General features: G+C 35.9%; 177 protein-coding genes and 1 tRNA gene (1 of these 178 only partly in view). 112 read left to right on the forward strand and 66 right to left on the reverse strand.

Annotated features, from left to right (window positions below):
- The 20 genes in view from rfbB to RTX21_RS10535 are tightly spaced (at most 54 nt apart) and all read left to right on the forward strand, a layout consistent with a single transcriptional unit that may run on beyond the window.
- On the forward strand, positions 1-923 hold the 3' portion of the coding sequence (gene rfbB, locus RTX21_RS10440) for a dTDP-glucose 4,6-dehydratase (RefSeq protein ID WP_312767447.1). It extends 157 nt beyond the left edge of the window; 923 of the gene's 1,080 nt are visible here — the last part of the coding sequence; its start codon lies beyond the left edge, outside the window; it ends in the stop codon at positions 921-923.
- Positions 924-949: 26 nt separating this feature from the next.
- Entirely contained in the window at positions 950-1,810 is an 861-nt protein-coding gene (gene rfbA / locus RTX21_RS10445) for a glucose-1-phosphate thymidylyltransferase RfbA (protein ID WP_312767448.1), read from the forward strand.
- A gap of 19 nt (positions 1,811-1,829) precedes the next feature.
- The gene (locus tag RTX21_RS10450) at positions 1,830-2,681 is read left to right on the forward strand and encodes an ABC transporter permease (protein WP_312767449.1); all 852 of its coding nucleotides are present in this window, start codon (positions 1,830-1,832) and stop codon (positions 2,679-2,681) included.
- 54 nt (positions 2,682-2,735) lie between these two features.
- Positions 2,736-3,971 carry an ABC transporter ATP-binding protein gene (locus tag RTX21_RS10455; RefSeq protein ID WP_312767451.1) on the forward strand — a complete coding sequence of 412 codons (1,236 nt, stop codon included), beginning with the start codon at positions 2,736-2,738 and terminating at the stop codon, positions 3,969-3,971.
- Position 3,972: 1 nt separating this feature from the next.
- Positions 3,973-5,286 carry a glycosyltransferase gene (locus tag RTX21_RS10460; RefSeq protein WP_312767452.1) on the forward strand — a complete coding sequence of 438 codons (1,314 nt, stop codon included), beginning with the start codon at positions 3,973-3,975 and terminating at the stop codon, positions 5,284-5,286.
- 2 nt (positions 5,287-5,288) lie between these two features.
- Entirely contained in the window at positions 5,289-7,142 is a 1,854-nt protein-coding gene (locus RTX21_RS10465; protein WP_312767455.1) for a DCC1-like thiol-disulfide oxidoreductase family protein, read from the forward strand.
- A complete protein-coding gene (locus tag RTX21_RS10470) occupies positions 7,139-7,963 on the forward strand; it encodes an NAD(P)-dependent oxidoreductase (RefSeq protein ID WP_312767458.1) in 825 nt (274 codons plus the stop codon). Before RTX21_RS10465 ends, RTX21_RS10470 begins: the two co-directional genes overlap by 4 nt.
- Complete coding sequence (locus tag RTX21_RS10475; RefSeq protein ID WP_312767459.1) at positions 7,942-8,922, forward strand: ATP-grasp domain-containing protein; 981 nt, start codon at positions 7,942-7,944, stop codon at positions 8,920-8,922. Before RTX21_RS10470 ends, RTX21_RS10475 begins: the two co-directional genes overlap by 22 nt.
- Entirely contained in the window at positions 8,923-9,570 is a 648-nt protein-coding gene (locus tag RTX21_RS10480) for an HAD family hydrolase (protein ID WP_312767461.1), read from the forward strand.
- Complete coding sequence (locus tag RTX21_RS10485; RefSeq protein ID WP_312767463.1) at positions 9,567-10,199, forward strand: acetyltransferase; 633 nt, start codon at positions 9,567-9,569, stop codon at positions 10,197-10,199. Before RTX21_RS10480 ends, RTX21_RS10485 begins: the two co-directional genes overlap by 4 nt.
- 1 nt (position 10,200) lies before the next feature.
- Positions 10,201-11,343: an acyltransferase gene (locus RTX21_RS10490; protein ID WP_312767464.1), complete on the forward strand. Its 1,143-nt coding sequence runs from the start codon at positions 10,201-10,203 to the stop codon at positions 11,341-11,343.
- Complete coding sequence (gene rffA, locus RTX21_RS10495; RefSeq protein ID WP_312767467.1) at positions 11,340-12,479, forward strand: dTDP-4-amino-4,6-dideoxygalactose transaminase; 1,140 nt, start codon at positions 11,340-11,342, stop codon at positions 12,477-12,479. The genes RTX21_RS10490 and rffA overlap by 4 nt, the downstream gene beginning before the upstream one ends.
- Before the next feature lie 4 nt (positions 12,480-12,483).
- A complete protein-coding gene (locus tag RTX21_RS10500) occupies positions 12,484-13,092 on the forward strand; it encodes a DapH/DapD/GlmU-related protein (protein WP_312767469.1) in 609 nt (202 codons plus the stop codon).
- Between the two features lie 7 nt (positions 13,093-13,099).
- Entirely contained in the window at positions 13,100-14,224 is a 1,125-nt protein-coding gene (locus tag RTX21_RS10505; protein WP_312767471.1) for a glycoside hydrolase family 99-like domain-containing protein, read from the forward strand.
- Complete coding sequence (locus tag RTX21_RS10510; protein ID WP_312767474.1) at positions 14,214-15,113, forward strand: glycosyltransferase family 2 protein; 900 nt, start codon at positions 14,214-14,216, stop codon at positions 15,111-15,113. Before RTX21_RS10505 ends, RTX21_RS10510 begins: the two co-directional genes overlap by 11 nt.
- Positions 15,110-16,174, forward strand: coding sequence for an acyltransferase (locus tag RTX21_RS10515; protein ID WP_312767477.1), 1,065 nt, complete (start codon positions 15,110-15,112; stop codon positions 16,172-16,174). Before RTX21_RS10510 ends, RTX21_RS10515 begins: the two co-directional genes overlap by 4 nt.
- Positions 16,171-16,953 carry a glycosyltransferase gene (locus RTX21_RS10520; protein WP_312767478.1) on the forward strand — a complete coding sequence of 261 codons (783 nt, stop codon included), beginning with the start codon at positions 16,171-16,173 and terminating at the stop codon, positions 16,951-16,953. The genes RTX21_RS10515 and RTX21_RS10520 overlap by 4 nt, the downstream gene beginning before the upstream one ends.
- A gap of 29 nt (positions 16,954-16,982) precedes the next feature.
- Positions 16,983-18,065, forward strand: coding sequence for a non-hydrolyzing UDP-N-acetylglucosamine 2-epimerase (wecB, locus tag RTX21_RS10525; RefSeq protein ID WP_312767479.1), 1,083 nt, complete (start codon positions 16,983-16,985; stop codon positions 18,063-18,065).
- Positions 18,059-18,742, forward strand: a complete 684-nt coding sequence (locus tag RTX21_RS10530) for an NAD-dependent epimerase/dehydratase family protein (RefSeq protein WP_312767482.1) — start codon at positions 18,059-18,061, stop codon at positions 18,740-18,742. The genes wecB and RTX21_RS10530 overlap by 7 nt, the downstream gene beginning before the upstream one ends.
- Before the next feature lie 6 nt (positions 18,743-18,748).
- The gene (locus RTX21_RS10535) at positions 18,749-20,032 is read left to right on the forward strand and encodes a nucleotide sugar dehydrogenase (RefSeq protein ID WP_312767484.1); all 1,284 of its coding nucleotides are present in this window, start codon (positions 18,749-18,751) and stop codon (positions 20,030-20,032) included.
- A gap of 6 nt (positions 20,033-20,038) precedes the next feature.
- On the opposite strand, the gene RTX21_RS10540 is transcribed toward RTX21_RS10535, so the two are convergent.
- Positions 20,039-21,037, reverse strand: coding sequence for a glycosyltransferase (locus RTX21_RS10540; RefSeq protein WP_312767486.1), 999 nt, complete (start codon positions 21,035-21,037; stop codon positions 20,039-20,041).
- A gap of 89 nt (positions 21,038-21,126) precedes the next feature.
- On the opposite strand from RTX21_RS10540, the gene RTX21_RS10545 reads away from it, so the two are divergent.
- Genes RTX21_RS10545 through RTX21_RS10565 form a run of 5 tightly spaced genes read left to right on the forward strand, consistent with a single transcriptional unit; the run spans position 21,127 to position 25,616 of the window.
- Entirely contained in the window at positions 21,127-21,690 is a 564-nt protein-coding gene (locus tag RTX21_RS10545) for an acyltransferase (protein ID WP_312767488.1), read from the forward strand.
- A 24-nt stretch (positions 21,691-21,714) separates the two neighbouring features.
- Positions 21,715-22,914: a polysaccharide pyruvyl transferase family protein gene (locus tag RTX21_RS10550; RefSeq protein WP_312767490.1), complete on the forward strand. Its 1,200-nt coding sequence runs from the start codon at positions 21,715-21,717 to the stop codon at positions 22,912-22,914.
- Complete coding sequence (locus tag RTX21_RS10555) at positions 22,901-23,797, forward strand: glycosyltransferase family 2 protein (protein WP_312767492.1); 897 nt, start codon at positions 22,901-22,903, stop codon at positions 23,795-23,797. Before RTX21_RS10550 ends, RTX21_RS10555 begins: the two co-directional genes overlap by 14 nt.
- Entirely contained in the window at positions 23,794-24,600 is an 807-nt protein-coding gene (locus RTX21_RS10560) for a glycosyltransferase family 2 protein (protein WP_312767494.1), read from the forward strand. Before RTX21_RS10555 ends, RTX21_RS10560 begins: the two co-directional genes overlap by 4 nt.
- Positions 24,597-25,616: a glycosyltransferase family 2 protein gene (locus RTX21_RS10565; protein WP_312767496.1), complete on the forward strand. Its 1,020-nt coding sequence runs from the start codon at positions 24,597-24,599 to the stop codon at positions 25,614-25,616. Before RTX21_RS10560 ends, RTX21_RS10565 begins: the two co-directional genes overlap by 4 nt.
- 34 nt (positions 25,617-25,650) lie before the next feature.
- Here RTX21_RS10565 and RTX21_RS10570 read toward each other — a convergent pair whose 3' ends face one another.
- Positions 25,651-26,427, reverse strand: coding sequence for a class I SAM-dependent methyltransferase (locus RTX21_RS10570; protein WP_312767498.1), 777 nt, complete (start codon positions 26,425-26,427; stop codon positions 25,651-25,653).
- Positions 26,428-26,507: 80 nt separating this feature from the next.
- On the opposite strand from RTX21_RS10570, the gene RTX21_RS10575 reads away from it, so the two are divergent.
- Genes RTX21_RS10575 through RTX21_RS10585 form a run of 3 tightly spaced genes read left to right on the forward strand, consistent with a single transcriptional unit; the run spans position 26,508 to position 29,711 of the window.
- Positions 26,508-27,674 carry a glycosyltransferase gene (locus tag RTX21_RS10575; RefSeq protein WP_312767500.1) on the forward strand — a complete coding sequence of 389 codons (1,167 nt, stop codon included), beginning with the start codon at positions 26,508-26,510 and terminating at the stop codon, positions 27,672-27,674.
- The gene (locus RTX21_RS10580) at positions 27,671-28,573 is read left to right on the forward strand and encodes a glycosyltransferase family A protein (protein ID WP_312767502.1); all 903 of its coding nucleotides are present in this window, start codon (positions 27,671-27,673) and stop codon (positions 28,571-28,573) included. The genes RTX21_RS10575 and RTX21_RS10580 overlap by 4 nt, the downstream gene beginning before the upstream one ends.
- 4 nt (positions 28,574-28,577) lie before the next feature.
- A complete protein-coding gene (locus RTX21_RS10585) occupies positions 28,578-29,711 on the forward strand; it encodes a glycosyltransferase (RefSeq protein ID WP_312767504.1) in 1,134 nt (377 codons plus the stop codon).
- Positions 29,712-29,784: 73 nt separating this feature from the next.
- Here the strand turns inward: RTX21_RS10585 and RTX21_RS10590 are convergent, their stop codons facing one another.
- Positions 29,785-30,864, reverse strand: a complete 1,080-nt coding sequence (locus RTX21_RS10590) for a glycosyltransferase 61 family protein (protein ID WP_312767506.1) — start codon at positions 30,862-30,864, stop codon at positions 29,785-29,787.
- Positions 30,865-31,002: 138 nt separating this feature from the next.
- Between RTX21_RS10590 and RTX21_RS10595 the strand changes: the two genes are divergently transcribed.
- From RTX21_RS10595 to RTX21_RS10640, 10 genes are all read left to right on the forward strand, one after another.
- Entirely contained in the window at positions 31,003-31,953 is a 951-nt protein-coding gene (locus RTX21_RS10595) for a ketoacyl-ACP synthase III (RefSeq protein ID WP_312767508.1), read from the forward strand.
- Positions 31,954-31,959: 6 nt separating this feature from the next.
- The gene (locus RTX21_RS10600; protein WP_312767509.1) at positions 31,960-33,105 is read left to right on the forward strand and encodes a glycosyltransferase; all 1,146 of its coding nucleotides are present in this window, start codon (positions 31,960-31,962) and stop codon (positions 33,103-33,105) included.
- A gap of 9 nt (positions 33,106-33,114) precedes the next feature.
- Positions 33,115-33,666: a serine acetyltransferase gene (locus RTX21_RS10605; RefSeq protein ID WP_312767510.1), complete on the forward strand. Its 552-nt coding sequence runs from the start codon at positions 33,115-33,117 to the stop codon at positions 33,664-33,666.
- Positions 33,667-33,983: 317 nt separating this feature from the next.
- Positions 33,984-35,627: a glucose-6-phosphate isomerase gene (pgi, locus tag RTX21_RS10610; protein WP_312767511.1), complete on the forward strand. Its 1,644-nt coding sequence runs from the start codon at positions 33,984-33,986 to the stop codon at positions 35,625-35,627.
- 75 nt (positions 35,628-35,702) lie between these two features.
- A complete protein-coding gene (locus RTX21_RS10615; RefSeq protein ID WP_312767512.1) occupies positions 35,703-36,587 on the forward strand; it encodes a bifunctional 5,10-methylenetetrahydrofolate dehydrogenase/5,10-methenyltetrahydrofolate cyclohydrolase in 885 nt (294 codons plus the stop codon).
- The gene (locus tag RTX21_RS10620) at positions 36,580-37,212 is read left to right on the forward strand and encodes a 7-carboxy-7-deazaguanine synthase QueE (protein WP_312767513.1); all 633 of its coding nucleotides are present in this window, start codon (positions 36,580-36,582) and stop codon (positions 37,210-37,212) included. The genes RTX21_RS10615 and RTX21_RS10620 overlap by 8 nt, the downstream gene beginning before the upstream one ends.
- A 91-nt stretch (positions 37,213-37,303) precedes the next feature.
- Complete coding sequence (locus RTX21_RS10625; protein ID WP_312767515.1) at positions 37,304-38,056, forward strand: ABC transporter permease; 753 nt, start codon at positions 37,304-37,306, stop codon at positions 38,054-38,056.
- Positions 38,056-38,868, forward strand: a complete 813-nt coding sequence (locus tag RTX21_RS10630) for an ATP-binding cassette domain-containing protein (RefSeq protein WP_312767517.1) — start codon at positions 38,056-38,058, stop codon at positions 38,866-38,868. The genes RTX21_RS10625 and RTX21_RS10630 overlap by 1 nt, the downstream gene beginning before the upstream one ends.
- Complete coding sequence (locus RTX21_RS10635) at positions 38,852-39,472, forward strand: hypothetical protein (protein WP_312767520.1); 621 nt, start codon at positions 38,852-38,854, stop codon at positions 39,470-39,472. The genes RTX21_RS10630 and RTX21_RS10635 overlap by 17 nt, the downstream gene beginning before the upstream one ends.
- A gap of 219 nt (positions 39,473-39,691) precedes the next feature.
- Entirely contained in the window at positions 39,692-40,537 is an 846-nt protein-coding gene (locus RTX21_RS10640; protein ID WP_312767523.1) for an AraC family transcriptional regulator, read from the forward strand.
- Positions 40,538-40,540: 3 nt separating this feature from the next.
- On the opposite strand, the gene RTX21_RS10645 is transcribed toward RTX21_RS10640, so the two are convergent.
- From RTX21_RS10645 to RTX21_RS10660, 4 genes are read right to left on the reverse strand one after another with little or no spacing between them, the layout of a single operon-like run.
- On the reverse strand, positions 40,541-40,816 hold the full coding sequence (locus tag RTX21_RS10645; protein WP_312767525.1) for a hypothetical protein: 276 nt from the start codon (positions 40,814-40,816) through the stop codon (positions 40,541-40,543).
- A gap of 33 nt (positions 40,817-40,849) precedes the next feature.
- Positions 40,850-41,656: a M48 family metallopeptidase gene (locus RTX21_RS10650; RefSeq protein ID WP_312767526.1), complete on the reverse strand. Its 807-nt coding sequence runs from the start codon at positions 41,654-41,656 to the stop codon at positions 40,850-40,852.
- 46 nt (positions 41,657-41,702) lie between these two features.
- On the reverse strand, positions 41,703-42,758 hold the full coding sequence (gene thiL, locus RTX21_RS10655; RefSeq protein WP_312767527.1) for a thiamine-phosphate kinase: 1,056 nt from the start codon (positions 42,756-42,758) through the stop codon (positions 41,703-41,705).
- Between the two features lie 9 nt (positions 42,759-42,767).
- Positions 42,768-43,271 carry an acyl-CoA thioesterase gene (locus RTX21_RS10660; RefSeq protein WP_312767529.1) on the reverse strand — a complete coding sequence of 168 codons (504 nt, stop codon included), beginning with the start codon at positions 43,269-43,271 and terminating at the stop codon, positions 42,768-42,770.
- Between the two features lie 173 nt (positions 43,272-43,444).
- Between RTX21_RS10660 and RTX21_RS10665 the strand changes: the two genes are divergently transcribed.
- Positions 43,445-44,656, forward strand: a complete 1,212-nt coding sequence (locus tag RTX21_RS10665) for an NAD(P)/FAD-dependent oxidoreductase (RefSeq protein WP_312767531.1) — start codon at positions 43,445-43,447, stop codon at positions 44,654-44,656.
- A gap of 49 nt (positions 44,657-44,705) precedes the next feature.
- On the forward strand, positions 44,706-45,032 hold the full coding sequence (locus tag RTX21_RS10670; protein WP_312767533.1) for a bacteriophage spanin2 family protein: 327 nt from the start codon (positions 44,706-44,708) through the stop codon (positions 45,030-45,032).
- Here the strand turns inward: RTX21_RS10670 and RTX21_RS10675 are convergent.
- The 3 genes from RTX21_RS10675 to RTX21_RS10685 are packed head-to-tail and all read right to left on the reverse strand — an operon-like array spanning position 44,985 to position 46,572.
- Positions 44,985-45,398 carry a DUF2809 domain-containing protein gene (locus tag RTX21_RS10675; protein WP_312767536.1) on the reverse strand — a complete coding sequence of 138 codons (414 nt, stop codon included), beginning with the start codon at positions 45,396-45,398 and terminating at the stop codon, positions 44,985-44,987. The genes RTX21_RS10670 and RTX21_RS10675 overlap by 48 nt on opposite strands.
- Positions 45,399-45,451: 53 nt before the next feature.
- A complete protein-coding gene (locus RTX21_RS10680) occupies positions 45,452-46,069 on the reverse strand; it encodes a thioredoxin family protein (RefSeq protein ID WP_312767539.1) in 618 nt (205 codons plus the stop codon).
- Positions 46,070-46,080: 11 nt separating this feature from the next.
- Positions 46,081-46,572: a TlpA disulfide reductase family protein gene (locus tag RTX21_RS10685; RefSeq protein WP_312767541.1), complete on the reverse strand. Its 492-nt coding sequence runs from the start codon at positions 46,570-46,572 to the stop codon at positions 46,081-46,083.
- A gap of 86 nt (positions 46,573-46,658) precedes the next feature.
- Here RTX21_RS10685 and RTX21_RS10690 point away from each other — a divergent pair, with 86 nt between their 5' ends.
- A complete protein-coding gene (locus RTX21_RS10690; protein ID WP_312767544.1) occupies positions 46,659-46,832 on the forward strand; it encodes a hypothetical protein in 174 nt (57 codons plus the stop codon).
- Here RTX21_RS10690 and mutS read toward each other — a convergent pair whose 3' ends face one another.
- Positions 46,833-49,388, reverse strand: a complete 2,556-nt coding sequence (gene mutS, locus RTX21_RS10695; protein ID WP_312767734.1) for a DNA mismatch repair protein MutS — start codon at positions 49,386-49,388, stop codon at positions 46,833-46,835.
- Between the two features lie 93 nt (positions 49,389-49,481).
- Positions 49,482-50,354, reverse strand: a complete 873-nt coding sequence (locus RTX21_RS10700) for a cupin-like domain-containing protein (RefSeq protein WP_312767546.1) — start codon at positions 50,352-50,354, stop codon at positions 49,482-49,484.
- Positions 50,355-50,673: 319 nt separating this feature from the next.
- On the opposite strand from RTX21_RS10700, the gene RTX21_RS10705 reads away from it, so the two are divergent.
- Both RTX21_RS10705 and RTX21_RS10710 read left to right on the forward strand, forming a co-directional pair.
- On the forward strand, positions 50,674-52,083 hold the full coding sequence (locus RTX21_RS10705; protein WP_312767548.1) for an MBL fold metallo-hydrolase: 1,410 nt from the start codon (positions 50,674-50,676) through the stop codon (positions 52,081-52,083).
- A gap of 116 nt (positions 52,084-52,199) precedes the next feature.
- Entirely contained in the window at positions 52,200-52,502 is a 303-nt protein-coding gene (locus RTX21_RS10710; RefSeq protein WP_312767550.1) for a thioredoxin family protein, read from the forward strand.
- Here the strand turns inward: RTX21_RS10710 and RTX21_RS10715 are convergent.
- Both RTX21_RS10715 and RTX21_RS10720 read right to left on the reverse strand, forming a co-directional pair.
- Positions 52,495-53,322 carry a hypothetical protein gene (locus RTX21_RS10715; RefSeq protein WP_312767552.1) on the reverse strand — a complete coding sequence of 276 codons (828 nt, stop codon included), beginning with the start codon at positions 53,320-53,322 and terminating at the stop codon, positions 52,495-52,497. The two genes, RTX21_RS10710 and RTX21_RS10715, sit on opposite strands and share 8 nt — an antisense overlap.
- Positions 53,323-53,345: 23 nt before the next feature.
- Entirely contained in the window at positions 53,346-54,107 is a 762-nt protein-coding gene (locus tag RTX21_RS10720; protein WP_312767554.1) for an amidohydrolase, read from the reverse strand.
- Between the two features lie 193 nt (positions 54,108-54,300).
- Here RTX21_RS10720 and RTX21_RS10725 point away from each other — a divergent pair, with 193 nt between their 5' ends.
- Positions 54,301-55,095 carry a murein L,D-transpeptidase catalytic domain family protein gene (locus tag RTX21_RS10725; protein WP_312767557.1) on the forward strand — a complete coding sequence of 265 codons (795 nt, stop codon included), beginning with the start codon at positions 54,301-54,303 and terminating at the stop codon, positions 55,093-55,095.
- An 85-nt stretch (positions 55,096-55,180) separates the two neighbouring features.
- On the opposite strand, the gene RTX21_RS10730 is transcribed toward RTX21_RS10725, so the two are convergent.
- The 4 genes from RTX21_RS10730 to RTX21_RS10745 all read right to left on the reverse strand — a co-directional run bounded on the left by RTX21_RS10730 (position 55,181) and on the right by RTX21_RS10745 (position 57,859).
- A complete protein-coding gene (locus tag RTX21_RS10730) occupies positions 55,181-55,870 on the reverse strand; it encodes a response regulator transcription factor (protein ID WP_089870393.1) in 690 nt (229 codons plus the stop codon).
- A gap of 105 nt (positions 55,871-55,975) precedes the next feature.
- Entirely contained in the window at positions 55,976-56,140 is a 165-nt protein-coding gene (locus RTX21_RS10735) for a four helix bundle protein (RefSeq protein WP_312767565.1), read from the reverse strand.
- Complete coding sequence (locus tag RTX21_RS10740; RefSeq protein ID WP_312767736.1) at positions 56,127-56,261, reverse strand: four helix bundle protein; 135 nt, start codon at positions 56,259-56,261, stop codon at positions 56,127-56,129. Before RTX21_RS10740 ends, RTX21_RS10735 begins: the two co-directional genes overlap by 14 nt.
- Positions 56,262-56,317: 56 nt before the next feature.
- Positions 56,318-57,859: a HAMP domain-containing sensor histidine kinase gene (locus tag RTX21_RS10745; protein ID WP_312767567.1), complete on the reverse strand. Its 1,542-nt coding sequence runs from the start codon at positions 57,857-57,859 to the stop codon at positions 56,318-56,320.
- 187 nt (positions 57,860-58,046) lie between these two features.
- Here RTX21_RS10745 and RTX21_RS10750 point away from each other — a divergent pair, with 187 nt between their 5' ends.
- A complete protein-coding gene (locus tag RTX21_RS10750) occupies positions 58,047-58,544 on the forward strand; it encodes an SRPBCC domain-containing protein (protein ID WP_312767569.1) in 498 nt (165 codons plus the stop codon).
- Positions 58,545-58,626: 82 nt separating this feature from the next.
- Here the strand turns inward: RTX21_RS10750 and RTX21_RS10755 are convergent, their stop codons facing one another.
- The 3 genes from RTX21_RS10755 to RTX21_RS10765 form a co-directional block, all read right to left on the reverse strand.
- Positions 58,627-58,971: a hypothetical protein gene (locus RTX21_RS10755; protein WP_312767570.1), complete on the reverse strand. Its 345-nt coding sequence runs from the start codon at positions 58,969-58,971 to the stop codon at positions 58,627-58,629.
- Between the two features lie 125 nt (positions 58,972-59,096).
- Positions 59,097-60,953 (reverse strand): glycoside hydrolase family 13 protein, encoded by a 1,857-nt coding sequence (locus RTX21_RS10760; RefSeq protein WP_312767572.1) that lies wholly within the window; start codon positions 60,951-60,953, stop codon positions 59,097-59,099.
- A gap of 21 nt (positions 60,954-60,974) precedes the next feature.
- Positions 60,975-62,972 (reverse strand): alpha/beta hydrolase-fold protein, encoded by a 1,998-nt coding sequence (locus tag RTX21_RS10765; RefSeq protein ID WP_312767573.1) that lies wholly within the window; start codon positions 62,970-62,972, stop codon positions 60,975-60,977.
- Positions 62,973-63,115: 143 nt separating this feature from the next.
- Between RTX21_RS10765 and RTX21_RS10770 the strand changes: the two genes are divergently transcribed.
- Positions 63,116-63,943, forward strand: coding sequence for a LytTR family DNA-binding domain-containing protein (locus RTX21_RS10770; protein WP_312767575.1), 828 nt, complete (start codon positions 63,116-63,118; stop codon positions 63,941-63,943).
- On the opposite strand, the gene RTX21_RS10775 is transcribed toward RTX21_RS10770, so the two are convergent.
- The 4 genes from RTX21_RS10775 to RTX21_RS10790 all read right to left on the reverse strand — a co-directional run bounded on the left by RTX21_RS10775 (position 63,926) and on the right by RTX21_RS10790 (position 67,870).
- Entirely contained in the window at positions 63,926-65,962 is a 2,037-nt protein-coding gene (locus tag RTX21_RS10775; RefSeq protein ID WP_312767578.1) for a S9 family peptidase, read from the reverse strand. The two genes, RTX21_RS10770 and RTX21_RS10775, sit on opposite strands and share 18 nt — an antisense overlap.
- 104 nt (positions 65,963-66,066) lie before the next feature.
- Complete coding sequence (locus RTX21_RS10780; RefSeq protein WP_312767581.1) at positions 66,067-66,807, reverse strand: uroporphyrinogen-III synthase; 741 nt, start codon at positions 66,805-66,807, stop codon at positions 66,067-66,069.
- 20 nt (positions 66,808-66,827) lie between these two features.
- Positions 66,828-67,469, reverse strand: a complete 642-nt coding sequence (locus RTX21_RS10785) for a DUF4271 domain-containing protein (protein WP_312767584.1) — start codon at positions 67,467-67,469, stop codon at positions 66,828-66,830.
- 83 nt (positions 67,470-67,552) lie between these two features.
- Positions 67,553-67,870 carry an IS1 family transposase gene (locus tag RTX21_RS10790; RefSeq protein WP_312767586.1) on the reverse strand — a complete coding sequence of 106 codons (318 nt, stop codon included), beginning with the start codon at positions 67,868-67,870 and terminating at the stop codon, positions 67,553-67,555.
- A 350-nt stretch (positions 67,871-68,220) separates the two neighbouring features.
- Between RTX21_RS10790 and RTX21_RS10795 the strand changes: the two genes are divergently transcribed.
- From RTX21_RS10795 to RTX21_RS10810, 4 genes are all read left to right on the forward strand, one after another.
- On the forward strand, positions 68,221-68,886 hold the full coding sequence (locus RTX21_RS10795; protein WP_312767588.1) for a carbonic anhydrase: 666 nt from the start codon (positions 68,221-68,223) through the stop codon (positions 68,884-68,886).
- Between the two features lie 18 nt (positions 68,887-68,904).
- Positions 68,905-69,204, forward strand: a complete 300-nt coding sequence (locus RTX21_RS10800; RefSeq protein ID WP_312767590.1) for a hypothetical protein — start codon at positions 68,905-68,907, stop codon at positions 69,202-69,204.
- Positions 69,205-69,339: 135 nt separating this feature from the next.
- Positions 69,340-70,935, forward strand: a complete 1,596-nt coding sequence (locus RTX21_RS10805) for a SulP family inorganic anion transporter (RefSeq protein WP_312767591.1) — start codon at positions 69,340-69,342, stop codon at positions 70,933-70,935.
- Between the two features lie 56 nt (positions 70,936-70,991).
- The gene (locus RTX21_RS10810; protein WP_312767592.1) at positions 70,992-71,627 is read left to right on the forward strand and encodes a carbonic anhydrase family protein; all 636 of its coding nucleotides are present in this window, start codon (positions 70,992-70,994) and stop codon (positions 71,625-71,627) included.
- Positions 71,628-72,072: 445 nt separating this feature from the next.
- Here RTX21_RS10810 and pth read toward each other — a convergent pair whose 3' ends face one another.
- From pth to mfd, 6 genes are all read right to left on the reverse strand, one after another.
- Positions 72,073-72,636, reverse strand: a complete 564-nt coding sequence (pth, locus tag RTX21_RS10815) for an aminoacyl-tRNA hydrolase (protein WP_312767593.1) — start codon at positions 72,634-72,636, stop codon at positions 72,073-72,075.
- Positions 72,637-72,645: 9 nt separating this feature from the next.
- Entirely contained in the window at positions 72,646-73,521 is an 876-nt protein-coding gene (locus RTX21_RS10820; RefSeq protein ID WP_312767596.1) for a hypothetical protein, read from the reverse strand.
- Between the two features lie 58 nt (positions 73,522-73,579).
- Positions 73,580-74,455, reverse strand: coding sequence for a hypothetical protein (locus RTX21_RS10825; RefSeq protein WP_312767599.1), 876 nt, complete (start codon positions 74,453-74,455; stop codon positions 73,580-73,582).
- A gap of 133 nt (positions 74,456-74,588) precedes the next feature.
- A complete protein-coding gene (locus RTX21_RS10830) occupies positions 74,589-74,888 on the reverse strand; it encodes a type II toxin-antitoxin system RelE/ParE family toxin (protein WP_312767601.1) in 300 nt (99 codons plus the stop codon).
- Entirely contained in the window at positions 74,872-75,114 is a 243-nt protein-coding gene (locus tag RTX21_RS10835; protein ID WP_312767602.1) for a hypothetical protein, read from the reverse strand. The genes RTX21_RS10830 and RTX21_RS10835 overlap by 17 nt, the downstream gene beginning before the upstream one ends.
- Positions 75,115-75,147: 33 nt before the next feature.
- Positions 75,148-78,495 carry a transcription-repair coupling factor gene (gene mfd / locus RTX21_RS10840; protein WP_312767603.1) on the reverse strand — a complete coding sequence of 1,116 codons (3,348 nt, stop codon included), beginning with the start codon at positions 78,493-78,495 and terminating at the stop codon, positions 75,148-75,150.
- Between the two features lie 156 nt (positions 78,496-78,651).
- On the opposite strand from mfd, the gene RTX21_RS10845 reads away from it, so the two are divergent.
- The 4 genes from RTX21_RS10845 (at position 78,652) to RTX21_RS10860 (ending at position 80,449) form a co-directional block, all read left to right on the forward strand.
- The gene (locus RTX21_RS10845) at positions 78,652-78,990 is read left to right on the forward strand and encodes a hypothetical protein (protein ID WP_312767604.1); all 339 of its coding nucleotides are present in this window, start codon (positions 78,652-78,654) and stop codon (positions 78,988-78,990) included.
- Positions 78,990-79,604, forward strand: coding sequence for a hypothetical protein (locus tag RTX21_RS10850; protein WP_312767605.1), 615 nt, complete (start codon positions 78,990-78,992; stop codon positions 79,602-79,604). Before RTX21_RS10845 ends, RTX21_RS10850 begins: the two co-directional genes overlap by 1 nt.
- Before the next feature lie 97 nt (positions 79,605-79,701).
- On the forward strand, positions 79,702-79,965 hold the full coding sequence (locus tag RTX21_RS10855; protein WP_312767607.1) for a hypothetical protein: 264 nt from the start codon (positions 79,702-79,704) through the stop codon (positions 79,963-79,965).
- A 145-nt stretch (positions 79,966-80,110) separates the two neighbouring features.
- Positions 80,111-80,449 carry a hypothetical protein gene (locus tag RTX21_RS10860; RefSeq protein WP_312767608.1) on the forward strand — a complete coding sequence of 113 codons (339 nt, stop codon included), beginning with the start codon at positions 80,111-80,113 and terminating at the stop codon, positions 80,447-80,449.
- 62 nt (positions 80,450-80,511) lie between these two features.
- Here RTX21_RS10860 and RTX21_RS10865 read toward each other — a convergent pair whose 3' ends face one another.
- Complete coding sequence (locus tag RTX21_RS10865; protein ID WP_312767609.1) at positions 80,512-82,623, reverse strand: hypothetical protein; 2,112 nt, start codon at positions 82,621-82,623, stop codon at positions 80,512-80,514.
- A 41-nt stretch (positions 82,624-82,664) separates the two neighbouring features.
- Positions 82,665-83,456: a DUF2797 domain-containing protein gene (locus RTX21_RS10870; RefSeq protein ID WP_312767610.1), complete on the reverse strand. Its 792-nt coding sequence runs from the start codon at positions 83,454-83,456 to the stop codon at positions 82,665-82,667.
- 117 nt (positions 83,457-83,573) lie between these two features.
- Between RTX21_RS10870 and RTX21_RS10875 the strand changes: the two genes are divergently transcribed.
- The 9 genes from RTX21_RS10875 to msrA all read left to right on the forward strand — a co-directional run bounded on the left by RTX21_RS10875 (position 83,574) and on the right by msrA (position 97,089).
- Positions 83,574-84,383 carry a T9SS type A sorting domain-containing protein gene (locus tag RTX21_RS10875; protein WP_312767611.1) on the forward strand — a complete coding sequence of 270 codons (810 nt, stop codon included), beginning with the start codon at positions 83,574-83,576 and terminating at the stop codon, positions 84,381-84,383.
- A gap of 88 nt (positions 84,384-84,471) precedes the next feature.
- Complete coding sequence (locus RTX21_RS10880) at positions 84,472-85,500, forward strand: GDP-mannose 4,6-dehydratase (protein ID WP_312767612.1); 1,029 nt, start codon at positions 84,472-84,474, stop codon at positions 85,498-85,500.
- A 121-nt stretch (positions 85,501-85,621) separates the two neighbouring features.
- The gene (locus RTX21_RS10885) at positions 85,622-85,843 is read left to right on the forward strand and encodes a DUF2795 domain-containing protein (protein ID WP_027382805.1); all 222 of its coding nucleotides are present in this window, start codon (positions 85,622-85,624) and stop codon (positions 85,841-85,843) included.
- Positions 85,844-85,940: 97 nt separating this feature from the next.
- Positions 85,941-89,012: a preprotein translocase subunit SecA gene (gene secA / locus RTX21_RS10890; RefSeq protein ID WP_312767613.1), complete on the forward strand. Its 3,072-nt coding sequence runs from the start codon at positions 85,941-85,943 to the stop codon at positions 89,010-89,012.
- A gap of 151 nt (positions 89,013-89,163) precedes the next feature.
- A complete protein-coding gene (locus tag RTX21_RS10895) occupies positions 89,164-91,326 on the forward strand; it encodes a TonB-dependent siderophore receptor (RefSeq protein ID WP_312767614.1) in 2,163 nt (720 codons plus the stop codon).
- A 56-nt stretch (positions 91,327-91,382) separates the two neighbouring features.
- Entirely contained in the window at positions 91,383-92,588 is a 1,206-nt protein-coding gene (locus tag RTX21_RS10900) for a PepSY-associated TM helix domain-containing protein (protein WP_312767615.1), read from the forward strand.
- A 107-nt stretch (positions 92,589-92,695) separates the two neighbouring features.
- A complete protein-coding gene (locus RTX21_RS10905; RefSeq protein ID WP_312767617.1) occupies positions 92,696-95,290 on the forward strand; it encodes a TonB-dependent receptor in 2,595 nt (864 codons plus the stop codon).
- A 79-nt stretch (positions 95,291-95,369) separates the two neighbouring features.
- Positions 95,370-96,341: an ROK family protein gene (locus tag RTX21_RS10910; RefSeq protein WP_312767618.1), complete on the forward strand. Its 972-nt coding sequence runs from the start codon at positions 95,370-95,372 to the stop codon at positions 96,339-96,341.
- Between the two features lie 184 nt (positions 96,342-96,525).
- Positions 96,526-97,089: a peptide-methionine (S)-S-oxide reductase MsrA gene (msrA, locus tag RTX21_RS10915; RefSeq protein WP_409414976.1), complete on the forward strand. Its 564-nt coding sequence runs from the start codon at positions 96,526-96,528 to the stop codon at positions 97,087-97,089.
- Positions 97,090-97,114: 25 nt separating this feature from the next.
- Here msrA and RTX21_RS10920 read toward each other — a convergent pair whose 3' ends face one another.
- Both RTX21_RS10920 and RTX21_RS10925 read right to left on the reverse strand, forming a co-directional pair.
- Positions 97,115-98,020: a DUF3078 domain-containing protein gene (locus RTX21_RS10920; RefSeq protein WP_409414977.1), complete on the reverse strand. Its 906-nt coding sequence runs from the start codon at positions 98,018-98,020 to the stop codon at positions 97,115-97,117.
- 44 nt (positions 98,021-98,064) lie between these two features.
- Positions 98,065-99,171 (reverse strand): DUF3078 domain-containing protein, encoded by a 1,107-nt coding sequence (locus RTX21_RS10925; protein ID WP_312767620.1) that lies wholly within the window; start codon positions 99,169-99,171, stop codon positions 98,065-98,067.
- 143 nt (positions 99,172-99,314) lie between these two features.
- On the opposite strand from RTX21_RS10925, the gene RTX21_RS10930 reads away from it, so the two are divergent.
- The 3 genes from RTX21_RS10930 to gdhA all read left to right on the forward strand — a co-directional run bounded on the left by RTX21_RS10930 (position 99,315) and on the right by gdhA (position 102,767).
- Positions 99,315-100,088: a rhomboid family intramembrane serine protease gene (locus RTX21_RS10930; protein ID WP_312767621.1), complete on the forward strand. Its 774-nt coding sequence runs from the start codon at positions 99,315-99,317 to the stop codon at positions 100,086-100,088.
- A gap of 30 nt (positions 100,089-100,118) precedes the next feature.
- Positions 100,119-101,228 carry a DNA-processing protein DprA gene (dprA, locus tag RTX21_RS10935; protein ID WP_312767622.1) on the forward strand — a complete coding sequence of 370 codons (1,110 nt, stop codon included), beginning with the start codon at positions 100,119-100,121 and terminating at the stop codon, positions 101,226-101,228.
- Positions 101,229-101,408: 180 nt separating this feature from the next.
- On the forward strand, positions 101,409-102,767 hold the full coding sequence (gene gdhA, locus RTX21_RS10940; RefSeq protein WP_312767623.1) for an NADP-specific glutamate dehydrogenase: 1,359 nt from the start codon (positions 101,409-101,411) through the stop codon (positions 102,765-102,767).
- Between the two features lie 73 nt (positions 102,768-102,840).
- On the opposite strand, the gene RTX21_RS10945 is transcribed toward gdhA, so the two are convergent.
- Entirely contained in the window at positions 102,841-103,722 is an 882-nt protein-coding gene (locus RTX21_RS10945; protein WP_312767624.1) for a cupin-like domain-containing protein, read from the reverse strand.
- Positions 103,723-103,991: 269 nt separating this feature from the next.
- Between RTX21_RS10945 and RTX21_RS10950 the strand changes: the two genes are divergently transcribed.
- From RTX21_RS10950 to RTX21_RS10970, 5 genes are all read left to right on the forward strand, one after another.
- The gene (locus tag RTX21_RS10950) at positions 103,992-106,745 is read left to right on the forward strand and encodes a hypothetical protein (RefSeq protein ID WP_312767625.1); all 2,754 of its coding nucleotides are present in this window, start codon (positions 103,992-103,994) and stop codon (positions 106,743-106,745) included.
- A 140-nt stretch (positions 106,746-106,885) separates the two neighbouring features.
- Positions 106,886-107,788, forward strand: coding sequence for a GLPGLI family protein (locus RTX21_RS10955; RefSeq protein ID WP_312767627.1), 903 nt, complete (start codon positions 106,886-106,888; stop codon positions 107,786-107,788).
- Positions 107,789-107,862: 74 nt separating this feature from the next.
- Positions 107,863-108,384 carry an HAD family hydrolase gene (locus tag RTX21_RS10960; protein WP_312767629.1) on the forward strand — a complete coding sequence of 174 codons (522 nt, stop codon included), beginning with the start codon at positions 107,863-107,865 and terminating at the stop codon, positions 108,382-108,384.
- A gap of 10 nt (positions 108,385-108,394) precedes the next feature.
- Positions 108,395-108,973, forward strand: a complete 579-nt coding sequence (locus RTX21_RS10965) for a Maf family nucleotide pyrophosphatase (RefSeq protein ID WP_312767630.1) — start codon at positions 108,395-108,397, stop codon at positions 108,971-108,973.
- A gap of 79 nt (positions 108,974-109,052) precedes the next feature.
- Entirely contained in the window at positions 109,053-111,578 is a 2,526-nt protein-coding gene (locus tag RTX21_RS10970; protein WP_312767631.1) for a tetratricopeptide repeat protein, read from the forward strand.
- A 38-nt stretch (positions 111,579-111,616) separates the two neighbouring features.
- Here the strand turns inward: RTX21_RS10970 and RTX21_RS10975 are convergent, their stop codons facing one another.
- The 3 genes from RTX21_RS10975 to RTX21_RS10985 all read right to left on the reverse strand — a co-directional run bounded on the left by RTX21_RS10975 (position 111,617) and on the right by RTX21_RS10985 (position 114,288).
- Positions 111,617-112,993: a tryptophanase gene (locus RTX21_RS10975; RefSeq protein ID WP_312767632.1), complete on the reverse strand. Its 1,377-nt coding sequence runs from the start codon at positions 112,991-112,993 to the stop codon at positions 111,617-111,619.
- Between the two features lie 98 nt (positions 112,994-113,091).
- Positions 113,092-113,706 (reverse strand): DUF502 domain-containing protein, encoded by a 615-nt coding sequence (locus RTX21_RS10980; protein ID WP_312767634.1) that lies wholly within the window; start codon positions 113,704-113,706, stop codon positions 113,092-113,094.
- The gene (locus RTX21_RS10985) at positions 113,707-114,288 is read right to left on the reverse strand and encodes a tRNA-(ms[2]io[6]A)-hydroxylase (RefSeq protein WP_312767636.1); all 582 of its coding nucleotides are present in this window, start codon (positions 114,286-114,288) and stop codon (positions 113,707-113,709) included.
- Positions 114,289-114,431: 143 nt separating this feature from the next.
- Between RTX21_RS10985 and RTX21_RS10990 the strand changes: the two genes are divergently transcribed.
- Positions 114,432-114,665 (forward strand): hypothetical protein, encoded by a 234-nt coding sequence (locus RTX21_RS10990; protein ID WP_312767638.1) that lies wholly within the window; start codon positions 114,432-114,434, stop codon positions 114,663-114,665.
- 33 nt (positions 114,666-114,698) lie between these two features.
- Here the strand turns inward: RTX21_RS10990 and RTX21_RS10995 are convergent, their stop codons facing one another.
- Positions 114,699-115,793, reverse strand: a complete 1,095-nt coding sequence (locus RTX21_RS10995; protein ID WP_312767639.1) for an acyltransferase family protein — start codon at positions 115,791-115,793, stop codon at positions 114,699-114,701.
- Between the two features lie 116 nt (positions 115,794-115,909).
- On the opposite strand from RTX21_RS10995, the gene mutL reads away from it, so the two are divergent.
- The 4 genes from mutL to RTX21_RS11015 are packed head-to-tail and all read left to right on the forward strand — an operon-like array spanning position 115,910 to position 119,764.
- Positions 115,910-117,679: a DNA mismatch repair endonuclease MutL gene (gene mutL / locus RTX21_RS11000; RefSeq protein ID WP_312767640.1), complete on the forward strand. Its 1,770-nt coding sequence runs from the start codon at positions 115,910-115,912 to the stop codon at positions 117,677-117,679.
- 3 nt (positions 117,680-117,682) lie between these two features.
- The gene (locus RTX21_RS11005) at positions 117,683-118,426 is read left to right on the forward strand and encodes a rhomboid family intramembrane serine protease (protein ID WP_312767641.1); all 744 of its coding nucleotides are present in this window, start codon (positions 117,683-117,685) and stop codon (positions 118,424-118,426) included.
- Positions 118,427-119,407, forward strand: a complete 981-nt coding sequence (locus tag RTX21_RS11010; protein ID WP_312767642.1) for an endonuclease/exonuclease/phosphatase family protein — start codon at positions 118,427-118,429, stop codon at positions 119,405-119,407. It begins immediately after the preceding gene.
- A gap of 18 nt (positions 119,408-119,425) precedes the next feature.
- Positions 119,426-119,764 (forward strand): hypothetical protein, encoded by a 339-nt coding sequence (locus tag RTX21_RS11015; protein WP_312767643.1) that lies wholly within the window; start codon positions 119,426-119,428, stop codon positions 119,762-119,764.
- A gap of 6 nt (positions 119,765-119,770) precedes the next feature.
- Here the strand turns inward: RTX21_RS11015 and RTX21_RS11020 are convergent, their stop codons facing one another.
- Complete coding sequence (locus tag RTX21_RS11020; RefSeq protein WP_312767644.1) at positions 119,771-121,510, reverse strand: LuxR C-terminal-related transcriptional regulator; 1,740 nt, start codon at positions 121,508-121,510, stop codon at positions 119,771-119,773.
- A gap of 222 nt (positions 121,511-121,732) precedes the next feature.
- Between RTX21_RS11020 and RTX21_RS11025 the strand changes: the two genes are divergently transcribed.
- Together RTX21_RS11025 and RTX21_RS11030 are read left to right on the forward strand one after the other, a co-directional pair.
- Positions 121,733-123,340: a GLUG motif-containing protein gene (locus RTX21_RS11025; protein WP_312767645.1), complete on the forward strand. Its 1,608-nt coding sequence runs from the start codon at positions 121,733-121,735 to the stop codon at positions 123,338-123,340.
- 129 nt (positions 123,341-123,469) lie between these two features.
- Entirely contained in the window at positions 123,470-123,844 is a 375-nt protein-coding gene (locus tag RTX21_RS11030) for a T9SS type A sorting domain-containing protein (RefSeq protein WP_312767646.1), read from the forward strand.
- A gap of 77 nt (positions 123,845-123,921) precedes the next feature.
- On the opposite strand, the gene RTX21_RS11035 is transcribed toward RTX21_RS11030, so the two are convergent.
- Positions 123,922-124,518 (reverse strand): superoxide dismutase, encoded by a 597-nt coding sequence (locus RTX21_RS11035; protein ID WP_312767648.1) that lies wholly within the window; start codon positions 124,516-124,518, stop codon positions 123,922-123,924.
- 342 nt (positions 124,519-124,860) lie between these two features.
- On the opposite strand from RTX21_RS11035, the gene RTX21_RS11040 reads away from it, so the two are divergent.
- From RTX21_RS11040 to RTX21_RS11055, 4 genes are all read left to right on the forward strand, one after another.
- Positions 124,861-126,081, forward strand: a complete 1,221-nt coding sequence (locus tag RTX21_RS11040) for a cysteine desulfurase (protein ID WP_312767649.1) — start codon at positions 124,861-124,863, stop codon at positions 126,079-126,081.
- A gap of 286 nt (positions 126,082-126,367) precedes the next feature.
- Positions 126,368-128,770 carry an endopeptidase La gene (gene lon, locus RTX21_RS11045; protein WP_312767650.1) on the forward strand — a complete coding sequence of 801 codons (2,403 nt, stop codon included), beginning with the start codon at positions 126,368-126,370 and terminating at the stop codon, positions 128,768-128,770.
- 112 nt (positions 128,771-128,882) lie between these two features.
- Positions 128,883-130,625, forward strand: a complete 1,743-nt coding sequence (locus RTX21_RS11050; RefSeq protein ID WP_312767651.1) for an agmatine deiminase family protein — start codon at positions 128,883-128,885, stop codon at positions 130,623-130,625.
- A 23-nt stretch (positions 130,626-130,648) separates the two neighbouring features.
- Positions 130,649-131,026, forward strand: coding sequence for a DoxX family protein (locus RTX21_RS11055; RefSeq protein ID WP_312767652.1), 378 nt, complete (start codon positions 130,649-130,651; stop codon positions 131,024-131,026).
- A gap of 37 nt (positions 131,027-131,063) precedes the next feature.
- Here RTX21_RS11055 and RTX21_RS11060 read toward each other — a convergent pair whose 3' ends face one another.
- The 6 genes from RTX21_RS11060 to rsfS form a co-directional block, all read right to left on the reverse strand.
- A complete protein-coding gene (locus RTX21_RS11060; protein WP_312767654.1) occupies positions 131,064-131,858 on the reverse strand; it encodes an alpha/beta hydrolase in 795 nt (264 codons plus the stop codon).
- Positions 131,859-132,022: 164 nt separating this feature from the next.
- Complete coding sequence (locus RTX21_RS11065; protein ID WP_312767656.1) at positions 132,023-132,676, reverse strand: phosphatidylserine decarboxylase family protein; 654 nt, start codon at positions 132,674-132,676, stop codon at positions 132,023-132,025.
- A gap of 10 nt (positions 132,677-132,686) precedes the next feature.
- Entirely contained in the window at positions 132,687-133,562 is an 876-nt protein-coding gene (locus tag RTX21_RS11070) for a phosphatidate cytidylyltransferase (protein WP_312767658.1), read from the reverse strand.
- A 9-nt stretch (positions 133,563-133,571) separates the two neighbouring features.
- A complete protein-coding gene (locus tag RTX21_RS11075; RefSeq protein WP_312767660.1) occupies positions 133,572-134,150 on the reverse strand; it encodes an LUD domain-containing protein in 579 nt (192 codons plus the stop codon).
- A gap of 134 nt (positions 134,151-134,284) precedes the next feature.
- Complete coding sequence (gene ftsH, locus RTX21_RS11080; protein WP_312767662.1) at positions 134,285-136,246, reverse strand: ATP-dependent zinc metalloprotease FtsH; 1,962 nt, start codon at positions 136,244-136,246, stop codon at positions 134,285-134,287.
- Between the two features lie 42 nt (positions 136,247-136,288).
- On the reverse strand, positions 136,289-136,651 hold the full coding sequence (rsfS, locus tag RTX21_RS11085; RefSeq protein WP_312767664.1) for a ribosome silencing factor: 363 nt from the start codon (positions 136,649-136,651) through the stop codon (positions 136,289-136,291).
- Between the two features lie 87 nt (positions 136,652-136,738).
- Here rsfS and RTX21_RS11090 point away from each other — a divergent pair, with 87 nt between their 5' ends.
- Complete coding sequence (locus RTX21_RS11090) at positions 136,739-137,449, forward strand: biotin--[acetyl-CoA-carboxylase] ligase (RefSeq protein WP_312767665.1); 711 nt, start codon at positions 136,739-136,741, stop codon at positions 137,447-137,449.
- Positions 137,450-137,555: 106 nt separating this feature from the next.
- On the opposite strand, the gene RTX21_RS11095 is transcribed toward RTX21_RS11090, so the two are convergent.
- The 4 genes from RTX21_RS11095 to RTX21_RS11110 all read right to left on the reverse strand — a co-directional run bounded on the left by RTX21_RS11095 (position 137,556) and on the right by RTX21_RS11110 (position 141,127).
- On the reverse strand, positions 137,556-138,650 hold the full coding sequence (locus RTX21_RS11095) for an LptF/LptG family permease (protein WP_312767666.1): 1,095 nt from the start codon (positions 138,648-138,650) through the stop codon (positions 137,556-137,558).
- Positions 138,651-138,715: 65 nt separating this feature from the next.
- The gene (gene tgt / locus RTX21_RS11100) at positions 138,716-139,846 is read right to left on the reverse strand and encodes a tRNA guanosine(34) transglycosylase Tgt (RefSeq protein WP_312767668.1); all 1,131 of its coding nucleotides are present in this window, start codon (positions 139,844-139,846) and stop codon (positions 138,716-138,718) included.
- Between the two features lie 57 nt (positions 139,847-139,903).
- Positions 139,904-140,278 (reverse strand): DUF4296 domain-containing protein, encoded by a 375-nt coding sequence (locus tag RTX21_RS11105; protein ID WP_312767669.1) that lies wholly within the window; start codon positions 140,276-140,278, stop codon positions 139,904-139,906.
- A gap of 132 nt (positions 140,279-140,410) precedes the next feature.
- A complete protein-coding gene (locus RTX21_RS11110) occupies positions 140,411-141,127 on the reverse strand; it encodes a polyprenol monophosphomannose synthase (protein WP_312767670.1) in 717 nt (238 codons plus the stop codon).
- 729 nt (positions 141,128-141,856) lie between these two features.
- Between RTX21_RS11110 and RTX21_RS11115 the strand changes: the two genes are divergently transcribed.
- The 3 genes from RTX21_RS11115 (at position 141,857) to RTX21_RS11125 (ending at position 144,726) form a co-directional block, all read left to right on the forward strand.
- Positions 141,857-143,200: a cytochrome ubiquinol oxidase subunit I gene (locus tag RTX21_RS11115; protein ID WP_312767739.1), complete on the forward strand. Its 1,344-nt coding sequence runs from the start codon at positions 141,857-141,859 to the stop codon at positions 143,198-143,200.
- Complete coding sequence (locus RTX21_RS11120) at positions 143,197-144,219, forward strand: cytochrome d ubiquinol oxidase subunit II (RefSeq protein ID WP_312767671.1); 1,023 nt, start codon at positions 143,197-143,199, stop codon at positions 144,217-144,219. Before RTX21_RS11115 ends, RTX21_RS11120 begins: the two co-directional genes overlap by 4 nt.
- Before the next feature lie 84 nt (positions 144,220-144,303).
- Positions 144,304-144,726, forward strand: a complete 423-nt coding sequence (locus RTX21_RS11125; protein ID WP_312767673.1) for a DUF6646 family protein — start codon at positions 144,304-144,306, stop codon at positions 144,724-144,726.
- A gap of 68 nt (positions 144,727-144,794) precedes the next feature.
- Here RTX21_RS11125 and RTX21_RS11130 read toward each other — a convergent pair whose 3' ends face one another.
- Both RTX21_RS11130 and RTX21_RS11135 read right to left on the reverse strand, forming a co-directional pair.
- Positions 144,795-146,213 (reverse strand): serine hydrolase, encoded by a 1,419-nt coding sequence (locus RTX21_RS11130; protein ID WP_312767674.1) that lies wholly within the window; start codon positions 146,211-146,213, stop codon positions 144,795-144,797.
- A gap of 127 nt (positions 146,214-146,340) precedes the next feature.
- Positions 146,341-147,243 (reverse strand): pirin family protein, encoded by a 903-nt coding sequence (locus RTX21_RS11135; protein WP_312767675.1) that lies wholly within the window; start codon positions 147,241-147,243, stop codon positions 146,341-146,343.
- Between the two features lie 353 nt (positions 147,244-147,596).
- Between RTX21_RS11135 and rseP the strand changes: the two genes are divergently transcribed.
- The 3 genes from rseP (at position 147,597) to dcm (ending at position 150,617) form a co-directional block, all read left to right on the forward strand.
- On the forward strand, positions 147,597-149,105 hold the full coding sequence (gene rseP, locus RTX21_RS11140; protein ID WP_312767676.1) for an RIP metalloprotease RseP: 1,509 nt from the start codon (positions 147,597-147,599) through the stop codon (positions 149,103-149,105).
- 76 nt (positions 149,106-149,181) lie between these two features.
- Positions 149,182-149,255, forward strand: a tRNA-Asn gene (locus tag RTX21_RS11145).
- A gap of 114 nt (positions 149,256-149,369) precedes the next feature.
- Positions 149,370-150,617, forward strand: coding sequence for a DNA (cytosine-5-)-methyltransferase (dcm, locus tag RTX21_RS11150; protein WP_312767677.1), 1,248 nt, complete (start codon positions 149,370-149,372; stop codon positions 150,615-150,617).
- On the opposite strand, the gene RTX21_RS11155 is transcribed toward dcm, so the two are convergent.
- The 4 genes from RTX21_RS11155 to RTX21_RS11170 all read right to left on the reverse strand — a co-directional run bounded on the left by RTX21_RS11155 (position 150,605) and on the right by RTX21_RS11170 (position 153,854).
- Positions 150,605-151,222, reverse strand: coding sequence for a hypothetical protein (locus RTX21_RS11155; protein ID WP_312767679.1), 618 nt, complete (start codon positions 151,220-151,222; stop codon positions 150,605-150,607). The two genes, dcm and RTX21_RS11155, sit on opposite strands and share 13 nt — an antisense overlap.
- Entirely contained in the window at positions 151,209-151,835 is a 627-nt protein-coding gene (locus RTX21_RS11160; protein ID WP_312767681.1) for a BglII/BstYI family type II restriction endonuclease, read from the reverse strand. The genes RTX21_RS11155 and RTX21_RS11160 overlap by 14 nt, the downstream gene beginning before the upstream one ends.
- Before the next feature lie 62 nt (positions 151,836-151,897).
- Entirely contained in the window at positions 151,898-152,641 is a 744-nt protein-coding gene (locus tag RTX21_RS11165) for a DUF3667 domain-containing protein (protein WP_312767683.1), read from the reverse strand.
- Positions 152,642-152,651: 10 nt separating this feature from the next.
- Positions 152,652-153,854 carry a glycosyltransferase gene (locus RTX21_RS11170; RefSeq protein WP_312767684.1) on the reverse strand — a complete coding sequence of 401 codons (1,203 nt, stop codon included), beginning with the start codon at positions 153,852-153,854 and terminating at the stop codon, positions 152,652-152,654.
- Between the two features lie 322 nt (positions 153,855-154,176).
- Here RTX21_RS11170 and RTX21_RS11175 point away from each other — a divergent pair, with 322 nt between their 5' ends.
- Positions 154,177-155,217, forward strand: a complete 1,041-nt coding sequence (locus tag RTX21_RS11175; protein WP_312767686.1) for a GMP reductase — start codon at positions 154,177-154,179, stop codon at positions 155,215-155,217.
- Positions 155,218-155,228: 11 nt separating this feature from the next.
- The gene (locus tag RTX21_RS11180; RefSeq protein WP_312767688.1) at positions 155,229-155,954 is read left to right on the forward strand and encodes a DUF1835 domain-containing protein; all 726 of its coding nucleotides are present in this window, start codon (positions 155,229-155,231) and stop codon (positions 155,952-155,954) included.
- A gap of 32 nt (positions 155,955-155,986) precedes the next feature.
- Here the strand turns inward: RTX21_RS11180 and RTX21_RS11185 are convergent, their stop codons facing one another.
- The 4 genes from RTX21_RS11185 to RTX21_RS11200 form a co-directional block, all read right to left on the reverse strand.
- Positions 155,987-156,559: a nucleosidase gene (locus RTX21_RS11185; RefSeq protein WP_312767690.1), complete on the reverse strand. Its 573-nt coding sequence runs from the start codon at positions 156,557-156,559 to the stop codon at positions 155,987-155,989.
- Between the two features lie 67 nt (positions 156,560-156,626).
- Positions 156,627-157,370, reverse strand: a complete 744-nt coding sequence (gene fabG, locus RTX21_RS11190) for a 3-oxoacyl-[acyl-carrier-protein] reductase (RefSeq protein WP_312767691.1) — start codon at positions 157,368-157,370, stop codon at positions 156,627-156,629.
- A 45-nt stretch (positions 157,371-157,415) separates the two neighbouring features.
- On the reverse strand, positions 157,416-158,087 hold the full coding sequence (rsmI, locus tag RTX21_RS11195; protein WP_312767692.1) for a 16S rRNA (cytidine(1402)-2'-O)-methyltransferase: 672 nt from the start codon (positions 158,085-158,087) through the stop codon (positions 157,416-157,418).
- The gene (locus tag RTX21_RS11200; protein ID WP_312767693.1) at positions 158,088-159,296 is read right to left on the reverse strand and encodes a hypothetical protein; all 1,209 of its coding nucleotides are present in this window, start codon (positions 159,294-159,296) and stop codon (positions 158,088-158,090) included. It lies immediately after the preceding gene.
- 122 nt (positions 159,297-159,418) lie between these two features.
- Between RTX21_RS11200 and RTX21_RS11205 the strand changes: the two genes are divergently transcribed.
- The 8 genes from RTX21_RS11205 (at position 159,419) to RTX21_RS11240 (ending at position 168,705) form a co-directional block, all read left to right on the forward strand.
- A complete protein-coding gene (locus tag RTX21_RS11205; RefSeq protein WP_312767695.1) occupies positions 159,419-160,009 on the forward strand; it encodes a thymidine kinase in 591 nt (196 codons plus the stop codon).
- 54 nt (positions 160,010-160,063) lie between these two features.
- Positions 160,064-160,384: a hypothetical protein gene (locus RTX21_RS11210; RefSeq protein ID WP_312767696.1), complete on the forward strand. Its 321-nt coding sequence runs from the start codon at positions 160,064-160,066 to the stop codon at positions 160,382-160,384.
- Entirely contained in the window at positions 160,365-160,667 is a 303-nt protein-coding gene (locus tag RTX21_RS11215) for a type II toxin-antitoxin system RelE/ParE family toxin (protein ID WP_312767697.1), read from the forward strand. The genes RTX21_RS11210 and RTX21_RS11215 overlap by 20 nt, the downstream gene beginning before the upstream one ends.
- A 3-nt stretch (positions 160,668-160,670) precedes the next feature.
- Positions 160,671-163,115 carry a bifunctional UDP-N-acetylmuramoyl-tripeptide:D-alanyl-D-alanine ligase/alanine racemase gene (locus RTX21_RS11220; protein WP_312767698.1) on the forward strand — a complete coding sequence of 815 codons (2,445 nt, stop codon included), beginning with the start codon at positions 160,671-160,673 and terminating at the stop codon, positions 163,113-163,115.
- A 3-nt stretch (positions 163,116-163,118) separates the two neighbouring features.
- Positions 163,119-165,278 (forward strand): patatin-like phospholipase family protein, encoded by a 2,160-nt coding sequence (locus RTX21_RS11225; protein WP_312767699.1) that lies wholly within the window; start codon positions 163,119-163,121, stop codon positions 165,276-165,278.
- Positions 165,279-165,282: 4 nt separating this feature from the next.
- The gene (gene ybeY, locus RTX21_RS11230) at positions 165,283-165,699 is read left to right on the forward strand and encodes an rRNA maturation RNase YbeY (RefSeq protein WP_312767701.1); all 417 of its coding nucleotides are present in this window, start codon (positions 165,283-165,285) and stop codon (positions 165,697-165,699) included.
- A gap of 240 nt (positions 165,700-165,939) precedes the next feature.
- Entirely contained in the window at positions 165,940-167,802 is a 1,863-nt protein-coding gene (gene mnmG, locus RTX21_RS11235; RefSeq protein ID WP_312767703.1) for a tRNA uridine-5-carboxymethylaminomethyl(34) synthesis enzyme MnmG, read from the forward strand.
- Positions 167,803-167,883: 81 nt separating this feature from the next.
- On the forward strand, positions 167,884-168,705 hold the full coding sequence (locus tag RTX21_RS11240; RefSeq protein ID WP_312767705.1) for a class I SAM-dependent methyltransferase: 822 nt from the start codon (positions 167,884-167,886) through the stop codon (positions 168,703-168,705).
- 221 nt (positions 168,706-168,926) lie between these two features.
- On the opposite strand, the gene RTX21_RS11245 is transcribed toward RTX21_RS11240, so the two are convergent.
- Positions 168,927-170,117, reverse strand: coding sequence for a phosphoglycerate kinase (locus RTX21_RS11245; protein ID WP_312767706.1), 1,191 nt, complete (start codon positions 170,115-170,117; stop codon positions 168,927-168,929).
- Between the two features lie 680 nt (positions 170,118-170,797).
- Here RTX21_RS11245 and rpiB point away from each other — a divergent pair.
- The 7 genes from rpiB to RTX21_RS11280 all read left to right on the forward strand — a co-directional run bounded on the left by rpiB (position 170,798) and on the right by RTX21_RS11280 (position 177,485).
- Positions 170,798-171,229: a ribose 5-phosphate isomerase B gene (rpiB, locus tag RTX21_RS11250; RefSeq protein ID WP_312767707.1), complete on the forward strand. Its 432-nt coding sequence runs from the start codon at positions 170,798-170,800 to the stop codon at positions 171,227-171,229.
- Between the two features lie 184 nt (positions 171,230-171,413).
- Positions 171,414-172,160, forward strand: a complete 747-nt coding sequence (locus RTX21_RS11255; RefSeq protein WP_312767708.1) for a hypothetical protein — start codon at positions 171,414-171,416, stop codon at positions 172,158-172,160.
- 9 nt (positions 172,161-172,169) lie between these two features.
- Positions 172,170-172,865 (forward strand): hypothetical protein, encoded by a 696-nt coding sequence (locus tag RTX21_RS11260; protein ID WP_312767709.1) that lies wholly within the window; start codon positions 172,170-172,172, stop codon positions 172,863-172,865.
- 7 nt (positions 172,866-172,872) lie between these two features.
- The gene (rnr, locus tag RTX21_RS11265; protein WP_312767710.1) at positions 172,873-175,026 is read left to right on the forward strand and encodes a ribonuclease R; all 2,154 of its coding nucleotides are present in this window, start codon (positions 172,873-172,875) and stop codon (positions 175,024-175,026) included.
- Positions 175,027-175,141: 115 nt separating this feature from the next.
- On the forward strand, positions 175,142-175,819 hold the full coding sequence (locus tag RTX21_RS11270) for a LysE family transporter (RefSeq protein ID WP_312767711.1): 678 nt from the start codon (positions 175,142-175,144) through the stop codon (positions 175,817-175,819).
- 331 nt (positions 175,820-176,150) lie between these two features.
- Positions 176,151-177,113 carry an LD-carboxypeptidase gene (locus RTX21_RS11275; RefSeq protein ID WP_312767712.1) on the forward strand — a complete coding sequence of 321 codons (963 nt, stop codon included), beginning with the start codon at positions 176,151-176,153 and terminating at the stop codon, positions 177,111-177,113.
- A gap of 3 nt (positions 177,114-177,116) precedes the next feature.
- On the forward strand, positions 177,117-177,485 hold the full coding sequence (locus RTX21_RS11280; protein ID WP_312767713.1) for a YraN family protein: 369 nt from the start codon (positions 177,117-177,119) through the stop codon (positions 177,483-177,485).
- Positions 177,486-177,487: 2 nt separating this feature from the next.
- Here RTX21_RS11280 and RTX21_RS11285 read toward each other — a convergent pair whose 3' ends face one another.
- A complete protein-coding gene (locus RTX21_RS11285) occupies positions 177,488-177,763 on the reverse strand; it encodes a helix-turn-helix transcriptional regulator (RefSeq protein ID WP_312767714.1) in 276 nt (91 codons plus the stop codon).
- 180 nt (positions 177,764-177,943) lie between these two features.
- Here RTX21_RS11285 and RTX21_RS11290 point away from each other — a divergent pair, with 180 nt between their 5' ends.
- Entirely contained in the window at positions 177,944-178,495 is a 552-nt protein-coding gene (locus tag RTX21_RS11290; RefSeq protein ID WP_312767715.1) for a hypothetical protein, read from the forward strand.
- Between the two features lie 58 nt (positions 178,496-178,553).
- Positions 178,554-179,105 carry a hypothetical protein gene (locus tag RTX21_RS11295; protein ID WP_312767716.1) on the forward strand — a complete coding sequence of 184 codons (552 nt, stop codon included), beginning with the start codon at positions 178,554-178,556 and terminating at the stop codon, positions 179,103-179,105.
- Positions 179,106-179,678: 573 nt separating this feature from the next.
- Here RTX21_RS11295 and RTX21_RS11300 read toward each other — a convergent pair.
- Positions 179,679-180,179, reverse strand: coding sequence for a superoxide dismutase family protein (locus RTX21_RS11300; protein WP_312767718.1), 501 nt, complete (start codon positions 180,177-180,179; stop codon positions 179,679-179,681).
- A gap of 168 nt (positions 180,180-180,347) precedes the next feature.
- On the opposite strand from RTX21_RS11300, the gene RTX21_RS11305 reads away from it, so the two are divergent.
- Positions 180,348-182,591, forward strand: a complete 2,244-nt coding sequence (locus tag RTX21_RS11305; protein ID WP_312767720.1) for a TonB-dependent receptor — start codon at positions 180,348-180,350, stop codon at positions 182,589-182,591.
- Positions 182,592-182,844: 253 nt separating this feature from the next.
- A complete protein-coding gene (locus RTX21_RS11310; RefSeq protein WP_312767721.1) occupies positions 182,845-183,486 on the forward strand; it encodes a hypothetical protein in 642 nt (213 codons plus the stop codon).
- Positions 183,487-183,931: 445 nt separating this feature from the next.
- On the opposite strand, the gene RTX21_RS11315 is transcribed toward RTX21_RS11310, so the two are convergent.
- Positions 183,932-184,087, reverse strand: coding sequence for a hypothetical protein (locus RTX21_RS11315; RefSeq protein ID WP_312767722.1), 156 nt, complete (start codon positions 184,085-184,087; stop codon positions 183,932-183,934).
- Between the two features lie 901 nt (positions 184,088-184,988).
- Between RTX21_RS11315 and RTX21_RS11320 the strand changes: the two genes are divergently transcribed.
- Both RTX21_RS11320 and RTX21_RS11325 read left to right on the forward strand, forming a co-directional pair.
- Positions 184,989-186,005 carry a T9SS type A sorting domain-containing protein gene (locus RTX21_RS11320; protein WP_312767724.1) on the forward strand — a complete coding sequence of 339 codons (1,017 nt, stop codon included), beginning with the start codon at positions 184,989-184,991 and terminating at the stop codon, positions 186,003-186,005.
- 14 nt (positions 186,006-186,019) lie between these two features.
- Positions 186,020-189,017 (forward strand): hypothetical protein (locus tag RTX21_RS11325; RefSeq protein WP_312767725.1); only part of this gene is annotated, 2,998 nt, incomplete at its 3' end.

Raw genomic sequence — 189,017 nt, forward strand, 5'->3', positions numbered from 1 at the left:
ATTACGTTTTCGAAAAGGCAGATATCACAAAACCTGAGGAACTAAGAAAAGTTTTCGAAAAATATAATCCAGATGCAGTTGTTCATTTAGCTGCAGAAAGTCATGTTGACAGAAGTATTACCGATCCTAACGCTTTCATCAACACAAATGTAAACGGAACCGCAAATCTCTTGAACCTTTGTATCGAGTTTTGGACATTAAATCCCGAACACACACATGGTAGATTTCCGAATGAACCTAGAAAAAATCTTTTCTATCATGTTTCTACGGATGAGGTTTATGGAAGTCTTGGCGAAACCGGTTTCTTTTTGGAAACCACTCCATATGACCCACAATCGCCATATTCTGCTTCAAAAGCTGCCTCAGACCATTTAGTAAGAGCATACGGAAATACTTATGGAATGCCATTTATATTATCTAATTGTTCGAACAACTATGGCCCAAATCATTTCCCTGAAAAACTAATTCCACTATGTATTTCTAATATCCTGAATGAAAAACCACTACCAATCTATGGAGATGGAAAATATACAAGAGATTGGTTATTCGTCATTGATCACGCAAAAGCAATCTACCAGATCTTTAACGAATCAAAAACTGGAGAAACATACAATATCGGAGGATTTAACGAATGGCAAAATATCGACCTAGTAAAAGAGTTGATAAAACAATTGGATGCCAAACTTGGAAAACCGGAAGGCCATTCTGAAAAACTGATTACCTATGTGAAAGATAGACCAGGACATGATAAACGTTATGCGATAGATGCTACAAAGTTAAATAAAGACCTAGGCTGGAAACCTTCTGTAACTTTCGAACAAGGATTAGCTAAAACCATTGATTGGTTCCTGGAGAATAAAGAATGGTTGGACAATGTTACCTCAGGGGATTATCAAAAATACTACGAAAGTCAATATTCATAATACAAAAATAAAAAACTCAATCCCTGATGAAAGGAATTATACTTGCTGGCGGATCCGGAACCAGACTCTATCCATTAACGATAGCAGTCAGCAAACAATTGATGCCAGTTTATGATAAACCGATGATCTATTATCCACTATCAACACTTTTGTTGGCTGGAATAAAAGACATTTTGATAATTACCACGCCACATGACCAAGCAGGCTTCATCAAGCTATTAGGTGACGGGTCCCAGATTGGTTGCAATATAGAGTATGTAGTTCAGCCAAGTCCAGACGGATTGGCCCAGGCTTTCATTCTGGGTGATACGTTCATTGGTGCTGATTCAGCAGCGTTAGTATTGGGTGATAACATTTTTTATGGTTCTGAAATGGGAACTTTGCTCAAGAACAAAACTAATCCTGATGGAGGTGTTGTTTTTGCATACCATGTTTCCGACCCGGAAAGATATGGTGTTGTAGAATTTGACAATGAGTTTAAAGCAATTTCTATTGAGGAAAAACCTTTAAACCCTAAATCAAATTATGCCGTTCCAGGATTATATTTCTATGATAATAATGTGGTGGAAATTGCAAAGAACATCAAGCCTTCTCCAAGAGGAGAGCTCGAGATCACCGATATCAACAATGTTTATCTTAGTGAGGGAAAATTGGAAGTTGGCGTTCTTGATAGAGGTACGGCTTGGCTGGATACCGGGACATTTGATTCCCTTCAGGACGCCTCTGAATTTGTAAGCGTGATTGAAAAGAGGCAAGGCTTCAAAATTGGATGTATCGAGGAAATTGCTTTCAGAAACAAATTTATCAATGAAGAAAAACTTCTCGAAACCGCTGCCAAATATGGAAAAAGTGGGTATGGAGAGTACCTGAAGAATCTGATCAAATAAAACTTAAACACAACCACAAATGAATGAAACAAAAAGCAATCAATGGACAGAAACTATAGAATCCAACCATTCTCTCTTTGACCTTAATCTGAGAGAGGTATGGCGTTATAAGGATTTGGTCTATATGTTTGTTAAACGGGATTTTGTTTCTAGCTTTAAACAGACCATATTGGGCCCGATGTGGTTTTTTATCAATCCTATATTTACTACTATTGTCTACATTATAGTTTTTGGGAATATTGCCAAGTTATCTACAGATGGAGCCCCTAAAATTCTATTCTATCTGGCAGGTATTACATTATGGAATTATTTTTCCAGCTGCCTTACATCCACATCTAATGTTTTTACTAATAATGCCGGAATTTTTGGGAAAGTATATTTTCCTAGATTAGTGATGCCTCTTTCTATCATATTCTCGAACCTGATGAGATTTGGGGTTCAAATGACATTATTTCTGGTCGTATTTTTTTATTACCTCTACAAAGGTGAAATACAACCAAACTGGTGGATCTTGGTAACTCCGTTTTTAATAGCTTTGATGGCACTATTTGCCTTGGGAATGGGAATGATCTTTTCATCTCTTACCACAAAATATAGAGATATGCAAATGCTTTTGACCTTTGGTATCAGCCTATATATGTATGCTACTCCTGTTATTTATCCAATATCAAGTTTAAAAGGAATTTTTAGGACTTTGGCATTTTATAACCCTTTGACAGGAATTTTTGAATGTTTCAAATATGCTTGGTTAGGAGTCGGAGACTTTAACTCTACTATGTTGTTGATAAGCACAGGAATCATACTATTTATTCTCGTTATTGGAACAATTATATTCAATAAGGTAGAGAAAGGATTCATGGACACAGTCTGATATTAATCCGCAAATAATCCTTCAAGGTTTTTATTAATCAAAACAAAACACAAAATGCTTGCATTAAAAGCTGAAAATATATCTAAACAATATCGTCTTGGTCAAGTTGGCTCCGGGACTCTTTCTCATGACCTCAACCGCCTTTGGTACAGAATGAGGGGAAAAGAAGATCCATATCTCAAAATCGGTGAAACCAACGATAGGACACAAAAAGGAAATAGCGATTATGTATGGTCTCTAAGAGATATTAATTTTGAGATCGAGCAGGGAGATGCAGTTGGCATTATCGGAAGAAATGGTGCCGGAAAATCCACTTTGCTGAAGTTATTAAGCAAGGTTACCAAACCAACGACTGGAAAGATATATACGAATGGAAGAATCGCATCTTTACTAGAAGTAGGAACTGGTTTTCATCCAGAGATGACCGGAAGGGAAAATGTCTATCTGAATGGCGCCATTTTGGGAATGACAAGGAAAGAGATCAAAAGAAAATTTGATGAGATCGTTGATTTTTCCGGAGTTGAAAGATACATTGATACACCTGTAAAAAGATATTCGTCCGGGATGTATGTCCGATTGGCTTTTGCTGTTGCAGCTCATTTGGAATCAGAAATTTTGATCGTCGATGAAGTGCTTGCTGTTGGAGATGCAGAATTTCAGAAAAAGTGTCTTGGAAAAATGGGAGATGTGACAAAGGGAGAAGGCAGGACCGTTCTTTTTGTAAGCCACAATATGGCCGCTGTAAAGACGCTATGCAACACCGGAATATTATTAAAACACGGTAATCTGGAAGACCAGGGTCCTATAAACAAAATCATGGAGAGTTATATCATAAACGAACTCACTCCAAACTCCAGCTTCTTTTACCAGGAAGACCCGCATAAAAAAGCTCAAATCCAAAACGTTAAAATATACAACAACAAGAACACCGAAACTTCTGAGTTTGGTCATGATGATGATATCAACGTTGACATCAGTTTCATAAACAGAAATGCAAAAAATGGTGTCCGGGTGAATATTGCCATCTTGGACAAATTTGAAAATGTGATCTTTATCACAAGGAAAATACTTTACCAAGCTGGTGAAAATAGCTTTACATTAAAAATAGAAGGTGAAAAGCTGATTCCCAATATTTACATTCTTTCGGTTGCCCTGGATAGTCCTGGGGTAGAATTATTTGACGCGATCAAAGGGGGATTACAATTATCTATTGTAGAAACGGGTCATGAAAACTTTCTCACCGGAGACACAGACAATGGCATTATAACTCCTCCTGTAATATGGATGTGAGATGGGAAAAAAAATATTAATATTATCCACAGGTGATGTAAACGGTGCGTACGAAGCAATGTATAAAGTGGCTCATATTCTCAAAAATATGGGACATGAGGTTGTGATGTGTGTAAAGCATAAAACTAAGAATGAGGAATTCATAAAAGCCTACAGGCCAAACTTTTCCACTCCAAAAAAAATTGGTGTATTAGAAAAAATAATTGCCCTGCTCAAAACAAAATTTGGGTCAGATCATACAAAAAAGAGCATACCTCTCCAAACCGACAAAAAATATTCTTTTTTCAGTAGTGACGAACTCAATGAAAAGATCAATACAGAAAGTCTATTAAAAACAGTTGGTTTCACTCCAGATTATATTTTCGTAGGTATGACCATTGATTTTCTCAATACAACCGACCTCCTTAATTTGTATAGTGCTACAAAAGCCAAAATATACAATATTACTGTAGATATGAATCATTTTACCGGTGGTTGTCACTTCTCTTGGGGATGTGAAGGTTATATCAATGGATGTGATGACAATTGTCCGGCCATCATCAATAAAGATGAAAAGGTAATCGCTAAAAATAATTTTGACAAGAAATATGAAAACGCCCGGAAAGCCGATTTTCAAATTATTGCAGGTTCCGGGTTAACATTAGATCAAGCGCGAAGATCAAAGATATATAAAGATCAAACCGTCATACATAATATAAACAGCTTAATAGATACCAATCTATTAAACGATAGAAACAAAACAATTGCTAAAAACATTTTCTCTTTGTCATCCGATAAATTCTATATTCTAACCGGTGCCCTCAATATGGATGATCCCAGGAAAGGTTTTAAATACTTGATAGAAGCTCTTAAACTATTAGAAGAAAATACAAATAAAGAGTTGAAAGAAAAAATAGTTCTTCTAGTGGTTTCCAATACTGTAAATGAAGAATTTGAAAACGTATCCTTTAAAAAACAGAAGATAGATTACATAAAAGATTACAGGCTTCTGTCATTATTATATCAGGCTGCCGATGTTTTTGTGAATACTTCAATCGAGGATTCTGGCCCCATGATGGTCTCGGAAGCTCTAGCGTGCGGAACACCCGTAGTTGGTTTTGACACTGGTATAATCAGCAATATGGTAATCGATGATTATAACGGTTACAAAATACCAATGAAGGATATCAAAAGTTTGGCAGATGGAATTAAAAATATCTTTGATTTGGATCAAAATTCCTATAGTGAGTTTTCTAAAAATGCAGTTAAACAAGTTCAAGAATTTTCTTCATATGAATATGCTGAAAAAATCTTTTCTAAAATCCTTAACCAATAGATATGATCAAAAGACTTTACAATAAAAATATTTCTGGGCTGGGCCTCTCCATTTTCAGAATAATATATGGGCTGGTATTACTTTGCGAAGTCTCTCAACTTTATTTTTTTCGGCATCTGATATTTGATAAAATACCCTTTGTAGATGCAGCAGAAATCGATTTTAGTATTCCTATTTCTATTTGGATCATATCAATTATTTTTTTGGTTTTAGGATTGTTCACAAGATTGGCCACAATCATCAATTATCTGATGACCATTATCTTGATCGGCAGCATCAACACCTATGAATATCATATGTTCTATGCCTATCTGGGAATGAATTTTCTACTACTTTTTCTCCCAGTATCAAGAAACCTATCCTTGGACAGGCTTATTCTTAAATATAAATATTCTAATACCCGGTTCAATTATGATCCACCTAGAGAAGTAAGTGTTCTAAGCTACTTCATCCCTATTATGGTGGGAGCCGCTTTTGTTTACTTTGATTCTATTTTTTATAAATTCACTTCCTTTTTTTGGACAAAAGGGCTGGGGCTCTGGTTTCCAACATCTTTCCCCAATACTGTTTTCATTCCAATAAATGGGATATTGGATCAGAAATATCTTATACTTTTTCTAGGATATCTGACGGTTGCTTTTGAGACTATATTTATTTTTACTTTTTTTCGTAAAAAATGGAGAGTTCCATTGCTCATAATTGGTCTAGGTTTGCATATGGGAATTCTCATCTGTTATCCAATTCCCTGGTTTGCTTTGGGAATGTGCTCCATCTACCTGTTGATGGTCCCGGTTTCTTTCTGGGAAAAATTATTCTTACCAAAAAAGAAATCTCCTGTTATGACATTCTATTATGATGGTGAATGTCCTTTGTGCAATCGTACCAAAATCACAATCCAGCATTTTGATATCAAGGGTAGAATTGATTTTAAGACCGTGCAATATTACGGAGAGCAGGAACCGTTGCTTCAGGAAGTTCCTTTGGATGACCTTTTGGACGATATACATTCTATAAAAAATGGAAAAGTGTACAAAGGTCTTGATACCTATATCCAGGTTCTAGGCTCTATTAACTATCTAAAGCCGTTGAGCTGGATCCTGCGCATCCCCGGAATTTATCACTTAGGAAAAATAACATACAGGTTTATTGCAAAAAACAGGAATACAGAACGCTGCACAGAAGACAATTGTGGATTTACACCTCCTGTTTTGCCTCCAAAAGAAGAAAGTTTCAAGATTCTCCAGAATTATACTTTAAGTGACCTTAAAGTCTTGGGAATTACAATTGGGCTTTCATTTATTTTATTTTTACAAGTCTTTGTATCATACAATTCCATTAAGAAGGGGATGTCTTTTAAAGCAACATCTGTTAATAAAATTCTCGGACATCTTTCCGATGAGATAGAAAAACCTGCTAAAACATTTTTGGGCATTACCCATCATGCTGTTTTTATGGATTATCATTTTAGTGATTACAACCACATTATTGCTATAGCGCATTTGGATAAAAATGGAAAACAGACCTGGTTACCAATCATCAACCAAGATGGAACTCCCGGAGCCTATCTTTGTGGATCGACCTGGGTAAAGTGGACATTTCGTGTGGCAAATAATAATATCGACCAGAAAAATCTGAAAATCGGAATTCGGGATTTTACAGCTTTTTGGGCAAATAAAAACAATATCGACCTTCGGGATGCGAAGTTCATCATAAAAGTAAAGAAGATAGATTCCCCAAAAGAATGGGAAAAAGGTTTTCTACAGAAACAAATGGATAAACCTTGGCAGGATATAGGCGTGGCTAAATGGAAAAATAAAAATTATAATATTGACATCCCTGAGGTAGAGAAATTATGAAAAAGATACTGATCTTTGGAGCCAACAGTATACTTACAACTTATCTTTTGAAACAACATTCAGAAGATGATGTTACTATTGTATATCATAGCAAGCCCTTGCAATCAGTAAAAAAAAACTATCACATTTCTGATGTAAAAAAAATTGATCCCAATCAAGATGTTGTATATATTGTAAGTGCTTTGATATCAAATGATATCGAAGAATTAGAAAATATAATTGATGTAAATATAATTCTCATAAAAAATATTACGGAACATTTCACATCTTCAAAATTTATATATTTTTCTAGTGTTGCAGTATATGATGGGATTAAAAATGGGACAATAGACAATTCCACAGCTCCCTGCCCTTCATCATTATATGGGATAAGCAAATTGTTTGCAGAAAAAATCATCGAAAATTGTACCCGATATGCTATTCTCAGAATCTCTTCCATGTATGGACCTCATATGAAAGAAAGCACTTTTTTACCCAAGGTCATTCTCTCTGCTATAGAGAAACAGGAAATAACATTATTAGGAAATGGAGAAAGAAAACAAAACTACATCCATGCAAAAGATGTTGCCTTTTTGGCCAAAAGAGCTTCTTTGGAAAATCAGAATAAAATAATATTGGCAATCTCTCCGGAAAACCATACCAATCTTGAAATTGCTGGTTTTATTCGGAATCTTACAAATTGTAAAATCGTGTTGAAAGGTACAGACCAATCTAGGTCAATAGAGTATTATGAAAACGACCCTTGTCTCAGCAATCATGATTTTGTATCAATGAAACAAGGATTAAAAGAATTAATTGAATGGAAAACAAAACAGTTTTAGTTACTGGTATCGGAGGTAACGTTGGACAAGGAATTTTAAGGAACATCAAAAAAACCGGCTTTCCTATAAAAATCATAGGTTGCAATGTAACAGATTTTTCTGCTGGCAACCATCTTTGTGACGTTTTCTACAAAGTACCTTACGCCATGGATGAAGACTATCTGTCCACCATCAATTACATTGTAGAACAGGAAAAAGTAGACCTTGTTATACCTTCTACGGATTATGAAGTCTATTATCTATCCTTATACCAAAAGGACCTAAAAGCAAATGTTGTCGTTAGTAATTTGGAGACATCCAAAAATTATCTTGACAAATATTTGACATTTTTGCACCACAAAAAAAACGACCTTCCTTTTGCAGAGACCTACTTACCTAGTGATTATCAGGAAGGTGTATTCAAAGATTACATTGTAAAACCAAGAGAAGGCAGAGGATCTAGAGGAATACATATCAATCCCACGGATATTAAATCATTTGATGACAGCTATATGGTTCAGGAGTTGGTCATCGGAAAAGAGATCACAACTGCTTTTTATGTTTCAAGGAACAAGGCTTTGCACGGTTTTATAAATCTTGAAAGAAAATTGGAAAACGGAGCTACCAATGAGTGTTTTGTTAATCGTGCATATGATGAACAATTACAAATCATCTTGGAAAAGATCATCTCTTGTAACGAGTTTGTAGGAAGCGCGAACCTACAATCCATTGTTCGTGAAAACGGAGAAATTGTTCCATTTGAGATCAACTGCAGAATATCGGGAACAAACTCTATCCGCTCCAACTTTGGATTCGAAGATGTGAGATATACTCTGGAAGAACATCTATATCAATCTTCACCTTCTATACCTAACATTATCGAAGGAAGTGCCATTAGGATCATGATGGATGTGATCTATCCTAAAAACAATAATATCAATGAGCTAAAAGACTCTTCTTCCGAACATTATATTTTTTAAATGAGCAAGCCAATAAAAGTCATTCTGTTTGATGCAGCAAATACCTTGATCTACAAGCCAAGCTTGTACTCTAACATGTTGACCGTTCTTCAGAAATTTTCTTACGATATAGATGAGGAAAAACTACAATATCATCACAAATTATTATCGGAAATCATTAATTTTCCTGACAGGACATCCAGAGAATTCTATAAAGAATTCAATGCTGAATTATTACTTTCATTAGGAATTATCCCTACGGAAGAGTTATTGAACGAACTCTTTTCTGCATGTTCTTATCTGGAATGGAAAGCTTTTGATGATGTTATGATATTGGATAAAATTGAAACAAGAAAGGCTGTCCTCTCCAATTTCAATAGCACATTGAATGGCTTGTTGGATCAATTGATCGGAGAAAATATTTTTTCTGATATAATCATCTCTGAAAATGAAGCTTACAGAAAACCTCATCGGGAGTTTTATGAATTGGCACTAAATAAACTGAATGTTAGCCCAGAGGAAATACTTTATATCGGAGACTCTTTAAAGCTGGATATAATCCCCGCCAAAGAACTTGGGTTCAAAACATTATTAATAGATAGACTCAATATTTTTTCCAATTACAAGGAAAGGATAAGTAATATGAATGATATTGTTAATTATTTATGAAACGTATAGCCATCATCGGATCCGGACATCTGGGACAACAGATCTTGTATCATATACAATCTGATACCAATAATAAGGTTGTTGGTTTTTTTGATGATTTTCAGCAAAAAGGCAATTCGGTGAAGAACATTCCCGTATTAGGAGGCAAGGATTATATTATGGAATATTTCGAAAAAAATATTTTTGACGAGTTGGTTATAGCGATAGGCTATAAACATCTGGAAGTCAAACGACAATTGTTTGAAGATTTTAAGAATAGAATTCCTTTTTACAGTTTTGTGCATTCTACAAGCATCGTGGATCCATCTGCCAAAATCGGAAAGGGAACTATCATCTATCCCAATTGTATGATCGATCAGGATGTGGAGATCGGAGATAACGTTCTAATGAATATATCATGCTCCGTAGCTCATGATTCTGTAATCGGAGATCATTGCTTTTTATCTCCGTCTGTATGCATCGCGGGTTTTGCAAATATTGGAGAATTGTGCATCATTGGTATAAATAGTACTATTATCGATAATATTAATATCGCTGCCAAAATCCAATTAGGAGGAGGTACTGTTGTCATAAAAAATTTGGAAACATCCGGATTATATGTAGGTAATCCTGCAAGATTTATAAGATAAAATGGAATCATCTAGGAAAACAATATTTTTTAGTGGACTCAATGAATTGCGTGCCGTAGCAGCATTGGCTGTAATATTTCATCATATCGAATTGTTCAAATTCCTGGGAGGAACCAAAAGCCTATTCAAAAACAGATATTTTTCATATTTCATAGAACATCTTGGAAAAAACGGTGTGTATCTTTTTTTTGTACTAAGTGGTTTTCTTATTACTTATCTTTTGATCTCTGAAAAAGAGAAGAACGGAGCTATAAATTTTAGAAAATTTTACTTGAGGCGGATATTCAGAATTTGGCCATTGTACTACATGATCATCATGATAGCTTTTGTTATCGTCCCATTTTTGGCCAAACATTTTAATATTTTTTCAGGAACTCCCGTCTATTACAACAGGATCATGAACTTTACCAATTATACTCTTGAAAGTATATTGCTTTATATCATGTTTCTGCCCAACGTAGCACTTAAGCTAGGAAAGATCGTGGTCGGTGCATCACAATCATGGTCGGTGGGTGTAGAAGAACAGTTTTATATACTTTGGCCGCTTATCATCGCTTTCTTTAGGAAGAAGCTTCTGATTTGGGTATTTGGTCTGATGTTGATGATTTTTTTTGTGTTTAATATCTTTTATCCGAAATCATTTTTATCATACATTGCGAGTATAATCCCATTCGAGTTTATGGCAATAGGAGCCGCTGGAGGATATTGTTATTCGAGATTCACTGGAAAAATTACAGATTATACCAAAAGCCCGATCACTTATTTTATAACAATAATATTAATTGGAGTTTTAATTGCTATTCCTATTTTTGATTTATATGTACAAAGTGTGATCCTGGGGTTTCTTTTTTTGTTATTAATATTGATCAGTATCGATCAAACAAACAAAGGCATATTCACAAACAGGTCATTTTCTTTCTTAGGAAATATCTCTTATGGGATATACATGTATCACCCTTTTGTAATGTTTCTGGTTTTTCCAATTTCTTACAAATTGTTGAAATTATATGATAGTATATATATATTCAATATTTTTACTTATTTATTAATTCCGGGTCTTACAATTTTTTTAAGCTATTTTTCTTTCAAGTACGTGGAAAAATATTTTATAAAAATCAAAGACTCCAAGTTTAAAACACTATGATACCATTCAACAAACCATTTATTATCGGTAAAGAGCTGACTTATATAGAAGAAGCAGTAAAAAGCGGCAAGATCTCCGGAGACGGTATGTTCACCAAAAAATGTCAACAGTTTTTTGAGGAAAAATATAATTTCCCAAAAGTACTAATGACGACTTCCTGCACAGATGCATTGGAAATGGCCGCTATCTTATGCAATATAAAACCCGGAGATGAGGTTATTGTTCCCAGTTACACGTTTGTCTCTTCTGCAAACGCCTTTGCACTTCGTGGGGCCAAGATTATTTTTGTCGATTCTTATTCAGATAATCCTAATATCACCCCTCAGGAGATAGAAAAGCATATTACGGAAAAAACGAAGGTCATCGTTCCTGTTCATTACGCTGGTGTAGCTTGTGACATGGAGATGATCATGAATCTGGCAAAAAAGCATGACCTTTTTGTTGTAGAAGATGCGGCACAAGCTATTGACAGTTATTTCACGTTCTCCGACGGAACAAAAAAAGCTTTGGGATCCATCGGGCATTTTGCAGCATTTTCTTTTCATGAGACAAAGAATATCATTGCAGGAGAAGGTGGTATGCTTAGCATTAATGACAGCAGATATTTTGAAAGAGCAGAGATCATCCGTGAAAAAGGAACCAACAGAAGTGCATTCTTTCGAGGAGAGGTCAACAAATACGGTTGGGTAGATCTTGGTTCTTCCTTTCTTCCTTCTGAGATAATCTCGGCATTTTTGTATGCCCAATTGGAAAATCTGGAAATCATTCAGAAAAAAAGATTAGAGATCTGGAGCAGATATCAGGACGGACTATTACCGTTACAGCAAAAAGGATTCATTTCTTTACCCAAAATCCCAGATTATGCGACAAACAATGCTCATATGTTTTATATTATTTGCAAAAGTTATGATGAAAGGACAAGGCTGATTCAAGATTTAAAATCTAAAGATATTCATCCCGTATTTCATTATTTGAGTCTTAATAAAAGTGAATTTTTTTTATCAGAAAACCCAGAGATTAGTATTCCTAATTCTGACCATTTTACAGATTGTCTTTTAAGGCTTCCCTTTTATTATGAATTATCAGAAAACGAGCAAAATCTTGTCATAGATTGTATAAACGATTTTTTCTCTTAAAAAAATGAATTTTATAAAAAACTATATCATTCAGTTTATATTTAGTATAATCAATTCTAGTGCATATAAAAGATATGCGCGAGATAAATATAGAGAATGGGCAAAGGCTAATTTTAAGGCTTTCGGAGAAAGATCCATTTTACCCGAGCAACATTTTATAATAAATCCAAAATATATCTCAGTGGGGAAAAATTTTTCTGCACTTTTTAATTTAAGGCTCGAAGCTTGGGACAATTTTCAGGAAGAAAGGTTTTCTCCCCAGATAATAATCGGTGACAATGTTATTTTCAATTCCGATGTTCACATTGGAGCCATTAATAAAATTACTATTGGAAACAATGTTTTGATGGCTAGCAGAATATACATTTCCGACCATTCTCATGGCAATACCACAAGCCTAGATTTGGAGAAAGCACCTGCAGAGAGAAATTTATATTCAAAAGGGGAAATAGCAATTGGAGATAACGTATGGATCGGTGAAGGCGTTTGCATTTTACCTGGTGTGAGTATAGGAAAAAACTGTATCATTGGCGCAAACTCGGTTGTAAATAAAAGTTTCCCGGACAATACTGTGATTGCCGGTGCACCCGCAAGAGTTATAAAAACTTTATAAACACATCATGAAAGAAATCAAATACTTGGCCATCTATCTTCCTCAGTATCATCCAATCCCTGAAAATGACGAATGGTGGGGAAAAGGTTTTACAGAATGGACCAATGTGACCAAAGCAAAACCTTTGTTCAAGGGACATTACCAACCTATTCTACCTGCAGATCTGGGATTTTATGACCTAAGAGTTCCTGAAGTACAGGAAGAGCAGGCTAAGCTAGCAAAAACTTATGGTATAGATGGATTCATATATTATCAGTACTGGTTTGGGAATAAAAAAATGCTGTTAGAAAAACCTGCTGAAAAAATGCTGGCCAATAAAAAAGTCAACATCCCCTTTTGTTTTTGCTGGGCAAATGAAACCTGGAAAGGCATATGGCATGGACTTACAGAGAGCTCTGTTTTAATAGAGCAAACATATCCCGGACATGATGATTATATGGATTATTTTAATTACCTGCTTCCTTTCTTTTTAGACGATAGATATATCAAAATTGATAACAAACCGGTATTCTGTTTATACAAGATAAAAGATATCCCTGATCTAGATTCTTTTTTGGACCTTTTCAACAAACTGGCCCAAGAAAATGGATTTGATGGAATCTACTTTATTTCTGTTGGGTATACGGAACGACGCATCGTAAAAGATGACAATAGGATATGTGGTGCTATTGCAGCAGAAGCGTTCAATAAAATCAGATACAATTACGACCCTTTTTTTTCTAATAGATTTTTAAGACATTATGAGTTTAGGATTAAAAGGAAAATGGGATATACCAATGAGGTCATCCACAGAAAAAAACCATTGATAATTGATTATAAAAGGATCATTGATGAGCTTGATATCAATATAACAAATAACAAGGTCATACCATGTGTTATGCCTAACTGGGATAACTCTGCGAGAAGTGGGCAAAAGTCTTTGATTTTTCATAATTCTAATCCGGAACTATGGGAGAAGCATCTGGACAATGTGGTAAAGGAATTAAAAAAGCATTCAGAGAATCCTCCTTTTGTTGTTATCAAATCTTGGAACGAATGGGCTGAAGGAAACTACCTGGAACCTGATAGAAAATATGGACATAAATGGCTGGAAGCCGTAAAAAAAGTTAAAATTAAAAACAGTGCAGAATAAAAAGCATTTTGTTTCTATAATAATTCCAAATTACAACAGAGCCTCTTTGATCGGGGAAACATTGGAATCCATCATTTCCCAGACTTATGAAAACTGGGAATGTATCATCGTGGATGATGGCTCTACGGACAATTCGGTATTGGTTATCCTGGAATATGTAAAAAAAGATTCGCGTTTCCAGTTATCTCAACGTCCTGATGATTATTCTAAAGGAGCTAATGCTTGTAGGAATATTGGAATACAAAAAGCTCAAGGGGATTATATTATCTTTTTCGACAGCGATGACTTGATGCTTGAAAATCATATTGAGCAAAAGTTGGAAACCATACGTTCTGGCGACTACGATTTTATAGTTGCCAGAAGCAGATACTTTAATAATCCTGAGAACAAAAACCCTCTCAATTATAGAGAGCTTGGGAAAATTCCAATTACTGCAGATAATTATATCCAGAAAAAAATAAATTGGATAACCTTTGATCCTATAATAAGAACAGACGTGGCCAGATCTATCCGTTTTACTGAGAAAAACAGGTCTGCGGAAGAATATAATTATTTTGTAAAGCTTGTCTTGACAACGGAAAAAGCTATTGCCATAGATGAGATCCTAACAAAAAGGAGAATCCATGAAGGGTCGTATCAGGTAAACCTAAAAACTGAAAAAGATATTGCCATCAACCAATTCCATTATTTTTATGATACTTTTTTAGAGGTTAGACACATGGGGATATCAAAAAGCTCTAGTCAATTCTTACTTTCAGAATCTTGCAAGATTCTTTATAGACAAATAGATCTGCTAAATTTTTCTGAAAAGGGGGAGCTATATATTCTTCTTATCAGAACTTTTGGTTTCTTCAAGGGTATCAATAAAATTAGATTATTGGAACTATGATAAAACCTTTGACTTCTTTGCGTTTTTTTTTCGCTTTTTTTGTTTTTCTTAGTCATTTGTCTTTTGTAAAATCAAGCAATCTTATTTTTAACTGGTTTCAAAGAAATATTTTTTTTGAAGGTTATCTTGGCGTAAGCTTTTTCTTTATACTTAGCGGATTCGTACTTTCCTACAGCTATGAAACTAAACTTAAAAATCAAAAAATCACCAGGAGAGATTTTTATGTTGCAAGATTGGCAAGAATATATCCACTGCATTTTATCACTTTGTTTTTGGCAATTCCGATAGTCTATCTGAATTCCCATAACTCGCTACATATTTGGTCTTTTTTGGCGAACTTGTTTCTGGTCCAAAGTTTCATCCCAAAAGAATTTTTCTATTTTGGTTTTAATGCTCCTGCCTGGAGTATATCAGATGAGATGTTTTTCTACCTCATCTTTCCTTTCATCATACTTCTTCTTGACAAGTTGAAATGGATGAAAGCTATTTTTTACATATTTATTCCTTTAATTCTCATTCCAGGAATAATATTGATTCCTAAAAATTATCAAAAAGCTATATTTTATGTAAATCCTGTGATCAGAAGTCTTGACTTTATACTCGGGATTTTACTCTACACCCTTTTCAAGAATAAAAAATTCACAGATTATTTCTCAACCTTCAAGCGAGCTTCAATTTTGGAAATTTTATCTCTTTTAGTTTTTTTTATATTTTTTATTTTCCATAATTTTCTAAACAGGGGCTTTAGATTCTCTATTTATTACTGGATTCCAATGTGTGTCATTATTTATACATTTGCTCAGAACAAAGGGTTTCTATCGAAATTGTTATCAAATAAAACCTTAGTATTCCTAGGCGAGATCAGTTTTGGTTTTTACATGGTCCATTATTTAGTTATTACATTCGGGAATGTGTTGAGGGATAAATATTTTGTTAATATTAATGAAATCGTCTTATGTAGTATTTATTTTATTATAACTCTCATATTAAGTTATCTTTCCTTTATATATTTTGAAAAACCCATGAATACTTTTATAAAAAAGAAATTGATCAAACCATGATTCCAAAAAAAGTACACTATTGCTGGTTTGGCGGAAAGCCAAAACCGGAGTCATTTTATATTTGTCTTGCCAGCTGGAAGAAAGCGCTTCCAGATTACGAGATCATAGAATGGAACGAGTCCAACTTCGATATTAACTGTTGTGAGTATGTAAGGCTGGCGGCTGAAAAGAAAAAGTGGGCCTTTGTATCAGACTATTCCAGAGCTTTGGCATTATACGAGCAAGGCGGAATCTATATGGACATTGATGTAGAGGTCAAATTCTCCTTGGATGAGTTTCTGGTACACCGTGCATTTTCCGGGTTTGAGATCAAAGGTTCTCCCTTCACCGCACTTTGGGCAACAGAAAAAGGCCATCCCTGGCCTAAAAAGGTTTTGGAATTCTATGATCAAAAAACAGATTTTAACCTCATTACAAACACTGTTTTTGTATCCGATCTTTTGGTAAAAGAATACAAAGCAGACCCGGATAAAGATGAATATCAGGAACTGGCGGACGGCATCGTAATATATCCTTCTACTTATTTTTGTCTGGATCTCCCGAAGAACTATGCAACTCACCATTTTGTAGGGACATGGCATGAGAGAGATTCTCCAAATCCTTTCAAAGATTTTGTGCATGCTTATTTTCATCTTCGGAACGTTGCAGAGATCAAGGATGGTAAAAAAGAGATCCACAATGTTGTCAATAATCTCAAAAAAATAACCGCAGATGAGATACTTGATCAATTTCCTTTGAAAATGCTGATAAAACATATTCTGAAACGTATAAAACCTTAAGTTTTAGTATTTTTACAAAAATATTTTTGATGAACGAAAAAATTGCAATCATTTATGGTACAAGACCTGAGTTTCTAAAGGTCTTTACTATCATTAATGAATTCAAAAAAACTGGGCAAGAAATGACCATTGTCAACACTGGGCAACACGACTCCCTATTATCAGAGATGGAACAGAGTTTCGGGATAACACCACATTATCAGCTTTCTGTACAGTCTTTGTCCTTTACCAATTCTAATCTTATCGCAAAACTGATAGACGAGATTTCTAATCTTGTCCACAAAGAAAACATTCAAAAGATAATTGCGCAGGGTGATACCTTTACTGTCCTGGCATCATCTATGGTTGCATTTCTGGAGCAAAGAAAATTCTACCATGTAGAGGCTGGACTTAGAACAAGTGATATCAAGTTGCCTTTTCCCGAAGAATATAACAGACGTGTAGTATCGCTAACAGCTGATGTCAATTTTTCACCGACAGAATTGTCCAAACAAAACCTTCTGAAAGAAAATATTTCGGAAGGCCATATCTCTTTGGTGGGAAATACGATTGTAGATATGATAAAATATGTGACAAAAAAAGAGAATATAGAAATTGATTATCAAGACCTTGTATTCATAACTGCACACAGAAGAGAAAATATCGGACAACCGTTAAGGAATATTGCCCAAGCTATCAGAGAATTGGCAGAAGAAAATCCAAACACACAATTTGATTGGGCCCTTCATCCAAATCCAAATACAAGGAAGATCATTCTAGATGCTTTCGAGAATAATGTCTCTGCAAATATCAATTTTACCGAACCGCTCTCTTATCTCGAAGCAATTAGAAAAATGGCTAAGTCCAAACTGATCATCTCGGATTCTGGAGGAATACAGGAGGAAGCTCCAAGCTTGCAGAAGAGAGTTCTTATTCTTCGCGAAGAAACTGAAAGACCTGAGGTTTTGTCTTGCAATTGCGGGATATTGGTGGGAACAGACGTTCAAAAAATAAAGGATAATTTCAATCGCATCTACAATGCTCCGGAAGAATATATTTTCAAAAGTGAAAATAATCCTTTTGGTGATGGAAAAGCGTCAGAGAGAATCATAAAAAAAGTACTAGAATGGTAATTGGCAGAGGACTCATTGCAAATCTATTTTTAGATAATGATAGAGAAGACATTCTTTTCTTTGCTTCAGGTGTATCTAACTCATTAGAAACAAGAAAAGAAGAGTTTTCAAGAGAAGAAAACATGGTAAGAAGTACCATTGCTGAAAACCCCGAAAAAATTTTCGTTTATTTTTCAACGTGTAGCATTTATGACTCTTCCAAAGCAGATAGCAGCTATGTTCTGCATAAACTCAAAATGGAACAGATCATTAAAAATAATTGTGAAAGATTTTTGATTCTTAGAGTCAGCAATGCTGTTGGAAAAGGAGGAAACCCAAATCTCCTGATGAATTATCTTGTACGTTCTGTAAAAAACAATGAGATGATAAACGTCCACACAAAAGCTACAAGAAACCTGATCGATGCAGATGATATCAAAAAGATCACATTCTCTATGATAGAAGGACAAGCACTTAACAAAATTGTGAATGTGGCCTATCCACAGAATTATACAATTATAGAGATCCTGGAAGTAGTAGAACGTTTTTATAATACAAAATTAGAACTTAATCTTATAAAAAGTGGTTCGGGCTATGACATTAATGTTTCTGATGTCGAATATCATTTTATAGAGAACAATTTAACTGATAAGGATTCTTATCTTTGTGATATATTACAGAAATATTATTCTTTATAAGGAGGCATGAAGAAAAAGATAACCGTTATTGGACTTGGCTATGTAGGATTACCACTTGCAAGATTATTTGCAACAAAATATCCAGTGGTTGGTTTCGATCTCAAAAAAGAAAGAATAAACGAGTTGAAAACTGGCAAGGACAGTACAAATGAGGTCAATTCTGAAGATCTTTTGAAAGTTCTGACTCATGATAATATCGAAGACCAAAACGGATTGTTTCTTTCTGACAATATAGATGATATAAAAGATTCTAACATCTATATTGTTACCGTACCCACTCCTGTGGACCATAATAATCGTCCAGACCTTTCTGCTCTTTATAAGGCCAGTAAAACTGTTGGCTCTGTCATTTCTAAAAATGATATAGTAATTTATGAATCTACAGTTTATCCCGGGGCAACGGAAGAAGACTGTATTCCTATTATAGAAAAAGTCTCCGGGCTTGTTTTTAACAGAGATTTTTTTGCAGGCTATTCTCCTGAACGTATAAACCCTGGAGATAAGGAACATACCGTAGAAAAAATATTGAAGGTAACCTCCGGATCGACCCCCGAAATTGCAAAAAAAATCGACGATCTTTACAGATCTATCATCTCTGCGGGCACACATCTGGCTCCTAGCATAAAAGTAGCAGAAGCCGCAAAAGTGATAGAGAATTCCCAAAGAGACATCAATATCGCCTTTGTAAACGAATTGGCCAAGATACTAAATCTAATGGGCATTGATACAAACGATGTTCTAAAAGCCGCCTCTACAAAATGGAATTTTCTTAACTTCAGACCAGGATTGGTTGGTGGACATTGTACAGGTGTAGACCCTTATTATCTCGCACAGAAGGCACAACAGTTTGGCTATCATCCGGAAATAATCCTTGCAGGAAGAAGAATGAATGATTCTATGGGACATTACATCGCCAGTGAAACAGTAAAAATGATGCTTAAATATGACCTTAGAATAAAAGGTTCTGAGGTATTGGTGCTTGGTTTTACTTTTAAAGAAAACTGTCCAGACATAAGAAATACAAAAGTCATAGATGTGGTAAAAAGTTTAGAGGATTATAGCATCTGTGTCAATGTATTTGATCCCTGGCTAGACCCTAAGGAAGTTAAGGAAACCTACGGATTGGAGGTAATAAGCCAAATGCCTTCAAAAAAATATGAAGCTGTCATAATTGCTGTTCCCCATAGAGAATTTGAAAATATAAATATCAAAGATCTGCTTGTAGATGACGGTATTATCTATGACGTCAAGGGAATCACAGATCTAGGAACAAGAGTTAAGAGACTATAATCTTTCTTATCTATCAAATCTCCAACGAAAAAATTTATAACCTAATGATACTGGTAAGCGGCAAAACAGATCTTGTTTTTTCAAGCGAAAAGAATAGTCTGACGATAGATAGTTCAAGACACTCAATCCTTTGAGCTTAGCGTAACCCAGATAACTCTCTTTCCAAAATTGTTCATTTTTTTGGGCCTTCCAGTTCATTTCCAGTGTTACAGCCTTGAAGCGGGTGAGATACTCCAGTATTAGCTTTTTACGAAAAAGATCTTTTTCTTTGATAAAATAATTATTGATGATCTGCGCAATTGTCATCCAATTATCAAAATGTACTTTTCTCCTATTATGAATCACGGAACCTTGATGAAGAAAATACTTATATGTTTTTTGTCTCAAAAAAGCAATTTTTTCCAGGTATAAGCCCATTTCAAAAGTATGCAGGGAGTCTTGTGCATATAACCCTTTTGTAAAATACAGATTGTTGGACCTCAGAAAATCGATCAAAATAAGTTTGTTCCAGGATGAGATTGCAAATCCCCCATTGACAAGCTCTCTCAATATCTCATGATTACCTGCCAATACATCCTTTTTTACATGAATGGGGAAAACATCTTTATTTTCTAAAGATGGCAGGGTAATGCCTTGTACCTCTCCCATCGTTATCTCAGCCTTCGTTTCTTCAGCTTTCTCTACCAACTTTTCAATAGCATCAGGAAAGATCTCGTCATCACTGTCCACAAAAAAAATATATTTACCTTTTGCTTTTTCGATTCCCCGATTCCTTACAACAGAAAGTCCGGAATTTTCTTCTAAGTCTACAATAGACCAGTTTTGGGACAATCTATGATCATCAATAAATTTTTCTACGATAGCAAAACTATTATCCGGAGTTTTATCATTAACAAGTATGACCTCTATATTCTTATAACTTTGTCCTTTGATAGAGAGCAGGCAATTTTCAATAAAATCCTCGCATTTAAAAATAGGGATAGATATAGTAACCAAGGGGTTCATAAGGTTATAAAATATTAATTTTCAGCAAAAATATAGAAATAAAAATTAAACCTATATCTTTGTAATCAGATGATTCGAAAAAAAATAAAATGAAGTCAGCTCTAGGCCATATCTTTATTAAACTCAAAAATTTTGTAAGACTGTGCATCGTTTCAAAACAACGCGATTCTTTTTTTACTCCTGCTAGCAATATTCATCCGAATTTCAAATTAGGTTCAGACAATTTTTTGGATATATCTCCTAATTCGTCCTTACAGATAGGGAAAGATGTAATAATAAACCAATCCAATTTTATCACGATAAAGCCCAATGCCAAATTCACTATTGGAGATGGCACTTATATTACCCGGGCCACAATATCTTGTCTGGGAGAGATTGAAATCGGGAAAAACTGCATTTTGGGAGAAGGGATGAAAATCTTCGATCATAATCATGAATATACTAAAGACCCTTTTTCCGTATCTAAGACCGATTTCAATATTGGAAAAGTTAAGATAGGGAACAATGTGTGGACAGGTGCCAATGTCGTGATACTGAAAGATGTGACCATTGGAGACAATGTGATACTGGGTGCGGGATGTGTCGTTCATAAAGATGTTCCTCCAAATACAATACTTATCAATCAACAAACTCACAAGATCATAAATATCTAAAAGAAATAAAAATCAACACATTTAATGAAAAAAAAAATAGCATTATTTGGTCCGCATGACAGGTTTAACTATGGTGACCTGCTTTTTGCCATCATGCTCGAATATGGACTGAATAAAGTAAATCCCAACAAATTTGATTTCAAAAAATATGCTTTGGTAGATGCCGATTTTTCTAATAAAGGAGGGTTTAAAACATATTCTTACAGAAGCTTGAAAAACGACATCAATAATAAAAACATAGATGCAGTGATCGTTGCTGGAGGCGAATGTCTGCGGGCAGAATGGAACGGTCTCTATTCTTTTATCAATCCCCTGTATTTTAAAATTTTCCGCCATCCAAAGATTCCTGCTTTTTTCAAAAAAAACAGCTGGATAAAGCTGTTGCTGGGCGGAAAGTCGGACAATCCTTATTTGATTGATAAAAAAGATTTCAAAAATGATATAAAGGTCATTTATAACTCTGTTGGCGGAGGTAATAATATGGCAAAAGATAAATTGGAAATACTTAGGTCCGGGGATTACATCTCTTTAAGAGAACAGAAGTCTTCGCAATATGTGCAGAAAAATCTGGGAATAGAGGATGTTTATCAGGTTCCTGATAGCGCGATTATAATGGATGATGTCTATCCTAAGGCAGGTTTTACTACGAATCCTAATATACCTGCCAATGTAAAAGAAATATTTAAAGAAAAATATATCTTATTTCAGATCTCTAAATACAAGAACGATAATAAATTAAACGAAATCGCCGAGCAATTAAAAAAACTGGCTATCCTTCATAATATAAAAATCGTGCTTTGCCCCATAGGTACTGCCAATGGACACGAAGACCACATTCCTTTGGGAACGATACACCAGAAAATAAAAGATTTTTCAGTTCTTATAAATGATCCTTCCATAGAGACAATAATGGGATTGATCGCTCATTCCCAGCTATATATAGGCAATAGTTTGCACGGCATCATTACAGCCATGAGTTATAACCTCCCTTATATTGCTCTCAATAAAAAGCAAATAAAGATCATCTATTACTTGGACTCTTGGGCTACGGATGGCCTTAAGGAAATACAGGATATAGATGATTTTGTAGAAAAGGCAAATTTTTGTTTACAAACCGAAAATCTATCTGCAGAAATAAATAAAAAAACGACAGAACAAAAAGAGCTGTATTATGCTTCTTTGAAAAGGATCTCAAATACTATTTTAGAAAATGAAAGAATCTAAACTTGCGATCGTCATTCCTTTCTATAAAATAGATTTTTTTGAAGACACTCTTAAAAGCCTTGCTCTCCAGACCAATCAGGGTTTTAATGTTTATATTGGCAATGATGGCAGTCCGGATGACCCTCAAGAGTTGATAAAAAAATATGATCGGCAGGATAATTTTCATTACAAGAGATTTGAAGAGAATTTTGGAGGAAAGGGGAAGCTGTCCGAGCAGTGGGAACGCTGTATCGATCTATCTAGAGACGAGGACTGGATAATGATCCTTGCCGATGACGATTATCTGAGCACAAACTTTGTGGATGTCTTATATAAAAATCTGCACACAGCTGAAAAAGAGAAAACGACTTTACTTCGTTTTAAAATGCGAAGAGTATCGGAAAACAATGAGTTCTTGATAGACCTTGAGCAGCCTGTTTTACAGACAGGTAAAGATTATGTATGGGAAGACGAAACAAAAAAGAGATTTATTTCTATTTCCGAGAATGTTTTTTCCAGAAAAGTATATAATGAGAAAAAATTTCGAAAATATCCTCTTGCCTGGCGTGTTCCAATGATGATGTATATGGATTTTACCAACAATGGTAATGTGTTGGGAATAAATGATGCACATATACACATTAGAAGAAGCTCTCAACAGCTTACCAGAAGACATGATATGGACAATTATAAAAGACAGGCCATGGAATTATTCTATCATGATATCATCAAAGAATATGAACATGCATTTCACAATTTTCAAAATCTGCAATTTTTGAAGGTATATAATTTCTACAGATCGGGTAGATCAAGACTTCCAAGACCTATCTATCAATATTATAAAAAATATGGTGGTATAAGTGAAGTGATAAAATATTTTATTAAAAAATTAATAAAGAGATGACCTTCTCCATACTCATTGCGCACTATAAGAATTATGATTATTTCAAAGAATGCCATGATAGCATCTTGAAACAAACATACCAAAATTATGAAGTTGTTTTGGTGGATGACCATTCTCCTGATGACTCTTTTGAAAAGATAGTAGAATTGACCAAAGGTGATCCACGTTTTCGATTATTCAGGAATGAAGAGAACAAAGGTGTTGGTTTTACAAAGAAAAGATGTGTGGATTTGGCAAAAGGTGATATTTGCGGATTTGTTGATCCCGATGATGCCATCAGAGAAAATGCAATAGAAAAATCCCTCGAACATTTTTCTTCTGATAAAACGTCTGCAGTCTATTCACAATTGGAGATCTGTGATAATCAGCTTATTCCTCAAAAGATCTATGCTATTCCCAGACAAGTGAAAAATAACGACAGATTGTTCTTCAATATATTTTTAGAGGTCAACCATTTTTTTACTTTCAGGAAAAGTGCCTATGATAAGACCAATGGAATCAACCCGGAGCTTACATCTGCAGTTGATCAGGACCTCTATATCAAGCTATATGAGACTGGCAATTTGAAGTTCATAAAAGAACCTCTTTATTTATACAGAATCCATGACAAAGGTGTTTCCCAAGAAAAATCTAAAAAGCAAAAACTTAATCAAAACTGGCATCAGGTCATATCAGATACGCTCAAAAGAAGAAATATCACAAAACTGTATGGAAAAGATGCATCTATCATCAAGAATTTGCCAGAGTTTGTTTTTGCAAAGCAAAATACCTTTTTAAAGAAACTGATCAAAAAATTTCTATGACAGATATTTTTATTAAATCTTTCAATCGTCCTTTTTATCTGGACAGGAGCATTGCTTCTATCAAAAAATTTGTTTCCGGGGATTTTAAAATTAAAGTTTTGGATGACGGAACACCTAAAAAATATCTGGATAAGATCCGCCAAAAACATCCTGAAGTTGAAATTTCTTTGTCTGACAACTATGACAAAAAGATATCTGCCATTTCGGAAAATCTTGATTCTGGAAAAGCCATCAATGGATATAAGATCCCAACAAGATTTTGGTATGATAATATAAAAAAGGGGTCAGAATATATCATTGTTACAGAAGATGATGTATGGTTCACACAGTGCGTCGATTTGAATAATCTATCTCAGGAAGCTGAAAAATCAGGTATATATTTACTGAAACTTGGATGGCTGGGAAATAATAAAGATGATAAGAATTTAAATCTAAAGTCCATTAGCAACAATCTGGAATCTGCACAACCGAAAGACCTGATCCTGTTTCCAAAGAAACTAATGACCGCTCTTTTTAATAACAAATATAAGTTCTTTACCATTCTTTATAAGCTAGGATATGTAAGTAATGAAACTCCGAGAAAGTATTGGGCTCTTAATTCTATCCTGATGGGATTTTACAATAAGGAGTATTGGCTAGAGATATGGAAAGGGATGGACGGCTTGGTCGATGAAAAAAGGCAGCTTGTGAATGCCTCTCTTTTTTATAAGAAGCATAGAGATAAGCCAAACTTCATCTCGAGATTAAAGGAAGAAGCGATGAAAACAACATTCCAATCCTCTGCAACCAATTCTTATCATGAATATGGTTTTGATTTTGATGTCAATTATTTCAATCATTTGATAAACGAGGCTTGGCTCAATGATGAATTTGATTCAATGGAGAACTTTCCAAAAGACTTTTCCCTGGAATATTTTAAAAGTTTTGTCTCAGAAAAGATAAATACCACCGAATTTGAGAAATGGGTAAATCAATTCCGGCAACAATATAAAAACATAGGCTGTCAAACAGAATAAAAAAACTCCGAAAATAATTCGGAGTTTTTATTTTTTAATTCTTGATAATGACACCTGCATATTTCCCATCGAACTCTATGATATAAGGATTAAAACCATTCTTTTCACAATAGTCTTTGAAAGCCGCATTATCACCGATATCATCACTCATGAAGATTCCTCCGCTTCTTAATTTGTTCCATAACAGATTATAAGCCCACATCCTACCATCATAAGATTTATCACTATCATAATGAATCACATCAAACGAATCAGCCTTGCTGAATATCTTGGGTAGAGATTCTTTGTCCGCAAAACGATATAGGTCCCAATTATTTTTATATTTTTCCGGAATCACACAGCCAACAAAGTCTTCACTCTGATTTTGCAATATATAAGGCATATCCGAGCTATAAAGCGTCCCATTTCTAGAAACTAGCGAAGCAAGGGCTGCAAAAGAAGACCATCCGTATGCTACACCGGTTTCTATCGATTTTTGTGCAGAAACATACTCATTGATATAATATATGACACTTAGAGATCCCGCACCTCCCATTTTTACTGGTGCTTTTGCCTGTGCCTGTAAAGCAGATGCAAATTCTTGTGGAAATTTTTTTTCAAAAGGAATAAAATTGACCCCCAATACATTTTCTATGAAATCTTTTTCAGATATGGACAAAGATGCACACCAGTTTTCGGCTTCTTCTTTACCTCTTAGTCCGGAAGATCTATTAAAAATGTTTTTCCATATTTTTCTTCTTAATTCTGGGTAAAGGTCAGGTCGCTTTAGGTATGCGAAAAATGTAGAGATAATCTCTGAGATTTTCTTCATGTATTTATGTTTTTGAACCGCTAAAATACAAAAGAAATTACATAAACTATACTTATATTTGTGCCCGAAATACTTTTTTATTGGAAAATCAGCAATTACATCCAAAAATAAAACTGCTTTTTCGTCACAGGTCCATGGAAATGGGTGGTGTGGAAAAAGTCCTTCTTGACCTGTTGGAAAATCTTCCAAGAGACATTTTTGACATCACTTTGCTACTCAGCATTTATCAAGGTGAATTAAGAACCCAAGTTCCCAAAGATGTTGAACTGATCACAATACAGAGAGGAAGAGAGGATATGAGTGAAAATCCACTGGTCAGAAGTTTTCAGCTTCTGAAAAGAAGTCTCATTCTTTGGTATTATCGCAAGTACCCTAAAGCGCTTTATAAAAAATACCTTAAAAAAGAGTTTGATATAGAAATTGCTCCTGGTTACTCAGATTTCGATTCTGTTTTGGATAGTCCTGCCAATTCCAGAAAAATAGGGTGGTTCCATACAGATGTAAGCTATGATCCAAACCAGAAAAGGGTTCTTGGAAGAATCGATAGACTTAAAAGGTTTGACTGGACAATTTTTGGATCCAGACAGACCCGTGACGTCATAAAAGACCTTTATAATATTGAATATCCGAAAAGTTCTGTCATCTACAATGCCATCAAGATAAAAGAAGTACAGGCTAGATTTACAGAATTCCCTGTCGATTATGAGGTCCGTCCTGTGTTCTCATCTATGGGAAGGCTGCATAGCCGTAAGAATTACCATACCTTGATGAAGATCCATAAAAGACTCTTGGATGAAGGATATATACATTCTATAGCGGTGATTGGCGGAGGCGGTGAGATGGCAAATCTAAAAGCCCAGGCAAAAGAGTTGGATGTAGAGAAAACATTCCTATTGCTTGATACGCAAATCAATCCCTATCCTTACATAAAAAATTCGGATTATTTTGTACTTCCTTCAGAATCAGAATCCTACCCTCTTACAATCGGAGAGGTCATGGGATTAGATATTCCTATCATCAGCACCAATGTGGGAGGTATCCCGGAAATGATAGACCACAGGATTGATGGCTATCTTGTAAATCCTGATGAAACTTCTATTTATGAAGGGATGAAATTGTTCCTTACTGATCACAGCTTCACCGAAAACATTAGAAGTAATACTCGGAAAGGTATAGAAAAATTTGACAATCAGAAGATCTATGACGATGTCACTGCTATTTTTGTTAGTCAATATGAATTAAAATGATGATGAAACCAACCGTAACCATACTCACACCATCTTATAACCGTGCGCATACCCTGCCTCGGGTTTTTGATTCTCTGCAGCAACAGACCTTCAAAGATTTTGAATGGATCGTGATAGATGATGGTTCTACAGATGATACTAGGGAAATTGTAGAAGGATTTCAAAAAATATCAGATTTCACGATAAGGTATTACTATCATGAAAATCAGCATAAGTTCCTGACGTTTTTCCGTGGTATAGATCTGGCGGAAGGTCAATATTTCTCTCCCTTGGATTCGGATGATGCCTTGCCAAAAGACTCGATAGAGATTTTGGTCAAGACATGGGAAAGTATCTCAGATGCGCAGGACATTGTTTTCGTATCCACTCTTTGTGAAGACCAATTTGGAGATCTGGTTGGTGACAGATTCCCGAGAGAACCTTTGATATGCAGCATTTTCGATATGCGCTACAAATATAAGGTAAAGGGAGACAAATGGGGAATGGGAAAAACAGAGATCTATAAAAAAATGAAATTGAATTTTAAAGACCTTGCGGGAAAAGGATTCATCCCGGAGGGTGTTTTTCAGTATCAATTTGATAAGATGGGCTTTCACTACTGCATCAACAAGGTTTGCAGAATCTATTTTCGCGACAAAAATGACGAGCATTCTCTTGCCAATCAGTTTTACGATGAGAAAAATTCTTTTGGCCTAGCGGAGAATTACAAGACTTTTCTCAATTCTTATTCTGACAAGATCTGGTCAAATCCCAAAACCCTGTTAAGAAATCTTGGTGGTTATCTTAAGTTCTCAGCAATAGATAGAAGAGATTTCATCAATGTGATCAATGATCTGGATTCTGGGATATTAAAATCATTATCTGCACTTTTCTATCCGATCTTCAAAATAATCAAATAAATCCATGGGAAAGAAGCTTTTATTTATCTATTATCAAAACATCAAAGCAGGAGGTGTCGCAAAAGTATTGGCAAACCTGGCCAATGAACTTGTGAGTGATGGTTACCAGATAGATATTCTCTTTCTGATGCGCGAACATGAAGATTTTTATCCGCTTGATAGCCGAATAAAAAAACATTACGTGGATTCTTTTTCATTTTGGACATTCAAAATATGTAAGTTCAATCAAAAATACCTGCGATTCATACCAAAAATTGCCAATATCAACACATATATCTACCAGCTTGGTGTTGCCAAATTAATGAACAGATGGCTGAAGGAAAATCACATGCGATATGACAACATCATATCTTGCTGGTATAAACTATCTTGTTCTTTAGCTCTTAACAAAATAGTAAATCATAAAACCATTGCTTGGGAACATATCAGTCATACGACCGGAGGGCCATTTTGGAATCGTTTGAGAAGATTTTATAAAAATTTAAAGGCAATCATAAGCACCAATGTTCCCGGAGAAAGATATTACCGGACAGTCAATGAGCAATCAACGACAATTTATAATATGATGGATAGCGAGGTAGAATCGCAGGCCTTTATCTCTCCGGAAAATAAAAAGAACATTATTTCAGTTGTCGCAAGGTTGGATCCGGAAAAAAACATTAGCGAGTTTATAAACATCATTTCCGGAACTGATCTTCCGGAAAACTGGAAAGTAGTAATCATTGGAAGCGGAAGCCAGGAGGATCATCTAAAGAAAGAAGTAGTGGAAAAAGGACTCTATTCTAAAATTGAGCTGCTTGGAAGCAAAACTATGGAAGAAGTATATGAACTTCTCCGTTCTTCCAAGATCAACTGTTTGACCTCTCGTGTAGAAGCTTTACCCACGATTTTGATACAATCTATGTTTTTTTCGAATGTTCTGGTCGCTTACGATTGTAATTATGGACCTTCTGATATCATTAATTCAAATAATGGCTTTTTAATAGACCTGGGTGACCAGCAGGCATTCATAGGAAACCTTGAAAAGCTCATCCATGACGAGCAACTGCTGAACGAACTTATGAGGACTTCCTTCGAGGAGTCTCAAAATTGGCGAAAAGAATCAATCAAAGAGAAATGGAAAAGCATCCTATCTTGATGAAAATCTTTTTTTCAGTTTATAATAATATTTGGGTAACAAATAATAGTAATCTCCATACATCTTGAAGATCTTATATTTGAGGGTAATATATTTTCATTTTAAAATCATCAAGACTGGAATTATCAAATCCCTTGTAATTATTATCCTTTAGAAAGCTGTTCAATTTGGCAGACGGATAAAGAAAGAAAGGGCCTACACCAATATTTTTTGTAAGAGACCTATATCTCTCATAGAAAACATCAATATAAGTAATATCCGGATGGGCAAAAACATGGTGGATGCTAATCAATGCCTCATGTAATATATTGGTTTTATTCAGGACAACAAGGTTGAGCTTTTCTCTACTGAAAATGATATTGAGCGGCAAAGTTCCATTGATACAAGCAACATTTTTCGCTCTGTTCCATAGGCTTATCTGCTCCCGAAGAGATAATTTTTCCGGCGAAACAGAAACAAATCCATTTTCTATGAACTTTTTTTCTATCTCTGCCTCTCCAAAATCTTTTACCTTACTATCTTTTACCCTTTTTCTTGATAGATAAATATTTTCATGTTGAGGAAAAGGACAATGTTGATAATCAGAATTTGAGATGACTTTATCTATCATCTGGACATATTTGTCAGAATAATAATATTCTGTTGCGGCATAATCCGGTATGATGATTTTAGAAAAACTGGTTGGCTTATGAATCTTGAGAATATTTTCTTTAGGAACACCCAAATAACTCATAAACTCGAAAAATACACTTCCAAAATCATCTCCGTCCTGGCTGATATAGAAAATCTTTTGACCTTTATAATGGTCAATAATAAACCACATTCTTCCAATCAGTTCAATGATAAAATGTCCCCAATGACTATAGAAGTATCCAAACCAGATCACTTCCTCGTCTATGTGTTGTATTTTAGAATCGTCATAGTCATACGCTTTTCCATATTTCAAATATCCGTTTCTAGACCCGGACTCCTCGACATATTCATCCTTCTTATCCAAAATACCACCTGCCCTGCGAATAGCTCCAGAATCCAGGTATACAAAAGGCAAAGCAACGGCTTTTTCTATTTCTACAAATTTTATATCAAGATCGTTGATCTTTTTATAGTTGGTTTCTCGAGAGACATCTAGTCCCGTATATTGCTTTCTTTCCAAGTGTTTTTTTATTCTATAAATTTAAGGTCATTTTTTCACAAAAACCTCATTGATGCAAAAAAAGTAATACTCATTGCATTCTATACATAACATTATTTTAAGATTACTATCTTTGCAAAAATCTACTGAGAAAATTATATGATCAATATTGCAGCAATAGAGTACTATCTGCCTAAAAATATACTGACCAACGAAGACATTTCGAGAGAATTCCCCGAGTGGAGCGCCGAAAAGATCAAAACGAAAATAGGTGTAGAGTCCAGACATATTGCAGATGATGCCGAGACTGCATTTGATTTGGCATTTAAGGCTTGCGAGAAAATTTTTAAAAATTATGATAAGAACAAAATAGATTTCATTCTATTCTGTACTCAAAGCCCAGACTATTTTTTACCGACAACAGCCTGTATCTTACAGGACAAACTAGGTTTACCCAAAAACATCGGCGCATTGGATTTTAATCTTGGATGTTCCGGTTTTGTATATGGGCTTACACTTGCAAAAGGACTGATTGCCTCTGGAGTTGCAAAAAACATATTATTGGTCACTGCGGAAACTTACAGCAAATTTTTGGATAAAAATGACAAATCCAACCGGACTATTTTCGGAGACGGAGCAGCCGTTACGATTGTTGAGAAAGACGAATCTAAAGCCAATTACCAGTTTTCCGTGGGTACAGACGGCAGCGGATTCAATAATCTGATCGTGGAAAACGGAGCTGCCAGAAACAAAGCAGAGCAGCCTACCCTATTCATGAAAGGTCCCAAGATCTTCACATTCGCAGTAGAAAATATTCCGATGCTTATCAATGATATACTGGAAAAAAACAAAGCGAAACTGGAGGAGATTGACTTGTTCGTATTCCATCAGGCGAGTTCTTACATGCTAAATTACCTGAGAAATCTTTGTAATATACCGGAAGAAAAATTCTTCGTGGATATGAAAAATATTGGTAACACGGTTTCTGCCAGTATTCCGATAGCTCTCAAGTTAGCTTGGGAAAAAGGCATTATCAGAGAAGGACTCAAAGTTATGGTAGTAGGCTTCGGAGTCGGATATTCCTGGGGAGCAGGCATCTTAGAATTTTAATCCAAATTGAAAAAGAAGATCCTTATCAGAATTGGCTCTCTACGCCACGGCGGCGCGGAAAAAGTTCTGGTGACCCTTCTCAAAAACCTTCCGAAGGACAAATATGAGGTCGATCTTCTTCTCAATCTGTACTCGGGAAAGTATTTGACCGATGTTCCGTCTTGGGTGAATGTCATGTATCTTAATCGTGGTGAGATGATCACTACCAATCGCCCGAAAGATATCCCAAAAAAAATATACCGCGTTGTTTATCAACGTCTTTTAAAAAAATACCCCAAGATTCTCTACAAAAGAAAACTTAAGAACAAAGTTTATGATATCGAGTTTGCGGCCATTCATGGATTCATGGATGAAGTGCTTAACAGCCCATTGAGATCTTCTAAAAAACTGATGTGGATCCATAATGACCTGACCCAAGTGAGTGGTTATACACCTGAAAAGATCCGTCGTTTTTTCAATTATGATAGAGTGATGGTGATATCAGAAAAGATCCAGGAAACATTTTTATCTCTGGCCAAAACCGAAGAAGAAAAATCAAAAATTGTAAGGATCTACAATCCTCTTGATACCCAAGAAATCCTTACAAAATCAGAAAAACCTGTCATCAGCTATGGATTTGACAACAGTGTTCCAACTTTCATTTCTGTAGGGACCGTTTTTCCTCAGAAGGGATTTGACAGGCTTTTGAAAATCCATAAAAGACTGCTGGACGAAGGTTTCCTGCACAAAGTGTTGATCGTTGGCGACGGTTATGATTTCGAAAATGTAAAAACCCTGAAAACTCAGCTTGGAGTAGATCAAACGGCAACCATGCTCGGTTTTACAGATAATCCTTATCCTTACTTCAGAGCATCGGATTTTTATATTCTCAGCTCCAGGTATGAAGGCTTCCCTACCGTTTTGTTTGAAGCAATCACCCTGAAAAAGAATATCATAGCAACAGATGTCTCTGGCGTAAAAGAAATGCTGGAAAACGGGAAGCTTGGATTGATCACCGAGAATTCCGAAGAAGGAATCTATGTTGGGATGAAAAAAGCATTGACAGATCCGGAATTTTTCCAATCATATCAAAAGCATTTACAGAATTACGAAATGCCATTCAACCTGAAAAATTCCGTAGATAAGATCATGGAGATCATTGATAATTTGTAATTTTATCCAATGAGTTATTCTACCATCCAAAAAGATTTTTACAGAGAAAGCGGAAAATATCTCTCAGGTTTTCAGATACTTAAAAAGTGTTTTAGTCCCAACCTGCATTATATCTACCTCCTTAGAAAAACTCAAAAACACTATAAGAAACCGGTAATTGGAATCTTTTACAAACTCGTTCTTCGCCATTATCAGATCAGATATGGTTTCCAGATCTATCCTGAGACCCAGATCGGGGAAGGCTTCTACCTCGGGCATTGGGGACATCTGGTAATCAACCCCAAAGCAAAGATCGGGAAAAACTGCAATATCGCACAAGGCGTTACCATCGCCCAGGCCAATCGAGGGAAGAATGAAGGTGTTCCCACCATCGGAAATGAGGTTTGGATCGGTCCCAATTCTGTGATTGTAGGAAATATTACAATCGGCAACAATGTTTTAATCGCTCCCAATTCCTATGTGAATATGGATGTTCCTGACAACTCAGTGGTCATTGGGAATCCTGCGACCATCACTTCAAAGACAAATGCTACAGAAAATTATATCAACAATAAGGTTTAGCTCCAAATCATGTCCGTTTATTGTGATTTTGCTTAGATTTATTTTGGACAAGCACCTGCAATACGAATTCTGATACATCTGTTATAGTTTTCAATCATTTGCCATCTGTGCTTAAAAATAAACGAGAGAAAAATTGAGAATTATAATAGATATGTCAGATTTAGTGATATAAAAACAATTCTTGCTTTTATATTTTTCTGGAAAATGGCTTCATTATGTTAAAAACTAATTTAAAATCAACTGACTAATTTTTCTTAAATTTGCAGGTCTTATTAGAGTTTCTAATAAGGCTTGTTTAAATTTAAAAACCTTAAAGAATGTTACCAAAAATAAATCCAATCCAAACTTCCGCCTGGAAAGCTCTTGATCAGCAATTTGCTAACAACGATTTCGAATTGAGGACGTTATTCCAATATAACCCAAATCGCTTCAAAGAGTTTTCACTAGAAACAGAAAATTATCTTTTCGATTATTCTAAAAATCTGGTTGATGCTAAAACGCTGGAATTATTGTTGCAATTGGCTGAACAAACTCAGTTGAAAGAGGCAATTGGTAAGATGTTTTCAGGTGACAAAATCAACGAAACAGAGGGAAGGGCGGTTCTTCACACCGCTTTGAGAGATCTTTCTGATAAAGAGATCCTAGTGGATGGAGAAAACATCAAGCCTGGAATCAAAAAGGTTTTGGAACATATGAAAGCTTTCTCAGAATCCGTAATTTCTGGTTCTCACAAGGGTTTTACGGGAAAAGAAATCACAGATGTTGTAAACATCGGGATTGGAGGTTCTGACCTTGGACCAGTGATGGTTTGTTCTGCTTTGAAGCATTTTAAAACCAGACTGAACGTTCATTTTGTATCCAATGTTGACGGAAATCATATGGTGGAGGTTGTAAAAGACCTAAATCCTGAAACAACGTTATTCATCATTGCTTCCAAAACATTCACAACCCAGGAAACCATGACCAATGCCAATTCGGCAAAAGAATGGTTTCTGAGATCTGGTGCTAAAACTGAAGATGTTGCGAAACATTTCGTAGCACTTTCTACTAATATAGATGCTGTGAAAAAATTCGGAATTGCGGAGGAAAATATCTTCGAGTTCTGGGATTGGGTCGGCGGCCGTTATTCACTTTGGAGTGCCATTGGATTAAGCATCGTTTTATCTGTGGGTTATGACAATTTCGAACAATTATTGAAAGGTGCGAACGACACAGATGTTCATTTCCAAACCAAAGATCTCAAAGAAAATGTCCCTGTTCTGATGGGTGTTCTGGGTGTTTGGTATCGAAATTTCTATGCAGCAGGAACTTATGCGATTTTGCCTTATTCCCAGTATCTTGACCGTTTTTCAGCTTATTTGCAGCAAGGCGATATGGAAAGTAACGGGAAATCTGTGGACAGAAATGGTGAGTTCGTAGAGTACGAAACGGGACCGATCATTTGGGGAGAGCCCGGAACCAATGGTCAGCACGCCTTTTATCAATTGATTCACCAAGGAACAGAATTGATACCTGCAGATTTTATCGCTTATGCAAAATCTCCGAATGAAGTAGGTGAGCACCAGGATATTCTTTTGGCCAACTATTTTGCGCAGACAGAAGCCTTGGCTTTTGGGAAAACAGAAGATGAGGTTTTTGCTGAGTTGAGATCATCTGGCAAGTCAGAAGAAGAGATCGAAAAACTATTGAACTATAAAATATTTGCAGGAAATACGCCAACCAATTCATTCCTATTCAAAGAATTGACGCCTTTTACCTTAGGTCAGCTGATCGCATTGTATGAGCACAAGATCTTTGTTCAGGGTGTGATCTGGAATATCTTCAGTTTTGACCAGTTTGGCGTTGAGCTGGGTAAAGTTTTGGCAGGGAAAATCCTCCCTGAACTGGAAGCCGAAGGTGAAGTGGAAACACATGACAGCTCTACGAACGGATTGATCAATTATTATAAATCAAACCGATAAAATACAAAATGGAGTGTTGGGAAAGGAACACTGCAATTTTTCAAATAAATCTAAAAAGTAAAAAGAAAGAAAAAAATGGCACAAATTCTAGATGGACTGAGGGTCTCAAAAGAGGTAAAAGCTGAAATTAAAGAAGAGGTTCAAAAAATTCTGGCTAACAATAGAAGAGCGCCACATCTGGTTGCGATTTTGGTTGGGAACAATGGCGCAAGCAAAGCTTACGTCAACAGCAAAGTAAAAGATTGTGAAGAAGTTGGGTTCAGTTCTTCCCTGATCAAATTTCCAAGCACCGTTTCAGAATCGGAATTATTGGAAAAGATTGATGAGCTTAATAAGTCAAAAGCTGTGGATGGCTTCATCGTTCAATTGCCTCTGCCAAAGCAGATCGATCAGGAGAAGATCATTATGGCGATCGACCCGAGAAAAGATGTGGATGGTTTCCATCCTGAGAATTTTGGGAAGATGGCCTTGGAGATGGATACATTTTTACCTGCAACGCCATTTGGAATTTTAACACTATTGGAGCGATATAATATCGAGACAAAAGGTAAGAATTGTGTGATCATCGGAAGGAGCAGAATCGTTGGAAAACCAATGAGCATCCTGATGGGAAGAAAAGATTTCCCTGGAAACTCTACGGTGACTTTGACACACTCTTATACACAACATATAGAAGAATATACAAAACAGGCCGACATCGTAATAACAGCTCTGGGAGATCCGAATTTCCTGAAAAAGGAAATGATCAAGGATGGAGCGGTTATTGTAGATGTAGGAATCACAAGAGTAGATGATGATTCTGAAAAAGGATATCATCTTGCGGGCGATGTGGATTTTGAAAGCTGCGCAGAAAAAGCAAGTTGGATCACACCGGTTCCTGGAGGTGTTGGGCCAATGACGCGGGCAATGCTGATGAAAAACACCATCATCGCCTATAAAACTTCGGTTTATAATGACTAAGGAAGAAGAAGATATTTTATTAAAAGAAGGTAAAATGCTCCCCGTAATGGAGCATTTTTACACTATTCAAGGCGAGGGATACCACGCCGGAAAAGCTGCCTATTTCATTCGTCTGGGCGGATGTGATGTGGGCTGCCATTGGTGCGACGTAAAAGAAAGTTGGGATCCAAAGCTCCATCCACTAATGAATACTGTTGAAATTGCAGAAACGGCGGCCAAATACTGTAAGACAATTGTTCTTACAGGTGGAGAACCTCTAATGTGGAATCTTGATGTTCTGACCTCTAGATTAAAAGAATTGGGTTGCACGATTCATATTGAGACTTCCGGGGCTTATCCTATGAGCGGACACCTGGACTGGATCACGCTTTCTCCAAAGAAAACAGGTCTCCCATTAGAGGAAATCTATTCCAAAGCGAGTGAACTTAAAATGATCATATTCAATAACAATGATTTTAAATTTGCTCAGGAACAAGGTGAAAAAGTCAATGATGACTGCGAACTTTACCTTCAAAGCGAATGGAGCAAACGTGATGCGATGTATCCAAAAATCACAGATTTTATCTTAGAAAACCCAAAATGGAGATCTTCTATACAAACTCATAAATATCTGAATATTCCTTAAAATCTATCCATTTAATAGGTTGGTCTAAATTATTTTAGGCAAAAATCAATTGGAAATAAGAGCTTATGATAAAAAAACCTAATTTAGCTTTATGTTAAAAAGATTATTTGAATCTATTGGAGAATATTTCTTGCTGTTGGGAAAGGCGATAAGCAAACCACAGAAAAGAAACGTCTATATGAAACTTCTCGTGAGGGAATTTTATGATCTGGGAGTTAATTCTTTCGGGTTGGTATTATTTACTTCTTTCTTTGTGGGTGCGGTTGTAGCGATCCAGATGTTCAATAATTTCGATGCCTCATCATTTCCGATTCCTAATAGCTTTGTGGGCTATGCGACCAAAGTGGTTTTGATATTAGAGTTCTCTCCGACAATTATTTCGGTGATTCTTGCAGGGAAAGTAGGCTCCTATATTGCTTCCAGCATCGGGACAATGCGTGTGACAGAACAGATAGATGCCCTCGATATCATGGGTGTCAATTCTCCCAATTTTTTGATCTTGCCAAAGATAGTGGCCAGTGTGGTCTTTAATCCGATATTGATCGCCATTAGTATTGTCGTAGGTATCTATGGAGGATATATTGCAGGCGTGGCTACAGGAAACTGGACAAAGGCAGACTACATTACCGGAATCCGAATGTATATGCCATCTTATTTTATTTGGTATGCTTTTATGAAAACAGCAGCTTTTGCATTTTTGATTGCGACAATTCCTGCCTATTTTGGCTATAATGTGAAAGGGGGTTCGTTGGAAGTAGGGCGTGCAAGTACACAAGCTGTAGTGTGGACGATGATTGCTGTGATCATTATGAATTTATTATTAACTCAGATGTTCCTAAGCTAATGATAGAAGTAAAAGAATTAAGAAAAAGATTTGATGAGGTAGAAGTTCTGAAAGGAATTACTACAACATTTGATACAGGGAAAGTCAATCTCATCATTGGGCAAAGTGGATCTGGGAAAACCGTTTTCCTAAAATCTCTTCTGAATGTATATGAGCCCTCAAGCGGAAGTATTCTGTTTGATGGACGAGATATTATGAAGATGTCTAGGGAAGAGAAGCAAACCCTTCGTTCAGAGATTGGGACAGTTTTCCAAGGAAGTGCCTTGTTTGATTCTATGACCGTAGAAGAGAATATCAGTTTTCCTTTGGATATGTTCACCAATCTTAGTTTTCGCGAGAAAAAAAGAAAAGTTCTGGAAGTGATCGGCAGAGTGAACCTTCAGAATGCCAATAAGAAATATCCTTCCGAGATATCCGGAGGGATGCAGAAAAGAGTTGCTATTGCAAGAGCTATTGTAAATAATCCAAAATATCTCTTTTGTGATGAACCTAATTCCGGACTAGATCCATATACTTCCAATGTGATAGATGATCTTCTTTTAGAGATCACAAAAGAATATAATACGACCACCATCATCAATACACACGACATGAACTCTGTGATGACAATTGGTGAGAAGATCCTCTATCTTAGGTTAGGGATCAAAGAATGGGAAGGGAACAAGGATATACTGGCAACCGCAAAGAATAAACACCTGATAGATTTCGTTTATTCTTCAGAACTGTTTAAGCAGTTACGCGATTTTATGCTGGAAAATAATCAGACAAGTTTAATTAATGATAAACCCGAAGACAATGAAAAAACTAATTAGTACACTAGCCATATTTTTAGGAATGATGGCTTATTCGCAAGTAACAGTAGGACTGAGAGCCAATGCGCTTTTCAATACATCCTCTGCCAGCTGGGATAATTTTAAAGGAACTGTAAACGGCGAGAAGGAAAACACCGGTTTCAATGCAGGTCTTGCTTTTAAAATCGGGTCACCGGTTGGTGGCTGGTTTGTAATGCCGGAAATTTATTACACTTCTATTAAAAATGAGGCAACTGCTAATGTTAACGGAACTTCTGTAAACATCGAAGCCAAAAGTAACAGAATTGATGTTCCAGTAATGGTTGGACATAATTTCCTATTGGGAAAACTAGCTGCATTTGTAGGTCCTGTTGCATCTTATAATCTTACAACGGATAATACCTTCCAAAATTTTAAGGAAAATGCAACCAAAGAATTTACTGTAGGTTATCAGTTTGGAGCCCAGGCTACTTTATCTAAATTTGTAGTTAATGCAAGATTTGAAGGTGCTTTTTCTAAAGATTCCAGAAAATTTATCAGCACTGTAGCTGGGGATAATACTGAAATCAGATATGACAATCGTCCAAGCATGTTTATCTTAGGTATTGGTTATAATTTTAATTAATTCCCTAATACCCATAAAAAATAAGAAGGCTGGAAAGTTAATTTCCAGCTTTCTTCATATATAGACCTTAAAAATTTACAAATTCAATTCTTGTGAGAGATTGATTTTGTTATACAAATGTATAAGCTATACTTCAATTTTCTTTTAACATAATAAATAAAAAATAGAACAATATTAATATGTTTTGCTTATTTTTGTTTAAAATTAATATTAACTGGAATGAAAGTCATTCTTGAACATATTTCACCGGACGAAAACAGCTCTTTCCGTGTATTGCACATCAAAGATATTCCAATCTCAGAACTCAACTGGCAATATCACTATCATCCTGAAATTGAGATTGTTTGCGTGTTGAAAGGCAAAGGAACAAGACATGTTGGTTACCATAAAAGCCATTTCGAAGATGGTGCTTTAGCATTGATCGGTTCTAATATTCCCCACTCTGGATTAGGCCTTAATGCGACCGACCCCCACGAAGAGATTGTGATCCAGTTCCGGGAAGAGATTTTATCATTACCGGAAGGAGAACCGGATAGTAGTTTGGTAAAAAAACTGTTGGAAATGTCAAGATATGGCGTTCTGTTCTCTTCTGAGGTGAAAAAGCAAATCATTCCTAAGCTGGAACTAATAACGAAGGCAGAAGGCTATACCAGATATCTTTTACTTCTTGATCTTCTTTTTGAATTATCAAAAACAAAAGATTTTGAATTGATGAATACCGAAATAATGCCATATACTATTGTTTCCAGAAACAGAACAAGGTTGGAAGCTGTTTTTACCTATGTGGAAAATGGATATCAAAATGAAGTGGACATACAGCAGGCAGCGGAACTTGCAAACCTCACTAAGCCTGCTTTCTGTAATTTTTTCAAAAAGGCAACATCACTCACCTTTGTCGAGTTTGTCAACAGGTATAGAATAGACAAAGCCTGCATACTGTTGTCACAAGAAAAAAGCATAGCAGAAAGCTGCTATGCCACAGGTTTTAATAATATTACGTATTTTAATAAGATATTTAAGAAATATACCAAGACAACGCCCGGACAGTTCATCAGAAGTCTTTAATTATTATATATTCCCGTTATTTAGACTATTATCCAGCTGTTGCTTTTCCAGTTCAGCTTTTTCTTTTTGAAGCTGTTTGAATTCTTGTCTGATCTTTGCTTCTTTTACAGAATTGCCCTTGCTGACGTATCCCACCAGTCCACCAATAATCAATCCGATTCCAATTCCAGAAAGTGCGCCGTATACAACTCTCAGATCAATGGCCATATCATTCAGATAAAAGAGCAACGCTCCAAGCCCGAATAATACCATCCCAATTATAACTAAACCTTTCATCATTTCAAATTTTGTTAGTTTAAAATTAAGCAAAAATTATAGTTTACCGCCTGCTTTTTTATAATATTCGAGAGCTTTTGGCATTTCTGCATTCAGGTCGGAAATTCTGTTCTCCGGATTTGGGTGTGTTGACAAGAACTCTGGAGTCTTACTGCCTGATGATGAAGCTTGCATTCTTTGCCAGAAAGAGGTAGAGGTTCTAGGGTCATATCCTGCGATCGACATTAATATTAATCCCATTTTATCCGCCTCAGATTCTTGTTTTCTCCCATAGGCCAAAAGACCGACTTGCGCACCTACAGGGTAAACTTTTTCAAAAATACCGGACCATTGACTGTTGGACATCGATCCACTAAGGATACTTCCACCATATTGTGCGATCATAGCCTGAGAGATTCTTTCGTTTCCGTGTCCTGCTAAGGCGTGGGAAACCTCATGTCCCATTACTACGGCGACACCATTATCATCTTTACAAACAGGCATTATTCCTGTATAGAAAGCCACCTTTCCACCAGGCATACACCAGGCATTCAGTTGAGAGTCCTGGATAAGGTTGAATTCCCAATTGTAATTTGCAAGATCGGCCTCTCTACCGATACTTTTATAATAGGTATAGGCGGCGTTTTTGATCCTCGCACCCACATTTTTCACTCTATTGGCGTCTGCTGTTCCGGTAACGACTTTAGAAGTGGATAAGGTAGTTTTGTATTCTGATGCTGCAGCTGTTGCTATCTCAGAATTATTTGCGATTTGGATAGAAGACCTGCCCGTGATCGGATTGGTAACACAAGCGGTGAGTCCCAATACAACCAAAGCGTAAGAAGAAATTTTTAAAATTTTCATCGTTTTATTTTAATATGAATGTGTTTTACAAGTTTTATTCCAAAAGCTATTCTTTATTGAGGAATGCATCCCAGCCTTGCGCAGTTAACGGAATTAATTGATTGGAACCTCTCGCAACCAAGAAATTTCCTTGCCCTTCTTCTGTTGCATGACCAATAATTGTAAAGTCAGGATGGTTTCTAATTTTATCAAAATCTGAAGGAGAGATCGTGAAAAGCAATTCGTAATCTTCTCCTCCATTCAATGCTGCCATTGCTGGATTAAGATTCAATTCATCAGCTGTATGGATCGTAGTTTCGTCCATTGGTAATTTCTCTTCATAAACATTAAAGCTCACTTTCGATTGATCTGAAAGATGTAAAACTTCAGAAGCCAATCCATCAGAAATATCGATCATAGAAGTTGGTAGAATGTCCAGCTCTTCTAATTTTTTCTTGATATCTGTTCTTGCCTCAGGTTTTAATTGTCTTTCGAGGATATAATCATAGCCTTCCATCTCAGGTTGCATGTTCGGATTGGCCAAATAGACAGAATGCTCTCTTTCCAAGATCTGAAGACCAAGATAAGCGCCTCCAAGATCTCCAGTAACCACTAAAAGATCATTGGGTTTTGCACCACTTCTTTTAATGATCTTTTCTTCATTTTCAAGCCCGATCGCTGTCACGCTTATCACTAATCCGGCGTTGGAACTTGTTGTATCTCCGCCAACTAAATCTACTTTATATCTGTTACAGGCCAATGCAATTCCTGCATAGATTTCTTCCAAAGCTTCCACGGGAAAACGATTGGAAACTGCAACGGAAACCAAGATCTGAGTCGGAGTTGCATTCATTGCAGCAATATCGCTGAGGTTGACAACAACCGCTTTGTAACCCAAATGTTTTAACGGGACATAACCCAAATTGAAATGGACACCTTCTGCCAGCATATCCGTTGAAACTACAACTTTTTGATTTTCAGGGTCAATAATGGCTGCATCATCACCAATCGAAAGTTTTGTAGAGTTCTGAACAATTGGGAAATTCTCTGTAAGATGTTTTATTAATCCGAATTCCCCAAGCTTGGAGATCAGTGTCAGTTCTTGTGATTTATCTTCGAGCATAATTTAAAATTATTTAAGGTTTTCGAAAAGTGAAACATCCACGTTTTCTGGCCGGAAAGGCAATGTCTTTAAAAATTCTCTGGAGATCGTCTGCACATTTTCAGATTTGAATTCATTCATAACCAAGATAATGTCTTCCGGCGGAGTTGTTGTTTTTCTCAACATCATATCGATCCAGACGCCGGTCGCTTCGGCCGTTGCACAATGCGTTCCATCAGGAAGGTAGAATTTGTGAACGAACTGATAGATCATTCCGTCTTCCGACATTGCAGCAACTTCCAATCCCACGAAAACCGTCTGGTCGGCATAGATCTCTTTGAAGAAGGAATATCTCTCGTGCAACATTACAGGACCAACACCCCACCGGTTAAGCTGTGTCAGACCGATTTTATTTTTGTTGAGGAAGGCCATTCTGGTTTGCGAGCAGTAGTCAACATATGTAGAGTTTCCAAGATGACGGTTGGCGTCTATATCGCTCCATCTCACTTCGAATTTATGATAATAAACAGACATTCTTTTCGATTTTAATATTGTTCAAAAATAACCATTTGAGGTGGATATTAAAAATGTAATTTTGTGCATCGAATAGAAAGCACCGAAGGTGCGATATGTTTGTAGAGAAATTAATATCACTCGCATGAGAGCTCCGAAGGAGTGACATGTCGATTTTTATAGGAAAAAAATCAATGCTAAAAAAGAAAAGTGTAATCATTATTGGCGGAGGTGCTGCTGGTTTTTTCACGGCTGCTAATCTTGACGAGAATAAATTCTATGTCACAATTCTCGAACAAAATTCGGACGTTTTGCAAAAAGTTAAGATCTCCGGAGGTGGGCGTTGCAATGTGACCCATGCTTGTTTTGACCCTAGGGAGTTGGTGAATTTTTATCCCAGGGGAAACCGTGAGCTGCTGAGTGTGTTCACCAAATTTCAGCCGGGCGATACCATGGATTGGTTCGAATCCAGGAATGTCCCTTTGAAAATTGAAAAAGATAACAGGGTTTTTCCAACGACGGACTCTTCTCAAAGTATTATCAATATTTTGATCAATGAGGTGAGAAATAAAGGTTTCGAGATCAGGAATCAGGTTTCTGTTTCTGAGATTATCAAGGAGGATGATATTTATTTTATTAATACAAAATCAGAAAGTTACACAGCTGATGTTGTTGTTTATACAACCGGAAGTTCTCCAAAATCTTTGAAGATCATTGGGAATCTTGGGCACAAGATCATAGAACCGGTTCCTTCTCTTTTTACATTTAACATCAAGGACGATCTCCTAAAGGATCTTCCGGGAACAAGTTTCGCAAATGCTGAAATCAAAATCCCGAGTCTTAAAACTGAAGACGCCGGGCCTCTTTTGATCACGCATTGGGGGCTTTCCGGGCCTGCTGTTCTGAAACTTTCGGCCTGGGAGGCAAGAACTCTGGCCAAACTGAAATATAAATTTGATATCGAGGTCAATTTTATTTCAAAATCGATTTCAGAAGCAGAAGAATTACTGAAAAACTTTAAAAATGAAAATCCTAAAAAATCTGTTGGTCAGGCCAAAATATTTGATATAACAAACCGTTTTTGGAATAAGATTCTTGAGGTTAATAAAATAGATCCTGAAAAACAAATGGCAAATCTTTCAAAAAAGGAAATGGATCAGATCTTTGAGTATATTTGTCAAAAAAGATTTGCGGTTACTGGAAAATCAACCTTCAAAGATGAGTTTGTAACAGCAGGAGGTGTAGATCTCAAAGAGATAAATTTTAAGAATATGTCCTCTAAAATTCTCTCTGATTTTTATATTTCTGGCGAAGTTCTTGATATAGATGCCGTTACAGGAGGTTTTAATTTCCAGGCATGTTGGAGCGAAGCATGGCTAATCGCTCAACATCTTAACATTAGATGATGAAATATTTTATTAAATTTGAAACCATATTTATTTATCTTATAACAAAATGAAATTTTCTAAAACATTTTTTTTGGTATTATCAATTCTGATTACAATGATCTCTTGCCAGACCAGAGTTGTAACCCCCAATAAGCCGATGTATGACAATACGTTAGAGCTTTATAAAAAATATACAATCCGTACCAAAGACGCCAAGTCTCAAAAAATAGAGGTCATAAAAGTAGATGCTACAAAGATCTATGGAAAGAACAAGGCTGGAGAAAAGGTAGAGATAGAGCGAAGTGAAGTAAGGGATATCAAGAAGCCAAACGTTGTTCTGTCTGTATTAATTGGGCTTGCTGCTGTGGCTGCTGTTATTTTTATCCCGATCTAGTTTTACAATCAAAAACAAAATCGAACATCCTGCAAAATAACAAAGAATATCTAACCAGCTGAAAGAGTTTCCAAGAACGATCATCATAATGCGATTGTTTTTGAAGCCCATCAATTCTCCGAAGTGAAAATACTGGGCAAACTCAATCAGACAGGAAAAGATGAAAATGCCGATCATCAGTTTCGTGGAACTAATATCGAAAAATGCTTTGATGAAATAATACATCAGCATCACCACAAAAACGTCGCCGAGATAGGCTCTTACGAAGAACCAATTTTTGAGTTTTGTTGCGATAAGAACCTCAACAAAGAAAATAACGATGGCAATCAGTAAGTTTTTGTAATCAAATTTAAAATTAATTTTCACAGAATTGTTTTTAGCTAAAACAAAAAATCGAGGCAATTATTACCTCGGTTTTTTTATTTTTTCACTTTGATCGTACATCCGATCGCAACGGTTTTCTCTGTTTTGACAGGCTCATTTTTCAAAAGCCGGTTAACAGCATCCTGAACATAATAGTCTGAAACGTCATTTGGATTTTCGTAGTTGTTATCAATCGTTCCAATGTATTTTACGATATTCTTTCCGTTCTCTTTTTTCAAGATGTAAACGTGAGGTGTTTTGGTTGCGCCATAGATCGGATAGATCTTCTGACCTTCGTCCACCAGATAAGGAAACGTAAATCCCTTTTCCTTCGCTCTGGCCTGCATCTCCGCAAAACCGTCTTGTGGCTGAACAGCCGGGTCGTTGGGGTTGATAGCTATCACAGGATAACCTTTGTCTTTGTACATTTTGTCCAGCGCAATAATTCTGTCTTCATATTTTTTTGCGTAGGGACAATGGTTGCAGGTAAAAACTACAATAAAACCTTTTGCTGATTTGAAATCGCTTAAGGAAACCATTTTTCCATCTACATTTTTCAGTTTGAAATCTGTTGCCTCATCGCCAATCTTGTAACCGGAATTATAACCTTTGGTAAAACTCAATAATCCCAAAATCAGGATTAGTCCAAATGAAAGCCATTTTATATTTTTCATATTATTAATATTTATGGATTGTAATGTTTAGCAATTGCAGACTCTAATTCTTCCAAAGACATTTCGCCATTATTAAAGAATACTTTTTCGCCATTTTTATAGAAAAGAGTTACCGGAATCTCACCTTCCCAATCTTTCTGGAATTTCGGAATCCAGGTATTCATCCTCTTATTATCATCCAAAATCACAACTTCTGCGGTCATGTTTTTATTTTTGATAAAATTGATCACTTTCTGTTTATCTCTCACCATATCCAAAGAAACCAATAACATTTTGAAATTCTGATCTTGAGAATATTTTTTATTCACTTCGATGAAATGAGGTAATTCTTTGACGCAAGGTGCACAAGTTGTTGCCCAGAAATTGACCACAACAAACTCGTCTTTTTCCTGACCAATGCGTTTTTCCAGATCTTCATACTTAATCAAAGAAACAACAGTTTGAATTTGTGCATTCATCACAAACGGAAAAACCAATAACAAGAATTTCATTAAAGTCTTCATATTCAAATTTATAAAAAGATTTTAATAGTAAAAAAATGTTTCGGTTTGATTTTTGAGAATAAAATCCTAACCTAATCTTAATTGTTATGAAAAAGTTAGTATTGATTATTTCATTAGTGTTTTTAGCAACATGTGTCCCGGACAAAGACAAACGGGAACAGCGTAAAGATAATCTGAGTGCAGAACACATGAGAAATAAAGGCGTAGATTCTGCAGCAATTTCTACGGATAAAAAAGTGGATACTGTCAGTGTAAAATAATTACCGCCCGATCATCTTCTTGATCGCATTCAGTTTCATCAAGGCTTCGATTGGTGTCAAAGTATTGATGTCAATCTTTGTTAATTCTTCGCGGATATTTTCAAGTACAGGATCATCCAATTGGAAGAAGGAAAGCTGGAGATTTTCTTCCGTTACCCGTTTGATCTTCTCTCCGGAATCTTGTGTTGTTCTGCTGGATTCCAAAGTTTTGAGGATTTCATTGGCGCGATTTACAACCTTAGAAGGCATTCCTGCCAACTTTGCAACGTGAATCCCGAAACTATGTTCACTTCCTCCGGAAATCAATTTTCTAAGGAAAATAATATTGCCTTTTGCTTCCTGGATTGAAACGTGAAAATTCTTAATTCTCTCGAAGTTGACCGACATCTCATTCAGTTCGTGGTAATGCGTTGCGAATAAAGTTTTCGGCTGCGTCGGATGCTGATGGAGATATTCCGCAATCGCCCAAGCAATGGAAACTCCGTCGTAAGTGGAAGTCCCACGTCCGATTTCGTCCAGCAAAATTAAACTTCTGTCTGAGATATTATTAAGGATATTGGCAGCTTCATTCATTTCCACCATAAAAGTTGATTCGCCGGCAGACAAATTATCTGTTGCGCCAACTCTTGTAAAAATCTTGTCTAAAGTTCCAATCTCTGCGTGTTTTGCAGGAACAAAACTTCCGATTTGAGCCAGCAAGGAAATAATCGCTGTCTGTCTCAGAATTGCCGATTTACCGGCCATATTCGGTCCGGTTACCATGATGATCTGCTGAGAATCTCTGTCCAGAAAAACATCATTCGGAATATAAGATTCGCCGAGCGGTAGAGATTTTTCAATAATCGGATGCCGACCTTCCTGGATATCAATCGAGAATGAATCATTTAGAATGGGTTTTGTGTAATTATCTTCAACAGATAATTCTGACAAACCAACTGCACAATCCAGTTCGCCAACCAATTTTGAATTTTCCTGTAATTGGTCGATATAGATCAGGACATTTTCACAAACGTTCCTATAAAGTTCCAATTCTAATTTGCCGATTTTTTCTTCAGCGCCAAGAATCTGGTTTTCATATTCTTTCAGCTCTTCGGTAATGTAACGTTCCGCATTGACCAAAGTCTGTTTTCTGATCCAGTCTTCCGGAACTTTGTCTTTATGTGTATTTCTGACCTCGATATAATATCCGAAAACACCATTGAAATCAATTTTCAAACTTGTGATTCCGGTTCTTTCGATTTCGCGTTGGCACATTTCGTCCAGGAAACCTCGACCTTTATTTTGAAGATTTCTCAAGTGGTCCAATTCTTCCGAAATTCCTTCTCTGATGACATTTCCTTTGTTGATGTTCACAGGAAGTTCGTCATTCAGATGCTCATTAATTAAATTGATCAATTCCTCAAGATTGATAAAAGGATCGATCCAAGCCAGAACATCCGGGAATTTCAGAAGTTTTTTTCTGATCTCATTAATGTTGATGATACTTTGACGAAGATAACCTAATTCTTTCGGTGAAATCTTTTCGGCCGCTAATTTTCCAATTAATCTATCTAAATCCGAAATTCCTTTTAATAAATCTTTGATATCATATTTCAAAGAATCTTCCTTGTTAAGGAATTCAATCAGGTTCAATCTTCTGTTGATGTCTCCGATATTTTTCAAAGGAAGGATCAAACGTCTTCTCAACAATCTTCCGCCCATTGGCGTAGACGTTTTATCGATAATATCAAGAAGCGATTTTCCCTGATGATTGGCAGAATAAACAATTTCGAGATTCCTCAATGTGAAGTTGTCCATCATCAGATAATCATCCTGCGGAATGACCTGAATCTTTGTAATGTGTTGTAAAAGTGCATGATGCGTGTCTTCTACCAAATATGCAAAGATTGCTCCTGCTGCTGTGATTCCCAGTTTATGTTCCTCTATTCCAAAACCTTTCAAAGATTGAGTTTTGAAATGTGAAGTCAGTTTTTCGTAAGCATAAGGATATTTGAACGCCCAATCTTCCAGCTTGAAAACATTTTTATTTCTCAGCTGATTCGGGATTTCCGAAGTCCTTTGATAGATAATTTCGCTCGGGTCAAATGTGTGAACGATGTGAAGTAATTTTTCAAGATTTCCTTCACTCACAAGGAATTCCCCCGTTGAAACATCCACAAGTGCCATTCCGTATTTTTCTTTTTCCTTATGAAGAGAAAGCAGGAAATTGTTTTTCTTGGAAGTCAGAACCTGGTCATTGAAAGTAACTCCCGGAGTTACTAATTCTGTAACACCTCGTTTTACAATTCCTTTGACGGATTTTGGGTCTTCCAATTGGTCGCAAATAGCAACACGCATTCCGGCTCTTACCAGTTTGGGCAAATAAGAATCCACAGAATGGTGCGGAAATCCGGCCAGCTCAATGTGACCTTCGCCATTGGCTCTTTTGGTGAGAACAATCCCAAGAATCTGCGATGTTTTTATCGCATCCTGTCCAAAAGTTTCGTAGAAATCTCCAACACGAAATAGCAATAATGCATCAGGATATCTAGCCTTGATGGTGTTGTATTGCGTCATTAACGGAGTTTCTTTCTTTGCCAATTTTCTGATTTTAGAAGCGCTAAAATACGAAATTAATATGCAGAAAAAAGAAGGATGTGTTGTAGAAAATTATTTTTTCCTGAACTTTTCCAAAGCTTTGGAGCTTTTTCTGTAAGCCCATTCTTCTTTATATCTTACCCATTTTGCCTTGAACATTTTTCGCATCAGCTTATCCGTATACCGCATAATGAAAACGTGATAAAGCATACTGAGGAATTTTGAAGGGCGATTGGGCAGCGCTCTGATAGACAAAGAAAAACCAGGTTCCAGGTAACGATTGTAATGCCAGAAAGCACCAGGGATAAACAATGCATCGCCGTGTTCCATCAGGATCTCGGTTCCGTTGGCATACCTCAGGGCAGGGTATTTTTCATAATCTGGGTTGTCATAATCAATTTCTTCTATCGTATGAACAGACAATGGGACTTTGTAAAGCATTTCGTTTTGCTTCTGGTCAAAAAGTAAAATTCTTTTCTTTCCTCCAAAATGAACATGGAAAAAATCTCCCAGATCAACATCATAATGCATCAGTACATGTGCTTCACTTCCTCCAAAAAATAATGTAGGAAGTCGTTTGAAGAATTTCATCCCCAAATCCGGATAAGTGAAATCCTGTAACAATTCCGGAAGTTTATCGGTGATGATATAAAAAAATATCCTGAGGTCAGAAGGTTTACTTTTTATGGTATCAATGTAATCCTTCATTTTCATCTTTGCTGCCGGTGTATCAGAACTTTTGTTGGCGTCAGCAGGTTTGTTATCATAGATCGGAACAATTTGTTCGCCCGCCTTTTCCCGAATGTAATCAAGGTTCCATTTTTCGTAAGCGCCCCATTGTTTTGCAAAACCTCTTATCAAAAGTGGTCTGTGCGGTTTGAAATATTTCTTTTGGAAGTCTTCTTTTTCAATGTGTTCTACAATGTCAACAGGATTCAGGATCATATTAATTGTTTTGGTCCAATAAAAATAATAAAATGACCTTTAATAATTCAATGTTTTCTTAATTAATGTAAATCCAAAAATATTGGAAGCATCCTAAATATTAAAAGTATGTCATAAATCATAAATCTGCCCTAGTTATGGGCTTAACTATTGATAATGTGATGAGATTTGAACATTTGTTTAATTTCAAATCGAAATTATTCATAATATCTTTTAAAAATTATTTATAGTTAATCCAAATAACCTCATATTTGTAATACAAACTATAACCGCAATAACATTTAAAATAAAAGTTTGATTAAAATCCATCGATATCCAAATGAAGGTTGAACAAATATATACAGGCTGTCTTGCGCAAGGAGCGTATTACATTGTTTCTGAGAATGAAGCCGCAATTATTGACCCATTAAGAGAAGTTAAGCCTTATCTTGAGCGTTTGGAAAAAGACCAAGTGAAACTGAAATATATTTTTGAAACCCATTTTCACGCTGATTTTGTTTCGGGACATTTGGACCTGTCTAAGAAAACCCATGCGCCAATTGTTTTCGGACCAACAGCTAAACCTGATTTCGATGCGATTATTGCTGAGGATGATCAGGTTTTTGAAGTTGGAAAAGTCAAGATAAAAGTTCTTCACACCCCAGGACATACTTTGGAAAGTTCTACTTTCCTATTGATTGACGAAAGTGGAAAAGAAACGGCTATTTTCTCTGGGGATACTTTGTTTTTAGGTGATGTTGGAAGACCGGATTTGGCTCAAAAAGCTGGCGAAATAACGGAAAAAGATTTGGCAGGAATGCTTTATAATAGTCTTCAAACCAAGATTCTGCCTTTAGATGATTCTATTACTGTTTATCCGGCTCACGGTGCTGGTTCTGCCTGCGGAAAGAATATGCAGAAGGAAACTGTGGATACTTTGGGAAATCAAAAAAGAACGAATTACGCTCTAAATCAACCGGATAAAGAATCCTTTATTAATGAAGTTCTTGATGGATTAACTGCTCCACCAAAATATTTCGGGATGAATGTAGCAATGAACAAAGGCGGCTACGAAAGTTTTGACCAGGTCCTGAAAAAAGGAAATAATCCTTTGTCTGTAGAAGATTTTGAGACTGCGGCGGAAGAAACCGGAGCTTTGATTCTGGACACCAGAAGTGCCGCAATCTTCCACAAAGGTTTTGTTCCGAATTCTATCAACATCGGTATCAAAGGCGATTTTGCACCTTGGGTGGGAGCGATGATCGTGGATGTTCAGCAGCCGATTCTTTTGGTTTCTGATGCAGGAACGGAGGAAGAAGTAATTACGAGATTGAGTCGCGTAGGATTTGATAATGTTTTAGGTTATTTGAAAGGAAGTTTCGAAGCTTGGAAAAATTCTGGTAAAGAAACAGACGAAATCAAAAGAATTTCCGTAGAGGAATTTTCAGAGGAATTTTCAGAAAATGTGAAAGTTATCGACGTTCGAAAAGAAACAGAATATGAAGCGGAACATATCGATGAGGCTTACAGCAAACCGTTGGCATACATCAACGATTGGGTCAATTCTTTAGATAATTCTGAACATTTTTATATTCATTGTGCTGGAGGTTACAGAAGTATGATTGCGGCAAGTATTTTGCAGTCAAGAGGTTATAGGAATTTCACTGAGATTGATGGCGGGTTCAATGCAATCAAGAAAACAGAGAAATTTCCATTGAGCAATTTTGTTTGTCAAAGTAAGACTTTGTAGAATTAAAAAGGCTTTCCTTCGTCAAACTTAGGCTCAGCCTGACAATGCAGAATTTTGTCACTCTGAGGCTTTCGAAGAGTCTAATATCTAAAACCTAACTTCTAATATCTAGTAAAATGTCACAAAAATTTCAAGAATTAATTCAATCCGAGCGTCCTGTTCTTATTGATTTTTTTGCCACTTGGTGTCAGCCTTGCAAAGTTCAGTCTTCGGTTTTGAATTCTGTAAAAGAGCAGGTTGGCGAAAAAGCAAGAATTGTAAAAATTGATGTTGACCAATTCCCGTCAATAGCTACTGATAATGGTGTTCGTGGCGTTCCAACTTTAGCAATTTTCAAAAATGGAGAATTGCTTTGGAAAGAAAGTGGTGTTCACGACGTGAATTCTTTGGTTGGACTGCTGGAGCAGTATTCTAATTGATAATAATATTTCCGCTAGAATCATAATTGAAACCCCAATCTCTTACTATTGTTGAAGTTATATTTCCATAATAATCATACTTAACTTCTGTGTATTTTCTAAAATTATTTTTAGAAATTGAACGATAAAAAAACTCATCCAGAAGATATAATCTTTTCCAAGGATTATAAGAATTGTCGTAGTCTTCGAAAGTACGAACTGTTTTCTCACTAGTATTCACACCGTCCTTTTGAAAAATGTATTCGGACTTGGTTAGATTACCTTTTGAATCATAATAGAATTTTTCTAAATAAGTTTCTGTGTAATCATCTGGTGGATAATAAGGCATATTTGGTAAAGTTGTTTTTATTTCGGTAAGTTGCCCGCTAGTATTGTATGTGAAAAATTGTCTTTCATCACGATAACTACTATACATTGTGCTTGGAACATCTTTTTGTGTTATCTGTTTGTTATTATCTAAGACAAAATATTTAGACTGCTTTGGAACTGTAAAATCAGGAGAGGAAGAAAAATTTTCTACTGTAACTTTATTATTATCATAAACCAAAGTTGTATAAATTTTATCAGTAAAATAGCCGTCAAATCCAGTAGATCCGGAAACAGAAAGAAAACCACCAGTCTTTTTAATCAGACGTTTATTATTATCATATTGAAAATTAAAACTTAATTCTGAATTACCATAAGGAAATGAGTTTGGATATAAAATGAGACTCATTTTTGTAATTAATGGCTCATTGTTTTCGATAACTTCATCTTCATTATCTCTCGAGCAAGAAAACAGAATAAGACTTATAAAGAATAGTGTAAATATGTTTTTCATTGTTTAAAAGTGTTTTTGCAAAATTAAGGAATAATTTCAAATTCATCCCTCTCATTCAAAAAAGGAAACTTATTTCGGAATTCTTTCAATTCATCCAAATTCCATTCAGTTGTGATGAGGTTACTTTTTCTTTCAGAGATTTCTCTTCCATCAGGGAAATACACTAAGGAACTTTCTTCATACTCAAGATTATAACCGTCTGTTCCGATTCTATTTAATCCAAAAAGGAAAGCTTGGTTCTCTATCGAACGGGCTTTCAATAATGATTTCCAAGCATCAACTCTGGATTTTGGCCAATTCGCAACGTATAAAACGGCATCATAATCATTTTGATTTCTTGAAAAAACAGGAAATCGTAAGTCAAAACAAACCTGTAAAAGAATCCTAAATCCTTTATAATCAATTATTTTTCGCGCCTTTCCGGCAGTATAAATGTTGTCTTCTCCGGAATAAGAAAACAAATGTCTTTTGTCGTAATATTCGAAAGTTCCGTCTGGAAAAACAAAATAAAACCGGTTATAGAATTTCCCATTTTCTTCCACGGAAACACTGCCTGCAACTGCTGAATTTTTGTTTTTAGCAAAGAATCTCATCCAAGTCAAAGTTTCTAGATTTCTGTCTGCAACTTCTTCAGCTTCCATACAAAATCCGGTAGAAAACATCTCAGGAAGTAGAAACAAATCTGCTTCAACAGAACCCAATTCTTCTTCAATTTGTTTGAAATTCTGTTCCTTTTTTTTCCAAGAAATATCGAGATTGATACCTGCAATTTTAAGTGTTGGCATACTCCAAAAGTTTAATGCAATTTATCACTTTAAAAATCTTAATCATAATAAAGTCTTAATGAAAATCGTTCAAAAAGATGAGTAATTGCGTTAAAGTTTACTAAAAAATCGTTAAAAATTTTGATTGTAACAATCTGAAAATGATTTATATATAATTTTGCACCACTAAAACAAAAACTTAATATTATAATTAATGAAGAAATTTCCATTATTGTTATGCTTAGTTTATATGATCACGACGTCTTTTTATCCTGCGAGTTCTGAGAATTTTTCTCACCCAACAGTAAGCGTCAAAGAAATTAAACTAAGCCCAAAAAAGAATTTCTCACCACAAAATCCAGCAGAAGAGATCTATAAAGAACTTCAGTTTACGGATGAAAAATTGAATTTTGAGGTCTTTGAAAAAGCCTTTTTAGGATTCCAAAATTTGAAAAAATCCAGAAAACTAGTGCCGTCAGCCAAGTTGCTTTCGATTTGTGATTTTAGTTTATCTTCTAACAGAAAACGCCTTTGGGTGATTGATTTGGATGAGAAAAAAGTGCTGTTCAACACATTGGTCGCACACGGAAAAGGAACGGGTGAAGAATTCGCAACCAATTTTTCCAACACAGAAGATTCGCATCAGTCGAGCCTTGGTTTCTATATCACAGAACAGGCTTATAACGGCGACAATGGCTATTCTATGAGACTATTCGGAATGGATAAAGGTTATAACGACGCAGCGTTGGAAAGATGCATTGTGATGCACGGAGCCAATTATGTTAGCGAGGATTTTATCAGATCGGAGAAAAGATTAGGAAGAAGCTGGGGTTGTCCTGCGGTTTCCAGAGAAATGGCACAACCAATCATTGATACGATAAAAAATCAAACTTGTCTGTTTATCTATTATCCTGATCAAAATTATCTCGCTAGTTCTGAATGGCTGAAAAATGCTGAAAAAACGGATCCAATCCTTGGTTCTCCAAAGCAGAATATGGCAACGAATTAAATCTTTGTATTTTGTAAAATGTACAATGTAAAAAGTATAAAACCCTTTCAGAATTCTGAAAGGGTTTTCTTTATTTGAAATTGGATTAAGGATTTTTTACCAACAAACGGAAACCTTCTCCGTGAACATTGATGATTTCCAAACCTTCGTCATCTTTCAGAAGTTTTCTCAGTTTTGCGATGTAAACGTCCATACTTCTCGCTGTGAAATAATTCTCTTTTTTCCAGATTTTTCTTAATGCCAAATCTCTCGGCATAAAGTCGTTTCTGTGGATGCAAAGCAATTTCAAAAGTTCGTTTTCTTTTGGAGAAAGCTTGTATTCGTTCTCGCCTACCCTTAGTTGTCTCAACATAGAATCGAAGAAGATATTACTGATTTTGAACTGCTCCTGGTCTTCATTTTCCAAAACAGCGCTTCTTTGTAAAATCGCCTTGATTTTGTAAAGAAGTAACTCAGTATCAAATGGCTTTGTGATATAATCATCCGCTCCTAATTGATAACCTTTTAAAATGTCTTCACGCATATTTCTAGCAGTCAAGAAAATGATTGGCGTGTTTTTATCAATTTTCTTTACATCTTCTGCTAAAGAAAATCCGTCTTTTTTCGGCATCATTACATCGAAAATGCAGATATCGAATTCTTTTTCTGTAAACTCTTTCAGTCCTATTTCTCCGTCGGTTGCCAATGTCACCTCGAAGTTGTTGATTGTCAAATAATCCTTAAGAACTGCGCCAAAACTCTGGTCGTCTTCTACTAATAATATTCTGTTGCTCATATCTTTGTAATTAATAATTAAAAATGAAGAATTAATATTTCTTCGTGTCGTTAATATTTTGTTTAGTGGTTTTTAAAATAGTTGTTAATAATTTAATAATTTCCTCTACATCTTTTCTAATGATTTGAATTCTACTTCATTTATAAATTCTGTTTTATGTAATAATTTTATCCAATAATATGCTTCAAAAGCTTCTCTGTAAGAGATTTGCAGTTTCACAACAAACTCTTTTTTGCTAAAAGAGGCATTACTTCTTCTATATATTTGCACCAATCGATGTTGCTGACCTTAATAATTGTTTTGATAAAACAAACTCCTTTCTTTCTGAAGTTAATAATTTAAAAAGATTAATAATCCTTACAGAAAAATCGAAGGACTTATCACGAATCACATTTCTCTTTATCTCAGTATTTTCCAAAATCTTAATTATTAATTTTTCATTATTAATTAAACTATCGGAAGTTTTATGGTGAATGTGCTTCCTTTTCCTTTGTGAGAATCTACGTGGATTTGACCTTTATGATTTTCGATAATCTTTTTCACGTAAGACAATCCAAGTCCTTGCCCTTTTACATTATGGATATTCCCGGTTTCTTCCCGGAAGAATTTTTCAAAGATTTTATTTTTATTGGTCGATTCCATTCCCATTCCCTTGTCGGAAATTTCGATGACATACCAGTTTCCTTCATTTCTTGTGCTAACTTTTATTTCAGGTGTTTCAGGAGAATATTTGTTGGCGTTATCAAGAAGATTGATCAAAGCATTCGAAATATGAAACTCATCGATTAAGAAATTATATTTCGTAGCATTAAAATCTGTAATTAACGTTCCTTGTCTCTGGTCAACAATCAATCGGAAAGATTCGGCAACACTTTTTATAAGTTCTCGAACGTTGGTTTCTTTCAAATGAAGAGGCATTTCGTTTCGTTCCAGTTTGGACATATTCAGAACCGTTTCTACCTGCTTTTTCATCCTCAGGTTTTCCTGTTTTATCAATCCAGAATAGTATTTGACTTTATCAGGGTCAGTTGCAATTTTATCATTGGCTAAAGAATCCGTTGCAACAGAAATCGTTGCCAAAGGCGTCTTGAACTCGTGAGACATATTATTGATGAAATCGGTCTTGATCTCCGCAATTTTTTTCTGTCTCATCATATAGTTGATAGAGATAATATAAATCCCTAATATAGTCAATAACGAAATGAAAGTTCCCAACAGCATTGGTAAATTATGCTTTACCAAAGAATAATCTTTCCTCGGAAAAACCAATGCCAGAGTATAAAGCGTTCGGTCTTTGCTGTCCGTAAAAAGCGGATAGGTATAATTCGTTTTATCTTTTTGGTCTAGGTAGATATTGTTCGCAACCGTTGTCAGGTCATTTTTTTTATTGATAACACCAAATCCAAATTTTGTATCAATCCCTTTCAATCTCAACTCTTTGGTAATGACAGAATCAATGGTCTTACTGTCAACACGTTTTTCTATCGGAAGATTAGTAGCACTCAAACGTGCAAATTCTTTCATCTGATAAGAATTGTTGTCAAGGTCTCGGCTGATGTTGGTTGTCAGCGGCTCAGGATTGTTTCTTTTCAGTTTCAACTGTCCTTCGTCCTTATAAAGCTTCGTCGTGTATAAAGTATCACCTTTTGCTGAAACCGGAATGTTTTGTTTTTCAACGATACTTGTCTGAAAAAGGATATTTGAACGATTGGCAGAGTCAGAACTTTGCTGGATATAAGTCTTTGTGGGTTGATTTTTAGATGCTAAAACTTCTTTTCCGACATTGTTATAAGTCTCATTCCAATATTTGTTGACCTCGATTTGATTTACTTTTTGAGTAGAGGTTTCTAAAGCCGAATAGACTTTATTAGAGAAATCCTGTTCAAGAGAAGTGTATAATTCTTTAATCCAATATAACTGCAATGAAACAAAAACAATTAACGAGATCGTCATAAATACAGATATAATAGGAATAAACTTATTGTTCATATGTTCTTTTAAGTTTGAAAAGTTAAAATTACTCTTTTTAAGAATACCTCAACAATAATAACGTGTTGTAATTATTAAATATTTCTTAAAATCGAAAGATTTAACATATTATTGTGAATATCAAATATGTTGCCATAAGAAAGTTTGGTGTGATTTTTATAATTAAATTTATAAAAAGCAAAAAGTTATGAACTCAGAAATTGTTTTTAATAAGGACTCAGAGACCGGAGTTTATGTGATGAAGGTTTACCAAGCTGATGTTTCCACGTTATGGGATTACTTCACAAAGTCCGAGTTGATTGACCAATGGTGGGCGCCAAAACCGTGGACATGTGAAACGGAAAAAATGGATTTTCGTGAAAATGGTATTTGGTTATATGCAATGAAAGGTCCGAATGGAGAAAAAGAATTTGCCTTAGCGAGTTACGGCGAAATAATGCCTCACAGAAGTATTTCCTGGACAGATGCTTTCGCAGATGAAAAGGGTAAAATCAAGACAGATTTACCACAAACGGCTTGGTTAATTGGCTTTACAGGAATTGATGAGGGAACAAGAATGACTTTCAATCTGCATTTCAATTCTAAAGAAGAGATGAATCAGCTCATAGAAATGGGTTTTGAAGAAGGTTTCAAAATGGGATTGAATCAGTTGGAGGATATTTTAGAAGAAAAATATTCTAAATAATTTTCTCGCAGATTAAGCGAATTTTTGCAGATAATAACTTCAAAGAAATCTGTGTCATCTGCAAATCTGCGAGAAGTAAATCTTAATCCAAATCAATCTCTTCATCTATAAAATATTGGATAATAGCTTTTTTCATTAATAGCGATTGTTCATTGGGTTTCAATTCCGGAAGGTCGTCCAATTTTTCAAATTGTGGCCAGCCATCTTCATAATGCGTGAATTTGTAATAACCAAAAGGCTCAAGTAACCTGCAAACAGCAATGTGAACCAAATTGACCTTGTCATCTTTGGTGAATTTCTGTTGTCCACTTCCCAACTCCTGGACACCAATAATGAATAGGAGAGTTTCAATTGGCGGATTTTTCTCCGTTTGAAAGTTAACTTCAAAAAAGTGTTCTATTTTTTTCCAGATTTCGGATTCTGTCATTTTTTATTTCCTTAAAAATTTTGTCCAGAGTTTTCTTCTTAACTTTGGCATTAAAACCAAAACTCTGGCTAAAATTTTAAACCAGAGCTTTAGTAAATTTGTTGCGAATTTACAAAAAATGAATTTTAATTCCGGACTTCCAAAATCATTGCTGTTTTTGCCGGAATATCTATTGTGTTCTGAAAGCTAAAATCTTTTCCGGATATAATATCATTAGCATTGAAGTGATTAGGAATCATTTCTTTATATCGACTAAGGTCAAACGTTACTTTATTAGTGTTTTTATTGAGTAAAATCATCACTTTTTGATTGTCAGTATAGCGGAAGTAAACATAAACATCATTATTGGTAGGCGCATAATGTTTGAATTTTCCATTAGCAATCGCATCACTCGTTTTTCTCCAGTTTAGTAAAGTAGAAAAGTACTTCTTGGCCTCCTTTTCTTCATCAGTTAATCCTGCTTCTGTTACAGCATTTTTGGAATCGCCTTTCCAACCGCCGTAAAAATCGCTTCTTCTTTGTCCGTCGCTACCGGCTTTGTTATTGGTCATCAGAACTTCTGTCCCATAGAAAAATTGTGGTGTTCCGCGCATCGTCATATACATCGCAATTCCAAGTTTCCAGTTCTCTAAGTTTTTATTGAGCCGTGAGTAGAATCTGTCCAAATCGTGATTGTCAGGAAAAATCAATTGATTCCCGGGATGCGGAAAAAGAAAATCATTGGCCACACTTTCATAGACTTTTCGCCACGTGGAAAACCAACCACTTTTCTCATTGAGTGCAGTAATAATATTGTCATTCAATGAAAAATCCATCATCATCGGCATATAACTTTTGTAACCATCGCTGTTTTCTTTGTCGATTTGCCAATAGGAAGTCTGGGCGATATTTCTTGTCATTTCTTCGGCAACGATGTTCATTTTCGGATATTCTTCGAGAATGGTTTTGGTCCAATCAGCCAGAAATTTTTTGTCAGAATAAGAATAGGTGTCAACACGCAATCCGGAAAGCCCGGCATACTCAATCCACCAAATGATATTCTGAGTCAGATATTTTGCCAGTAAAGGATTTTTCTGGTTAAGGTCTGCCATATGACCATCAAACCAGCCGTTGAGATATTCTTCTTTATCAATTTCGGTGGCGTAGAGGTCTGTGATGGTGGTTTTTAAGTGATTTGTTCTTACTCGGTTTTCTGAATCCGGATAATTGATCCAACTTTTCTCTGGCAAGTCTTTGACGAAATAATACTCTGAACCACAATGATTAAGCACAACATCCCAAATCAAACCAATGTCTCTTTTCCTGGCTTCTGTTGATAATTTTTTTAAATCTTCATTAGTTCCAAATCTCGGGTCAATCTTGTAAAAATCTGTCGCTGCATAACCGTGATAAGAATAGGTTGGCTCATCATTTTCAATCAAAGGCGTGTTCCAGATCTGAGTATAACCCAAAGATTTGATATAATCCAAATGATTGATGATTCCCTGGATATCACCGCCGTGTCTTGCGTCTTCATTATTCCTGTCAAGTTTTTGTTCCAGCGTTGTTTTTACGATGTCATTCTTTTCATCACCATTTGAGAATCTGTCCGGAAAAATCAGAAGAATCGCATCTTTTGACCCGTAACTTTCTCTATTAGCGCTGTTAGTTTCCCGAGCAAGAATTGGAAAATCTTGGGTCAGAACAACTTTTTTATTCTTTGAAAATTTGATTTTTACGGTTCCGGCTTTTGCTTCAGGATTGATTTGCAAGGTCAGAAACAGATAGCTTTTATTCTCCACTGTTTTGTTTTCGGTAATGGTAACGCCAGGATAAGAAATTGTCGGTTTTAAATCCGAAATGTTTTTTCCATAAATCAACAACGTGACTGAGTTATATTTCATTCCGACCCACCAATTGGCAGGCTCTATGCGCTCAATTTTCTGAGAAAGCACTAAGTTAAAACTGATGAAAAGTAAAAGGATTGCAAATGATTTTTTCATTTTATAAATAAATTGAGATTGTTATTTTTTCAGAAGAAATTCCAATGGGATTGAGAATCTTTTGCTCCAGGAATTTTCGCTGTGGTCAGCTGATTCAAATTTTCTGGTTGTCCAGTTATTTTTGTTGAAACCTTTTTCCTTCATTATCAAATCGACTTTGTTCTGATGTTTTTCATAGCGACTGTCCAATCCTTCCGTTCCAAGATCGAAATAGATTTTGTGCGTTTTCGGGTTTGGAAGTTTTTGCCTGAGATAATTTTCAAACGCAATTGGAATTTCGTCATTAGAAAGATCTGTGATTCCAATCCAATGGGTGGAAAGACATGTTGCGCTGCCGAAAACTTCCGGATATTCACAAATTGCATACATCGATATCAGTCCGCCCATACTGGAACCGGCGATGTAAGTATTGTTTCGGTTTTTCAATGTTGGATAATTGTTATCGATGAAAGGCTTAACCTCTTCTACAATGAATTTCAAATAGTTATCTGACTGAACTTTCCCTTGGAAATATTTTTCAAGCGTTTGATTTTGCAATTCTTTAGATAAACTTTCAAAAGCCTTTTGCGGAAAATACTCAGAATGCCGGATTGCGCCGGTATTCCATAACCCGACAACGATGCAGTCTTTCAGTTTAATTTTTTTGCTGAGTTCAGTATAATTTTCGTCTACTTTCCATTCGGAATTATTCCAATTGATTGTTTGGTCAAAAAGCATTTGCCCGTCGTGCATATAGAGAACTGCGTATTTTTTATTGGGATTGAAGTTGTCCGGCAACCAAATATCTACATTTCTGGGAGCAACATATTTCGAAGGAAATTGATTGATTCTGATGATTTTGCCAGAACTCACATCAGGAATCGAAGTCTGAATTACATCTTTGTATCGGTCTTTGATATCGACATATTTCTTGATGACAGTCTTGTATTCATCAAGATTTTTAGGCTTTCTCCAGTCCGGGTCCGGAAAATTGTTTTCAATGTAAGTCCAGTCTTTTCCTGTGAAAAAGTCGTCATCGTAAGTGCAACCTGTCAAATCTTTGAAAGGTTTTAGGAAAATATAACCATCAAAAAAATCTTCCATTTTAAAACCGGAATGACAGAAACTGAAAAAACTATTGTCCGAAAGTTTTCCAACAGGTGTATTGATCAAATCAAAGCCAATTTGTGGATAATCAAGCTTTTGAAGTGCATTTTCCAATTCGCCGTTCGCAGGTGAAACATATGCCGGATTGTATTGCGTTTTGGAAAACATCGGCGTATGAAACATAATATTGAAAATCTTATCTGGCATTAATTTGTATAGACGATTTCCAACCATTCCTTCATCATAATCACAGAAATCATCGTTGTTCACTTTCAGGATTGGCATTTTGTATTTAGTGAAAACGTGAACGTGTCCCATATAGATCAAAGCTTTTTCATCTTTATTGATGATTTCCTTTTTGATGATTTCCGTTCGGAATTGGTCAGGCGTTCCCAGATTGAAAACGGCTTTCATATTTTCAGGCGCTCTTGCGCCACTTTTGAAATTTTCCCAACGGTATTGATAACTCAGATTGACAATTCGGAATTTTCTAGCATCAGGTTCTAAGGTTTTATTGAATTCCCAAACCGCTTTGTAGATGTCAAAATATTCTTTGTAAGCCCAGCCGACATTATAATAATAGAACATATCTTTTGCTTTTCTTTCATCGAATATTTCTGCATTCAGTAATTCATCCAACTCTTTTTGCTTTTCAAAAGCCCCGAATTCCATACAGAGATTGTAAACACCAGCTTTGTATAATTCCGGAATAATACTTTTTACGAAATCAAGATTTTCTTTCACAGCATGGTCTTCACCTAAAAGTACAATAGGATAATTTTTGAACTTGGAAACGATATAATCTTTTGGGCTTTTTGGATGTTGTTTCAGGTATTCTACAGCTTCAAGAGTGGCTTTATTTTCCTGGCCGAATCCTAAAATCGAAAAGTGAAATGCCAAAAATAAAAGTGAAAAAGAAATTGGAAGTTTCATTTTTTAGATTGAATTTTGAACAAAACTATTTCTACTTTTCCTTTATTACAAGGCTTTTGGACAAACGACAGGTTATTCTGTACAAAAAACAATTGTGGAAATTAATTTCAGATAAATAATTAAATTTGAGCAACCTTAAAAATATGAACCCATCGTTTTCTGAACATTTCAAATCCAGGTTTTGGATGAAACACGTTTTCTACTGGATAGCGTTTGTCCTGTTTTTTGGATTGGTTTGGGGTATTTCTGATGACAATTATTTGCGGAATATTCTGATTCAGATTTGCTGTCTTCCTTCGCGGATGTTGTTGGTTTATGTCACGCTTTTTTATCTGTTCCCCAAGTTTTTCAATCAGAAAAAATATTTCAGCTTCTTTATTTCGTATTGCGTTTTGGTTGCTCTAACAAGTGTTTTTATCCAGCGACCGCTATTTCTTTATTTCATTCAACCGAATTTTCTTCCGGAATTTAAGAATAACGGATTTTTCATCCTGTCAGAAATTATGAATACGGCTCTGGACATCAATATCGCGGCGATGATTCCGATAGCTTATACTTATTTGACGACGATTGAAAATCTCGAAAAAAACAATTCGAAGTTGAATGAAGAGAATAAATTGTTAAAAGAGGACACTGTAATTCAGGACAATAATGATGATTCTTACATCAATCTGAAAGTCGATAAAAGTGTAAGGAAAATCAAAATCAATGATATTATTTTTGTGGAAAGCCTCAGAAATTACTGCCGAATAAAACTGACCGATTCGGAAATCACGGTTCTTAAAACATTGACATCGGTTCAGGAACTATTGCCCGAATCCAAATTTGTAAGAATTCATCGCTCATTTCTGATTAATAAAAGTCATATTATCTCTGTTTCTCCCAGCAAGATTGAAATCAATAATTTGACGATTCCTGTTGGGAGAAAATATAAAGATGAGGTGAAAGAGAAGTTACTGGTCGATTTTTAGCAAAAACGCATATTCCAAAGCGATTTCTTTCAAGCTTTCGAATCTTCCACTTGCTCCACCGTGACCGGAACTCATATCGGTTTTGAAAATCAGGATATTGTTGTCTGTTTTCAAATCTCTCAGCTTCGCAGTCCATTTTGCTGGTTCCCAATATTGTACCTGGGAATCGTGGAATCCTGTCGTAATCAAAATATTAGGGTAATCTTTAGCTTCGATGTTGTCGTAAGGCGAATAGGATTTCATATAATCATAATATTCCTTCTCGTTAGGATTTCCCCATTCGTCATATTCCCCAGTTGTCAAAGGAATGGTTTCGTCCAGCATTGTCGTCACAACATCCACAAAAGGGACCTGAGCGACAATCCCGTTGAATAATTCCGGATTGTAATTGATTACTGCTCCCATCAGAAGTCCGCCAGCACTTCCTCCCATTGCATAAAGATGTTTTGGCGACGTGTAATTTTCTGAAATCAAATATTTGGCAGCATCGATGAAATCGAAAAAAGTATTCTTTTTCTGAAGCATTTTCCCGTCTTCATACCATTCGCGACCAAGATATTCGCCACCTCTGATGTGAGCAATAGCATAAATAAATCCTCTGTCCAAAAGAGATAATCTTACGCTGGAAAAACTCGCATCAACTGTGTGACCATAACTTCCGTAACCGTAAAGTAACAATGGCGTATCTGCTGATTTTTTAGTGTCTTTATGGTAAACCAAAGAAATCGCAATTTCTTTTCCGTCTCTTGCAGTTGCCCAGATTCTTTCCGAAATATAATTTTCTGAAAAGAATTTACCGCCCAACACTTCCTGCTGTTTCAGAAGAATGGTAGTTTTATCTTTCATATTATATTCGAAAGTAGAAGCTGGTTTGGTTAATGACGTGTAACCAAAACGCAAAATATCGGTGTCAAACTCTAGATTGATTCCGATGTAAGCAGTGTAAGTTGGGTCGGAGAAAGGTAAATAATAGGAGCCATAATTTTGATTATCAATAATGTTAATTTGTAAAAGACCTTTTTCACGTTCTTCGATGACAAAATAATTCTTGAAAATCTCAAAACCTTCCAACAAAACATTTTCCCTGTGCGGAATAAAATCTTGCCAATATTCCATTGACGGTTCATTGACCTTAGTTTTCACGATTTTGAAATTCGTAGCATCATCGGCATTGGTAATGATATAGAAATCATCTCCGTAATGCTCCACAGAATATTCCAGATCCTCTGTTCTTGGCTGCACAATTGTCCATTCTGCAAAAACATTATTCGCGGGAATAAATCTCATCTCATCTTCGTTAGTCGATGATGCAGCAATGAAAATGTATTCTAAAGATTTGGTTTTAAATACACTAACATCAAAAGTTTCATCTTCCTCGTGGAAAATCAAAACATCTTCTTTAGGGTCTGTTCCTAACTTATGACGATAGATTTGAAAAGCTCTCAGACTTTCATCTTTTCTGATGTAGAAAACGTGCTCGTTGTCATTTGCCCAAACTGCTTTTCCGGTTGCATTTTCGATGACATCAGGATAAAGTTCGCCAGTTTTAAGATTCTTGAAATAGATCTTATAAATTCTCCTGCCAACATTATCTGTGGAATAAGCCATTATATCATTGTTCACACTCACAGACATGCTTCCGGTCTCGAAAAATGCTTCGTCTTCCGCCAGGATATTGACATCTAACAAAATTTCTTCATCGTTCTCCAAAGATTGAAATTTCCTTGAGAAAATCGGATACTCTTTCCCTGCTTCATAACGAACGATGTACCAATAGCCATTGAAGAAATAAGGCAAAGATTCGTCATCTTTTTTGTATCGTGATTTCATTTCCTCGTACAAATCGTTCTGAAGGTCTTCTGTATCCTTCATTATAAAATCTGTGTAAGCATTTTCTTCCTCCAGATATTGTATAACTTCCGGATTTTCGCGTTCGTTCATCCAGAAATAAGGGTCATTTCTTTTATCGTTATGGATTTCGAGAAGTTTATCTGTTTTTTTAGCTTGTGGAGCGTTCATTTTATTTGAAAGTATTAGCCTGAAAATATTTTCAGATTTAAACAAATTTAAACAAAAAACCATCTTCTCGGAAAGAAGACGGCTTTGATTTATGTGTTCAATAATTATTTATTGATGCTTTTGATGTATTTTTCTATCGCCATTGTCATAGAAGGCGTTTCTTTGGTTGGTGCCATGACGTTGACAGTCAATCCGGCTTCTTCTGCAGCTGCCTGGGTCGTTGTTCCGAAAACAGCGATTTGGGTTTCTCCTTGTTTAAAATCAGGAAAATTGATTCCCAAAGATTTGATTCCCTGATGGCTGAAGAATACCAACATATCGTAATCTTTGATATTGATATCTGTTAGATCACTTGGAACAGTTTTGTACATTATTGCTTTTGTCCAATCTACATTGGCCGCATCCAAAACTTTAGGAATTTCTGGTCCCAGAACATCAGAAGAAGGTAAAAGGTATTTTTCAGAAGGATATTTTTTAAACAATGCAGCTAGATCTGAAAAATTTTTCTCACCAAAGCTGATCTTTCTTTTTCTGTAAACGATATGTTTCTGAAGATAATTCGCAATCGCTTCTGACTGACAGATGTATCTCATGGAATCCGGAACACTGAATCTCATTTCCTCAGCAAGACGAAAATAATGATCAATTGCGTTCTTACTCGTAAAAATAACGCCTGTGTATTGTGTCAGGTCTATTTTCTGAGTTCTGAGTTCTTTCGCATCCACACCCTCTACATGAATAAATGGACGAAAATCGATTTTGATTTTCTCTTTTTTTGCGATCTCCAAATATGGAGACGATTCATTCGGAGCGGGCTGTGAAACTAAAATAGATTTGATTTTCATCTTATAACGTGTATGTTACATTAATAAAATAAGAACTTCCAAAGTACCAGTACCGGTACTATTTGAAGCGTGCAAATATACAAAAATTTATAATACCAGTTTTCCGGCAAAATGGATTGCTTGTGGAATAAGTATATTAAGTTTTTCAAAATAAAAGAAAAAATAACCAGACCAATGATGAAATAGAAATATCTCACTAAGTCAACCGGAAAGTAGTAAAGCGCAAATGATGCCAAAATAAAAGCGATTGACTCCAAAAAATAGAATTTGCTGGAGACCAACGTAAGACCTTTCAGGTTTTTACCACTTCCAATGCTAGAGTAGAAAAAGAAAGTCAGAATGTTTCTTACAATGTCAAAACTCAGCAATGTCAGAAACGTGAATCCGAATTTATTAATTTGAAAATCAAACAATTGAATATCAGATAAAAACTTTGGAACAATAGGGACAAATTGTGATAGCAAAAGAGCCGTCATCACACATTTCACAATAGAAATAATGACCCAGGAAGGTGTAAGGTTGTTAGAATCTTCGACTTTTTGCAGCAAAAAGTCCTTGATATTGGCGTCTCTCTGGAAAACAGACAAAAGGATAATGTATATAAAGGTACTCCCAAGAATACAATATATCACCCAATCATTATGTTCCGCGATTCTGACCAACTTCAAAAATTTTTGCAAAAATAAGAATTAGATGCGAGCTATTTGATATTTCATATCAATTTTAAATTATCTAATGGCTTTTATTATATCCAAAAATATATTTTCAGAATAACTAGTGTGATTCTCATACTTTTACTGAAACAGATCGTTCTTCTCCCAAATCTTCTGAGGTGGGTTCTGATGCTGAGATTTTTTCTTTCTATTCCATTGGTCCCGTATTTTTTGGTAATATGAATTTTTTTTGGAATCAGATATTGATAGTTCCCTAGTTTATCTGTATAGATATTGTTTGCTCTGGCATTTAGTAATGTTTTTACCACGACATTTAGGGTCTTGTTGTTCCTTCTGCCGATATAGAAAGCTACGACAAGGTTGTCTTGTCCATCGCATAGGTCAGCCACATTGGATTGCTTTTCTTTCTGATGAAGAATCGCATTTCATCTACTTCATATGTTTTGCCAAATGACAGAGCAGGAAACCGAATGTCTTCTGCAATAGTCTGAATCCTGTTAAGTACTGTAGCAGCAGATATGCCCGATATCCTTGCTATTGAGCGGATACCGAGACCTTCCTTTCGGATCGGGGTTATATTTAATTTATAAATTTTAAGCTTACAATATTAAAAGTATGTTAAATATTCTTTTTTTAAGGTTTAAACTACTATTTTTGTATAATTATTGATTTAGTCTATTGATTTTGAAAATGATGTTAAAGAAATTAATAATTGCATAGGTCAAGATAATTTATCGTTATGGCACATTCATACAAGGCTATTTTCGAAAACAACAAAAAGTGGGTGGAATCAAAAATTTCGGAAAACCCGGAATATTTTCACGAGCTTGCTAAAACTCAGCACCCGGAATATCTCTATATCGGATGTTCCGACAGTCGTGCAACGGCAGAGGAGCTGATGGGGCTGGGACCCGGCGAAGTATTTGTGCACAGGAACATTGCCAACGTTGTAAACACTTTGGACATGAGTTCTACAGCTGTTATACAATATGCGGTGGAACACTTGAAAGTAAAGCACATTATTGTCTGCGGACATTATAATTGCGGAGGTGTAAAAGCCGCTATGACCTCTCAGGATCTTGGGCTCCTGAATCCGTGGCTTAGAAATATCCGCGATGTATACAGGTTGCATCAGGCAGAATTGGATTCTGTCCGGGATGAGTCCAAAAGATACGACCGCCTTGTTGAGCTGAATGTTCAGGAACAATGCATCAATGTGATCAAGATGGCGTGTGTACAGGAACGTTATATATTAGAAGAATTTCCTGTTGTTCACGGATGGGTCTTCGACCTCAGAACAGGGAAAATAATCGATCTTGAGATTGATTTTGAAAAAATATTGAAGGACATCCAGAAGATCTATAATCTTACGGATTCTGATTGGGTGATGAGCAGAAAAAAATAAAGCCGTCACAAAAATTATATGAAGTATTTGAGTATCATAACATTAATGGTTTTTCTAAACTTTACAGCTCTTCCGGGAATTGCTGCAGTTTTTGGTTGGGAATTGCCGAGGACCAATGTTGTGATCAGCGAGGAAGAACATTCTCATTCCAATAATACGATTGTCATCTACGAAAAAACAATTCCTAAAACGATGGACATCCACGATTTCCTAAAGTTTTATGAAGCAGACACTCATAATAAAATTGCTGTGAGCTGGGAATCTACACTGTATTTCCCTCCATCTCTCAGCATATTCTCTCCACCTCCGGAAGCTTAATACCATGATCGTTTTTTGATAAACGCTATTCTTCTGTGCTGTTCTTGAATGTTCAGCAACCAAATTCGTATTAAGTTAATCAACATTTTTAAAGAGTAATTGATATCCATTATCAATGACTTCTGCTATTTTATTATGCAAAAATCAAAATCTTTGTTTGGAGGAATCAAAGAAAATTTCCCATCCGGATTAGTGGTATTCCTCGTAGCTTTGCCCCTATGCCTTGGAATTGCTTTGGCATCAGGAGCTCCCCCATTATCCGGAATCATAGCCGGTATCGTAGGAGGTATCGTGGTCGGATCTATTAGCAACTCAAATATATCTGTTTCTGGACCCGCAGCCGGTCTTACAGCTATCGTTTTGGTTGCCATAACCGACATTGGTGCTTTTGAATTATTCCTTTGTGCCGGTATAGTCGCAGGGATCATTCAGTTGATATTGGGATTCATCCGGGCAGGAAGTATTTCCAATTATTTCCCAAACAATGTGATAGAGGGAATGCTGGCCGGGATTGGTATTATAATAATCTTAAAACAGGTATCCCATGCTGTTGGATTCGATAAAGATTATGAAGGGCATGAATCTCTTTTCGATAATGGATTCAATATGAACTTTTTTACCGAATTATTGGGAGCCATCCATCCTGGAGCGATCATTGTAACCTTGATATCTATGGGGATATTATTGGCTTGGGACCATGTCCCAAACCTTAAAAGGCTAAAATTATTACCTGGTGCCTTAGTTGCGGTAATAGCAGGGATTTTGATCAATGAATTTTTCAAGTTTACAGGAAGTTCTTTAGCTATTTCTTCACAACATCTGGTAACGCTTCCCACTCCTACGACATTGGATGAGTTTAAAAACTTAGTGACATTCCCGGATTTTACAGGTTTTACCAATCCGAAGGTGTGGATCACTGGAGCAACCATTGCAATTGTTGCATCCATAGAGACTTTACTTTGTATAGAAGCGTCTGACAGATTAGACGTGAGAAGAAGGATTACCGATACCAATCTGGAACTGAAAGCACAGGGAATAGGAAATCTTATAAGCTCATTTATCGGTGGATTGCCAATGACATCCGTAGTCGTGAGAAGCTCGGCCAACGCCAATGCTGGTGCAACGTCAAAAGTATCGGCCATTATCCATGGTGTTTTGTTGCTGATATGTGTACTGACGATCCCTGTTATATTGAATTTGATTCCGTTGGCAACACTAGCTGCAGTTTTGATCTTGGTAGGATATAAATTAGCGAAGCCTGCAACTTTCAAACACTTTTGGCACAACGGAAAATACCAGTTCATCCCTTTTGTAGCAACTGTTGTTGCTGTTGTAGCGACCGATCTATTGAAAGGTGTCGGAATCGGATTATTGATCTCCATTGTCTATATTTTACAGGGAAATATGAAACGGGCTTATTACCTCAGCAGAGAAACATTGAACGATGCTGACGAGATCACGATAAAATTGGCTGAGGAAGTTTCTTTTCTGAATAAAGCAGCAATTAAGAAAACTTTAAAAAATGTCAAGTCGGGATCGAAAGTAATTATAGACGCAAAAACGACTTCTTATATAACAACAGATGTACTGGAGATGATCCAGGATTTTGCCAACGTAAGGGCAAAGGAAGAAGACATCGATGTCGAATTAGTAGGATTCAAAACTTCGTATAGGGACTATGCGAGCGATCAGGATTCTCATGTGGTGGTGACACATAAAAGAGCCATGTAAATTATCAGTTTTAATTATTAACAATTAAAAACACACACATTTAAATTTAAAAAAATATGAAAGCACATACATCCGAAACACAAGCAACCATTACACCAGAGAAAGCATTAGAGATATTGAAAGAAGGAAACCAGAGGTTCGTAAGCAATCTGAAGGCAAATAGAGACCTTTTGGAGCAAGTCAACGCAACACGTGCTGGACAATGGCCATTTGCAGTAATATTAAGCTGTATCGACAGCCGTACTTCTGCTGAACTGATCTTTGACCAAGGTCTTGGTGACATCTTCAGCGTAAGGATTGCTGGAAACTTTGTGAATCAGGATATTCTTGGCTCTATGGAGTTTGGTTGCAACGTAGCAGGCTCCAAATTAGTTGTCGTTTTGGGGCACTCCAAATGTGGTGCATTGAAAGGTGGTCTAGACGCAGCAGCGATTGAAGGATTGGGAATGGACAACTTGAATCATTTGATCGGACATTTTGAACCGATCATCAAAAATATCATCAAAGATGGCGAAGAGCGTTCTTCTAAAAACGAAGACCTTCTGGAAAGGCTGAACCATCACAATGTAAAGCACGCCATAGAAGACATTCGTAAACAAAGCTCCACTTTGAAAAGACTGGAAGACGAAGGTCAGATTAAAATCGTTGGCGCAAATTACGACGTTGAGACAGGCGTTGTAAATTGGTTATAGGAAAACATTTTTTCTTCATACAATTAGGGTGGTAGGCCGGGTAATTTATTATCCGGCTTACTTATTTTTATTATCTGACCAACTATTAGGCATTGATAAAACCTCTTTGAAAATATTAAATATATTAAAAGTATATTTTTCCCATTCCATAGGGGTCGGGATGTCGTCAAAGAGTCTTCGGACTCACGCACGGAGTCTTCGGAATGCATCATGAACATTTAGGAATCTTTCAAGAGATCTTCGGAAGGTGACAACTAATCATCGGAAGCCATCAGGCAGTTATCGAAAAGAAATAGGAAGCCAACGGAAAGTGTTTAGGATTTACCAAAATAAAAAAGGAATGGAATTATCTAAAGCAAAAGAAATTTTAGGGATACCTGATGGATCAAAATACTTCAATGGATAGTCTTCTGTCAAGATCTTGGAGAACAGATTTTAATTAATATTACTTTCCGTTAAATCCGGTCATTGTATTCTGGACACCGGCAAAAACAAAAGACAACGCTGCTTGAGAGAACTTTTCTATTCTTTCCGGCAACTTTGCATTCTCTTCTTCATTCCATTTCCCAAGAACATAATCCGCCTGTTTTCCTTCGGAGAAATCGGCAGAAATCCCAAATCTTAATCTTGTATAATTTGGGGTATTCAATTGTGCCTGGATACTTTTCAATCCATTATGACCTGCATCAGAACCCTTCATTTTCATCCTTAATGAGCCAAAGGGCAAAGCTAGGTCGTCGGTTATGATCAAAATGTTTTCTAACGGAATGTTTTCTTTCTGCATCCAGAATTTGACCGCATTTCCGGAAAGGTTCACATAAGTGTCTGGTTTTAAAACAAAGACCTTTCGGCCTTTATATTTCCCTTCGGCCAAAAGTCCGAAGTTGGAAGATCTGAAAGGAGCTTCTATCTTTTCAGCGATTTTCTCGGCAACCTTGAAACCGATATTATGTCGGGTTTCCGCATATTCTTCCCCTTTGTTGCCGATTCCGACAATTAGATATTTCATTTGGAAAAATTATTTTACATATTCAAAAGCAACAGTTCCATACGCAGAAGTTCCAATCGTTGGATAGGCATCCGCATCATAGACATAGCTCATATTTGATGTTAGCGATTCTACGTTTGTCGTAATTTTGGACGTTTTATAATTATTGGCTGAGAAACTATAGACAATATTGTTGGTTACGTCAAAATGTGAGCTTACCAATTTGAAAGCTGTTGGTAGATTTCCCAGAGGATTTTTCTTAGTGTCATAACCACTAAAAGATATGTCAAATACAACGGGTGTAATAGTAACAGGACCTGAAATAACTGTTTTCAAGGTATATTTGTAAGCTGAAACATTATTTCCGGAGAATGTATAATCTGTTTGAAGATTATACAGGTCTTCTGTATTGGTATCATCTTTTATTTTTGTAATAATACTTTTGATTTTGTCCGAATTATATGTATAAGTCGTTGATGATACATAAATTACAGCTCCGCCAGAAATAGAATTACCTTCTGACTTTGTCAATTTCCCGCCTGTATAAGTTAAGTTTTGAGTATTTGTAATCTCTTTGCCCATCTCATCTACAGATTTGTAGATAATTTTAGTAATATTATCTCCTGTGTAGGTCAGATTATAGGAAAAAGAATTATCACTAGATGTCACACTGGTCAGCTTAGTTCCAGAATAATTATAGGTAGCCACAATTTTTTCACCATCCATATCTACGGTTGTAACTTTCCTGATGTTTTTAACAGTCGAATTATTTGAACCTCCGGAAGAGCTTCCGTTGGTGTAATCTACACCGTTCAAAAAATCCCCATTTGAGTCCTGACTTGGGTCGCACGAAGATAAGGCAATGATTCCGAAGGCAATTGTAATATAATAAAATATGTTTTTCATTATTTCTTTTTCTGTTTGCAAAGTTAATTTTTTAAAATAATATCAAAGAACTTAATTCCTAATCGAATTTTTCTTGAGAATTCAGAGTTTTAATTTGATTCAACTCATCGGCAAAAACCTTTAATTGTTTTTCACTAAGATTACCGTTTCGTTTATAGATCTCTACTCTTCTTTTGATTTCCGAATCGTAATATGTCTTGAATTCTTCGTTACTTTCCTGCTGATGTGATAAGTCAAAATACTCACACATTTGTGATAGAAATTCATTTAAAGACTCTCTGGTTTTCTCATCCACATTATTTCCGAAAGACGTTACGGAACAATATGCCGGCTTTTTGACGGACTCTGTTTTCTTCATAAAGTCCTTGTATCTGTCATCGATCAGAGATTCGATTTGTTCTTTATTGAAAAGGATATCCTCATTGATATCCTTCAATTCCACAAAATCACCGGAACTATAATTATTATTAAAAATATAGTTCGCATAAACTACAACTTCTCCTTTTCCCAAACCTGGCGAAATCCCATAATGCTCAGAAAGATAAAACAATGCAGGTTCTGAATAATCGATATTATCTTTAAGATTCGCAACAAACAGCTCGATTTTGGTTCCATCCTTGTCTGCGGCGATTCTTTTTTCCAAATCTCGAAAAGACCTGTATTCATACAAAGTATCGGAAGCTTTTTTGAAATACCGGATTGGAGATTCTGCACTGTAAGTCCGGAAACCATTACCCGAAACATACTTTTCGTTGTACAGAAGTCCATCCATTCTATAAATATTTTTCCTGTAAGAATAATAGAATTTAACGGTATTTCTGATAGATTTTTTCCCAGAATTGAACTCAACGGAATAAACCGGAATCGACTTATCTTTAGAATTAAATCTTACCGAAGTTCCACTCAGACTGTCCACTTCACTTAGGAAAATCATTTCTTTGTCATAATGGTACTTTAAGATTTGAGCATTCCAAAAGCAAGTAGATATTGTGAAGATTAATAGAATAAATTTCTTTTCTATTAGATGGAAGGGAAAAACAGTCATTAAAATCTAAATTTCAAAGAAGTTATATGTTTCTATTTTCAGGATTTTGTCTATTGGAAAAGAATGAAATAATCTCAACTCTATCATCTGTAATCCTGTAATATAAAGTGTTGAGTTTCAAAATAATTACTTTTCGTATTTTATATTTATCAGAAAATGGAAAAATAGTAGGGCTGTGAGTGATAATTGATAGGATTCTTTCAATTTCGTTTCCCAAACTCTCAATTTCCTTTTCAGTAAATTCTTGTTCCAAATATTCAACAGTCTGGGCAAGTTCTTCCAGAGCTAAATCAGTCCATAGAATTTCAAAGCCTTTTTCCATAGATTTCCCTTGCTTTCGAATGGGGATTTAACTTTCCTTCGTTCGCCTGAGCTATTCCTTTTTCGATGGACTGTTTTTCGGCATCAGACATTTCATCTGCCCAGTCTTTTTTCCTTTCACGAGAAATCAAATCTGAAATCTTTTCAAGAAAACTCAAATCTTCAATTGTAGATAACCATTGAATTAGCTCCAATTTTTTATTTTGTATCTGTAAATCAGTATTCATTTCTAAAATTTTATTAATCAAATATAATCAATTTTAAGCCAAAATCCGATTCAAAACCAGATTCACCTCATCCACGTTCGTCACATTATCTTTTCGCATCATCAACTGGTTGTTCTTCTCTTTTAACGTGGCTTCTGCAGGGTTTTGTGTGAGATAAGCAATGATTTTTTTGAATTTCTCGCTTTGGTAAAATTTATCCTGAGGATTCGCAGGGAAATAACCCAAGAAAACTTTGTTTTTAACCACCAGCTTATCAAATCCGATTTCAGCAGCCAGCCATTTCAGTTCAACAGATTTCAGAAGATTAACCGCTTCAGCAGGCAAATCTCCAAAACGGTCTTTCAACTCATTTTCAAATTGTTGCAACTCTTTAGCATTCTGAATATCAGCCAATTTCTGATAAAGCGACAGACGTTCTTCCGTAGAACTCACATAATCGTCCGGCAGCATTAATTCCAAATCGGTATCGATATTAACTTCTTTGGTCGATTTGAAAAGTTTATTCCGGTCTTCTTCATTTTCAAAAAGATTTTCAAAATTCTCATCATCTTTCAACTCTTCCAAAGCTTCCTGCATCATTTTTTGATAAGTCTCAAATCCCATTTCGTTGATGAATCCACTCTGTTCACCGCCCAACAAATCACCTGCACCACGGATTTCCAAATCCTTCATCGCAATCTGGAAACCACTTCCCAAATCCGAGAATTGTTCGATTGCTTCCAGACGTTTTCTCGCATCAGAAGTCATCATATCGAACGGTGGCGTTATCAGGTAACAAAATGCTTTGCGGTTGCTTCGCCCCACTCTTCCACGCATCTGGTGCAGATCGGCCATCCCGAATCGCTGTGCATCATTAATGAAAATCGTATTGGCATTCGGAACGTCAACACCTGATTCTATAATGGTTGTGGAAACCAGAACATCATATTTTCCTTCCATAAAATCGAGAATGTTGGTTTCCATTTGTTTTCCGTCCATTTGTCCGTGACCAGTAATGACTCTTGCATCAGGAACCAATCTTTGGATTAATCCTGCAATATCTTTTAGATTTTCGATTCTGTTATTGATGAAATAAACCTGTCCGTCGCGCTGCAATTCGTAGGAAACAGCATCGCGGATAATTTCTTCGTTAAAGCCAACAATGCTTGTATCAACAGGCTGACGGTTTGGCGGTGGTGTTTTAATCACGGATAAATCCCTCGCAGCCATTAATGAAAATTGCAAAGTTCTCGGAATAGGTGTCGCCGTCAAAGTCAGGGTATCCACATCGCTTTTTAGCGTTTTCAATTTGTCTTTGACAGAAACACCAAATTTATGTTCCTCATCAATAATCAATAAACCTAAATCCTTGAACTTGATATCTTTACCAACCAACTGATGCGTCCCGATAACAATGTCGATTTTACCGTTTTTAAGACCTTCTTTGGTTTCCGATTTCTGTTTGGCTGTCCGGAATCGGTTCATATAAGAAATATTAACCGGAAAATCTTTCAAACGCTCTTTGAAACTTCTGTAATGTTGGAAGGCCAGAATCGTTGTCGGAACCAGAATCGCAACCTGTTTTCCGTCAGTCGCCGCTTTGAACGCTGCACGAATCGCCACTTCCGTTTTTCCAAAACCAACGTCACCGCAAATCAACCGGTCCATCACACCTTCCGCTTCCATATCTTGTTTCACGTCCAGCGTTGCTTTTTCCTGGTCTGGCGTATCTTCGTAAAGGAAACTCGCCTCTAATTCATTTTGAAGGTAAGAATCCGGCGAATATTGGAAGCCTTTTGCCGTTTTTCTTTCTGCATAGAGTTTTATCAAATCAAAAGCAATCTGTTTAACTTTCGCTTTTGTTTTTTGTTTTAATGATTTCCAGGCTGGCGAACCGAGTTTACTGAGGACAATTTCTCTTCCATCTGGTCCGTTGTATTTGGAAATTTTATGAAGTGAATGGATACTGACGTACAACAAATCACCATTTTTGTAACTCAACTTAAAACATTCCTGAATTTTCCCATCATTATTGACCTTAACCAAACCCATAAATTTTCCAATGCCGTGGTCGATGTGCGCAATGTAATCGCCGACTTTCAAAGACATTAAATCTTTAAGTGTCAGTTGCTCCGACTTCGCAAATGTGTTCTTGGATTGATATCTTTGATAACGGTCAAAAATCTGATGGTCTGTATAAATCAGAATTTTGTTGTCAGAATCCACAAAACCTTCGTGCAGTTCGGATTTGAAACTTTTGAACGGAATCTCGTGCTCCAGTTCTTCAAAAATCGATTGTAATCTTTCCTTTTGCTTCTCCGACGAAAATGAAATCCAAGTATCAAAACCCTGACCTTGTTTTCCTTCCAAATCCTGAATCAGTAATTCGAAATTTTTATGGAAACTTGGTTGTTGTGTCTGGTTGAGTTCGAGCGTATGAGAGTTCGGGAGTTTGAACGTTTGAGAACTGAAATCTATGGTTTTGAATTTGATTAATTTATTCTGAAATTCAGGCTCGGAGATGAATAATTCATCAGGACTTCTGTGTTTGATATCTTTACTCAGTGTTTCGAATTTCTCTAAAGCTTTTTCATAAAAATCCCTGATTCTTTTGGTGGAAAGATAAAGGTTCTTTGAAACGACAAAACTGTCATCAGGCAATAATTCAAACAAGGAAACCTTGGTTCCGGAAACCGAAAAATTCATATTGGAAACCAACTGAAATTCATCAATCTTGTCCAAAGAAAGCTGCGTTTCGATATCAAAAGTTTTAATACTTTCAACCTCGTTTCCAAAAAATGTGATTCGGAAAGGCTTCTCATTAGAAAAAGAGAAAACATCCACAATCCCGCCTCGGACAGAGAATTCTCCAGGTTCGGAAACAAAATCGGTTTGGTTAAATTGATAATGATTCAGCAGTTCATCCACAAAATCAAAATCCAATTGGTCACCCACTTTTATCTGATGAGAAATCGCTTTGAAATCTTCTTTCTTCAGAACTTTTTCAGATAACGCACCAATGAAAGCGACAATCACTTTTGGTGATTTCCCGGAGTTCAGCTTATTGATAACTTCAGTTCTCAGAACGAGATTGGCGTTCTGAGTTTTCTCGATTTGATAAGGCTCCAGATGCGTGGCAGGAAAATAAAGAATGTTGTCTTTTCCCAGCAAATCTTCCATTTCTGCATTGATGTAAAGCGCATCTTCTTTGTCATCAACCAAATAAAGAATGGTATTGTTCTGAGTCAGGAACAGTTCCGAAGTCAGAATTGAAACCGCAGAACCGGCACTTCCTTTGACCGAAATATGCTGATGTTTTGATATTTGTGAAAAAACCTCGTTCCCGAATTGTTTCTGAAGCAAGTCCGGCAAAAGATTCTGATTGATTTTTTTTAATTCCATTAATATAGGTATAAACGCAAAAAGCGATTCCGAGAAAATTTCGGAACCGTTAATTATCTGACAAAGATACTATTTTTCAAAAAAATTAGTTTTAATTTTACAATCTTAAACTATGAACATTTGAAATTTAATTTCAAAATACAAGCCATTTTTTGTGTGCTTTTTCTTCTTTTACACTGTAAGGAGGACGATGCGTCTATTTTCCGTGCTTATGTGGAAGGAAAGATCACTTATTCGGATGCTAAGTTTCTGGAGAATCCCATTCATCTTGTAAAAGACAAAAAAATCATTGCAGAAACTTATCCGAAAGAAAGCGGAAGTTTTGTTTTGGCCGGACCTTATGACAAAGGTGCTTACAAATTTCAATTAAAGGATTTTAAAATCAAGTCTTTTTCTACGGATACAAAAGGTTGTAAAATATCAAGCGATTCTTTGAGCATTGAAATTCCTGATGGTATAACTTACGTTATTTTCAATGATATAACTTTGAAATAATGAAGAAAATTTTACTCTTTTCTTTTTCGTTAATTTCAATTGCAACTTTTTCTCAGAGAAGAAAAAAATATGATTGGACAGAAAACGTAAAATATTCCATCGAGCCGCATGTGAAGGTAATGACATCACTTGGAAACAATTTTCTGAAAGACACTTTCGATTATTTTTATGGTTTCGGAATCGGAGGAAGCATTAATCTTTACAAAGATTTCGGATTAGGTGTTGAGTACACTTATTTTCTGGCTAATATTAAAAGGCCGGAATTGTTCGGATATCTCGGTTCACCATCGATGAATAATTTTGACTGGTACGTTTTCCATCAGGACAAGATTACAGAAGATTTTTTTGTAGAAGAAATCGTAGGTTATAGCACTTACCGAATGAAAAGCCCTTATCTTGACAATTCCGGAAACTTCTCCGAAGGAAATGGCGGCTTGAATCTCGGTGCAAAAGCGATCTATACAATTGATGACAACGGCATACAACAGATTGTCCTTGCTACCAAACTTAATTTCTACAATTCTAAAATAGGAAATCAGAACCCTGGTATCGAGAAATATTATTCCAAAGCCACTTTGCTAAACATAGGCATAGCGTATCGTATTAATTTTTAAGCCGTTTTTAAGTTGTTATAATTTCTGGTTAAAGTTTTTTATTCTTAATTTTAGAATGATTTTTAATATAAATTTGTACAATCAAAACGACACTAAAATGAAAAATCTATTAACAGCTTTGCTTCTTACTTTCGGAGTGGGAATTGCAACTGCTCAAACAACAGCACCGGCTACTGCAAAAAAAGAGGCTAAAAAAACAGAAAAGAAAGCAACAAAATCTGTAGAAGCCCAAGCTGCAAAAGTAGCAAATACACCAGATGTTAAACTAAAAAAGGACGGTACACCAGACAAACGTTACAAGGCTGCCAAAACTTTGAAAAAAGACGGCACACCAGACAAACGTTATAAGGTCAACAAATAATTTTCCTAATTGATGAAGAAGAGAGGGGAAATTTAATTTTCATAACTTTTATTTTTTTTAAGACTTTGCACAACTTGTAAAGTCTTTTGTTTTTTTGGTTCGCGATTTGTTTATCTTTGATTACCAATCCTAAAAAAATATTGTTATGAGCCCAAAACCAATGCTAACGCTTTCTCAGGTTATGGAGAAACTGAGAGAAAAAGGAATCACAGATGAAGTCATAATGAATGACAAAAAACAATTTGTCATACAGGGTACAGAAAAAGCATACCACGCAGAGGACCTGAAAATCATTAGAACTTACCGATTTGAAGGAGCAAGTGACCCAGCCGACAATATCGCTTTATATTTGGTAGAAGATGTATATGGCAACAAAGCAATGATTATAGATTCTTACGGTGCGGATAGTAATTATGATGGTCAAGAATTTGATAATTTTATTAAATCCCTACCAACCGAAGAGAAAGAGGAATATGATTTTTAGAATCAGAATAATATAAAAAAGGAGCTCGAATTTTACAATTCGAGCTCCTTTTCTTTAGACAGTTATTTCTTTTTCCCAGAAATATTATTTTTAGCATCCTTTATTTTTTTATTAGTTTCTTTCACAGTCTTCTTCACATCATCTACATTTTCTTTCATTTTATCGACATTGATACTTATCAAAGTCTTTTTTAGACCATCTTCGATACCTTTCCAGAAAAGATTAAAGAAAGACCTTTCTTTGTTTCTTTCAACATGGACATCCACAGATTCCGGGAATTTTTCAGAGTTTTTTTTAACAATCAAATTAACGACTGCGGATAAGAATTTTTTCTTTTCCCTTGTTTTTTTATCAAGAAGGCTCACTTTCAAATCTTTGTGAGCAATCCTGAATTTCCCGTTCATAATATCATTATTCCCTTTGAAGTCAAAGTTAAGACTCGTGATGGTTCCTGTAGCAGAGACATTCAGGTAAGGTTTAATAAAAGGATTGATGTCGACAGCAGGCAGATCATCAATACTCCCAGCAATAGTGAAGTTATCATGCATATCAGATGTATTGAAACTCCAATTTACTTTCATGGGAGAAACATCCATAAACCTGCAGTTGATAGCAATCGGAACTTTTGTATTGGCTCCTTTTTGTTTGTTGGAATTGAGGTTTTTGACATCCATATTAAAATGAGTGAAAATAACTTTACCAGGACCATGTGAATCAGGCGTATCTTCTTCGTACACCAATTTTGACTGAATAAGATTCAGATTATCAACCACTAAAGGAAATTTTATTGTTCTCAGTAATTTGGAATAAAGCAGTTTTTCCTTCGGATTATCTTTCGGGATTTTGCTTCGGAAGATATTGGCGTCAACATTGGTCAGCTTTGCATTTTTCAGTTTGATATTGGGTTTGTCATTTTCGATTTTCCAATTAATTCCAAAAAACTGGATTCTGTTGGCGGAAATGTCAAAAAGGTCATTTTCCATAGGAATCATTCTTACAAACTCAGCCCTTGATACTTTTGGTTTTAATTTAAAATTCTTTAAATCAATGTTTTGCGAAGATATTTCGAAGCTTGACAGATTCATGTTATAATATTTTCCGGCATCATAAAAAAACTGATTTCCAGAAACTTTATAATCTTTGTAAGTGAAGGGGATTTTGTTTTTTGAAGTTTCTTCATTTATCACAAACTCTTTCAAATTCGCATCGAATTTTGCCAAGGAAAGTGACTTATTTCCGTTTGATCTTAGAATAGAAAATTGTCCATTTTTAATATCGAAGTTTTCAAAATCTATATTAAAGTTTGACTTTTCTTTATTTGACTTAACAACATTGTTATCACGATTTTGTAAAATAAAAATCGGGTCAGTAACCTGAGCGTTTTTGAAACTTAGTTTTGTCTTATTAAATACCAAATCGTTGAAAGAAATACTCTTACTTTTGATATCGAAAAGCGTCTTTTGAGTTTTGAAATTCTGTTCCCAGTTTTTAAAATCCATCAATGGTTTTAATTCAAAATCATTGATTGTCAATTTTCCATCATTGGTAATGACTTGAGAAGAATTGATGGAATATGCCGGACTCAGCAAAAAGAAGAAATCATTAGCCGTAATTTTGTAACTGTCTAAAGCAAACGGCAATTCGCTAGGGTTATCATTAAGGCTTAAATTCTTAACATTAAGATTCAGCTTTCTTGATGAAAAATATTTAACATTATTAAATTGTTCTATATCAATATTTCCGTTCTCTATTTCAATATTTTTTATGAAAAAAGGTGTAGCTTCTTTTGCAATTTTTTTCGCTTTCGGTTTGGATAATCTAACTTTTAAATTGGGATTGATGAGCTTAATAGAATTAGCCTCGATTTGGTTATTTCTCAAAAATCCAATCATACCTAATCTACTGATATTCAATCCATCCAAATCCCCATCGAGAACTACACTTTCAAGATTATCCGGTTGTTTAGTTTTGATTTTAATTTGGTTGGCAGAAATGCTTCCAGTTAGTATTTCGACATTCAGAGACTGGTAAGTAATCTCGTAAGGCGTTTTAGTTTTGAGATAATCCGGTAATTTATATTTGAGCCAAAGACTGAACCCGATATTCAGTAAAACTATGAGAATCAAAACACTCCCAAGAACGATTGCGGTAATTTTCAGTAGTTTTTTTATCATAGATGTTATTTATCATTTGACTACTAAAAACCATTCCAAAGTTATATACTGAGTTCAATCACATAGCCTTCGTGTCCTCTTACATTGATAAAGTCGCCACCTTCAAAAGAAAGATATTGTCCTTTAATACCTTTCAAAACCCCATTGAATTCTGGTTTTTTATCCAATGTGAAAACATTGATTTTCTCTGGTTTCTCATAAGGAAAATCAAGCTTCACGACATTGTCTTCAGTCACTGCAAACTTTTTAAAATCATTGGGGAAATAGTGTGCAATCTTATTTCGAAAATCGATTAAGTCCAAAGCATCTTCATAATCATCCTGAAGCATTTTTTTCGGATTGGTTTTGTCTGCAATATGTTTTTTCAGCTCAACCTCAATCATTCCTGCTTCATAGCGATTTTCTGTCACAGCAATCGGCAAAGCGAAAGTCGCGCCTTGATCTATCCAACGTGTGGGGATCTGATGAGTTCTTGTTACACCAACTTTTACATCACCAGTGTAAGCCAGATAAACAATATGCGGAACCAACTGGATTTCTTTTTCAATTTCCAGATCACGTTCTGCAATTCCGAGATGTGCAGTTGACAACTCCGGACGAATAATCGTGTCACTCGCATAAGGACTTTCAAAAAAACATTTTTTACAAAATCCCATTCGGTAGATTTTCTCATCACTTCCGCAATTAATACACTGGTAACCTATATGCTTGATATGTAACTCTTTTCCAAAAAGCTGATTCATATTAATCAAATCATTTTTCAGGTTGAGATAATACTGAATCGGTTGTCCGTTTTGGGAAATCATTTTTAGGATCTGTCCAGAGAATTGCATTTTGTTCGGGATTAAAAATTTGGATTAAAAATAGACATTATTAATTAATTTCCAATGATATCAAATTTGCCAGTTTAAAATTAAATAATATATTTGTCACCCTTTAAAACATTTTATATGAAAAATATTTATGCATTTTTATCATTATTGGTAACATCTTTCATTTTTGCACAAACGACGATTTATTCTGAGAACTTTGGTAATCCAACTGCTACAACTTTGCTTACAGCTTATACTGGTTATCAGAACAGTTCTCCTATTGCATATTCTGGAACAGCAGATGTGAGAACTTCTACACCATCAGACTATACCGGAGCTAGTGGGCAGGGCTGCGTGTTCATTGGCGCAGTTACAGCATCTTCCGGGAATCCTGCTAAAACACTTATCATTAGTGGCATCAATACAACAGGATATACGGATTTGACGCTTTCTTTTGGCCATCAGAAAGGAACTAATGTGAGCAGCAATGAATTAAAAGTAGAAGTAAGTTCTAATGGAACAGACTGGACCCCTCTTACTTATACAAGACCAACCGGCTCAGGGACTTCTATCTGGTTAGTAATTACACCGACAGGAACAATCCCTGCAACATCTAACCTTTCTATAAGATTTACAAATCCATTAGATTCCAATGTTGGTTTCCGAGTGGATGATGTGAAACTGACAGGAAATCAGACTCTTGCTGTGAATAGTGTAAAAAAAGAGTATTTCAACATTTATCCTACAGTTGTAAGCAACGGGATTATTTGTGTTACTTCTGCAAGCAAGCAAACTAAAAAGGTAAATATCTATGATTCTTCTGCAAAACTAGTAATTAGCAGAGGAACTGATAAAGAAATCAATGTTTCTAATCTTCCTAAAGGAACTTATATCATGAATGTAGAGGAAAACGGTGTAGTGGAATCTAAAAAGTTTATTATCAAATAATATACATTAATGATATTGAAAAAAAGAATCCCCATTTTAAGAGATTCTTTTTTTGTTTAATTCTTATATTCGCAACACAATTGATTTTATGAACTATCTTGTAACTGGCGGCAGTGGATTTATAGGTTCTCATCTGGTAGAACAGCTTTTGAAAAATGGACATTCTGTCATTAATGTTGACAATTTTGATATTTTTTACGATTACAAAATAAAAATCAAAAATTCTTTGGAATCTTTAGATTTGAATCAGGAATTCAGTTTTTCTGAAAAAGAAACTGACATTCAAAATTTAATGATACAAATAAAAGCAGATAATTACCAACTTTATTATCAGGATATTCGAGATAAGCAGGGCTTAGAAGATATTTTCCGTAATCATAAAATCGATCTGGTTGTTCATCTTGCAGCTTTAGCAGGTGTCCGTCCATCTATTGAACGACCTTTGGAATATGAAGAGGTTAACATCCGTGGAACTCAGAATCTTTGGGAACTTTGTAAGGAATTTGGAATCAAAAATTTTTTATGCGCCTCATCTTCAAGCGTTTATGGGAATAATGAAAAGATTCCGTTCTCTGAAACCGATAACGTTGACAATCCCATTTCACCTTACGCTGCCACTAAAAAATGTGGAGAAATCCTGGGACATGTTTATCATAGTCTTTATAATATAGATATGATCCAATTGAGATTCTTTACTGTTTATGGGCCTAGACAAAGGCCAGATCTGGCAATTCACAAATTCACAAAGTTGATATCGGAAAATCAAGAGATTCATTTCTACGGCGATGGTTCCACAGCTAGAGATTATACTTTCATTGATGATATTATTGACGGGATTCTAAAATCAATAAAATATCTGGAAAATAACGAAAATGTCTATGAGATCATCAATCTTGGAGAAAGCGAAGTAGTAACTTTAAACGAGATGCTTTCTGTTCTCGAAGATACAATTGGCAAGAAAGCCAATAAAAAAATGCTGCCAATGCAACCAGGAGATGTCTTAAAAACCAATGCGGACATTACAAAAGCCCGTTCACTTATAGGATATTCTCCAAGTACAAACTTCCAAAATGGCATAAAAAAATTTGTGGAATGGTTTTTGGGAAATCCGCACTAATATTCTTTAATCGCAAATAAGTTTAAATACCAAATAAAATTATTTTTAAATATTATTGAAAATCAATAGAAAAGTATATAAAATATCACCTAATTTTTTACTTTTGCAAAAAATTTAAATTATGTATTGGACATTAGAATTAGCATCATATCTTAGCGATGCACCTTGGCCGATGACCAAGGCAGAATTGATTGACTACGCCATCAGAACGGGAGCTCCTATGGAAGTTGTAGAAAACCTACAAGCTATCGAGGATGAAGGAGAGATCTATGATGCGATAGACGAGATCTGGAGCGATTATCCTACAGATGAGGATTATCTTTGGAACGAAGACGAGTATTAATCGTCATAAGCTTTACATCAAAGCTTCAAAATATATAACACAACAAGTGTAATTCAAACGCTTTGAACTTTGATTTCAAAGCACAAATCAGAAATTTATGAGTTTTTTAAATACCGTTCTTAAAAGTTTTTTGGGAGACAAAAATGCAAAAGATTTAAAAGAAGTAAAAAAAGTTGTCGCAAAAATCAAAGCAGTAGAATCTGGAATCCAAACATTATCTGATGATGGACTTAGAGATAAAACAGCAGAATTTAAAGAGAAGATAAAGTCTGCGACTGCCAAGTTTACAACCCAAATAGACGAGATAAAAGAGCAAATAAAAAACTCTACAAACGTTGACGAAAAAGAATCACTTTTCAACAAGATCGAGGGTCTTAAAAAAGAGTCTTATGAAGTTGAAGAAAAAGTTCTTAATGAAATCCTCCCGGAAGCATTTGCTTTGGTGAAGGAAACATCAAGACGTTTGGCACAAAATGGAGAAATCCGTGTTAAGGCAAATGACAAAGACCGTCAGCTTGCTGCAACAAAAGATTTTGTTTCTGTTGAAGGCGATATTGCAATCTGGAAAAACTCTTGGGACGCGGCTGGAACACCTGTTGTTTGGGACATGGTCCACTATGATACCCAGTTTATTGGTGGTGTCGTATTGCACTCAGGGAAAATTTCAGAAATGGCAACGGGTGAAGGTAAAACTTTGGTTGGAACATTGCCGATCTATCTTAATGCTTTGCCTGGAAGAGGTGTCCACGTAGTAACAGTAAATGATTATTTGGCAAAACGTGACTCGGCTTGGATGGGCCCATTATACCAATTCCACGGAATGTCTATCGATTGTATCGATCTTCATCAGCCTAACTCAGACTCCAGAAGAAAAGCTTATCAATCTGATATTGTTTACGGAACTAATAACGAATTTGGCTTCGATTACTTAAGAGATAACATGGTAACCAATCCTACCGAATTAGTTCAGGGGGAATTGAATTTCGCTATTGTCGATGAGGTTGACTCTGTTTTGATTGATGATGCAAGAACGCCATTGATCATCTCCGGTCCCGTTCCTCAAGGTGACAGACAGGAATTCGATGTTCTTAAACCTTCAATAGATAGAATTGTCGAAGTTCAGAAAAAAACTGTTTCCACGATTTTTAATGAAGCTAAAAAATTAATCGCCAACGGAAATACAAAAGAAGGCGGATTCAAATTACTTCAGGCCTACAGAGGTCTTCCTAAAAACAGACAATTGATCAAATTCTTGTCAGAAAGCGGAAACCGAGCCTTGTTACAAAAAGTTGAAGGTCAGTATATGGCGGACAATAACCGCGACATGCCAATTGTTGATAAAGACCTTTACTTTGTAATCGATGAGAAGAATAATCAAATCGATTTGACAGACAAGGGTGTAGAATATATGTCTGCAGGTAACGAAGATTCTCAATTTTTTGTTTTAACCGACATTGCTACAGAAATCGCTGAATTGGAAAAGAAGAACCTTTCTAAGGAAGAAGAATTCGCTGCGAAAGAAGAACTATACAGAGATTTTGCTGTTAAGTCTGAGCGTATTCACACGATGAATCAATTACTTAAAGCTTATACATTATTCGAAAAAGATGATGAATATGTTGTAATTGACGGCGAGGTGAAAATCGTTGACGAGCAGACAGGTCGTATCATGGACGGTCGCCGTTATTCGGATGGACTTCATCAGGCGATCGAGGCCAAAGAAAATGTAAAAATCGAAGCGGCAACTCAAACGTTTGCAACGATTACTTTACAAAACTACTTCCGTATGTATAACAAGTTAGCTGGTATGACCGGTACTGCGGAAACTGAAGCTGGAGAATTCTGGCAGATTTACAAATTGGATGTTGTGGTAATTCCTACCAACAGACCAATCCAGAGAGATGACAGACAAGATCTGGTTTTCAAAACCAATCGTGAAAAATACAATGCAGTAATTGAAGAGATTGAAAAGCTAACCTCAGCAGGAAGACCTGTTTTGGTGGGCACGACTTCGGTGGAGATTTCCCAATTGCTTTCCAGAGCATTGCAATTAAGAAAGATCCAACACCAAGTTCTTAACGCGAAACTTCACAAGAAGGAGGCTGAAATTGTAGCTGGTGCTGGTGGACCTGGCGTTGTAACGATCGCAACGAATATGGCTGGTAGAGGTACCGATATCAAATTGAAATCTGAAGTTAAAGATGCCGGAGGTTTGGCAATTATCGGAACAGAAAGACACGATTCTCGTCGTGTGGACAGACAGTTGAGAGGTAGAGCTGGTCGTCAGGGAGATCCGGGAAGTTCTCAGTTCTATGTATCTCTTGAAGATAACTTGATGCGTCTTTTCGGTTCTGAAAGAATCGCTAAAATGATGGACAGAATGGGTCATAAGGAAGGTGAAGTAATCCAGCATTCTATGATTTCCAAGTCTATCGAAAGAGCTCAGAAAAAAGTGGAGGAAAATAACTTCGGTGTCAGAAAGAGATTGCTTGAGTATGATGACGTAATGAACAAGCAGCGTGATGTCATCTACAAAAGAAGAAAGAATGCCTTGTTCGGAGACCATTTGAAGTATGACATCGTGAATATGATTTATGATACGGCTGCTGCGATTGTTTCACAGACCAAAGCAACAGGAAATTACAAAGATTTCGAATTCGAAATCATCAAGCATTTCACAATGGAAGCTCCTGTGAATGAGTCAGAATTCGGAAATACTCAGATTCCTGCTCTTACAGATATTGTTTTCAAAAAAGCAAAAGAAGATTATGATTTGAGATTGAATCTTCTTAAAGAAAAAGCATATCCAATCATCGAGAATGTATTCCTTAACCAAGGCTCTATGTTCAAGATGATTCAGGTTCCTTTCACAGACGGAAGCAAAACTATGACTATCGTTACTGATTTGAAGGAAGCTTATGAAACGAAATGTGAATCATTGATCACAGATTTCGAAAAAAATATTTCATTAGCAATCATCGATGAAAACTGGAAAACCCACTTGAGAGAAATGGATGATTTAAGACGCTCATCGCAAGGTGCGGTTTACGAACAGAAAGATCCATTGGTAATTTACAAACAAGAATCTTTCTACTTGTTTAGCGAGATGGTTGACAAAGTGAATAAGGAGATTGTTTCTTTCTTATATAAAGGAGAAATCCCGGCTTAAGAATAAAATTCACAACTTATAAAAATTATTAATCCTGTTGAGTAATCAGCAGGATTTTTATTTGGAATAATTCTTAATAATCTGATAAAAATCACAATTGTTGTTAATTTAGAACAATTAAAAATAATATATTTGCACAAAATTATTCCTAATGAAGAAAATTATTGTGAGTGCTGTGGTTTTGGTTTCTACTTTTGCTTATGCACAGGAAAGTGATACAATTAAATCAAATAATATTGATGAGGTAATACTTAATAAATATTATAAAAAATATAATGAAAAAGAAGGGTCATCTTCACTCCGATTAAATGAAGAACTCATCAAAATACCTCAAAACATTACAATAATTACCAATAGAGCATTAGAAGATCAGCAGGTAACGACTCTCAGTGATGGGGTTTTAAGAAATGTTGCGGGAGCACAAAGGTTAGAGCATTGGGGTGATATGTATACTAGAGTAAATATGAGAGGTTCTCGTGCAGAAGCTTTTTTTAATGGTGTTAATGTAACGACTCCTTGGGGTCCATTAAGTGAAGATATGAGCTATGTTGATCACATAGAATTTGTAAAAGGTCCTTCTGGTTTTTTAATGTCAAATGGCGAACCTAGCGGAATTTACAATGTTGTTACAAAAAAACCAACAGGAAAAGATTTTAATGGATCTGCTCGTGTTACTCTCGGAAGCTTTGATATGTATAGAGGAGAAGCTGATTTTGATTCTAAATTATCAGATAAAGTGGCATTCCGTCTTAATTTAATGGCTCAAAATAAAAATAGTTTTCGAAAATATGAATTCAATGATAGATATATTATAAATCCTTCCATTAAGGTTGACTTGACTGATCAGACAACATTAGTTGCTGAGTATATATATCAAAAAGCCAAATCATCAGAGGTAGGTTCTTCATATGTATATTCTTTTGATGGATATGGAACAAAACCTGTTGATTATACTGTATCAGATCCTGGAATTGCTCCTACAAATATTAATGATCATACAGCTAATATTAATTTGCAACATAAATTTAGTTCAGATTGGAAGCTAACTGCACAATTGACATATATGAATAATCACACATTAGGAAGTGATATTTGGCCAGGAATATTTGACCAGGCAACAGGCTATATGATTAGAGGTCTTTATTTTTGGGAAGCTAGCAATGTAATGAAATTTGGTCAAGTTTTCTTAAATGGATACGAAAAAACAGGTAACGTTTCCCACAAAATCCTTGCTGGTTTGGATTTAGGGTCCAAAAAATATTTGGCTGACTGGAATCAGGGAGGTGCATTAGACTTACTTACTAAACCTTTTGATACGAACTCAAATATTTATACTCCACCAAGTGCCGGATATCCAACTTTTGATGGAAGTGTCCCTTTGGAACAAAGAGCAAATCCTTGGGGAACTATTAGTCAAAATTATAATGGTATTTATTTACAAGATGAGCTAGGATTCTTAGAAGATAAATTGAGACTGACTCTTGCTGCAAGGTATACTAATGTGACTCAACAAGCATACGGAGCCGCAGAGCAAAAAGGAGAGAAAATAACACCTCGCTTTGGTTTAAGCTATTCATTAGATCAGAATACATCTGCCTATGCATTGTTTGATCAAGCATTTGTTCCTCAGGCGGGATTATTTAGAGATGGCTCTACAGCAAAACCAATTACCGGAAATAATTTTGAAATTGGTTTTAAGAAGGATTGGGCTGCTGGAAAGTGGAATACTACTCTATCATTATATAACATTAACAAGAGAAATGCTATTACTGGAGACCCAACAGATCCTTCCGGAATCTATTCGGTTTTCTTAGGAAAAACTAGAGCTCAAGGAGTTGAATTTGATTTGAAAGGAGAGGTTGTTAAAGGATTTAATGCAATTTTCAATTATGCTTTCACGGAAAACAAATATACAGAGACAACATCCTCTGCTATAAAAGGAGAAAGAATTCCTGGTTATGCTAAACATACTATGAATGGATGGTTAAATTATACTTTTACCCAAGAGAATTTCTTAAAAGGATTTGGTTTGACATTTGGAGGAACATTTTTAGCCGATAGAAGTACTTGGGACTGGGGAAGCACAAATTCGCCATTAGAAATGAATGATTACATAAAGTTTGATGCAGGAATGTCTTGGGAAGATTCTAAAATAAGATTGAACCTGAATGTATTCAATGTATTTAATAGATATTTATATAGTGGTAGTGGATATAGTTTCTTGCAAGCCGATGGGTTGACATACAAAGGAGGTTATTACTATCAGGCAGAAGCACCAAGAAACTGGAGGCTTTCTATTGCTTACAAATTCTAAAATTCTAATTTTACTATTCCCGAAAGATTTTCAGGAATAGTTTTTTTATTTAAAAAATGCGGAAAAAACACCATCATAAAAAGAAACCAGGATTTTTCAAAAAATGGTCAGCCAAACTACATCTGTGGTTTGGCTTATCCATTGGTATTCTCATATTTATTATTTCGATTACTGGTGCGCTCTATGTGTTCAAAGATGAGATAGAAAACTTTACCCGTAAAGAATATATCTACCACAACGAACAAAACATAGAGTCCAAAAAAGTGATTCCTATCCGGGAGCTGGAAAAATTGGTCGACCACCAAACCAAAGAAAAATACCCGATTCATTGGGTCAACATTCCGATTGACAAAAAAATGTCCTATCAGTTTTACTGGTACGAACATCAACCAGACCAATGGAATTATTTTGACGAATTTCCGATTTACAAATTAGCATACGTCAATCCATACACAGGAAAAGTTCTGCAGGTTTATGACGAGAAAAACGGTTTCTTCGCCATTGTAAAATCTATCCATTGGAGTTTCCTTCTGAAGCAAGACTGGGGAACTTATGTCGTCGGGATTCCTGTTATTATTTTTTTGATAATGTTAATCACAGGAATTGTGCTTTGGTGGCCAAAAAACAAAGCCGCAAGAAAACAACGTTTCAAATTCCAATGGAAAAACACGACACAGTGGAAACGTAAGAATTATGATTTGCACAATATTCTTGGCTTCTACTCTTCAATTTTTGCTTTGATTCTGACGATTACAGGATTGTTCTACGCATTTTTTGTGGTTCAGGCTTCCATCTATTACATCTTTTCGGGTGGAGAAACAGCTTACCCTGATTTTTCTAAAATCACGACAAAAGCATCTATTGAAATGAGAACCGACAAAACATTGGACAAAATTTCCAATAAGGTCAAAGAACTTTATCCCAATGCATATGGCTTTTCTTTAGATTTGGGACATCCTCATATCGATGACCACGAGCATCCGCATTTCGAAGTATATGTAAAACATCTTTCTTACTCTTATCACAAAAGCAGCAGCTTGATTTTTGATGAGAATTCCGGAGAATTGCTTCATACGCACGACCCGAAAGATAAAAATTTTGGAGAGAAAACCGTTGCTGCAAATTATGACATTCACGTTGGAGCAATATTAGGATTGCCTACAAAAATTATTGCTTTTATTGTAAGTTTAATAATAGCATCGATGCCTGTCACTGGATTTATGATCTGGTGGGGAAGAAGAAAGAAAATACAAACCAAATAATTGATAACAAAAACCTGAATTTAATCATCCAGGTTTTTTGTTAAATTTAATTCATACTGTTTTGGTATGAATTTGTAAATATATACTTTTGCTCATTATTAAAAACTATGAGCAGAAACTCGACTATTCTAAAAAAGGTACTATTCATCTTTTTTATCTTTTCAATGACTTATTCCTTCGCACAGAATTCCATTTACGGAAAAGTGCTGGACAGCATCAATAATAGACCAATCAACTTCGTCAGAATCACTTCAAAATCAAATAAACAATTATCTCTGCAAACGGATGACAACGGAAATTTTGTTTTAGAAAATACGACTGTTTTTCCATCTGAATTAAAAATTCAGAAAAAAGGATTTGAAACGAGATTCTATCCAATAAAAGAAAATTTAACTGATACTTTAATAATTAAACTTCTTCCAAACGATGTAGTAATCACAGAAGTAGTTGTAACTGCAAGACGAAGAGAAGAAACGGCGCAACAAGTTCCAATTCCAATCAATGTAATTTCGGGTAAAAAAGCGGAAGAAACCGGCGCATTCAATGTCAATAGATTGAAAGAACTGGTTCCCTCTGTTCAATTTTACAGCTCAACTCCTAGAAATACGAGCCTCAACATCAGAGGATTGGGTTCTACTTTTGGTTTGACGAATGACGGACTCGATCCAGGTGTTGGATTTTACGTTGATGGTGTTTATTATGCAAGACCGGCAGCTACAACTTTAGACTTTGTAGATATTGAAAGAATCGAGGTTTTACGTGGTCCACAGGGAACATTGTTTGGCAAGAATACAACAGCAGGGACTTTCAATGTAACTACAAAACAGCCAAGTTTTACAACTGGAGGAACAGCAGAAATCAGTTATGGAAATTACGGATTTATTCAAGCTAAAACATCTGTGACCGGAGCAATTACGGATAAATTCGCGAATAGATTTTCTGCATCCGGAACGCATAGGGATGGAACAATTTATAATTCGAGGACCAATCAGGACTTGAATGATATTAATTCAATCGCCATCAGAGACCAATTGTTATACAAACCCAATGATAATTTGAAATTCATCCTTACAGGAGATTACAACAGATTGCGCGCAAATGGTTATGCGCAAGTGATTGCGGGAGTTGTCACTACGAAAAGAGCGGCTTACAGACAATTCGGCAATATTATTTCTGACCTTGGTTATACTTTGCCAAAGATTGACCCCTTCAATAGAACAGTTGACACAGATACACCTTGGAAAGCTGAACAAGATATGGGCGGAATCTCTTTGAATACTGAATATAATTTAGGAAAAGGAAAAATCGTCTCGACCTCAGCGTGGAGATTCTGGAACTGGAATCCTTCGAATGACAGAGATTTTACGGGACTTTCGGCATTGGCAAAATCACAGGCGCCAAGTAAACATCAGCAATGGAGTCAGGAAATCCGCTGGTCTGGAAATTTCAATGAAAAAATAAGCGGCATTTTTGGTGTTTTCGGAATCTGGCAAAGATTGAGAGCCGACAAAAACGGACAAATCGAAGAAGCAGGAAAAGACCAATGGCGTTTCTCTTTGAACTCAACAGACCCAGTAGTAGTTAATAGATGGAAAACGCCTGGACTTTTGGAAGGATACGGAATCAAGTCTTATCCAAGTCTCAACTCCTTCAGTGGAGCGGTATTTGGACAGCTGGATTGGAGCTTTACCGAAAAACTTAGTTTACTTCCGGGAGTTAGAATTAATTATGATAAAAAAGAGATCGATTTCAAAAGAATCACTTACGGCGGATTAGAAATAACCGAAACTACACAGAATGGACAGGCATTAACCACAATTAAAAACTCAGTTTACAGCAATCAGGAATTCAACGCATCGATTGATGATACCAATTTTTCTGGTCAAATGACATTGGCATTCAAACCAACCAAAAACTATAATTTTTTCGGAACTTTTTCAACAGGCTTCAAACCTGTGGGATTAAATCTCGGTGGACTTCCTACAGAAAATGGAAGAGTGATGACAGAGCTGGCTGTAGTAAAGCCGGAAAGAATTCTACATTATGAAATCGGGCTTAAATCTCAACCTCTTAAAAATTTAATTTTCAATTTAACGGTTTATAATTCTGATATTAAGGACTATCAAATACAAGTTCAGGCAGAAAGTCTACAGCTTAACAGAGGTTATCTTGCCAATGCAGAAAAAGTACAAGTACGAGGAATTGAGACTGATATTTCTTACTCATTCAGCAATTTATATTTTTATTCTAATTTGGCTTACACGGAAGCGATTTATAAAAAATTTACCAATGCACCTCCAGCGTTGGAAGATACAGGCGGTCCAAATTATGTTGATATTTCCGGAGGTGTTCTTCCTGGCGTTTCAAAATGGGCAGGTTCTACAGGTGGCGAATTTAATTTCTCGGGTAAATTATTCGATTACACGGGAGATTATTTCTTTGCTTTAGACAGCTATTACCGGTCGACATTTTCATCAAGCCCTACTCCATCACAATTTTTGAATATTCCCGGTTATGCCTTATTCAATTCCAGATTTGGTTTTCGTGTTAAAAAAGGTGTGACAACTTATCTTTGGGTAAGGAATATTCTTGATAAAGATTATTTTGAGCAATTGCTTCCCGGCGCTGGAAATGCAGGACATTATGCCGCTGTTTTAGGTGACTCGAGAACTTACGGCGTAACAGTAAAATTCAATTTTTAATTTTTTAAAATTAATTTAATATCTGATACATATTAATCTGATTTTCCATAAATTTAGACTCTTAAAAATTAAAAATATAATGTCATTAATCGATTTGTCTAAACAAATAGCTATAGGAATAGATATTGGCGGCACTAATACCAAGTTTGGTTTGGTCAACCATCGCGGAGAGATCCTGGCGAAAGGAAGTATAAAAACTGAAGAATATAAGGAAGTAGAAGATTTTATCGATGCTCTATATACCAACATCAAGCCTCTGATTGATGAAGCAAGTCACAACACCACTTTGGATGGCATAGGCGTTGGAGCGCCGAATGCCAACTACTTCAAAGGTACCATTGAACTTGCTCCGAACCTGCCTTGGAAAGGTGTAGTTCCTTTTGCTGAATTAATGAAAGAGAAATTCGGTGTTCCTTGCAAAATGACTAATGATGCCAATGCTGCCGCTTTGGGTGAAATGATGTTTGGTGCGGCAAGGGGAATGAAGGATTTCATCATGATCACGCTTGGAACAGGTGTTGGAAGCGGAATTATCAGTGGCGGAAACCTGATCTACGGACACGATGGATTTGCCGGAGAATTGGGACATACGATTGTGAAACCAGGCGGAAGAAAACACTGGAGTACCGGATCTGAGGGAAGCCTTGAGGCTTATGCTTCTGCAACAGGAATTGCTATTACGGCAAAAAAATTCCGTGCAGAGTTCCCGGATTCTATGCTGAATCAATATCCTGAAGAATCTATCAATTCCAAAACCGTTTTCGAATGTGCTGAAAAAGGAGACCCGACAGCCGTCGAAGTTTTCAGATATACAGGTCAAAAATTAGGTGAAGCTTTGGCCAACTTTGTCATGTTCTCTTCTCCGGAAGCAATATTATTATTTGGCGGTGTGATCAAAGCCGGAGATTTCCTGCTAAAACCTGCCAAATTACACATGGAAAGAAACCTGCTTCCCATCTTCCGCTCAAAAGTAAAATTAGTTTTCAGCGAACTGGATGAAGCAGATGCAGCCATACTTGGAGCAAGTGCTCTTGTATGGGAAAATAAATAATTGATATTCACAGATCCTTTGATGTTTCTTTTTGATAGGAATAATTTTTGCTATTGATGACAAGGAAAATCAAAGGATTTTTTCTTCCCAGAAAATGAATCGCTATTTATTATTAATACTCAGTTTTTTTCTTATCAACTGCAATGGGCAGGAGAAAAAGACAAAACCCTTAACAAATCAAAAAATGGATAAAAACAATTTGGAATTCGCCACTTTGGCAGGTGGATGTTTTTGGTGTGTGGAAAGTTGTTTTCATATGCTGAAAGGGGTGGACTCTGTGATTTCCGGATACTCCGGAGGACACAAAGATAATCCGACCTATGAAGAAGTCTGTACAGGAACAACTGGTCACGCAGAAGTTGTTCAGATTGCATTTGACCCAAAAATCATTTCTTACAAACAACTATTGGAGGTATTTTGGTTTCTTCATAATCCGACCACGCTTAACAGACAAGGTAACGATATTGGAACGCAATACAGGTCAGCAATTTTCTATCATTCTGAAAAACAAAAACAAGAAGCGGAAGAATCTCTGAAAGAATCCGAAGCAAAGCAAGAATGGAACGGAAAATATGTCACCGAGATTGTTCCTTTCAAAAAATTCTGGTCAGCGGAAGCTTACCATCAGGGATATTACAATGCTAACCCCACGCAGCCATATTGCAGTGCTGTTGTAGGACCTAAGATCCAGAAATTCAAAAAGCATTTTGGAGAATTAGGTTGGTTAAACGAAAAAGTGGAGCATTAACTCCACTTTTTTATTTTAGGAAATTCTATTTCCAACCTTGATTACGTTTATCTTCTGAACGTTTTTTCCCGTTATCTATATTATAAGCTAAACCAATTCCCAGAGTTTGTTTCAACTGCGTTTTCTTGATTTGATTATGATCATAAAGCAAATCCAAAGTCACGTTTGTTGAAATATATTTGTTGACCTTCATATTAAGAATTCCGCCGTACGAGAGCACCAATCTTTCCGGATGGTCAAGATAATTGGAAAAAACGGAAGCTGTATTCTGTAAAGTGATATTTTCCATTAATTTTACTTTGTACTGCGCTGTTCCCAGGAATCCAAATTGAAACAACATAGAATCTCCATCATTTTTCAATCCGTAGTTTCCAGCGTATTGCAGATATTTGTCAAGAACAAAAGTAAATCTTGCATTGGCAGGCCTAAGTGTCATGGTAAAATTGTCACTGGGTTTATAAGTAAAACCAGCTCCTAGATTTACATATCCCGGTGCCATGAAATTAGAGATCTTGGATGCATCAGGGTTATTCCCATCTTCATAGCCTGGCGCAAATTGTGTAATCAAACCGGCTCCGACAGATGCGTACCAGTTATCAGATATCTTTCTTCCGTAATTGGTAGAAAGGTTGATCACGTCCTGCGTTTTCCTGTTTCCAACACCTTGGGTATTATTCATGCCATAACCCAGAATGATGATGTTCTCCCAAAGGTCTTTGTCTTTTTCGTAAGTTAGATTGTAATTAATTCCCGCTTGCCAACCAATGTTGTTGGCGCCTCCGGCTACCCAATTGGAGAAAGCGGATTGATTGAGCATCAATGTATTCTGTCCAATTACAGACCAAGCTTTTACGGAATCCTGAACAGGCTGCTCTTGCGCATAGGAATTGAAAGCCAACATAAGGCTTCCAAAGAATAGTATTTTCTTCATATGTATTTGTTTTCTGGACAAATATAATGAAATACTGTGGAGAATTATTTCACAAAAGGATTGATAACGCCAGTTTTGCTGTCTCTTTCTACCTTATAACCTAGATTGTATGTCACACCTACGCCCAAAGTTTGCTTTCTTTGCAGTTTTTGGATCTGGTCGTGGTCGTACATCACGTCTATGGTCACAGAAGTTGTGATATATTTGTTGAATTTCAGGTTTAGTGCGCCACTGTAATTGATATCTACACGTTCCGAGTGTTCCAGATAGTTGCTAAAGAAATTGATCTGGTTTACATAGGTTGCATCTTTAAAAAGTTTGATCTTATAAAGAATATTCAACATTGTACCAAGCTCGGCTCTCAGACTTTGCCCATCTCTTTCCAGACCGTAATTGCCCTTGGTCTGTAGCTTCTCATCCAAAACAAAAGTAAACTTTCCATTCAAAGGCCTTAATATAACTTGGAAGTTATCATTAGGATTATATGAAAAACCAAGACCTAAATTAAGATAACCAGGTGCCATAAATTTTGAGATCCTATCATCATAGACTGGGTCCGGTGTTGAAGAATAATTGAATCCCGGAGTAAATTGTGACAAAAACTGGAACCCGGTAGATAGATAGTAGTGCTGGGCCAACTCGTATCCATAATTGGTCATGATATTGATATAATCATCCGTCTTCCTGGTAGATTGACCTGTAGAAGAAACAAAGCCATAGCCTAACTGAATATTATTATCCAGATAATGCTTGTTCTTTTTGTAAACGATGTTATAATTGACTTTCCCGATAACGCCAATATTATTATTTCCTCCGGCATACCAATTTGCAAACGATGACTGATTGAAAACCAATGTATTTTGTCCAAAGATAAACCAGCGTTTCAGGGTTGGTAAAGTCAGGATGGATGATGGAGTCAGAGGGCTTGAGTCATCATTTGGTACAACTACAATGCTATTATTGATCTTTACCTCATCACTTTTCAATGATTTGACATCAATAAGCCTTGGGTTGGAAAGGCTATCGAGGTCTATAGATGTAGAGTCCCATTTTTTCTGACTAATAGAATCAATTATTCTTTGATAATCAGTTACCTGAGCATTAAAAAAAACGCTCAAAATCAGGACAAATAACACCAATACCTTTTTCATTAAAATCTAATTTTGAACAAAAATAATAAAACTAAATTTCACAGAATCTGCCTTTATAACCAAATTCATATTATTTGACCTCAATTTTACAGACAAAATTACCTTTTTTCATAATTGGCTGTAAAATTGAGAATCTAAAACCAATGTTTTTAAAATCCTTCAATTTGCGATCTATTTTGGTGCCAATTATTATGTTGGTACTGATGTGGAGTTTTTTTCTGTTACAAAATATTGGATTTTTCCAAGGTTGTAATGGTGCATTGATTCCACTGATGCCGGAAGGACTGAAAGGTGTTCTCCTTGCACCACTTTTACACGGAAGCTTGGATCATATTATCGGAAACTCTATGCCGATTGCTATTCTCTTATTTTTATTATTTGAATTTTATCCCAAAATTGCCTACAGAATTTTCCTTATTGGTTGGATTGCTTCAGGTTTGTTGGTTTGGATGTTGCCACCAATCGATATTACAACGGGAGAATGGAGCTACAGCTGCATCATCGGAGCCAGTGGATTGGTTTACATGCTGGCATTTTTCATTTTTTTCAGCGGTGTTTTCCGTTGGAATATGAAATTGTTGACCATTTCTATGGTTGTGGCTTTATATTACGGAAGTTTGATATGGGGAATTTTCCCGGAAGAATTTTTCTCAAATCTGGAAGAGCCGAGCAGAATCAGCTGGCAATCACATTTGGCCGGAAGTATCACAGGAATTATTTTAGCTATTATTTTTAGAAAGATTGGCGATAGAAAGAAGAAATATATTTGGGAATTCCCGAATTATTATAATGAAAAAGATGACAAGATCTGGCAAGAATATATGGCAAATCATCCCGAAGATTTCGAAGAATTACCTCAACTGAAACAAGAATCTATTTGGGATTATTTGGATGAGATTCGGAAAAACGAAAAATAATTCTTAATTTGGTCATAACACAAATGACCTATGATTTCCGAAGAATATCTTTACATTCTTGCGCTGAAACAGTGCAAAAACATTGGCAACATCAATCTTAAAAAGTTGATAAACCACATCGGCTCCGCCAAAAAAGTTTGGGATTCTTCTCCCAAATCTCTCCTTTCAACAACTGGAATTGGTAAACATACCATTCAGAATATTGGTAATAAAGATTTTATACTCATTGCAGAAAAAGAAATTAAACTCTGCGAAAAGCATGGCATCAGCATTATTTCTCAAAATGATGAACTCTATCCAAAACATCTTTTGAATTGTGATGATGCTCCAGTTCTTCTGTTCTACAAAGGAAATTTGAATCCTGACAAAAATCCGATCAGCATCGTTGGAACTAGGAAAATGACTGCTTATGGAAAGAGTTTTATCCAAGAGTTGCTTTCTGGATTATCTAATTCTAAGGTTTCTACGATCAGCGGTTTAGCTTTGGGCGTAGATTCTTGCGTTCACGAGGAATCTCTTAAAAATCAAATTCCTACAATCGCTGTTTTAGCACAAGGTTTAAGTTCCATTTATCCAGCAAAGAATAAAACTTTGGCCAATAAAATTCTTGAAAATAATGGCGCACTCGTTACCGAATATGCTACGTTTGAAGGAATGGCAAAGGAAAATTTTTTGCAAAGAAATAGAATCATTGCAGGATTTTCTCCTAATCTTATTGTCGTAGAAACGGCTTATGGCGGAGGTTCTGTTACGACTGTTAATTTTGCAAACCAATATAATCGTGATGTTTATGCTTTGCCTGGAAGAATCACCGACGTTTTTAGCCAGGGCTGCAATCAACTGATATCTCTTAACAAGGCTGAAACCATTGTTGATATCAGTACTTTGATGAAAAATCTGAATTTTGTTCCTCAGCCTGAACTTTTCCCAAAGGAAAAACCGAAGATTATGCTAGATCCGGATAAAAAAGAACACCAGATGATTTTAGACATTATTGAGGGCAATGAACCCATATCCTTGGATGATATCGCCGAAAAATCGGGCGTTTTACATCATAAACTTTTGCCAATTCTCTTAGATCTAGAGATTTATGGCCATATAAAATGCCTTTCCGGTAGACAATACCTGATTGATCGATAAAATCATCATTTCGGAAATTTGAAGTAAATTAACATTAAATTTAAGAATCATTAATACAAAAATCATAATTATGCATTATGCAAATACTTTAATGATTATCCTTAAATTTTCGATAAAAAACAAAATATTACTTGCGAAATTCGAAAATAAAATTAAATTTGTTGTCATAATTATAGAACAATGGAACACTATAACGTTGAGCAAAAGATTCAGGAATTTATGGCGAAAATTGAGGCCAAGAATCCTAATGAACCAGAATTTATCCAAGCAGTAAAAGAAGTGGCGGTTACCGTGATCCCTTTCATCGCTACAAGAAAAGAATATACCGGAATGAAGCTCCTGGAGAGAATGGCAGAACCGGAAAGAGTGATCATTTTCCGTGTGCCGTGGATTGATGACAATGGAGAGATCCAGGTCAACAGAGGTTTCAGAATCCAGATGAATTCTGCGATCGGACCTTATAAAGGAGGAATCAGATTTCACCCGACGGTTAATCTTAGCGTTTTGAAATTCTTAGCTTTTGAACAGGTTTTCAAAAATAGCTTGACCACACTTCCGATGGGCGGTGGAAAAGGAGGTTCTGATTTTGACCCGCAAGGGAAATCTGACATGGAAGTAATGCGTTTCTGCCAGGCATTCATGATGGAACTTTGCAAACATATTGGACCTGAGACTGATGTTCCTGCCGGAGATATCGGCGTTGGTGCAAGAGAGATCGGATATCTTTTCGGGATGTATAAAAAAATAAGAAATGAGTTTACCGGAGTTTTGACAGGAAAAGGCCTGGCTTATGGTGGATCTCTCATCAGACCGGAAGCAACGGGTTATGGTGTAGTTTATTTTGCTGAGCAAATGTTGAAAACCATCAACGAATCCATTGCTGGTAAAACAGTTGTTGTTTCAGGATTCGGGAATGTAGCCTGGGGTGTTATCAAGAAGATCAATGACCTTGGCGGAAAAGTGGTTACCATTTCTGGGCCAGATGGTTACATCTATGATAAAGATGGAATTTCCGGAGAAAAGATCGAATATCTTTTAGAGCTAAGAGCTTCCGGAAATAACAGAGCTGAGGATTATGCGAAAAAATATCCTGAAGCAGAATTCTTCGCAGGAAAAAGACCGTGGGAGGTGAAGTGTGATATAGCCTTCCCTTCTGCAACTCAGAACGAATTGGATCTTGAGGATGCGATCAAGCTGGTAGCAAACGGATGTCTTTGTGTAACAGAAGCAGCGAATATGCCTTCTACGTTGGAGGCGATCAACTATTTCCTGGACAACAAAGTTCTTTTTTCTCCTGGAAAAGCATCCAACGCTGGTGGTGTTGCCACTTCCGGGTTGGAAATGACACAAAACTCGATCAGGCTTAACTGGAGTTCAGAAGAAGTAGATGCAAGATTGAAGGAGATCATGATCGGAATTCACAAAGCTTGTAGAGATTATGGAAAAGAAGAGGATGGTTATGTAAATTACGTAAAAGGCGCAAATATCGCGGGTTTCGTAAAAGTAGCTGAGGCAATGTTAGCTCAAGGTGTAGTTTAAAACCAAATCACTTTGATATAAAAAAATGCAACTAAGTAATTTAGTTGCATTTTTTATTTATGGTTATTTGAGACTATCTTGGCAAACCTCTTTTTAAAGCATAATTGGCTCTTTCGATAGCTTTTTTCTCTTTCCAGTTCATATAATTGGCTTTGAAATTTTTCTTCATAAAATTATCAAAGCCTCTTTGAACCGTAAGATTCCAAAGTGAGTGAGCTTTTACCGCCCAACTTTTGTCCCATGCTCTAAGTGAAATGGAGAAACTCCCGTCCAGATATTTCATCCAATGCCACCAACCTGTTGGCATGAACAAAGTGTCACCGTGCTCCAGAAAACATTCGATACCTTCGATACCATCTAGCGCAGGGAATTTTTCGAAATCCGGATTTTCTATATCAAAATCTTCCAAAGCATAAGTTGCATACGGAAGCTGATAAAGCCTTTCTTTCCATTTGTAATCGAATAGCAGGATATGTTTTCTGCCATTGAAGTGTGTATGGAAAATATGAGCCATATCAATATCATAATGAAGGAATGTCACAGAACCTTTTCCTCCGAAAAACATACTAGGATATTTGTCCAGAAAACCACCCATCAATTCTTTGGGAGAAATATAGTCATTCAGTATTTTGGGGGCATGTTTTATAGGATCGAAGAAAAAAATCCTGAGGTCTGTGGGCTCTCTTTGTATCAGATCGATGTAATCTGCAAACTTCATTTCTGTCGTTGGCGTATTGATAGGTGCTGCAGGGTCAGCTTTAGCACTATCATACAAAGGAACGGTAACATCTCCTACAACCTCCTTTATATATTCCATCGTCCATTTTTGATAGGCCGGCCATTTTCTGGCCATATTTTTTATCACGACCGGTTTGCGTGGTTTCAGGTATTTTTCAAAGAATTCTTCTTTGGTGATATCATCTACAATATCGATAGGTTTTAGAGTGATTCCCATATTAACTCAATATTAATGTGCAAATTTATTAAATTTTACAATTGCCCTGGAAAAAAATACTTTACTATTTATATTCATTATAAATAATAGGGATTTATTTTATAAATCATTTCTCTTCATTATAAGACAAATGAATGTCTGGTACCCATCCAAAGGCGTTTTAATAAAGAAAGTACATTTAACTTTTGAATTTTTTATCACTCCAACAAAAAACTTGTAACATTTTGTAAAGTTTTTCTACTAATGTTTTAGTGATATAATTAATGACTATGAAAAAAATTCTATCTATCTTTTTTGTATTGACTTTTACTTTGATGGTATTGTCACAAAAAACAATTTCCGGGGTGATAACCGATGGTGATGGGAAAGCGCTTGCAAGTGCAAGTGTAACTGTGGAAGAACCAGGCAAAAATGCCATTCTTGCTTACGGGATATCCAATGCAAAAGGAGAATATAAAGTGACCGTAACATCTTCTGAGAGTAATCTTGATTTGAAGATCAAGGCATTTAATCAGAAACCGATCACACAATCCATAAAAAATGAGGACCAGAAACTTAATTTCTCAATGGACTCTCAAGCTACCGAAATTCAGGAAGTGAGGCTAAAAACAAAGCTGATCACCAAAAAGGGAGATACTATTTCTTATGACCTCAAATCTTTTGAAAATAAAAACGACAGAACTCTAGCTGATGTTTTGAAAAAGATCCCGGGCATCGAAGTTAATAAAGATGGAACTGTCCTTTATCAAGGCGAGGCTATCAACAAGTTCTATGTTAATGGAAAAGATCTTATGGAAGGTGGATATGGGACAATTAATAATTCGTTGCCAAAAGATGCGGTTTCCAAGGTTGAGGTTCTTGAAAATCACCAGCCTGTAAGTATTCTTCGGGATAAAGTACCTTCTGAGCAGGCAGCTCTTAATATCAAATTGAAAAAATCAGTTACGATGACTGGCCGTGGAGAGATTGGAGCCGGTTTCAGTCCGTTGCTTTGGAATGTGAAATTGACGCCGATGTTCTTTGGACAGAAAAACCAGTGGGTCGTGAATTACAAAGCCAATAACAATGGCGAGAGTGTGGAAAAAGAAGGAAATCTTTTGAGTTTCGGAAATCGTTGGGAAGGAAGAAGAAGCCAAACATCCCAACAATCCTGGACCAATATAGAAACAGCTGGGACTCCAGACTTGCCAGAGAAAAGATATCTTCTGAATAATGTTCATTTCTTCTCGGCCAATCTTTTAACAAGTCCTTTCAAAAACAAAGAATGGGAACTTAAAGCAAATGCTAATTACACTTACAATGATGTAGAAAGAGAATCACATTCCAAAACAGTCTATAGCCTGGACAATACAAATCCTCTTCTCACAGGAAGAACATTCGAGCAATCAAGAAGTAATAATTTTTATACTAATTCTTCCAAGGCAGAATTAATTTTCACTAAAAATGCAAAAAAGGGGTTCTTCAAAAATACGACAACTTGGAATGGATTCTGGAATTCCAACAACGGTTTTTCAGAAGCAGACCGACCGACAGGAGGATATATCGCTGGAAATCAAGCTTCGGAATCTCCTTCCGGAAGCTTCCAAAATTCATTGAGCACCATTATTCCTTGGAAAGACAAATTGCTGAACGTGATGAGCTATTTCAAATATCAAAAAGATAAGCAAAATATGACGGTTAATCCAGCAAGATATTCGGATGAGTTTATTCCTCTTCTGAATTTGGATATTGATAGTTCAAAAATTTATTCAAAATATAAACAATATGCTCTTTCAGAAACATTAGAAGTAAACCATTCTGCATCTGTAGGATTCAGTTATAAAAAATGGACTTTCACACCAGAAGCTGGTCTTAATATGAATTTCAACAATCTGAAATCAAATTTATTCGGACTTCGTGACAATATTTATGAAGGCTTAAGAATGTCTAAAGATATAAACAACGGAGGTTTTCAGAACAACGTAGATTGGAACGAAATAACACCATATACACAAGTTGGAATCAATTATAAATCCGAAAGATTAAACTTGAATCTGACAATCCCTTTCAATTTTTATAGCATCAAATATCAAGATAATCTTTATTCTCAGACAGCTAATAAAACTAAGACGGCACTTGAACCTACCTTTTTTGCAAGCTATGATTTTGCATCTTTTTTCAAATATTGGGTATTTGCGAGCCAAAGTTATGATTTTGGAAGTTTTGGATTTTTGTATGGTGGAAATATGCTGACATCTGCGGGCAACCTTTCTAGAAGATATGTTAGTGATCTGAACAATTCCAAAATGCCAGAGTATCTAAACAGGAATATTGGGACAAGATTAGAGTATAGAAATCCACTAAACAATCTTTTCTTCAACGTTAGATACAATTATGGAACTGTCAAAAGGAATTTGGCACAGACATTTGTAACGAGTGGATTAGGTGGAACTATTGGTTTGGAAGCTATCTCCAATACTGTTAAAACACAATCGGAAAGTGCAGAAATTGGAAAATATTTTCCAAAATTCAAAAGTAATTTATCTACGAGCTTTACAAATAGGGATACAAATCCTTTCAGCTTTTTTAATGAAAAAGCCACCAGAAGTAAAACCAATACTCAAACCTGGACGGCCAAATTCAATAACACATATTTCAGCTGGCTAAGTGTAGACTACAATATAAACATGAACTGGAGCAGAAATGAAAACGTGACTGAAGGAAAATCTCAAAAAAGTTCTGGCTGGAATCACAATCTTGCTGCATACATTTATCCTTCGGACAATCATACATTTGGATTCAATTGGGATAACAGTGTAACCTCTACGGAAGGTAATACTTACAAGAATCCATTCTTTGATTTATCTTACCAATATACTTGGGTTAAGAAAAAAATTGATTTCGAATTCAAATGGTTGAATATCAGCAACAGAAAAGTCTATGAAATTGTCAATGTAAATGTAGATCAACAGAATACAGTTTATCAAACTTATAACATCCGCCCAAGCCAATTTATGTTCACAGTAAAATTCAACTTCAAGTAACACACTATTTATTATAACCGAAAAGGTAGCGCGATTTTTTCGTCTGCCTTTTTATTTTTCTTAATTTTAAATCACTAAATTTTTAGTCATGAAATCGTTTTAACGATTCCATATTTCCATTAAAACCAAATTTTTTGCATATGAAAAAAACACTATTTATTTTATCGATTTTCTTTGGCGTTCTATCATCCGCTCAAGGAACAAGAATTATGTATGAGTACAAGTTCGCATCTAACATCGAAAAAAAGGATTCTCTTGATACAGAATTGATGTACCTGGATATCAAAAAAGATGGAAGCAAATTCTACAGCCGACAAAAATTCGTCAGCGATTCTTTGAGAGATGTTTATATTCAGAAACAATTAGCTTCAGGCTCAGGTAATTTCAGCTATAATGATTCTAATGCCGGAAAAGTAGATTATACGGTAAACAAAACTTATCCGGACTTCAAAACAAACCTTCACGCTTCTCTTGGCCCAAATCGTTTTGATGTTTCAGATTCCAAACCAATGAACTGGAAAATCCTTCCTGAGAAAAAGAAGATTGACAAATTCGAAGTCCAGAAAGCAACACTGGATTTTGGAGGAAGAACTTGGACGGCTTGGTTCTCACAAGATTTTCCATTTCAGGATGGTCCATACAAATTCCATGGATTGCCTGGTTTGATCTTGGAAATGGAAGATTCTACAGGAACTCATATTTTCAAATTCGCCGGAAGCAAAAAATTTGATGAAGTGGAGAAAATCGAGAAAAAAGAAATTACTCCTCCCGTCGGCGGACGTGTTGTAAGAATCGGAAATATGCCTGGTGGAAAGGAATTGGAAGTGACAGAACAACAATTCATCAAACAATGGAAAGAGTATAAAAACGACCCCGTAAAAGACATGAGACAAAGCTTGTCTATGCCTGGTATAAAAATGAAACTTAATATCAATGGAAAAGAAATGACAGATCCGGCAGAAATGCTGAGAAATATGGAAAAATTCCAAAAAGACCAAATCAAACAGGATAATAACAAAATAGAACCTGCGCTTTATCCTTAATTAAACATAAAACACTATTTTTATAGTCCTCTTTCCAGGGGACTTTTTTATGCAAAATTTCTAATAAAATTAAAATGAGTTATTTACCAAAACTTAAAAATATAAAAGCTTTCGTTTTCGATGTCGATGGCGTTTTCACAGACGGAAGCGTTTACCTTTTGCCAGACCAGAATATGTCCCGGGTGATGAGCGTTCTGGACGGTTATGCTGTTGTTCAATCTTTGAAACAAGGTTATAAAATCGGAATCATCACTGGCGGAAATGACCCGATGGTAAAAAACAGAATGGAATATCTTGGAATCAAAGATTATTATGCCAAATCTTCCCATAAAGTTTCTGATTATGAAGATTTCAAATCGAAATATAATTTGCAGGATTCCGAGATCTTGATGATGGGCGATGATATTCCGGATATCGGGATTATGAGATTGGCAGAGATCTCTGCTTGTCCTGCGAATGCTGTTCCGGAAGTGAAAGCAATCTCAGATTATATTTCGCCTGTTTTCGGTGGAAAAGGTGCTGTGCGTGATGTGATAGAACAGGTCATGAAAGTCCAGGGAAAATGGAATCTGGACGAAGAAACGAAATCAGCTTAAATAATTATAAATGAAATTATTACTAGCTTCAAACTCGCCTAGGCGAAAAGAATTATTATCACAATTAGGCTATGAATTCGAAATCGTTAAAATCGATGTTGATGAGTCTTATCCATCAGAGTTGAACCCAAATCAAATCGCAGAATATGTCTCAGCAAAAAAGGCAAAAGCTTTCGATGTTAATAGAAATGAAATCCTTTTGACCTCTGACACCATCGTTGCATTAGATCAAAATATTCTTCTCAAACCAAAAGACGAGAATGAAGCTTTTGAAATGATAAAAAGTTTTTCGGGAAATATACATCAGGTCTACACGGCTTTTACCATCAAAACATCGGAATCAGAAATCAGCAAAACAAGCAAAACTGATGTTGAATTCTCAGAGATCAGTGACGAAGAAATCAATTTTTACATCAAAAATTATAAACCTTTTGACAAAGCGGGATCTTATGGAATCCAAGAATGGTTGGGAATGGCAAAGATCAAAAATATCTTTGGTTCGTTCTATGCCGTCATGGGTTTTCCAGTAGATTTGGTTTACGAAGAACTCAAAAAACTGAATTGTTTTCCAAGCAATTTTCAAAACTGACAGCTTTAAATAATTTTCCTTGCAAAATTTCGTTATTTTTACAGATTGTTACTCAGATCTCCTTTTTGAAATTAATTAGATGAGAAAATATTTATTAATTATACTTGCCGTCATAAGCATAATTGCCTGTAATCCGCGTCATAAAAAGAAAAAGACCAAAAGCGGCCCAGTCAATCGGTTCATGACCTATTACAATACTTTGTTCAATAGCAAAGAAGCCTTCAATGCTGAAATGGAAAGTAGGGACAAGGCTCATGTTGATAATTTTTATGATCCCTATATTTCCGTTTACACTACAGAAGATGACTTAGATCTACAAGGTAATACGTCTGGAAATCCTTCTATGAATGACCCGGGTGCTCCATCACCATTACGAGGAGGCAGGTCGGCGACATTCAATAACGGGAATGATATGACTGGCGGAAATAATAATGGCAACAAAAAAGGCGCTTCTATTTTACAAATCACCGAAGCTAAAGCCTCTAAAGCCATATCAAAATATTCGGTTCTTGTAAATGGTGTAGAAAAGAACAAAAAGATTTTCGATGCTTATATTTTATTGGCAAAAGCCAGAATGTATCAAGGGAAATATCTGGAATCTTTGGATGCCTTAGGTTATATTTTCAATAATATGAGCAAAGATAAAAGACTCCCATTGGCGAGAATTTATCAAGCCGTAAACTATACAAAACTGAAAGAATATTACCGTGCGGATGAGGTTTACAGAGATCTGGAAGAAAATCCGAAAATAAAACTGACCAAAGAGCACAAAAGAATCCTGAAAGTTTATCAGGCTGATAATTTCCTAAAATGGGGAAAAAAAGAATTGGCAGCAGAAGTTTTGGAAGATGCTTTTGCATATAACAAGAATAGGAAAACCAAAAGCAGAATTGCATTTTTGAGAGGCCAGATCCTTTCTAATCTTAATAGAAAAAGTGAAGCAAGGGAATCTTTCGCAGCGGCCTACAAATATGCAAACAGCTATGAGTTTGAGGTTAAATCTCAAATAGAGATTGCAAAAACTTTCGATGGAAAAGCCGATAGTTATGAAGAAGCGATGGCTTATCTTGCGAAAATTGCAAAAAAAGGGACTTACGCTTCCCGCAAAAATGAATTATACTACGCCAGCGGATTGATTGCAACTTCCGCTACAAAAGATTCTATAGCCGATTCCTTTTTCAGAAAAGCTTTGAAGGAGAAACAGTCTGATCCACAGATCCGTGGTCTTACTTATGCTGAGATTGCTAAAAAATATTTTGCAAAAGACGATTATTTGACGGCGGGAGTTTATTATGACAGTGCTTTAGCTGTAATGACATACCAGCCTGAGAAAGAACGTTTGACAGGCTTAACCGCGAATATCAAAAAATTGTCCAAGAATTATTATATTGTTAAAAAGAATGACAGTATTCTGAACCTTTCTAAGATGAGTCTTGATGAGCAAAAAGCTTATTTCGCAACTTATATAGAGAAAATAAAATCTAAAGAAGCAGCAGACGAACTCGAAAAAAGAAAAGCAGAACGAAGCAAAGGTTTTGATAATTCGGATTATAGTGCGAATTCTATCTTCGCTAACAACTCTTCTGATAGCAATAGTTTTCAGAATTTTGGGATTACAAGTGGCGGTTCTACGTTTTATTTTGCCAATTCCAGCAACATCCCGAGAGGAGAAACCTCTTTTAAACAAACTTGGGGAAACAGAACCTTGATGGACAACTGGAGATATTCTGCCAAAACAACGACCATCGAGGAAATGAAGAATGAGGCTTTGGGATTAGCCAATGCACCTGACCCAAGACGATTGGAACCAGAATTTTACATCGAAAAAATTCCTACTTCAAAAGTAGAATTAGACAAACTGAAAAAGGACAGAGACACCGCAAGCCTTGGAATGGGAAGTATGTACGAAACGTACTTTGGCAATACAAAACTGGCTACGAAAACATTATTTGACCTGGTTGAAAATAAGCCGGATGAAGAGACAGATCTGCTAGCTCTATACAATATTTTTGTTTTCAATTATGAGAAAAACCCTTCTGAAGCTGAAAAAGCAAAAGCATTGATTCTGGAGAAATACCCATACACTTCTTACGCAGAATTTGTTAAAAATCCGAAGAGTAAAGATTTTAACAAAACAACAGCTGACGTAGAAAAGTTATATGCCGATGCCTATAAACTTTATGAAACCGGGAAATTTGCAGAATCGTCTGCCATTATAGACAAAGCTATCGCAGACAATCCAAAAGATGCACTTGTTCCCAAATTCTATCTGCTAAATGCATACAATGCTGGAAAAACTGCCGGAAAAGAGATCATGATTCTACAGCTGGAACAGATTGTTCTTAATTATAAAAAGACACCTGAAGGGAAAAAAGCGCAGGATCTTCTCAAGTTCCTGAAAAGCGATGCAAAACTTGAAATGACGGATGAAAATGGTAATACTATTTCTCAAAAGCCGATTGAGTCTGTTCAGCCTTCAGAAGAAGAAATGAAAGCCTCCGCTCCTGTCAATTTTGGTCCCGGAAAACCCGGAGCTAATGACTCGCAGGCTACCCAGCAGGCTACCATGAATCAGCAGCAAAGACAAGAAAAAATAAAGAAATAAAGAAAAGGAGAGCAAATTAATTCGCTCTCCTTTTTTCTTTATGCCTTGTCCAACTGCACGGTAAAATGTCTTAAAATTTCTGGTTCACGTTTTATCTTATAACCTTTGATGATATCGTTCCGCCTCTCAAAAACGTTAATTACTGCAGCAGCCACATAATCCATATGGTTATTGGTATAAGTTCGCCTTGGAATTGCCAATCTTAACAACTCCAATTTCGGATATCGATTTTCTCTCGTTTCCGGATCTCTATCTGCTAGCAAAGTTCCAATTTCCACACCACGGATTCCAGCTTCTTTATAAAGTTCTATTGCTAAAGTTTGAGCAGGAAACTCCTCCCTTTTTATATTGGGTAGAAAATTAAGTGCATCTATAAAAACGGCATGTCCACCGATTGGTTTCTGAACCGGGATTCCTGCTTCCATCAATTTATTACCAAGGTATTCAACCTGAGAAATTCTGCTTTCCAGATAAGGAAATTCTGTTGCTTCATCTAATCCGGATGCCAAAGCCGACATATCTCTTCCGGCCATTCCCCCATAAGTAATGAAACCTTCATAGATAATGGTGAAGTTAGAAGCTTGTTCAAATATTTGTCTGTTCTTCAAAGCAATGAACCCTCCGATGTTTACAAGGCCATCTTTCTTGGAACTCATTGTCATTCCGTCTCCGTATGAGAACAATTCTTTGCAGATCTCCTTGATTGTTTTATTCTCCTGGCCATTTTCTCTTTTCTTGATAAAATAAGCATTCTCAGCAAATCTCGCCGAATCAAACAAAACAGGAATTCCATATTTGTCAGACAAAGCTTTTACTGCTTTGATGTTTTCCAAAGAAACGGGTTGTCCACCGGAAGAATTGCAAGTAATCGTAATCAGACAAAACGGGATTTGTTCTTTAGGGTGAGAGCTATAGACCGCTTCCAATTTGCCTAGGTCAATGTTTCCTTTGAATGGATGAAGATCATTGATATCAAAAGCTTCATCTATTGTACAATCTACAGCATGTGCTTTTCTGATCTCGATATGTCCTTTTGTAGTATCGAAATGGGAATTCCCGGGAACGATGTCGCCTTCTTTTACCATCACAGAAAACAAAACATTTTCTGCCGCTCTTCCTTGATGCGTCGGTAATAAGTAAGGAAAGCCAGTGATTTTTTCGACCGTCTGCTGCAAGGCTTCAAAAGATCTTGAGCCGGCATAACTTTCATCACCAATCATCAATGCACCCCATTGTTTGTCGCTCATTGCGCCTGTTCCACTGTCCGTCAGCAAATCGATATAAACGTGGGAACTTCTAAGGTTAAAAAGGTTGTAATTGGCATTTTTCAGCCATTCTTCGCGTTGTTCCTGGGTGGATTGATATATTTCTTCGACCATTTTTATTCTAAATGGTTCTGCGTAAGGTAGTTTCATTGTAATAATTTAAGATTAATAATTAAGGTTTTGAAAAGACTGAATAATGCACATCAAATTTTGACATTCATTTTTCATTTTTAATTATAAATCAGAAACTATTCTGGTGCTTTGAAAACGTTATCGTCCGAATGGAATCCGGCCACGCCACCACTCACAGCAAATTTCATTGCCTCGGCGGAACTCATTCCGGTCACTTCTTTTATATTGTTGAATTTGGTAATGATCACCCAGCCGGAAACGGCATAAGAATGAGGTAAGTAAACCGCCACCATTTGGTCAAGATTCACAATCGACATATCGGACTGTGTCAAAAATCCCATTCTCCAGATCTCCGGTGTTTCATTGGTCTTGACCCAGACCGGAACATTGAATTTCTTTTTATCACCAACAAATGAACCCAAAACGTCTTTCAGAGAAGTATATATGAACTTAATTCCCGGAATATGCTCCAGGACATAATCTAGGCCATCAACAATCAGCCTACCAATAATGAACTTATTTCCAAAAAAACCAATGAATGTGGTTCCAAAAATAACCGTTATAAAAGTGAGTCCCGGAAATCTCTCGGAAACGGACGGAACCAAATTATCGATGCTGAAAACGATATACCAAATGATCCAAACCGTAATCGCGAATGGACCAATAATGATCAATCCCTGAAGGAAAGACCGTAGAAAAAGGCGAAGGTAATCGTTGAGGCTTCTGTTCATTTAGCCGTGGATGGTTTCTTTGTTACCGTAGGATTGAATCACTCTGGCTTCATACTCCAGCCATTCTTCCCAACGTTGATTTACTTTTTCTGGATCTCCAATTTGTCTTGCGAATCCAATGAATGTCGTATAGTGATTGGCTTCTGATATCATCAGATCGTTATAGAATTTTTTCAGTTCCTCGTCCTTGATATTCTCTGTCAATACTTTGAATCGTTCACAGCTTCTGGCTTCTATCATTGCTGCAAAAAGCATTTTGTCCACCAAAAGGTCCTTTCGGTCACCTCCTTTCACTATGAATTTTACCAGATCGTTTACATAATCATCTTTACGTGTTCGCCCGAGAACGCCTCCTCTCTTTTTGATGATCTCATGAACCTGATCAAAATGATCCAGTTCTTCCTGAGCAATGGCTAACAGTTCTGTTACCATCTCCGTATGTTCGGGAACCATAGTGATAAGACCAATGGCGTTGGTTGCAGCTTTTTGCTCACACCAAGCATGATCGGTAAGGATCTCTTCCAGATTATCTTCTGCAATATTGGCCCAACGTGGATCTGTAGGAAGTTTAAGACGAAACATTTTTATATTTTTTGTAAAAATAACAATTTGTAAGTATAAAAAGAATCTGTACGAATACAAATTTCACTTCTCAATGATTTTATTACATTTAAATTAATCTGGCACGAATATTGAAAATTTGATAATCGTAAAATAATAAAATTATGAAAAATATAAAAATCTACAATCGTGCTAAATTGTTTTTATTTAGTATTTTATCAATGTTTACTTATACATTATCGTTTGCCCAGGATTCTTTGGTAACCAAAACAACCAACGTGACCACACGGACTGAAGAATGGCAGACCAACCCGCTTTACTGGATTATAGGAGGTGTGATCTTGATCATCATTATTGCAATCATCGCATCTTCCAGAGGCAGAAGGAGAGATGACTGAATTATAACACTGAAAGCGCTGTAAAAGGCGCTTTTATTTTTTTGCGGCTGTCCTTGCTCTTAAGAATTCCAAGATTTTCCAGCCAAAGTCATCTATTTTTTTCAAACCTTTGGAAATAATTACTGCCAACAAAATATTGAGTGGAAAAATAATTAAAACTAATAAATACCAAGGCATAGAATCTTTCATCGGAACAACGAGAAAGTAAACCAAAGAGGAACTCATTCCTTGCCCAAAATAGAAGAAAATCGCGTTTTGTCCAACATTGGTAAGGAAATTTGGTTTCTCAATTTTCAATCTATTATAGAAAACGAACAATGTCACTAATGAGAACAATGTCCAAATGATATAAGGAATCTTCGGCGGAAATTTTTGTTTGTTGAGTTTATAGAACATATCACCTCCATAATTCCAAAACATCCAAGCTAGAGCAATCGCAACCAATCCATATAAAACGGGAATCATTCTCGTCGGGATTTTCTTACCTTTCATTCTATTTGCAATCAGGAAAACTGCCATATAAAAAGCCACATAACCAACTTGTCCACTCGGATAATATTGAGGAAAAATATTGAATATCAAAGTCAATACGACACAGATTCCGATAAACCAATTGATGTGTCTAGGAAAAAATCTGAGAATCAAAACACCTAAAACAGTCAGTATATAATAGACTTTCAAGTACCAGAAGCTTCCCATCACGACAGGAAAAGTATCACAATTAGAATAACTATGCAAATACCAATTCCCCAAAATCTCCCATTGTGGCGCAGATGAAATGCTTGACGGCACATACTTGCTTCCAAATGTCGAATAGAAATCTTTCAGCCATTCCAACGAGAAAAATGTCAGTCCGAAAACTTTAAAAAAATAATCCAGAAAGAACAGAAACGTCACAAAGATCATATATGTGATCTGTAACTTCAACAACCTGTAAAGTGTTTTTTCAATATTATTCCCAGATGTAATTCCGCTCAGAGCATAAAACAATGCGACATCGAAGACCAACGAAAATACCCTGGCTTCCGTAGGTATATAAAATTGCCCGCTCCAGAAAGCGGTATGAATGAAGATAATGGAAATGGTAGCCAGTCCCTTGGCAAAATCTATGTAGAGATCTCTTTTCATCGATGTTGATTAATTATCTGAGATTCAAAAATATCATTATTTTACCAAGTTCTTTATAATTATTTAACTTTTACCCCTCGATTCTTATCCTTATTTTTGAAAGTTCAATTGTAAAGATGTCAGATATCATTCAACTTTTACCGGATCACGTTGCCAATCAGATCGCTGCAGGAGAAGTCGTGCAGAGGCCTGCTTCCATCGTGAAAGAACTCTTGGAAAATGCTGTGGATGCAGGTGCGGATAAAATCCAGTTGATTGTTCGTGATGCTGGGAAAAACCTGATCCAAGTTGTGGATAACGGGATTGGAATGTCTGAGACCGATGCAAGATTGGCTTTTGAACGTCACGCTACATCCAAGATCCGTTCGACCGAAGATATTTTCAAGATTGCCACCAAAGGTTTCCGTGGCGAAGCTTTGGCCTCGATTGCTGCTGTTGCTCAGGTTGAATTAAAAACCAAGCAGAAAGAAACGCCAGTCGGAACGAATATCTATATCGAAGGTGGAGTTTTCCAATTTCAAGATCCGATTCAGACAGTTGAAGGTTCTAATTTTTCTGTCAAAAATTTGTTCTACAATGTCCCTGCGAGGCGCAAGTTCCTTAAGAATGACAATGTAGAATTTCGTCATATTATTGATGAATTCCAGAGAGTTGCATTAGCTCATGAAAACATCGAGTTTGAATTATTCCATAACGACGAACCTATTTTCAAGCTGAGAAAAGGCGGACAAATGCAACGCATTGTAGATGTTTTCGGAAGGAAACTGCAACCGCTTTTGATTCCGATTAAAGAAGACTTGGGTTGGGTAGATCTGCACGGATATGTTGCAAAACCCGAAGGCGCAAAGAAAGTGAGAGGCGAACAATTTTTCTTTGTTAATGGAAGATATTTCAAAAGTGCTTATTTGAGCAAAGCTGTTCAGGAAGCATTTGAAGGATTGTTACAACCGGGTTATATACCGTCATTTTTTCTTTATTTGCAATTAGACCCGGAGAAAATCGATGTCAATATCCATCCTCAAAAAACAGAAGTCAAATTTGAGGATGAAGCTCTGATATTTGCTTTGATGCGCTCTACCATCAAACGTTCTTTGGGAATTTATAATGTTGCACCAAGTCTGGATTTTGAAAGAGACCCTAAAATGGAAGCATTTTTCTCGCCAACTCCAAGCAAAAGCAATGCTAGCTCGCCAATGCCTTCTGCGATTAATGTTGATAGAGATTTCAATCCATTCATTTCAGAAAAAATTTCGGGTCAGGAGAGAATTGATCTGACCGAGCTTTATGAAGTGACGGCTTCGGCCGCACCATCGAAAATCAATCTTTTTGAAGATGATGATCTGGATGAAGACCTTTTCCGATTACCAAATGGTTATTGGCTTCTGAACAAAGACGGGCAGACCTATATGTTGGATCTTGGAAGAATGCATCGCGTTCTTATGTCTTCTCATCAGGAAAATCTGCCAACCAAAAAAGCAGGGCAAAGCCTTTTGTTTTCTCTAGAATACCATCTAAACGAGATCGAAAAAAACAAATACAGATCTATCAAAAAATATCTGCCGGATTTTGGTTTCGAAATGACGTTGGCTCAAGATAATGTCCTTAGAATAGAAACTGTTCCGGAGGCTTTGAAAGAATCCCAGGTCATCAAATTCCTGGAAAAGATATTCGAAGTTCTGGAGTACAGAACAGAGGAAGATTTTTATAAATATTTTGAATACCAATGGATCAAGCTGAAAACAAAATCAAAATTCGATTTCATTTATAAGACCGAGGTCGAGCAATTGGTAAAAGACTTCATCGATCTTGGATTTCCACAATACACAGTGAATGGCAAGAAATGTTGGCTGGAAGTTCCTTTCGACGATTTTAAAAATAAATTTTAAACTATGTTTCCTCAACTCACACCAGTTACCAGAAATATAATCATCCTTAATGTGATTTTTTTCGCTGTAACCTATCTGCTTCCAAACCTCAATCTGGCTTCTTTATTAGCAGGGTATTTTCCATTGTCTCCTAACTTCCAGTCTTGGCAGATCATTACACATATGTTTATGCACGGAAGTGTTATGCATATTGCTTTTAATATGTTGACTCTCTATAGTTTTGGTCCTGTTCTGGAACAAGTTTTGGGACAGAAAAAATTTATTATTCTGTATTTTGCCTCGGGCTTAGGTGGTTTTCTACTATATAACCTTTGGAATTATTATGAAGTAAGTCAACTAACAAGTTTTTTGTCAAGCAACAATTTCGATATTCATCAAGTTTATAAGACAGTTAATTATAATTATATTGAATATTATCCTAATTTTTCTAATAATCAGAATATAAATGATGCTGCTCAAAAATTGTTTGGGATTTTAAAAACACCAATGGTTGGAGCCTCAGGAGCAATTTTCGGAGTGATTGCTGCATTCTCGACTTTGTTTCCTGATGCGAAACTAATGTTCATGTTCATCCCTTTTCCTATCAAAGCCAAATATCTGACTCCAGTTATTATTGTGGTTTCAATAGTGTTAGGTTTTGGACAATTCAATGGTGATAATATTGCTCATTTTGCGCATCTCGGAGGCGCTTTGATTGGATTTCTTTACATCAGGAACTGGAAAAAAAACAGAGACAGAATCCAATAGATGGGAATCATTCGATTAATTTTAACGGTATTTCATCTCATTATTATTGCTCTGCTTTTCGGAACAATAATGAATGCCTACATCCCACCAAGAGTTTTTGGATTTCTGAATCTTTTATCTCTGGTATTCCCTTTATTGATAATTGCTGACATTTTATTGTTAATCTTTTGGATTTTCAGTTGGAGAAAAAGAGCTGCAGTTTTCCTCATTCTGTCATTGTTTTTCATTATACCGACAAGACGTTGGATCAATTATACACCAACGAAAAAAGAAACTCCGAATCTTAAACTGATTTCGTTCAATGGAAAATTTGGGAAAATGGGTGACGATGAGATCTATGATTATCTCAACCAACATAAACCTGACGTTGTTTTCTTTCAAGAGTATGATAATAAAAAGCCTTTGGATGGATTCGAATATTTTGAAAATAGCAAGCCAATTACTAAAATTCAGTCCAAATTTCCAATTATAGAAAGTGGTCCTATAAAAACAGATGCCAACAATGGCGTCTGTATGTTTGCCGATATCAAGGTCAATAATAAGATAATTCGTTTTGTGAACGTCTATATGGAGCCTTTTTTCCTGGATAAGAAGTTGGTTAGGCCGACAAAAGATATGGACAAAAATGAAGAAAAGGCTAAAAAAGTTCTTCATATGCTGATTCCGACATTCAAAAAACATCAGACCCAGATTGATCAGATCAAGGATTTTATCAATGATTCGCCCTATCCCGTAATTGTGGCTGGCGATTTCAATGCTGTTCCAAATTCTTACGAATATTACAAAGTGTCTGAAAATCTACAAGACATATTCTTAAAAGTTGGAAAAGGAAGCGGAACAAGTTTCCACGACTTCAAATTTCCTTTGAAAATTGACCACGTCTTTGCTTCAGAATCTATTGAACCCATTAGTTACAAGGTAGACAGAAGTGTCAGGATCTCAGACCATTTTCCGGTGATCGCTGAGTTTCATATCAAATAATTTTCGATATTTGTTGATATGAAACAAATTATCTTTTTTCTAGTTCTTGCTTCGATATCATCTTGCTCAAAGAATGCTCCGGTTCTGAATAATTCGGACCAATTGGATGTTACTCCAAAAATCACTTATGACACCGTTGCGATAGATTCTTTCGGTCCGGGCGCAACTTCGGAAGCTGTGATGGCGAAAATCAATGCAGCTGCTATCAAAAGAGAAAAAGACAGTCTTGATAAAATAGCAAAAGCGGAACAGGAAAAACTCGACAAAGAGAAAGCTAAGTTAGAAGCTGAAAAAGCGAAAGAGGAAAAGAAAGAACCCAAACAACAAGCTCAGGCAGAAGTCTCAGAAAATCAATAACATATATCAGATATTCCTTAGAAAATCATCCAGATTGTCATCTTTTTCTAATATCAGTTTTTTCTTTAATCGGTAACGTGCATTTTTGACGGTTTCTGTTGACACATTCAGGATTACAGCGACTTGTTTCATAGACATTCCCATTTTAAAATAAGCGCACATTCGCAAATTATTTTCCGTCAAATCTTTACAAATGGACTTTAGCTTGCTGAAAAATTGGGGATGAACTTCATTGAAATGATGGATGAATTTGTGACTTTCCACCTCGGTATTCAGATTTTTTCTTACGATATCAATCACGTTCTCCGAGAAATGTTCGGCTTCATTCTCATTGTGCTCATTAGATTTTCCGGCTTTCTCCAAAATCTCCTGAAGCACATTGTTTTTATTAGACAAAATAAGTGAATAGGACGTGACTTCCCGCACTTTAGCATCCAAAACCTCCTTGTGCTTTTCCTCCTGAATCTGCTGTATTGATTTCTCATAGGCCAATTGCTTGCGAAGCGCTTCTTTTTCAGATTCTTTGACAAAGGCTTGTTGCTTTTTCTTCTGATAAAAAATAACCGATAAAGCGATTCCCAAAAGAATAATAAAAATGGATGAAATAAGCGTGATGGTCAATTTTCGCTTTTCCAACATTGTCTTCTGTTTGGATATCATCAGCTCTTTTTCTGCAGATGCCATAAAAGCCTCAACATAAGCTTGATAAGAATCAATGGTTTTGGAACTGCTTAAGATTTTCTCCTTTTGATTATTGTATTTTTTGAGATAAGTAAACGCTTTTTCAGAAGAACCTTCTTTCTCGTAAATGGTGTATTTGACGTTATACACCAAAGAAAGTTGCTCTGCATTTCCGATTTCCTGAGACAGTTTTTCCGCTTTTTCAATATGAGATTCCGCTTCTCTGAAATTTCCGGTTCCTAACGAGTAAACACTTTCATTGATTAGCAAAGAGGTCATGAAGGATTTATTCTCAATTTGATTTCCGATTTGCATCGCTTTTTGATAGTAAGAATGTGCCAGTTCCGGCTTGTTTTCTAGCATATAGCAACCTCCAATATTGAGATACAACACGGCAGAAACGCCCAGATCGTTTAATTTTTCGACCGCAGGAATCAGCTTTACCATTCCATTGATGGCCTTTTCGATACCGGTTTTTGTAAAAGCCTGAGCGCAATACATATTGACCTGCGCTTTCATATATTCAGCTTTTGGGATCTTTGGCGAAAGTGACTGTTTGTAAAATCTTTCCGAGATATCAAAGTTTCTGGTTCTGAAACAAATAACGCCCAATAGAAGTTCCACACGGGATTTAAACAAAGTATTGCTAAGTTCTTTATACCGAACCAAAGCTTTTAAGGAATTCGTGAAACTGTCTGTGTAATTTCCAATGATGACATCATTATAAGCTAATGCATGTAAAAGAAGTGCATTTTCAAAAGGATATTTCTTTTCGTTAAAAAATTTCAGTTTGGAACGAATGGTTGTATTGATTTTAGAATCCGAAACACCTTGCGCATAATTCACGAATGATTTCCAATACAGATATTTAGGAATCAAATCAGGATGATTTGCGGAAATCTTTTCTAATTCTTTTACAAGATTTTGGGTGTCCGAATCACGGATGAAGGCATTTTTACTGACCTCGCTGGAAATCGCTTCAAATTTATCGTTATCTGTTGCTCCAAAACAATGACCAGTAAAAAATAAGAAGAAAAATATAATGGATAAAAACCGCAATTGCATATTGAAATTAAATTTAGAAATAATTCTAATCCGAAATTTATGAAAATCCATCAACAAGATGACGGGAATTTATAACTATTTAAAAATCAAAGATATTAATTATTACGCACACCTTTTACAATTAATAAAAATTGGGATGCACACCCTTTGCATACCTCCATTATTTGTTGAAAATCAGATTCGAATCTAATTTTGTTCTATACTTTTTTAATTAAATATCTTATGTACAAAATTAAATCTATTTTTTCCATCACTGTACTTTTATTGATGTTCGTCAATACAAAAGCACAATTCTCCGGGACAGGAAATGGCACAGAAGCCAATCCTTATCTGATTGCCAACGCAGTTCAACTTGACGAAATGAGAAATTACCTCGGTTCTGCAAATAGTGATAAGCATTTTTCTATTATTAATGACATCGATTTAGCGACATTAATTGCAACTCAATATCCAAACGAAGGCTGGAAACCTATCGGATACGGTAGCGATGAAAATACGAATGCATTCTATGGTTCATTGGAAGGCAATGGTTTCAAAATTACAAATCTGTGGATTTCAAGGTCGGAAAGCAATTACATTGGACTTTTCAGTAATACGACGGATGCTATTATTAATAATCTCAATATCCAGCTCGCAGAAAATGGGATTGCAGGACAAGACTATGTTGGTATTCTTGCAGGGTCGGCTAATGGCGGAACTATTAATAACGTAAAAGTAATAGGGATAGTAACCGCATCCAACTATGTTGGCGGACTAATCGGGGAAAGCTCATCGCTTGTAAGCAACTGTCAATCTTCCGGCGAAGTCAATACAGAAGGAGATAACGTAGGCGGATTGATTGGAAAAACATTGTCCGAAGTTTCCGGTTCCAGTTCTTCCAGTAATGTGAAAAATATGGGAAGTGTTTTTGTGGGCAATTTTATGGGAGGATTGATTGGTGTCAACCAGGCCCCGGTTAAGAATTCCAATGCTTCAGGAAACGTGACAGGAACCAGCACCATTGGCGGTTTGGTAGGAGATTCTTATGCAGCTATCAGCAACTCATTTGCAACAGGAAACATTTCTGGTAATATGTGGGTTGGTGGGTTAGTTGGTGCTTCTGACTCCGTTTCAAACTCTTATGCGACGGGAACTGTTTATTCTGACCAAAAGGTCGGCGGCGGATTAGTTGGACAATCTTACGGAACTATTACAGCCAGCCACGCTTCCGGAAACGTAAGTGGAAGTCAATCTATCGGTGGTCTAGTGGGAATCTTGGGAGCAACTGTTTCCTATAGTTACGCCACTGGAAATGTGACACAGATTGTGGCAGACACCACTCCGGAAGGCGGTTATGTGGATATTGGTGGGTTAGCTGGCTCTTCTTTCAGCAGTTCTTTTATAGAAAACTGTTTCGCTTCAGGAGATGTAGCTGTTACAGACAACAATGCGATGTATGTCGGAGGATTGGTAGGATTATCCAATGGAATTTTTAACAGTTATGCTTACGGTTCCGTTTCCGGTGGTTATTCTTTGGTTGGAGGTCTTGCAGGAAGCACTTGGGGAACCATTTCCAATTCGGCAGCGCTTAATCCCAAAATAACTTCATCGCCTACCGGAAACCTCAATAAGATTCACAGAATAGCTGGTGATGTAGAGTTTGATTCAGAAATGACAAATAATTTTGCTTTGGATGCTATGATTGTGAATGGTCAAATCATTACTGATGGAACAGAAAACGATTGGTCAGGAATGAGTAAATCCATCTTAGAAGCCCAGAAGCAAAACACATATGAAAACGGACTGACTTGGGATTTTACCAACATTTGGAAAATACGAGAAAATCAATGATATCCATATTTACAAGGAAGTGAATATCTTACAAACATTATAACTTCAAATTCAAACAACCAGGAATGGGGAACAATTTCTCCAAATGGTGTTGTTGCTTTAAAATCTGGTTCAACAAAAACTTTTGAATTGACTCCAAAAGAAGGTTACGAAGTAGAATCCGTAATCGTAGATAATGAAGACATCGGAAAACAATTGACTTATACTTTCGCAGACGTTACCGAAAATCACACAATTTTGGCTGTTTACAAAGAGAAACAATTGGGAACAGATGACATCAACAAAAAGAATATCACAGTTTACCCGAATCCAACTACAGACCGTATTTTCGTATCTGGAAACAAGAAAGTGACATCTTTGGAACTTTATAATATCGCTGGACAAAAAGTATTACAGTTCAACGAAAATAATTTGGATTTGACTTCTTTAACAGCAGGTGTTTATGTTCTGAAAATCAAAACCGAGAACGGCGAGATTTCAAGTAGCAAAATCATCAAAAAGTAAAACCATTAATTATTTAATGAATACAAAAAACCCATCAGAAAGTATCTGATGGGTTTCTCAATATAATTCTATGAAAATTATTTATTGTAAAGTTCCTCAACCTTATCCCAGTTGATCACATCAAAAAACGCAGACACATAGTCAGGTCTTCTGTTTTGATAATTAAGGTAATAAGCGTGCTCCCAAACGTCCAATCCAAGAATCGGAGTTCCTTTCACATCAGCAACTGGCATCAGTGGGTTATCTTGATTCGGAGTTGAAGAAACAACTACAGAACCATCAGAATTTTTCACCAACCAAGCCCATCCGGAACCGAATCTGGTTTTCGCTGCGTTAGAAAAATCTTCTTTAAATTTCTCAAAACCACCGATTTTTTCGATTTCTGCTTTTACGTTTCCAACTGGCTCTTTGCTTCCGCCTGGCGTCAAAAGTTCCCAGAAAAGAGAATGGTTATAATGTCCGCCTCCGTTATTTCTTACAGCTGGTTTATCTGTACCTGTTTTTTGGATTTCTTCAAGAGATTTTCCTTCCAAATCAGTTCCTGCAATTGCATTATTAAGATTGTCCACATAAGCTTGGTGATGCTTAGTGTGATGGATTTCCATTGTTTTCGCATCGATGGTTGGTTCCAACGCATCGTACGAATAAGCTAATTTTGGTAATTCGAATGCCATAGTTTCGTATTTATTTTGTTATTAATAAAATGAATTGGTCAAAAATACTCAATAATTATTCCTAAAAACAAGAATCACACTCATTTTATAAATATTTAACATCGAAATTTTTAATAAATTTTGTCGTAACTTTGAACCATTCTAAATAATTATAAGTAAATCTTTAATTATTTGGGCAGCTATTTCCGCATGTAGTTTATCCTGAGCTTGTCGAAGGGCTCAACCGCTCAAGTCGGGCTGCAACAATTCGACCACTAAAATTTCCCTCCTCTGGAGGGGTGGCAAAAATTCCCTGAATTTTTGACGGAGGTGGTTTAAAAACAATAAAATTAAAATTTCAAAATGTTCAATATCAAAAACATAAGAGCACAATTTCCAATCCTGAATCAACAAGTCAACGGAAAACCGCTCGTTTATCTGGACAACGCCGCAACATCTCAAAAACCGATTTCAGTTCTGGAAACTTGGGAAAAATATTACGCAACTATCAATGCTAATGTTCACCGCGGGATTCACACTTTGAGCCAGTTGGCAACGGAAGAAATGGAACTTTCCAGAAAGAAAATCCAGAGATTCATCAATGCCAAACACGACTATGAAGTTATTTTCACCAAAGGCACAACGGAAGGAATCAATTTGGTGGCTTATGCTTTGACCAATCAAATCAAAAAAGATGATGAGATTATCATTTCATATTTGGAACATCATTCGAACATCGTTCCTTGGCAAATGCTTTGCGAAAGAACTGGCGCAAAACTGAAAGTCATCCCAATGGACGAAAACGGGATTCTCCAAATCGATGTTCTGGATTCTTGGCTGAACGAAAAAACGAAAATTGTTTCCGTAAATCAGGTTTCTAATGCTTTGGGAATCATCAATCCAATCGAGCAAATCATTGAAAAAACAAGAAAACTTTCGAATGCTTACGTTTTAATTGATGGTGCTCAATCTGCACCGCATTTCAAAATCGATGTTCAGAAATTAGATTGTGACTTCTTTGTTTTCTCAGGACACAAGATGTACGCCCCAATGGGAACCGGAATCCTTTACGGTAAAAAATCTGTTTTGGAAAATCTTCATCCTTTCCACGGTGGCGGCGAAATGATTGCCGTTTGCAGTTTCGATGGAACAACTTACGCAGGTTTACCTTTCAAATTCGAAGCGGGAACACCAAATGTTGGTGGGAATATTGCTATCGGAGCAGCTGTTGATTTCATAGAGAAAATCGGTCACGACAATCTTCAAATCCACGAAAACGAACTTCTGACTTACGCCCAGAAAAAACTTCTGGAACTGGACGGCATTAAAATCTACGGCGAAAAAGCCAACAGAACCGGCGTGGTTTCTTTCAACTTAGAAGGTGTGGGAATCGCTTCTGACACGGGAATGATTCTCGATAAAATGGGAATTGCTGTAAGAACTGGACATCATTGTACACAACCGATTATGGATTTCTTCAACATCGCTGGAACTGTTCGCGCAAGTTTTGCTGTGTATAATACTTTGGAAGAAATTGATATTCTGGTTGAAGGTGTGAAAAAAGCACAGAGAATGTTGGTTTAATTTATACTAAAAATTATATTTCGCAGATTAGGCTAATTCGGCCAGATGTACTTTAAGCAAAACCTGCTTAATCTGTAAAATTAGTGAGACTTAAAAAAAAATAAAGCTCTTTTGGATAATTTCTGAAAGAGCTTTTTATTAAACTGACAAATTGTATTGTTTTTTCCTCTGGCATAGCTCTTGCGAAATTATAATCCAACATAGAACCAGATTGATTTTCTAAGAAATATAGAGAATCAATCTTTATATCAATTAAGATTAATGACATTATGTCATTCTACATACTATGACAGAATTTGAAAATATCAATTTTGAAGAGATTCTTGACGAAGGTCTCGGAATCATTGCTGAAGAAATTAATTTCTCTGATTTCGATACTAAGGAAAGTGATGAATCTCAAAATCTTTTCCCAATTCTTCCCGTAAGAAATATGGTGATGTTCCCCAAAGTGGTAATCCCAATCACAGCGGGAAGGGAAAAATCTAAAAAACTATTAGAAGAAGCGCAGAAGGAAAATAAACTCATCGGAATCATCAGTCAGAAAAATCCGAATGAGGAAAATCCGACCGAGAAAGACCTTTATGCGGTTGGAACCTTGGCGAAGATTATCAAAATTATAAAACTTCCGGAAGGTAATATCACAGCGATTACTAGAGGCGTTCAGCGATTCAAAGTCAAAAAAATGGTTTCTCTGGAGCCTTATTTCCTTGCAGAGATCACAAAACAAAAAGATTTCCAGCCAAAAGATAAAGAGGAATTTTCTGCATTGATGGACAACATCAAAGATCTGGCAGAAAAAATCATCAATATCGACCCGAATATTCCAAATGCAGCACAGTTTGCACTTAAAAATATCGACGGGCAGGAAGATCTGCTGAATTTTGTTTCTGCAAATGGTAATTATTCTTCGGACAAAAAACAAAGACTGCTGGAGGAAAAGACATTGACTGGACGTGCCAAAATATTGTATGAATTGATGCACGACGACTTCCGTCATTTGGAACTGAAGAATCAGATCCATCAGAAAACAAGCAAAGACCTTGATAAGCAACAACGTGAATATTTTCTGAATCAGCAAATCAAAACGATTCAGGATGAATTAGGTGGCGGCGCAGAATCTGACGCCGACGAATTCAAGAAAAAAGCTGAAAAAATAAAATGGAATGCTGAAGTTGAAAATCATTTCCAAAAAGAATTGCAAAGACTTCAGCGCCAGCATCCAAATTCTCCGGATTATAATGTTCAGAGAAATTATCTGGACTTCTTCACAGATCTGCCTTGGGAAAAATATTCCAAAGACCATTTTGATCTGAAGAAAGCGGAAAAGCTTTTGGATAAAGAACATTTTGGGCTGGAGGATATCAAGAAAAGAATTTTGGAACACATTGCTGTTTTGAAATTAAAGAATGATATGAAATCTCCGATCCTTTGTTTGGTTGGCCCTCCGGGCGTTGGTAAAACGTCACTTGGAAAGTCGATTGCTGATGCTTTGGGGCGACAATACGTTCGGGTTTCTCTTGGTGGTTTGCATGACGAAAGTGAGATCCGCGGACATAGAAAAACTTATATTGGTGCAATGGCAGGGAGAATTCTTCAATCTATTAAAAAATCCGGAACATCCAATCCTGTGATCGTTTTGGATGAGATCGATAAAATAGGACAAGGTATCCACGGTGATCCGAGTTCTGCGTTGCTGGAAGTTCTTGACCCTGAACAAAATAGTAATTTTTACGATAATTTCCTGGAAATGGGTTATGATCTGTCAAAAGTGATGTTCATTGCAACAGCCAACTCGCTTTCGTCTGTTCAACGCCCGCTTTTGGATAGAATGGAAATCATCAGCATTGCAGGTTATACTTTGGAAGAAAAGATCGAGATCGCTAAAAGACACTTGATCAAGAAGCAACTTCAGGAAAATGGTTTGGATGCAAAATCCCTGAAACTAGGAAACCCCGAATTGAAACATATTATTGATGCTCACACTTCGGAAAGTGGTGTGAGAACTTTGGAAAAAAGAATTGCAGGCGTTGCCCGTTGGGTCGCTTTGCAATTGGCAATGGAAAACGACTACGACCCGAAAATCTCTGTTGAAAAAGTGGACGAGATCCTTGGTGTTCCGAGGCCGAAAACTTTGGCCGAAATCACGGATGTTCCCGGTGTTGTAACCGGATTGGCCTGGACAAGTGTTGGTGGTGATATTCTGTTCATTGAAAGTATTCTTTCAAAAGGAAAAGGCGGACTAACAATGACCGGAAATCTTGGAAATGTGATGAAAGAATCCGCAACAATTGCATTGGAATTCATCAAAGCACATCATGAAGAATTAGGCATTTCGGAAGAAAATATCGAGAAAAAAAACATCCACGTTCACGTTCCGGAAGGTGCAACGCCGAAAGATGGACCTTCTGCCGGAATTGCGATGTTGACCTCAATGGTTTCAAGTTATAAAAATAAAAAGGTAAAACCTCATCTCGCTATGACGGGAGAAATTACTTTGAGAGGGAAAGTGCTTCCAGTTGGTGGAATCAAAGAGAAACTTTTGGCCGCAACAAGAGCCGGAATCAAAGAAGTGATTCTTTGTGAAGCCAATAGAAAAGATGTGGAGGAAATCAAAAAAGATTATCTGAAAAATCTGAAAGTTAACTACGTCACTAATATGAGCGATGTGATAGAAATTGCTTTGAAATAAGTCTACAACTTAATTGTATAAATATTGATCTGTTCGGAATTTCCCGGGCAGATTTTTTTATTTTTAAATTTAATCCAAAATTTTTATAAATTCGTTAATTATATCATTTCATATGAAAAAAATTTACTTCGGATTTTTATTTTCTTTGCTTTTTTTGAATTTCATCAATGCCCAGGAAGTTCTTCCAAAAGGTCTGACGCAAGAAGAGAAGCTTCTTCTTCCAAATTATAAGTTTACAGAAACCAAAAGAACACCGGCGCCAACTTCTCCTGTAAGAACATCGGCACAATGGGAAGAAGTTGAATATCTTGTTTTAAGATGGACAACTCAATATCAGAATATTCAGAGGCAGATTGTTCAAGCTGCCGTGAAAGAATGCAAAGTTCTGATCGCTACAACATCAGAAAATACGGTTCGTACTTATTTGACCAACAATGGCGTTGATTTAACGAACGTGCGATTTTTAAATGCCAATACAAACAGTATCTGGATCAGAGATTACGCTGCAAATACGGTTTATTCTAATGATGTCGGGGAACGGGCTTTGGTAGATTGGATCTACAATCGTCCTCGTCCATTGGACAATACTTTACCCGTGAGCCACGCTGCTTATGTCGGCGTTCCGCTTTATGTGACCGATACTTCTCCAAATGATCTGGTAAACACTGGTGGAAACTTTATGTCAGACGGAATGGGAAATGCTTTTGCTTCGAAATTAATTCTGGATGAAAACAAAACTGGAAATTCCTATGGCGTCAGTGCGAAAACCGAAGAGCAGGTCGATAAAATTCTCAAAGATTATATGGGAATATCTTCTTATCGTAAAATGACCGTCTTGCCTTATGACGAGATCCATCACATCGATATGCATATGAAATTGCTGGATGAAGAAACGATTCTTGTCAGCCAATATCCGGAAGGCGTTGCCGATGGCCCTCAAATCAAACAGAATATCGATTACATCAAGAATACGTTCAAAACACCATTTGGAAACGATTATGATATAAAATGGATTCCGGCTCCGGCAAGTACAACCGGGGCCTATCCAAATACCGGAGGGTCTTACAGAACTTACACCAATGCTGTCATCATCAACAAAACTATTTTGGTTCCGACTTATCGCCCAGAAGTGGATGAAAATGCCTTGAATATTTATAAACAATTGATGCCGGGTTACAAAGTTGTGGGAATAGATGTTGACAATTCTGGCGAGGATCTGATAAGCTTAAGTGGTGCGATCCATTGTATCACTCATACGATTGGTGTAGCTGACCCACTTTGGATTACGCATTCGAAAATTAAAAATGTAACTAGTTTAAACGTTCCTGTGGAAGCTCAGATCAAACATAATTCCGGGATTGCTCAAGCCAAAGTTTTTTGGAGAGAATCTGGCGATATTGGTTTCCAGGAAACAAGCATGACCAACTTTGTCGAAAGCAAATGGACAGCCAATCTTTCGCTTCCAACCACATCGAAAAAAATCGACTATTATATCTGGGCTCAGGCCAATTCCGGAAAATCGATAACAAGACCGATTGTTGCACCGGATGGTTATTGGACATTTGATGTGGCTCAACTTTCTGTAGAAGATTTGAACAGTAAAAATATTGAAGGACCTTACCCAAATCCAGCGAATAGCAAAGTATCATTCAATTTAAAAAATATGATAGGAGACGTAAACGTTTCTATTCATAATGTTTTGGGGCAGAAATTATTAGAACAAAAAATCGATAACACAAATGGAACAATTTCACTTGACCTTAATCCAAAATGGAGTGGCGTTCTTTTGATAACATTAGAAGGGAAATTCGGGAAAGTGACCAAAAAACTGATCAAGAAATCTGATTTGAATTAAGACCCACTTTAAAACTATATTATATGAAAATTGTAAAATTCATTCTATGCTTACTTTTCGGATTGATGTTTATCAATGCCGGATTGGACAAGTTTCTGCATTATATGCCGATGCCGGAAATGAAACCTGAACAAGCTAAATTATTTGCAGCTTTTGGAGAAATCGTCTGGCTGATGCCGCTCATCGGTGCTGTTGAACTGATCGGTGGATTATTGTTCATCTTACCTAAGACCCGGGCGCTTGGCGCAATTGTGATCCTTCCTGTTATGGTAGGAATTGTTCTTCACAATTTCACTTTGTTTCCAACAAATGAAGGCAGGATCATTGCCGTTGTCCTTTTACTGATCAATCTGTGGGTTTTGATAGATAATCGAGACAAATACAAAACTCTGCTAAGTTAAAAAAGAAAGGGAAGATTGATTTATCTTCCCTTTTTTATTATAATTTTTCAATCGCTTTTACAGTTTGGTTCGGGTCTACAACCATTGCCTGCAAATGTTCTCCGGAGTATTCCAAGAATTGTTTTGGCTCTGGCGCATTGTTGTAAATCACTTGCCCTTGTTCAAAAGGAACGGTCGAGTCGCCTTTGCTATAAATGAAAAGCTTCGGAAGACCTTTCAAAGATTTCACATCTTCTTTTGCAGAATAAGGAGAAACAATAGATTTTTCGATGAATTCTTTATATTCTGGTTTGAAGTGAACCGCAATGTCTGTGAAAGATGACATTCCGCCATCCAAAATCAATCCTGAGATCTTCGACTGATTATCTTTTGCCAAATGTGTCGCAATTTGAGAACCCAAAGAAGCTCCATATAGATAAATTTTTGTGCTGCTGATATCTTTTCTTGTCAACAGATAATTGAACATTTTTTGACCATCTTCCGCCACGTTTACATGTGTTGGCTTTCCTGTTGACTTTCCATAGCCTCTTACGTCTACCATTACAACTTGAAATCCATCTTCTACCAACGGCTTTGTGATATATTGATAAGTTGAAATATTTCCGCCTGCTCCGTGAAAAAATATAATAGTTTTCTTAATTGATTTTGATTCCGGTTTCAAAACGGCAGCCGTGATAGTATCGCTTTCTACAGGCAGTTTTACGTTTTCGATATTTTTATATTCCAAAGGTTTCATTTCTTTTTTCGGCTGATAGAACATATGGTCCATCTGAGCTTTTGAAAATATTGATAATAACACTAAGAATAAAGAGAAGAATACTGATGTTTTCATTGTTTTAAATTTATTTGATGGTTCAAAAGTAGAATCATTGAACATCAAAAAGAAAATTATCCGACCGAATCGTAGAAAATTCAGACCGAATTGTCAATTTAATGGATGAAATAAAAAAAAGAGGCTTATTATTAAGTCTCTTTTTTATTATAAAATTTAGATTTTTAATCTCTAAGTCTGGCAATGACATCCAAACCACCTTTTGTTTTATCTCCGATTTTGCAGAGAATATCTGTGTCCAAAGGCAGGAAAACGTCCATTCTGGAACCAAACTTAATAAACCCAAATTCGTGTCCTGCTTTCGCCTCGTCTTGAACATTACAATAGAAAACTATTCTTCTCGCCACATAACCAGCGATCTGACGGAAAACCACCTGGTGCTTTGTCAAACTGTTTATGGCGACCGTAGTTCTTTCGTTTTCAGTGGAAGATTTTTCGTGCCAGGCAACCAGATATTTCCCCGGATGGTATTTTTTATAAATTACCTCTCCGCTTACCGGATAGCGGCAGATGTGGACATTCAACGGTGACATAAAAATAGAAACCTGAATACAATTCGACTTCAAAACCTCATCTTCGAAGACTTCTTTTATCATTACTACTTTTCCGTCAACAGGTGCGATCACATTTTCTGTATGGTCCAAAATAGCTCTTGTAGGAACCCGGAAAAACCAGAAGATCAATCCTAACATTACCAATAACGGGATTAGAACAACTAATGACCATAATTGTAAATAATAAATGGATATCGTTCCGATAAATGCAATAAACAAAATTGCAACTACCAATGTTCCTTTCGATTCTTTATGTAGTTTCATATAATTGATTCTAAACTAGTTTTTCTAAAATAAAATATAAATAAATAACAGGCGCACAAATGATAAAACTATCCAGCCTATCCAAGACGCCACCGTGACCAGGAATAATGTTTCCACTGTCTTTAACCGCAAAACTACGCTTTAACTGACTTTCTACCAAATCGCCCAAAGGTGCAAAAATGGAAATCAGTAAACCGACGATCATCCAGTTTCCTCTCAGTTCAGGAAAATATTGCTCTACGAAGAAGCCTAAAATTAGTGTCAAAACAACGCCTCCGGCAAAACCTTCCCACGTTTTTTTTGGAGAGATCTTTGGGGCCATTTTATGTTTCCCAAAGAATTTGCCCGTAAGGTATGCGAAAGTATCGCTGCTCCAAATCAAAACAAAAAGCATAAATACTTCTAAAGTAAATGGTTTATCCGGGTCAAGTTTACTGAATTTTGGTAAGCCCAAAGCAAATCCGAAAGGCAACGCCAGATAAATGACCGTGAAGATCAGTTTGCCATTTTCGAAATAAAGTTCCCGGGAATACCCGAAAAGGGTTATGACCGCAATAGGGATTAAAGCAAATGATAATATCTCACTGAAATTAACATCGAAGAAAAATCCGTGATAAAAAAATCGCTTACTGAATCGATAATAGATAATGGCTGCAACAGGAAAAACCAGCCATTTGTAGATGCCGTTATCAAATTTCATGATCCTGATACATTCATAAAGCCCTACAACAAGGAAGAATGTTATCAATCCGTAAAACAGGTATTGTTGTTTGACTTCCGGCAAGAAACTGCTGAAAATATGTTCTCCCAACGGAGTCGTACAAATTGCTATGACAAGGACATAAACAAGCCCCGAAACGGTACGTTGAATTAAATTTTTATCCAAAACTGAAGTTTAATCTTCCAGCAAAAGTAAGAAAAGTTTGGTATTATCCTTATTAGGCGTGTCCAACTTGGATTGGCTTCCGCTGATAGAAGTTAGATTCTTAAGATTTCCTGCACGTTTCACCTTCATCATTGCCTCGTTCAGATTATGTGTGATCTGAGATACATTCGCCATGATGATGATCTTGCTTGGCAATCTGGAGGAGTGATAATGTAAAATGTTATTGTGAGAGAGCATAATTCTGCCATCGAAAGCAATCAGATATTCGCAGGTGATGAAAGCAGCATCATTATCTTCTGTTAATTCTGGAGAATATGGTGTTTTTGTTACATCCAAAAAATTCCTCAGGTCCTGGTCCCAACAGAACACATTGCTGATCTGCTCTATTTTGATGATCTGATTCAGGGTTTGTAAAGCTTCTGACTCGTCTGCACAATAATTAAAAAAACCTCCGGAATGCGTAAAAAGTTGCGCAAATTTATAGTCCAGATCGGCATCACGAAGCTGATCAGCCAGCTTTGTAACATCCGGCCCCTCTTCTTCAGACTGATTCATTAGCTTGTTAACGAGTTTTTTGAACAGACTCAATTTTTCTGCAATTTTTTATTAATTATTACAAATGTAAAGAATTATTATAATAATCTAAAAACCAAAACTTTGTTTTATAAAAAAAATCCTAATTTGATTAGGACTTTTCTATTTACAAATATTTTTAAAGTATCTTAACTTTCTGTATTTAAGACGTTTCCGGCATCCGCAGGATTGTCAATACTCGATACTGGTTTTTCCGTTAATTCCGGGTCCCAAGCTCTTTTCCCAAAGATTTCTTCCAAATCTTCACGGAAAATCACTTCTTTTTCCAACAATTTCTGTGAAAGGGCATCCAGCTTATCTCTATTTTCTGTAAGAATTGTTACCGCTCTTTGATATTGAGTTTCTACCAATTTAGAGATCTCTTCGTCAATCAGCTTTGCAGTTTGTTCGGAATAAGGTTTTCCAAAACTATATTCAGATTGTCCAGAGCTGTCATAATAAGAGATATTACCCACTTTATCATTCAGACCATAGATTGTAACCATCGCCTGAGCTTGTTTTGTCACTCTTTCCAGGTCAGATAAAGCTCCGGTAGATATGTTGCCAAAAGTTACCTGTTCGGCCGCTCTACCTCCTAATGTAGCACATATCTCGTCCAACATTTGTTCTGTTGTTGTCAGCTGTCTTTCTTCCGGAAGATACCAGGCTGCACCAAGAGAACGTCCTCTAGGAACAATGGTTACCTTCAAAAGAGGGGCAGCGTGTTCCACCAACCAGGAAATAGTCGCGTGACCAGCTTCATGAAAAGCAACTCTTCTTTTTTCCGAAGGCTTGATGGCCTTGTTTTTCTTTTCAAGACCTCCGATGATTCTGTCGACGGCATCCAGGAAATCCTGCTTGTTCACGGACTCGTGAGAGTTTCTGGCAGCAATTAGTGCCGCTTCATTACAAACATTCGCAATATCAGCTCCGCTGAATCCAGGGGTTTGTTTTGCTAAGAACTCTCTATCAATAGAATTGTCTAATTTGATTTTTTTCAGATGGACATCAAAAATCTGTTGTCTCTCGTGAAGCTCCGGAAGGTCCACATAGATCGAACGGTCAAAACGTCCCGCTCTCATCAGGGCTTTATCAAGAATATCTGCACGGTTTGTAGCGGCCATTACGATAACATTGGTGTCTGTCCCGAAACCATCCATTTCTGTAAGCAACTGGTTAAGCGTATTTTCACGTTCATCATTTCCTCCTTGGAAACCACCTTTACCTCTTGCTCTACCAATCGCATCAATCTCATCGATGAAAATGATGGCAGGAGATTTTGCTTTAGCCTGGGCGAAAAGATCTCTTACCCTGGATGCACCAACTCCAACGAACATTTCCACAAAGTCTGAACCCGAAAGTGAGAAAAAAGGAACTTTTGCCTCTCCTGCAACAGCTTTTGCCAACAGCGTTTTACCAGTTCCCGGAGGCCCTACCAAAAGAACACCTTTCGGAATTTTCCCCCCAAGTTTTGTGTATTTTTCAGAATTTTTCAAGAAATCTACAACTTCCTGAACTTCTTCTTTTGCGCCTTCTAATCCTGCTACATCTTTGAAAGTAACCTGAACTTTGTCTTTATCGTCAAATAGTTTTGCTCTGGATTTTCCAATGCTGAAAATCTGTCCGCCAGGACCACCAGCTCCCCCGCCCATCTTTCTGAAAATGAAGAAATATAGCAATGCGAAAAGACCTCCCCAAAGTGCCAGTGTAAATAGCAACTCCGAGAAACCGCTTTGACTCTTGCCAAATTCCATTCTCGCCTGTGTAGGAAGTTTGGAATTGATACTGTCAAATTTTTCCTGAAAATATCTAAGATCTCCGTAAGTCAGTACAAAATCCGGATTTGGTTTGATGTTAATCACAGAAAGCGGATCGCTTTTTTTCTCTCCTTTTTGTAGTTCTGCTTTAGCAGCTTTGGTAAGATAAACCTCAACTTTGGAATTATCTTTAAAAACCATTACTTCGTTTACTTTGCCTTGCTGTACCAGGCCATAAAAATCTTTTTCATCAATATTTTTTACCATAGAATCTCCCAAAAGTCCTGGAAGAAATATCAGTAAAATAAGTCCCAACAAAACGGGTATGAACCAGTTGAATCCTTTGTTATTCATTCTTGCTTTTTAATTAATTGATAATGCCAAAAAATATATTTTTTAGCTTTCTATTTTTGTGATCTTGGCATCTCCCCAAAGTTCCTCGATGTCATAATACTCACGGATCTCTTTTTGGAAAATGTGAACCACTACAGAAACGTAATCTACCAAAACCCACATAGAGTTTTCAGTTCCTTCTACGTGCCAAGGTCTGTCATTGAGTTCGTTTCTAACTTTTTTTTCTACATTACCTGCGATTGCGGAAACCTGAGTGTTTGAGTTTCCGCTGCAGATGATAAATGTTCCTGCCGCTGCGTTTTCTATATTTGATAAGTCGAAAATCTGAATATCCTCTCCTTTTGTATCTTGAATCGCTTCCACGATCTTGTCTACCAATAATTGTTTTTCTGTACTTTTACCCATTCAAAAAATTGTCTAATTTGCAAATTTATTGATTTTAATCTATTTATCTTTTGTTTAGTTCCTAATAATCTCTTAAAGTTTTCCTAAATGAGCCACTTTATATACCTTGAAGAATGCTTTTCTACCAATGACGAAATTTTGTCTCTTTTAAGTGATGACGGATCAACTACTGTTTTTACTTTTAATCAAAGCAAAGGTCGTGGACAATATGGAAACAAATGGCGTGTAATTCCGAATCAAAACTTAGCCTACAGCATTGCTGTAAAATCTTCTAAAATCAATATTTCTGATACATCGCTCAATTATTATACCGCTATTATTGTTCGGGATTTTCTTGCCAATCTGACCAATGCCAAAGCTAAAATAAAATGGCCAAATGATGTTATCCTCAATGGAAAAAAAGTTTGCGGAATCCTTCTCGAAAAAAAGAAAGTCAATCATGAGGAATTTTACATTTTAGGAATAGGAATCAATATTTTACAAAAGGATTTTTCCCACATTCCTAAAGCAGGTTCGGTATTGACTACCACAGGATTAAGTTTTGATTTAAAGGAATTTGTAACTCAATTCCATCAAAGTGTGATTTCAAGATTAGAAAACATCCCTTCTGAAGAGAAAATTTTGGATTCTTATAATGATAATTTGTTCAGAAAAGAAGAGATTTCGGTTTTTGAGAAAAACGATGTGCGCCAAAATGGCATAATAAAAAATGCTGACAAAAATGGTTTCCTTTGGGTTGATTTGGAAAATGATGGTTTGCAAAAGTTCTTTCACAAAGAAATTGCTTTGTTTTATTGATTTATTTTGAATGCAAAGCTAGGAAAAATTTTATTCCATATTATATTTACAAGTGAGCAAAGGCGCTTACGTGCAGTAAAAATATAAAAATCTGAAACTCTTAAAATTACTGATTTGCTCTTTTGATGTAGAGATAAGCCGCAATTGGTGCAAAAACGATATTTGGTAGCCACATTGCCAATAAAGGCGTCAATGTTTTGTTCTCGGAAACGACATTCAGAACTTGAAAAGAGAAGACGAATAAAAATGCCAAGGCAATTCCCAAAGCGAGGTTCAAACCTAATCCGCCACGTTTTTTTTCAGAAGATAAAGACAATCCCAAAAATGTCAAAATAACAATAGAAACCGGCATGGATGTCCTTTGATAAAGCTCATTATAGAAAGAAGTGACATTATTATTCCCTTTCGTCTTTTCGCGTCTTATCATCTCCAGCAACTCGGGAGTGGTTTTGTTTTGAGCCACCAGTTTATCCGGGAACAATTCGGATGGAGGCAATTTGAAATCCTGAATTTTTGTTGTTCCATCTCCAAGAATTTCTGTATTATCTTTCTTTATGGTCCTTTCCGTGTAATTGCTAATGGTAAAATGCCTTTTCTTTGCGTCCCAAAGGATGTCGGTCGCAATGATCTGATAGGTGAGATTCTTATTCTTATCGAATTTCTGATACATATAGCCAGAACCTCGGTTTTCTTTTTTGTTGTAGCTATTGACAAAGATATATTCGCTGGGATTGATATTGGACGCGATGGTCATATTTCCCAGAAGCTTTTCCTTGTTTATGGCGTTATAGGTATAGGGCTCCAGAACATTCTTTTTTATATTAGACCAGGGTAGAATGAAATGGTTGACGGCCAAAGTGATAAACGCGATCAGTAAAGACGTGATCAAATAAGGTCTGGCAAATCTGTGAAAACTTGCACCACTGCTAATGACAGCCACAATCTCTGTGTTATTTGCCATTCTGGAAGTAAAGAAAATCACGGTGATAAAAACCAGAATCGACATAAAGGTCAGAATCAGGTTCATGATCCAGAACGGATAAAAATTCAGCAAAAAATAGCCTACAGTAAAACCATTACTTTCAATTCTTGGGGTTTTTGCCTGTACATCTACCACTATAATTATCACAGATAACAGTACCAACATAAAAATGAGGGTTCCCAAATATTTTTTGATGACGTAAAGGTCTATGATTTTCATTTATAGGTTTTGGTTTAAAGGTTTTAGGTTTTAGCTTTTGACTAATACCTGAATTCTACTACCTGTTACAATCTAGTTTTCAACTGAGGAATGATTGAATCTTTCCACTGATAGAAATCGCCAGCTAAAATATGTTCTCTGGCAACCTTAACCAAATCTAAGTAGAAAGCCAGGTTATGAATCGATGCAATTTGTTTTGCCAAATATTCTTTCGCTACGAAAAGATGACGTACATAAGCTTTGCTGTATTCCTGGTCCACATAACTGGTTCCAAACTCATCCAAAGGTGAAAAATCTGCTTTCCATTTTTCGTTTTTCATATTCATCACACCTTGCCAAGTGAAGAGCATGGCGTTTCTTGCATTTCTCGTCGGCATAACACAATCCATCATATCAACACCAAAACCAATACTTTCCAAAATATTCCAAGGTGTTCCAACGCCCATCAGATATCTTGGTTTATCTTTCGGTAAAATGTCTGTTACTTCATTTGTGATTCTATACATTTCGTCTTCCGGTTCACCTACGGAAAGTCCACCAATAGCGTTACCTTCTGCTCCAGCTTCTGAAATGACCTCTGCCGAAATTTTCCTTAAATCCGAATAACAAGACCCTTGAACAATCGGGAACAATCTCTGTTTGTGACCGTATAGTTCTTTGTTTTCCCCTGTCCAATCGATACATCTTTTCAACCAGCGATGCGTAAGTTCCATTGATGTTTTCACAGCATTGTAATCACTCGGATAAGCAATACACTCATCAAATGCCATAAAAATATCTGCACCAATCTGTCTTTGGATTTGCATAGAAACCTCTGGCGACATAAAATGCATACTGCCATCGATATGAGATTTGAATTTCACTCCCTCCTCAGTAATTTTTCTGCTCTTTGCCAAAGAAAAAACCTGATAACCGCCAGAATCCGTCAGGATTGGTCTATCCCAATTCATAAATTTGTGAAGTCCGCCCGCTTGCTCCATAATGTCCATCTTTGGACGAAGCATCAAATGGTAGGTATTTCCTAAAATAATCTGGGCTTTTATATCTTCTTTCAGTTCTCTCTGATGAATGGCTTTCACCGATGCAACAGTTCCAACCGGCATAAAAATCGGGGTTTGGATTTGTCCGTGGTCTGTCGTAATCACTCCAGCTCTCGCTTTTGACTCTGAAGTTTTTTCGATTTCAAAAAATTTCATTCTAATATTTTTAATTTCCCAACTTCGGTTTTTACCGAAAAGATTTTATTAACCAACTTATCTCGCTTGTGATGGCAAATCTGGATTTTCTTTTAATTTCTTATTGATGTAAGCTTCTGCTTTTGGGTCTTTTGACTTGATTATATCCTGAGCCTTATTCATAATATCTTTCAAATCTTCCGGCTTTGTCATATAATATTTATAACTATCCGAGAATAGTTGACCTTTGATATTATATTTCTTCAGAATAAATCTTGTCGCATTTTCCGTATTGATATTTCCGCCGATGGTATAACTCTGGTCATTGATGGCAAAATCTGCAATAATCTCAGACATTTTTTCCTCGGGTAAAATATTTGCTGGTTTCTGTATCGCTTCTTCGCAAGACAAAACACAGAAAATCATCATTAAAGAAAAAAGAAAATGCCTCATATTATAATTTTTCCACCACATAGACACAATAGATTTTAGGAAGAACGATTTCTTCCTTAGTTAAAATAGCTATTTGTACTTTGTTTTTCACTTTCAAACTAAAATTCCTATGTGTCTATGTGGTTTTTATATTTACAATTTTCCAATCAGATTTTTCCATTTAAGGTTCAAGACACCGAAAACGGCTTCTTGGATGATTCCGCCATTCATTTTGCTCACGCCTTCCGTTCTATCTGTGAAAATGATGGGAACTTCTACTATTTTCAGATTTTTCTTGAAAACCCGGTATTTCATCTCGACTTGAAAACCATAACCTTTCAGTTTGATTTTGTCCAGACCAATTGCAATCAAGGTTTCTTTTCTGAAACAAACAAATCCCGCAGTCGTATCGTGAATCGGAAGTCCAAGGACAAAACGTACATATTTCGAAGCAAAATAAGAAAGCAAAACTCTTCCCATCGGCCAGTTCACCACATTTACACCTTGCGAATATCTGGAACCAACGGACATATCTGCATTTTTGCAGGCTTCATAAAGCTTGATTAAGTCTTTTGGATTGTGAGAAAAATCGGCATCCATTTCGAAAATGAAATCATAGTCGTTATGAATTGCCCATTGAAAACCGTGAATGTAAGCTTTGCCCAATCCATCTTTGATTTTCCTAACCGTCAAATGAAGCTGAAGCGGATATTTCTCGCGCAAACCTTTTACAATTTCTGCAGTTCCGTCCGGAGAAGAATCATCTACAACCAAAATGTGAAAATCCTGTTGCAAATCAAAAACTGCCGAAATGATTTTTTCGATGTTTTCTTTTTCGTTGTAAGTTGGAATTATGACAAGTTTCTTCATCCGAGAAATAATTCGCAAAGATAATCTTTAATCGCTAATGATTTTTTGGTGGATTGTAAATTAACTTTTTTTAATAGAAAATGGGGAAGGGAGAAGCGGATATTTTAGTTTGAAATAAATACCAATATTCATAAAACATGCTCACAAAAAACGAGGATGCTTTTTGTCAAACCCAGCCGAAAGTGTTTTGTTCGGTTGTGCACATACCTTGTTCAATTGAAACCATGTCTTGTTGGGTCGCGTCTATGTCTTGTTCGGTTGGACTTTGTCCTGTCTATTTTTAGGCTATCATTAACTCTGAAACACCTTTTATATGATTTTCAATCATTTAAGGCATCATTTATCTAAAAATCAAACGATAGTTGGTTAGACTACCATCGTTTGACAATTTTAAAAATTGTGTTTGTAATTGATTTTCGATAGATTAATATTCATAATCATACCCATCACTAAGTTTGGAACATGACCCAAAAATCTTAAACAACAATATATCAGCCTATTGAAATTATATCACGACAAATTTTGTCGCATAACAGGAATGAACCGATGCCGGATAAACCACACTGGACGAGTTCGTAAAAATATCCAATAAAAAAATAATACGTCAACTTCTGTTGCTTCGACAAGATAGTTTCGCCATTGATAATATTTAAAAATATGATATATCTCTTTCCCATCAGCAAAAAGGCTCAATATAAAAACCCTAACTTTACATTCAAAATCGAGATTATGGATGATTTTCTAGCTGCCCGATCTCAGATGGCCGTTTCACTGGGCTTTCACATCATATTTTCTTGTGTCGGGATGGTCATGCCTTTTCTAATGGCATTTTCACATTACAAATATCTTATAACCAAAGACGAGGTCTACAAAGGCCTTACCAAAGCCTGGAGCAAAGGTGTTGCAATACTTTTTGCAACGGGCGCTGTCTCCGGGACAATGCTTTCTTTTGAATTGGGGTTGCTTTGGCCAAAATTCATGGAGCATGCAGGCCCCATCTTTGGGATGCCTTTTTCCCTGGAAGGAACTGCCTTTTTCATCGAGGCCATTGCCATTGGTTTTTTTCTTTACGGTTGGGACAAATTCAATAAGTGGTTTCATTGGTTCTGTGGCGTTGTAGTAGGTGTTAGCGGATTGGCTTCCGGGATCTTGGTTGTTGCTGCCAATGCCTGGATGAACAGTCCTGCTGGATTTGATCATATCAATGGAAAATATCTGAACATCGACCCGATAAAAGCAATGTTCAATGAAGCCTGGTTTCCACAGGCATTTCATATGACCGTGGCAGCTTTTGCTGCGACTGGATTTGCTGTTGCTGGAATCCACGCTTTGATGGTCTTAAAGAAACGAAATGTCGATTTCCATACCAAAGCATTTAGGATCTCTGCCGGATTTGCAATTATCGGCGCTTTGCTGGCTCCCATAAGTGGTGATATAGCCGCAAAATCTGTTGCCGTAAGACAACCTATAAAATTAGCTGCAATGGAAGCTCATTTCGAGACCGAAAAAGGGGCAAGTTTTGTGATCGGTGGAATTCCTGATGAAGAAAATGAACAAATAAAATACGCCATAAAAGTTCCAAAGGTCTTGAGTTTTCTTGCATGGGGCGATTTTGATGCGGAAGTAAAAGGACTGAAAGATTTCCCGAAAGATCATTGGCCGCCGGTAGCAGTGGTCCATTACGCTTTTCAGATCATGATATTTTTCGGAAGTGTAATGATGGTGATCGGAATGATCTACCTCATCGCCACATTTTGGAAAAAAGAATGGCTTACGAAAACCTGGTATCTGAAAACTTTCGTTGCAGCCATTCCATTTGGTTATATAGCATTGGAAGCAGGTTGGACAGTAACAGAAGTTGGCAGACAGCCCTGGATCATCTACGGAATCATGAAAACCATTGATGCTGTAACGCCAATGCCGGGAATCCAATACTCATTCTACTTTTTTACATTGATTTTCATCTCTTTATCATTGATCATCATTTTTTTATTGCTTCGCCAGATCAAAATGGTCCCGAAGTTATACGATCCGACCGACCCTAATTACAATCCTAAAAACAAGAAATCATGATCTACGTAGTTATAGCTTTTCTTTGGGTTTCAATTTGCTTATATATCATTACGGGCGGGGCGGATTTTGGAGCAGGGATCATCGAATTGTTTTCCAGAAGATCTTACCGTGACAAAACGAAAAAGATCATGTCCAAATCCATCGCGCCGATCTGGGAAGCCAATCATATGTGGCTGATCATAGCCGTTGTGGTTTTGTTCGTTGGATTTCCTACGATCTATACTACCGTTTCTACTTACTTTCATATTCCTCTGGTTCTAATGTTGGTCGGAATCATTGCAAGAGGAACGGCTTTTACTTTTCGGAATTATGATGCGGTAGATGATAGTTGGCAAAAGGTATACACGCAGATCTTCTATTACTCAAGCTTATTGACGCCATTTTTCTTGGGAATGATTGCTGCAGCGACCATTTCCAGAAGTATAGATACAGAAGCGAAAGACTTCCTAAGTCTCTATATTTTCAGCTGGTTCAATCTATTCGGCGTTTGCGTGGGCTTTTTTACCGTTGCTCTTTGTGCCTATCTGGCTTCATTATTTTCTCTTCATGAGGCGAGATTCAGTGATGCTTTGTCAATCATGATAAAAAAATCGAGAGAAACCGCTGTCTATGTTGTGGTTACCGGACTTTTGGTTTTTATAAGTGCTTATTATTCTGACATCCCTTTACTGCAATGGATATTTTCCAAAGCTCTGGGAATCATCGTAATTACTGTTGCAACGATAAGTCTGCTTTTTACTAATGAAGCTATTAAAAAAAGCAACTTCCTCCTTGTGAGGTTTCTTGGAGGCTTTCAGATTGTAATGATCCTGGTAGCAGCCACATACCAGCACAACCCGAATATCATTCTTTTTGCAAACGGGACTCATCTTTCTTTGTTTGACGCCAGCGCAGCTCCTAAGACCATCGAGGCTCTGGGCTGGGCTCTTCTCCTGGGAAGTATTTTTATTTTGCCGTTTCTTTTTTACTTGTTACTTTCATTTGGGAATCAGAGCAAAGTGAATCATTCCGAACAATAAAAGTCCCTAACAATCGTTATTTTCTGCGTAATGGTTTTATTTTTGATATGAAGAACCCATTGAAGTTTTTAATATAATTTAATTATGAAGAAATTACTGTTGACCTTTGGTTTGCTGGCTGGCGTTTTGTCTTATTCACAAGCCTGGAAAGGAGCTGGCGACCAAAAGGCACAAGCCGGAATCAATGTTTGGGGATTTGGGACTGGTCTTGCCGCAAGTTATGATTATGGAGTGTCCAATTTGGTTTCTGTTGGTGGCGGTGCCAATGTCTATTTTAATGAAGATGAAGACAATCCTTTTATTTTTGGACGTATCGGATTCCACTTGCAGGAAGCCTTGGCTTTGCCTTCAGAAATTGATGTTTATCCCGGCGTGAATGTTGGCGTTGCAGGTAGAAACTTCGGTTTGGGCGTTTATCTTGGTGCAAGATATTTCTTTACAGAGAACTGGGGTGCTTTTATAGAAGCCGGAAACAATGGAAGTCTCGGGGTTTCTTATTCTTTTTAAACTCAATCACAACTTAGATAAAAAAGCATTCTGAATTTCGGAATGCTTTTTTTATTAATTCGGCAACTTTACTTACCGATTTCTTTCTCGATTTTATCTATCATTTTTTCAGCGTTACCATTGCTTCCGCCAAGACTGATTGCTTTTTTATAATTATCCAATGCCAAATCGTATTGCTTATTGGTATAATAAGCCTCTCCTAAACTATCGAAAAGGTTGGCTTCTTTATGAAACTCATTGGTAGCCAATTTAAATATTGTTATAGATTCATTGTTTTTGCCGAGTTTTAATAATTCATATCCTAATTTATTGAGTTCATTTGGGTTTTCAAAACTGAATTCATTTTTGGAATTTTCCTTGAGTAAATAGTATGTTTCTATTGCTTTGTTTATATCCTTGAGAGCTTCTTTTCTTATCGCTTGATAAACAGATTTCTTAGGAATCTCGTAATCTTTGCCTAACATCAGATTGTGAATAATATGCCCTAAATCCCAAACTCTGTTCAGATTATTGGAAACAAGAATTACCGTTATATTATTTTTAAAATCATTTAAAAAGATGGATTCGAATTTATAAGAAACGCCATTATGTCTTTGTAAGTCTTCTTTTTCAAAGTATCTGCCGAGTGACCCGCCTTCATCTTTTGCGTATGGATTATTCAGTAAAGTTTGAAAGGATTCTTTAGATATTAATCGATTAGAATTCAGTGCTTCGATCCATTTATATAAATCATTGATATCTACCCAAAGCCAGCCACTAATAAAATTCATTTCCGGACATCGGACATTGTCCATATCATAACAAGACGTTCGATTTTTATAAACGGATTTTGGATCAAATACAGAATTGGTCATTTTCAAAGGTTTAAGAATGTTTTTAATGACAAATTCCTCAAATGACATTCCACTTACTTTTTCAATGATTCTTCTTTGTAAGAATACATTGCCGTTATCATACTTGTAATTGGTTCCTGGTTCAAACAACAGGCTATCACTGCTTCTCAAAATTCTCCACGCGTCTGCATCACTTACCGGATTCATCCCCGATTCTATCTTGGGAATTCCGCTGGCATAATTGATAAGATGACGTATAGAAACTTTCTCTGACCATTTTGGTAATCCTAAATTAAATTTGGAAATAGGGTCATCCAGATTAAGAAGACTGCGTTGCTCCAAAATCATTATGGAAACCGCATTAAATTCCTTTGCAATAGAACCGATGTTAAATATCGATTTGTTATTTAAAACCGTTTGTTTCGTTTCATCCGTGAATCCAAATGATTTTTGGTAAATTATTTTATTATTTTTAGCGACAAGGACATTGCCGTTGAATAAACCTCTTTCATAGGATTTCGCCATTACAGAATCAATTTTTTTAGCATAGAATGATTCTTTCTTAGATTTGTCTTTGTTGTTTAAGGTATTTACAGTTTGTCCAAAAATGCTTATTGATAAAAGCAGAGTAATGATTAAATGTAGTTTTTTCATTTTATAACTATTTCTTTAGTTATTAGTATAACAACTAAAGAAAAGCTTTTATTACATCATAAATGTAATTTTTAATTTAATCAATAAAAAGAAAAGCATTCCGAAATGTCGAAAAGCTTTTTACAATTTATTCTTTTAATTTAATGTTCTTATTCTGAGGCGGAAGTGGAACGTAGCCGTCATCATTAATCACTTTTGGAAACTCGTGGTTTTGCCATCTTGTTTTGGCGTCTTCTATGATTTCTCTGGAAGTTCCGACGAAATTCCAATAGATGTATCTTGGTTCTGGAAAAGGCTCTCCGCCAAAGATGTAAACTGTAGAATCCGGTTTTAATGTGAAATGACAAAGTTTGGAATCTTTCGCAATCAGGATATGTTTTGGTGTGTAAAGATTGCCTTCGCTTTCGATGTTTCCTTCCAGTATGTAAAGCGAAGATTCTCCGAAAAGATAATCGCCAAGAACAATTTCTCGGTCCTCCTGAAGTGTATTTTTAACTTCCAAAAAGTAAAGCGGCGAATAAACAGGAACCGGAGATTTGCGCCCGAGGATTTCGCCAGCAATCAGTTTATAATTGATTCCGTTGTCTATCCAGCTTGGGATATCTTCTTTATTAATGTGAAAAAATTCGGGTTCCATAGTTTCCAACTCTTTTGGAAGCGCGACCCAAATCTGCAATCCGTGAAGATGTTTGTCGGTGGTTCTGAGATATTCTGGTGTTCTTTCGGAATGGGCGACGCCTTTTCCTGCGGTCATCCAATTGACTGCGCCTTCTTTGATCTCGATCTCTGTCCCGATGGAATCTCTGTGCATGATGCTTCCTTCAAATAAAAAAGTAAGTGTGGAAAGTCCAATGTGCGGATGCGGCGGAACATCCATATTTTCATAATCTTTTAGCGCAGCTGGTCCCATATGGTCGATAAACACAAATGGTCCAACGCTTCTCTTCTGAGAAAACGGCAACAATCTACCAACTAAAAAGTTACCAATATCAGCCGCACGTTCTTCGATTATCATCTCGATGTTTGACATAATTTCATTTTTAAATTTTATTTAAAATTAAGGATTTTCATCTAACTATTTACACTTTTGATTTACCGTTGAATCGTTCGCAGCCCGACTTATCTCCAATATCTTATTTATTTTTAATCTGACTCGATGAACCACTTCGTTAGGTTTGAGCGGAAATCCTTTTCTGCTTGCACAAATGTTCTATTTTATGTGGAATCTTCGTGCAAAAAAGATTGGGAGCGGAAGGCGGAAATAGCTGCCCAAATCATCTTTATCAGTAAGTGTTATTTTGGCAGAGAAAAGGCTGATTTTTACATTGGTATAGTTTCTGACTAAATGATTACCTTTGACAACTATAATTTTAAAATATATTAATGGAATTAGCATTAAAGATATTTCAGTTTATCCTGAGCATCTCTATTCTTGTGACTTTACACGAAATCGGGCACTTCTTGCCGGCGAAATGGTTTAAAACCAAAGTAGACAAATTCTTTTTATTCTTTGACCCTTATTTTTCCATCTTCGCAATGAAGAAAATCAATGGAAAATGGCAATATAAATTCTTTTCAAAAAACCAGCCTACTGAAGAGGAGGTGGAAATCAACGGAAAAAAGGTAACACAACCAATTGATATTTCTGCTCTTCCGGAAGATGACTGGAGAAGACACGAAGGTGTGAAATACGGCATCGGATGGTTACCAATGGGCGGCTATGTGAAAATAGCCGGAATGGTGGACGAAAGCATGGACACCGAGCAGTTGAAAAAACCTGCACAACCTTGGGAGTTCCGGGCAAAACCGGCTTGGCAGAGATTGATTATTATGTTGGGTGGTGTAACTGTTAATTTCTTTTTGGCTTGGTTGATCTACTCTTCTTTATCTTATTTCACAGGAGAAACGTATCATGATAATGCGAAATTCGAAAACGGAATTTCGGTTTCTGATGCTGGTAAAAAATTGGGATTGCAAACAGGAGATAAAATTCTGAAAATAGATGGAAAACCTGCGGAAAGAATGGAAACCTCTAGTATCAATATGCTTTTTGCGGATAATGTTACTGTTCTGAGAGATGGAAAAGAAGTGACTTTCCCAATCAATGAAGATGGCGTTGCTGAAGTTCTGCACGCTAACGAGGCGAAACTTTATTTTATGAATCGTTTTCCTGCTGTTGTAGATAGTGTGGCTCCAAATATGCCCGCAATAAAATCAGGATTGAAAAAAGGAGACAAAATTGTTGGTATTAATGGACAAAAAACTGAATTCTATGACCAGATTGCTAATATTCTTAAAGAAAATAAAGGGGGAAAGGTGATGATAGATATTATAAGAAACAATAAGTCTTTAATACTTAATTCTGGCGTGGATAATAACGGAAAGCTTGGTTTTGCTCCAGACTTAAAAATTGCTCAAAAATATTTGGAAAAAAGCGAGACAACAAAACATTATTCTTTTCTACAAGCAATCTCAAGAGGTTTTACAAGAACGATTGATGTGTTGACGATGCAGATCAAGCAGTTTAAAATTATTTTCAATACCAAAACACAAGGTTATAAAAAAGTTGGAGGCCCTATTGCCATCGTCAATAATATGCATGTTGAAAAAAGCAATGATGGGAGCCTGTCAATAGATTGGGAGTTTTTCTGGGGCTTTACAGCAATGTTTTCGGTTTGGTTAGCTTTCCTTAATTTGATCCCGATTCCTGGATTAGATGGTGGTCACGTGTTATTCACATTGTGGGAAATCATTACCAGAAAACCTGTGCCGCAAAAAATATTGGAAAATGCACAAATAGTGGGTGTAATTTTCTTATTAGGCCTTATGGCGTTAATATTTGGAAATGACATAGTTAAGGTATTAGCACAATTTTTCAGTCAAAAAAATTAAAAAAAGTTCTCCAAAATTTTTTGGAAGTATAAAAAAAGTTTCTATATTTGCACACGCTTAAAGCAAATGGAAACATTCCTCTTTAGCTCAGTTGGTTAGAGCATCTGACTGTTAATCAGAGGGTCGCTGGTTCGAGCCCAGCAAGAGGAGCAAACCATCACAGAAATGTGATGGTTTTTGTTTTTTTAGCCGCATTCTATTTTAAGTACTAATTCTCATCTAAGCCTATTGTAAGGCATTATTTTATTTTTATTTTTGTATACAATGAAAAAGATAAAAGTAATCGAACTTTTTGCCGGTGTTGGTGGCTTTAGAATCGGTTTACAGAATAGTAACAAAGCTTCTTCCAAAGAGAACTTCGAGATTGTCTGGAGCAACCAGTGGGAACCATCCACAAAAACGCAGCACGCATCTTTGGTCTATGAATCAAGATTCGGTAAAAAAGGACATTCTAACCAAGATATTGCAACAGTTCCAAGTGAAGAGATCCCGGAACATGATATGTTAGTAGGAGGCTTCCCTTGTCAGGATTATTCCGTAGCAACAACTTTGAAAAATTCTAAAGGCCTGCAAGGCAAAAAGGGTGTTCTCTGGTGGGAGATCTATAGAATTTTGGACGAGAAACAAAACAAACCAAAATTCCTTTTTCTGGAGAATGTCGATCGTCTTTTGAAGTCACCAACCGCACAGCGGGGAAGAGATTTCGCAATTATGCTAAAATGCTTGTCCGACCTTGGATATGCTGTAGAATGGAGAGTGGTGAATGCTGCAGATTACGGAATGCCACAGAAAAGAAGGAGAACATTTATCCTAGGCTATTTGAAAGATACGGAAATTTATAATTCTTTAATAAAAACACCAGAAGTTGACTGGCTTCTTGATGAAGGTGTTTTTGCAAAGACCTTTGAAGTTGATCAGGTTTCAGAGTTCAAAACTTTTGACCTTGAACAAAGTGTGGCGGAAATATCGAGTTCATTTAACAAAGAAAAAGGAGATTCACCTTTCCAAAATTCCGGAATGATCCTGAATGGCAAAGTGACAACCTTGAAAACCTCTCCGAATTATGAAGGAAAAAGGACCTTATTAAAAGATATTCTCATTTCTGTAGATGAAGTTCCGCAAGAATATTACATTGATGAAAGCGAAATTGATAAATGGAACTATCTGAAAGGCGCCAAAAAAGAAGTGCGACAATCGGCTGATGGTTTCTCATATAATTATGGAGAAGGCGCGATGATCTTTCCGGATAATCTGGAAAGCCCCTCCAGAACAATCATCACAGGAGAGGGCGGAAAATCGGCTTCCCGGTTCAAACATGTGGTGAGAACCAGCAAGGGGCTGAGGAGACTAACCCCAATCGAATTGGAAAGGCTTAATATGTTCCCAGATAATCATACCTTATTAGAAGGAGTAAGTGATGTAAAACGTGCTTTCTTTATGGGAAATGCCCTGGTTGTTGGCGTGATAGAAAAAGTGGCCGAAACCCTTTTAAAATTTAATCACAAAGGATAGACTCTTTTTGCGACTTTGATATCAATCAACCATTTGAGATATAATTTAATATTCAACGGTTTTTCATCTTTCTGAACAGAAAAATATAAACATCCTTCTTCCCTTTCCTTAAGATTACGAAGGGGGATATTGTTTTTTTGGTCAGAATTTCTGATTTCAGCATCCATGTCATTTAAAGTATCCCAATCTAATCTAATGCTTTCCAGATACTTTCTAAGTTTTTTGGTATTGATGCTTGTAATTGTACAACCCGTAAATCCGTCTTCGATATGGTCAGTTTTGGATCTGGTGGAAATATTAGTAATCAGAAAATAATAATCCGTGAACTTTTTTTCATCGAATAACCAACCTTTTCTCCATTGTCCTATCTTAAGATAACTTAATTCAAAAGCGAACGTCGGTAGAGATCTATTAAGATAGTCAAGCTGCGCTTTTTCATCGATATAGAACTTTTTGTCTTGGTGCTCGATAACCAGGTCTACTCCTCTATTCTGAAGCTCAGGCTCATTGATTCTGGTAAAATTCAGATTTAATTTTCTATAGATTTCATCTAAGAATTTACCTAATAAATATTCTTTCTTCAAATCTTGATCAAATGTTGACATCACTGTACATTTGGATTTGGCCTATTGTCTTTCTGGGCTCTGGTGTAGTATGGACTATCCTAAAACTTGCAGGAGCTTTCAAGCCTATTATTAGTAACGGAACTGTCAACAAATTCTGCAATGGTGGCAAATAGTCCAAAAACTTCTCATAAGTTCCAATTGCGCCATCAAAACCACCCATTAATTTCATATTTTGTGTCGCAGTAATGACAACTCCTATTTTCGTTTGTATAGCTTTTTGAACATGATTGAGTTCACTTGCCAAAACCGGTTTTATAAGATTCCAGGCAATAACTGTAGAATGATTGAAGGCAACCTCAACCGAAATATCCTGCTTTGCAAAGTCCAATCTCCAGGTTTCCCCGGTGTAATCGGCAGCTTGGAAAATAGAAGATTCGTGACTCCAGCCAACTGCTCTTAATCTTTCTTTCAATAGTTCGTTAATCGCTCTGGAAATACTTTTAGGCGTGTTAGCGTAAGAATTGTGTTTAGCAATAATATCTTCATCAGTTATATCACAAATAATTGTCATCAATTCATTGTATTGGTCTTTAAATTCTGGTTCATGCAAAATTACTTCTGCGTGTCTAAAAGAGTGAGTTACAAATTCCATGGTTTTATAAAAGCTTTAAAAATAAAGATACATTTTTCTAAATTTCAATTGACAATAATTAATTATACTATCGACATTACAAATAAAAATATTAAAACCGCTAATCCAACCAAAATAGTCATGATCAAATGGCTGAAAATTGACCTTACAATAATAGTTAATGGTTTCATTGGTTTGAAGAACTGAAGATTCGTCCAAAAATGCAATCCCAAATCAATCAAATAAACAATCAACATCACTGTTCCAATATTGAGAGATTGTTTGACCAGAAAAATAAACGGCAAAAAAGCAATCTGAACAACCAGTCTCTGCCCAGCTTTGTAAGTATTCAGAACCAAATATTCTATAAAATTGTAACCTTTGTTATAAAAGCAAATCCAAGTTCCCGTCGTGTACAAAGGAATAGTCGCCAAAGTTACCCAACTAAAATGTGACAGAAACCATTCATCCAAATTTAAAGATTTTCCTGAATCAATTCCTGATTTCAAAGATTCTTCCGAAGCAGAAAATAAATTGATATGAAACCAATGACAAAGTAAAATATAAAACCCTGTCAATATCAGGACAAAGGAAAATGGCGTAATGTAATTCACTCTTTTTCCTTCCAGATAATCTCTGATAGCGTGTCCCGGTCTTAAAAATAACTGCTTGATTGTATAAAACAAACCTGCATTGATATGAAAAAGACTGTGCGTTAGCTGATGTCTCAGATAATGGAAATTGAGTCTTTTGGTTTCAGCAGTTTGCCCGCAATGGCTGCAAAATTCTCCTTCAAAACGATGTCCACAGTTTTTACAAATTTTCATGATTGATCATTTATTTTTTGTTTTTAGCCTCAATCCAGCGGCTCATATATTTTGTCGAATTCAATTGATGATGCTGCAGGATTTTCCCAAGATAATTTTCTGTCCGATGATTTTCCAGATTATTCTCAATATTAGAAATTTTAGTCCTGAATTGATTAACATACAATTTGTTATCAAAAACTTGATTCAGAATTTCGTAAGCATTTTCATTGACCTGATTCCAAACAGATTCATTTTGATATAATTCAACTGCTTTTTCTATGAACTGTTCATCAGAATCTTCGACAAAACCGTTCCAGGGCAAATATTTGTGCATTGCTTCTGCACCAATTGATGACGTTACATTCGGCAAACCAAACTGCATACTTTCCCAAAGTTTCCCTTTCAGACCAGCACCGAAAGGAATCGGAGCCAGCAAAACTTTATATTGATTAAAAAGTGATTCAACATCGGTTGCTCTTCCTTTCACAATAAAACCTTCTTTCTCATTATGCAACTGGAAAACTTTTTCTCCAGCATAAGCACCATAAATATGAAGTTCTGCGTTTGGAAGTTGTTTTCGGATTGATTTCCAAATCGATTTCAGTTTCAGAACAGTTTGCCAATTCGGTTCATGGAGAAAGTTTCCGATGCTTACGAAATGTTTACGTTTTTCAAAATCAGTTTTATTTTTCTCAATGTTCTCCGTCAGAAATGGCATATAAAACAAAAGATTAGGATTAATTTTAAATTTCTCTGTCAGCAATTGATATTCAAACTCAGAAATAATTAACGACAAATCACAACGCAAAATCGAAGCAATTTCACGCTTGAAAATATCATTGACTAAGTCTTCATTGATAACTTCCCTTTTCTCAACAAAAGCTTTTCGTCTAGCTTCTCTCAAAAAATGCAAATCCTCGGTATCAATGATTTTCAAAGCGTTCGGACAATTCTCAGAAACGCGCCAACCAAATTGTTCTTCCGTCACATAGCGATCAAAAAGCACAATATCAGGATTGAGTTCTTTTATTTTTTCATCAAAACTTTCGTTGTTAATTTCAATTTTCTGGATTTCGATTTTTTCAGAAAATTCGATGTTGTTGGAAGCCGTCAGAAACGTGATTGCATAATTAGCTTCCGAAAACAATTGGATGAGCTGCATCATTCTATGACCTGCTGCAGTAGAAGCCGGTTCGGGAATAACGAGACCAATAATGACAAGATGTTTCACAATAACAAAAATAGAGATTCTTTATTGATTATTATTTGGAGGGCAGCTTTATCCGTCTTCCGCTCCCAATCTTTTCACTCCACTTCGTTGCGTAAAAAGGATTTCCGCTCAAACCTAACGAAGTGGTTCATCGAGTCAGATTAAAAATAAATAAGATATTGGAGATAAGCCGGGCTACGAATTTGGTGTCCAATCAACTTTTGTCATCAAACAGTTACTTTGTCATTCCGTAGGAATCTAGACCGTTGAGATTCCTACGGAATGACAAATATTACGTTTAATAATCGTTCATTTTCAAAAAAATAAATGCTAATTTTGAAGTATGCGAATAGAAAACGAAATCAAATTGGGGTTCAAAGATGTGATGTTTCGCCCGAAACGTTCCACACTGAAATCCCGCAGCGAAGTGACAATAGAAAGAGAATTCACTTTTCTTCATACACAGAAAAAATGGAGCGGCGTTCCTCTCATTGCTGCCAATATGGACACCGTTGGAACCTTCGAAATGGCAGAAGCCTTGTCCAAAGAAAAAATAATCACGGCCATTCACAAACATTATTCAGTCGAAGAATGGAACCAGTTTTTAAAAGATAAAAGCGATGATTTCCACCAATATATCGCTCTTAGTACTGGAACCGGAAAAGCCGACGAAGAAAAAATCAAAAAAATTCTGGATGCCAATCCGAAAATTCAGTTTTTATGTATTGATGTTGCGAACGGTTATTCTGAACATTTTGTAGAATTTGTGAAAAAAGCACGTCAGAATTTCCCTGATAAAATCATTATGGCTGGCAATGTTGTAACCGGCGAAATGGTAGAAGAATTGATTTTGGCTGGCGCTGATATCATCAAAGTCGGGATTGGTCCAGGTTCGGTTTGTACAACCCGTGTGAAAACTGGTGTTGGTTATCCGCAACTTTCCGCAATCATAGAGTGTGCTGATGCAGCACACGGTTTGGGCGGTCAAATCATTGGTGACGGCGGATGCAAAGTTCCTGGTGATGTGGCTAAAGCTTTTGGTGGCGGTTCAGACTTCGTAATGCTGGGCGGAATGTTTGCCGGTCACGACGAAAGTGGTGGCGAAATCGTAGAAGAAAACGGGAAAAAATTCAGACTTTTTTACGGAATGAGTTCTCAAACAGCTATGGATAAACACTCTGGAGGCGTTGCTGAATATCGTGCGTCTGAAGGAAAAACTGTGAAAGTGGCTTACAAAGGTCCTGTTTCCGATACCGTGAAAGATATTTTAGGTGGCGTTCGCTCGACTTGTACCTATGTTGGTGCTGCGAAGTTGAAAGAACTTTCTAAGCGAACCACATTTATACGTGTGCAAGAGCAAGAGAATCAGATTTTTAATGGCTAAATTTTGAAAATATGTTTCACATAACTAATGGCGATTTTTTAGCTAATGATTTGAATAAAACTTCAATCGAAGGTGAGATAATTGTTTGTCGCGAAGCTTTGGTTTCTGGGAATTTGAAAGCTGATTCTTTGGAAGAATTTTGGAAAATCAGAGCCCAATCAATTGCTGAAGACTATAATGTTTCACCTGAAAGTTATTATGAAAAATCAGTTTCAGAATTTGAAAAGATTTTAAATATTCCGGAAGGTTCAGAAGTTAATCTTTGGTTTGAGGATGATTTGTTTTGTCATGTTAATTTGTGGTTTTGTGTATCATTACTTTCAAGAATTAAGAACTTAAAACTTTACAGAATTTTTCCAATAAAAGATATCGAAAATCATTGGAAAGGTTTTTCAGATTCAGATAATTCGGATTTGGAAGAATCCCTGGAATCCAAAGTTTTATTAAGTGAAAATGATATCGAATTAGCTGAAAATCTTTGGAAAGCATATCAAAATAATGACATCAGTTCTTTAAAACAGTTATCAGAAAATCAATCAGATTGTTTTCATTTTTTGAATGAAGTTATTGATGCTTATATCAATATAAATCCAGAAGATTTCATTAAAAATCAAATTGAATTTGGGTTTACAGATTTTGATTCGGTCTTTAAAAAATTTCAGGAAGAATTAGGAATTTTTGGTTTTGGAGATTTGCAGGTCAAGAAGATTTTTGAGAAAGTTATAAACGAGAAATAAAGAAAACCAGCCAAATTCGGCTGGTTTTTTATTTAAAGCTTATCAAGTTCTCTTCTTAATGCAATAGAAGCTTTTTTAACTTCTTGTGTCCAATCGTCGGCGGCATTTCCATCTGCACCATCAGAAATATATTTTAGACAAAGAAAATCGATTCCTTCTTGTTCTGCCACTTTCGCAAGCGCAAAAGCTTCCATATCGATGACATTATATTCAGGATTGATATGTTCCATTTCGAATTGGTCGCCAGAACCGCAGATTCCATTGGGCAGATTATCTATATTCAGACCATATTCCAAAATAATTGATTCATCTGAAAAAGGTGTTTCAAACTTCCGAAAGCCCAAAGCTCTGACATCCATATCTCTCTGAATAAAACGATGGCAATTGACAACACTTCCTCTGTCATATTCGGTACTTCCTGCCGTTCCAAGATTAATAATCAAATCCGGATTTACTTTCTGAATGGCTTTCGTAAGATTATAAGTCGCTTTAATCTTCCCTATTCCTACAAAAACTTTATTGTAATTTTTAAATTCATTTCCTGCTTCAGATTCCAAAGCGAAAACCAACAAAATATTGTTGTAATTCTTCCCGTTGATTGTCATAATTTCTATAAAAAAAGCTTTCTGTATAGAAAACAAAAAGCTTTATAAATAATTGATATACTTTTAATTAAGTCAACATTCCTCCGTCAACATTCAAAACCTGACCTGTAACGTAAGAAGATAATTCACTTGCAAAGAAAACGCACGCGTTAGCAACATCTGCAGGTTGTCCTCCTCTCTTCATTGGGATTCCGTCTCTCCAACCTTGAACTGTTTTTTCGTCAAGAGCTGCTGTCATTTCAGTTTCGATGAAACCAGGTGCGATGGCGTTGCAACGGATGTTTCTGGAACCTAATTCCAAAGCGATAGATTTAGTAAATCCAATTGCTCCGGCTTTAGAAGCGGCATAATTCGCTTGTCCTGCATTTCCTTTCACTCCAACAACCGAAGTCATATTGATGATAGAACCAGATTTTGCTTTCATCATTGGTTTGATTACCGCTTTTGTCAGGTTGAAAACTGAATCCAAATTAACTTTGATAATCGTATCCCAGTCTTCTTTTGACATTCTCAACATCAAATTATCTCTTGTGATTCCCGCGTTATTTACCAAAATATCGATAGTTCCAAATTCTGCCAAAACATCCTCAACCAATTTTTGAGCGGCATCATAATCCGAAGCGTCTGATTGATATCCTTTGATTTCTGTTATCTTGCTTAATTCTGATTCTAATTCTTTAGCTTTTTCAACGGAACCAGCATAAGTGAATGCGATTTTTGCACCTTCTTTGGCAAAAATTTCTGCAATTCCTCTCCCGATTCCACGCGTTGCGCCAGTGATGATGGCAACTTTACCTTGTAGTAATCCCATATATTTTTTTAATGTTTCTAAATTTGTTATGGCAAAAATAATACTTTAAGAATTATTCACAATCAGAACAATCTCGCCTTTTAAAGTTTTGCTTTTTGAGAATTCAATTAACTCATTGATTGTACCTCGTTTAGTCTCTTCGAATTTTTTGGAAATTTCTCTGCTAAGACTGACTTTAGTTTCTTCTCCAAAGAATTCTTTGATTTGCTCAAGTGTTGTATTGATTTTATGTGGGCTTTCGTAAAGAACGATTGTTTTCTTTTCTTCAGCTAATTGTTTGAGTTTGGTTTGTCTTCCTTTTTTCTGAGGAAGAAATCCCGCGAAATAAAAATCGTGATTCGGCAGACCTGAAACTATCAAAGCTGGAACAAAAGCGGTTGCGCCTGGCAAACAAATCATTTCCAAATTTTTGTCTGCACAAGCTTTCGCCAAAAGATAACCTGGGTCAGAAATTCCTGGTGTTCCCGCATCTGTAATAATGGCAATATTCTGCCCGTTTTCCAAATCCTGAACAACTCTGTCTGTTGCTTGATGTTCGTTATGTAAATGATAGGATTTCAGAGGTTTGGATATTTCATAATGTTTGAGAAGAACGCCGGATGTTCGGGTATCTTCGCACAAAATATAATCGACTTCTTTCAGAACTTTTACAGCTCTGAAAGTCATATCTTCCAGATTTCCAACGGGTGTCGGAACAAAATAAAGAATACCGCTCATCTACAAAAACCTATTTTCTACCAAAGTCCAAAGCCTTTGCGCATAATTATCCACCTTCTTCCAATCTCTTTCGTAATAAATATCACTCAAAAATTCCTGAGCTTTATCAAGAGAATTGAAAGAATTCAGAACAGAAACCACTTGATTCAATTCACTTTGGCTTCCGTTAAATAAATATTGAGAAAACGCAATCCGGTCATTCAGATCCAGCTTGAATTCCGGTTTTGGTTTTGGCGCTTCCATATAATCAGTCGGCACATTATTTTTCAATAAGCTTCCCGAACTTTGAACCGTAGCAGGCTTTTCAACTTCTTCCAAATGATCATCATCAAACAAGGATTTAGCAATTTTCAGCCCTTTGATATTGGCTAATTTGAATTTTTTATCGTGATGTTCTTCTTGGTTCTGCGATTCATAAACTTTCTGAGATTTTTCTTTCGGCTGTGTATTTTCTTTAGAAAACTCTACGATTTTTCTTCTGTTTTCTTCAAGCTCCTTTAGTTTTGCTTCTTTCTCTGCTAATCTCGCTTCATAATCATCTTGAGAATTTCCTACAGTTGATTCATCTCTTGTCATTGCGAAAGAAAACTGACTATCTTGCATCGGTTCCAGTTTTTCTGACGGTTCTTCTAACAGTTTTTCTTCTTCAGCTTCAATTTCTTCAACTGCTTCAACTATTTCTTCGTGATAATTCTGAGCTTCAATTTCATTAACAAGTTCCGTTTCTGAGATTGGTTCAATCAATTCTTCATTTGAAGTTTCGATTTCTTCTTTGATGATTTCTTCCAGTTGATGAATCTCTTCAGTTTTATCTTCTGAAATAATTTCTTTCACCAAACTTTCTTGAGAATCAATCTCAGCAAAAGAATGAACTTCTTCCACTTCCGGAATATCTTTGAAAATATCGTGAACCTCAGTCTCCTCCACGATGATTTCTACAACCTTATTTTCTTCCTCAAATTCCTCAACAGAAATCAACTCTGAATCTATGTTTGTTAACTGATTATCAATTAATTCAAAGGGTTTAATTTCAGTTGACACATAATCAATATTCTGAGAAATTTTAAGAAAAGAAAACTTCTGATAAAGTTGGCTGATTTCATTTTCCTTGTTCAAAATCGCTTCATAAGAATCAGATTCTGACAATTCTGACAAAATAATTTTGATCTCATCGAAGATTTTCTTGTATGTATCTTGCAGGTTTTGCATAATAAATCTTATTAATTTTTACTTAAATTTGATGTTTATAAATTTAAGAACAATTTTGTTCCCAAAAAGAATTCATCAAGGTTTTCTTTAGAATTTTAAAACAATTTTTTGCTAAATTAATAATGTTTTTAGAAAATACAATTAATCATTCCAAACAAAGCGGCTGGATGGAAGTTATCTGCGGTTCTATGTTCTCCGGAAAGACAGAGGAACTCATCAGAAGACTCCGTCGCGCGGAAATGGCTGGTCAAAATGTCGAGATTTTCAAACCGAAAATCGATACTCGATATTCTGAGGAAGATGTTGTTTCGCATAATCAGACCAAAATCCGAAGTACAGCAGTGGAAAGTCCTTCCGAGATTCTTTTGTTAGGTTCTAATTGTGATGTCGTTGCAATAGACGAAGCGCAGTTTTTTGATGAAAGTATTGTAGATGTTGCTAATCAATTAGCAAATAACGGAATTCGGGTTGTGATTGCAGGTTTGGATATGGATTTTCTTGGTCGACCTTTTGGTCCAATGCCTAATCTGATGGCAACGGCAGAATATGTGACCAAAGTTCATGCAATTTGCCGAAGAACAGGAAATCTTGCCAACTATTCTATGCGAACTTCTGCAGGAAAAGAATTGGTTGAGCTTGGAGAAACCGAAGCTTACGACGCTGTGAGTAGAAGAATTTTTGTGGATGAAGTTCTTAATAAAAAAGAGGATTAATATCATTATTTTAATTAATTTTGTTTAAATTTTAATAGTAAAAACTCTCACAAAATGATATTAGAAATTAAAAATTATATTCAAATCAGTAATTCGATTGATGAAATTTTGAAGAATTCTCCTTTCAAACTGAAGTATATCATTGAGAAAAGCGGGATTTCTGAACCTACGTTTTTTCGAAAGATGAAAGAAAAAAAATTCAATCCTGAGGAATTGTTGAAGATTGCGGAAATCATTGACCCGGAAACTTCTCTTTTACAAACTTTGGAAGAAGCTGAAAAAGATTTTGATAATGGAATCTATTTTTCCCACGATGACGTGATGAAAATTTCTGAAGAACGTTTTTTGAAAAAGTATGGAAATAAGGTGGTCTAAGTTTGCGCTCGCAGATTTGGAGCAGATAGAAGATTATATTGGAAATAGATTTACTTACCGAGAATATCAAAACTTTATAAGGATTCTCAATCATAAAATAAATTTGATTATGGATAAAAAAGTAACTTTCCAAAAGCTCGAAAAATTTCCAAATTATAACAAGCTTCTCATTACGGAACAAACAACTTTAATTTACAAATTAGAATCTGATTTTTTGAAAGTCTTGAGACTTTACAATAGTTATCAGGACGAAGATAAAAAATTTGTGATAGACGATTTATAATCAATGAATTACACAGCAAAAGAAATTGCACAAATAACCAATTCCGAAATTATTGGAAATCAAGATATCAAAATCAAAAATATTGCTTTTGACAGCCGAACGATTTATTCTACAAAAAATACTGCGTTTCTTGCGATAAGCACCAAAAAAAATTCCGGACAGAAATACATCGAGATTGTCATCGAAAAAGGAATTGATACGATTATTACTGAAAATAAAATTGATAATTCTTCTATCAATCAAATCATTACAAAAAATTCCATTGAGTTTTTACAAACACTTGCCAAATATCATTTCGAGCATTCTGATATCAATTCGATTGGAATAACCGGAAGTAACGGGAAAACTATTCTGAAAGAATGGCTTTATCAATGTCTTTCTAATGAGTTTGTTACGGTTAAAAGTCCGAAAAGTTTTAATTCTCAAATCGGTTTGCCTCTGTCATTATTACAAATCGATAAAAAGCACGAATTAGGAATCTTCGAAGTTGGAATTTCCAAGCCAGATGAAATGGAAAAACAGGAAAATGTTTTCCATCCGAAGATTGGATTATTAACCCATATTGGAACAGCTCATTCGGCTAATTTCAGTTCTGAAGAAGAATTAATTAAAGAGAAATTAAAGCTGTTCAAACAATCAGAAATTATATTTTTTAATTCTGATAATAAATTGACAGACAAGTTAATCAATGGGCTTTATTCAAGTAAAAAATTAATATCGTACGGATTAAAGAATAATAATGATATTACGATAATTTCTGATGTTAATGACCGAACTCAAGATATTAAAATCAAATATTTTGAAGAAGAATTTTCGCTTCCAATCAATCAAAGAGATGAGGCAACTTTGACCAATGTTTTAGCTTTGATTGGAATTCTAAAGGAATTTAATCTTTCAAATCTTCAAATCAAAGAAAAAATCGATGCACTCAAAGCGATTGAAATGCGTCTTGAAAGTATCGAAGGCGTCAGAAATAATCTGATTATCAACGATTCTTATAATTTGGATTTGGATTCCTTAAAGATTGCTTTCCAGTTTATTGGCGAATACAACAAACCAAAAAAATCTCTGATTCTTACAGATATTCTGGATTCTAATGAGAATTCCGAAGAACTATATTCTGAAGTTTCCGAGTTGGTCAATGAACAGAAATTTGATAAAGTTTTTCTGATCGGAGAGGAAATAAGTTCGTTTTATAAATTGTTTAATTCTGAAACTTTTACTTTTAATAATACGAATCAATTTATTGAAAGTAAGATAATTAATGATTTAGAAAACCAAGTTATACTTTTGAAAGGTGCAAGAAAATTTGAGATTGAAAAAATCAAAGAAATTCTTGAGCTCAGAAAACATGACACAGTTTTGGAAATCAATCTCAACGCTATTCTTCATAATATCAATTTTCATAAATCTCTGCTAAAACCAGAAACCAAAATGATGGCAATGGTAAAAGCAAACGCTTATGGATTAGGAAGTTATGAGATTTCAGAATTTCTCCAGCATCATCATATTGATTATCTTGGCGTTGCATTTGCCGACGAAGGTGTTGAACTGAGAAAAAAAGGAATCACAACACCTATTATTGTGATGAATCCTGAACAGCACAGCTACGACAGCGTTATCGAATATAATCTGGAACCGGAAATTTACAGTCTGCGAGTTTTAGAATTATTCAATGAACAATTGATAAAATCAGGAAATCAGGAAGTATATCCTATTCATATCAAATTGGAAACAGGAATGCATCGCCTTGGTTTTAAGGATTTTGAATTAGATGAATTAACTGAAAAATTAAACTCAATGAATGTAAAAGTTCAGAGTATTTTCAGTCATTTATCTTCTTCGGATATGCCGGAAGAAAAAGAATTCACTTTGAATCAATTAAAAACTTTTGAAAAGAATTCGAGTTATTTGATTGATAAATTGGGTTATCAACCAATCAGACATATTCTCAATTCTTCTGGAATTACAAATTACACTGATTATCAATACAATATGGTAAGAATTGGTATTGGAATGATTGGTGAAATTTCAAATCCTGAAATTAAAAAGCAACTTCAGCATTCTGTAAGTTTTAAAACTGTAATTTCACAAATTTCGGAAGTAAAAAGTGGTGAATCAGTTGGTTATAGCAGAAGATTTAAAGCTGAAAACGATACGAAAATTGCTACAATTCCGGTTGGTTATGCGGACGGAATTCCAAGATTAATTGGAAATAAAATCGGAAATGTTGGAATTAATAATCAACTTTGTCCTATTGTAGGAAGTATTTGTATGGATATGATGATGATCGATGTCGATAATGTTGTAGCAAAAGAAGGAGATTCTGTAACAATTTTCAATTCAAACCCAACTCTCGAAGAATTTTCAAAATACTGTGGAACAATCACCTATGAAGTATTAACTTCGATTTCTCCAAGAGTCAAAAGAATCTATATAAAAAATTAAGAGATGATCAAGAAGCTCTTTTATCTGATTATATTTTTAACTTATCTGATGAGTCATTCTCAGGTAAAAGAAAATCTTGTCATTCCGAAAAATCCTAAGATTGGACTATCTCTTTCCGGAGGAGGCGCTAAAGGTTTTACACACGTTGGCGTTTTGAAAGTTTTGGATTCTCTCGGTGTTAAAATCGATTATATTTCTGGTACAAGTATGGGAGCGATTGTTGGAGGACTTTACGCCTCGGGTTATACAGGTAAGGACATTGAGAAAATTGTTATGGATACTGATTTCTATTCATTGATAACGGAGCCAAAAACCAGGCAAGAAACCAGTTTTTTCAATAAAAGTGTTGATAAATATCTTTTCACAGTTCCTCTTAAAAACGGAAAAATTTCGTTTCCTTCTTCTATTAGTACTGGTCAAAGAAATGTCTACATGTTGAAAGAATTGCTTAGAAATGTTTCTAATATTGATGATTTTTCCAAACTTCCTATTCCCTTTATGTGTATTGGAACCAATCTGGAAAGTGGCGAAATGAAGATTTTTGAAAAAGGAGATTTGGTTTCATCAATTATGGCAAGTTCTGCTTTTCCTTCACTTTTAGACCCTGTGAAAATTGGAGACAGTCTTTATGTTGACGGCGCAATGACCGTTAATTTTCCCTCAAAACCTCTAAAAGATAAAGGAATTGATATTGTTATCGGTGTCGACCTCAATCAACCTCTGGCAAAGCGTGATAATCTTACAAATATTATTTCAATATTGAATCAAATCGTTGATTTCGGAATTCAAAAAGAAACGAAAAACCAGTATAAATACACAGATATCAACATAAGACCGAACCTTACCGGAATGACTGCTACAAGTTATGACGACAAACGAAAAATCCTTGACAGCGGTTATGTAGAAGCTCAAAAATATGTTGATATTCTGGATAAATTACCGAGACGTAATTTTGAAAGAATAAGGTCTTCTATCAATCCTATTTACTCCAGTATTTACAAAATAGATAGTCTTGTGGTAGAAAATGGCAGAATATACAAGTCAAACTACATTCGTGGAAAAATGGGGCTTAAATTGCCGTCTATGCAGACTTATGGAAGCGTAAACAAAATGATTGATAAATTGTACGCAACTAACAATTATAAGTTCATCAATTATGATATTGTTCAGGAAAATAGCAGTAGCTATCTCAAATTATATGTAACCGAGGACGATTCCCGACACTTTCTGAAATTCGGACTTCATTACGACGAAGTTTTCAAGACTGGATTATTGATCAATTATTCAGCAAAACGATTATTGTTTAGGAACTCTAATTTGTCATTAGATGTCGTGATTGGCGATAATCCCAGATATTACTTCAATTACTTTATAGATAACGGTTATATTCCAGGATTTGGGATCTATTCTACCGCGATGACTTTTGACCTCAAAAATTTTGATAATAATACTACAGAAACTTGGGATTGGTTCAGAAACGAGGTCTTTTTACAGTCTGTCTGGAAAGACAAATTTGCGATTGGTGGCGGTTTGAGCCACGATTATTTTGAAAGCAATATCAACGGCACCAACAAAAACGTAGAAAAATATCTAAGTCCATATCTATTTCTGAAAAGCGACACTCAAAATGATAAGGATTTTCCAACAAAAGGATTTTATCTGAATGCGGAAGGAAAAATCATAGACCTTTTCAATTCAGAATTAGAGAAAAAACCAATTACAATAAAAGCAGACATCAAGATGAATTTCTTTATATCAAAGATGTTCACTTATCGTTTAAATCTTTATGGCGGAATTACTATTGGAGAAGAAACCTTACCTTCTTTTTATCAATATAGAGTCGGGGGAATCTTTGAGCAGTCTATCGTCAATTTTAAAAGACTAAACGGTTATCAATTTGCTTCTTTGGCTGATAACAACATTTTCATTGCATCTAATGATTTCCAGTTGAGATTTAGCAAAAACTATTTTTTAGTAGGAAATTTCAGTTTGGCTAATATGTTCAGCTCTATAAAATTCGAAGAAGCAGCGAAACTTAATTACAGTTCAGTTGGACTTACTGCAGGCTATAAATCTCCTTTCGGACAGATAAAAATTAATTACAGCAAATCACTCAATAAGCATAAAGGCGTTTTCAGTGTCATCTTAGGACATTGGTTTTAAAAATATGATAAACTATTTTTTTGAAGAAATTGACAAAGTAGATATCCATCCAAAAACATCAGAATGGCTGGAAAACTTGATTCAGGCAGAGAACAAGAAGCTCGGCGAAATCAATTATATCTTTTGTGACGACGAGTATCTCCTCAAGGTCAATCAGGATTATCTCGACCACGATTACTACACAGACATCATCACTTTTGACTATGTGAAGGGAAAAACCATTTCGGGAGATATTTTCGTATCTTTGCCGCGCATTTTGGACAACGCTTCTACCCTATCCCAAAACTTTGAATCAGAATTCAATCGCGTTTTGGCTCACGGGATTCTTCATCTTTGCGGATACAAGGATAAAACCGAGGAAGAACAAATCCAAATGCGAGCTAAAGAAGATTTTTATATCAATCAATTTAAAAATTTTTAGGAGCTTGATCCCGCTTTCCGTTGCAATCTTTTTCTTTTCCTTATATCAAAGAAGAAAAAGGATTTCCACTACAAAGCGAAATATGAGCTTCGACGATTCATTATAAAATTAAATACTTTTGAGTCAATCGGGCTAGTTACGCTTCAATTTTTGAATTACACTTAGTCAATGTTCCACGTGGAACATTTAAAAATAAATTTTATTGCTATTAACCGACGTTAATAGCCAAAAGCAAATAAAATGATTACAGATATATATGACGTTATCGTCGTTGGTGCAGGCCACGCAGGTTGCGAGGCTGCTGCTGCTGCTGCCAATCTTGGTTCAAAAACGCTCCTTGTCACAATGAACATGCAAACCATTGGACAAATGAGCTGTAATCCTGCAATGGGCGGAATTGCAAAAGGACAAATTGTAAGAGAAATAGATGCGATGGGCGGATATTCCGGAATCATTGCTGACAAATCTGCCATACAATTCAAGATGCTTAATCTTTCCAAAGGTCCGGCAATGTGGTCTCCAAGAACGCAGAATGACAGAATGATGTTTGCAGAAGAATGGCGTTTAGCATTAGAAAATACACTAAATCTTGATTTTTTCCAAGATATGGTAAAGCAATTGATTATTGAAGATAATAAAGTTGCTGGTGTTGTAACATCCCTTGGAATCGAAATTAAAGCTAAATCTGTTGTTTTAACCAACGGAACTTTCCTTAATGGATTGATTCACGTTGGTGATAAGCAATTAGGTGGCGGTAGAATGGGAGAACCAAGAGCTTTCGGAATTACTGAGCAATTAGTTTCTTTAGGTTTTGAAGCCGGTAGAATGAAAACAGGAACTCCACCACGTGTAGATGGAAGAAGCCTTGATTATTCCAAAATGGAAGAACAAAAAGGCGACGAAAATCCACAGAAATTCAGTTATTTAGATACTTCTAAATTAACCAAGCAATTAAGCTGTCATATCGTTTATACCAACGAAACTGTACATGATATTTTACGTGAAGGATTTGATAGAAGTCCTATGTTCAACGGAACTATTCAGAGTTTAGGTCCAAGATATTGTCCAAGTATTGAGGATAAAATCAATCGTTTTGCTGAGAGAAACAGACATCAATTGTTTGTAGAACCAGAAGGTTGGAAAACTGTGGAAATCTATGTGAATGGATTTAGTTCTTCACTTCCCGAAGATGTTCAAATCAAAGCGATAAAACATATTCCAGGTTTCGAAAATGTAAAAGTTTTCCGTCCTGGTTATGCCATAGAATACGATTACTTCCCTCCTACTCAATTGAATCATACTCTAGAAACTAAATTAGTTGAAAACCTTTATTTTGCAGGTCAAATTAACGGAACTACCGGCTATGAAGAAGCTGCAGGACAAGGTTTAATTGCAGGAATCAATGCTCATAATAAAGTTCACGATAAAGGTGAATTTATTTTAAACAGAGATGAAGCATATATTGGTGTTCTTATCGATGATCTGATTACAAAAGGAACGGAAGAACCTTATAGAATGTTCACTTCCAGAGCTGAATATAGACTTCTTCTTAGACAAGATAATGCGGATATCAGACTCACTGAAAAAGCTTATAATCTTGGTTTAGCAAAAGAAGACAGATTAAGAAAAGTTGAAGAAAAGATTACTAAAAGTGATGAGTTAGAAATGTTCCTTAGAGAAACTTCTCTTAAACCTGGTATAATCAATCCTATTCTTGAAACTATCGAATCCTCTCCTGTTGACCAAGCTTACAGAGCAGCGCAAATTCTAACAAGACCAAATATGTCTTTGGAGAAATTAGAAGCTATTGAAGCTATAAAAGAAGTAGCTTCTACATATGCAGATGAAGTAAGAGAACAAGCAGAAATCAATATCAAATACAAAGGATATATAGAGAAAGAAAAGGAAAATGTTGCTAAATTAAATAGGTTAGAAACTATTAGAATTCCTGAAGATTTTGATTATTCAAAAATCACCTCTCTTTCAGCAGAAGCTAAACAAAAAATGGGTAAAGTAAAACCCAAAACTATTGCTCAGGCAGGTAGAATCAGTGGAGTTTCTCCAGCAGATATTAATGTACTTTTGATATATTTAGGAAGATAAAATTATAAATGTTCCACGTGAAACATTCCAAAGAACAATGTTATTTTCATTGTTCTTTTTGTTTAAAATATATAATTAATAATGAAAATTAAAGACCATTTTCTAACTCAAGAAATATTCGAAATAAAAGAAACGGAAACAAAAGGTGTTTTAAAAACTTCTCCTATTCCTTCTAATATTTCAAGATATTATGAAAGTGAAGATTATATTTCGCATCATCAGGATTCTGGAAGTTTGAAAGAAAAACTTTATAAATTTCTACAGTCCTTTAATCTTCAATACAAAAAAAATATTCTCGTAGATAGAATTAAAAAAGGTTCTAAAGTTTTAGATTATGGATGCGGCGCTGGAGAGTTTGTAAAATATATTGAAAATGATTTTCAAACTTTTGGATTTGAACCAAATTCTGATGCTAGAAATGCAGCAATTAGTAAGACTCAAAAAGCAAAAATTATTGATGATTTAAATTCGATTGAAAATCAAAGTTTAGATGCAATTACATTATGGCACGTTTTCGAACATATCGAAAATCAGAAAGAAATGTTGGAAATTTTTCATCAGAAATTAAATGAAAAAGGTTTGCTAATAATTGCTGTTCCTAATCCAACTTCTTACGATGCGAAACATTATAAAGAATTTTGGGCAGCTTATGATGTGCCAAGACACATTTATCATTTTTCAAAAAACGGAATGGAAAATTTGATTTCTAAAAATCCGGATTGGAAATTAAGAAAAATAAAACCTCTCCTACTCGATTCATTTTATATCTCGATGTTGAGTGAAAAATATAAGAAATCACCTCTTTTTTGGCTAAAAGCTGTGTTTCACGGAACGATTTCTAACGTAAAAGCACTTTTTAACTCCGAATTTTCCAGTTTGATATATATTATCGAAAAAAAATAGAAAATCGATTTTTAATACATTTATGAAGGTCAATTTTCAGCCATTTTGTTCAAAAATTGTTAATAAATACAAAATTTGGAAAATATTCAGTAATTTTTGATTTTCAATTTAAATCGCTGAGAATCGCTTAAAAAATTTTTACTGAAACTTATTCAAGTATAGAGAAAATAAAAACCGACAAAAATTTGTCGGTTTTTAAATTTATGTAGAAAAATAAATTTCTATTTGTTAATTGCAGCAACTCCTGGAAGTTCTAATCCTTCCAAACTCTCCAGCATTGCTCCTCCTCCAGTTGAAACATAACTCACTTTATCAGAATAACCGAATTGTTTCACGAATGCAACACTGTCTCCTCCTCCAACTAATGAGAAAGCTCCCAATTTTGTAGCTTCAGCAATACTGTCACCCAAAGCTTTGGTTCCAGCAGCGAAATTTGACATTTCAAAAACTCCGATTGGTCCATTCCAAAGAATTGTTTTAGAATTCATCAAAACATCATTGAAAATTTCTCTTGACCTTGGACCTGCATCCAAACCTTGCCAATCTTCTGGAATCTCTCTAATGTCAGCCACTTTTCTTTCAGCTTCATTATTGAAATCATCAGCAATCACAACATCAGTCGGAAGATAAACATTCACGTTATGTTCTTTTGCTTTAGCAAGAATTTCGATAGCAAGATTCAATTTATCATCTTCAACAATAGATTGTCCGATTTTTCCACCAAGCGCTTTGATGAAAGTAAAAGACATTCCTCCTCCAACAATCAAGTTATCAATTGCAGGAAGAATATTTTCTATAATTGTAATTTTTGTAGAAACTTTAGAACCTCCAAGTATCGCAGTTACAGGCTTTTCACCAGATTTTAGAACTTTATCAATCGCTACTAATTCCTTTTCCATTAGTAAACCGAAAAATTTAGTAGAAGGAAAGAAATTAGCAATTACAGCTGTAGAAGCGTGTGCTCTATGTGCAGTTCCAAACGCATCATTAACATAAGCATCTCCTAATTTTGAAAGTTGCTCAGCAAAAGATTCATCACCTTTTTCTTCTTCATTATGAAAACGTAGATTTTCTAATAATAAGATTTCGCCTGGTTGTAAAGCATTAGCAGCTTCTTCCGCCTTCTCTCCTATTGATTCTTCAACAAACTTAACCTCTTGGCCAAGAACTTTAGAAACTTCGCTTAAAACGTGCTTAAGAGAATATTTATCATTCACTTCTCCTTTTGGTCTTCCAAGATGCGTCATCAATATAACAGAACCGCCGTCAGCCAAAATCTTATCTACAGTAGGTTTTACAGCTGTAATTCTTGTATTATCTGTCACATTAAGATTTTCATCCTGAGGAACATTGAAATCAACTCTTACTAAAGCTTTTTTGTTTTTAAAATCGAAATCTTTTATTGTTTTCATTTAAAATATAATTTTAGGTTTTTACCGAGACTTGAAAATAATTCTCCTCTCTTTGTTTCACAAATTTAAAACTTATTCCCTCCTTTTGAAAATTTTCTTCTCAAAAGAAATCCACAAACTTATTTTACATTCATAAACATCTTCTTTTTCTTTTTTTTAAAAATAAATATTGTAGTCTATTGTTGTAGTGCGGGATTATGCGGAAAAATAAAACTGTATTTTTTCATCACAGGAAATGTGGACTAATGAGTAGGTTTTTAACATTAATTTAACATTGATTATCAAATCATTATGAATTTTACCAACAAATGTTTATAAATATATTTTAATCTGAATATTTAAAACCGTTCTGGGGATAATTGAAATAATTCTGACAGAAAAGTTTTTCAAAAAATTGAGTTTAAAATTTGGAAGCGGTTTTCATTAATGAAAATAATCTTTTAAAAAAAGAAATACTTGACAGAAGTTATCCACAGGTTTTCTAACAATTTCTAACAAAGTATTATCTAATAATTAATAATATAAAAAATTGTTTGTTTAAAATATATTATTATAAATATTATGTTGATATATAAATACTTATTATTGAATATTATTATTAATTACATTAAAATATCGTACCAACAATTATAAAATATGTAGTAATTTTATACTACAATAAAGGAATAACATAAAATCTAATGAAAAAGATAGCAATAGCCGCAGACCACGCAGGTTTTGAGTATAAAGAATTGATAAAAAAATACCTTGAAGGAAAGGTTGAAATCAAAGATTATGGAACCTACTCTACTGATTCTGTAGATTATCCGGACTTTGTACATCCTGCAGCAACATCTGTGGAAAACGGAGAAAACGAATTAGGAATTTTGATTTGTGGAAGTGGAAATGGCGTTCAAATCACGGCTAACAAACATCAAAAAATCCGTTGTGCACTCTGCTGGATGCCGGAAATTGCAACATTAGCAAGACAACACAACGATGCGAATGTGATTTCGATTCCTGCGAGATTCATTTCAAAGGAATTGGCTTTCGAGATTGTAGATAAGTTTTTGAACACAGATTTTGAAGGTGGAAGACACCAAAACAGAGTTGATAAAATCGCATTCTGCTAAGACATAAAAGCCTGTAATTATTAAAATTGCAGGCTTTATTTTTAAAGTCATATCTTTGCAAGGCATTTCACAGAGAAAGTTCTTTCTCACGAAACCATAAATTAATACAAAGGTTTCCAAAACTCCCCTATTTTATTTTATCTTTATTGATGATTAATTACTGCTAATCTCAGTAGATTTTAAAATGATGAAAGCTTTATTTTCTTTTTTTGTAATTTTTTTGTTTTTGCTTGGTTTTGGGCAACAAAAAAAAAGTAGCTATGAAAAAAAATTAGAATTGTATCAAGAAAATTATAAAGCTTTAATGGCTGAATCCAAATCAATGGATTTAAAACAACTAGAAAAAATAATTTTAAAAAATATTGATTCTAAGAAACTTAGAAAAGATAATTTAGTTTTTGTAATTGATGATTTGGATGTAAAAATATTTCCCTTTGAAATTGACGCTTATCAATATGTTCCTAGCATAAGTACTAATCCATATTTCAATCAAGCTACGTTATGGACTGAAAATAGTGTTAAGTATTTAGTTAATAGAATGAAAAAGAATCTGATACCTTATAGATCTGGCTATCAATCTGATTTCATAATTGATTCTATTCAATTGAAAAATCTTGATAATAAAATTTTTGCGCGAGAATTATCAAATCAGAAAATTGGAAAATATATCCAACAAAAAGAAGGCAAAATCTTTGAAAAAGAATTTTTATACTTCCCTTACAACGATAAAGAAAGTTTAGAATTAAAAAGTATGGATAACGTTAATATCAATTTTGATACTATTAATTTATTATTCCGAAATCTTAAAGGTAAAATTGTAAGCTTTAAAATTATATATAATGATGACAAGAAAAATGCTGTAACAAAAACCTACCAATACCAAAACAAAACTTGGGTAGAAATCCCAACAACACAAGAACACGAATTTTAAAAAACATCAATGAAAACCCAACTTTCCCTTATATTATTTTTTACATTTCTGTTTTGTTCTTCGCAGAAAATTACAGATAAAGCTTACTCGCAAGAAGAATTAAAAATAATTGAAATGGATTTTCTGAAAGATTCGGAAAACATAGATTTTAAGTTTTTAGCTGATTTTATTATTCCAAAAATTGATGTGAATATTTTTAAGAATGATTTAATTCTTTTTAAATTATTTAGATTAAGTGTATCTGATTGTGGAGAAAATTTTGATACAAGACCAACATTACTTAGAGAAGAAATTATTTACAGAATGTTTTGGAATGAGTACACATTTAAAAAATTAATAAATCAATTTCCAAAAAAACAGTTTGTTCCTTGGTGTTCTTACGATTGTTTTACAAGGATGCCTTTTTTGAAAGATATAAATCATTCGGAATTAATAGTTAATGCAAAGAAAGACTCTCCAATGTATGTTTTTAATTTAAAAAATCCAAAGAAATATGAGCTTGACGAAGTTGGCTACCAAACGAATTGTTTCACGATAAACATAACATTAAAGAAGGATAAATTAGGAATTAAAATCTTTTACCAAAATTTAAAACAAGGAATTAATATAGAATCTAAACCATATATTTATAATTATCAAAATAAAATTATTAAAGAAGTTACATTACAAGAATTTGAGAATGAATTTCTTCCATATAAATATTAAATTTAAAATGAAAAACAAAAAAAATATAAGTCATAAAAACGAACAAAAACTTCTCGATTTAGGAAGAACAATTCTTCGCTTTATGAGCAAAAAAACTTCCAAAATCTACAATTATAAACAGATTGCGGAAGGAATAGATTATAAGAATCCAAGACAAAGAGAGCTTGTGATTCAGGCACTTCACAGACTTTTGGCAACTCAGAAAATCAAAGAAACCGAGAAGGGAAAATATATTGTCAATCTCAATATAGAAGGGACTTTGACAGGTGTTATAGATTTCAACCAATCTGGAAATGCTTATGTAAAAGTTGAAGGAATCAATGATGATATTTTCGTACATCAGAAAAATGTAAAAGATGCTTTGCAAGGCGATAAAGTCCTTATTGTAACTTACAATTTCAAAGGTAAAAAGCTGGAAGGTTCTGTGGTAGAAGTTTTGGAAAGAGCAAAAGAGGTTTTTGTAGGAACTTTTCAGAAGATTTCGGACAAAGATTTTGGGTTTGTGGTTTTGGATAAAAAGAAATTGAATACTGATATTTTCATTTCCAAAAATCATTTCAATGGAGCAGAAGATGGCGACAAAGTCATCGTAAAAATGCTGGAATGGAAACCGGGAAGCAAAAATCCAGAAGGCGAAATAACAACCGTTCTTGGTGCTCCTGGCGACCACGAAACGGAGATTCATTCTATTTTGGCTGAATATGGTTTACCCTACAATTTCCCGCCAGAAGTGGAGCACGATGCAGACCAAATCGATAGAAGCATCAATGCAGAAGAAGTGGCAAAACGTTGGGATATGCGTGATATTCTGACATTTACCATTGACCCGAAAGATGCTAAAGATTTTGATGATGCTTTGTCTATTAGAAAATTAGAAAGTGGACTTTGGGAAATCGGAGTTCATATCGCAGACGTTTCTCATTATGTGAAACCCGGAACTATTTTGGACGATGAAGCCTATGCGAGAGCAACTTCGGTTTATCTGGTTGATAGAGTAGTACCGATGCTTCCTGAGGTTTTGAGTAATGATGTTTGTTCACTTCGCCCGAATGAAGATAAATTTACATTCTCAGCAGTTTTTGAACTGGATGAAGATGCAAAAATTCATAAGCAATGGTTTGGTAGAACGGTAATTCATTCCGATAGAAGATTTGCTTACGAAGAAGCTCAGGAAAGAATCGAAACTGGAGAAGGCGATTTGATTGAGGAAATTCTTCAACTCGATAAATTAGCCAAAATAATGAGAGCTGAACGTATCAGAAATGGTGCTATTACCTTTGACAGAAGCGAGGTGAGATTCAATCTGGATGAAAATAACAAACCTATTGGTGTTTACTTCAAAGTCAGCAAAGATTCTAACCATTTGATTGAAGAATTTATGCTTTTAGCAAATAAAAAAGTATCCGAATTTATTTCATTAAACAAAAGAAACGAACCAACCGGAAACACTTTCATTTACAGGATTCATGATGACCCAGACCCAGCAAAATTAACGGCTTTACGAGATTTCGTAGGAACTTTCGGTTACAAAATGGACTTGGCAAATACCCAAAAAGTCGCTGAATCTTTAAATAAATTATTGAGTGATGTCAAAGGAAAAGGCGAAGAAAATATGATAGAAACACTTGCGATGAGAAGCATGAGCAAGGCTGTTTACTCTACCGACCCGATTGGCCATTATGGACTAGGCTTCGAATATTATTCGCATTTTACATCGCCCATCCGCCGTTATCCGGATTTGATTGCGCATAGATTGCTTCAGCATTATTTAGACGGCGGAAAATCTCCAAATAGAGAAGTGGTAGAAGAACAGGCAAAACATTGTTCAGCAATGGAGCGTTTGGCAGCAGAAGCAGAAAGAGAAAGCATCAAATTTATGCAAGTCAAATTTATGGAAGACCACGTTGGAGAAGTTTTTTCAGGTGTTATTTCCGGTGTTGCAGAATACGGTTTCTGGGTTGAGATTCCTGAAAATGGAGCAGAAGGAATGATTAAACTGAGAGATTTGGTTGATGATTCTTACTCTTTGGATGCCAAGAATTATGCGATTGTAGGTTCCAGAACGGGTAACACCTATCAGCTTGGAGACAAAGTGAAAATCAAAGTGGTAAAAGCGAATTTGATTGCAAAACAATTGGATTTCAAAATTATCAATGACTAAAAAATTTCATCAAAATTGTCTTATCCTTTTTTGAAAATTCAATTTTGATGAAATTTAAACAATGCTTTAAATTTTAAATCTCTATTTTTACAGCCGGTTCTGAAATTTAAATCGAATGCTCGAACTCATTTTATACGCTGTCGGATTAGGAATAATGCTAAGTTTGGTCTTTATAGGGCCAATTTTTTTCCTACTGATAGAAACAAGTTTTTCCCGTGGTCCAAGACACGCAATTGCTTTGGATATCGGTGTAGTTTCTGCTGACTTACTTTGTATAGTTGTCAGTTATTATGCCAGCGCGGATTTGGTAAGTCTCATCGATAAACATCCCGGATTTTACCGGATTTCTGCATTTCTGATTCTGATTTATGCTATTTATATGTTGCTTTCGAGAACCAAAATGCACATCGAAGGCGAAGAAAAACTCATCGACCAAAATTATTTCAAAACGTTTTTAAATGGATTTTTACTCAATTTACTCAACATTGGTGTCGTCCTTTTCTGGCTTGTAACCGTAGTTTCTGTCCGAAATGCCTATCCAAGAGTTCAGGATTTCGTCCTTTACATCGGGATTGTAATTGGAACTTATTTGCTCATCGATTTGTCCAAAATCCTCTTAGCAAAACAATTCCACGACAGACTGAATCAACGTGTTGCAAACAAAATCCGAAAAGCAGTTGGTTGTATTTTGGTATTATTCAGTTTCTTTATTTTCCTTCAAAGCTTCAAAAAATTCAATAAGTTTGATGAGAAATTAGAAAAAGCCGAAAAGCAACAACCGAAGAAAAAATAATTAAAATTTGGGCAGCTTAATCCGCCTGTAGTTTATCCTGAGCTTGTCGAAGGGCTGCCAATTGTCAATCTGAGGCTCTCGAAGAGTCCGTTCAAGTCAGGTTGCAGATTCAACATACAAACAGCATTTTGTCATTCCGTAGGAAACCTAAAGCAGTGGTTCGACGAAGTCAATCTCAGCAGTCTAGATTCCTACGGAATGACAAACTAAATATTAATAATTATATTCCTTTGCTCAGCGAAGCGCCATTACGAACCTAAAATATTTTCAATAAATTCCAAAAATCTTTGCGACCTTTGCGTTAAAATCCGTCAGAAAAAACCAAACACAAATGCAAAAAACAAATTTTCCAAAATCCCTAAAAAAAGGAGACAAAATCGCTATCATTTCCCCAGCTGGTTCTGTGGAGATTCCACAATTGGATAAAACCTTAGAATTGATCAAGTCCAGAGGTTACGAACCTATTTTAGGTGAAAATCTCTACACAAAATATCAAAACGGCTATTCATACGCAGGAACGGAAAAACAGCGAATAAACGATATCAATTGGGCTTTAAACGACTCAGAGATTTCAGCAGTCTGGGCTTCAAGAGGCGGTTATGGTTGTCAGCATCTTTTGCAGGATTTGAAATTGACTGAATTCAAAAAGAATCCAAAATGGTATATTGGATATTCCGATAACACAGTTATCCAAAGTTATCTGTTAAAAAAAGGTTTTGCATCCATCCACGGACAGACCATTAAAACATCCAGTTTTGGTGTTACAGAAGAAAGTTATAAGTTGATTTTTGACATTCTGAAGGGCAAAAAACTTAATTATAAAATCGATTCAAACTCAAATAATAGAGTTGGAGAGACGTCCGGAATTTTGGTCGGCGGAAATCTCGCTTTGATTTATGCACTTTTGGGAACACCACATTCTTTCGATTTCACAGATAAAATTCTATTCATAGAAGATATCGGAGAAAATTTCTATGCTTTGGACCGGATGATTATGAGTCTGGAATTAGCTGGCGTTTTCAAAAAAATCAAAGGATTAATCGTTGGCGGGATGACCAATATGGGAAAAGAGGGAGAGAACAAAGAATACGAAGAATCCTTCGATTCCTTCAGTTATCAATTGATTGCCGACCGTATTTCCACATATCATTTTCCAACAGTTTTTGCTTTCCCTAACGGGCACATTTATGACAACAGACCTTTGATTATCGGTTCGGAAGTTACAATGAAAGTAGGTAAAGATGTAAAAATCAAGTTTTTTAATCATTTATCAACTATCACTCATCATTTATAGATTATGGCTGACCACAATGATTTTGGAAAAATAGCAGAAGACCTCGCAGTAGATTTTTTGGTTAAAGCAAAATATAGAATTCTTGCCCGCAATTTCCGTTACCTAAAAGCGGAGGTTGATATCATTGCAGAGGTTGAAAATCAAATTGTTGTAGTAGAAGTGAAAGCCAGAAATACAGATGCTTTTCTCGAACCTCAGGAAGCGGTTAATAAAAAGAAAATCAAATTATTGGTTTCTGCAGCCAATTATTTCATCGAAGAAAATAATATTGATAAAGAGATTAGATTTGATATTATTTCGGTTCTTCCTAACAAACAAAAAACTTTGGAAATCCATCATATTATTGATGCTTTCCAAATCTTTGAAATATAATTTTATTTGGTTAAAAGATTCTTTAAATTTTCAATTTCAGTTTCAAGATTTTTTATTTTTTGAGAATTTGATTCTTTACTTGTAATTGTAGCAAGTATATCAAAAGCGTCTGTATTATATAATTTAGCTATTTGCTCCAATCGGTCAATATCTAGTTTTGTTTTCCCTTTTTCTATATCGCAATAAGCTCTTTGTGATATAAAAAGCTTTTTAGCAATATCAGCTTGAGAAAAACCACTGAGCAGTCTCAGCTGTTTAATTTTTTCATTTATTTTCATCAATTAGTGTTTTGTAGTTTAAAATTAATAAATAAAATTCATCTGAGAAGAATTATTTCTAAATTATGAAGTAAAACTGCTAATTATTTTTAATTCGTTAGAATATTTATGAATAATTTCGAATTAATAAAAATGCGCAGATTTTATTAGAAAATTTATTAACTTTAAAATTCAATCAAAATGAAAAAAATTTATTATTACTTACTAATTATCCCAATAATCATTTTCTCTCTTATTTATTCTTGTGAGAGAGATAAATCTGCAGAAACATCCTCAACCAAAACAAATAATATATTTTCGAAAAATGCAAAATACAAAGACCGAACAGATAATTATTTATTCACAAAAGGAGGCTCAGTAGAATTTTCTATTGAAAAAATAAATAACGTTTACAAATCGGTAACTAGAAAATCTGATAATGGAAATGTTTTGCAATTTATGTTATTTACAACAGGAAATCTGAGTAACGGAGAGGATTTAGATTATTCAAAAATCGAGGCCATTTGTTTTTATAAGTTGGAAGAAGGCTTTTTGGTTCAGAATATGTTTAAAAAATCAGGTCAGAATTTTGTCGAGATTCCTGAGCTTTCGTTAAAAATTTCTTCAATACATATGACAGATGTTAATTTTTTGATAAGATATTCAAAATTACCAACACATCAATTGACAACGTATCTTGTTAAGAATGAAAATTTTGCGAATAAAGCTACATCTGAATATACTGAGGTCTGAGGATTTTCAAGATTTTATTTCTTATTATGTCGGCTCACAAGTCAAATTAGATAACACTTTGTCTCACGAGGAAACGACAGAAATCCTTGGATTGATGCCTGGAGGAGGCTGTAAAGGTTGTGGTGGAGGAAAAGGTTCCTGTGATTATGATGGGCCAATAGGTGTTTATTGTGACGAAAATGGATGTAGTTCTGGTTATGCAAAAAATCAATTGATAAGTAATAATTCTGAATATGCAAAAAATTTTAATGATGCAAAATCATATTCTATAAGAGATAATATATTAGAAAACAGTTTGTTTGGATTAAAATATGAGAATTATTATTATCAAACCAGTTTTTCAGAACTTAATATATCTTTATCAGATGCTATAGAATATGCTAAAATACTTCCGGATTTGTATGTAGCATACGATAACATAGTGACTGGAAATTCTGATGAAATTCTTATTTCTGATGTACTGGCTCAAAAAATAAATAATATTTTGAACAATCTGATTTCAACAAATTCTGATAAAGAAAACTTTATTAAAATTTTACAAGATATAAAATCCGATGTTAGTTATTTGAAAAACAAAACAATAGAACAAGTAAATGGTAAAATATATTAAAGAAATATTTATTTGTGGAGGTTTTTCAGCAATATGTGTTTATTTGTTAAACTCGGTTTTTTCACCTCTGTTTTCCGATTATTTTGAGATTATTGTTTATAATTCTTTTGGCTGTTTTATTATTTCGGTTTTGCTATTAGTTGGGTCTTTATTATATAAAAAGACAGATGTAAGATTTGAACTATTTTTAAGATACTCATTTGCAAATCTATGTATTATTACCATCTACAATTTTTACTATTTTATCAAATTTAGAACAGGAATATTAAAGTATTGTACAACAGAAACAGTTTCAATGGAAAAGTTTGTAGAAGCTAGCTTTGGTTCGAGCTTTATGGTTTTTGTTACAACTTTTTTCTTTTTGTTAATTTTTAAAGAGAAGAACATAAAAATTTTTACAAAGAGTTCTATCATTTATATCATTTTAATTTTATTTTTAACGATATTTTTCAGAGTTCATGTAATTTTTCAGATTCTTGTAGAGCAGATTTTATCAAAATTTTGATAATAATAAATATATTACAAACCCCTTTCAGAAAATCACTGAAAGGGGTTTTATTATACTTTTAAATCCTATTTTATCTCCACACATCCAACTCTTCCGCCCGCATTTCCAGTTGGCTGCGTATGAAAGTCGTCAACTCCAGCGTGGATCACGATAGATTTTCCGATAATGTTTTTCATTGGGTCATCGCATCCCAGACACCATTTATCCGTTGTGAAAATCAATTGAGCCTGCCCATTTTTATCGGCCTCAAGATTTCCGATATCGCCCATATGGAAGTGTTCCGTATCCCATTTTCCATGGTCGTCTTTACTCGGATTCCAATGGCCGCCGGCTGATGAAGCATCTGTTGCACTGCAATTTCCAAACTCGTGGATATGGACAGCGTGTAGTCCTGGTTTTAGCTTAAAAACGCTCAAATCCATTGTAACTTCTCCTTTTTTCTGGGTAAAATTTGCTGTTCCCTGAGTCTCTGTATAAGATTTTGGACGAACGATGTATTGTTTCGAAACCGTTTTGCAGGAAGCCAGCGAGAGACCGGCAATTCCAATTAGTAATAAATTTTTCATAGTTTTAAACTTAATTGTTATTTTTCCGATATAACAAATTTAAAGCCAACATTATAAATCCAATGTTTTACGTGAAACATTACGATTCGGTGAGTGATTTCTACAGTTCGGTCATAATTAATTTACTATTATCATTCACTGAAATATCTTTGAGCCAAAATTAAGATAATGACAACCCAAACCAGACATCTAACCTTATTTACTTTACTGATCGGAATCAGTATTTGGTCACAAATTACAGTCTCCGGAAAAGTTACTTACAAGAATAAGTCACTGAAAGACATTAATGTAACACTTAAAGACACTTATGACGGTGGCACCACCGATGCAAATGGAAACTATTCTTTCACAACTACAGAAACCGGAGATAAGACTTTGGTTTTTTCAGGACAAAATTATGATGAAGTTGAACTTCCTGTAAAGATTGAAGGCAAAAACATTTCGATGAATGCCAATCTTAAAGAACAAATCAGCGAAATCAATGCAGTGGTGATTACTGCAGGAAGTATAGAAGCCAGCGATAAGAAGCGTGCAACGGCATTATTGACACCTTTGGATGTTTATACAACTGCTGGTGCAAATGGGCAAATTTCTTCAGCTTTAGGCTATTTACCGGGCGTTCAGAAAGTGGGAGAGAGCGAAGGATTATTTGTACGAGGTGGAACTGGCGCTGAAACCAAAATCTTTATGGATGGGAATCTGGTCAATAATTATTTTACCAATTCGGTTCCGGGGATTGCGGGGAGAGACCGTTTCAATACTTCGTTATTTAAAGGAAATGTATTTTCAAGTGGTGGATATTCTGCGATTTACGGACAGGCTTTGTCTTCGGTTCTGGTTTTGGAAAGTGTGGATCTGCCGGATACGACTTCTTTTGATTTTGGAGTTTCTCCGATTTTTTTAAGTGCGAATTATCAAAAATTGAATCAGGAAAAAACGGCTTCCTGGGGCGTCGCTGGCGGATATTCTAATCTTGGATTGATGGGAAAATTATTCAATTTTAATACGGACTTTGATAAATTTCCTCAAGGTTATGGATTTGATGCCAACTTTAGAATTAAAACCAAAAAAGGAGGTTTCATCAAATATTACGGAAGTGTGGACGAAAATAAAATGGCAGTTGGCTCAGAAAGTCTGGAAGAAGATTCGGATAGAAATATAGTAGGTCTGAAAGGGCAAAATATGTATCACAACTTGTCCTACAAAGAGAAATTCGGAAAGTATCTTTTGAATATCGGAACGTCTTATACTTATAATTCCAGTGATCTGAATTTTGCGACTTTTAAAGATAATGTTGAGCAGTCCGATACGCCAATTAATAATAAATCAAATTATATCAACGCCAAAGCAGTTATCGAAAGAAAAATCAACAGAGCAAGTATTCTGAGAGCAGGATTTGAAATCAACAATGCAGATGAAACAATGCGATACGGAACTTTTGAAAGAAATTACAGGGATTTGATTTCAGCTGGTTTTGCAGAAACGGATTTAATTTTCACGAATAATTTGACTGCAAAAATAGGTGCAAGAACGGAACATTCTTCTTATCTCGACAAATGGAATTTCTCACCGAGAGCCGCTTTGGCTTACAGGATTTCCAAAGATTGGACAACATCTTTTGCTTACGGAATCTTCTATCAAAATCCGGAAAGCAAATATCTTTACAGCAAGAATTTTGATTTTCAGAGAGCTGACCATTATATTTTTCAGGTTCAGAAAAATGCAGATGGGAGAAGCTTGAGGTTCGAAGCTTTTTATAAAAAGTATGATGATCTGATTAAAACGACTTCATTGGCAGGCAATATGTCTTCGGCCAATAATCAATATTATCAAATTGCCAATAGCAATGCAGGAAAAGGTTTTGCAAAAGGAATCGAATTATTCTGGAGAGACAAGAAAACCTTCAAAGACATCGATTATTGGTTAACTTATTCTTACTTGGATTCCAAAAGAGACTTCTTAAACTATCCTTTTAGTTTAGCGCCAAATTTCGCTTCGAAACATACCTTCAATGCGGTTGCTAAGAAATTTGTGATGGATTGGAAAACAGGTTTTAATCTATCTTATACTTATTCCAAAGGACGGCCTTATTATAATATTATGACGAAGGAAGAAAATGGAAAATTGGTTAATTATATAGATGATTACGGAAGATTAAAAGATTACAGCGGACTGAATTTCAGTGTGAATTATGTGCCAAGCGTTGGCAAAAAAGATTCGAAATCCTTTACCGTGTTTGTTTTGAGCATCAATAATATCTTGGGGAATAAAAATGTTTACGGTTATAATTATTCTGCGGATGGCGCAAGTAGAACTGCTGTGAGACCGCCTGTTAATACATTTGTTTTTGTAGGTGTATTTGTAAGTTTTGGGGTTGATAAGACGAATGATGCGATTAATAATAATTTGTAATTCTCACGTCAGTTCGAGTGTTTTTCGTAATAAAGTGGAGAAAAATGTATCGAAAACTGTATCTGCAATAGGTTCTCGATATAAAATTCTTGTCAGAATTTCACTCGAACTGACGCAATTCTAAATAATAAGCGATTTTTGAATTACGATTCGGTCATCAAAAATTACAGTTCAGAAAAATAAAATTTAAATAAAACTAAACTCATTCTATCTTTGAATCAGAAATTTAAAATAACAATTAAAAAATATCCAAATGAAAAAATTAATCTTAACAATCAGCCTTTCTTTAATAGGATTTACAGCGTTTGCACAAACCGCTTTTGAAAAAGCAATGACAGAAAAAATCGCAAAAGTAGAAGACCACAAAACACCGGACGAGTTTACGGCTTTGGCCAATGATTTTGACAGAATAGGTACCAAAGAGAATACACAATGGTTACCCTATTATTACGCTGCATTTGCGACAATACAAAAAGGAAGAATCCTGATGCGTGGCGATGATAAATCCGGATTAGACCCAGTTGCTGCGGAAGCAGAAAAATACATCGCTAAAGCAGAAGCTTTGAGTCCAAATAACGCTGAACTTTTTATTTTGAAAAAAATGACAAGCGGACTCAGAATGATGGCAGATCCGATGTCCAGATATATGACAGAAGCTCCAATTGCACAACAAGCCTTGGCTAAAGCTCAGGAACTAGACCCAAATAATCCTAGAATTACAGTTTTGCAAGCAGAAGATGCTTATTTCACACCTGAACAGTTTGGAGGAAGTAAAGCAAAAGGTGCAGAATTGTTTAAAAAAGCAGTTGAGCAGTTCAATACTTACAAGCCAAAAACTGCTCTTGACCCAAAATGGGGTAAAGCAGAAGCTGAGTATTTTCTTAGTCAAAAATAAAAAACAAACATTCATATTACATAAATTTCCCTTGTCTTTGATGAGGGATTTTTTTATCAGCTGATGGGCCAAATGTATCATGATGATACGACAGAAGTTGACGTGTTATTTTTTATTTTGAAGTTTTTTACAAGGGGCTTCGAGAGCCTCGGCTTGACAATGGAGGTGAAATGGTTGATGTTCGTTTTAGAGCATTCTTTCTGTCCATCGTATATTACTTGGTGTCTTTGTGGTTTTGAACACAGAGTGCACGAAGTTTTTTTCTTGATTCGACGGCTTTAGGTTCACGAAGGCGCTTCGCTCAGATAAGCTTTGGGTGAGTTTAACACAAAGTCGCAAAGTCTTTAATGTCCAAGTGCTTTTCAAGACACAAAGGATCGACGTTGTCGATTTTTAAGTTTGGATGGGATAAGCATATGTGATCTTTTAAAACTCTCTTGGAGCTTCATCTTTTTCTATTTAACATAATATTGGTTTTTTCTATATCCAGAAGTGTATTTTCTATATCTAAAAGTGAAATTCCTATATCCATTTTGCTGTTTTGTATATCCGGAAAAGCATTTTCTTCGATGTTTGTATATCCCATGTTCGATAGTTGCATATCCTTTCCTCGATGGTTGTATATCCGTTGGGTATCCTATGTTCGATGCTCGTTCGATTATTGTATGATGAAATTACCCTGCTTTTTCATCAGAAAACCCCGTCAAATCCATTTAACATAATAAAAAACAAGGAAAAGTATTTTGAAAGTAGCAAAAAAACGATTATTTTTAGAAAAAAATAAAAAGCGACAGGTTTTGTCGTTGAGCGATGCTACCATTGCATCATGACCATCAACTAATAATATAAAAACTCAAAAGATGAAAAGACTCAGCATCAGTATGGGGATCTTCGCCCTATGCCATGTCCATGGCCAGAAGGTAACCTGGCAGCGGGACATCCCGTCCACCACACAGGATTTTCTCACGACAATGACCACCACTATCGACAGGCAGATATTGCTATCGGGAAGCTCCATCAATCAAAAGTCCCAACAACTATCAACCGACAACCAACAACAGAACAGAGGCTACGATTACCACATTGTCAAGCTCGACCAGCAAGGCTCCAAGGTTTGGGAGAGATATCTCGGTGGGACGAGGCACGATTATCTGATGGGCTCTATCGCCACTCAGGAGGGAGGTTTCGTGCTCTTCGGGACATCGTTTTCCAACGCCTCGGGTGATAAGAGGGAGAACAACCTTGGCGGAAGCGATGCCTGGTTGATAAGGTTAAATGACAATGGCGAGGAACTCTGGCAGAAAACTCTCGGAACGAAAAGCAATGACGAGGCATCGGCAATAGTACAATCCACCGACCAGGGATTCTTCGTTGCGGGGAATATCAATGATAACAGGAAGCTGTTCGGTTCCAAGGATGTGTTCGTCTCGAAGCTGGACAAGGATGGCAAATTGAAACAGACGACCATTCTCGGCGGAAGATCTTTGGACGAGGTTACCGATATGGTCCCGACCCCCGACGGAGGAGCTGTTTTACTAATTTACTCGACTTCTGGAAAAACGGACAACTTAAATAATCCGGATAGCAGTGATCCTCAGATCAATGATCCCCGAAACGAAACTACAAGACCGGAACTAACCTCAATGGTAAAAACATTCATCGGAAAATCCGAGGATGGCTTTGGGAATGGAGATTACTGGATTGTGAAATTAGACAAGAACTCGAATATCGAATGGCAGAGGACGTATGGCGGAAGTGGGGACGACAGACCTAAAACAATAGCCAATACCCGGAACGGATACATCGTTTCAGGTGAAAGTACCAGCTGGTCATCAGGCAACAAGAAGGAAAACATTAAAGAAGGAACGGATTTATGGGTAATCAATTTAGATAAATCAGGCAATGAGATATGGCAGAAGAGCTACAGCTTCGGGAACCGGGATGTTGCGATGAGCCTGGATGTCATCAGGAGGACGAACAAGGATAATTTCAGTGAGGACAGAGGTTTTCTGTTGGGAGGCTACACCCAGGCAGAGGAAAAGGTAAAGAAGGATGACGAGAAGTTCTGGATGCTGTATATCGATATCAATGGTAGGGAGGAATGGCGCAAATATGTTGAAGGAAAACAAAAGAAGAATGAGGAACGGCTGGTAAGTGCAAGATTGCAGAGTGATGGCTCTTATCTTTTAGCCGGAACGAGCGCCGAGGAACTGGGCAAGGAGAACTGGAAGGTCGTGAAGCTTGGAGATAAAGATCTGGATGACCTGATGGAAAACAGGGACATCAGGATCTACCCGAACCCCGTGAAAGATTATGCCTATGTGGAAATAGGATTGGACTTTGAGAGTGCAGATATCTTTGTCTATGATATGACGGGGAAGGTGACACAGCAGTTGCAGACCATGAATAAAGTGACAAAGGTGGACACCAGTAAACTTCCACAGGGTGTCTACATCATCAAAGCTAACATCCCGACACAGAAAGACAAGAAACTAACAACCAAGATCGTGAAAGAATGATGAAAACACAGATTATGAAAAAATTATATTCTATTTTAATCCTTACCCACACTTATATAGCAATGAGTGGACAGGAAAATGATAATTTTACCCCAGCAATTTTTTCTCCTTCACCAAATGTCATGGAAATGACTAGATATCTTGATCAGACCGTGGACAATTCTACAGGAATTCCTTCTATCTCTATCCCACTTTATACCATTCAACAAGGGGATATTCAAGTTCCTGTTTCTTTAAGTTATTATGCAGGAGGCATCAAGGTAGAACAGGAAGCTACAAATGTAGGGTTAGGATGGAGTCTTAATGCGGGAGGAGTGGTCTCCAGAGAGATTAGAAGTATTATTGATGATCTGAATCCTCCACATGATTTCGGAGGATTTATATATCAGGTGTATAAACTGAAATATGTTTTAACACTGGCACAAGATAACCCTATCGTCCAACAATCTATCCAATATGGACAGGATAGGCAGTTTGACCTTGAAGCCGATATGTTTTCCTATGCTCTTCCGGCAGCTTCCGGCGGACAATTCCAGTTTGACCAAGATGACAGAAAATTCTATGAAAATGAGGTTACCAATAATAGGATCCAATATTCCACAGGAGCTTTCGGTAAGATATATGAATGGATCATCACAGACTCGAAAGGTGTCAAGTATTATTTCGGTGAAATCAACGAAGGTAGTTATTATAACCCAATATATTCTGAGACAAACCAAAGGAGCATACAAACACCAGGGGTTTTTTTGCCTGCGGGAGCCGAAGAACCTATAGGCATTGTATCATGGTATTTACGCAAGATTATAGATGTAAAGGGAAATGAGGTCAATTTTGATTACACGGTAAATGCTTTGGATGATGTAGAATATATCCAAAGGATACCTAAGGTATCTGACAGGGGTCTGAATGTAGTAGGAGGAGGATTCTATTCTATCAACAAAGTCAAAGAAAAAAGAATATCAAAAATCTCTTTTAAGAATGGGTTTGTTGAATTTGTTTATGATACTGCAAGTAGACAGGATCTTAAAAACTCCAAAAGGCTTCAGTCTATCAGGATCTATTCCAATGCAGATGGGAATCCGGAGAATGCAGTGTTGAATAAAGTGATCGAATTGGACAACAACCATTATTTCGATTCTATCATTACTAATGGACAAAGTGTAGCTAATGATTACAATGATTACAATACCAAGAGGTTAAAGCTTGAGTCTGTCAAGTTCAAAACATCGGATAATGTTCAGCAGATCATGCAGTACAGGTTTGAATACGATCCCAATCCGCTGCCTCAGAAGTTTTCCTATGCACAAGATTATTGGGGCGGCTACAACCATGAAGATGAAAATGAGCGCCTGTTTCCGGAAATGGTGTTCGTCCATTCTACAAACGGCTCTTTGCTGACCTTTCAAAGCAGCTTTGGTACAGAGAGGGCTGTAAATAAAAATTATGTAACGGCGGGTACCCTAACCAAAGTGGTCTATCCTACGGGTGGTTATACAAAGTATTCCTTTGAGCCTAACACTATTTCTGATTATGACTATCTGCCAAGCTATACCAATGTGCCAGAATATATACAATTAAAGAACGTTAAAAACCCCTATAAATTAAATGTTTTTGAGTTCAGCAACAATGGTGGTCCGGATGATAGATGCACAAAGACCATTGAAAATAATAATAAGGCTTACTATCTGTGCAAGATAAACATAAGCAATCCCCTGCAGTCCAAACCCAATCTGGATGATTATTATTTTGGTTGCCCTAACGGGGCCATCACAACGCCTCATGATGTGTTTCCCCCAGCGGATGGAGAGGTGTACTGCAATTTTAGGGAGCCTACACTAATTGACGGGAATGGAAATGACATGCTCTATTCCATTACATCCAATGGTATTGTAAATAATTCCCAGTGGGCAGCTATGTCCCCAGGAGAGTACTACATAAAAATAAAATTCAACGGAAGTCTTAATATACTGGATAATCCGGCGTATAGCGATACCTATTTCCACGTCAATGTCAAAATCAAAGAGGATGAGATTCCACTGATACGTACCGTAGGAGGTATAAGGGTCAATAAGATCCAGAATTTTGATTCTGATAACCAACTAATAGGAGAAAAAGAATATCAGTACGAGTTTACGGAGAATAATATCAAGCTAAGCACGGGAAAAGGTATTTTACCGAAATTTGGTATGTACGAATCGTTCCCCATACAGAATACGATAAACTATACCACACCCTATACAAATAATGTTTTCTATATGTCGGAGTCCAACCTTAATCCCTTTTATGCCAATAAGGTTCAGTACAGTAAGGTGGTGGAAAAAATAAGAAATATCCAGAACAATGAGTACACCACAAATGAATACAGTAACTTTAATCCACTTACCATGGATTATAGTAATGTTTATAATGGAGAGGATTTTTTCAATCGATACTATGGAAAAACCGACATTTCCTGGTACAGCAAACCGGTACATGAAGAATATAAAGATAAAGCGAACAATCCCGTCATAGAAAAAGGCTATATCAATTCCCCGATTTATACAAGTGGTACGAAAGGCTTCTACACAGGAATCCGACAGACCAATCTGGCACTACAGTTACAGCTGGGTTCGAACAGCCAGCTGCTGAAGACCAAATGGAATCTGCATCACCATGCTATATCCTCCTATTCTGTACCGACAGCGGCGACAACTACGGAATATCGAACCAATGGGACTGTAACCACCCTAAAGAATTTTGTTTATTCTGCCAATAACCCGTTGTTGCTCTCTTCGGAGGTCACCACTTCCCCAGACCTTACTACTACAGAGACCACGTATGCCTATGCCCAGGATAAAGGCAAAACACTGTTGACAGACGCCAATATGATAGGCATCCCTTTGGTTAAGGAGACGAAGAAGAATGGAAAAACCGTCTCTACCTTAGAGACGGTCTATCCGGATACCTTGCCAGACACCCAGACCGGAAATTTGTTACTACCTACATCCGTCTCCGCATTGGATCTGGTAACAG

It is taken from the genome of Epilithonimonas sp., from assembly GCF_032054305.1.
GTDB lineage: Bacteria > Bacteroidota > Bacteroidia > Flavobacteriales > Weeksellaceae > Epilithonimonas.

Excerpts from the sequence above, each read along its gene's own strand:
- rfbA (WP_312767448.1), top strand. The coding sequence starts at position 950 with ATGAAAGGAATTATACTTGCTGGCGGATCCGGAACCAGACTCTATCCA.
- RTX21_RS10450 (WP_312767449.1), top strand. The coding sequence starts at position 1,830 with ATGAATGAAACAAAAAGCAATCAATGGACAGAAACTATAGAATCCAAC.
- RTX21_RS10455 (WP_312767451.1), top strand. The coding sequence starts at position 2,736 with ATGCTTGCATTAAAAGCTGAAAATATATCTAAACAATATCGTCTTGGT.
- RTX21_RS10460 (WP_312767452.1), top strand. The coding sequence starts at position 3,973 with ATGGGAAAAAAAATATTAATATTATCCACAGGTGATGTAAACGGTGCG.
- RTX21_RS10465 (WP_312767455.1), top strand. The coding sequence starts at position 5,289 with ATGATCAAAAGACTTTACAATAAAAATATTTCTGGGCTGGGCCTCTCC.
- RTX21_RS10470 (WP_312767458.1), top strand. The coding sequence starts at position 7,139 with ATGAAAAAGATACTGATCTTTGGAGCCAACAGTATACTTACAACTTAT.
- RTX21_RS10475 (WP_312767459.1), top strand. The coding sequence starts at position 7,942 with ATGGAAAACAAAACAGTTTTAGTTACTGGTATCGGAGGTAACGTTGGA.
- RTX21_RS10480 (WP_312767461.1), top strand. The coding sequence starts at position 8,923 with ATGAGCAAGCCAATAAAAGTCATTCTGTTTGATGCAGCAAATACCTTG.
- RTX21_RS10485 (WP_312767463.1), top strand. The coding sequence starts at position 9,567 with ATGAAACGTATAGCCATCATCGGATCCGGACATCTGGGACAACAGATC.
- RTX21_RS10490 (WP_312767464.1), top strand. The coding sequence starts at position 10,201 with ATGGAATCATCTAGGAAAACAATATTTTTTAGTGGACTCAATGAATTG.
- rffA (WP_312767467.1), top strand. The coding sequence starts at position 11,340 with ATGATACCATTCAACAAACCATTTATTATCGGTAAAGAGCTGACTTAT.
- RTX21_RS10500 (WP_312767469.1), top strand. The coding sequence starts at position 12,484 with ATGAATTTTATAAAAAACTATATCATTCAGTTTATATTTAGTATAATC.
- RTX21_RS10505 (WP_312767471.1), top strand. The coding sequence starts at position 13,100 with ATGAAAGAAATCAAATACTTGGCCATCTATCTTCCTCAGTATCATCCA.
- RTX21_RS10515 (WP_312767477.1), top strand. The coding sequence starts at position 15,110 with ATGATAAAACCTTTGACTTCTTTGCGTTTTTTTTTCGCTTTTTTTGTT.
- RTX21_RS10520 (WP_312767478.1), top strand. The coding sequence starts at position 16,171 with ATGATTCCAAAAAAAGTACACTATTGCTGGTTTGGCGGAAAGCCAAAA.
- wecB (WP_312767479.1), top strand. The coding sequence starts at position 16,983 with ATGAACGAAAAAATTGCAATCATTTATGGTACAAGACCTGAGTTTCTA.
- RTX21_RS10530 (WP_312767482.1), top strand. The coding sequence starts at position 18,059 with ATGGTAATTGGCAGAGGACTCATTGCAAATCTATTTTTAGATAATGAT.
- RTX21_RS10535 (WP_312767484.1), top strand. The coding sequence starts at position 18,749 with ATGAAGAAAAAGATAACCGTTATTGGACTTGGCTATGTAGGATTACCA.
- RTX21_RS10540 (WP_312767486.1), bottom strand. The coding sequence starts at position 21,037 with ATGAACCCCTTGGTTACTATATCTATCCCTATTTTTAAATGCGAGGAT.
- RTX21_RS10545 (WP_312767488.1), top strand. The coding sequence starts at position 21,127 with ATGAAGTCAGCTCTAGGCCATATCTTTATTAAACTCAAAAATTTTGTA.
- RTX21_RS10550 (WP_312767490.1), top strand. The coding sequence starts at position 21,715 with ATGAAAAAAAAAATAGCATTATTTGGTCCGCATGACAGGTTTAACTAT.
- RTX21_RS10555 (WP_312767492.1), top strand. The coding sequence starts at position 22,901 with ATGAAAGAATCTAAACTTGCGATCGTCATTCCTTTCTATAAAATAGAT.
- RTX21_RS10560 (WP_312767494.1), top strand. The coding sequence starts at position 23,794 with ATGACCTTCTCCATACTCATTGCGCACTATAAGAATTATGATTATTTC.
- RTX21_RS10565 (WP_312767496.1), top strand. The coding sequence starts at position 24,597 with ATGACAGATATTTTTATTAAATCTTTCAATCGTCCTTTTTATCTGGAC.
- RTX21_RS10570 (WP_312767498.1), bottom strand. The coding sequence starts at position 26,427 with ATGAAGAAAATCTCAGAGATTATCTCTACATTTTTCGCATACCTAAAG.
- RTX21_RS10580 (WP_312767502.1), top strand. The coding sequence starts at position 27,671 with ATGATGATGAAACCAACCGTAACCATACTCACACCATCTTATAACCGT.
- RTX21_RS10585 (WP_312767504.1), top strand. The coding sequence starts at position 28,578 with ATGGGAAAGAAGCTTTTATTTATCTATTATCAAAACATCAAAGCAGGA.
- RTX21_RS10595 (WP_312767508.1), top strand. The coding sequence starts at position 31,003 with ATGATCAATATTGCAGCAATAGAGTACTATCTGCCTAAAAATATACTG.
- RTX21_RS10605 (WP_312767510.1), top strand. The coding sequence starts at position 33,115 with ATGAGTTATTCTACCATCCAAAAAGATTTTTACAGAGAAAGCGGAAAA.
- pgi (WP_312767511.1), top strand. The coding sequence starts at position 33,984 with ATGTTACCAAAAATAAATCCAATCCAAACTTCCGCCTGGAAAGCTCTT.
- RTX21_RS10615 (WP_312767512.1), top strand. The coding sequence starts at position 35,703 with ATGGCACAAATTCTAGATGGACTGAGGGTCTCAAAAGAGGTAAAAGCT.
- RTX21_RS10620 (WP_312767513.1), top strand. The coding sequence starts at position 36,580 with ATGACTAAGGAAGAAGAAGATATTTTATTAAAAGAAGGTAAAATGCTC.
- RTX21_RS10625 (WP_312767515.1), top strand. The coding sequence starts at position 37,304 with ATGTTAAAAAGATTATTTGAATCTATTGGAGAATATTTCTTGCTGTTG.
- RTX21_RS10630 (WP_312767517.1), top strand. The coding sequence starts at position 38,056 with ATGATAGAAGTAAAAGAATTAAGAAAAAGATTTGATGAGGTAGAAGTT.
- RTX21_RS10635 (WP_312767520.1), top strand. The coding sequence starts at position 38,852 with ATGAAAAAACTAATTAGTACACTAGCCATATTTTTAGGAATGATGGCT.
- RTX21_RS10640 (WP_312767523.1), top strand. The coding sequence starts at position 39,692 with ATGAAAGTCATTCTTGAACATATTTCACCGGACGAAAACAGCTCTTTC.
- RTX21_RS10645 (WP_312767525.1), bottom strand. The coding sequence starts at position 40,816 with ATGATGAAAGGTTTAGTTATAATTGGGATGGTATTATTCGGGCTTGGA.
- RTX21_RS10650 (WP_312767526.1), bottom strand. The coding sequence starts at position 41,656 with ATGAAAATTTTAAAAATTTCTTCTTACGCTTTGGTTGTATTGGGACTC.
- thiL (WP_312767527.1), bottom strand. The coding sequence starts at position 42,758 with ATGCTCGAAGATAAATCACAAGAACTGACACTGATCTCCAAGCTTGGG.
- RTX21_RS10660 (WP_312767529.1), bottom strand. The coding sequence starts at position 43,271 with ATGTCTGTTTATTATCATAAATTCGAAGTGAGATGGAGCGATATAGAC.
- RTX21_RS10665 (WP_312767531.1), top strand. The coding sequence starts at position 43,445 with ATGCTAAAAAAGAAAAGTGTAATCATTATTGGCGGAGGTGCTGCTGGT.
- RTX21_RS10670 (WP_312767533.1), top strand. The coding sequence starts at position 44,706 with ATGAAATTTTCTAAAACATTTTTTTTGGTATTATCAATTCTGATTACA.
- RTX21_RS10680 (WP_312767539.1), bottom strand. The coding sequence starts at position 46,069 with ATGAAAAATATAAAATGGCTTTCATTTGGACTAATCCTGATTTTGGGA.
- RTX21_RS10685 (WP_312767541.1), bottom strand. The coding sequence starts at position 46,572 with ATGAAGACTTTAATGAAATTCTTGTTATTGGTTTTTCCGTTTGTGATG.
- RTX21_RS10690 (WP_312767544.1), top strand. The coding sequence starts at position 46,659 with ATGAAAAAGTTAGTATTGATTATTTCATTAGTGTTTTTAGCAACATGT.
- mutS (WP_312767734.1), bottom strand. The coding sequence starts at position 49,388 with ATGACGCAATACAACACCATCAAGGCTAGATATCCTGATGCATTATTG.
- RTX21_RS10700 (WP_312767546.1), bottom strand. The coding sequence starts at position 50,354 with ATGATCCTGAATCCTGTTGACATTGTAGAACACATTGAAAAAGAAGAC.
- RTX21_RS10705 (WP_312767548.1), top strand. The coding sequence starts at position 50,674 with ATGAAGGTTGAACAAATATATACAGGCTGTCTTGCGCAAGGAGCGTAT.
- RTX21_RS10710 (WP_312767550.1), top strand. The coding sequence starts at position 52,200 with ATGTCACAAAAATTTCAAGAATTAATTCAATCCGAGCGTCCTGTTCTT.
- RTX21_RS10715 (WP_312767552.1), bottom strand. The coding sequence starts at position 53,322 with ATGAAAAACATATTTACACTATTCTTTATAAGTCTTATTCTGTTTTCT.
- RTX21_RS10720 (WP_312767554.1), bottom strand. The coding sequence starts at position 54,107 with ATGCCAACACTTAAAATTGCAGGTATCAATCTCGATATTTCTTGGAAA.
- RTX21_RS10725 (WP_312767557.1), top strand. The coding sequence starts at position 54,301 with ATGAAGAAATTTCCATTATTGTTATGCTTAGTTTATATGATCACGACG.
- RTX21_RS10730 (WP_089870393.1), bottom strand. The coding sequence starts at position 55,870 with ATGAGCAACAGAATATTATTAGTAGAAGACGACCAGAGTTTTGGCGCA.
- RTX21_RS10745 (WP_312767567.1), bottom strand. The coding sequence starts at position 57,859 with ATGAACAATAAGTTTATTCCTATTATATCTGTATTTATGACGATCTCG.
- RTX21_RS10750 (WP_312767569.1), top strand. The coding sequence starts at position 58,047 with ATGAACTCAGAAATTGTTTTTAATAAGGACTCAGAGACCGGAGTTTAT.
- RTX21_RS10755 (WP_312767570.1), bottom strand. The coding sequence starts at position 58,971 with ATGACAGAATCCGAAATCTGGAAAAAAATAGAACACTTTTTTGAAGTT.
- RTX21_RS10760 (WP_312767572.1), bottom strand. The coding sequence starts at position 60,953 with ATGAAAAAATCATTTGCAATCCTTTTACTTTTCATCAGTTTTAACTTA.
- RTX21_RS10765 (WP_312767573.1), bottom strand. The coding sequence starts at position 62,972 with ATGAAACTTCCAATTTCTTTTTCACTTTTATTTTTGGCATTTCACTTT.
- RTX21_RS10770 (WP_312767575.1), top strand. The coding sequence starts at position 63,116 with ATGAACCCATCGTTTTCTGAACATTTCAAATCCAGGTTTTGGATGAAA.
- RTX21_RS10775 (WP_312767578.1), bottom strand. The coding sequence starts at position 65,962 with ATGAACGCTCCACAAGCTAAAAAAACAGATAAACTTCTCGAAATCCAT.
- RTX21_RS10780 (WP_312767581.1), bottom strand. The coding sequence starts at position 66,807 with ATGAAAATCAAATCTATTTTAGTTTCACAGCCCGCTCCGAATGAATCG.
- RTX21_RS10795 (WP_312767588.1), top strand. The coding sequence starts at position 68,221 with ATGGCACATTCATACAAGGCTATTTTCGAAAACAACAAAAAGTGGGTG.
- RTX21_RS10800 (WP_312767590.1), top strand. The coding sequence starts at position 68,905 with ATGAAGTATTTGAGTATCATAACATTAATGGTTTTTCTAAACTTTACA.
- RTX21_RS10805 (WP_312767591.1), top strand. The coding sequence starts at position 69,340 with ATGCAAAAATCAAAATCTTTGTTTGGAGGAATCAAAGAAAATTTCCCA.
- RTX21_RS10810 (WP_312767592.1), top strand. The coding sequence starts at position 70,992 with ATGAAAGCACATACATCCGAAACACAAGCAACCATTACACCAGAGAAA.
- pth (WP_312767593.1), bottom strand. The coding sequence starts at position 72,636 with ATGAAATATCTAATTGTCGGAATCGGCAACAAAGGGGAAGAATATGCG.
- RTX21_RS10820 (WP_312767596.1), bottom strand. The coding sequence starts at position 73,521 with ATGAAAAACATATTTTATTATATTACAATTGCCTTCGGAATCATTGCC.
- RTX21_RS10825 (WP_312767599.1), bottom strand. The coding sequence starts at position 74,455 with ATGATTTTCCTAAGTGAAGTGGACAGTCTGAGTGGAACTTCGGTAAGA.
- RTX21_RS10830 (WP_312767601.1), bottom strand. The coding sequence starts at position 74,888 with ATGGAAAAAGGCTTTGAAATTCTATGGACTGATTTAGCTCTGGAAGAA.
- RTX21_RS10835 (WP_312767602.1), bottom strand. The coding sequence starts at position 75,114 with ATGAATACTGATTTACAGATACAAAATAAAAAATTGGAGCTAATTCAA.
- mfd (WP_312767603.1), bottom strand. The coding sequence starts at position 78,495 with ATGGAATTAAAAAAAATCAATCAGAATCTTTTGCCGGACTTGCTTCAG.
- RTX21_RS10850 (WP_312767605.1), top strand. The coding sequence starts at position 78,990 with ATGAAGAAAATTTTACTCTTTTCTTTTTCGTTAATTTCAATTGCAACT.
- RTX21_RS10855 (WP_312767607.1), top strand. The coding sequence starts at position 79,702 with ATGAAAAATCTATTAACAGCTTTGCTTCTTACTTTCGGAGTGGGAATT.
- RTX21_RS10860 (WP_312767608.1), top strand. The coding sequence starts at position 80,111 with ATGAGCCCAAAACCAATGCTAACGCTTTCTCAGGTTATGGAGAAACTG.
- RTX21_RS10865 (WP_312767609.1), bottom strand. The coding sequence starts at position 82,623 with ATGATAAAAAAACTACTGAAAATTACCGCAATCGTTCTTGGGAGTGTT.
- RTX21_RS10870 (WP_312767610.1), bottom strand. The coding sequence starts at position 83,456 with ATGCAATTCTCTGGACAGATCCTAAAAATGATTTCCCAAAACGGACAA.
- RTX21_RS10875 (WP_312767611.1), top strand. The coding sequence starts at position 83,574 with ATGAAAAATATTTATGCATTTTTATCATTATTGGTAACATCTTTCATT.
- RTX21_RS10880 (WP_312767612.1), top strand. The coding sequence starts at position 84,472 with ATGAACTATCTTGTAACTGGCGGCAGTGGATTTATAGGTTCTCATCTG.
- RTX21_RS10885 (WP_027382805.1), top strand. The coding sequence starts at position 85,622 with ATGTATTGGACATTAGAATTAGCATCATATCTTAGCGATGCACCTTGG.
- secA (WP_312767613.1), top strand. The coding sequence starts at position 85,941 with ATGAGTTTTTTAAATACCGTTCTTAAAAGTTTTTTGGGAGACAAAAAT.
- RTX21_RS10895 (WP_312767614.1), top strand. The coding sequence starts at position 89,164 with ATGAAGAAAATTATTGTGAGTGCTGTGGTTTTGGTTTCTACTTTTGCT.
- RTX21_RS10900 (WP_312767615.1), top strand. The coding sequence starts at position 91,383 with ATGCGGAAAAAACACCATCATAAAAAGAAACCAGGATTTTTCAAAAAA.
- RTX21_RS10905 (WP_312767617.1), top strand. The coding sequence starts at position 92,696 with ATGAGCAGAAACTCGACTATTCTAAAAAAGGTACTATTCATCTTTTTT.
- RTX21_RS10910 (WP_312767618.1), top strand. The coding sequence starts at position 95,370 with ATGTCATTAATCGATTTGTCTAAACAAATAGCTATAGGAATAGATATT.
- msrA (WP_409414976.1), top strand. The coding sequence starts at position 96,526 with ATGGATAAAAACAATTTGGAATTCGCCACTTTGGCAGGTGGATGTTTT.
- RTX21_RS10920 (WP_409414977.1), bottom strand. The coding sequence starts at position 98,020 with ATGAAGAAAATACTATTCTTTGGAAGCCTTATGTTGGCTTTCAATTCC.
- RTX21_RS10925 (WP_312767620.1), bottom strand. The coding sequence starts at position 99,171 with ATGAAAAAGGTATTGGTGTTATTTGTCCTGATTTTGAGCGTTTTTTTT.
- RTX21_RS10930 (WP_312767621.1), top strand. The coding sequence starts at position 99,315 with ATGTTTTTAAAATCCTTCAATTTGCGATCTATTTTGGTGCCAATTATT.
- dprA (WP_312767622.1), top strand. The coding sequence starts at position 100,119 with ATGATTTCCGAAGAATATCTTTACATTCTTGCGCTGAAACAGTGCAAA.
- gdhA (WP_312767623.1), top strand. The coding sequence starts at position 101,409 with ATGGAACACTATAACGTTGAGCAAAAGATTCAGGAATTTATGGCGAAA.
- RTX21_RS10945 (WP_312767624.1), bottom strand. The coding sequence starts at position 103,722 with ATGGGAATCACTCTAAAACCTATCGATATTGTAGATGATATCACCAAA.
- RTX21_RS10950 (WP_312767625.1), top strand. The coding sequence starts at position 103,992 with ATGAAAAAAATTCTATCTATCTTTTTTGTATTGACTTTTACTTTGATG.
- RTX21_RS10955 (WP_312767627.1), top strand. The coding sequence starts at position 106,886 with ATGAAAAAAACACTATTTATTTTATCGATTTTCTTTGGCGTTCTATCA.
- RTX21_RS10960 (WP_312767629.1), top strand. The coding sequence starts at position 107,863 with ATGAGTTATTTACCAAAACTTAAAAATATAAAAGCTTTCGTTTTCGAT.
- RTX21_RS10965 (WP_312767630.1), top strand. The coding sequence starts at position 108,395 with ATGAAATTATTACTAGCTTCAAACTCGCCTAGGCGAAAAGAATTATTA.
- RTX21_RS10970 (WP_312767631.1), top strand. The coding sequence starts at position 109,053 with ATGAGAAAATATTTATTAATTATACTTGCCGTCATAAGCATAATTGCC.
- RTX21_RS10975 (WP_312767632.1), bottom strand. The coding sequence starts at position 112,993 with ATGAAACTACCTTACGCAGAACCATTTAGAATAAAAATGGTCGAAGAA.
- RTX21_RS10980 (WP_312767634.1), bottom strand. The coding sequence starts at position 113,706 with ATGAACAGAAGCCTCAACGATTACCTTCGCCTTTTTCTACGGTCTTTC.
- RTX21_RS10985 (WP_312767636.1), bottom strand. The coding sequence starts at position 114,288 with ATGTTTCGTCTTAAACTTCCTACAGATCCACGTTGGGCCAATATTGCA.
- RTX21_RS10990 (WP_312767638.1), top strand. The coding sequence starts at position 114,432 with ATGAAAAATATAAAAATCTACAATCGTGCTAAATTGTTTTTATTTAGT.
- RTX21_RS10995 (WP_312767639.1), bottom strand. The coding sequence starts at position 115,793 with ATGAAAAGAGATCTCTACATAGATTTTGCCAAGGGACTGGCTACCATT.
- mutL (WP_312767640.1), top strand. The coding sequence starts at position 115,910 with ATGTCAGATATCATTCAACTTTTACCGGATCACGTTGCCAATCAGATC.
- RTX21_RS11005 (WP_312767641.1), top strand. The coding sequence starts at position 117,683 with ATGTTTCCTCAACTCACACCAGTTACCAGAAATATAATCATCCTTAAT.
- RTX21_RS11010 (WP_312767642.1), top strand. The coding sequence starts at position 118,427 with ATGGGAATCATTCGATTAATTTTAACGGTATTTCATCTCATTATTATT.
- RTX21_RS11015 (WP_312767643.1), top strand. The coding sequence starts at position 119,426 with ATGAAACAAATTATCTTTTTTCTAGTTCTTGCTTCGATATCATCTTGC.
- RTX21_RS11020 (WP_312767644.1), bottom strand. The coding sequence starts at position 121,510 with ATGCAATTGCGGTTTTTATCCATTATATTTTTCTTCTTATTTTTTACT.
- RTX21_RS11025 (WP_312767645.1), top strand. The coding sequence starts at position 121,733 with ATGTACAAAATTAAATCTATTTTTTCCATCACTGTACTTTTATTGATG.
- RTX21_RS11035 (WP_312767648.1), bottom strand. The coding sequence starts at position 124,518 with ATGGCATTCGAATTACCAAAATTAGCTTATTCGTACGATGCGTTGGAA.
- RTX21_RS11040 (WP_312767649.1), top strand. The coding sequence starts at position 124,861 with ATGTTCAATATCAAAAACATAAGAGCACAATTTCCAATCCTGAATCAA.
- lon (WP_312767650.1), top strand. The coding sequence starts at position 126,368 with ATGACAGAATTTGAAAATATCAATTTTGAAGAGATTCTTGACGAAGGT.
- RTX21_RS11050 (WP_312767651.1), top strand. The coding sequence starts at position 128,883 with ATGAAAAAAATTTACTTCGGATTTTTATTTTCTTTGCTTTTTTTGAAT.
- RTX21_RS11055 (WP_312767652.1), top strand. The coding sequence starts at position 130,649 with ATGAAAATTGTAAAATTCATTCTATGCTTACTTTTCGGATTGATGTTT.
- RTX21_RS11060 (WP_312767654.1), bottom strand. The coding sequence starts at position 131,858 with ATGAAAACATCAGTATTCTTCTCTTTATTCTTAGTGTTATTATCAATA.
- RTX21_RS11065 (WP_312767656.1), bottom strand. The coding sequence starts at position 132,676 with ATGAAACTACATAAAGAATCGAAAGGAACATTGGTAGTTGCAATTTTG.
- ftsH (WP_312767662.1), bottom strand. The coding sequence starts at position 136,246 with ATGAATAACAAAGGATTCAACTGGTTCATACCCGTTTTGTTGGGACTT.
- rsfS (WP_312767664.1), bottom strand. The coding sequence starts at position 136,651 with ATGGGTAAAAGTACAGAAAAACAATTATTGGTAGACAAGATCGTGGAA.
- RTX21_RS11090 (WP_312767665.1), top strand. The coding sequence starts at position 136,739 with ATGAGCCACTTTATATACCTTGAAGAATGCTTTTCTACCAATGACGAA.
- RTX21_RS11095 (WP_312767666.1), bottom strand. The coding sequence starts at position 138,650 with ATGAAAATCATAGACCTTTACGTCATCAAAAAATATTTGGGAACCCTC.
- tgt (WP_312767668.1), bottom strand. The coding sequence starts at position 139,846 with ATGAAATTTTTTGAAATCGAAAAAACTTCAGAGTCAAAAGCGAGAGCT.
- RTX21_RS11105 (WP_312767669.1), bottom strand. The coding sequence starts at position 140,278 with ATGAGGCATTTTCTTTTTTCTTTAATGATGATTTTCTGTGTTTTGTCT.
- RTX21_RS11110 (WP_312767670.1), bottom strand. The coding sequence starts at position 141,127 with ATGAAGAAACTTGTCATAATTCCAACTTACAACGAAAAAGAAAACATC.
- RTX21_RS11115 (WP_312767739.1), top strand. The coding sequence starts at position 141,857 with ATGGATGATTTTCTAGCTGCCCGATCTCAGATGGCCGTTTCACTGGGC.
- RTX21_RS11120 (WP_312767671.1), top strand. The coding sequence starts at position 143,197 with ATGATCTACGTAGTTATAGCTTTTCTTTGGGTTTCAATTTGCTTATAT.
- RTX21_RS11125 (WP_312767673.1), top strand. The coding sequence starts at position 144,304 with ATGAAGAAATTACTGTTGACCTTTGGTTTGCTGGCTGGCGTTTTGTCT.
- RTX21_RS11130 (WP_312767674.1), bottom strand. The coding sequence starts at position 146,213 with ATGAAAAAACTACATTTAATCATTACTCTGCTTTTATCAATAAGCATT.
- RTX21_RS11135 (WP_312767675.1), bottom strand. The coding sequence starts at position 147,243 with ATGTCAAACATCGAGATGATAATCGAAGAACGTGCGGCTGATATTGGT.
- rseP (WP_312767676.1), top strand. The coding sequence starts at position 147,597 with ATGGAATTAGCATTAAAGATATTTCAGTTTATCCTGAGCATCTCTATT.
- dcm (WP_312767677.1), top strand. The coding sequence starts at position 149,370 with ATGAAAAAGATAAAAGTAATCGAACTTTTTGCCGGTGTTGGTGGCTTT.
- RTX21_RS11155 (WP_312767679.1), bottom strand. The coding sequence starts at position 151,222 with ATGTCAACATTTGATCAAGATTTGAAGAAAGAATATTTATTAGGTAAA.
- RTX21_RS11160 (WP_312767681.1), bottom strand. The coding sequence starts at position 151,835 with ATGGAATTTGTAACTCACTCTTTTAGACACGCAGAAGTAATTTTGCAT.
- RTX21_RS11165 (WP_312767683.1), bottom strand. The coding sequence starts at position 152,641 with ATGAAAATTTGTAAAAACTGTGGACATCGTTTTGAAGGAGAATTTTGC.
- RTX21_RS11175 (WP_312767686.1), top strand. The coding sequence starts at position 154,177 with ATGCGAATAGAAAACGAAATCAAATTGGGGTTCAAAGATGTGATGTTT.
- RTX21_RS11180 (WP_312767688.1), top strand. The coding sequence starts at position 155,229 with ATGTTTCACATAACTAATGGCGATTTTTTAGCTAATGATTTGAATAAA.
- RTX21_RS11185 (WP_312767690.1), bottom strand. The coding sequence starts at position 156,559 with ATGACAATCAACGGGAAGAATTACAACAATATTTTGTTGGTTTTCGCT.
- fabG (WP_312767691.1), bottom strand. The coding sequence starts at position 157,370 with ATGGGATTACTACAAGGTAAAGTTGCCATCATCACTGGCGCAACGCGT.
- rsmI (WP_312767692.1), bottom strand. The coding sequence starts at position 158,087 with ATGAGCGGTATTCTTTATTTTGTTCCGACACCCGTTGGAAATCTGGAA.
- RTX21_RS11200 (WP_312767693.1), bottom strand. The coding sequence starts at position 159,296 with ATGCAAAACCTGCAAGATACATACAAGAAAATCTTCGATGAGATCAAA.
- RTX21_RS11205 (WP_312767695.1), top strand. The coding sequence starts at position 159,419 with ATGTTTTTAGAAAATACAATTAATCATTCCAAACAAAGCGGCTGGATG.
- RTX21_RS11210 (WP_312767696.1), top strand. The coding sequence starts at position 160,064 with ATGATATTAGAAATTAAAAATTATATTCAAATCAGTAATTCGATTGAT.
- RTX21_RS11215 (WP_312767697.1), top strand. The coding sequence starts at position 160,365 with ATGGAAATAAGGTGGTCTAAGTTTGCGCTCGCAGATTTGGAGCAGATA.
- RTX21_RS11220 (WP_312767698.1), top strand. The coding sequence starts at position 160,671 with ATGAATTACACAGCAAAAGAAATTGCACAAATAACCAATTCCGAAATT.
- RTX21_RS11225 (WP_312767699.1), top strand. The coding sequence starts at position 163,119 with ATGATCAAGAAGCTCTTTTATCTGATTATATTTTTAACTTATCTGATG.
- ybeY (WP_312767701.1), top strand. The coding sequence starts at position 165,283 with ATGATAAACTATTTTTTTGAAGAAATTGACAAAGTAGATATCCATCCA.
- mnmG (WP_312767703.1), top strand. The coding sequence starts at position 165,940 with ATGATTACAGATATATATGACGTTATCGTCGTTGGTGCAGGCCACGCA.
- RTX21_RS11240 (WP_312767705.1), top strand. The coding sequence starts at position 167,884 with ATGAAAATTAAAGACCATTTTCTAACTCAAGAAATATTCGAAATAAAA.
- RTX21_RS11245 (WP_312767706.1), bottom strand. The coding sequence starts at position 170,117 with ATGAAAACAATAAAAGATTTCGATTTTAAAAACAAAAAAGCTTTAGTA.
- rpiB (WP_312767707.1), top strand. The coding sequence starts at position 170,798 with ATGAAAAAGATAGCAATAGCCGCAGACCACGCAGGTTTTGAGTATAAA.
- RTX21_RS11255 (WP_312767708.1), top strand. The coding sequence starts at position 171,414 with ATGATGAAAGCTTTATTTTCTTTTTTTGTAATTTTTTTGTTTTTGCTT.
- RTX21_RS11260 (WP_312767709.1), top strand. The coding sequence starts at position 172,170 with ATGAAAACCCAACTTTCCCTTATATTATTTTTTACATTTCTGTTTTGT.
- rnr (WP_312767710.1), top strand. The coding sequence starts at position 172,873 with ATGAAAAACAAAAAAAATATAAGTCATAAAAACGAACAAAAACTTCTC.
- RTX21_RS11270 (WP_312767711.1), top strand. The coding sequence starts at position 175,142 with ATGCTCGAACTCATTTTATACGCTGTCGGATTAGGAATAATGCTAAGT.
- RTX21_RS11275 (WP_312767712.1), top strand. The coding sequence starts at position 176,151 with ATGCAAAAAACAAATTTTCCAAAATCCCTAAAAAAAGGAGACAAAATC.
- RTX21_RS11280 (WP_312767713.1), top strand. The coding sequence starts at position 177,117 with ATGGCTGACCACAATGATTTTGGAAAAATAGCAGAAGACCTCGCAGTA.
- RTX21_RS11285 (WP_312767714.1), bottom strand. The coding sequence starts at position 177,763 with ATGAAAATAAATGAAAAAATTAAACAGCTGAGACTGCTCAGTGGTTTT.
- RTX21_RS11290 (WP_312767715.1), top strand. The coding sequence starts at position 177,944 with ATGAAAAAAATTTATTATTACTTACTAATTATCCCAATAATCATTTTC.
- RTX21_RS11300 (WP_312767718.1), bottom strand. The coding sequence starts at position 180,179 with ATGAAAAATTTATTACTAATTGGAATTGCCGGTCTCTCGCTGGCTTCC.
- RTX21_RS11305 (WP_312767720.1), top strand. The coding sequence starts at position 180,348 with ATGACAACCCAAACCAGACATCTAACCTTATTTACTTTACTGATCGGA.
- RTX21_RS11310 (WP_312767721.1), top strand. The coding sequence starts at position 182,845 with ATGAAAAAATTAATCTTAACAATCAGCCTTTCTTTAATAGGATTTACA.
- RTX21_RS11315 (WP_312767722.1), bottom strand. The coding sequence starts at position 184,087 with ATGCAACTATCGAACATGGGATATACAAACATCGAAGAAAATGCTTTT.
- RTX21_RS11320 (WP_312767724.1), top strand. The coding sequence starts at position 184,989 with ATGGTCCCGACCCCCGACGGAGGAGCTGTTTTACTAATTTACTCGACT.